This window comes from Stenotrophomonas sp. FBCC-B152 (genome assembly GCF_059134105.1).
The window spans coordinates 1,518,765-1,749,450 of the sequence record NZ_CP101442.1; the positions used below are offsets into that span (position 1 = coordinate 1,518,765).

194 protein-coding genes and 3 pseudogenes (2 of these 197 only partly in view) are annotated in these 230,686 nt (G+C 63.6%); 114 read left to right on the forward strand and 83 right to left on the reverse strand.

All coding sequences use genetic code 11. The features are described from left to right. The 27 genes from fliF to NMB40_RS07395 form a co-directional block, all read right to left on the reverse strand. Positions 1 to 1,444, reverse strand: the 5' portion of a protein-coding gene (gene fliF / locus NMB40_RS07265) for a flagellar basal-body MS-ring/collar protein FliF (RefSeq protein ID WP_494360595.1). Its footprint begins 203 nt before the window's first position; 1,444 of the gene's 1,647 nt are visible here — the first part of the coding sequence; the start codon lies at positions 1,442 to 1,444; its stop codon lies off the left edge, out of view. A gap of 12 nt (positions 1,445 to 1,456) precedes the next feature. After that, positions 1,457 to 1,822, reverse strand: a complete 366-nt coding sequence (gene fliE, locus NMB40_RS07270; RefSeq protein WP_494360596.1) for a flagellar hook-basal body complex protein FliE — start codon at positions 1,820 to 1,822, stop codon at positions 1,457 to 1,459. 261 nt (positions 1,823 to 2,083) lie between these two features. Next, positions 2,084 to 3,238 (reverse strand): YadA-like family protein, encoded by a 1,155-nt coding sequence (locus NMB40_RS07275; protein ID WP_494360597.1) that lies wholly within the window; start codon positions 3,236 to 3,238, stop codon positions 2,084 to 2,086. Positions 3,239 to 3,484: 246 nt separating this feature from the next. After that, complete coding sequence (locus NMB40_RS07280) at positions 3,485 to 4,978, reverse strand: sigma-54 dependent transcriptional regulator (protein ID WP_494360598.1); 1,494 nt, start codon at positions 4,976 to 4,978, stop codon at positions 3,485 to 3,487. Then, positions 4,975 to 5,352 carry a response regulator gene (locus NMB40_RS07285; RefSeq protein WP_282245251.1) on the reverse strand — a complete coding sequence of 126 codons (378 nt, stop codon included), beginning with the start codon at positions 5,350 to 5,352 and terminating at the stop codon, positions 4,975 to 4,977. The genes NMB40_RS07280 and NMB40_RS07285 overlap by 4 nt, the downstream gene beginning before the upstream one ends. 14 nt (positions 5,353 to 5,366) lie before the next feature. Next, positions 5,367 to 6,776, reverse strand: a complete 1,410-nt coding sequence (rpoN, locus tag NMB40_RS07290; RefSeq protein ID WP_494360599.1) for an RNA polymerase factor sigma-54 — start codon at positions 6,774 to 6,776, stop codon at positions 5,367 to 5,369. Between the two features lie 263 nt (positions 6,777 to 7,039). Next, entirely contained in the window at positions 7,040 to 7,672 is a 633-nt protein-coding gene (locus NMB40_RS07295) for a response regulator (RefSeq protein ID WP_282245246.1), read from the reverse strand. Positions 7,673 to 7,728: 56 nt separating this feature from the next. Then, on the reverse strand, positions 7,729 to 8,313 hold the full coding sequence (locus NMB40_RS07300) for a PilZ domain-containing protein (RefSeq protein WP_282245243.1): 585 nt from the start codon (positions 8,311 to 8,313) through the stop codon (positions 7,729 to 7,731). Further along, the gene (locus tag NMB40_RS07305) at positions 8,310 to 8,624 is read right to left on the reverse strand and encodes a hypothetical protein (RefSeq protein ID WP_282245241.1); all 315 of its coding nucleotides are present in this window, start codon (positions 8,622 to 8,624) and stop codon (positions 8,310 to 8,312) included. The genes NMB40_RS07300 and NMB40_RS07305 overlap by 4 nt, the downstream gene beginning before the upstream one ends. Then, the gene (fliS, locus tag NMB40_RS07310; protein ID WP_282245239.1) at positions 8,624 to 9,040 is read right to left on the reverse strand and encodes a flagellar export chaperone FliS; all 417 of its coding nucleotides are present in this window, start codon (positions 9,038 to 9,040) and stop codon (positions 8,624 to 8,626) included. Before fliS ends, NMB40_RS07305 begins: the two co-directional genes overlap by 1 nt. Positions 9,041 to 9,141: 101 nt before the next feature. Then, entirely contained in the window at positions 9,142 to 10,500 is a 1,359-nt protein-coding gene (fliD, locus tag NMB40_RS07315) for a flagellar filament capping protein FliD (RefSeq protein ID WP_494360600.1), read from the reverse strand. A 205-nt stretch (positions 10,501 to 10,705) separates the two neighbouring features. Beyond that, positions 10,706 to 11,926 carry a flagellin gene (locus NMB40_RS07320; RefSeq protein WP_494360601.1) on the reverse strand — a complete coding sequence of 407 codons (1,221 nt, stop codon included), beginning with the start codon at positions 11,924 to 11,926 and terminating at the stop codon, positions 10,706 to 10,708. A gap of 210 nt (positions 11,927 to 12,136) precedes the next feature. Beyond that, the gene (locus tag NMB40_RS07325) at positions 12,137 to 13,378 is read right to left on the reverse strand and encodes a flagellin (RefSeq protein WP_494360602.1); all 1,242 of its coding nucleotides are present in this window, start codon (positions 13,376 to 13,378) and stop codon (positions 12,137 to 12,139) included. Positions 13,379 to 13,574: 196 nt separating this feature from the next. Continuing rightward, a complete protein-coding gene (locus NMB40_RS07330; protein ID WP_494360603.1) occupies positions 13,575 to 14,804 on the reverse strand; it encodes a flagellin in 1,230 nt (409 codons plus the stop codon). Positions 14,805 to 14,995: 191 nt separating this feature from the next. Continuing rightward, the gene (locus tag NMB40_RS07335; protein WP_494360604.1) at positions 14,996 to 16,168 is read right to left on the reverse strand and encodes a flagellin; all 1,173 of its coding nucleotides are present in this window, start codon (positions 16,166 to 16,168) and stop codon (positions 14,996 to 14,998) included. Between the two features lie 247 nt (positions 16,169 to 16,415). Next, positions 16,416 to 17,621, reverse strand: coding sequence for a flagellar hook-associated protein FlgL (gene flgL / locus NMB40_RS07340; RefSeq protein ID WP_494360605.1), 1,206 nt, complete (start codon positions 17,619 to 17,621; stop codon positions 16,416 to 16,418). Then, positions 17,618 to 19,495: a flagellar hook-associated protein FlgK gene (flgK, locus tag NMB40_RS07345; RefSeq protein WP_494360606.1), complete on the reverse strand. Its 1,878-nt coding sequence runs from the start codon at positions 19,493 to 19,495 to the stop codon at positions 17,618 to 17,620. Before flgK ends, flgL begins: the two co-directional genes overlap by 4 nt. 8 nt (positions 19,496 to 19,503) lie before the next feature. Then, on the reverse strand, positions 19,504 to 20,730 hold the full coding sequence (flgJ, locus tag NMB40_RS07350; RefSeq protein ID WP_494360607.1) for a flagellar assembly peptidoglycan hydrolase FlgJ: 1,227 nt from the start codon (positions 20,728 to 20,730) through the stop codon (positions 19,504 to 19,506). Further along, positions 20,730 to 21,866 (reverse strand): flagellar basal body P-ring protein FlgI, encoded by a 1,137-nt coding sequence (locus tag NMB40_RS07355; protein WP_494360608.1) that lies wholly within the window; start codon positions 21,864 to 21,866, stop codon positions 20,730 to 20,732. The genes flgJ and NMB40_RS07355 overlap by 1 nt, the downstream gene beginning before the upstream one ends. Before the next feature lie 7 nt (positions 21,867 to 21,873). Beyond that, positions 21,874 to 22,566 carry a flagellar basal body L-ring protein FlgH gene (flgH, locus tag NMB40_RS07360; RefSeq protein ID WP_494360609.1) on the reverse strand — a complete coding sequence of 231 codons (693 nt, stop codon included), beginning with the start codon at positions 22,564 to 22,566 and terminating at the stop codon, positions 21,874 to 21,876. Between the two features lie 22 nt (positions 22,567 to 22,588). Continuing rightward, positions 22,589 to 23,374, reverse strand: a complete 786-nt coding sequence (gene flgG, locus NMB40_RS07365; protein ID WP_068851734.1) for a flagellar basal-body rod protein FlgG — start codon at positions 23,372 to 23,374, stop codon at positions 22,589 to 22,591. A gap of 105 nt (positions 23,375 to 23,479) precedes the next feature. Beyond that, positions 23,480 to 24,232 carry a flagellar basal body rod protein FlgF gene (locus NMB40_RS07370; RefSeq protein ID WP_068851737.1) on the reverse strand — a complete coding sequence of 251 codons (753 nt, stop codon included), beginning with the start codon at positions 24,230 to 24,232 and terminating at the stop codon, positions 23,480 to 23,482. Positions 24,233 to 24,267: 35 nt separating this feature from the next. Then, positions 24,268 to 25,491 (reverse strand): flagellar hook protein FlgE, encoded by a 1,224-nt coding sequence (gene flgE, locus NMB40_RS07375; protein WP_494360610.1) that lies wholly within the window; start codon positions 25,489 to 25,491, stop codon positions 24,268 to 24,270. Positions 25,492 to 25,522: 31 nt separating this feature from the next. After that, positions 25,523 to 26,203, reverse strand: coding sequence for a flagellar hook assembly protein FlgD (locus NMB40_RS07380; RefSeq protein WP_282245209.1), 681 nt, complete (start codon positions 26,201 to 26,203; stop codon positions 25,523 to 25,525). A gap of 26 nt (positions 26,204 to 26,229) precedes the next feature. Then, on the reverse strand, positions 26,230 to 26,637 hold the full coding sequence (flgC, locus tag NMB40_RS07385) for a flagellar basal body rod protein FlgC (RefSeq protein WP_214903342.1): 408 nt from the start codon (positions 26,635 to 26,637) through the stop codon (positions 26,230 to 26,232). A gap of 3 nt (positions 26,638 to 26,640) precedes the next feature. Next, complete coding sequence (flgB, locus tag NMB40_RS07390; protein WP_282245203.1) at positions 26,641 to 27,036, reverse strand: flagellar basal body rod protein FlgB; 396 nt, start codon at positions 27,034 to 27,036, stop codon at positions 26,641 to 26,643. A 439-nt stretch (positions 27,037 to 27,475) separates the two neighbouring features. Next, positions 27,476 to 28,420, reverse strand: a complete 945-nt coding sequence (locus tag NMB40_RS07395; RefSeq protein WP_494360611.1) for a chemotaxis protein — start codon at positions 28,418 to 28,420, stop codon at positions 27,476 to 27,478. A gap of 106 nt (positions 28,421 to 28,526) precedes the next feature. Between NMB40_RS07395 and flgA the strand changes: the two genes are divergently transcribed. The 4 genes from flgA to NMB40_RS07415 all read left to right on the forward strand — a co-directional run bounded on the left by flgA (position 28,527) and on the right by NMB40_RS07415 (position 31,199). Continuing rightward, positions 28,527 to 29,189, forward strand: a complete 663-nt coding sequence (gene flgA / locus NMB40_RS07400) for a flagellar basal body P-ring formation chaperone FlgA (RefSeq protein WP_494360612.1) — start codon at positions 28,527 to 28,529, stop codon at positions 29,187 to 29,189. Positions 29,190 to 29,270: 81 nt separating this feature from the next. Next, positions 29,271 to 29,573 carry a flagellar biosynthesis anti-sigma factor FlgM gene (gene flgM / locus NMB40_RS07405; RefSeq protein ID WP_068851758.1) on the forward strand — a complete coding sequence of 101 codons (303 nt, stop codon included), beginning with the start codon at positions 29,271 to 29,273 and terminating at the stop codon, positions 29,571 to 29,573. Between the two features lie 2 nt (positions 29,574 to 29,575). Continuing rightward, the gene (locus NMB40_RS07410; protein WP_473168603.1) at positions 29,576 to 29,908 is read left to right on the forward strand and encodes a flagellar protein FlgN; all 333 of its coding nucleotides are present in this window, start codon (positions 29,576 to 29,578) and stop codon (positions 29,906 to 29,908) included. 61 nt (positions 29,909 to 29,969) lie between these two features. Next, on the forward strand, positions 29,970 to 31,199 hold the full coding sequence (locus tag NMB40_RS07415; RefSeq protein WP_448143990.1) for an ATP-binding protein: 1,230 nt from the start codon (positions 29,970 to 29,972) through the stop codon (positions 31,197 to 31,199). Positions 31,200 to 31,384: 185 nt separating this feature from the next. On the opposite strand, the gene NMB40_RS07420 is transcribed toward NMB40_RS07415, so the two are convergent. Together NMB40_RS07420 and NMB40_RS07425 are read right to left on the reverse strand one after the other, a co-directional pair. After that, entirely contained in the window at positions 31,385 to 33,142 is a 1,758-nt protein-coding gene (locus tag NMB40_RS07420) for an EAL domain-containing protein (RefSeq protein ID WP_494360613.1), read from the reverse strand. A gap of 3 nt (positions 33,143 to 33,145) precedes the next feature. After that, positions 33,146 to 35,248 (reverse strand): PAS domain-containing sensor histidine kinase, encoded by a 2,103-nt coding sequence (locus NMB40_RS07425; protein WP_494360614.1) that lies wholly within the window; start codon positions 35,246 to 35,248, stop codon positions 33,146 to 33,148. A 143-nt stretch (positions 35,249 to 35,391) separates the two neighbouring features. Here NMB40_RS07425 and NMB40_RS07430 point away from each other — a divergent pair, with 143 nt between their 5' ends. Then, positions 35,392 to 38,196, forward strand: coding sequence for a bifunctional diguanylate cyclase/phosphodiesterase (locus NMB40_RS07430; RefSeq protein WP_494360615.1), 2,805 nt, complete (start codon positions 35,392 to 35,394; stop codon positions 38,194 to 38,196). A gap of 66 nt (positions 38,197 to 38,262) precedes the next feature. Here NMB40_RS07430 and NMB40_RS07435 read toward each other — a convergent pair whose 3' ends face one another. The 6 genes from NMB40_RS07435 to NMB40_RS07460 all read right to left on the reverse strand — a co-directional run bounded on the left by NMB40_RS07435 (position 38,263) and on the right by NMB40_RS07460 (position 42,624). Then, positions 38,263 to 38,544 carry a hypothetical protein gene (locus NMB40_RS07435; protein WP_494360616.1) on the reverse strand — a complete coding sequence of 94 codons (282 nt, stop codon included), beginning with the start codon at positions 38,542 to 38,544 and terminating at the stop codon, positions 38,263 to 38,265. Positions 38,545 to 38,642: 98 nt separating this feature from the next. Continuing rightward, positions 38,643 to 39,833: a methyl-accepting chemotaxis protein gene (locus tag NMB40_RS07440; RefSeq protein WP_068851775.1), complete on the reverse strand. Its 1,191-nt coding sequence runs from the start codon at positions 39,831 to 39,833 to the stop codon at positions 38,643 to 38,645. 116 nt (positions 39,834 to 39,949) lie between these two features. Next, entirely contained in the window at positions 39,950 to 40,564 is a 615-nt protein-coding gene (gene hflD / locus NMB40_RS07445) for a high frequency lysogenization protein HflD (protein ID WP_494360617.1), read from the reverse strand. Next, positions 40,561 to 41,700, reverse strand: coding sequence for a tRNA 2-thiouridine(34) synthase MnmA (mnmA, locus tag NMB40_RS07450; RefSeq protein WP_494360618.1), 1,140 nt, complete (start codon positions 41,698 to 41,700; stop codon positions 40,561 to 40,563). Before mnmA ends, hflD begins: the two co-directional genes overlap by 4 nt. Next, complete coding sequence (locus NMB40_RS07455; RefSeq protein ID WP_494360619.1) at positions 41,697 to 42,158, reverse strand: NUDIX hydrolase; 462 nt, start codon at positions 42,156 to 42,158, stop codon at positions 41,697 to 41,699. Before NMB40_RS07455 ends, mnmA begins: the two co-directional genes overlap by 4 nt. Position 42,159: 1 nt before the next feature. Then, positions 42,160 to 42,624 carry a hypothetical protein gene (locus NMB40_RS07460; protein ID WP_282245179.1) on the reverse strand — a complete coding sequence of 155 codons (465 nt, stop codon included), beginning with the start codon at positions 42,622 to 42,624 and terminating at the stop codon, positions 42,160 to 42,162. 94 nt (positions 42,625 to 42,718) lie between these two features. On the opposite strand from NMB40_RS07460, the gene clpS reads away from it, so the two are divergent. Both clpS and clpA read left to right on the forward strand, forming a co-directional pair. After that, positions 42,719 to 43,048, forward strand: a complete 330-nt coding sequence (gene clpS, locus NMB40_RS07465; protein ID WP_068851786.1) for an ATP-dependent Clp protease adapter ClpS — start codon at positions 42,719 to 42,721, stop codon at positions 43,046 to 43,048. A 265-nt stretch (positions 43,049 to 43,313) separates the two neighbouring features. After that, positions 43,314 to 45,596, forward strand: coding sequence for an ATP-dependent Clp protease ATP-binding subunit ClpA (gene clpA / locus NMB40_RS07470; protein WP_249834254.1), 2,283 nt, complete (start codon positions 43,314 to 43,316; stop codon positions 45,594 to 45,596). Between the two features lie 40 nt (positions 45,597 to 45,636). Here the strand turns inward: clpA and NMB40_RS07475 are convergent, their stop codons facing one another. The 4 genes from NMB40_RS07475 to NMB40_RS07490 form a co-directional block, all read right to left on the reverse strand. Next, positions 45,637 to 46,005: a hypothetical protein gene (locus NMB40_RS07475; RefSeq protein ID WP_494360620.1), complete on the reverse strand. Its 369-nt coding sequence runs from the start codon at positions 46,003 to 46,005 to the stop codon at positions 45,637 to 45,639. Between the two features lie 217 nt (positions 46,006 to 46,222). Beyond that, positions 46,223 to 46,441: a translation initiation factor IF-1 gene (gene infA, locus NMB40_RS07480; protein ID WP_005409596.1), complete on the reverse strand. Its 219-nt coding sequence runs from the start codon at positions 46,439 to 46,441 to the stop codon at positions 46,223 to 46,225. Between the two features lie 99 nt (positions 46,442 to 46,540). After that, positions 46,541 to 47,275: a leucyl/phenylalanyl-tRNA--protein transferase gene (gene aat / locus NMB40_RS07485; protein WP_494360621.1), complete on the reverse strand. Its 735-nt coding sequence runs from the start codon at positions 47,273 to 47,275 to the stop codon at positions 46,541 to 46,543. Next, positions 47,272 to 48,402 (reverse strand): GNAT family N-acetyltransferase, encoded by a 1,131-nt coding sequence (locus NMB40_RS07490; RefSeq protein WP_494360622.1) that lies wholly within the window; start codon positions 48,400 to 48,402, stop codon positions 47,272 to 47,274. The genes aat and NMB40_RS07490 overlap by 4 nt, the downstream gene beginning before the upstream one ends. A 193-nt stretch (positions 48,403 to 48,595) precedes the next feature. Between NMB40_RS07490 and NMB40_RS07495 the strand changes: the two genes are divergently transcribed. Then, entirely contained in the window at positions 48,596 to 49,108 is a 513-nt protein-coding gene (locus NMB40_RS07495; protein ID WP_494360623.1) for a hypothetical protein, read from the forward strand. A 174-nt stretch (positions 49,109 to 49,282) separates the two neighbouring features. Beyond that, positions 49,283 to 50,824 (forward strand): N-acetylmuramoyl-L-alanine amidase, encoded by a 1,542-nt coding sequence (locus NMB40_RS07500; RefSeq protein ID WP_494360624.1) that lies wholly within the window; start codon positions 49,283 to 49,285, stop codon positions 50,822 to 50,824. 78 nt (positions 50,825 to 50,902) lie between these two features. On the opposite strand, the gene NMB40_RS07505 is transcribed toward NMB40_RS07500, so the two are convergent. The 3 genes from NMB40_RS07505 to trxB form a co-directional block, all read right to left on the reverse strand. Continuing rightward, positions 50,903 to 51,205 carry an addiction module antidote protein gene (locus tag NMB40_RS07505; protein WP_282245163.1) on the reverse strand — a complete coding sequence of 101 codons (303 nt, stop codon included), beginning with the start codon at positions 51,203 to 51,205 and terminating at the stop codon, positions 50,903 to 50,905. A gap of 55 nt (positions 51,206 to 51,260) precedes the next feature. Then, complete coding sequence (locus NMB40_RS07510; protein ID WP_494360625.1) at positions 51,261 to 51,548, reverse strand: type II toxin-antitoxin system RelE/ParE family toxin; 288 nt, start codon at positions 51,546 to 51,548, stop codon at positions 51,261 to 51,263. Positions 51,549 to 51,663: 115 nt separating this feature from the next. Beyond that, positions 51,664 to 52,635 carry a thioredoxin-disulfide reductase gene (trxB, locus tag NMB40_RS07515; protein ID WP_068851800.1) on the reverse strand — a complete coding sequence of 324 codons (972 nt, stop codon included), beginning with the start codon at positions 52,633 to 52,635 and terminating at the stop codon, positions 51,664 to 51,666. A gap of 197 nt (positions 52,636 to 52,832) precedes the next feature. Here trxB and NMB40_RS07520 point away from each other — a divergent pair, with 197 nt between their 5' ends. The 6 genes from NMB40_RS07520 to NMB40_RS07545 all read left to right on the forward strand — a co-directional run bounded on the left by NMB40_RS07520 (position 52,833) and on the right by NMB40_RS07545 (position 60,055). Beyond that, positions 52,833 to 55,199 carry a DNA translocase FtsK gene (locus NMB40_RS07520; RefSeq protein ID WP_494360626.1) on the forward strand — a complete coding sequence of 789 codons (2,367 nt, stop codon included), beginning with the start codon at positions 52,833 to 52,835 and terminating at the stop codon, positions 55,197 to 55,199. Positions 55,200 to 55,212: 13 nt separating this feature from the next. Beyond that, positions 55,213 to 57,183, forward strand: a complete 1,971-nt coding sequence (locus tag NMB40_RS07525) for a DUF3857 domain-containing protein (protein ID WP_494360627.1) — start codon at positions 55,213 to 55,215, stop codon at positions 57,181 to 57,183. A 64-nt stretch (positions 57,184 to 57,247) separates the two neighbouring features. After that, positions 57,248 to 57,886 (forward strand): outer membrane lipoprotein periplasmic chaperone LolA, encoded by a 639-nt coding sequence (lolA, locus tag NMB40_RS07530; protein WP_494360628.1) that lies wholly within the window; start codon positions 57,248 to 57,250, stop codon positions 57,884 to 57,886. Positions 57,887 to 57,997: 111 nt separating this feature from the next. Beyond that, positions 57,998 to 59,299, forward strand: coding sequence for a replication-associated recombination protein A (locus NMB40_RS07535; RefSeq protein WP_494360629.1), 1,302 nt, complete (start codon positions 57,998 to 58,000; stop codon positions 59,297 to 59,299). Beyond that, positions 59,299 to 59,703 carry a fluoride efflux transporter CrcB gene (gene crcB / locus NMB40_RS07540; protein WP_282247653.1) on the forward strand — a complete coding sequence of 135 codons (405 nt, stop codon included), beginning with the start codon at positions 59,299 to 59,301 and terminating at the stop codon, positions 59,701 to 59,703. The genes NMB40_RS07535 and crcB (NMB40_RS07540) overlap by 1 nt, the downstream gene beginning before the upstream one ends. Positions 59,704 to 59,782: 79 nt before the next feature. After that, positions 59,783 to 60,055: a hypothetical protein gene (locus NMB40_RS07545; protein ID WP_068851817.1), complete on the forward strand. Its 273-nt coding sequence runs from the start codon at positions 59,783 to 59,785 to the stop codon at positions 60,053 to 60,055. Here the strand turns inward: NMB40_RS07545 and NMB40_RS07550 are convergent. From NMB40_RS07550 to NMB40_RS07565, 4 genes are all read right to left on the reverse strand, one after another. Next, positions 60,000 to 62,354 (reverse strand): ATP-binding protein, encoded by a 2,355-nt coding sequence (locus NMB40_RS07550; protein WP_494360630.1) that lies wholly within the window; start codon positions 62,352 to 62,354, stop codon positions 60,000 to 60,002. The two genes, NMB40_RS07545 and NMB40_RS07550, sit on opposite strands and share 56 nt — an antisense overlap. Next, a complete protein-coding gene (locus NMB40_RS07555) occupies positions 62,351 to 63,001 on the reverse strand; it encodes a response regulator (RefSeq protein WP_494360631.1) in 651 nt (216 codons plus the stop codon). Before NMB40_RS07555 ends, NMB40_RS07550 begins: the two co-directional genes overlap by 4 nt. Before the next feature lie 130 nt (positions 63,002 to 63,131). After that, positions 63,132 to 64,013 carry a LysR family transcriptional regulator gene (locus NMB40_RS07560; protein ID WP_494360632.1) on the reverse strand — a complete coding sequence of 294 codons (882 nt, stop codon included), beginning with the start codon at positions 64,011 to 64,013 and terminating at the stop codon, positions 63,132 to 63,134. A 67-nt stretch (positions 64,014 to 64,080) separates the two neighbouring features. Then, positions 64,081 to 65,061, reverse strand: coding sequence for a helix-turn-helix transcriptional regulator (locus NMB40_RS07565; RefSeq protein WP_494360633.1), 981 nt, complete (start codon positions 65,059 to 65,061; stop codon positions 64,081 to 64,083). 121 nt (positions 65,062 to 65,182) lie between these two features. On the opposite strand from NMB40_RS07565, the gene NMB40_RS07570 reads away from it, so the two are divergent. The 19 genes from NMB40_RS07570 to NMB40_RS07660 all read left to right on the forward strand — a co-directional run bounded on the left by NMB40_RS07570 (position 65,183) and on the right by NMB40_RS07660 (position 86,742). Continuing rightward, positions 65,183 to 65,788 (forward strand): glutathione S-transferase family protein, encoded by a 606-nt coding sequence (locus NMB40_RS07570; RefSeq protein ID WP_448142635.1) that lies wholly within the window; start codon positions 65,183 to 65,185, stop codon positions 65,786 to 65,788. 103 nt (positions 65,789 to 65,891) lie between these two features. Further along, positions 65,892 to 67,340 (forward strand): amidohydrolase family protein, encoded by a 1,449-nt coding sequence (locus NMB40_RS07575; RefSeq protein WP_494360634.1) that lies wholly within the window; start codon positions 65,892 to 65,894, stop codon positions 67,338 to 67,340. Positions 67,341 to 67,677: 337 nt separating this feature from the next. Continuing rightward, positions 67,678 to 68,439 (forward strand): CS1 fimbrial subunit B flags: Precursor, encoded by a 762-nt coding sequence (locus NMB40_RS07580; protein ID WP_494360635.1) that lies wholly within the window; start codon positions 67,678 to 67,680, stop codon positions 68,437 to 68,439. A gap of 68 nt (positions 68,440 to 68,507) precedes the next feature. After that, on the forward strand, positions 68,508 to 69,008 hold the full coding sequence (locus tag NMB40_RS07585; protein WP_494360636.1) for a CS1 type fimbrial major subunit: 501 nt from the start codon (positions 68,508 to 68,510) through the stop codon (positions 69,006 to 69,008). Positions 69,009 to 69,098: 90 nt separating this feature from the next. After that, positions 69,099 to 71,645 (forward strand): CS1-pili formation C-terminal domain-containing protein, encoded by a 2,547-nt coding sequence (locus NMB40_RS07590; protein WP_494360637.1) that lies wholly within the window; start codon positions 69,099 to 69,101, stop codon positions 71,643 to 71,645. Then, positions 71,642 to 72,880, forward strand: coding sequence for a hypothetical protein (locus NMB40_RS07595; protein WP_494360638.1), 1,239 nt, complete (start codon positions 71,642 to 71,644; stop codon positions 72,878 to 72,880). Before NMB40_RS07590 ends, NMB40_RS07595 begins: the two co-directional genes overlap by 4 nt. 172 nt (positions 72,881 to 73,052) lie before the next feature. After that, entirely contained in the window at positions 73,053 to 73,199 is a 147-nt protein-coding gene (locus tag NMB40_RS07600; protein WP_494360639.1) for a hypothetical protein, read from the forward strand. A 271-nt stretch (positions 73,200 to 73,470) separates the two neighbouring features. Beyond that, the gene (locus tag NMB40_RS07605; protein ID WP_494361053.1) at positions 73,471 to 74,415 is read left to right on the forward strand and encodes an alpha/beta hydrolase; all 945 of its coding nucleotides are present in this window, start codon (positions 73,471 to 73,473) and stop codon (positions 74,413 to 74,415) included. A gap of 92 nt (positions 74,416 to 74,507) precedes the next feature. Then, a complete protein-coding gene (locus NMB40_RS07610; protein WP_494360640.1) occupies positions 74,508 to 75,890 on the forward strand; it encodes a YncE family protein in 1,383 nt (460 codons plus the stop codon). A gap of 52 nt (positions 75,891 to 75,942) precedes the next feature. After that, positions 75,943 to 76,995, forward strand: coding sequence for a heme/hemin ABC transporter substrate-binding protein (locus tag NMB40_RS07615; protein WP_494360641.1), 1,053 nt, complete (start codon positions 75,943 to 75,945; stop codon positions 76,993 to 76,995). Between the two features lie 35 nt (positions 76,996 to 77,030). After that, positions 77,031 to 78,026, forward strand: a complete 996-nt coding sequence (locus tag NMB40_RS07620; RefSeq protein WP_494361054.1) for a FecCD family ABC transporter permease — start codon at positions 77,031 to 77,033, stop codon at positions 78,024 to 78,026. Continuing rightward, on the forward strand, positions 78,023 to 78,787 hold the full coding sequence (locus tag NMB40_RS07625; RefSeq protein WP_494360642.1) for a heme ABC transporter ATP-binding protein: 765 nt from the start codon (positions 78,023 to 78,025) through the stop codon (positions 78,785 to 78,787). Before NMB40_RS07620 ends, NMB40_RS07625 begins: the two co-directional genes overlap by 4 nt. 317 nt (positions 78,788 to 79,104) lie before the next feature. Beyond that, positions 79,105 to 79,743 carry a DUF1120 domain-containing protein gene (locus tag NMB40_RS07630; RefSeq protein ID WP_494360643.1) on the forward strand — a complete coding sequence of 213 codons (639 nt, stop codon included), beginning with the start codon at positions 79,105 to 79,107 and terminating at the stop codon, positions 79,741 to 79,743. 212 nt (positions 79,744 to 79,955) lie between these two features. Further along, complete coding sequence (locus NMB40_RS07635) at positions 79,956 to 80,681, forward strand: fimbria/pilus chaperone family protein (RefSeq protein WP_494360644.1); 726 nt, start codon at positions 79,956 to 79,958, stop codon at positions 80,679 to 80,681. 159 nt (positions 80,682 to 80,840) lie between these two features. Beyond that, the gene (locus tag NMB40_RS07640) at positions 80,841 to 81,482 is read left to right on the forward strand and encodes a DUF1120 domain-containing protein (protein WP_494360645.1); all 642 of its coding nucleotides are present in this window, start codon (positions 80,841 to 80,843) and stop codon (positions 81,480 to 81,482) included. Positions 81,483 to 81,510: 28 nt separating this feature from the next. Beyond that, the gene (locus NMB40_RS07645) at positions 81,511 to 82,143 is read left to right on the forward strand and encodes a DUF1120 domain-containing protein (protein ID WP_494360646.1); all 633 of its coding nucleotides are present in this window, start codon (positions 81,511 to 81,513) and stop codon (positions 82,141 to 82,143) included. Between the two features lie 117 nt (positions 82,144 to 82,260). Further along, a complete protein-coding gene (locus NMB40_RS07650) occupies positions 82,261 to 84,732 on the forward strand; it encodes a fimbria/pilus outer membrane usher protein (protein ID WP_494360647.1) in 2,472 nt (823 codons plus the stop codon). Beyond that, complete coding sequence (locus tag NMB40_RS07655) at positions 84,729 to 85,928, forward strand: DUF1120 domain-containing protein (RefSeq protein ID WP_494360648.1); 1,200 nt, start codon at positions 84,729 to 84,731, stop codon at positions 85,926 to 85,928. Before NMB40_RS07650 ends, NMB40_RS07655 begins: the two co-directional genes overlap by 4 nt. 169 nt (positions 85,929 to 86,097) lie before the next feature. Beyond that, entirely contained in the window at positions 86,098 to 86,742 is a 645-nt protein-coding gene (locus NMB40_RS07660) for a DUF1120 domain-containing protein (protein ID WP_494360649.1), read from the forward strand. A gap of 46 nt (positions 86,743 to 86,788) precedes the next feature. Here the strand turns inward: NMB40_RS07660 and NMB40_RS07665 are convergent, their stop codons facing one another. After that, positions 86,789 to 88,987, reverse strand: coding sequence for a TonB-dependent siderophore receptor (locus tag NMB40_RS07665; RefSeq protein WP_494360650.1), 2,199 nt, complete (start codon positions 88,985 to 88,987; stop codon positions 86,789 to 86,791). A gap of 518 nt (positions 88,988 to 89,505) precedes the next feature. Between NMB40_RS07665 and fusA the strand changes: the two genes are divergently transcribed. The 8 genes from fusA to NMB40_RS07705 all read left to right on the forward strand — a co-directional run bounded on the left by fusA (position 89,506) and on the right by NMB40_RS07705 (position 99,544). Next, positions 89,506 to 91,542 (forward strand): elongation factor G, encoded by a 2,037-nt coding sequence (fusA, locus tag NMB40_RS07670; protein WP_494360651.1) that lies wholly within the window; start codon positions 89,506 to 89,508, stop codon positions 91,540 to 91,542. A gap of 233 nt (positions 91,543 to 91,775) precedes the next feature. Next, the gene (locus NMB40_RS07675) at positions 91,776 to 92,696 is read left to right on the forward strand and encodes a M14 family metallopeptidase (protein ID WP_494360652.1); all 921 of its coding nucleotides are present in this window, start codon (positions 91,776 to 91,778) and stop codon (positions 92,694 to 92,696) included. A gap of 64 nt (positions 92,697 to 92,760) precedes the next feature. Continuing rightward, complete coding sequence (gene modA / locus NMB40_RS07680) at positions 92,761 to 93,501, forward strand: molybdate ABC transporter substrate-binding protein (protein WP_494360653.1); 741 nt, start codon at positions 92,761 to 92,763, stop codon at positions 93,499 to 93,501. Between the two features lie 3 nt (positions 93,502 to 93,504). Next, on the forward strand, positions 93,505 to 94,188 hold the full coding sequence (modB, locus tag NMB40_RS07685) for a molybdate ABC transporter permease subunit (protein WP_494360654.1): 684 nt from the start codon (positions 93,505 to 93,507) through the stop codon (positions 94,186 to 94,188). Next, on the forward strand, positions 94,178 to 94,846 hold the full coding sequence (locus tag NMB40_RS07690) for a sulfate/molybdate ABC transporter ATP-binding protein (RefSeq protein ID WP_494360655.1): 669 nt from the start codon (positions 94,178 to 94,180) through the stop codon (positions 94,844 to 94,846). Before modB (NMB40_RS07685) ends, NMB40_RS07690 begins: the two co-directional genes overlap by 11 nt. Positions 94,847 to 94,960: 114 nt before the next feature. Continuing rightward, entirely contained in the window at positions 94,961 to 96,385 is a 1,425-nt protein-coding gene (locus NMB40_RS07695; RefSeq protein WP_494360656.1) for a basic amino acid/polyamine antiporter, read from the forward strand. A gap of 13 nt (positions 96,386 to 96,398) precedes the next feature. Then, the gene (locus NMB40_RS07700) at positions 96,399 to 97,826 is read left to right on the forward strand and encodes a basic amino acid/polyamine antiporter (RefSeq protein WP_494360657.1); all 1,428 of its coding nucleotides are present in this window, start codon (positions 96,399 to 96,401) and stop codon (positions 97,824 to 97,826) included. A 41-nt stretch (positions 97,827 to 97,867) separates the two neighbouring features. Next, positions 97,868 to 99,544 carry an alpha/beta hydrolase gene (locus tag NMB40_RS07705; protein WP_494360658.1) on the forward strand — a complete coding sequence of 559 codons (1,677 nt, stop codon included), beginning with the start codon at positions 97,868 to 97,870 and terminating at the stop codon, positions 99,542 to 99,544. 7 nt (positions 99,545 to 99,551) lie between these two features. Here NMB40_RS07705 and NMB40_RS07710 read toward each other — a convergent pair whose 3' ends face one another. Genes NMB40_RS07710 through NMB40_RS07720 form a run of 3 tightly spaced genes read right to left on the reverse strand, consistent with a single transcriptional unit; the run spans position 99,552 to position 101,087 of the window. Further along, positions 99,552 to 100,103 (reverse strand): YqhA family protein, encoded by a 552-nt coding sequence (locus tag NMB40_RS07710; protein ID WP_494360659.1) that lies wholly within the window; start codon positions 100,101 to 100,103, stop codon positions 99,552 to 99,554. Between the two features lie 12 nt (positions 100,104 to 100,115). After that, positions 100,116 to 100,610 (reverse strand): DUF6491 family protein, encoded by a 495-nt coding sequence (locus NMB40_RS07715; RefSeq protein WP_448142664.1) that lies wholly within the window; start codon positions 100,608 to 100,610, stop codon positions 100,116 to 100,118. Between the two features lie 15 nt (positions 100,611 to 100,625). Next, positions 100,626 to 101,087, reverse strand: coding sequence for an outer membrane lipoprotein (locus NMB40_RS07720; RefSeq protein ID WP_494360660.1), 462 nt, complete (start codon positions 101,085 to 101,087; stop codon positions 100,626 to 100,628). 312 nt (positions 101,088 to 101,399) lie between these two features. Here NMB40_RS07720 and arcA point away from each other — a divergent pair, with 312 nt between their 5' ends. From arcA to NMB40_RS07750, 6 genes are all read left to right on the forward strand, one after another. Continuing rightward, positions 101,400 to 102,650: an arginine deiminase gene (gene arcA, locus NMB40_RS07725; protein WP_354277148.1), complete on the forward strand. Its 1,251-nt coding sequence runs from the start codon at positions 101,400 to 101,402 to the stop codon at positions 102,648 to 102,650. A 73-nt stretch (positions 102,651 to 102,723) separates the two neighbouring features. Then, positions 102,724 to 103,884 carry an efflux RND transporter periplasmic adaptor subunit gene (locus NMB40_RS07730; RefSeq protein ID WP_494360661.1) on the forward strand — a complete coding sequence of 387 codons (1,161 nt, stop codon included), beginning with the start codon at positions 102,724 to 102,726 and terminating at the stop codon, positions 103,882 to 103,884. Beyond that, the gene (locus tag NMB40_RS07735; RefSeq protein ID WP_494360662.1) at positions 103,881 to 107,030 is read left to right on the forward strand and encodes a multidrug efflux RND transporter permease subunit; all 3,150 of its coding nucleotides are present in this window, start codon (positions 103,881 to 103,883) and stop codon (positions 107,028 to 107,030) included. The genes NMB40_RS07730 and NMB40_RS07735 overlap by 4 nt, the downstream gene beginning before the upstream one ends. Continuing rightward, a complete protein-coding gene (locus tag NMB40_RS07740) occupies positions 107,023 to 108,441 on the forward strand; it encodes an efflux transporter outer membrane subunit (protein WP_494360663.1) in 1,419 nt (472 codons plus the stop codon). Before NMB40_RS07735 ends, NMB40_RS07740 begins: the two co-directional genes overlap by 8 nt. 41 nt (positions 108,442 to 108,482) lie before the next feature. Next, the gene (locus NMB40_RS07745; RefSeq protein ID WP_494360664.1) at positions 108,483 to 109,943 is read left to right on the forward strand and encodes a DcaP family trimeric outer membrane transporter; all 1,461 of its coding nucleotides are present in this window, start codon (positions 108,483 to 108,485) and stop codon (positions 109,941 to 109,943) included. An 8-nt stretch (positions 109,944 to 109,951) separates the two neighbouring features. Next, entirely contained in the window at positions 109,952 to 111,334 is a 1,383-nt protein-coding gene (locus tag NMB40_RS07750; RefSeq protein WP_494360665.1) for a MipA/OmpV family protein, read from the forward strand. Here the strand turns inward: NMB40_RS07750 and NMB40_RS07755 are convergent. Continuing rightward, entirely contained in the window at positions 111,313 to 111,903 is a 591-nt protein-coding gene (locus tag NMB40_RS07755) for a DUF308 domain-containing protein (RefSeq protein WP_494360666.1), read from the reverse strand. The two genes, NMB40_RS07750 and NMB40_RS07755, sit on opposite strands and share 22 nt — an antisense overlap. 147 nt (positions 111,904 to 112,050) lie before the next feature. Between NMB40_RS07755 and NMB40_RS07760 the strand changes: the two genes are divergently transcribed. Continuing rightward, on the forward strand, positions 112,051 to 113,439 hold the full coding sequence (locus tag NMB40_RS07760; protein WP_494360667.1) for a metal-dependent hydrolase family protein: 1,389 nt from the start codon (positions 112,051 to 112,053) through the stop codon (positions 113,437 to 113,439). Here NMB40_RS07760 and NMB40_RS07765 read toward each other — a convergent pair. After that, positions 113,423 to 114,442 (reverse strand): hypothetical protein, encoded by a 1,020-nt coding sequence (locus NMB40_RS07765; protein ID WP_494360668.1) that lies wholly within the window; start codon positions 114,440 to 114,442, stop codon positions 113,423 to 113,425. The two genes, NMB40_RS07760 and NMB40_RS07765, sit on opposite strands and share 17 nt — an antisense overlap. Before the next feature lie 74 nt (positions 114,443 to 114,516). Continuing rightward, on the reverse strand, positions 114,517 to 114,891 hold the full coding sequence (locus NMB40_RS07770; RefSeq protein ID WP_494360669.1) for a hypothetical protein: 375 nt from the start codon (positions 114,889 to 114,891) through the stop codon (positions 114,517 to 114,519). Positions 114,892 to 115,223: 332 nt separating this feature from the next. On the opposite strand from NMB40_RS07770, the gene NMB40_RS07775 reads away from it, so the two are divergent. Together NMB40_RS07775 and NMB40_RS07780 are read left to right on the forward strand one after the other, a co-directional pair. Further along, entirely contained in the window at positions 115,224 to 115,517 is a 294-nt protein-coding gene (locus NMB40_RS07775; RefSeq protein ID WP_494360670.1) for a hypothetical protein, read from the forward strand. A gap of 42 nt (positions 115,518 to 115,559) precedes the next feature. Beyond that, a complete protein-coding gene (locus NMB40_RS07780) occupies positions 115,560 to 116,348 on the forward strand; it encodes a CHAD domain-containing protein (protein ID WP_494360671.1) in 789 nt (262 codons plus the stop codon). A 22-nt stretch (positions 116,349 to 116,370) separates the two neighbouring features. Here the strand turns inward: NMB40_RS07780 and NMB40_RS07785 are convergent, their stop codons facing one another. The 10 genes and pseudogenes from NMB40_RS07785 to NMB40_RS07830 all read right to left on the reverse strand — a co-directional run bounded on the left by NMB40_RS07785 (position 116,371) and on the right by NMB40_RS07830 (position 127,875). After that, positions 116,371 to 117,126 (reverse strand): hypothetical protein, encoded by a 756-nt coding sequence (locus NMB40_RS07785; protein ID WP_494360672.1) that lies wholly within the window; start codon positions 117,124 to 117,126, stop codon positions 116,371 to 116,373. 959 nt (positions 117,127 to 118,085) lie between these two features. After that, entirely contained in the window at positions 118,086 to 118,811 is a 726-nt protein-coding gene (locus tag NMB40_RS07790; RefSeq protein ID WP_026070607.1) for a DUF6602 domain-containing protein, read from the reverse strand. Positions 118,812 to 118,946: 135 nt separating this feature from the next. Next, on the reverse strand, positions 118,947 to 119,879 hold the full coding sequence (locus tag NMB40_RS07795) for an AAA family ATPase (RefSeq protein WP_017355006.1): 933 nt from the start codon (positions 119,877 to 119,879) through the stop codon (positions 118,947 to 118,949). Then, positions 119,879 to 120,394: an HORMA-1 domain-containing protein gene (locus tag NMB40_RS07800; RefSeq protein ID WP_026070608.1), complete on the reverse strand. Its 516-nt coding sequence runs from the start codon at positions 120,392 to 120,394 to the stop codon at positions 119,879 to 119,881. The genes NMB40_RS07795 and NMB40_RS07800 overlap by 1 nt, the downstream gene beginning before the upstream one ends. A gap of 7 nt (positions 120,395 to 120,401) precedes the next feature. Further along, on the reverse strand, positions 120,402 to 121,367 hold the full coding sequence (locus NMB40_RS07805) for a CBASS oligonucleotide cyclase (protein ID WP_026070609.1): 966 nt from the start codon (positions 121,365 to 121,367) through the stop codon (positions 120,402 to 120,404). Positions 121,368 to 121,582: 215 nt separating this feature from the next. Continuing rightward, positions 121,583 to 121,791, reverse strand: a pseudogene (locus tag NMB40_RS07810) (integrase); the annotation flags it as partial. Positions 121,792 to 123,508: 1,717 nt separating this feature from the next. Next, positions 123,509 to 124,513: an ATP-binding protein gene (locus tag NMB40_RS07815; protein ID WP_332840906.1), complete on the reverse strand. Its 1,005-nt coding sequence runs from the start codon at positions 124,511 to 124,513 to the stop codon at positions 123,509 to 123,511. After that, positions 124,513 to 126,363, reverse strand: a complete 1,851-nt coding sequence (locus NMB40_RS07820; RefSeq protein ID WP_049399271.1) for a hypothetical protein — start codon at positions 126,361 to 126,363, stop codon at positions 124,513 to 124,515. The genes NMB40_RS07815 and NMB40_RS07820 overlap by 1 nt, the downstream gene beginning before the upstream one ends. Further along, positions 126,360 to 127,103 carry a hypothetical protein gene (locus NMB40_RS07825; protein WP_017354507.1) on the reverse strand — a complete coding sequence of 248 codons (744 nt, stop codon included), beginning with the start codon at positions 127,101 to 127,103 and terminating at the stop codon, positions 126,360 to 126,362. The genes NMB40_RS07820 and NMB40_RS07825 overlap by 4 nt, the downstream gene beginning before the upstream one ends. Before the next feature lie 532 nt (positions 127,104 to 127,635). Further along, positions 127,636 to 127,875: a hypothetical protein gene (locus tag NMB40_RS07830; RefSeq protein WP_049399270.1), complete on the reverse strand. Its 240-nt coding sequence runs from the start codon at positions 127,873 to 127,875 to the stop codon at positions 127,636 to 127,638. Positions 127,876 to 128,354: 479 nt separating this feature from the next. Here NMB40_RS07830 and NMB40_RS07835 point away from each other — a divergent pair, with 479 nt between their 5' ends. Then, positions 128,355 to 129,182: a hypothetical protein gene (locus NMB40_RS07835; protein WP_049421696.1), complete on the forward strand. Its 828-nt coding sequence runs from the start codon at positions 128,355 to 128,357 to the stop codon at positions 129,180 to 129,182. Between the two features lie 432 nt (positions 129,183 to 129,614). Here the strand turns inward: NMB40_RS07835 and NMB40_RS07840 are convergent, their stop codons facing one another. Next, positions 129,615 to 129,860 carry a helix-turn-helix domain-containing protein gene (locus tag NMB40_RS07840; protein WP_017354505.1) on the reverse strand — a complete coding sequence of 82 codons (246 nt, stop codon included), beginning with the start codon at positions 129,858 to 129,860 and terminating at the stop codon, positions 129,615 to 129,617. A gap of 95 nt (positions 129,861 to 129,955) precedes the next feature. Here NMB40_RS07840 and NMB40_RS07845 point away from each other — a divergent pair, with 95 nt between their 5' ends. The 3 genes from NMB40_RS07845 (at position 129,956) to NMB40_RS07855 (ending at position 131,942) form a co-directional block, all read left to right on the forward strand. Continuing rightward, a complete protein-coding gene (locus NMB40_RS07845; RefSeq protein ID WP_017354504.1) occupies positions 129,956 to 130,756 on the forward strand; it encodes a hypothetical protein in 801 nt (266 codons plus the stop codon). 95 nt (positions 130,757 to 130,851) lie between these two features. Next, a complete protein-coding gene (locus NMB40_RS07850; protein WP_017354503.1) occupies positions 130,852 to 131,286 on the forward strand; it encodes an NIF family HAD-type phosphatase in 435 nt (144 codons plus the stop codon). 206 nt (positions 131,287 to 131,492) lie between these two features. Then, positions 131,493 to 131,942 carry a phosphatase domain-containing protein gene (locus NMB40_RS07855; RefSeq protein ID WP_017354502.1) on the forward strand — a complete coding sequence of 150 codons (450 nt, stop codon included), beginning with the start codon at positions 131,493 to 131,495 and terminating at the stop codon, positions 131,940 to 131,942. Between the two features lie 2,286 nt (positions 131,943 to 134,228). Here NMB40_RS07855 and cydB read toward each other — a convergent pair. The 3 genes from cydB to fdhD form a co-directional block, all read right to left on the reverse strand. Further along, complete coding sequence (cydB, locus tag NMB40_RS07860) at positions 134,229 to 135,242, reverse strand: cytochrome d ubiquinol oxidase subunit II (protein ID WP_017354501.1); 1,014 nt, start codon at positions 135,240 to 135,242, stop codon at positions 134,229 to 134,231. A gap of 11 nt (positions 135,243 to 135,253) precedes the next feature. Then, a complete protein-coding gene (locus NMB40_RS07865) occupies positions 135,254 to 136,642 on the reverse strand; it encodes a cytochrome ubiquinol oxidase subunit I (protein ID WP_017354500.1) in 1,389 nt (462 codons plus the stop codon). Positions 136,643 to 136,751: 109 nt separating this feature from the next. Beyond that, positions 136,752 to 137,612, reverse strand: a complete 861-nt coding sequence (gene fdhD / locus NMB40_RS07870) for a formate dehydrogenase accessory sulfurtransferase FdhD (RefSeq protein ID WP_026070516.1) — start codon at positions 137,610 to 137,612, stop codon at positions 136,752 to 136,754. A 477-nt stretch (positions 137,613 to 138,089) separates the two neighbouring features. On the opposite strand from fdhD, the gene NMB40_RS07875 reads away from it, so the two are divergent. The 21 genes and pseudogenes from NMB40_RS07875 to NMB40_RS07975 all read left to right on the forward strand — a co-directional run bounded on the left by NMB40_RS07875 (position 138,090) and on the right by NMB40_RS07975 (position 163,515). After that, positions 138,090 to 140,363, forward strand: a complete 2,274-nt coding sequence (locus tag NMB40_RS07875) for an FdhF/YdeP family oxidoreductase (RefSeq protein WP_026070515.1) — start codon at positions 138,090 to 138,092, stop codon at positions 140,361 to 140,363. Between the two features lie 31 nt (positions 140,364 to 140,394). Continuing rightward, a complete protein-coding gene (moaA, locus tag NMB40_RS07880) occupies positions 140,395 to 141,435 on the forward strand; it encodes a GTP 3',8-cyclase MoaA (protein ID WP_017354497.1) in 1,041 nt (346 codons plus the stop codon). A gap of 8 nt (positions 141,436 to 141,443) precedes the next feature. After that, on the forward strand, positions 141,444 to 142,442 hold the full coding sequence (gene moaCB, locus NMB40_RS07885; protein ID WP_026070513.1) for a bifunctional molybdenum cofactor biosynthesis protein MoaC/MoaB: 999 nt from the start codon (positions 141,444 to 141,446) through the stop codon (positions 142,440 to 142,442). Further along, the gene (locus tag NMB40_RS07890; RefSeq protein WP_017354495.1) at positions 142,439 to 143,692 is read left to right on the forward strand and encodes a molybdopterin molybdotransferase MoeA; all 1,254 of its coding nucleotides are present in this window, start codon (positions 142,439 to 142,441) and stop codon (positions 143,690 to 143,692) included. The genes moaCB and NMB40_RS07890 overlap by 4 nt, the downstream gene beginning before the upstream one ends. Further along, entirely contained in the window at positions 143,692 to 143,952 is a 261-nt protein-coding gene (locus tag NMB40_RS07895; RefSeq protein ID WP_017354494.1) for a MoaD/ThiS family protein, read from the forward strand. Before NMB40_RS07890 ends, NMB40_RS07895 begins: the two co-directional genes overlap by 1 nt. 3 nt (positions 143,953 to 143,955) lie before the next feature. Next, positions 143,956 to 144,474: a molybdenum cofactor biosynthesis protein MoaE gene (locus NMB40_RS07900; RefSeq protein WP_017354493.1), complete on the forward strand. Its 519-nt coding sequence runs from the start codon at positions 143,956 to 143,958 to the stop codon at positions 144,472 to 144,474. Beyond that, positions 144,440 to 145,006, forward strand: coding sequence for a molybdenum cofactor guanylyltransferase (gene mobA / locus NMB40_RS07905; RefSeq protein ID WP_026070512.1), 567 nt, complete (start codon positions 144,440 to 144,442; stop codon positions 145,004 to 145,006). Before NMB40_RS07900 ends, mobA begins: the two co-directional genes overlap by 35 nt. After that, positions 145,003 to 145,362 (forward strand): hypothetical protein, encoded by a 360-nt coding sequence (locus NMB40_RS07910; RefSeq protein WP_017354491.1) that lies wholly within the window; start codon positions 145,003 to 145,005, stop codon positions 145,360 to 145,362. Before mobA ends, NMB40_RS07910 begins: the two co-directional genes overlap by 4 nt. Before the next feature lie 87 nt (positions 145,363 to 145,449). Further along, positions 145,450 to 146,193: a molybdate ABC transporter substrate-binding protein gene (modA, locus tag NMB40_RS07915; protein WP_026070511.1), complete on the forward strand. Its 744-nt coding sequence runs from the start codon at positions 145,450 to 145,452 to the stop codon at positions 146,191 to 146,193. 3 nt (positions 146,194 to 146,196) lie between these two features. Beyond that, the gene (gene modB / locus NMB40_RS07920) at positions 146,197 to 146,880 is read left to right on the forward strand and encodes a molybdate ABC transporter permease subunit (RefSeq protein ID WP_005413347.1); all 684 of its coding nucleotides are present in this window, start codon (positions 146,197 to 146,199) and stop codon (positions 146,878 to 146,880) included. Next, positions 146,870 to 147,529 (forward strand): annotated as a pseudogene (locus NMB40_RS07925) (ATP-binding cassette domain-containing protein); the annotation flags it as partial. The gene modB (NMB40_RS07920) and the pseudogene NMB40_RS07925, both read left to right, overlap by 11 nt. 685 nt (positions 147,530 to 148,214) lie before the next feature. Continuing rightward, positions 148,215 to 149,612 carry a sigma-54-dependent transcriptional regulator gene (locus NMB40_RS07930; RefSeq protein WP_026070510.1) on the forward strand — a complete coding sequence of 466 codons (1,398 nt, stop codon included), beginning with the start codon at positions 148,215 to 148,217 and terminating at the stop codon, positions 149,610 to 149,612. Positions 149,613 to 149,621: 9 nt separating this feature from the next. Further along, positions 149,622 to 151,643 carry a cache domain-containing protein gene (locus NMB40_RS07935; RefSeq protein ID WP_494360673.1) on the forward strand — a complete coding sequence of 674 codons (2,022 nt, stop codon included), beginning with the start codon at positions 149,622 to 149,624 and terminating at the stop codon, positions 151,641 to 151,643. A gap of 120 nt (positions 151,644 to 151,763) precedes the next feature. Then, a complete protein-coding gene (locus NMB40_RS07940) occupies positions 151,764 to 152,687 on the forward strand; it encodes a bestrophin family protein (protein WP_227832955.1) in 924 nt (307 codons plus the stop codon). 233 nt (positions 152,688 to 152,920) lie between these two features. Continuing rightward, positions 152,921 to 154,900: an excinuclease ABC subunit UvrB gene (gene uvrB / locus NMB40_RS07945; RefSeq protein ID WP_017354485.1), complete on the forward strand. Its 1,980-nt coding sequence runs from the start codon at positions 152,921 to 152,923 to the stop codon at positions 154,898 to 154,900. A gap of 212 nt (positions 154,901 to 155,112) precedes the next feature. Further along, on the forward strand, positions 155,113 to 155,388 hold the full coding sequence (gene frmR, locus NMB40_RS07950; RefSeq protein WP_017354484.1) for a formaldehyde-responsive transcriptional repressor FrmR: 276 nt from the start codon (positions 155,113 to 155,115) through the stop codon (positions 155,386 to 155,388). Positions 155,389 to 155,891: 503 nt separating this feature from the next. Next, the gene (locus tag NMB40_RS07955; RefSeq protein ID WP_026070509.1) at positions 155,892 to 157,220 is read left to right on the forward strand and encodes a DUF3422 family protein; all 1,329 of its coding nucleotides are present in this window, start codon (positions 155,892 to 155,894) and stop codon (positions 157,218 to 157,220) included. A 68-nt stretch (positions 157,221 to 157,288) separates the two neighbouring features. After that, positions 157,289 to 158,119, forward strand: coding sequence for an S-formylglutathione hydrolase (fghA, locus tag NMB40_RS07960; RefSeq protein ID WP_017354482.1), 831 nt, complete (start codon positions 157,289 to 157,291; stop codon positions 158,117 to 158,119). A 15-nt stretch (positions 158,120 to 158,134) separates the two neighbouring features. Then, positions 158,135 to 159,439 (forward strand): NAD(P)/FAD-dependent oxidoreductase, encoded by a 1,305-nt coding sequence (locus NMB40_RS07965; protein WP_026070508.1) that lies wholly within the window; start codon positions 158,135 to 158,137, stop codon positions 159,437 to 159,439. A 54-nt stretch (positions 159,440 to 159,493) separates the two neighbouring features. Beyond that, complete coding sequence (locus NMB40_RS07970; RefSeq protein WP_005413341.1) at positions 159,494 to 160,822, forward strand: replication-associated recombination protein A; 1,329 nt, start codon at positions 159,494 to 159,496, stop codon at positions 160,820 to 160,822. A 41-nt stretch (positions 160,823 to 160,863) separates the two neighbouring features. Then, positions 160,864 to 163,515, forward strand: a complete 2,652-nt coding sequence (locus tag NMB40_RS07975; protein WP_494360674.1) for an excinuclease ABC subunit UvrA — start codon at positions 160,864 to 160,866, stop codon at positions 163,513 to 163,515. Between the two features lie 85 nt (positions 163,516 to 163,600). Here NMB40_RS07975 and NMB40_RS07980 read toward each other — a convergent pair whose 3' ends face one another. Continuing rightward, the gene (locus tag NMB40_RS07980; RefSeq protein ID WP_017354479.1) at positions 163,601 to 164,560 is read right to left on the reverse strand and encodes a LysR family transcriptional regulator; all 960 of its coding nucleotides are present in this window, start codon (positions 164,558 to 164,560) and stop codon (positions 163,601 to 163,603) included. A 131-nt stretch (positions 164,561 to 164,691) separates the two neighbouring features. Here NMB40_RS07980 and NMB40_RS07985 point away from each other — a divergent pair, with 131 nt between their 5' ends. The 9 genes from NMB40_RS07985 (at position 164,692) to NMB40_RS08025 (ending at position 173,092) form a co-directional block, all read left to right on the forward strand. Then, positions 164,692 to 165,099 carry a ketosteroid isomerase-related protein gene (locus NMB40_RS07985; RefSeq protein ID WP_017354478.1) on the forward strand — a complete coding sequence of 136 codons (408 nt, stop codon included), beginning with the start codon at positions 164,692 to 164,694 and terminating at the stop codon, positions 165,097 to 165,099. Position 165,100: 1 nt separating this feature from the next. Continuing rightward, a complete protein-coding gene (locus NMB40_RS07990; RefSeq protein ID WP_017354477.1) occupies positions 165,101 to 165,706 on the forward strand; it encodes a GNAT family N-acetyltransferase in 606 nt (201 codons plus the stop codon). Beyond that, positions 165,703 to 166,575, forward strand: coding sequence for a carbon-nitrogen hydrolase family protein (locus NMB40_RS07995; RefSeq protein ID WP_017354476.1), 873 nt, complete (start codon positions 165,703 to 165,705; stop codon positions 166,573 to 166,575). Before NMB40_RS07990 ends, NMB40_RS07995 begins: the two co-directional genes overlap by 4 nt. Before the next feature lie 72 nt (positions 166,576 to 166,647). Continuing rightward, entirely contained in the window at positions 166,648 to 167,937 is a 1,290-nt protein-coding gene (locus tag NMB40_RS08000; protein ID WP_037590709.1) for an NAD(P)/FAD-dependent oxidoreductase, read from the forward strand. A 265-nt stretch (positions 167,938 to 168,202) separates the two neighbouring features. After that, on the forward strand, positions 168,203 to 169,312 hold the full coding sequence (locus tag NMB40_RS08005) for an S-(hydroxymethyl)glutathione dehydrogenase/class III alcohol dehydrogenase (RefSeq protein WP_005413335.1): 1,110 nt from the start codon (positions 168,203 to 168,205) through the stop codon (positions 169,310 to 169,312). Between the two features lie 56 nt (positions 169,313 to 169,368). Continuing rightward, on the forward strand, positions 169,369 to 169,944 hold the full coding sequence (gene gfa / locus NMB40_RS08010; RefSeq protein ID WP_005413334.1) for an S-(hydroxymethyl)glutathione synthase: 576 nt from the start codon (positions 169,369 to 169,371) through the stop codon (positions 169,942 to 169,944). Positions 169,945 to 170,041: 97 nt separating this feature from the next. Beyond that, positions 170,042 to 170,785: a cation diffusion facilitator family transporter gene (locus NMB40_RS08015; RefSeq protein ID WP_049400906.1), complete on the forward strand. Its 744-nt coding sequence runs from the start codon at positions 170,042 to 170,044 to the stop codon at positions 170,783 to 170,785. Between the two features lie 543 nt (positions 170,786 to 171,328). Beyond that, positions 171,329 to 172,369 (forward strand): lipid A deacylase LpxR family protein, encoded by a 1,041-nt coding sequence (locus NMB40_RS08020; protein ID WP_017354473.1) that lies wholly within the window; start codon positions 171,329 to 171,331, stop codon positions 172,367 to 172,369. Between the two features lie 108 nt (positions 172,370 to 172,477). Continuing rightward, entirely contained in the window at positions 172,478 to 173,092 is a 615-nt protein-coding gene (locus tag NMB40_RS08025) for a flavodoxin family protein (protein WP_157804745.1), read from the forward strand. 144 nt (positions 173,093 to 173,236) lie between these two features. Here NMB40_RS08025 and NMB40_RS08030 read toward each other — a convergent pair whose 3' ends face one another. The 4 genes from NMB40_RS08030 to NMB40_RS08045 all read right to left on the reverse strand — a co-directional run bounded on the left by NMB40_RS08030 (position 173,237) and on the right by NMB40_RS08045 (position 179,586). Further along, positions 173,237 to 173,491: a hypothetical protein gene (locus NMB40_RS08030; protein WP_239669690.1), complete on the reverse strand. Its 255-nt coding sequence runs from the start codon at positions 173,489 to 173,491 to the stop codon at positions 173,237 to 173,239. A gap of 504 nt (positions 173,492 to 173,995) precedes the next feature. Further along, a complete protein-coding gene (locus tag NMB40_RS08035; RefSeq protein WP_017354471.1) occupies positions 173,996 to 176,752 on the reverse strand; it encodes a caspase family protein in 2,757 nt (918 codons plus the stop codon). A gap of 57 nt (positions 176,753 to 176,809) precedes the next feature. Next, complete coding sequence (locus NMB40_RS08040; RefSeq protein WP_017354470.1) at positions 176,810 to 178,375, reverse strand: hypothetical protein; 1,566 nt, start codon at positions 178,373 to 178,375, stop codon at positions 176,810 to 176,812. Positions 178,376 to 178,728: 353 nt separating this feature from the next. Then, positions 178,729 to 179,586 carry a BrxR family helix-turn-helix transcriptional regulator gene (locus tag NMB40_RS08045; protein ID WP_146027645.1) on the reverse strand — a complete coding sequence of 286 codons (858 nt, stop codon included), beginning with the start codon at positions 179,584 to 179,586 and terminating at the stop codon, positions 178,729 to 178,731. 118 nt (positions 179,587 to 179,704) lie between these two features. Here NMB40_RS08045 and NMB40_RS08050 point away from each other — a divergent pair, with 118 nt between their 5' ends. From NMB40_RS08050 to NMB40_RS08070, 5 genes are all read left to right on the forward strand, one after another. Then, a complete protein-coding gene (locus tag NMB40_RS08050; RefSeq protein ID WP_049400904.1) occupies positions 179,705 to 181,126 on the forward strand; it encodes a Wadjet anti-phage system protein JetA family protein in 1,422 nt (473 codons plus the stop codon). Position 181,127: 1 nt separating this feature from the next. Beyond that, positions 181,128 to 181,784, forward strand: a complete 657-nt coding sequence (locus tag NMB40_RS08055; RefSeq protein ID WP_017354467.1) for a DUF4194 domain-containing protein — start codon at positions 181,128 to 181,130, stop codon at positions 181,782 to 181,784. After that, the gene (locus NMB40_RS08060) at positions 181,765 to 185,190 is read left to right on the forward strand and encodes an SbcC/MukB-like Walker B domain-containing protein (protein ID WP_037590701.1); all 3,426 of its coding nucleotides are present in this window, start codon (positions 181,765 to 181,767) and stop codon (positions 185,188 to 185,190) included. Before NMB40_RS08055 ends, NMB40_RS08060 begins: the two co-directional genes overlap by 20 nt. Further along, entirely contained in the window at positions 185,187 to 186,398 is a 1,212-nt protein-coding gene (locus tag NMB40_RS08065; RefSeq protein ID WP_017354465.1) for a Wadjet anti-phage system protein JetD domain-containing protein, read from the forward strand. The genes NMB40_RS08060 and NMB40_RS08065 overlap by 4 nt, the downstream gene beginning before the upstream one ends. Before the next feature lie 91 nt (positions 186,399 to 186,489). After that, positions 186,490 to 190,314 carry a hypothetical protein gene (locus tag NMB40_RS08070; protein ID WP_051008550.1) on the forward strand — a complete coding sequence of 1,275 codons (3,825 nt, stop codon included), beginning with the start codon at positions 186,490 to 186,492 and terminating at the stop codon, positions 190,312 to 190,314. 804 nt (positions 190,315 to 191,118) lie between these two features. On the opposite strand, the gene NMB40_RS08075 is transcribed toward NMB40_RS08070, so the two are convergent. From NMB40_RS08075 to NMB40_RS08090, 4 genes are all read right to left on the reverse strand, one after another. Continuing rightward, positions 191,119 to 197,178, reverse strand: coding sequence for a DEAD/DEAH box helicase family protein (locus NMB40_RS08075; RefSeq protein WP_026070503.1), 6,060 nt, complete (start codon positions 197,176 to 197,178; stop codon positions 191,119 to 191,121). Between the two features lie 312 nt (positions 197,179 to 197,490). Further along, entirely contained in the window at positions 197,491 to 197,730 is a 240-nt protein-coding gene (locus NMB40_RS08080) for a hypothetical protein (RefSeq protein WP_146027648.1), read from the reverse strand. A gap of 677 nt (positions 197,731 to 198,407) precedes the next feature. Further along, positions 198,408 to 198,689 carry a DUF427 domain-containing protein gene (locus NMB40_RS08085; RefSeq protein WP_102947209.1) on the reverse strand — a complete coding sequence of 94 codons (282 nt, stop codon included), beginning with the start codon at positions 198,687 to 198,689 and terminating at the stop codon, positions 198,408 to 198,410. Between the two features lie 203 nt (positions 198,690 to 198,892). Continuing rightward, entirely contained in the window at positions 198,893 to 200,032 is a 1,140-nt protein-coding gene (locus NMB40_RS08090) for a glutathione-independent formaldehyde dehydrogenase (RefSeq protein WP_102947208.1), read from the reverse strand. Positions 200,033 to 200,382: 350 nt separating this feature from the next. Between NMB40_RS08090 and NMB40_RS08095 the strand changes: the two genes are divergently transcribed. Further along, the gene (locus NMB40_RS08095) at positions 200,383 to 201,339 is read left to right on the forward strand and encodes an IS5 family transposase (protein ID WP_102947207.1); all 957 of its coding nucleotides are present in this window, start codon (positions 200,383 to 200,385) and stop codon (positions 201,337 to 201,339) included. Positions 201,340 to 201,465: 126 nt separating this feature from the next. Here the strand turns inward: NMB40_RS08095 and crcB (NMB40_RS08100) are convergent, their stop codons facing one another. Genes crcB (NMB40_RS08100) through NMB40_RS08110 form a run of 3 tightly spaced genes read right to left on the reverse strand, consistent with a single transcriptional unit; the run spans position 201,466 to position 206,124 of the window. Further along, positions 201,466 to 201,843, reverse strand: a complete 378-nt coding sequence (crcB, locus tag NMB40_RS08100; RefSeq protein WP_102947206.1) for a fluoride efflux transporter CrcB — start codon at positions 201,841 to 201,843, stop codon at positions 201,466 to 201,468. Next, the gene (locus tag NMB40_RS08105; RefSeq protein WP_102947214.1) at positions 201,840 to 204,842 is read right to left on the reverse strand and encodes a Tn3 family transposase; all 3,003 of its coding nucleotides are present in this window, start codon (positions 204,840 to 204,842) and stop codon (positions 201,840 to 201,842) included. The genes crcB (NMB40_RS08100) and NMB40_RS08105 overlap by 4 nt, the downstream gene beginning before the upstream one ends. A gap of 7 nt (positions 204,843 to 204,849) precedes the next feature. Beyond that, entirely contained in the window at positions 204,850 to 206,124 is a 1,275-nt protein-coding gene (locus tag NMB40_RS08110; RefSeq protein WP_102947205.1) for a tyrosine-type recombinase/integrase, read from the reverse strand. Positions 206,125 to 206,348: 224 nt separating this feature from the next. On the opposite strand from NMB40_RS08110, the gene NMB40_RS08115 reads away from it, so the two are divergent. Beyond that, positions 206,349 to 207,401: a DNA-binding protein gene (locus NMB40_RS08115; RefSeq protein WP_032961134.1), complete on the forward strand. Its 1,053-nt coding sequence runs from the start codon at positions 206,349 to 206,351 to the stop codon at positions 207,399 to 207,401. Between the two features lie 20 nt (positions 207,402 to 207,421). Here the strand turns inward: NMB40_RS08115 and NMB40_RS08120 are convergent, their stop codons facing one another. Continuing rightward, complete coding sequence (locus tag NMB40_RS08120) at positions 207,422 to 208,180, reverse strand: hypothetical protein (RefSeq protein WP_223293216.1); 759 nt, start codon at positions 208,178 to 208,180, stop codon at positions 207,422 to 207,424. Between the two features lie 124 nt (positions 208,181 to 208,304). On the opposite strand from NMB40_RS08120, the gene NMB40_RS08125 reads away from it, so the two are divergent. The 13 genes from NMB40_RS08125 (at position 208,305) to NMB40_RS08185 (ending at position 219,604) form a co-directional block, all read left to right on the forward strand. Further along, a complete protein-coding gene (locus NMB40_RS08125; protein ID WP_217539422.1) occupies positions 208,305 to 208,655 on the forward strand; it encodes a helix-turn-helix domain-containing protein in 351 nt (116 codons plus the stop codon). A gap of 174 nt (positions 208,656 to 208,829) precedes the next feature. Continuing rightward, positions 208,830 to 209,249, forward strand: a complete 420-nt coding sequence (copL, locus tag NMB40_RS08130) for a transcriptional regulator CopL (RefSeq protein WP_012480218.1) — start codon at positions 208,830 to 208,832, stop codon at positions 209,247 to 209,249. A 113-nt stretch (positions 209,250 to 209,362) separates the two neighbouring features. After that, a complete protein-coding gene (locus NMB40_RS08135; RefSeq protein ID WP_012480217.1) occupies positions 209,363 to 211,231 on the forward strand; it encodes a copper resistance system multicopper oxidase in 1,869 nt (622 codons plus the stop codon). Next, a complete protein-coding gene (locus NMB40_RS08140) occupies positions 211,228 to 212,496 on the forward strand; it encodes a copper-binding protein CopB (protein ID WP_005413421.1) in 1,269 nt (422 codons plus the stop codon). Before NMB40_RS08135 ends, NMB40_RS08140 begins: the two co-directional genes overlap by 4 nt. A 12-nt stretch (positions 212,497 to 212,508) precedes the next feature. Continuing rightward, on the forward strand, positions 212,509 to 213,279 hold the full coding sequence (locus NMB40_RS08145) for a c-type cytochrome (protein WP_012480216.1): 771 nt from the start codon (positions 212,509 to 212,511) through the stop codon (positions 213,277 to 213,279). A 19-nt stretch (positions 213,280 to 213,298) separates the two neighbouring features. Beyond that, positions 213,299 to 213,808 carry a nuclear transport factor 2 family protein gene (locus NMB40_RS08150; protein WP_494360675.1) on the forward strand — a complete coding sequence of 170 codons (510 nt, stop codon included), beginning with the start codon at positions 213,299 to 213,301 and terminating at the stop codon, positions 213,806 to 213,808. A gap of 14 nt (positions 213,809 to 213,822) precedes the next feature. Beyond that, complete coding sequence (locus NMB40_RS08155; RefSeq protein ID WP_012480214.1) at positions 213,823 to 214,347, forward strand: DUF411 domain-containing protein; 525 nt, start codon at positions 213,823 to 213,825, stop codon at positions 214,345 to 214,347. 70 nt (positions 214,348 to 214,417) lie between these two features. Beyond that, complete coding sequence (locus NMB40_RS08160) at positions 214,418 to 214,768, forward strand: four-helix bundle copper-binding protein (RefSeq protein ID WP_012480213.1); 351 nt, start codon at positions 214,418 to 214,420, stop codon at positions 214,766 to 214,768. 178 nt (positions 214,769 to 214,946) lie between these two features. Next, positions 214,947 to 215,330, forward strand: coding sequence for a copper homeostasis periplasmic binding protein CopC (gene copC / locus NMB40_RS08165; RefSeq protein ID WP_005413416.1), 384 nt, complete (start codon positions 214,947 to 214,949; stop codon positions 215,328 to 215,330). Between the two features lie 10 nt (positions 215,331 to 215,340). After that, the gene (copD, locus tag NMB40_RS08170; protein ID WP_017354978.1) at positions 215,341 to 216,270 is read left to right on the forward strand and encodes a copper homeostasis membrane protein CopD; all 930 of its coding nucleotides are present in this window, start codon (positions 215,341 to 215,343) and stop codon (positions 216,268 to 216,270) included. A 247-nt stretch (positions 216,271 to 216,517) separates the two neighbouring features. Next, on the forward strand, positions 216,518 to 218,653 hold the full coding sequence (locus NMB40_RS08175) for a copper-transporting P-type ATPase (protein ID WP_494361055.1): 2,136 nt from the start codon (positions 216,518 to 216,520) through the stop codon (positions 218,651 to 218,653). A gap of 28 nt (positions 218,654 to 218,681) precedes the next feature. Next, positions 218,682 to 218,996, forward strand: coding sequence for a hypothetical protein (locus NMB40_RS08180; protein ID WP_049395166.1), 315 nt, complete (start codon positions 218,682 to 218,684; stop codon positions 218,994 to 218,996). 74 nt (positions 218,997 to 219,070) lie between these two features. Continuing rightward, entirely contained in the window at positions 219,071 to 219,604 is a 534-nt protein-coding gene (locus tag NMB40_RS08185; protein ID WP_447896568.1) for a DUF305 domain-containing protein, read from the forward strand. Here NMB40_RS08185 and NMB40_RS08190 read toward each other — a convergent pair. Then, on the reverse strand, positions 219,601 to 220,302 hold the full coding sequence (locus NMB40_RS08190; RefSeq protein ID WP_494360676.1) for a formimidoylglutamase: 702 nt from the start codon (positions 220,300 to 220,302) through the stop codon (positions 219,601 to 219,603). The two genes, NMB40_RS08185 and NMB40_RS08190, sit on opposite strands and share 4 nt — an antisense overlap. Here NMB40_RS08190 and merP point away from each other — a divergent pair. From merP to NMB40_RS08225, 7 genes are all read left to right on the forward strand, one after another. Next, the gene (gene merP, locus NMB40_RS08195) at positions 220,259 to 220,486 is read left to right on the forward strand and encodes a mercury resistance system periplasmic binding protein MerP (RefSeq protein WP_000263278.1); all 228 of its coding nucleotides are present in this window, start codon (positions 220,259 to 220,261) and stop codon (positions 220,484 to 220,486) included. The two genes, NMB40_RS08190 and merP, sit on opposite strands and share 44 nt — an antisense overlap. A 71-nt stretch (positions 220,487 to 220,557) precedes the next feature. Next, on the forward strand, positions 220,558 to 222,243 hold the full coding sequence (merA, locus tag NMB40_RS08200; RefSeq protein WP_494360677.1) for a mercury(II) reductase: 1,686 nt from the start codon (positions 220,558 to 220,560) through the stop codon (positions 222,241 to 222,243). 17 nt (positions 222,244 to 222,260) lie between these two features. Further along, on the forward strand, positions 222,261 to 222,626 hold the full coding sequence (merD, locus tag NMB40_RS08205; RefSeq protein WP_003090698.1) for a mercury resistance co-regulator MerD: 366 nt from the start codon (positions 222,261 to 222,263) through the stop codon (positions 222,624 to 222,626). Beyond that, entirely contained in the window at positions 222,623 to 222,859 is a 237-nt protein-coding gene (gene merE / locus NMB40_RS08210; protein WP_003090697.1) for a broad-spectrum mercury transporter MerE, read from the forward strand. Before merD ends, merE begins: the two co-directional genes overlap by 4 nt. After that, complete coding sequence (locus NMB40_RS08215) at positions 222,856 to 223,845, forward strand: DUF3330 domain-containing protein (protein ID WP_001276635.1); 990 nt, start codon at positions 222,856 to 222,858, stop codon at positions 223,843 to 223,845. Before merE ends, NMB40_RS08215 begins: the two co-directional genes overlap by 4 nt. Before the next feature lie 129 nt (positions 223,846 to 223,974). Next, positions 223,975 to 224,535 carry a recombinase family protein gene (locus NMB40_RS08220; protein WP_003055107.1) on the forward strand — a complete coding sequence of 187 codons (561 nt, stop codon included), beginning with the start codon at positions 223,975 to 223,977 and terminating at the stop codon, positions 224,533 to 224,535. Between the two features lie 2 nt (positions 224,536 to 224,537). After that, on the forward strand, positions 224,538 to 227,507 hold the full coding sequence (locus NMB40_RS08225) for a Tn3 family transposase (RefSeq protein WP_494360678.1): 2,970 nt from the start codon (positions 224,538 to 224,540) through the stop codon (positions 227,505 to 227,507). Between the two features lie 34 nt (positions 227,508 to 227,541). Here the strand turns inward: NMB40_RS08225 and hutU are convergent. Both hutU and hutC read right to left on the reverse strand, forming a co-directional pair. Next, a pseudogene (gene hutU, locus NMB40_RS08230) lies at positions 227,542 to 228,234 on the reverse strand (urocanate hydratase); the annotation flags it as partial. 7 nt (positions 228,235 to 228,241) lie between these two features. After that, positions 228,242 to 228,967, reverse strand: coding sequence for a histidine utilization transcriptional repressor HutC (hutC, locus tag NMB40_RS08235; protein ID WP_046932594.1), 726 nt, complete (start codon positions 228,965 to 228,967; stop codon positions 228,242 to 228,244). On the opposite strand from hutC, the gene NMB40_RS08240 reads away from it, so the two are divergent. Beyond that, positions 228,966 to 229,517, forward strand: a complete 552-nt coding sequence (locus tag NMB40_RS08240) for a CopL family metal-binding regulatory protein (protein ID WP_494360679.1) — start codon at positions 228,966 to 228,968, stop codon at positions 229,515 to 229,517. The two genes, hutC and NMB40_RS08240, sit on opposite strands and share 2 nt — an antisense overlap. Positions 229,518 to 229,701: 184 nt before the next feature. Then, positions 229,702 to 230,686: the beginning of a TonB-dependent receptor gene (locus tag NMB40_RS08245; RefSeq protein ID WP_494360680.1), read on the forward strand. It continues 1,670 nt past the right edge of the window; only the first 985 of its 2,655 coding nucleotides appear in the window; its start codon is at positions 229,702 to 229,704; the stop codon falls past the right edge of the window.

A 230,686-nucleotide genomic window follows, 5' to 3' on the forward strand; every position in this document is an offset into this window, starting at 1 on the left:
GTTCCAGGCTGTCGTCCTTGCCGAGCTTCTTCGGCGTGCCGGTGATCGAGCGCAGCGCCGGGCGCAGCACGCCGAACACCAGCGCCAGCACCACGATGGCGCCGAGCAGCAGGCGCAGGCCGTCCTGCACCTGCGGCAGTTCCCACCACTTCGGCCCTTCGACCGGGGTGACTTCACGCACGAACGGGGCGTTCATCACCGACACGGTGTCGCCTCGCTCGGCGTCGAAGCCCACCGCCTGCTTCACCAGCGCTTCGACGCGGGTGAGCTCGGCCGCCGACAACGGCTGTTCGGTGGTCTTGCCGTTGGCGCCGGGGCGCGGCACGTTGTCCAGCAGTACCGCCACCGACACGCGCTTGATGCGGCCGGCCGGCTGGCGGGTGTGCTGCAGGGTGCGGTCCAGCTCGTAGTTGCGGGTGGCGTTGCGCGCGGTTTCGGTCGGCGTGGCGGCAGTAGCCGGCGCGGCAGCCGGGCCGGGCGGGGTGTTGCTGGCGGCACCCGGTACGCCCTGCGGGCCGGGGGTGCTGGTGCTGTTTTCGCTGGTCTGTTCGCTGCGCAGCTTCTGCGGCTCGCCGTTGTACAGCTCACGGGCTTCTTCGGTGACCGAGAAGTCCATGTCCACGCTGACTTCCGGGTTGACCCGGCCCGGGCCGGTCATCGGCTCGAGCAGTTCACGGATGCGCTGGTTGAACGAGGTTTCCTGGCGGCGCACCTGGTCGAACTGGGCGGCATTGACCGCCGCTTCGCTGTTGGGGTCGGACACGCTGAGCATGCGGCCGCTCTGGTCGACCACGGTGACGCGCTCGGCGGCCAGGTCGGGAATGCTGGCGGCGACCATGTGCACGATGGCATCGATCTGGCCGCGTTCCAGCTGCTGGCCACCGCGCAGTTCCAGCACCACCGAGGCGCTGGCCACGTCGCGTTGGCGGGTGAAGGCGCTGGGCTTGGGAATGGCCAGGTGCACGCGCGAATCGCGCACCGGGCGCAGGGTGTTGATGGTGCGCGACAGCTCGGTTTCCAGCGAGTGCTGGTAGCGGGCGTTTTCCATGAACTGGCTGACGCCGAAGCCGGGGTCGCGCTCCATCAGCTCGAAGCCCAGGCGGCCGCTGTCGGTCAGGCCGGAACCGGCCAGCTTCAGGCGCGCATCGTGCAGGTTCTTTTCCGGCACGGTAATGCCGCCGGTGGCGGCATCCAGTTCGAACGGAATCTGCGCCGCACGCAGCAGGTCGGTGGCTTCAGCAGTGGCCTTCTGGTCCAGGCCGGTGTACAGCGGCACCATCCCCGGCTTCTGCGACCAGAAGAACACGAACAGGCCTGCCGCAACGGCCACGGCGATCATCGCCATCAGGCCAAGCCGACGGGTGATCTGCAGGCTTTGCAGCCGGTCGAACCACTGGCCCGCCTTTTCGGCGTTCAGGGATTCCTTGGTGAGCGACAGGGCCATGCGTTTCTATCCTTACAGCGGCATGTTCATCACGTCCTGGTAAGCCTGGACGAGACGGTTGCGGACTTCCACGGTGGCGCGGAAGGCGATCTGGGACTGCTGCGAGGCGACCATCACCTTGGCCAGGTCGGCGCCGGGTTCACCCAGTTCGAAGGCGCGGGCAAGGGCGCCGGATTTCTGCTGCGCCTCGTTGACGCCGGCGATCGCGCCGCGCAGGGTTTCGGTGAAGCTCGGGCCCTGCACGTCCTGCGGTGCCACCAGCCCTTGCGTCCCCGGCAGCCCTTGCAGGGCGTTGGTCTGGGGGGTCTCGACGGACTGGCCTACCTGGGTCTGGTAGGTGCGGATCTGGGAAAGAATCGAGGTGACGGAGTGTGACATCTGGAACGTTCCGGCTGTTTGGGGGTTTCGAGTGATGACGTTGCAAGCCCCGTGCCGAAACGGCTGAGTGGTTCAGCGTTGTGGTGATGGCGCCCTGTGAAGGCCTGCGGCGCAACCGGTTACATCGCCGGCGCGACGGAATGCCGCTGCGTCAAGGCGACGCAGGTTGGGTGACGGAACCCCGGCGTCGGGAAACCGTCGCCATGAAAAACGGCGGCGACCCAGGGGCCGCCGCCGGTCGGTTGCTCCGAGCTGCAACCCCTACCAGATAACGTTGAGGCCGCCGCCGACGGCGCTTTCCTTGCTGCTCCTGGACCCGCTGAGCGACAGGGAGAGCTTCTGCGTGAAGCGGTGGCGGAAACCGATGGCGAACGCGTTCTCACCCTCCGAATGGCCGACACCTACACCGAGGGCGCTCAAGCCTTCCGCTTCCGGCGTGACCAGTGCGTGTGTGGATGCCATGGCCATCGCCCCTTGGCGGCTGATCCTCCGATCCATGTTGCGCAGGCTGTCTTCCATGCCGTTGAGCCTGCCATCGATACCGGCAAAGCGGTCATTGGCCTCCGCCTTGAACTGCGCCAGGTCGGCAGCAGCGCTGTTGGCCAAACCCCCGACCTGGTTGATCTGCTGGTCGGTGTAGGTGTTGGCCGCCGTCAACGTATCGCCGGCCACCGTGTCGGTGTACGTGTTGGCTTCGGTCAATGTGGCATCGGCCTGCTCGTCGGTATAAGTGTTCGCGGCAGCCAGCGTCGTTGCCGCGGAATCCTTCAGCTGGCTGACATTGACCCCATCAGTGTCAGCAACGCCGGCGGCCATGTTGGTGATCTTGCGCTCGGCGCCGGCGGCGCCGATGGACACCGTGTTGGCTTCACCAGCGACCGAACCGGCACCCAGCGCAACGGAGTTTGCAGCCGTGGCGCTGGCCGCATTGCCGATCGCGGTGCTGTCGGCGCCGGACGCCACGCTGCCGGTGCCGAAGGCATGTGCGTTGGCCGCGCTTGCAGCGGAATTGGCGCCGAACGACATGGAGTTCTCGCCCGATGCCGCACTGTTGAAACCGACCGCGGTAGCCGCGGTGGCGGTCGCCGCCGCGCTGCGGCCCAGGGCACTGCTGAAGTCACCTGACGCGTTGGCGACACCGCCTACCGCTACAGAGTTGCCTCCGCTAGCGGCGCTGTCGGTGCCGAATGCGGTTCCCAGGCCACCTGCGGCCGTCGCACCGTCACCGCAGGCGAATGCACTACCGCCTGTGGCGGTAGGCGCGGTGCCGCCGGTCTGGTTGCAGACCGATTGGGCAAGAACGGGTGAGCTCGTTGACAGGAACACGCCCAGCGCTGCGCCGATGATGAAGAGGGAACGGGCGAGGGGAGCGCGCGAAACACCACGCAAAGCAATGCGATACCAGGAACGATCCATGGCGGAGATCCTCGGGTGACAGCGCACCCGGCCGGTTCTTCCGGTCGAGCGAACTGCGTGAATCCCCCGATTCCCCGTGAGCCGGAGCGTGTTGGAAGCCCCTGCACGCGGCTGTTGGCGACGCTATGCCCGTGCCCGTCATGGCGAGGTGAAGGCGGTAGAGCCACGCCCTGCTCGGCTTCGCGGTGCCGGACGGAGAGCAGACACGCATGGCGTGTCCCTACGCCGATCTGCGTCCAACGGACATCAACCGGCCAGTTCGGCCTGGTCGCGCTCGATGCCGTACTTGCGCAACTTCTCCACCAGCGTGGTGCGGCGCAGGCCCAGCAGCTGGGCCGCGTGCGCGACCACGCCCTGCGTGCGCTCCAACGCCTCGTTGATCAGGTTCAACTCGATGTTGGCCATGTGGTTGCGCAGGTCCAGGCCGGCGTCGGGGAGGGCAGGTGCCTTGCCATTGACCGCAGTACCGTTCGCCGCGGCGTCCGCTTCCGCCGCCGGGGCGTGGAACGAGAAGCTGCGCAGGTCCAGGCGGTCATCGCCGGCCGGTGCCGGCGCGGCCACCGCAACCGGTGCTGCCACCGCGAAATCACCGCGATAGCGTGCCGGCAGGTCCTGCACGCGCACGTTGCCGCCTGGATGCAGCACCGCCAGGCGCTCCACCAGGTTGGTCAGCTCGCGCACATTGCCCGGCCATTCATAACTGGCCAGCGCCTGCAGTGCTTCGGGGCTGAAACGCACTTCGCCGCGCCCGGTGCGGGCCAGCTGGCCGGCAATGGTGGCCACCAGCGCCGGCAGGTCTTCACTGCGCTCGCGCAGGGCCGGCACGTCGATCGGGAACACGTTGAGCCGGTAGAACAGGTCCTCGCGGAACTTGCCATCGGCAATGCGCGATTCCAGGTCGCGGTGGGTTGCGGCGATTACCCGCACGTTGCAGCGGATGGTCTGGTTGCCGCCCACGCGCTCGAAGCTGCGTTCCTGCAGCACGCGCAGCAGCTTCACCTGCATCGGCAGGCTCATGTCGCCGATTTCATCCAGCAGCAGGGTGCCGCCTTCGGCCATCTCGAAACGGCCCTTGCGGGCACTGAGCGCGCCGGTGAAGGCGCCCTTTTCGTGACCGAACAGTTCGCTTTCCAGCAGGTCGGCCGGGATCGCGCCGCAGTTGATCGCCACGAACGGGCCATCGCGGCGCGGTGAGCGCTGGTGGATGGAACGCGACACCACTTCCTTGCCGGTACCCGATTCGCCCAGCACCAGCACGGTGGTGTCGAAGGCGGCCACCTGCTCGATCATCTGGCGCAGCGCGCTGACCGCCGCGCCGTCGCCGGTCGGGCCCTGGTCCTGCACGGCGCCGGCCTGGTGTTCGGCATCCAGCCGCTTCAGGCTGGCACGGCGCAGCAGCGCTTCCATCTGCGCATGCCGCAGCGGCGCTTCCAGCGGCCATACGTTGGCTTCATGCAGGCCGTGGCGCTGGGCGAACGCGGCGGCATCGCCGTCAATCAGCATCACCGGCGGCGGCAGCGCGCCCTGGCCGGCCCAGGCAAACAGCGCTTCGCTGCGCGCGCCCGGCTCCAGCCCGCCGATGATCACGGCCATCCAGTCGGTGGCGCGGTGGCGGGTGGTATCGAAATCGGCCGCGTCGGCAATCCAGCGCGGGTTGAAGTCCATGAATTCCAGCAGGCCAACGGTGCGCTCGGCGCGCACGGCGTCGTTGTCCAGCACCAGGATGCGCGACTCGCTCATGGCGTCGGCTCCTTCAAGCCCTCCAGGATCGGCATGACCTCCTGGATGTAGGACAGCTTGCTGACGAAGTTGTCGGCGCCGGCGCGCAACGAGTGCTCGCGGTGCTCGACGTCGTCGAAGTGGCTGGCAATGACGATGTACGGGGCATCATCCTGCGACTTGATCAGGCGGGTGGCCTGCAGCCCGCCCATTTCGGGCATGGCCAGGTCCATCAGCACGACCTGCGGGCGCAGTGCTTCGGAGCGCTCGATGGCTTCCAGGCCATTGGCGGCGCTGCCGACCACATCCAGCCACTCGACCTTTCGGAAGTGGCGCATGGCGGCGTTGATGAAACCTTCGTGGTCATCGACCAGCAGGACGGTGAGCTTGTTCATGTCGTGTACTTCCTTCAGCCCACCCGGGCCAGTAGCGGGGTGCGGGCATTGTGCCGGCGGCGTTCCTGGGCCGGGGCGATGTCCAGTTGTTCGCGGTATTTTGCAACGGTTCGGCGTGCAATGTTCACACCCTGACGTGACAGAAGTCCCGCAATGGCCTCATCAGCCAGCGGACGACCGGCCGGTTCGGCATCGATCAGGCGCCGGACCATGGCCTTCACGGCCTGGCCGGAGACGCTGGCGCCTTCCAGGCGCACGGCGAAGAAGTGCTTCAGCTCCAGGGTGCCGCGCGGGGTCTGAAGGTACTTGCCGGTGGTGATGCGCGAGACGGTGGACTCGTGCATGCCGATCGCATCGGCCACTTCCTTCAGGGTCAGCGGCGCCATCGCCTCTTCGCCGCGGGTAAGGAAGCCGGCCTGGCGCTCGATGATGACCCGGGTGGTGCGCAGCAGGGTGTCGTAGCGCATGGACAGGCCGCGGGTCAGCCAGCGGGCTTCCTGCAGCATGTCGCGCAGCGGCTGGGCGCTGTCGCCGGCATCGGCCAGGGCACTTTCGTAGGTGGCGTTGATGCTCAGGCGGCGGCTGGTGGCCGGGTTCAGGGCCACGCGCCACTGGCCGTCGGCGTGCCAGGCCACCACATCGGGGATGACCGCACCGGCCGTGTCCGGCAGCAGGCTGTCGCCGGGGCGCGGCTGCAGCGACAGGATCAGGCGCACCGCTTCGTGGATGTCGGCCACTTCGGCGTCCAGCTGGCGGGCCAGGGCCGGGTAGTCGTGCGCGGCCAGGGCTTCCAGGCCGTGGTCCAGCACGCGCAGGGCCAGGTGGCGGGCCGGCACGCGGCCGTGCAGGGCGCGCAGCTGGACCGACAGGCATTCGTGCAGGTCGCGGGCGGCCAGGCCGGCCGGGTCGCCGTGCAGGATCTGCTGGCGCACCGCTTCCACGCCGGCCGCGTCAACATCGCAGTGGGCGCTGGCCAGCAGGGTCAGCTGCTCCAGCGGCGCGTCCAGGTAGCCGGCATCGTCGCAGTGCTCGAGCCAGAAACGGGCAACGGCCAGTTCGCGCGCATCCAGTTCCAGCGACAGGCGCTGCAGGGCGCGCAGCTGCGGGTCGCTGGATTCGTCGGCGGCGATGCGCTGCAGGCGGTCGTCGTCGCCGTCGTGCCAGCTGGCCCCGGCCACGTCCCACATCGCCGGCTCGGGCAGTTCGTCGAAGGCGGCCACTTCCACCGTGGTGCCGGCTTCGCCGGTCTCGGCGGTGTCGGGCGCGGGCGCTTCTTCCAGCTCCAGCAGCGGGTTGGTCTCCAGTGCGCGGCGGATTTCCAGCTCCAGCTGCATGCCGTCCAGCTGCAGCAGTCGGATCGACTGCAGCAATTGCGGCGTGAGGTGCAGCTGCTGACCCATCTGGGTCGACATCATCGGCTTCATGCGGTGTATCCCCGTCGCCCCGAGTCCCCGGTGCGTTATGGAACACATCTTGCTTGTGATCTCGTGGGGGCGAAATCAGGGGGTTCCCTAGCGGGGTCGTCAGGTTCCCGACAGCGTGTGGGGAGATTCCTGACGGTATGTCTGGTTATTTGACGCTGCGCGCGGCGGGGTCGCTGTTTCCGGGGCCCGTGCGGGTGTGTCCGGTTCAAAAATCCGACGGCAATCGCCGGCGCGGCCAGCGGGCGTCGGGGAATCGACGCCGGTTACTCCAGCTCGTGCTGGTGGCGTGCGGCCAACAGCAGCAGGTCGTTGGCGCGGCGGCAGCCGAGGGATTCCATCATGCGCGCACGGTGGGTTTCCACCGTCTTGACGCTGATGCCCAGGTCGGCGGCGATTTCCTTGTTGCTTTCGCCCTTGCCGATCTGGCGCAGGATCTCGCGCTGGCGCGGCGAGAGCGCGGCAACGCCGACCGGCTTTTCCTTGCCCAGCATGGGCGCCAGCATCTTGGCCGAGATCTGCGGGCTCAGGAACACCTGGCCGGCATGGGCCGCACGCAGGGCCAGGTCCAGCTCCTGGGGGGCGGCATCCTTGACCACGAAGCCAACCGCACCGCGGTCCAGCGCGTCGCGCACGTGCACCGCGTCGTCGTGCATGGTCATCATCACCACGCGGGTGCCGGGCGCGCGGACCAGGATGTCGCTCAGCGCTTCCAGCCCGGTACGGCCGGGCAGGGACAGGTCCATCAGGATCACATCGGGCGAATGCAGCAGCGCCATTTCCAGCGCCTGCTGCGCATTGCTGGCCTCTGCGGCGACCTCCACGTCGGCAAAGCCCTGGAGCAGGCGGCTGAGGCCGGCGCGGACCAGGGTGTGATCGTCGACGATGAGAACGCGCACGGGAGAGGGGATGTGAAGAAAGGAAGTTCTTCACATTATCCTAGCGCGGGGCTTTATTAAAGACCGCGCCGCCGGGAATCCGCCACCTGCCGCCGGTGCAGGCGGAACAGGTGCCGTTCCAGGGCCATTTCCAGCCCGTCGCTCATGGGCTCGAAGCGCAGCCAGAGGAAACAGGAGCCGGAACCGGTGGCCGCTTCGGCCAGCACGGCCACGGGCAGGTCGATATGGTCGGGCAGCCAGTCGCAGGGCTGCAGGCGGATCACGCCCAGGCTGCCGGCCGGCGCCCCGGTGCGGGCACCCAGTTCCAGGCGGATGCCCCGGCGCGACCAGCGCAGCGGGCGCAGGTCCAGGTCCTGCGCGCTCTGCCGCACCAGGCGACCGAGCAGGACCATGGTCAGGTCCAGCTTGGCTTCCAGGCGCTGCAGCTGGGTGCTGGACTCGCCGCGGTCGTCATGACCGTCATCGCCCCGGGAATCTTCGACCAGGGCCACGCTGCGCAGCAGGGTTTCGGCGCTGCCCGGGCGGATCACGCTGCTGCCCAGGCGGAATTCGGCGGGCAGGGCGACATCGCAGCTCAGCGTTTCATCGAACAGCTCGCTTTCGGCCGGATGATGGATGTCGCTGGGGCGAAGGTCGCTCATGTCAGGGATTCTGCCCGGAGGTAGGCGAGGGACGCGCGAACGGCGCGTCGGTCGGCGGTGATGTGGGTGCCCGCTTCGTCGCGGCGGGCGGCCATGCGGATGCTGACCTGCTGCTGGCGGGCGATCAGCCCGCGCAGGGAGCCGGCGTCAATGCGGGCATCGTGTTCGTCCAGGTACGCCCGGACCTGCTGGTCGTAGGCGTCCATCAGGCGCTGGGTGAGGTCGTGGTCTTCACCTTCGACGGCGCGCGACAACTCGTCCAGCGCGTCGTGCAGGGGTTGCAGTACGTCGGTGGCGAGTGCGGCGTGCATCAGGCGCCTGCCGCAGCGGGCTGGCGCTGGTCGTGCGGGATGGCATTCCACGCAGCATCGATCTCGGTCAGCAGCTGCAGGGCTTCCTGCAGGGCGGCGCCGTCGTTGTGCAGGTTGGCATCGGTCAGGCGCTGCATGACGTAGTCGTACAGGGCCGACAGGTTGCCGGCGATGTCGCCGCCGGCTTCGTGGTCGAGCGAGCCATTGAGGTGGCCGACGATGGCACAGGCCTCGCCGATCGCCTTGCCCTTGCGGGCCTGGTCATTGCGCTCAAGGCAGGCTTCGGCCAGGCGGATGCGCTCGCAGGCACCGGTCAGCAGCATGGCGACCAGTTTATGCGGGTCGGCATCGTTGACGGCGCTGGAAACGCCGACCTTGCGGTACTGCTCTGCGTACTGACGGCTGGAACCGTACATTGGAAATTTCTCCTCTGGGACCCACGCCAGACATCAGGTGGTGGGTGCTGCCATGAATATCGGCGGTGCGGTGCGGAAACTTGAGCGCTGCCCGCGACGGATCAGCTGCTGGTCTTCTTGGCCAGCGCCTGGGTCAGGCTGTCGCTGGTGGTCTGCATCTGGGTGACCAGGGTTTCCATGGCGGTGAACTGCTTGGTGTAGCGGTCGGAAACCTTCTCCATGCGCGCATCGAGCGCGTCCAGGCGGCTTTCCAGGTCCTTGATCTGCTTGTTCAGCGAATTGGTGCGCTGGGTGAGGGTGCCGGTTTCCTTGTCCAGGTTGCTCTTGATGAGCGTGTCCAAGGGCTTGGCGATGGCGCCTTCCTTGCCGAACAGGCGCGCGACGGCGTCCGGGTCCTTGCCGATGGCGGTTTCCATCTTGCCGGTGTCCAGGGTCAGGCTGCCGTCGGCGGCCATGGTGACGCCCATGTCCTTGAGGCCGTTGATGTTGGTGCTGAATTGGCTGCGCAGCTGCTGCTGCAGGCCACGCACCATGGCATCGCCGGTCAGGGCAGCGGCGGTCTTGCTGGTGGCGTTGTAGGCGCTGGTGGACTTCAGCGCGGTGTTCATCGCGTTGTAGGCGGCGACGAAGGTGGCCATGTCCGCCTTGACCGAGGTGTTGTCGCGGGTGATGGTCAGCGTCTGGGTCTTGCCCGCCTCGGTACCGGCCTTGGTCAGGGTCAGGTTCACGCCCGGGACGATGTCGCTGATCGTGTTGGAGCTGGAGGTGCGGGTGAAGCCGTCCACGACCACCACGGCGTCCTTGGGGTCGACGGTCTGGGTCATGCCCGAGCCGGCGGTGCCGTCGTAGGTCAGGCCGCTGAGGCCACCGTTGCCGCCGCTGGCGGTGATCTTGACGGCGCCGGCCAGGCCGGTATCGACGGCGCTGAGCACGAGGTGCTGGCCGTCGTCGGCGCTGATGACGCTGGCGGTGACGCCCTTGCCACCGGCCGCCTTGTTGATGGCGGCGGCGATGTCGGTGAGCTTGCTGTCTTCGTTGACGACGACATCGAAGGTCTTGTCGCCATAGGCCACGGTCAGGGTGCCATCACCCACGACCGCATCCTTGCCATAGGCGCCGGAGCTGAGCTTCTGGCCCTGCGCCAGTGATTTGACTTCGACCTGGTGGGTACCGGCCGAGGCCGAGGCGGCGCCGTCGGAGGTGTCGATGCTGGCGGTGAAGTTGGAATCGGTGATGGTGCTGGTCTTGAACGACGGTTTGTCGGCGTTCTTGATCAGGCTGGCCAGGGTGGTCTGCAGGTTGGTCATGCCACTGGTGAGGGTGGCCAGTGCCGACAACTTGGCACTGGCGGCAGTGCCGGCGGAATTGATCTGGTTCTCCTGGGGCTCGCGCTCCTTGGCGACCAGCTGGGCCACCAGGGTGGGAATATCGAGGCCGGTACCAATGGTGCCAATCGCCATGTCTGCAGTCCTGTCTTGAAAAGTGGGCACGCAACCGCCTGCGCTTCCTGCAGGTGGTATCGGCCCGGAACGGGGAGGCTTGAGCGCCACCGCCAACCGGCGGGCGCGCTGATGCCAAAGCAGGTGCAAGAGACATGCCAGAGCGGGCAGGTCCACAAAAAACCCCGCCGAAGCGGGGTTTCCTGTTACGCACCCTCTGCAGGCATCAGCCCTGCAGCAGGCTCATGACGCTCGAGGGCGACTGGTTGGCCTGGGCCAGCATCGCGGTGCCGGCCTGCTGCAGGATCTGCGTGCGGGTCAGTTCGGCGGTTTCCTTGGCGTAGTCGGTGTCGCGGATACGGCTGCGCGATGCCGACAGGTTTTCCGAGGTGGTGTTCAGGTTGGCGATGGTGGAGGTGAAGCGGTTCTGGATCGCACCCATGTCGGCACGCGAGGAGTTCACGGCCTTCAGGGCGTTGTCGACGATCGCCAGCGAGCGCTGGGCACCGGCCACGGAGCTGATGTTCAGGTCGCCGACCGAGGTCTTGGTGGTCGACACGGTGCCGCTGTTGGCAGCGGTGCTGGTCTCGGTCAGGCCGACGTTGGCGGCAGTGACGGCGGTGGCGCCAGCGGTGACGGTGCCGCCGTAGGCGACGTCGAAGGCCTGGCCGTCCTTGATCCCGCCCAGGGTGATCACGCCGCTCTTGACCGAGGCGTAGACGCCGGTGGTGTCCATCTTTTCGTTGATCGCGGCGGCGGTGGCAGCGGTGATCGACTGGCCGGCCTTCACGTTGAAGTCGGCGATGGTGACGGTCTGCGCGGTGCCACCCTTGGGGGTGTAGGAGATCTGCAGGCCGCTGAACTTGGTGTCGGCGGTGGCGGCATCGGCGGCAGCCAGGCTGGTGCCGACGTAGTCGCCGGCGAAGAACCCGCTGCCGAGCTTGCTGGTGCTGGAGTCGACGATGCTGTTGATGCCGATGGTCTGGCCCGAATCCGCGCCGACCTGGAACAGGGCGCCGGAGAACGAGCCGTCCAGCAGCTTGGTGCCGTTGAAGTTGGTCTGCCGCGAAACGCGGTCGATTTCCGAGGTCAGCTGCTTGACTTCGGCGTTCAGCGCTTCACGGTCGCTGTCGGAGTTGGTGGCGTTGGCCGACTGCACCGACAGTTCACGGATACGCTGCAGGTTGTTGCCGATTTCAACCATCGCGCCTTCGGCGGTCTGCGCCAGCGAAATGCCGTCGTTGGCATTGCGCACGGCCACGTCCAGGCCGCGGATCTGGGTGCTGAAACGCTCGGAGATGGCGAGGCCGGCGGCATCGTCCTTGGCGCTGTTGATGCGCAGGCCCGAGGACAGGCGCTGGATCGTGGTGGCCAGGCTGGAACCGCTGGTGGACAGGTTGCGCTGGGCGTTCAGCGACATCACGTTGGTATTGATGACTTGTGCCATTTTCTTGCTCCTGGTGGCGATGATGTCGCCGGTGGTAGAGGTGTTTTCCCCTTGCGGGGGAGGCCACGCGTTAGGTCATGCCATGGCTGAAATCATTAGCGACACTTTGTCAACAAGCTTTAATCAATAGATGCGAAAAATCGCGGAAAAATCGACAACGAAAAACCCCGCCGAAGCGGGGTTTTTCGCAGTGCGCACCACGTGCAGGGATCAGCCCTGCAGCAGGCTCATCACGCTCGAGGGCGACTGGTTGGCCTGGGCCAGCATCGCGGTACCGGCCTGCTGCAGGATCTGCGTGCGGGTCAGTTCGGCGGTTTCCTTGGCGTAGTCGGTGTCGCGGATACGGCTGCGCGAGGCCGACAGGTTTTCCGAGGTGGTGCCGAGGTTGGCGATGGTGGAGGTGAAGCGGTTCTGGATCGCGCCCATGTCGGCACGCGAGGAGTTGACCGCCTTCAGGGCCTTGTCGACCACGTCGATGGCCTGCTGGGCGCCCACCACCTTGGAGATGTCCAGGCCGGCCGCGAAGCTCTTGGTGGTCGGCGCGGCGGTGGAAGTGGTGAAGGTCGGCGCGGTCTTGGTGGCCGGGGTGGCGGCAGTGTCGGTCCAGGTGCCTGCGGTGACCACGAAGGCCTTGAAGGCGCCGGCCGAGTCGGTGCTGTCCTTGATCGCGGTCAGGTTGACCTTGGTGGGGTCGGCCTTGTCGACTTCGGCGTAGACGCCGGACTGGTCCATCTTTTCATTCAGCGCGGCGGCCACGGCCTTGGCGGCGGCGCCCTGCATGTCGGCGGCGGTGGTGCCGGTGGCCTTGACGTTGATCGTGTCCAGATCGATGGCCTTGCCGTCCGAGCCGGTCACCTTCATGCCGGTGATGGTCAGGCCCAGGCCGGCGGTCACGCCGGCTGCGCCGACGGTGAGGGAGTTCTTGTCGAACTGCGAGCCGCCCAGCGAGGAGCTGCTGGCGTTGACGATGCTGTTGATGCCGATGGTCTGGCCCGAATCGGCGCCGACCTGGAACAGGGCGCCGGAGAACGAGCCGTCCAGCAGCTTGGTGCCGTTGAAGTTGGTCTGGCGCGAGACGCGGTCGATTTCCGAGACCAGCTGCTTCACTTCGGCATTCAGCGCCTCACGGTCGCTGTCGGAGTTGGTGGCGTTGGCCGACTGCACCGACAGTTCACGGATACGCTGCAGGTTGTTGCCGATTTCGACCATCGCGCCTTCGGCGGTCTGGGCCAGCGAGATGCCGTCGTTGGCATTGCGCACGGCAACGTCCAGGCCGCGGATCTGGGTGCTGAAGCGCTCGGAGATGGCCAAGCCGGCGGCATCGTCCTTGGCGCTGTTGATGCGCAGGCCCGAGGACAGGCGCTGGATCGTGGTGGCCAGGCTGGAACCGCTGGTCGACAGATTGCGCTGTGCGTTCAGCGACATCACATTGGTGTTGATGACTTGTGCCATTTCCGTGCTCCTGGGTGATGCGGGTTGGTTGGGCTGCCGTGAGGGGCAGCGGGCGATGTGCCCTGCTTGAGATCAATAACGACACGCCAAGGGGAACCTTTAGGGGTCCACGGCAGAAAATGTTCGGGTGTCAATGGCTGGAACGAAAAAACCCCGCCGGGGCGGGGTCTTTCGTGGAGCGGATGCCGTGCAGGGATCAGCCCTGCAGCAGGCTCATCACGCTCGAGGGCGACTGGTTGGCCTGGGCCAGCATCGCGGTACCGGCCTGCTGCAGGATCTGCGTGCGGGTCAGTTCGGCGGTTTCCTTGGCGTAGTCGGTGTCGCGGATTCGGCTGCGCGAAGCGGACAGGTTTTCCGAGGTGGTGCCGAGGTTGGCGATGGTGGAGGTGAAGCGGTTCTGGATCGCACCCATGTCGGCACGCGAGGAGTTCACCGCGGTCAGCGCCTTGTCGACGATCGACAGGGCCTGCTGGGCGCCGGCGACCTTGGAGATGTCCAGGTCGGAGGCGTAGTTGGTCTTGAGCAGGGCCTGCGCGGCGGCGTTGGTCGGTGCGTAGGCGGTACCCGGCAGGGCAACACCGGTGGTGGTGCCGACGCTGCCGAAGGTCACGTCGATGGCGTTGAACACGCCCTTGTCATCCACGTTGTTCTGCACCGAGGTCAGCTTGACCGCACCGGAGGCGCCGGCCTCGGCGTACACGCCGGTCTGGTCCATCTTCTCGTTGATGGCGGCGGCGACGGCGGCGGTGGCGGCCTTCTGGGTGGCGGCCAGGTCGACGCCGGCCTTCACTTCGATGTCCGACAGCTTGTAGGAATTGCCGTCGGCGCCCTTGATTTCCATGCCGGTGATCTTGACGTCACCGTTCGTCGCGCCCTGGGCAAGGGTGAACGTGCCGGTATCGAACTTGGCGCCGCCCAGCGCGCTGGCGCTGGCGTTGACGATGCTGTTGATGCCGATGGTCTGGCCCGAATCGGCGCCGACCTGGAACAGGGCGCCGGAGAACGAGCCGTCCAGCAACTTGGTGCCGTTGAAGTTGGTCTGGCGCGAAACGCGGTCGATTTCCGAGACCAGCTGCTTCACTTCGGCGTTCAGCGCTTCACGGTCGCTGTCGGAGTTGGTGGCGTTGGACGACTGCACCGACAGTTCACGGATGCGCTGCAGGTTGTTGCCGATTTCGACCATCGCGCCTTCGGCGGTCTGGGCCAGCGAGATGCCGTCGTTGGCGTTGCGCACGGCAACGTCCAGGCCGCGGATCTGGGTGCTGAAACGCTCGGAGATGGCCAGGCCGGCGGCATCGTCCTTGGCGCTGTTGATGCGCAGGCCCGAGGACAGGCGCTGGATCGTGGTAGCCAGGCTGGAACCGCTGGTCGACAGATTGCGCTGTGCGTTCAGCGACATCACATTGGTGTTGATGACTTGTGCCATTTCCGTGCTCCTGGATACGAAGGTATTGCGGTTTTTTGGGGTGCCCCGGGGGAGGCAGTGGGCGATGTGCCCTGGTTGAAATCATTAACGACACCCCGCCGGGAACCTTTAGGGTCGACAGGGTGATTTTTGCGCTTGTCAACAAAAAACCCCGCCGGGGCGGGGTTTTTGTTACATCAGATGCTGAATGATCAGCCGTTCAGCAGGCTCATCACGCTGGAAGGCGACTGGTTGGCCTGGGCCAGCATTGCGGTACCGGCCTGCTGCAGGATCTGCGTGCGGGTCAGTTCGGCGGTTTCCTTGGCGTAGTCGGTGTCGCGGATACGGCTGCGCGAGGCCGACAGGTTTTCGGAGGTGGTGTTCAGGTTGGCGATGGTGGAGGTGAAGCGGTTCTGGATCGCACCCATGTCGGCGCGCGAGGAGTTCACTGCCTTCAGTGCGTCATCGACGATCGACAGGGCTTTCTGGGCACCGGCAACCGAGGAGATGTCCACGCCGCCGACGGTGTCGCGGGCGGTGGCGGTCGCTGCTGCAATGCCATCGAACGCTTCGGTGAGGCCGGCGGCGGTGCTGGCGCCGGCGGTGAAGGTCAGGTCCTTGCCGGACTTGAGCGAGGTCAGGGTCATCTCACCGGTGGAGCTCAGCGACGCATAAACGCCGGTCTGGTCCATCTTGTCGTTGATCGCATTGACCACCTTCTTGCTGACGTCTGCGGCCTTGTCGCCTACGGCGACAGCCACATCATCGATGGTCTTGCCGTTGATGACCATGCCGCCGACCTTGCCTGCGGCGGTGGCGGTACCGGCCAGGATCGGGTCATCTGAGGTCTGGGCGGCGGCATACAGGCCATTGCCCAGGTTGGCGGTGCTGGCGTCAACGATGCTGTTGATGCCGATGGTCTGGCCCGAATCGGCGCCGATCTGGAACAGCGCGCCGGAGAACGAACCATCCAGCAGCTTGGTGCCGTTGAAGTTGGTCTGGCGGGAAACGCGGTCGATTTCCGAGGTCAGCTGCTTCACTTCGGCGTTCAGCGCTTCGCGGTCGCTGTCGGAGTTGGTGGCGTTGGCCGACTGCACCGACAGTTCACGGATGCGCTGCAGGTTGTTGCCGATTTCGACCATCGCGCCTTCGGCGGTCTGGGCCAGCGAAATGCCGTCGTTGGCATTGCGCACGGCCACGTCCAGGCCGCGGATCTGGGTGCTGAAACGCTCGGAGATGGCGAGGCCGGCCGCGTCGTCCTTGGCGCTGTTGATGCGCAGGCCCGAGGACAGGCGCTGGATCGTGGTGGCCAGGCTGGAACCGCTGGTCGACAGATTGCGCTGTGCGTTCAGCGACATCACGTTGGTATTGATTACTTGTGCCATTTATCTCTTTCCTGTGGGCAAGTTCCGGCCGCGGCGTGCACCCGGAGTTGACGCAGAGTCCGCACCCGTGGCGGATGCAGCTGTTGCAGGAGAGATAACGGCGGTTGGCGCGAAGCCTTGAGAAAAAATACGCGGAAAACATCACCCGGGTGGGGTGATGGTCGGTGGTCGCGCGCGTCCGGCAGCGGCCGGAACACGCGCGAAAGCCTGCAGCGCGGGGCGTTTGGCGCCCGGCGTGCGCGCTATGTCAGCGGATCGCGTTGAACAGCGACATCTGCTGCATCTGGGTGAAAATGGTCTGCGCGGCCTGCAGGGAAATCTGTTCCAGCTGGTACTGGCCGATGGCTTCGGCGTAATCCAGGTCGCGCATGGCCGACAGGGTGGTCTTCAGGGTCACGCCGTTGGCCTCGCGCAGGGCGCCGGCATCGTCGATGGCCTTCAGCTGGGCACCGCCGGCGGCGCGGGCGTCGATGAACTTCTCCGAGGCACGGGCGACGTCACGGATGCCGGCCTGCAGGATGTTCTGCTGGCGGGCCACGGCGGTCGGGTCGTCGGCGGCGTTGTCCAGGGCGTTGATCATGCCGTCCAGGGTGGAGAAGATGTCGCGGGCATCGGCAGCGCCGATCCCGAAGCTGTCGCCCGCCTTGGGTTCGCCTTCGATCCGCATGGAAACGCCTTCGAACGTGATGTCTTCGCCGGCCTTGAAAGCGCCGGTCTTGACCACGGTGTTGGTCGCATCGACCACTTCATAGGCGTCCGGGCCGGTGAAGCGCAGGGTGTAGCTGGCACCATCCCAGCTGCCCGAGGCCGGGTCGCGGCCGAAGGTGGTGAGCACGCCGGTGCCGGTGTTGGTGCCGTCGGCACTGCCGTCCAGGGTGCCATCGCCGGTGCGGATGCGCAGGAAGATCTCGCTGCCGGGCAGGGCGTCCTTGACGAAGGTGTCCGGCGCCACTTCCACCTGGCGCTGGGTCTGGTCGCCGTTGTAGGTGACCACGCCGTTGCTGAGCTTGAACGGTGCATCGGCGTCGTCGGTGCCGCCGAACAGGTAGCGGCCGGTGCCGTCGGTGGAATTGGCCAGCGACAGCAGGCCGTCGCGCACGCTCTTCAGTTCCGAGGCGATCGACTTCAGGTCGGCCGCCGACAGCGCCGGGTTGTTGGCCTGGATGGTAAGTTCGGTGATGTGGGCCATCATCTCGCCGGCCTGGGCCAGCGCGTTTTCCTGCAGCCCCAGGCGGTTTTCCACCACGTCGCCATTGCGGGCGAAGCGGTCCAGTTCGGCCACGGCGCGGTCCAGGCCGACCGCGGTGCCGGCGGCGACCGGGTCGTCCTTGGCGCTGACCAGCTTCTTGCCGGTGGCCAGCTGCTGCTCCAGGTGGTTCATCTTGCTCTGCTTGGCCATCATCATCGAGATGGACTGGTTGAACATCATCCCGGTGGAGATTCGGTTGTTCATCGCGAAACGGCTCCCAGGATGGTCTGGAACATGGTGTCGGCAGTGGAAATCAGCTGCGAGGCGGCCTGGTAGGCCTGCTGCAGCCGGAGCATGTCGGCGGCTTCTTCGTCCAGGTTGACGCCGGAGACCGAGTCGCGCGAGGCCTGTGCCTGGTCGGTGATGACCTGCTGGGCCTGCAGCGAGTAGTCGGCTGCGCGCGCGGCCGAACCGACCAGGGTGGTCAGGCCGCCGAGCGCGCCGTTCAGGGTGACCGTGCCGGCATTGAAGGTCTTGGCGTCTTCCACCTTGGCCAGCAGCAGGGCGTTGGTGTTGTCGCTGGACCCGGCCGGGGTGGGGCTGATGTTGAAGCTGTCGCCGACCTTGGGCGCACCGTCCAGCACGAAGCTCCAGCCGTTGGCGCTGATGGTCTGGCCGGCGGTGTAGGTGAACGGGCCGGTGCCATCGATGGTGTATTCGGTGGCGCTGGTGAATACGATCGCGGCCGGGTTGCGCAGGTTCGCGTTGGTGTAGTCGCCCACGGCCACGCCGCTGACCTTGCCGGTGCCGGTGTTGCCCAGGCCGGCGGCGGCCTTGATCGGCGCGGCGGCGGCAATGCGCGAGGTGTCGGTGATGGCCACTGACAGGGTGCCGGCCACGCCGGCGGTGGGTTGCAGCAGGAAGCGGTCGTTCTGCGCCGGGGTGCCGGACATCACCATTTCCACGCCGTTGAGCACCAGCGGGTCGGCCGCGGTGCCGGTGCCGGTCATCGGCACGGCAGCACCGGTATCGGCACGCGTGGCCTGCCAGGCACCGCCGTCGAACTTCAGCACGATGTTCTGGCCGTCCAGCTTGGACAGGTCGCCGAAGCTGGCGCTGAAGCTGGCGGTGCCGGTATTGCCGGTGTTGCCGGTAACGCGCGGGCTGCCGTAGTTGAAGAAATCGCCGCCCATGTTGCCGTACAGGTCGACGCCCTGGTGGTGGGTGTCGTTGAAGTTGCTGGCCAGGCCCACGGCAAGCTTGCCCAGCTCGGCCTGGGTGGGGGTGAGCACTGAATCGCGGAACTCGAGCAGGCCGCCGATCTGGCCGCCCAGGCTCTTCGGGTCCAGGGTGATCTTCTGGCCCTGGGTTTCCATTGCCAGCTGCAGGCGCTCAGGCTGGTAAGGATCGGTAACCGTGGTGACCTTGCTGGCGGTGGTGCCCACCACCACGGCCTGGCCGCCGGCGGTATAGACGTTCATGAAGCCGCCGTCCTGCATCACCGCAGTGCCACCGGTGTAGCCGATCAGGTTGGCCACCAGCTGGTCGCGGCGGTCGAGCAGGTCTGGTGCGGCGGTGTTGGCGTTGCTGCCGATGGCGCCATTGAGCTGGGCGATCTCCGCTGCCAGCCGGTTGACCTCGGAGGCGCCGGCGATCAGGCCGTTGTTGACCTCGCCATTGAGCGAGTTGAGGCTTTCGTTGAGCTGCTTGAAACGGCTGGCCAGGGTGCCGGCGTTGTCCAGCACGTTCTGGCGGTCGGCGGTGCCCGAGGCATTCGAGGACAGGCCGCTGACCGTATCGAAGAAGTTCGACCACACGCCGGACACATTGGTGGCGGTATCGGAGAACAGCGAATCCACGCGGTCGGCCAGGGTGGACAGCTGCTTCAGCCGCGCCAGTTCGCCGCTGCTGTCGAGCAGGCGCGAGATCGCCAGCTGGTCGGCCACGCGGCGCACGTCGGTGATGCGGGTGCCGTTGCCGATATCGCCATAGCCCAGGTTCTGCGGGCTGGCGGTGGCGAAGTCCACCTTCTGCCGGCTGTAGCCGGGCGTGTTGATGTTGGCGACGTTATGGCTGGTGGTGGCCAGTGCGCGCTGGAAGGCGAGCAGGGCGCTGGTGCCGGTGGAAAGTACGGACATGGTTTACCTCAACGACGGATTGCCCCCAGCCCGGCGGGGCTGGCGGTGCTGGCAAAGGTGCGACCCAGGCGCTGGCTGGCATCGCCCACGGCGGCGATGGCGCGCTCGATGGTCGGGCCGCCGGCGATCGCGGCGATCTTGGCCGCGTAGCTGGGGTCGGTGGCGTAGCCGGCCTTCTGCAGGCCCTGGGCGAAGCCGCGGACATCGCCACCGGCCTGCAGCGCGTTCTGGTAGCGCGGGCTGTTCTTGAGCAGTTTCACGTAGTCGGCAAAGCTGTCGCCGACCGAGGTGTAGGCACGGAAGCTGGCGGTTTCGTTGCGGCGCACGCCATCCACGTATTCGTGCGTGCCGCTGGTGGCGCGCTCGCCACTCCAGCCGCTGGCCTTGATCCCGAACAGGTTGTGCGAGCTGCCGCCGCCATTGCGCTGCACCAGCTTGCGGCCCCAGCCGGTTTCCAGCGCGGCCTGGGCGACCAGCGCCTTGGCATCCACGCCCAGTTCGCGCGCGGCCTGCTGCGCGTGGCCCCAGATGCTGGCCACGAAGCCTTCGGGGGTATGCGCGCCCAGCTGGGCGGCAGCGGTGCTGCCGGCCAGCGTGTCCACGGCACTGGGGCCGGTGCGGGTGGCGGCGGTGGTGCCGACATCGCGCCAGCGGTCGTCGGCCATGGCCCAGTTGTCGCTGGACGGATCGGTGGCGGGCGCGGCCCCATACGGATCGCTGCGGCCGATCGCTTCATGCATCTGGCTGCTTTCGCGGCCGGCAATCAGGTCCAGGGCGCGTTCCATCGGCTGCAGCACCGCCAACGGCGCCTGCCCGCCGAGCTGCTGCAGCAGCTCCACTTCGCTTGGCGCGGACGGCGCTGCACCGGACGCGGGCAGGGTCATGGGTGCTGCGGCCGGCGCGTTGAGCCGATAGGCGCGCAGCGCCGCGGCCGGATCGAGGCGCGTATCGGTGGGCTTGGTGGCCTCGGTTTCGCCGCCGCCGAGCTGGCGCGAGATCATCGCCGACAACCCGAGGCCGCGGCCCTTGGTCATCGCTTCGGCGATCTTCTGGTCGTACATGTCGCGGAACATCTGGTTTTCGCCGGGCAGCAGCGAATCGCCGAAACTGGCATCGCGCATGCTCTTGACCAGCATCTGCGCGAACTGGCCTTCCAGCTGGCGCGCGACCTTGTCGACCTTGGCCGGGCTGTTGGCCTGGGCCGGATTGAGCTCCAGTGACGGTTGGATGCGCATCAGATCACCTCGAGTTCGGCACTCAGCGCGCCGGCCTGCTTGAGCGCCTCTAGGATCGCGATCAGGTCGCCCGGGGCGGCGCCCACGGCATTGACCGCGTGCACGATCTCATCGAGGGTGCTGCCGCCGTTGAACTTGAACATGCGGCTGCCGTCGTTGGTGGCGGTGATGGTGGACTGCGGCGTGGCCACGGTCTGGCCGCCGGCGAAGGCATTGGGCTGGCTGACGTTGGTATTTTCGTTGATCGTCACGGTCAGCGAACCGTGCGAGATGGCGGCGGCGCCGACCCGAACCTGCGAACCGATCACCACGGTGCCGGTACGCGAGTTGACCACCACCTTGGCCGGCGCGGTGCCGGGGGTGAGTTCGAGGTTCTCGATGCGGGCCAGCAGGCCGATGCGTGCGCCGGGGTCCTGGGGCGACTGCACCGCCACGGTGACGCCATCCACGGCGCGCGCGGCGCCATCGCCGAAGGCGTTGTTCAACGCCGCAACCATGCGCGACACGGTGGTGAAGTCGTTCTTGTGCAGGTTGAGCGTGATCTCGCCGCCGGCGCTGAACACGTCGGGCAGGGCACGTTCGACGGTGGCGCCGTTCGGAATGCGGCCGACGCTGGGCACGTTGACCGACACCCGCGAGCCATCCTTGCCCTGTGCGCCGAAGCCACCCACCACCAGGTTGCCCTGGGCGATGGCGTAGACCTGGCCATCGGCGCCGCGCAGCGGCGCCATCAGCAACGAACCGCCACGCAGCGACACCGCGTTGCCGATCGACGACACGGTGATGTCGATCGGCTGGCCCGGCTTGGCGAACGGCGGCAGCTCGGCGTGGATCGCCACGGCGGCCACGTTCTTCAGCTGCGGGTTGACGTTGGCCGGCACGTTCACGCCCAGCTCGCCCAGCAGGTTCTTCAGGCTCTGCACGGTGAAGGGGGCCTGGCTGGTGCGGTCACCGCTGCCATCCAGGCCGACCACCAGGCCGTAACCGACCAGCGCATTGCCGCGCACGCCGCCGACCTGGGCCAGGTCCTTGATCCGCTCAGCCGAAGCAGAGGAGATGCAGAGCAGGGACGTAGCAATGACGTAGATCCACGCCCTGCGTGGATTCGCGGAAATCATCGAAAGCAAGCTCTTCATATCAGCCTCAGAACGGCACCAGCGCCGAGTTGAAGAAACGACTCAACCAGCCCATCGCATTGGACTGGGCAACCGGGCCGCGGCCGCCGTAGACGATGCGCGCATCGGCCACGCGGCTGGAGGGAATGGTGTTGTCCGGGAAGATGTCCGCCGCGCGCACGATGCCCTGCACCTGCACCAGCTCATCCCCCTGGTTCAGCCGCAGGTTCTTGGCCCCCTGCACGACCAGGTTGCCGTTGGGCAGGCGCTGCATCACGGTCACGGTCACGCTGCCCTGCAGGCGGTTGCTCTGCGCGCTGGTGCCCTTGCCGGTGAAGTCGCGCGAGCCGGTTGCGCTGGCACCCAGGATGTCCTTGCCGCCGAGGGTCACCGGCGCACCGAACAGCGTGGGCGTGCCCAGCGCGAGGTTGGATTCCTTGTCGGTGCTGGTGTTGGCCGTGGTCTGCGCGGTGGTGCTTTCGGTCAGGGTGATGGTCAGCAGGTCGCCGACATCGCGTGCGCGGCGGTCGGAATACAGCTGCAGGCCGGGGCCCGAGGCGTAGATCGCCCCGGCGGTGGCCGGTGCGCTGGGCGCGACCACGGGCACGACCGGCGCCATTGCCGGATAGGGGCGCACATCGCCCGCGATGACGCAGCCGCCGAGCAGGGCGGTTACGGCGTTGGCGAGCAGCAGGCGAAGGGTAGGGCGCAGAGGCGACATGGCAGGTTCCCGGTTCAACCGATCAGACGTTGTTGTTGAGGTAGCCGAGCATGGAGTCGGTGGTGGAGATCGCCTTGGCGTTCATTTCGTAGGCGCGCTGGGTTTCGATCATCGACACCAGCTCTTCGACCACGTTGACGTTGCTGCCTTCCAGCGCACCCTGCACCACGCTGCCCAGGCCGTTCAGGCCGGGGTTGCCGTTCTGTGCGGGGCCGGAGGCGGTGGTTTCCAGGAAAAGGTTTTCACCGCGTGCCTGCAGGCCGGCCGGATTGACGAAGTCGGTCAGGGTCAGCGCGCCGATTTCCACCGAGGCGGCGTCGTCGGCCATCTTCACGCTGATGGTGCCGTCGGTGCCGATGGTGAGCGACTGCGCGCCTTCGGGAATCTGGATGCCCGGCTGCACCGGGTAGCCGCTGTTGGTGACCAGTTCGCCCTGCTGGTTGCGCTGGAACGAGCCGTCACGGGTGTAAGCCGACGAACCATCGGGCATCTGCACTTCGAAGAAGCCGCGGCCGTTGACCATCACGTCCAGCGCGCGACCGGTCTGCTGCTGGCTGCCCTGTTCGAAGTTCTTCGAGGTAGCCACCACGCGCACGCCGGTACCCAGCTGCAGGCCGGTCGGCAGCTGCGTCTGGGCCGAAGAGGAACCGCCGGGCTGGCGCACCTGCTGGTACAGCAGGTCTTCGAAGCTGGCACGGTCCTGCTTGAAGCCGGTGGTATTGGTGTTGGCGAGGTTGTTGGAAACCACCGACATGCGCGTCTGCTGCGCATCCAGTCCGGTCTTGGCGATCCACAATGCCTGGTTCATGGCCTTGTTCCTGTGTTGATGCGGGTGGCCACGCGGGGTGGCCGTTGTCCTGGCTGATGCATGGCGCGTGCCACAACCGCGCCGGAATTACGTCGGGGCCGCCGGTCAGCTGCCCAGGCGCAGCAGGGAATTGGCGCTGCGGGCGTTTTCGTCGCCGTGCTTGATCACCTTCACCTGCATTTCGTACTGCCGCTGCAGCTGGATCATCTGCACCAGCGCGCCGGCGGCATCCACGTTGCTGCCTTCCAGCTGGCCGCTGTCCAGCGACTTGCCCTGGGCCTGCACGAACGGCTGCTGCGGGTCGGTGTTGCGCATCAGGCCGTCCAGCCCGCGCTCCAGCCGCGCATCCTCGGCGGCGACCACGCGCAGGCGGCCGATCACCGCCATGGTCTGCGGGCCTTCCCCCTGCGGGATGATCGAGATGGTGCCGTCGTTGCCGATGTCCATCGCCTGGTGCGGCGGAATCGCGATCGGGGCGCCGTTCTCGTCCAGCACCGGATGGCCGCCGGCGGTCACCAGCTGGCCATTGGGCGTGATCGACAGCGATGCACCGCGGGTATAGGCCTCACCGCCGCCGGTGGGCGCCTGCACGGCCAGCCAGTTGCCGGCGTCCAGCGACAGGTCCAGCGCGTTGCCGGTGATGTGCTGGGCACCCTGGCGCCGGTTGAAGCCGGCATCCACGTGCAGCGCGTCCACGCGCGAGGCGTAGCCGGCACCCTTGATCGGGAAGGCCTCGGTGTTGGCGAGGGCTTCCTTGAATCCGGGGGTATCGGTGTTGGCCAGGTTGTGCGACAGCGTGCCCTGCGCCTGCAGGGACGCACGTGCACCGGTCATCGCGACGTAGAGCGCCTTGTCCATCGTTGTATTCCCGTGCTGCTGCGATCAGTGGCTCATCAACGGATGTTGATGATGGTCTGGGTGATCTGGTCCATCGTGGAGACCATCTGCGAGTTGGCCTGGAAGTTGCGCTGGGCGGTGATCATGTTGACCAGCTGCTCGGTCAGGTCGACCGTGGAGGACTCCAGCGAACCGGCCTGGACCTTGCCCAGGTTGGAGCTGTCGGGTGCGCCGGTACGCGGGGTGCCGGAGCTGAAGGTTTCCACCCACAGGTTGTTGCCCTTGGCTTCCAGGCCCTGCGAGTTGTTGAAGGTGGTCAGCGCGACCTGGCCCAGCGGCTTGTCGTCGCCGTTGGTGTAGCGGGCGTAGACGACGCCGGTTTCGGACACGGTGATCTCATTGAGCTTGCCGGCCGCGTAGCCGTCCTGCTGGGTGTTGCGCAGCGCGAACTTCTCGCCGTACTGGGTCGACCCGGTGACATCCAGGGTCATCGCCAGGGTGCCGGCGCCGGTGGTCGGGGTGAACGGGTCCATCACGATCTGGCCGTTGGCCGGGTTGGTCAGCGCGCCGGCATCGTTGAAGCTCAGCGTGGTCGGGGTGCCCACTGCCTGGCCATCGACGTAGTTATGGACCTGCCATTCGTTGGCGGTGGCGGTCTTGACGAAGTACGAGGTCTGGGTGTGGCTCACGCCCAGCGAGTCGTACACGGTGATGCCGCCGGTGGACTGGTTGTAGCTGTTGGAATCGGTCGGGTCGAAGGTCGCCAGGGTCGGCTGCTTGGCGTTGGCCGGCAGGGTGAAGGCCACGTTGACCTTGCCGGTCTGCTTGGGCGGGCTGTCGGTGGTGAGCAGCTGCAGGTCGGTGAGGCGGCCGCTGTCGAAGCTGGTGCCGTCGGCATTGGGCGCGAACACCTGCAGGCGTGCACCCTGCGGGTTGGTCACGTAGCCGGCCTGGTCGGTCTGGAAGTTGCCGGCGCGCGAATACACGCGGGCGCCGTTCATGTTCATGGTGAAGAAGCCCTCACCGGAGATCGCCATGTCCAGGCTGCGCCCGGTCTGTTCGTTGTTGCCCTGCGAGAACTGCTGGGCCACGTTGGTCAGGCGCACGCCCGAGCCGACCGCGTTCTTGGACAGGCCGTAGCTGGTGGCCGAGAACAGGTCGGCGAACTCGGCGCGCGATTCCTTGAAGCCGGTGGTGTTGACGTTGGCGATGTTGTTCGCGGTGACGTTCAGGTCGGCATTGGCGGCATTGATGCCGGAAAGCGAAATGTTGAAGCCCATGGGGTTCTCCTTGGATGCGTGACGAAGGGACTCAGCTGACGCGCAGCACGTAGTCGATCGGGGCCGTGCCCAGGCCCTTGAGGTTGAGGTACAGGCCGTCCGAGCCGACGGTGACGCTTTCCACCGGCGCTTCGACGTAGGTATTGATCTTGGTCTGGGTGCCGGCACTGTCGGTGTGGGTGGCGGCGATGGTGTAGCTGCCGGCGGCCATGCGGTTGCCGTTGGCATCCTTGCCATCCCAGTCGAAGGTCACTTCGCCGGCTTCCTTGGCTTCCACGCTGAGCTGGGTGACCTTCACGCCGTTGGCGTCGGTGATGTCCACCGTGACGTAGCCGGCGCCGGGCGCGGCGACCATGCCGCTGGTATCGCCTTCGGCCTCCAGCTGCCACTTGGTGGAGGGCACCAGTACGTCGTGGCCGACCAGCGCGGCGCCGCGCAGCACCTGGTCGCCGGCCATCGATTCCTGGAAGCCCTTGACGGTACTGTTGAGGTCGTTGATGCCCTGCACCTGCGACAGTTGCGCCATCTGCGCCACCATCTGGGTGTTGTCCATGGGCTTGAGCGGATCCTGGTGCTGCAGCTGCTCGGTCATCAGGCGCAGGAAGTCGGCCTGGTCCAGGGTGTCCTTCTTCTTGGTGGTGCTGCTGTTGGGTGCGTTCAGGCCCAAGGCGCTGTAGATGTCGGTGTTGCCGACGCCGCTGGTGCTGCTCATGACGGTATGTCCTGCAATAAGAAGGGTCAGCGACCCATGGTCAGGGTGGCCAGCGCCAGTTCCTTGGCAGTGGTGAGCATCTCCACGCCGGCCTGGTAATTGCGCGAGGTCGAGATCAGGTTGACCATCTGGGCAACGGGGTCGACATCGGGCTGGTAGATGTAGCCATCGCCATCGGCCAGCGGGTGGCCGGGCTCGTAGCGCTTGATCGGCGCGGCGTTGCTCTGGCTGATTTCCTTGACCTGGACGGTGGTGATGTTCGGGTCGGTGCGGCTGGTGACCGACTGGAAGATGGGTTCCAGCGGCTTGTAGACGGCATCGGCCGAGCCGGCGATGGTGTCGGCGTTGGACAGGTTGGAGGCCAGCGTGCTCATGCGCACGGACTGGGCCTGCAGCGCGGAGCCGGCGATATCGAAAATGGGCAGGTTGCTCATGGCTTATTGCCCCGTGATCGCGGTGAGCATGGAGCGCACCTTGGATTCGACGAAGCTCAGCGAGGCGCGGTATTCCAGCGCAGCGCGGCCATAGGCGGCGCGCTCGGCATCGGGATCGACGGTGTTGCCGTCGATGCTCGGCTGCACGCCTTCCTTGGTGATCTGGAACGGGTTGAGCCCACCACCGATGGTGAAGTGCTGCTCATTGGTGGTCCGCATGAGGCCGTTGCTGTCGGCACCCTGCGCGTTGCGCAGGGCGGCATCGAAGTCCAGGTCCTGGGCCTTGTACCCGGGGGTATCGGCATTGCTCAGGTTGCTGGCAATCAGCTTCATCCGCTGCTCGCGCAACGGCATGGCCTGGGCATGGACACCCAGATAGTCGGAAATCAGGTTGGGCATGGCGCTCTCCCACGGGACGATGTGGGGAGTGGTGCAAGCGGCATGCCAAAAAGCAGCGATTCATTGCGTGGGAGGGCGGGGGTCGGCAGGACCTGCCGGGACACGCCGTGAACCCATCCATGGGGGCTTGTCAAAAACATCCATGTTTTTGACAGTCCCGTCAGGCCCTGCCGACCCCCGCCAACCGACATCGCCTCGCCGCAGGGCAAGCCTTGAACAGTCGGAGGGGTAGAGCCGGGCTTCGCCCGGCTGCATTGTTCATGGTTGCCCGGGATAGGCAGGCGCCAGCCATGTATCGAGGGCCGGGGCGGAGGGGGTTGCGGGACCGTAGAGCGCCATGGATGGCGCGAACGAGCCCCCATGGATGGGTTCACGGCGTGTCCCGCAACCCCCTCCGCCCCGGCCCTGCAAGCGATAACGTGCCGCTGCTTTTAGCGCCTCACGCCGCGAGGGCGACCTTCCGGAGGCAATCGAGCATGAAATCGGCCAGTTCGTGCGGGGAATACTTGGCCACGAAGGCGTTGGCGCCGACCCGTTCGACCATGGCGTTGTTGAATACGCCCGAGAGGGAGGTGTGCAGCAGCACGTACAGGCCGGCCAGGCCCGGGTGGCGACGGATTTCCGTCGTCAGGGTGTAGCCGTCCATGGCCGGCATTTCGATGTCCGAAATGACCATGGCGTAACGCTCGGCCGGGTTTTCGCCGGCGGCGTGGATCTGCAGCAGGTGGTCCAGGGCCTGCTTGCCGTCCGAGAGCAGGGTGGCGCCCACGCCCAGCTGGTCCAGCACGCTGCGGATCTGCTGGCGGGCCACGCGCGAGTCGTCCACCACCAGCACCTGCAGCTGCGGGGCGTCGGCCGGCAGCGCCATCGACGGGTCCAGCACGGCCTCGCCACGCACCTGGGCGATGTCGGCCAGCACGCTTTCCACGTCGATCACCTGGATCAGCTCACCCTGGAAGCGGGTGACGGCGGTCAGGTAGCTCGATTCGGCGCCCAGCTCCGGCGGCGGATGGATGTCTTCCACGGCGATGTTGACGATGCGCTCCACGCCGCTGACCAGGAAGCCCTGGATCGAACGGTTGAATTCGGTCACCACCAGGTAGCCCGGCGCCTTGTCGGCGTCCGGCTCGCGCTCGGGGTGGCCGATTGCCAGGCCCAGGTCCAGCACCGGCACCGAGCGGCCGCGCACGTCGGCCACGCCGGCGAACTGGCTGGGCAGCCCGGGCACCTGGAACAGGTCCGGCCGGCGCAGGACTTCCTGCACCTTGAACACGTTGACGCCAAAAAGCTGACGTCCGCCAAGGCGGAACAGCAGCAGGGCCAGGCGGTTGTGGCCAGCCAGGCGCGTGCGCTGGTCGATGCGGTTGAGCAGGTCATGTGACATGGGAGTGGTATCGGCGCCAACCGCGTTCCCTTGAGCGGGCAGATGAGCCCGTGAACGGCACGGCGCTTGCATGGTGCTGCGCATGTGCCATGCCCCCGGAGCCGCCATGCGTATCCTTCTTATAGTTGCCACGCTGATCGCCTTGGCAGGTGCGTCCCCGCACGCCCGGGCCGCCGGCGGCTGGCAGCCGGTAGACAGCATCCGCGCCGCCGCGCTGTCCACGTTGCCGGCCGGCAGCGAAGGCGACACCACCCTGGATTCGGCGCTGCGCCTGCCGGCCTGCGGCCAGGACCTGCGCGCCCAGCCCACCGGCACCAGCACCGTGGAGGTCAGCTGCCCCGACGCGGGCGGCTGGCGCCTGTTCGTACCGGTGAAGGTGCGCCGCAACCAGACCGTGCTGATCCTCAATCGTGGCATTGCCGCTGGAGAAACGATCGGCATGGCCGATATCACCACAGCACAGCGTGACGTGGCCCGCATTGCCGGTGCCGCCCTGGCCGATCCGGCCGTGGCGGTGGGGCGGGTGGCGCGGCGTACGCTGAGTGCCGGCAGCCTGCTGTCGGCCAACGACCTGGTCGCCCAGCGTCTCATCCGCCGCGGCGACAGCGTCGCACTGGTCTCCCGTTTTGGCGGGGTCGAAGTCCGGGTGGCGGGCAAGGCACTGGCCGATGCAGGTGAAAATGAACGCGTATCCGTGGAAAATCTGTCGTCACGCAAGGTGGTCCAGGGCACGGTGGCGGCCAGTGGCGACGTTTTTGTGACGCGCTGACCACTCCAGCACGCAAAATCTCCTAAAGATGCCGGCCCCCGTGCCGTTATCCCTTGTGAACCGTAACTCCCAGGACAACCCATGAGCCAGAAAATCGACGGCAACCTGCAGGCGACCGCCCATCTGCGCAGCATTGCGCCGGGTAACAAGCCCAGCGTTAGCACCGATGCCCCGGCGCGGCCGGTGGAAGCGGCCGACAGCCTGAAGCTGACCGGCGAGGCCACCAGCCTGCAGGCGCTGCAGCGCGAACTGAGCACCGCCCCGGCGATCGATGCCGGTCGCGTGCAGGCCGTGCGCGAGTCGCTGCAGAACGGCACCTACAAGATCAACCCGGACGCGATCGCCTCGCGCATGCTTGAGCTGGACCAGCAGCTGCAGAAATGAAGCTGGCCATGAGCGAGCCATTGCAGCGCCTCAGCGATGCCCTGGACGTCGAACGCCAGGCATTGGTGGAGCATGACGTCCAGTCCCTGATCCGCGCCACCAGCGCCAAGCTCGATGCGCTGCGTGCGCTGGAGCAGGTGTTGCCGGTGGGGCAGAACGAACGCCTGCAGGAACTGGCCGAGCGCAACCGCGCCAACGGCGTGCTGCTGGCGCGCCGCCGCCGCGAGGTCAACTGGGCGCTGCGCCAGCTGGGCCGCAGCGAAGCCTCCTCGGCGTACGACGCCAAGGGCCAGGCCAACACCCTGCATACGCGGCGGCCGCTGGCCGTCGCCTGAGCGCCACCCCGGATCGCGCTCCAACACGGATATAGTGGGCACCTGTTTCAACTGCCCCGATGTGACCGTGACCGTGCCCACCACTTTTGTCACCGCACCGCTGCCGCCGCAGCCGGTTCTGCTTGCGCTGTTCGAGCGCATCAACGAAGGCGTGCTCCTGTTCCGTGATGACGGCAGCGTCGCCGTGGCCAATGCCGCCGTGCGCGGCATGCTTGGCCAGGCCGAGATCGACGCCGGCGTGGATCCCGCGCAATGGCTGCGCCAGCTGCTGCCGCCCGATGCCCTGGAGCACGCCCGCCTGCACGGCCACTGGAACGGCAGCCTGCCGGTGGGCGAACGCATGGTCATCGCCCACGTCTACCAGCAGGAAGATGCCGGCAAGCGCCACTATCTGGCCCTGTTCCGCCGCATCGAAGGCCAGGAAGACTACGAGCGCGAGCTGCAGCAGCGCCATGCCGAGCTGCGCCAGGCCTACCTGCGCCTCAACGGCACCCAGGAAAAACTGCTGCAGTCGGAAAAGATGGCGTCCATCGGCCAGCTCGCCGCCGGCGTGGCGCACGAGATCAACAACCCCATCGGTTACGTGCACTCCAACCTGGGCAGCCTGCAGGAATACCTGCGCAGCCTGTTCACCGTGATCGAAGCCTACGAACGCGCACTGCGCGCGCCGGACCCGAAGGCCCTGATTCCCGAAATCGACGATATCCGCAACCGCTTCGACATCGACTTCATCAGCCGCGACCTGCCGCAGCTGATGGCCGAATCGCGCGAAGGCATCGAGCGCGTCACCCGGATCGTGCGCGACCTGAAGGACTTCTCCTATTCCGGCCGCGACGAGTCGTGGAAGCTGGTCGACCTGCACTCGGGGCTGGAATCGACCATCAACATCATCTGGAACGAGCTCAAGTACAAGGTCGACCTGAAGCGCGAGTTCGGCCAGCTCCCGCTGGTGGAATGCCTGCCCTCCGAGCTCAACCAGGTGTACATGAACCTGCTGCTCAACGCCGGCCACGCCATTGCCGAACGCGGCACCATCACCGTGCGTACCGGTGTAGATGGCGACTACGCATGGGTGGAGTTCGAAGACACCGGCGGCGGCATCTCCCCGGACCTGCGCCAGCGCATCTTCGACCCGTTCTTCACCACCAAGCCGGTGGGCAGCGGCACCGGGTTGGGGCTGTCGATTTCCTACAGCATCATCAACAAACACCACGGGCGCATCGACCTGGACAGCACCCCGGGCGTGGGTTCGCGATTCCGGCTGGTGTTGCCGATCAAGCAGCCGCGTTAAAGCGCAGGTGTCCGCCGTTTGCTTCCGCCCGCGACCAACCATCGGGGGAGGGCGGCGGGTAGCCCACGGAGGGACTGTCAAAAACATGGATGTTTTTGCCAAGCCCCCATGGATGGGTTTACGGCGTGTCCCGTAGTGGGCTGCCCGTCGCCCTCCCCAGCACGTAGCAACCGAAACGCTGCTTTTTACTCACTCTCCGGCGAAGGAACAGCAACCGGCTGGGCAGTATTGGCGCGGCGTTGTTCTTCGTGGGTGCGGAACGCCTGGTGGATGTGCTTGCGCAGCTCGTCGTCGTTCCACGGCTTGGTCAGGAAGCGGTAGATCGCGCCCCGGTTGATCGCGTCGGTGACCGTGTTGAGGTCCGTGTAGCCCGACAGCACCAGCCGGATCGTGTCCGGGTACAGCATCTTCACCCGGCCCAGGAACTCCGTGCCGCTCATGTCGCTCATGCGCTGGTCCGACAGGATCACCTGCACATCGTTGATCGCCAGCAGGTCGAACGCATCGCGCACGTTGCCCGCCGCCAGGATCCGGTAGCCATCGCGGCGGAACAGCCGCACCAACGAACGCAGCACGTTCTCCTCGTCGTCCAGCAGCAGCAGCGTGCGGTCCGGGCGGGTTTCAGCGAACGCCTCCGGGCGCAGGTAGCGCCGGCGCAGCGTCATGCCCGCCGCGTCGGCCGACATCGGCTCGCCAAACAGATAGCCCTGGAACACATCGCAGTCGTTGCGGCGCAGGAAGCCCAGCTGGGCCTGCGACTCCACCCCGTTGGCGATCACCGTCATGCCCAGCTGATGGCCCATGGCGATGATCGCGCGCGCGATCGCCGCCTCGCGGTTGCCGGCCGGCGCGCTCTTGATGAAGCTGCGGTCGATCTTCAGCTTGTCCACCGGATAGCGCACCAGCGCGCTCAGGCTCGAATCGCCGGTACCGAAGTTGTCCAGGCTCAGGCTGATGCCCTCATTGCGCAGGTTCACCAGCGTTTCGTGCACGAAATTGACGTTGTTGGTCAGCGCACTTTCGTTGATCTCCAGCGTGAGCATGTGCGCCGGCACCCCCGCGGTCTGCATCAGCGCCATCACCTCCGCGAAGAAGTTCGGCCGCAGCAGCTGCAGCGTCGACACGTTCACCGCGATGGTGAAGTCATCGAAGCCCAGGTCGCGCCACAGCTTGGCCTGCTTCAGCGCGCCCTCCAGCACCCACGTGCCGATCTGCACGATGATGCCCAGCCGCTCGGCCGTGCGCATGAAGCGTTCCGGCACCAGCATGCCCAGCGTCGGCGACTGCCAGCGCAGCAGCGCTTCCATGCCCACCACGTGGCCATCGCGGGCGCTCACCAGCGGCTGGTAGCGCAGCTTCAGTTCGCCATTGGGAATGGCGTCCACGATCTGGCGCGCGATGATGCTCTCGCTGTGCGCACTGGACGGCGTGTTGACCGCGTGGATGCGCACCGCATTGCCGCCTTCGCGGGCGGCCTGGTACAGCGCATCCTCGGCATGGTCGAGCAGGCGTGAGGTCTCGGTTGCATGTTCCGGGCACAGGCTGACGCCGAGCTTGCCGGTCATGAACAACGTGTACGGCAGGACCGAGAGCGGCAGCTCCAGTTGCTGGCGGATCTCTTCGGCCAGGTCGTCCGGCAGCGGCAGGTCGGCGGTGCGCGGTACCGCGATCAGGAACTCATCGCTGCCATGCCGCCACAGCTTGCCGCGGCCACGCAGGTGGTGCTGCAGGCGCTGCGCTACCAGCACCAGTGCCTGGTCGCCGACCTCGGCGCTCATGTTCTCGTTGACCGATGCGAAATGGTCGATATCCACGTGCATCAGCATCAACGGCGTGCCACCGGAGGCGGCCTCGGCCACCATCGCCTGCAGCGCGGGATTGCCGGCGCCCAGCCGGGGCGGCGCGTCCTCGATGCTGACCAGGGGCAGGGAAGGGTTCCACATGACTCAGTATTCCAATGTATCGGGGGTGGCCACGCCGTCGCTGCGGTAAGGCAGGAACAGGTCGACCAGGGTGCCGGCGCCATGCGCCGACTCGATCTTGAGGGTGCCGCCGGCGCTCTGCGCGCGTTCGCGCATCACGATCAGGCCCAGCCCGCGGGGGCCATCGGGGTCGAACCCTTCGCCGTCATCGCGCACCTGCAGGTGCAGGCCATGGTCCTGCACATCCTGCAGCGTGAGGTGCACCTGGCTGGCGCGCGCATGGCGCAGCACGTTGGTCAGGCTTTCCTGGGCGATGCGGAAACAGGCCTGCTCGATCTCACCCTGCGGGCGCCGCGGCAGCGCCGCGATGTCGGCCAGCAGCTCGATCGGCGAGGAACGGAACAGCACCCCGGCCTGCCAGCGCAACGCCGCCTCCAAGCCCAGTGCATCCAGCTGCGGCGGGCGCAGCAGGGTGGAGATGTCGCGCAGCTTGCCTACGGTGGCGTCGGCCAGGTGGATGATCTGCTCCAGGTCCTCGCCGCGCCGCTGCGGATCGGCCTCATCCTGCGCCGCATACGCCGACAGCTTCATGGCGGTGATGGCCTGACCGATGTCGTCGTGCAGGTCGCGCGAGATCGCACGGCGCTCGTCTTCCTGCAGCGAGAACAGCCGCCCGGCCATCGCCTGCAGCTCGCGGTTGCTGGTTTCCAGTGCCTCGCGGATACGCTCCGGCTCGCTCAGGTCGCGCACGATCAGCAGCTTGCAGTTGCGGCCGCCATAGCGCACCTCGCCGACCGCAAGCCCGGCCTGGAAGCGCTCGCCGCCCTGGCGGCGCATGCCGATCACTTCGCTGCCGCTGCTGGGCAGCGGAATGCTGGCAAACAGCTGCGCGCGTACCCGGGCCAGGTCGGTGGCCACCACCAGCGCCGACAGTGGCTCGCCGAGCAGGGTGTGCTGGCCGTAGCCGAACTGCGCGGCAGCGCACGCGTTGGCATACAGCACGTGTTCGTCCGACAGGATCACTACGCCGTCGGGCAGCACCCGCACCAGCTCCCGGAACTGTTCCTCGCGTTCGCGCAGCAGCCGGCGTGACTGCTCGCGCTCGGTCACGTCCTGCAACGTGCCCAGCACGCGCGGCCGGCCGGCATCATCGGTGCCGCTCTCGGCGCGCAGGTGCACCATCAGCGCCCGCCCGTCCATGGCCAGCAGCGGCAGCAGCAGGTCGATCTGTACCCGGTCGCCGCGCATGTCCTGCAGCAGCTGTTCGGTCAGTGCGGCGGTGGTCGGGTCGGCGGGGACCAGCAGCTCCTCGAAGCGGTGCCAGCGCCGTGCTTCGGGCGGGCGCCGGCCCAGCAGGTGGTAGACCTGGTTGGAGTAACGACCCAGCCCGGTGGACGGGTCGACTTCCCAGGCGCCGATCCGCGCCATTTCGTGCGCTTCCTCGACACGGGTCAGCGCCTGGTCGCGGCGCCGCAGCGCCTGGTCTTCGCGGGTGCGGTCGATGGCGATCAGCAGGCGCGCCGGGCGCCCGGCGTAATCCAGGTAGTTGCTGCGCATCTCCATGCGCCGGGGCGTGCCGTCCTTGAGCACCAGATCGGCGGTGATCACGCACAGCTGGTCCGGTTGCGCGCGGATCTCCTCCAGCTTGGCCGCCAGCGCGGCTTCATCCCCGGGCGGCCACAGCGCGGTCATCGACATCGCGGTGAACTCGTCGCGGCTCCAGCCGAACAGGCTGCTGGCGGCCGGGTTCACGTCCAGGATCTCCAGGGTGTCCAGGTCGTAGACCAGGATCGGGCCGGGGTTGCCTTCGAACAGCTGCCGGTGCCGCTGTTCGGAGTGCTCCAGCCGCACATGGGTCTGCAGCACGTGCTGGGCCAGGGGACGCAGCAGCAGGTAGATCACCGCGCCGCTGAGGATGACGAAGAATGCCCCCTTTGCCGTCTGCCAGCGCGCGGCCGTGGCCAGGTCGGCGGTGAGCACCTGCACGGCGGCATCGCTGCACAGGATCCATACCAGCGCCAGCATCAGATAGCCGAGCACCACCCGCCAGCGGTCGCGGCGCAGGGCCTGGGCGAGCGGGTGGTCACGACGGTGCGGTGCGGGCGGGCCGGGCGGGACGACGGGCATGGGTCGCGACGGGATGGGGTTGGGTAGGCGGTCCATAGTAGTGGCTGGGACACCCCGGGCGCACGCAAGGCTCAACTATCGACCAGAACAGCCGCTAACGATTGCGTTCCCGGCTGTCGGGTGCGTTATCGGAGTCATACCGCGTGGACCAAGGCATCATCGCGAGTCTGCTGCAGCACCCCCTGGCCTCGGCCCTGGTCATCCTGGACCGGACCGGGCGTCCGCTCGCCGCCAACCCGGCCGCGCGCGAACATGGGTTGCCGGCAACCGTGGCGGCCTACGGCGAGCTGCTGGAAGACCTGCGGCTGCTGGCCGCCGATGGCGGGCTGGTGCCGTGCCAGCTGCCGGGCGGGCCGCGTGGGCGCTTCGATGGCTGGATGCGCGCCGTGCACGATGCCGACGGCAACCTGCTGGCCTTCACCCTGAGCGTGCCCGAACCGGTGGCCCCCTACGCGGGCAGCCGCTGGGAAGTAGCGCTGGACCATGCCGGCCATGGCCTGTGGGACTGGGACCTGCCCAGCGACGCGGTGAGCCGTTCGCAGCGCTGGCATGACGCGCCTGCCGGCGCGGACGAACACGCGTCGGCCGACGCCGGGCAGGCCCTGCTGGCCCCGGTGCATCCCGACGACCAGGCGGCGGTGCGCGCGGCGCTGGACGCGCACCTGCGCGGCGAGGGGGAGGTGTACACGGCCCAGTACCGCCTGCGCCACCCCGAAGGGGACTGGCGCTGGGTGCTGGACCGCGGCCGCGTGGTGGCCCGTACCGTTGACGGACAGCCGCTGCGCATGGTCGGCACCCACACCGACATCCAGGCACAGAAACAGATGGAAGCGCTGCTGCTGGAGCAGCAGGTGCACCTGCGCGAGGCGCAGCGCATCGCCAGCATGGGCAGCTGGTCGTGGGACCCGGACAGCCGCCAGTTCTGGTGGTCGCCCGAGTTCCGGGCCCTGCTCGGCGTGGGCGACGCCCCGTTGAGCAGCCGGCGGCACTGGCTGCGCCTGCTCGAACCGCGTTCGCGCGGCCTGCTGCGGCAGGCCTGGCGGCGCATGCTGCGCGATGGCAAGCCCAGCACGCTGGCGCTGGAGCTGCCGCGCGGAAACGACGGCGCGCTGCACCTGCGGTTGTGGATGCAGCCGCTGCTGGGCCCGGACGGGCGCATCCAGCGCCTGCTCGGCCAGGTCCAGAACATCACCGAACAACACCAGACCGATGCGCTGATCCGCTGGCGTACCGAGCTGCTCAACCGGGTCTCGGCGCTGGGCCGCATCGGCGGTTGCGAGATCGACGTGGCCACCCGCCACATGCAGTGGACCGAGGAGTGCTACCGCATCCACGGCCTGCGCAAGGAACCGATCAGCCTGGACCAGGCGCTGGCGCTGTACACGCAGGATTCGCGCGACGCCTTCGAGGCCGCATTGGCGCGCATTGCCGCCGGCGGCCTGCCGGAACAGCTGGACCTGTGCTTCTATCGCCAGTCCGGGCTGCGCATCTGGGTGCAGGTGCTGATCGAGCTGGACCATCGCGATGGCCTGCCGACCCGCTTCGTGGTGCTGTTCCGTGACATCACCCGCGAACGCGAAGCCAACGAGCGGATCGAGCTGCTGGCCCATTACGACCTGCTCACCGGCCTGCCCAACCGCATGCTGCTGCGCGAGCAGACCGCCGACGCCATCGAGGAAGCGCGCGATCGCGGCGCACCGTTGGCGATGCTGTTCATCGACCTGGATGGCTTCAAGACCATCAACGACACCTTCGGCCACGCCACCGGCGATGCGCTGCTCAAGGCAGCGGCGGCGCGGCTGCACCAGAACCTGCGCAACGCCGACCTGTTCGGGCGTTTCAGCGGCGATGAATTCATCGTGGTGCTGCGCGACCTGGCCGACCCGGAAGATGCCGGGCACGTGGCGCGCAAGCTGATCGCCTCGCTGGCCGAGCCGCTGCAGCGCGGTGACACCACCTTGAAGGTGGGCGCCAGCGTGGGCATTGCGATGCTCGACGAAGGTCGCACGGATTTCGATTCGCTGCTGCGCGCGGCCGATGCGGCCATGTATGCCGCCAAGGAAGCCGGGCGCAATACCTACCAGTACTACAGCCAGGACGCGCTGCTGCGCATCCAGCGCAAGCTGGAGATCGAGCACGCGCTGCTGGGCGCCATCGAGCGCGAAGAGTTCAGCCTGGCCTACCAGCCGCTGCTGCATGCCGCGCAGGACCAGCCACCGGCCATCGAGGCGCTGCTGCGTTGGCACCGCCCGGGCATCGGCTACTGCAGTCCTGCCGAGTTCATTCCCATTGCCGAGAAGTGCGGCGAGATCGTGCGCATCGGTGACTGGGTGCTGGCCGAGGCCTGCCGCCAGGCGGCGGTGTGGGACCGGGCCGGGCTGAAGTTCGACCGGATCGCGGTGAACGTGTCGGCCGTGCAGCTGCGCGACCACGGCTTCGCCGAACGGGTGATCGACATCTGCCACGCCCATGGCTGGGCGCCGCAGCGGCTGGAGCTGGAGCTGACCGAATCGGCCCTGATCCGTGACACCGACGTGCTGCGCCACTGCTTCGATGTGCTGGAGCGGCACGGCGTGCCGCTGGCGGTGGACGATTTCGGCACCGGCTTCTCCAACCTGCACTACCTCAACCGTTTCCCGGTGGGCCGCCTGAAGATCGACCGCAGCTTCGTGCAGGGCATGCTCCACGATGCCGGCACCGCCGAGGTCACCCAGGCCATCGTGCACCTGGGCCACGCCCTGGGCATGAAGGTGGTGGCCGAAGGCGTGGAAACCGAGCAGGAAGAAGCGATGCTGCGCCGCCAGGGCTGCGATGAGATCCAGGGCTACCTGTACTCGCGCCCGCTTACCCCGCGTGACCTGGCGCAGTGGCTGAAGCTCGGTGGCGGACAGCTGCAGGCACTACCGGCAGTGGTCGGCGAATCGCCCCGGGTTCCGGTCGCGCCGTAACCGCCCGCGGGCGTTGCACGCGCTGGAGCATCAGCAGGTCCGGTCATCAACCGGACCTGCTTTTTGCTATGTGGCGTCGGTAGATGCGGACGCGTCCAGCGCGGTCCCGCTCAATCCCAGGTCCCAGGCCAGTCCCGCCAACGCGGGATCCAGCGGCGCTGCCGTCGGGGCCGTTGCCATCATCCCAGCCAGTTCCCATTGCGCCTGCTGTTCCAGTACCGCCAACAGCGCACGGCCGCTCTTCGGTGGCACGGGCACCGGGGCAGGGTGGATGACCTCGCCCACGGCGTCGGGCGACGCGCCGTTTCCGGCAGGTATCAGTGGGCTGGGGGCAGCGTTCAACAGCATGCGGCAGTCTTCAACAGTGGGGTCAGGGTGCTACACGCACGAAAGCCCCGGCAATGCCGGGGCCTTCGAGGAATGACGTTGCCGGCACCAGTCACGGATCAGAACAGTTCAACCGCACCGGCTGCCATGCTCTGCTGGCTCACCGGCTTGTGCGGCGGGCGTTCCCATTCGCTGCGCATTTCGCGCAGGCGGTTGCCGGTACGCTGCAGCGCGGTGGCCACTTCGGCATCGAACACGCCGCCGTTACGGTGCAGCAGTTCCTGCAGGCCCACCGCTTCGCGGTTGATCGAGGTCAGGCGGTCCAGGTGGGTGTGCACGCCGCCCAGGGCCTGGGTAGCGATGTCCTCGAACTGCAGGGCGCGCACGGCTTCGGCCACGCTGCTGTCGATGGCACGGCCGCACTCGGAGATCTCGCGCATGCCTTCGCCCAGCGAGGCGTTGATCTGGGCCACGTTGTCGAGCATGGCGGCGGCTTCGTGACGCGCTTCGCGGGAGCGGTCCATGTCGCGCGAGGCCATGTTGGAGACCGTCTCGCGGACCTTGGCGATCGCATCCTTGGAGCTGTGCGCCAGCTTGCGGATCTGCTCGTTGAAGGTGGTGGAGCGCTCGGAGAGGTTGCGCACCTCGTCGGCGACCACCGCGAAGCCGCGACCGGCTTCACCGGCACGCGCCGCTTCGATGGCCGCGTTCAGCGCCAGCAGGTTGGTCTGGTCCGCGATGGACTTGACGTCTTCCAGCAGCGCGAAGATGCCATCCAGGTGCTGCGCCATCTGGTCGATGTGCTGCACGGTATTGCTGCTCTGGCCGCTGACCTGTTCCAGCGCTTCCACCAGCTGTTCCATGCGGTGGCTGGCGTGCTGGGCGAAACGGGCCACGTCGACGCCGGCGCCACCGTCTTCACCGGCGCGGTCGACGATGCGGGCCAGTGCCTGGCTCTGCTGGCGGGACTTGCGGTTCATGGCATCGAAGCTGCCACCCAGGCCGGCCACGGCCTGGCGGATCAGGTCACGGGCGCGTTCGATCTCGCCACGCGAGCCGTCGATTTCGTTGCCGACGAACGAGCGCAGCTCGGTCAGCAGCTGGTCCTGTTCCCGCATCATGCGGGCATGCTCGGGCGAGCGCTGGGTCTGGGCGCGGGCGGTCCACCACGCGAACCCCAGCCAGCTGAGCGTCATCGTGGTCAGGATCGCCCAGCGCAGGGCGGCCGGCCATTCAAAGCCGATGGCGAAGGGAAGCAGCAGGGTCAGGACCAGGGGGGCGGCCAGACTAGTGAAGAGGCGTGAGTACATGGACGTTCTCGGGGAGGTGCACGGAGGATGTATCGGCCGTACCCCCGTTTGCTTTAGCCACGGCGCACTTTTTTGTGCGCCGGTGGGTGACGACCGTTGGTCGTCACTCCTTTCCGTCAGCGAAGCTGACGGTCAACCGCTTCGATCATCGCCTTGCGCGAGATCAGGAAATCCCAGTACTGGCCGCCGGTCTGGCGCCACAACACCGCCGAACGCACCGCCGCCAGCAGCAGCGCGCGGATCTCGGCCACCACCCCGGCCTGGGCCAGGTAGTGCGGATTGCCCTGGACCATCACCCGCGGCTTGAGGTGGCTGATGGTGTCGGCATACAGCCCGCCCAAGCTGGACAGCACGTCCGGGTGGGCGCTGTCGTTCAGCTCGGCGGCCTGGCGCTGGGCGCGGGCGATGCCCTGGCTGACCTGCTCGACCACCGCATGCTCGCGCACGAAGCGGCGCTCCAGCTGCAGCACGGCCAGGGCCAGCCGCGGCAGGATCTCGTCCTGGCCCTGGCTGCGGAAATAGTTGTGCAGCAGGCGCAGGCCCGGGGCCAGGTTGGCGGCGCTGCCGTAGATGGCCTGCGGGCTGTCGGCGTCGATCCGGAACACGCTGTCGATGGCGGTGCGGACCACGCTGGCCTCGGAATGGCCGGTTTCGGCGATGCGGCGCACCTGCTGCAGCGCCTGGGCGATGCCAGCCAGGGCAAGGACGCGGTCGTCGATGGAAAAACTCATGCAGCAGATACCTCGAAGGGGGAAGGGGCGGTGCGCAGGCGCTGCTCCAGCGGCGCATCGGTGGCGGCGATCACCGCGCCACCCAGGCATACCTCGTCGTCATACAACACCAGGGATTGCCCGGGGGTGACGGCACGCTGCGTCCGCGCGAAACGCACGTCCACGCTGCCATCGTCGCGCACCCGCACCGTGCAGGGCTCGTCCGGCTGGCGGTAGCGGGTCTGTGCGGTGCACTCGAACTGCCGGGCAGGCGGTGACCCGGCGATCCAGTGGGCGGTTTCCGAATGCAGCCGGGTCGACTGCAGCCAGGGGCTTTCACGGTCCTGGTCCACGTACAGCACGTTGCTGGCCACGTCCTTGCCCACCACGTACCACGGGGCCGCCGGGCGGCCACGCACGCCGCCGATGTTCAGGCCCTCGCGCTGGCCCAGGGTGAAATAGAACACCCCGGGGTGCTCGGCGATGCGGTTGCCGTCCGGGTCCTGGATCTCGCCGGTACGCGCCGGCAGGTAACGGCCCAGGAACTCGCGGAAATCGCGTTCGCCGATGAAGCAGATCCCGGTCGAGTCCTTCTTGGCGTGGGTCGGCAGTCGCGCATCGCGGGCGATGCGGCGCAGGTCGTTCTTCTGCAGGTCGCCGATCGGGAACAGGGTGGCGGCCAGCTGGGCCTGGCCCAGCTGGTGCAGGAAGTAGCTCTGGTCCTTGCTGCGGTCGGCGCCGCGCAGCAGCGCCCAGCGCCCGCCCACCTGGGCGATGCGGGCGTAATGGCCGGTGGCGATCCGCTCTGCACCCAGCTCGCGGGCCGCATCCAGGAAGTGCTTGAACTTCACTTCGCGGTTGCACAGCACGTCCGGGTTGGGGGTGCGTCCGGCTGCGTATTCGGCCAGGAAGTGTTCGAACACGCCCTGCCAGTACTCGCTGGAGAAGTCGCGGAAGTGGAACGGGATGTCGAGCAGGCCGCACACGGCCACCGCATCGCGGCGGTCGTCTTCGGCACGGCAATCGCCGCTGCCGTCGTCGGCCCAGTTCTGCATGAACAGCCCGGCCACCGGCTCGCCCTGCTGGACCAGCCGCCAGGCGGCCACGGACGAATCCACGCCGCCGGAGACGCCGACCATGATGCGCGGGGTGCTCATGCAACCTCCTTCACGATCGACAGCGGATGGCGCTGGCCGGCCAGGAAGTCGGCAACGACCTCCCAGACCAGTGGACTGCGCAGCCGGGACGGCTCGGCCTGCAGCTGGGCCGGGTCCAGCCACAGCGCGCGCAGGATGCCGGTGTCCAGGGGGCGGGCCGGGTCATGCGAGATCGGCTCGGCCGCGTAGGCGAAGCGCAGGAACGGCGTGCCGTCGGGCGCGGTCCACTGGTAGGTGCCGATGAAGGCGGTCAGGCGGACGGTCCAGCCCGATTCTTCCAGGGTCTCGCGCACGGCGGCGGCGGCCAGGCTTTCGCCCGGCTCCAGGTGTCCGGCCGGCTGGTTCAGCACCGCGCGGCCGTCGATGGCTTCTTCCACCAGCAACAGGCGCCCGTCCCGCACCACCACGGTGGCCACGGTCACATGCGGCGCCCAGCGCAGGTCCTGCACTTCGTTCACGTCAGTATTCGTCCGTTCCAGTCAATTCAAGTTCCATCGCATCGGCGGTGTTCATCGCCGCCTCGATGGCCTCGCTCAGCGCATCGGCGCTGGCGTTGGCATCCACCTTCACCACGAACATGGCCAGCTGCTCCTGCTTGACCCAGCCGCCCAGCTTGGCGTCCTGGGAGTCTTCCAGCAGGCGGTTGGCCACCGCGGCGGAGAACTGCTTGCCCGGCGCGTTGTAGCCCGGCGACCAGATCTCGCGGATGCGGTGCTTGCCGTACTCTTCCACGGCCGAGCGCACGAACACCAGCTGGGTGCGGTCGCCTTCGACATCGAACACCAGCTTGTAGTCGCCGTCCTCGTCGATCTCATAGGGGTACTTCAACGTGTCCAGCACGCGGCCGACGGCCTTGTCAGGCGTTGCGGCCTGGGCCCCGAACACGGTGGCGGTCAGCAGCAGCGCGGTGGCGATCCTTTTCATGAAATCCCTGTGAAAGTATGTGTCCATGAGTGGATTGTGACGGGGGCAGGGGGCCAACGTCCAATCCGGCCGGTGCGGCGTCTATAATGTCCGGATGCCCCGCGAGCCCTCCCAAGAACCCCACCACGACCACGGCGTAGCGCTGGAGCCGGCCCGGCCGGAGGTCGCGCCGCCGCCGTTCTACCAGGTGATGCTGCTGAACGACGACTACACCCCGATGGATTTCGTGGTGACCGTGCTGCAGCACTTCTTCTCGATGGATCTGGAAAAAGCCACCCAGGTGATGCTCAACGTGCACACCCGTGGCCGTGGCGTGTGCGGTGTGTTCACCCGCGAGGTGGCCGAATCCAAGGTCGCCCAGGTCAACGAGTTCTCGCGCATGAACCAGCATCCGCTGCTGTGCACGATGGAGAAGGCGGGGTAACACCCCGTTCGACGGCACAGCCGGCCGGTGGCCGTTCCCGGCCCCTATGCCCGTCCATGAGGGAAAGAGCGCCGGGGACCGCCAAGGGGGCGGGGCGCCTGCAATCGGTCGATGACGTCCCCATCACGGGTGGGCAGCCAATGCTGGCGGTGTCTGGGGCATGATCGCGCAAGTGATAACGCCATCTGAACGCACCGATCCAGTAGGGTGATGGAAATTGTGCAGGTAGGCCGCATATTGTTCTCAACTGCCGCCGGAGTAGAACATGTTCAGTAAAGACCTCGAACACACCATCGGTCAGTGCTACAAGCGCGCCCGTGAGGCCCGCCATGAGTTCATGACGGTGGAACACCTGCTGCTGGCACTGCTCGACAACCCGTCCGCCCAGGCCGTGCTCAAGGCATGCGGGGCCGACGCCGACCGCCTGCGCCAGGAGCTGGAGCAGGCCATCGAGGCCTCCGTCTCGCGCCTGGCCGAAGATGACGGCCGCGACACCCAGCCCACCCTGGGCTTCCAGCGTGTGCTGCAGCGGGCCGTGTACCACGTGCAGTCCTCGGGCAAGAAGGAGGTCACCGGCGCCAACGTGCTGGTGGCGATCTTCGGCGAAAAGGACTCCCACGCGGTCTATTACCTCAACCAGCAGGACGTGACCCGGCTGGATATCGTCAATTACCTCTCCCATGGCATCGCCAAGCTGGGCGAGGAGGGCGAAGTGCCGCCGTCGTCGGATGCCGAAGGGCGCGCCGAAGGTGGCGATGGCGAAGGCAAGGGCGATGCCCTGGCCGAGTTCGCCAGCAACCTCAACGAGGCGGCCCGCAACGGCCGTATCGATCCGCTGGTGGGCCGCCGCGACGAAATCGAGCGCACCATCCAGGTCCTGTGCCGCCGGCGCAAGAACAACCCGCTCTACGTGGGCGAGGCTGGCGTGGGCAAGACCGCCATCGCCGAGGGCCTGGCCAAGCGCATCGTGGAAGGCTCGGTGCCCGACGTACTGGCCGACGCGGTGATTTATTCGCTCGACCTGGGCGCGCTGGTGGCCGGCACCAAGTACCGCGGCGATTTCGAGAAGCGCCTGAAGGGCGTGCTCACCGCGCTGAAGAAGATGCCAAACGCGGTGCTGTTCATCGACGAGATCCACACCATCATCGGTGCCGGGTCGGCGTCGGGCGGCACCATGGACGCCTCCAACCTGATCAAGCCGGCGCTGGCCTCCGGTGAGCTGCGCTGTATTGGCTCCACCACCTTCCAGGAATACCGCGGCATCTTCGAGAAGGACCGTGCGCTGGCACGCCGCTTCCAGAAGATCGACATCGTCGAGCCCACCGTGGGCGAAACCTACGAGATCCTGCAGGGCCTCAAGCCCAAGTACGAAGCGCACCACGGCGTGACCTACGCCGATGACGCGCTCCAGGCGGCGGTGGACCTGTCGGTGAAGCACATCGGCGACCGCCTGCTGCCGGACAAGGCCATCGACGTGATCGATGAGGCCGGTGCCCGCCAGCGCCTGCTGCCCGAGGGTGAGCGCAAGGAGCTGATCGATATCGAGGAAATTGAAACGATCGTGGCCAAGATGGCGCGCATTCCGGCCAAGCAGGTCAGCGCCACCGACAAGGACGTGCTGCAGCACCTGGAGCGCAACCTGAAGATGGTGATCTTCGGCCAGGACCCGGCCATCGAGACGCTGTCCTCGGCGATCAAGCTGGCCCGTTCGGGCCTGGCCAACCCGGAAAAGCCGATCGGCAACTTCCTGTTCGCCGGCCCCACCGGCGTGGGCAAGACCGAGGTGACCAAGCAGCTGGCGCTGCAGCTGGGCATCGAGCTGGTGCGCTTTGACATGAGCGAATACATGGAGCCGCACTCAATCAGCCGCCTGATCGGTGCGCCCCCGGGTTATGTCGGCTTCGACCAGGGTGGCCTGCTCACCGAAAAGATCGTCAAGACCCCGCACTGCGTGCTGCTGCTGGACGAGGTGGAAAAAGCCCACCCGGACATCTTCAACATCCTGCTGCAGGTCATGGACCGTGGCGTGCTCACCGACACCAACGGGCGCGAAGCGAACTTCAAGAACGTGGTGCTGGTGATGACCACCAATGCCGGTGCGGCCCAGGCCTCGCGGCGTTCGATCGGCTTCACCCGCCAGGACCACGCCACCGACGCGATGGAGATCATCCGCAAGAGCTTCACGCCGGAATTCCGCAACCGCTTAGATGCGGTGGTGCAGTTCCAGCCGCTGGGCTTCGAGCACATCCTGCGCGTGGTGGACAAGTTCCTGATCGAGCTGGAAATGCTGTTGCAGGAAAAGCACGTCAGCCTGTCGGCCACGCCGACGGCGCGCGACTGGCTGGCCCGCCACGGCTTCGACCCGCTGATGGGCGCGCGCCCGATGGCCCGCGTGATCCAGGACAAGGTCAAGCGCCCGCTGGCCGACGAGCTGCTGTTCGGCAAGCTGGTCAATGGTGGCCGGGTCAGCATCGACGTGCGCGACGACGAACTGTTCGTCGAAGCGCAGGCCGAACCGGAGCGGCTGCTACCCGCAACGGTCGAGTAACCAAAAACGCCCCTCGCGGGGCGTTTTCTTTGGCGGTCAATCAACGCCGCGCGCGGGATGCGAACGACTCAGCGCTGATCGGCTCGAGCTCTTTGACGACACAGCTGCCGGTGTCGGTGCGCAGCTTGCTGGCACTTGCGCCACACAGCTGGCCGTCATTGTTCGGGGTGGTGAACTCCAGCTTGCGCGAGAAACCCGCCTGGCTACAGCTGGTCTCGAAGTGGACGATGTAGTGATCGGTGCCGTTGCGCAGCAGGATGCTGCGATCGGCGCCCTTGCGGACCAGCTGCTGGTCGCTGGACAGGGTGATGCAATCGGAGCCGGCCGCGGCAGCGGGCGCGCTCTGCGCGGACGCCGAACCGGCAGCGCTGGAAACAACCAACAGGCAAAGCGCAATCAGGGTCTTCATGGCGGGGGCCAGTAGGTCACGGTCCGGAGTGGACCGTAGACCACAGTGCCCACCTTTGGCCGGTGGCGAATCTGCATCAAGGCAGGCTGACTGATGTCAGGGTGCCGTGGGGCAGGGTGACTGCCGGCATGGTGGGCGCAGCTGAATGGCGCCCACGCAAAAAGGCCAGCGCAGGGCCGGCCTTTGATCGCGTCTTCCGGAGAAGCCGCCCTTCCGCTTACTTCATGCGGTAGGTTATGCGACCCTTGGTCAGGTCGTAGGGCGTCATTTCAACCTTGACACGGTCGCCCGTCAGGATGCGGATGTAGTTCTTGCGCATGCGGCCGGAGATGTGGGCGATGATTTCATGCCCATTTTCCAGTCGAACGCGGAAAGTGGTGTTCGGCAGCGTCTCGCTGACGGTGCCTTCGAACTCGATGGAGTCGTCTTTCGACATGTAGTCCTGTGCAGTTCTATAAACGGCCGAGCTGGCCTTAAGAGCGGGCATTTTACGCGCATCTCCTCCGGGATGCAAAGATTGCGTTAACCGCCTGCCTCAGGCCAGTGAGGCGGCTGGAATCTCCCCAAACCGCGCGGTCCACGCTCCAGGCGCCTCATCGGTAGCCACCTGCGCCCGGACAATGCCCAGGAACCGTTCACGCGGCCAATGCTCGGCCCCCATCCGCAGCAGGTGCTCGTTCTCCACCTGCGCATCGATCAATGGCCAGCCCCACGACGACAGCCGATGGGCCAACCCGGCCAGTGCCACCTTGGAGCCGCCGCTGGCCGCGCTGAACATGCTCTCGCCGAAGAACATCCGGCCGATGGCCACCCCGTAGATCCCGCCCACCAGTCGGTCGCCGTCCAACACCTCGACCGAGTGGGCGAACCCCAGGGCATGCAGCGCCACATAGGCCTCGACCATGTCCCGGGTGATCCAGGTGCCGTCCTGCCCCGGGCGGGGGCTGGCCGCGCAGGCCTCGATCACCTCGCGGAAGCGGGTATCGGCACGCACTACCCAGCCGCTGGCGCGCAGGCTGCGGCGGAAACGCGAGGACAGGTGCACCCCATCGGTGCGGAACACCATGCGCGGGTCCGGTGACCACCACAGCAGCGGCTGGCCCTCCGAGAACCACGGGAAGATGCCGCCGGCGTAGGCATTGAGCAGGCGCACCGGCGAGAGGTCGCCACCGAGCGCCAGCAGGCCATCCGGGTCCCGCAGCGCGGTTTCGGCAGGCGGGAAGGGCGCATCCGGACGGTCGTCCAGCCGCCAGGGCAGGTGCCGCGTCATGTGGATTCGATCGACTTGAAGGGGGTGTGCTCCGCCAGCAGCTGCGCGTAGCGCTGCACTTCCTCGCGCTCCTGTTCGCACCAGCCGGCCAGCGCGCCGGCAAATGCCGGCTCGGCCAGCCAGTGCCTGCTGCGTACCGGGTGCGGCAGGAAGCCGCGCGCCAGCTTGTGCTCGCCCTGCGCGCCGGGCTCGAAGCGGGTGAGCCCTTCGCGCAGGCAGTACTCGATGCCCTGGTAGTAACAGGTTTCAAAATGCAGGCCGGGCAGGGTGGCGCCGCCCCAATAACGGCCGTACAGGGTATCGCCGCCGCGCAGGCACAGCGCGCCGGCCACCGGCTGGCCCTCCAGCATGGCCAGGAAGATCACCAGCTGGCGCGGCATCGTCGTGGCCAGGTGCTGCACGAACGGCAGGGTCAGTGCCGGCGAATTGCCGTATTCGCTGAAGGTCTGCAGGTAGAAGTCGTGCATGGCCTGCAGGTCGGCGTCGGTGGCTTCATCGCCGTGCACGATCCGGTAGCTCACCCCGGTGCGGGCCAGCTTGGCGCGCTCCTGGCGGATGTTCTTGCGGTGCTTGTGGTCCATGGCGGCCAGGAAGCTGCTGAAGTCGGTCCAGTCGCCCGGGTTGTGCCACTGGAACTGGATGTCCTTGCGCAGCAGCCAGTCCGGGCCGAACGCGGCGTCGTCATCGGCCAGGTGGAAGTTCACGTGCGCCGACGACCAGCCCATGCGGGCCACTTCGGCGCGCAGGGTCTCCACCAGCGTGCGCGCGGTTCCTGCATCCCTGGCCAGCAGCCGCGGCCCGCTCACCGGCGAATACGGCACCGCGCCCAGCCACTTCGGGAAGTACGCCAGCCCGTGGCGGGCATACGCATTGGCCCAGGCGTGATCGAACACGAACTCGCCATGCGAGTTGTCCTTCAGGTAACCCGGTACCGCCCCGATCAACTGGTCGCCGTCCCACAAGGTGAAGTGGCGCGGCCGCCAACCCCATTCCGCACGCAGGCAGCCGTGTTCTTCCAGCCCCTGCAGGAACGCGTAACTGACGAACGGGTTGCGGCCGTCGTGCAGCGCATCCCAGTCGGCGGCGGACAGGTCGGTGAGGCGATGTAGGAAGCGTATATCGGGCATGGCTGAAGGATAGGGCAGGCCGATGGAAAACGGGGTGTTTTAGGCGGCGTTGATCGGCTTGCGGTAACCGATAGGAAAGTCGTTCAGTAGCGGCCGGGAAGCGTGCGTTGGGGCGCGTTCGTGTGGCCCTGAAGGGAGGAGATTTCGCTGGCGCATCCGGAGATGCGTCAACTACCTTCAAGGAGAAACGGAAATGGTAAGTAAAGGCCTACATTTGTTCGCGGTGGGGTGCGGGATTCTGCTTGCTGCGGGTGTCGTTGATTCACAGGCTGCGCCCGTGCCTGGCGGCAATGGCCACCCCATCGAATCGAAAGATGAGGCTACGCAGACGACCTGGTACGTCGATGCCGAGCTGATCCACCTGATGGAGAAGGAAGCGTCCAGAGGCGTTTCGACCTACCTGCAGAGCAGGGATGTGCTGCGAACGGTTGATGTGAAGGTCACCATCGACATGAGCAAGAAGCAGGTGCTGGCAGACTTTGGCCAGGGCTTTCTTCCGGGAACTGGCGAGGGATATGCAGAGATGTTTCTGCATGAACTCGCTGTGACGCTTCGTCTATACGCAGAGAAGGCTGGGCTTCCCATCGTTGATGTGGACTTCCGGTTCCAGGGAAAGCCGCTCAAGTACTACTTCCCCGAGGATCTTGCGGTGCCTCCACAAAGAAACGTAGATCGATCGGGGGAAAAGGATTGGGTGGGCCGATAAGAGATGGGGTGTTTTAGGCGGGGTCGATCGGTTTCCAATCTTCGATTGAAACGTTTTTCGAGATGGTGGACGAAAGGTGCTTGAGCGCCCAAATCGGCAAGCCCAATGGGAGCAGATTTCAAGTGGCACGCCGAGCAGGCGGCGCAACCTTCAGCCCACTCAAGGAGTTTTACCATGATCAAACGAAACCGTTTCCGCTGCGTTCTTTCCACATCAATGCTTGCTGTCGGCGCATGCTGTGTCGTCGTCCCCGCTGTGCTTCACGCTTCTTCGGTTGCGGGCACGGAAATTGATACGGAGCTCGATCTGCTCCTGACACGTACAGCCCGGGACCTGACCGGGCGAATCAAACTGCTTGAAGGGCAGGTGCGGAGCAGTCGTGCCAGTGCCTCTGTTGACCTTGCGCGAGGCGTCATCACTGTGCGCCTGGATCGCGCGTTCCTGCCCCGTGACTATGGTCCAGCATTTGAAGACCAGCGTAGTCTTATTGATAACGCGTTGCTGACTGTGACGGAGCCATACCTGCATGTTTCGCAGGTCAAGTACCTTTACGGTGGTTTCGATATTTACCACTACTTTCCAGAGGTTAAGCAGGAGGACGACAAGGCTCGAGAGGCGGGCGAGCGCATCCGTCGTGAAAAGCAGGAGCGACAGAGGATCGGGATTGTGACAGGTTCAGGCGTGGCATTCGTGGCGGCCGGCCACGGGTACTACCTTGATCACAAGGACCGCGTATGGAAGACGCAGCGAGAAGAGCATAACGGGATTATGGAGGGGATGCTCACGCCGTCCTATGCCGCCGAACTCAAGAGTGCTCTCGAATCCCGCTCTCAGATGCCGGTGTACCGACCTCGCGTCCAGGGTGGTGCCGAGGCACACCCCGAAAGCGGGCGGGAGTGGTGGCGGATGGCCGCGCGCTACGCAGTGGCGGCGCAGTACCCGGGTCATCCCGATATATGGAATACCCACGCAGGGAGTGCGGCCCATGATCGTGAATACAAGGAGGACATCAACAGTCGCCCACTGCTCGCCAATCACCTGGGTGCAGAGGTTGCCATACACATGCACAGCAATGCGGACGACACGGGTGCAGCTCGCGGCGCCCGCGTCATTGTCCAGCCAGGGCGGTCCGTAGATGCGGCGCTGGGGGCCAGCGTGCTGTGCGCGATGAAAGAGCTGATCCGGAGTGCCGCGGGTTATGGTGACTTCATTGTCGCATCGGCGCCCCATGCCGCAGACAAGGGCGAGAACAGGCTTGCCGCTATGCCATCGATCATTGTCGAGACGGCATTTCATACGCATCCGGAAGATGCGGCGGCACTATTGGACCCGGTGTTCCGTGCGGCTTCCATGAAGGGGGTTGAGAAGGGCTACCGCCTGTTCCGTGATGGCAAGGACTGTACGCCGCTGGCGTTGTCAAAGATTGATCGCGTTACCGTTCCTGCGAACGGCGCGGCAGAGACCAACGTTCGTTTCGACGGCCATCCACAGTTCCCGATAACCCTCAGCTTCACGCCTGTTTACTGCACCCAGCCCGGGGCCTGCAGGGCGGAAGAGAAGACGGTTGCGGAAGCATCCGCCTCTCCCATCAAGGTGCAGATGTCCTGCGAAGGGAGCGGCTATGGCATGGTCAACTGGAGCACGGTAATGCGCGATGCCGATGGCGTCACATCCGGCCCCGTCGAGCACTGGATGACATGCCAGGGCGGTGGTTGATCGGCCGGCGCATAAGGAAGGTTGGGTGCAAAGGTATAGGCCGGCGCATTGCGCCGGCCTTCGGAGACAGAATGAAGTTTAGGCAGCGGTGGCATGCAACTGCACGCCGAGGGCGCGCGTCACCTTCAGGATCGTGGCGAAATCCGGGCTGCGCTCGCCGGAGAGGGCTCGGTACAGGCTCTCACGTGAAACGCCCGCGTCGCGCGCGACCTTGCTCATGCCTTGGGCGCGGGCAATATCACCGAGCGCCTTGGCGATGAATGCGGAGTCGCCGTCACTTTCCATGATGCAGGCATCCAGGTACGCGGCCATTTCCTCCGGGGTGCGCAGGTGCTCCGCAACGTCAAACTTTTCTACCTTTGTCTTCTTCTTGGCTGTCATGTCGCTGTAGCTCCGGTAGTTTCGTTGCGCGGTGCTCTTCTTCTTTCGTATGGCGTCATAAATTGCGAGCCAGTTCCTTTGCCTTTTCAATATCTTGCTGCTGGGAGCTCTTATCGCCGCCAACCAGAAGAATAATGATCCGGTTGCCTCGTTGTGTGTAGTAGACGCGATAGCCGGGACCTGCATCTACGCGAAGCTCAGCTATTCCGCCGCTTAGATTGCGGTGGTCCCCGGGATTGCCATCGGCAAGTCGGCGAATGCGGGCGAGGATCCTTGCGCGACCTGCGACGTCCTTGAGGGCATCCATCCACGCTGCGAATTGGTCGGTTCGCTGTAGCTCCATCGAAAAAGTGTAGCCTACGGGCTACATTATGTCTATCTCCCCACGTCCCGCGATCTCGAAACGAAAAAGGCCGGCGCTGGGCGCCGGCCTTCTGGGGTGTTTCAGGTGCCGCCGATCAGCTCAGCTCGCCCTTCGCGTCCAGGTAGCGCTCCGCATCCAGTGCAGCCATGCAGCCGAAGCCGGCCGAGGTGATGGCCTGGCGGTAGTGCTGGTCGGCCACGTCGCCGGCGGCGAACACACCTTCCACCGAGGTCTGGGTGGCGTTGCCGCCCAGGCCCGAGCGGATGTCCAGGTAGCCGTTGTTCATGGTCAGCTGGCCCTCGAACAAGCTGGTGTTGGGGTGGTGGCCGATGGCCACGAAGAAGCCGTGGGCGTCGATGTCGCGGGTGCTGCCGTCCAGGGTGGACTTCACGCGCACGCCGGTGACGCCGGCTTCATTGCCCAGTACTTCGTCCACCTGGTGGTGCCACACGGTTTCGATCTTGCCCGAGGCGACCTTGGCGAACAGCTTGTCCTGCATGATCTTTTCCGCCTTCAGGGTGTCGCGGCGGTGGACCAGGTAGACCTTGCGGGCGATGTTGGACAGGTACAGCGCCTCTTCCACGGCGGTGTTGCCGCCGCCCACCACGACCACGTCCTGGTCACGGTAGAAGAAGCCGTCGCAGGTGGCGCAGGCCGACACGCCGCGGCCCTTGAAGGCCTCTTCGGTCGGAATGCCCAGGTACTTGGCGGTGGCGCCGGTGGCGATGATCAGCGCGTCGCAGGTGTATTCGGCGCTGTCGCCGATCAGCTTGAACGGGCGCTGGGTCACATCGGCGGTGTGGATGTGGTCGAAGATCACTTCGGTCTCGAAGCGCTCGGCGTGGGCCTGCATGCGCGCCATCAGGTCCGGGCCCATCAGGCCGTGGGCGTCGCCCGGCCAGTTGTCCACTTCGGTGGTGGTCATGAGCTGGCCACCCTGCTGCAGGCCGGTGATCACCACCGGGTTCAGGTTGGCGCGGGCGGCGTAGACCGCTGCCGTCCAGCCGGCCGGGCCGGAACCGAGGATGACGAGCTTCTGGTGGCGGGAAGGCTTGGAATTGCTCATGTAGACTCGCAAAGAGATGATGGGGCGGGGCGCTGGCGAAAGATTGCCCGGCGTCCAAGACAGGTCATAGAGTGGCGGCAGGGGTCGCCCGATTCAAGGCGAGCGGTGGAACGGCGCAACCCAGCCGGTGGTGGTTGGCGTGCCGTCAGTCGTTTATTATCAAGCACTAACAGTGCATTCCCAAGGTCTGGTCTAAGGTGGCGAAACAGGTCCCGGAACGATCCAAGTCTCCCGTCGGCAAAGCGGCGTCGCGCCGTGCTGCGGCTGCGGCACCGGTCGAAAATCCCCGTCGGCAGCGCCTGTGGCGCGACCTCGGCCTGATCGCGATCGCGCCGGCGCTGCTGTATCTGGTCGCCAGCCTGTTCACCTATTCGGCGAGCGATCCGGGCTGGTCGCACACCGGCAGCGTGGTGGCGCCCATCCACAACATGGGCGGGCGGGTAGGCGCCTGGGTGGCCGACGTACTGCTGCAGCTGTTCGGCTACATGGCCTTCCTGCTGCCGGTGGTGCTGGGCGCGCTGGCGTGGTTTGCCATGTTCGGGCTCAAGCGCGAGAGCAAGGGCGAACACGACCTGGATCCCGCACTGCGGCTGGTCGGGCTGGTCGGCTTCCTGATTGCCGGCACCGGCTTCCTGCACCTGCGGCTGTTCAGTGGCGATGTGGGCCATGCCGGCGGCATCCTCGGCCGGTTGGTCGGCAATTCGCTCAGCGCCGGGTTCGGCGCACTGGGCGCGAACCTGTTCGTGCTGGTGCTGCTGCTGGCCTCGATCACCCTGGCCACCGGCATTTCGTGGTTCGTGGTGATGGAGAAGATCGGCCGGGCGGTGCTGGCGCTGCCGCCGCTGCTCAGCAAGAAGAAGGAACAGGCCACCGAATGGCAGCAGACCCGCGCCATGCGCGAGGAACGCCAGGAAGTGCGCAAGGTGGACGCGGAAGTGCGCGCCAAGCGCGAGCCGGTCAAGATCGAGCCACGCCCGGAGCCGGTGCTGGAAAAGAGCGACCGGGCCAAGCGCGAAACCCAGATTCCGATGTTCCGCGGCGTCAATGGCGATGGCTCGGACCTGCCGCCGCTGGCGCTGCTGGATGATCCCAAACCGCAGCCCAAGGGCTACGACGAAGAGACGCTGGAAACGCTGTCGCGCCAGATCGAGTTCAAGCTCAAGGACTTCCGCATCGATGCGCAGGTCGTCGGCGCGTACCCGGGCCCGGTGATCACCCGTTTCGAGATCGAGCCGGCGCCGGGCATCAAGGTCAGCCAGATCAGCTCGCTGGACAAGGACATCGCCCGCGGCCTGTCGGTCAAGTCGGTGCGCGTGGTGGACGTGATTCCGGGCAAGTCGGTGGTGGGTCTTGAGATCCCCAACGTCACCCGCGAAATGATCTACCTGTCCGAACTGCTGCGCTCCAAGGAGTACGACAAGTCGGCCAGCCCGCTCACCCTTGCCCTGGGCAAGGACATCGCCGGCCGCCCGACCGTGGCCGACCTGGCGCGCATGCCGCACCTGCTGGTGGCCGGTACCACCGGCTCGGGCAAGTCGGTGGCGGTCAACGCCATGGTGCTCAGCCTGCTGTACAAGGCCTCGCCGAAAGACCTGCGGATGCTGATGATCGACCCGAAGATGCTCGAGCTGAGCGTCTACCAGGGCATCCCGCACCTGCTGGCGCCGGTGGTCACCGACATGAAGGAAGCCGCCAACGGCCTGCGCTGGTGCGTGGCTGAAATGGAGCGGCGCTACAAGCTGATGAGCGCGGTGGGCGTGCGCAACCTGGCCGGCTTCAACAAGAAGGTCAAGGACGCCGAAGACGCCGGCCAGCCGCTGATGGACCCGCTGTTCAAGCCGAACCCGGAGCTGGGCGAAGCCCCGCGTCCGCTGGAAACGCTGCCCTTCATCGTCATCTTCATCGACGAATTCGCCGACATGATGATGATCGTCGGCAAGAAGGTCGAAGAACTGATCGCGCGCCTGGCGCAGAAGGCGCGTGCGGCCGGCATCCACCTGATCCTGGCCACCCAGCGCCCGTCGGTGGATGTGATCACCGGCCTGATCAAGGCCAACATCCCGACCCGCATCGGTTTCCAGGTCAGTTCCAAGATCGATTCGCGCACCATCCTGGACCAGTCCGGCGCCGAAACGCTGCTGGGCCACGGCGACATGCTGTACCTGCCGCCCGGCACCGCGTTGCCCGACCGTGTACACGGTGCGTTCGTTTCCGATGAGGAAGTGCACCGCGTGGTGGAGCACCTCAAGGCCAGCGGCCCGGCCGACTACATCAGCGGCGTGCTCGACGAAGTGCAGATGATGGGCGATGGCGTGGTGGTCGGCGCCGGTGGCCTGCCCGAGTCCAGTGGCGGGGCAGGGGACGAATCGGACCCGTTGTACGACGAAGCGGTGCGGATCGTGACCGAAACCCGGCGCGCCTCGATTTCCGGCGTGCAGCGCCGGCTGAAGATCGGCTACAACCGCGCCGCGCGCCTGATCGAAGCCATGGAGATGGCCGGCGTGGTCACCCCACCCGAACACAATGGCGACCGCAGCGTCCTTGCGCCGCCCCCGCCGAAATAACGCCGGAACCGCAATGATCCGCATGACATGGATGACCGCGTTCGCGCTGGCGTTGGCGCCTTTGCTGGTGTCGGCCCAGGCGGTCGCCCCGGCCCAGGTGCCGGCGCCTGCAATGGCGCCGGCACCGGCACCGGCCCCGCCGGCCGCCGCCAGCGATACCCAGGCCAGCAACAACTTCAGCTTCGTCAGCTATCGCGCCGATTACGTGGTGCGGCCTGATGCCGGCAACGTGCAGACCGAGTCCTATGACATCCTGCTCAAGACCAAGGCAGCGGTGGAACAGTTCAGCCAGGTGCGGCTGAGCTACAGCGAGAAGATGGAAACGCTGGAGGTGCTGTCGGCCTACACCCTGACCGCCGACGGCCAGCGCCGCGACGTGCCGGCCGACCGCATCTACACCCAGGAAAGCTACTCCAGCGCCGCGGCGGCCATGTACGCCGACCGCAAGGTGCGGGTGGTGGTGTTCCCCAACCTGGCGCCGGGCACCCGGGTGGTCTACCAGACCCGCCGCACCCAGAACCTGCCGTACTTCCCGGGCTACTTCAGCCTGTGGGAAACCTTCAGCGGGTTCTCCCAGTACGACGATGCGCAGGTCACCCTGAGCGCGCCGGCCTCCCTGCCGATGTATGTGCAGCAGCGGGGCGTGCAGGGCAGCCAGAAACCCGTGATCCGGAACGGGCAGGCGACCTGGGCCTGGCGCTACCGCCGCCCGGACCCGATGCCGGTGCAGATCTGGACCGCCGCGCCGTGGGAATTCAGCCCGACCATCATGGCCAGTACGTACCGCGACTGGGCGCAGGTGGCGCAGGCCTACCAGCTCAAGGGCGGCGAAGCGGCACGGGTGACCCCGGGCATCCAGGCGCTGGCCGACGAGGTCACCCGCGGCATCGTGGACCGCCGTGAGCAGGCCGCCGCGCTGTACCGCTGGGTGTCGCAGAACATCCGCTACGTGGCGGTGTACCTGGGCAACGGCGGGCTGGAGCCTAACCCGGCGCAGAGCATCCTCGACAACCACTACGGCGACTGCAAGGACCATGTGGTGATTCTGGAGGCGCTGCTGGCCGCGCGCGGCATCGACAGCACACCGGTGCTGATCGGCGCCGGCGGCGGCCCGACCCTGCCGGACATTCCGCTGCTGGGCCGCTTCAACCACGCCATCACCTACATTCCCGAGTTCGACCTGTACCTGGATTCGACCAGCGCGTATGCGCGCTTCGGCCAGCTGCCCGACGGCGACCTGGGTGCGCCGGTGTTGCATACCCGGCAGGCCAACGTGGCGCGCACGCCGGCCAACGATGCTGCACGCAATGGCAGCGGGTTCGAGGTCACGTTCCAGTTCGATAAGGACGGCAACCTGCAGGGGCAGACGAACCCCCAGCCGCGCGAAGTGGGCGAGATCGGCATGCGTGGCTCGTTCGCCCGGCTCAACGCGCAGAACCGCGCGCGGGTGGAGGAATCCATCATGGCCTCGTCCGGCTTCGATGGCAGCGGCACGCTGACCCTGCTGGGCGACCCGCAGGACCTGACCCGGCCGTTCAACTACCGCTACGACTTCCACGCACGCGATTACGTGGACTTCGGCGTGGTCGGTGGCATGGTGCTGCCGGACCCGCCCGGGGGTGAGTCGTTCCGTGACATCTACGCCACCACCTCGGCGCCGGACAACGCCACCCCGTTCTACTGCAACGACAACCTGCGCGAGGAAACCTACCGTCTGGCGTTCCCGGCGGGGGTGCCGATCGTGGCGATGCCGCGCAACCAGCAGTTCCGCAATGCCGCCGGCGAGTACACGCTGCAGTGGACCCGCGAGGGCCAGGCCATCGTTGCCCGCCACCGCCTGCACCAGAACGCGGTGCGCGGGGCGGATGCGCTGTGCCAGCCGGGCGACTATGCTGCGTTCCGCGAGCTGTACCAGCAGGTGCGGCGCGGCTTCCGCGGGCAGGTGGTCTACGGCGACCTGCGCACCGTGCAATCCGTCCCCTGATCCCCCATTCAGGATGACCTCGGCACACTGCCGGCCATCCTTCCTACGTTCATTGGATATCCGTATGCAGAGCACCTTCCGCCGCTGTCTCGTCGCCGCCACGCTGGTCTGCGCCAGTGTCGGGTCGGTGTCTGCCTGGGCCGGCGCCCGCGATGAGCTGACCACGTTCACCAAGGGCCTTAAGGGCCTGGACGGCACGTTCGAGCAGAAGGTGTTCGACAGCAAGGGCAAGGTGAAGGAAACCACCAGCGGCAGCGTGGCGCTGTCCGTGCCGAACCAGTTCCGTTGGGAGTACAAGGTCCCGCACGAGCAGCTGATCATTGCCGATGGCAGGAACGTGTGGGTATACGAGCCGGACCTGCAGCAGGCGACCAAGCGAGTGCAGGGCGCCGAGGAACAGAACAGCCCGCTGATCGCGCTGATCACCCCGGCGCTGCTGGAAAAGCAGTACGACGTCAGTGAGGAAGCCGCCCCGCGTGATGGCCTGCAGTGGCTGTCGCTGACCCCGAAGCGGGAAACCGAGACCTCGTTCCAGTACGCCGCGCTGGGCTTCAACGCGCAGGGCCTGGCCCGCATGGAAGTGACCGATGCGGTGAACCAGCGCACGGTGATCTCTTTCAAGGACTGGAAGCGGAACCCGACGTTCCCGAAGACCACCTTCACGTTCACGCCGCCGAAGGGCACCGACGTCATCGGCAATTGAGGGTAGCCGGGCACGGCCCGGCGCTACGTCATTCGGTCATACAATAGTGGCGTGGCCAGAAACCGAACGACATTCAATGAACCCGATCTGCTGACGGTGGATCGGGACAGCATGCGCCCGCTTGCCGAGCGCATGCGCCCGCAGACCCTCGATGAGATGGTGGGGCAGAAGCGCCTGCTGGCCCCGGGCAGCGCGCTGCGCCGGGCGGTCGAGTCCGGGCATGTGCACTCGATGATCCTGTGGGGGCCGCCAGGCTGCGGCAAGACCACGCTCTCGCTGCTGCTGGCGCACTACGCCGACGCCGAATTCCGTGCCATCTCCGCCGTGCTGTCGGGCCTTCCCGAGGTCCGGGTGGTGCTGGCCGAAGCCGCCCAGCGCTTCGCCGAAGGCCGCCGCACGGTGCTGTTCGTGGACGAAGTGCACCGCTTCAACAAGGCCCAGCAGGATGCGTTCCTGCCGCACATCGAACGCGGCACCATCGTGTTCGTCGGTGCGACCACGGAAAATCCCTCGTTCGAGCTCAATTCGGCACTGCTGTCGCGCTGCCGCGTGCACGTGCTGGAAGCGGTGTCGCCGGCCGACATCGTCGAGGCGCTGGAGCGGGCGCTGCTGGACAAGGAGCGCGGGCTCGGTGCCGAAGCGCTGCAGGTCACGCCCGACGCCCTGCTGGAGATCGCCACCGCCGCCGATGGTGATGTGCGGCGCGGGCTGACCCTGCTGGAGATCGCCGCCGAACTGGCCGGTGGTGAAGGCGGGCGGATCAGCCCGGAGATGCTGGTGCAGGTGCTGGCCGACCGCACCCGTCGTTTCGACAAGGGCGGTGAGCAGTTCTACGACCAGATCTCGGCGCTGCATAAGTCGGTGCGCAGCTCCAACCCGGATGCGGCGCTGTACTGGCTGACGCGCATGCTGGACGGTGGCTGCGATCCGTCCTACCTGGCCCGGCGCCTGACCCGCATGGCGATCGAGGATATCGGCCTGGCCGACCCCCGCGCGCAGTCGATGGCGCTGGAAGCCTGGGACATCTACGAGCGGCTGGGCAGCCCGGAAGGCGAGCTGGCCTTCGCCCAGCTGGTCCTGTACCTGGCCAGCACCGCCAAGTCCAACGCCGGCTACGCCGCCTTCAACCTGGCCAAGCAGGAAGTGCGCGAGACCGGCACCCAGGAAGTGCCGCTGCACCTGCGCAATGCGCCGACCAAGCTGATGAAAGAGCTGGGTTACGGCAAGACCTACCAGTACGACCACGATGCAGAAGGTGGCATCGCGCTGGACCAGACCGGCTTCCCAGATGCGATGGGCGAGCGGGTGTATTACCAGCCGGTGGCGCGCGGACTGGAAATCAAGCTGAAGGAAAAGCTCGACCGCCTGCGTGCAGAGCGCGAACAGGCGCGGGCGCGCAAGGGGAACGAATGATGGGTGGCTTCGGGGCGTGGTGGCAGCAGCTGGGGCTGGTGATGGCCGGTGGCGCGCTGGGCGCGGCGCTGCGTTTCATCATCGGCGACGCCATGCTGCGCCAGTTCGGCAACGGCTTCCCCTGGGGCACGCTCACGGTGAACCTGGTGGGCGCCTTCGCGGTCGGCTACGTGGTGGTGTGGCTGCAGACCCGCGGCAGCGCCGCGCTGTATTGGCGCGCCTTCGCCATCGTGGGGATCATCGGCGGGCTCACCACGTTTTCGTCGATGATGCTGGAGGCGGTGCTGCTGGTCCGCAACGGACGCGGCTGGGTGATGCCGACGTATCTGGGCATCAGTCTCGTCGCCGGCTTTGCGCTGGTGTGGCTCGGTGCGCGGTTGGCGGAGTCCGCCGCCGCGCGTTGATCGATTTCGCGCATTTCTGCTGGATTTCCGTGAACTCTCACGATATTGTTCCGGCCCCCGTTTGTATCGCCCGTCCGTCATGCGTGATGAAGAAGATCCCGGCACCCTGGAGCTGATGCTGCCGCGCAAGCGCGGCCGTCCGCCCACGTTCGGCTACGCCATGACCGATGCCCAACGGGCGGCCCGCTACCGGGCCCGCCGTGCCGGGCAGGCCGACCATGCTGACGTGCGCACCTGCAGCGACATGGTGCTGCTGGACAAGATCCGCGCGGCGATCAGCGCCAAGGATGCCGAGCTCACCGGGTTCCTGGTGCACGTGTTGTGGCAGCGCTATCCCCTGCAGTTGAAGTGATCGCTCCGCCCACCAGCGCAGTGACCGCTGGGCGCAGGTAACCGAGCAGTCGCTCGGCTTCCCGCCAGTCGGCCGGCTGCTCCAGGTCCAGCTCGTGCAGGTCGCCGGCAATCGCGGCCAGGTCCGGCTGCCCCAGCATCTGCAGGACACCGGCCAGGCGATGCGCGTGGTGTCGCAGGGCCGTTCCGGACTGTTCGCGGAGTGCGTAGTGCAGCGCGTTTTGCTCTTCCTGCAGCGATTGCAGGATCTCGACCCAGATCGGGTCGATGACCGCACCCGGGTCTGCGGACAGGGGCGGCTTGCTCGCCGGCTCCTCCACCCGCAATGCCCGCAACAGGCTGCGGATCTCCAGCGGCTTGCACAGCACCGCATCCATTCCGCAGGCCAGGCAGCGCTCAGCGTGGGACGGCGAATCATTGGCCGACAACGCCACCAGCACCGCCGGTGTGCGCCCGTGGCGGCGTTCCAGCTGGCGCAGCTGCACGGCCAGCTCGTAGCCGCTCATGTCGCCAAGCACGCAATCCAGCAGCACCACGCCGCAGGGCTCGGCAGCCTGGCTCTGCAGGGCGCTGGCGCCGTCGGCGCAGCTGCTCACCGACGCGCCCAGTGCTTCCAGCTGGCGGCACACCACCGTCCGGTTCAACGCATGGTCTTCCACCAGCAGCAGGGTGCGTCCCGCCAAGGGATGCTCCCCCGCGCAGAGGCTGGTTGCTTCCAGTACCACCGGCAGGCGCACGTCGAAGCGGCTGCCGGCGCCCGGCGCGCTGCCCAGCTGCACCGTCCCGCCCATGCCGCGCACCAGGTCCTGGCAGATGGACAGGCCGAGACCGGCCCCGCCCATCTGCCGTGAATGGTCGTCATGGGCCTGCGCGAATGCCTTGAACACACGCTCGTGCTGGTCCGCCGGAATGCCGATCCCGGTGTCGCGGACCGCCAGCCACAGGTGCGCGCTGTCCTGGTCAAGCTGCAGCGACAAGGTCACCTCCACATGCCCCACGTCGGTGAACTTCACCGCGTTGCCCAGCAGGTTGCTGAGTACCTGGCGCAGCGCGTCGCCGTCGAGCCACATGCGCGGCAGCGGGTCGATGTCCTGCAGCAGGGTGATCGACAGGCCCTTGGCCTCGGCGCCGGGGCGTGCCACCGCCACGCAGTCGCGGGCCAGCTGGCGGATGTCGTGCCAGCCTGGGGTAGGGTGGTACTCGACGGTGGCCAGGCGCGAGTAGTCCAGCGCATGGCCGAGCAGGTGGCGCAGCCCGGCCCCGGCGTTGCGTGCGGCGTTCACCAGCTGCCGTTGGCCCTGGTCCAGGCCCGACTGGTGCAGCAGATCCACCGAGGTGACCAGCGCCTGCGCGGCGTTGCGCACCTCGTGGCTCATCACGGCGATGAAGCGCGCCTGCTGGCGTTCGCTGCGCCGCGCCGACTGCTGTGCCACGCGCATCCACACCCCGGCGGTGAGCAGGGCCAGCAGGATCAGCCCGCCCGCGAGCAGTTCCCAGCGGACGTGCTGCGACATCACCTGCAGCGATGGCCCGCTCAGGTAGGTGGCCTTGGTCCAGCGCTGCATCAGCATGGCGTGTTCCTGCGGGCTGATCGAGCGCATCGCCTGGTGGATCTGGTCGAGCAGGGCGCGGTCGCGGTGGCGCACCACCAGGTGCAGGCTGCCCGGCAGGGTGGAAGGCCCGCCGTGCAGGAGCAGGCTGTTGCCGAACTCGCGGCGCACCACGGGGCGCATCGCCACATCCAGGTCCAGCGCCGCGTCCACCACGCCCGCTTCCACGGCGGACAGCGCTTCGCGCAGGCTGGGCAGGTCGACCACCTGCAGGTGGGGGTGGTAAGCCTCCAGCCATTCGGCCAGGCGGGTGCCGCGCACCACCGCCACCCGGCGCAGGTGCGCGAATTCCGGCGGGTGCGCCTGGGCGTGGCGGCTGGCCATCAGGGTCTGGCCGCGGTAGTACGCCGGCGAGGCGGCCAGCGCGGTGCAGGGGGCGTTGTCCAATGGCCCCAGCAGCATCATCAGGTCGGCGCGCCCGTCGCACAGTGCCTGCAGCGCGGCGGTGGCCGATTCCACCGGCTGCTCGCGGAACTCCAGTCCGGCCTGTTCGGCCACCAGCTGCGCATAGCCGGTGATCAGGTTGCTGTCGCGCGCGGCGCGGCTGTCATTGGCCAGCAGGCCGTGCTGGGAAGGGTCGGCCGCCACCCGGACCAGCCGGGGTTCGGCGCTGCTGCCCGGGGTGACAGGCAGCAGCAGGCCGACCAGCACCCCGGTCAAGGCGCCGGTCCAGGTCCAGTCGCCGCTCACCACACCGCCAGCTGGTGGCGAAGGGTGAACAGGTCGCGGTCGGTGCGCAGGCCAAGCTTGCGGAACGCCGCGTGCTTCTGGGTGCTGATGGTCTTGATGCTGCGGTTGCGCTGCAGGGCGATGTCGGTCACGGTCATGCCGCTCAGGCACAGCTGCAGCACTTCGCGCTCGCTCTGCGACAACCGGTGTTCGGCATGTTCGTCGCGGTAGTTGACCGGCACGTGGGTGTGCCCGGCGGCCACGCGCATCACCGCGCGCGCCAGCGCTTCCAGGGTCTCGCCCTTGGACACCACGCCGGCCGCGCCCGCGGCCATGGTGTTGGAGATCATGACGTGGTGCACGTTGGCCGAGAACATCAACACCCGCACGCGCGGGAACCGGCGCCGCAGCATGCGCAGCAGTTCCATGCCCTGCAGGTCGCCTTCGGCCAGCGTGTAGTCCACCACAGCCACGTCCACCAGGTGGCGCTGCAACGTGTTGATCAACGATCGGGTGTGGGCGTGGTTGCCGACCACGTGGAAGCGCGGGTCGGTGGACAGGTGCACGTAGCTGCCATGCCGGACGACATCGTGGTCATCAAGCAGGGCGATGTTGAGTACGGACGGCAGCAGCGGTCCATATGCGGGGCCTGGATGGCGTCGAGACAAAGGAGGCACGCAATCGTGGGATTTGCGCCATTCTTACCGCTTCAACGCGCTGCGGAGATAGTCTGATGTCAGATTAGGACTATTCCTATGCGCGGTACGAGAGATGCGTCACTCTCTGCGCGCATCCGATTCAGCGCTTTTCGCGATCGAGCAGTCGCGCGAACTGCGACGCCAGGTCCAGCACCAGTGGATCGGCATTGTCACGGTGCAGCATCGCGATCTCGATGCCGTCCATCGGCGCCAGGCCCTGTCGCGCGGTAAGCGTGCGGTGTTCACGGGTCACCGCGCGCGCCGGCAACAGGCTGATGCCCATGCCGTCGGCCACGGCGCCCTGGATGCCGCTGAGGCTGGAACTGGTGAAGCCGATCCGCCAGCGCCGGCCGATGCCTTCCACGGCGGCGATCAACTCATCGCGATACAGCCCGCGCGGCGGAAACGTCACCAGTGGAATCGGGTCCATGCCGATGCAGGGGCTGCGCACACTGTCCACCCAGCGCATCGGCTCATGCCAGCAGGCCACGCCTTGGCGGCTGTTGCGGCGCTGCTTGACCAGCACCAGGTCCAGCTCGCCGTGGTCGTAGGCATTGGCCAGGTCGCGGCTGAGCCCGCTGGTGACTTCCAGCTTCACCTGGCGGTGGCGGCGGGTGAAGCGGCCCAGCAGGGCGGTGGTGCGGGCGCTGACGAAGTCTTCAGGCACGCCCAGCCGGACCGTCACCGCCACCGTGGCGCCGGCCAGGGCTTCGCCCATCTGGTCGTTGAGGGCCAGCATCTGGCGTGCGATGCCCAGCAGCGTCTGCCCGGCATCGGTGGGGTGCACGTCGCGGTTGCCGCGCACCAGCAGCGGGTGCCCGGCCAGCTGTTCCAGCCGACGGATCTTCTGGCTGATGGTGGATTGGGTGGAATGCAGGCGCGTGGCGGCGGTGGTGAAACTGCCGCAGTCGGCCACCATCACCATGGCGCGCAGCAGGTCCAGTTCGAACAGGGTTCGATGCGATTGTGCACTGGGCGGCATGGCGGTATCCAGAAAGCGAATGGTGATGTTCTAGCATGCACCCGGCGGGCAGGCCAGTTACGCCCGCTCATCCGTTGGCGTCGGTACCGGTGCGCGCAAGGCTGCGTGCCACGCGGTCGCCGGCGGCGCGCATCATCGCTTGCAGCGCCGGTGGGCCCAGTACCTCGAATTCGAGCTCCAGCGCCAGCAGCCAGTACACCACCGCGCCCTGCGGGTGCGCGCCACACCGCAGCAGGCACCGCTGTGCATCCACCGGTTCAAGCATGCCCGCCGAAGCAGGCATGCGCTCGCGTACCTGTTCGATGGGGGCATGCAGGATCACCCGCGCCTCATCCCCGTACGGCCCCAGTGACAGCGACTGGCTCACGAACCCGCGCAGGTCGCCGTTGGCGGGCGAGGGGCGCGGGCGGAAGTGCGCGCCCACCTCGGCGGCGCTGGTCATGCGGTCGATGCGGAACGTGCGCCAATCCACGCGCAGCGTGTCCCAGGCCACCAGGTACCAGCGCCGTTCGGCATGCACCACGCCCTGCGGTTCCACCAGCCGCTGGCTGGGCTGTCCCTGGCGGTCGGCGTAGTCGAAGCGCAGCTGCAGCTGGTCGCGGCAGGCGCCGGCCAGGGTGGCCAGCAGCCCGGCGTCGACCATTGGCCCGGCCTGGTCGATCGGCAGGATCGCGGTACGCAACGCATCCAGCCGGCGGCGCAGGCGGGACGGCATCACCTGTTCAAGTTTCACCAGTGCGGTGATGGCGGTCTGCTCGATGCCGCTGATGGTCCCGGTCACTGCCGTGCGCAGGGCCAGCGCGGCGGCCAGCGCCTCTTCATCGTCGAGCAGCAACGGCGGTAGTGCGCGGCCGGCGCGGAACGCATAGCCGCCGGCCACGCCACTGCTGGCCTGGATCGGGTAGCCCAGTTCGCGCAGGCGGTCGATGTCGCGGCGCAGCGTGCGTGGATGCACGCCGATATCCGCGGCCAGCGTGTTGCCCGGCCAGTGCGGCCGGGATTGCAGCAGCGAGAGCAGGCGCAGCAGTCGAGCAGAGGTGGTGAGCATGGGCGGCAGCATCGCGCCTGTCGAGGACAGGATCTGTCCGCAATGGTGGCTAGCCTGTGGCCACGGTGCAAGGCCCCTGGCGGCGCACCTTTCCACACCGACAACCCACAAGGAGTTCCGCATGTCCGTCGTCTTCTATTGGCACCCCATGTCCAGCGCCACCCCCATTGCCTGCGCCCTTGCCGAACTGGGGGTCGCCCATGACCGGGTGCGGATCGACATCCGCAATGGCGAGCAGCGCACACCGGAGTACCTGGCGATCAACCCCAACGGCAAGGTGCCGTGCCTGGTGGTGGATGGCACGCCGATCTTCGAAGGCCTGGCCATCCATCTGTGGCTGGGCGACCGCTTCGGCGTCGCGCGCGGGCTGTGGCCGGCGGCCGACACGCCCGAACGGCTGCAGGCGTTGTCCTGGTGTGCGTGGGCGTATGTGACCTACATGGCCGTGGTGGGCCGCCTGCGGCTGGCCACCAGCGACGATGCGCTGCGCGATCCCCGCCATGCCGCAGCGGCCGCGGCGGAGGCGACCCAGCTGCTGGACGTCCTCGAGGCGCGCCTGGCGGGCCGGCAGTGGATGCTGGGTGCGGAGTACTCGCTGGTCGACCTGGTGGTCGGGCAGGTGGTGGGATACGGCACCTATGTCGGGGCCGGCGTGGCCGACCATCCTGCCGTGGCGGCATGGCTGGCCCGGCTGCAGCAGCGCCCGGCGATGCAGGGTGAGGTCTGATGCTCGCATTCGGGAATCAAATGCTGGGCATGTGAAAAGTTAACTGGTGAATGCCTACCTCCGCACCGTATGGTGCGGAGGTCTTCCCTGTAGTGCGCCCGCCATGAACCTGAAAGTGCTGTCCGCGTTCCCGTTGCTGCTTGCCCTGGCTCCCGCTGCATTGGCCGCCGAGCAGGCCGACCTGATCATCCGCCACGCCACCGTGGTCGATGTCGAACGCGCCACCACCCACGCCGACCAGGCGGTGGTGGTGCGCGGCAAGGACATCGTGGCGGTGGGCGACGACCGCACCATTGCCAAGGCCTGGAAGGCAGCGCAGCGCATCGATGGCAAGGGCCGCTTCCTGATTCCCGGCCTGTGGGACATGCACGTGCATTTCGGCGGCGGACCGGAGCTGATCGAAGAGAACAAGGCGCTGCTGCCGCTGTACATTGCCCACGGCATCACCACCATCCGCGACTGCTCCGGTGACCTGCCCACGCAGGTGCTGCAGTGGCGTGGAGAGATTGCCGACGGCAGCCTGGAAGGGCCGCAGCTGTTCAGCTCCGGCGCCAAGATCGAAGGCATCAAGCCGGTCTGGAAGGGCACGCTGGAAGTGGGCAGCCAGGCCGATCTGGACGCTGCGCTGGCCCAGCTCAAGCGCGACCGCGTGGACTTCGTCAAGATCACCGACAGCACCCTGACCCCGCCGTTGTTCCTGGCTGCGGTAAGTGGCGCGCGCGAAAACGGCCTGCGTGCGTCCGGCCACATCCCGATGGCGCTGACCGTGCAGCAGGCGGTGGATGCCGGCATCAGCTCGATCGAGCACCTTGATTACGCGTACAAGGCCGGGGTCAAGGACGAGGCCGCCATTGCCGCCGATTTCGCCGCCAAGCGCATTGACCGCGCCGAAGCCAATCGCCGGCTTGATGAAGGCTTTGATCGAGAGACCGCCATGGCCGCGTATCGCGGCTTTGCAGCCAAGGGTGTGTATGTCACGCCCACGCTCAACGGCGGACGAATCCTCGACTTCCTCGACCAGGACAACCACGCCAACGATCCGTACCTGGCGTACATCGGCCCGAAGCTGCAGGCCACCTACCAGTGGCGGGTGGAACGCGCAGCCAAGGCCAGCCCGGCACAGATTGCCGACCGCCACCAGCAGTACCACCAGGTAGCGGCCGTGCTGCCGATGCTGCAGGAAGCCGGGGTGACCGTCATGGCCGGCACCGACGCGGGCTTCCTGAACTCCTTCAATTATCCGGGCATCGGCCTGCACGATGAGCTGAGCCTGTTCGTCAAGGAAGGCCTGACCCCCGCGCAGGCGCTGTCATCGGCCACCCGTGCAGGTCCGTCCTGGTTCGGTACGTTGGACCGCTACGGTGGCATCGCTCAAGGCAAGGCCGCCGACCTGGTGCTGCTGGATGCCAACCCGCTGCAGGACATCCAGGCCACGCGCGCGATCAACACGGTGGTGCTGCGTGGCCATGTCTATGACCGCAAGGCGCTGGACGCACTGTTGGCACAGACGCGTGCCAAGGTTGCGAAGTGGCAACAGGACGCTGCCCAGTAGCGATCTGTCCGCAGCACAATCAATAAAAGGAACAAACGCCCCGCTCATCAGTGGGGCGTTTTCGTTTGGGCGCCACTGCAACTTATTGCAGCGGCGCATTGAGGAATATTGAATGTGACGCGCTGCAGCAGAACTTTACGCTGCTCCCCATTCAACGCGGCGATGCATTCGCACGTATCTGTTAGTCATTCCAATCGCAGTTGCAACTTATTGCAGTGCGTCTTGCAAAAAGTTGCATATGGCGACAGGAGGCGGCTGCCTATTCTTCGCCCTCGATTCGAGACGGTTATGACAACCGGCTTTCGTGATCGACCCGTCAATAACAGGAGTCCCTTCGATGAAGCGTCTGATGACCGCGCTCGCGGTAGCTATGAGCGTGGCGATGTCGGCATCGCCTCATTCGGCACAGGCCGCCGCACCCAACATCCACGTGGGCGCGATGTATGAATATGCAGAGCCGGGCAAGGGCGCGCTGCTCAAGCGGGTGCGCAACACCGGTGATGCCACGGCGTTTGTCCGCGTGCAGATCAGCGAAGTGCGCTACGCCGCGGACGGCACCCACCAGGAGATCCCGGTGGACACGTCGGGCACCGGTGCCGCCGCCGGGCTGATCGCCAGCCCGTCGCGGATGATCGTGCCGGCACAGGGCCAGCAGGCCACGCGCCTGCTGGTGCAGGGCGACCGCAGCGTTGAACGCTATTACCGCGTGCGCTTCGTGCCGGTGCTGCCGCAGTCCGAAGACGAGTTCGCGCTGACCGATGCGCAGCGTGATGACTACCGGAAAGAGCTGTCGGCCGGCGTCAACGTGCTCACCGGCTACGGCGTGTTCGTGATCGTGCATCCCGACCAGGCCCGCTACGACGTGCAGACCGAAACGCAGGACGCCTACGTGCAGCTGCGCAACGCCGGCAACACCACCGTGGTACTCGACGACATCCGCCAGTGCAGTGCGCAGGACAAGGCGGCCAAGTGCTCGCCGTCGCGCAAGGTGCACCTGCTGCCCGAGCGCACCGAGCGCTTCACGCGCAGTGCCGGGCACCTGCACCGCTTCCAGATCGTTGAGGGGGACACCCGCAAGGATGTCCTGCTCAACCCCTAGGTTCCGCCCGGAACCGCCGTCCCGTCGCCGGACTCCAGGCGACACCTTCCCTTTGGAGATGTAAAGCAATGAACCTCAAGACCACCGTCCTGGCCGCCGCGGCTGCCCTGATCCTGACCCCGGCTGCCGCCATGGCCGCCACCGAGCAGTTCCCGATCCAGGTGACTGTTGAAGCCACCGTGCCGTCGGCCACCGGCCTGCAGATTTCGCCGGTCGGCGACTGGGCTGGCCAGACCCAGAACATGCGCTGGAACATCGCGACCCAGCGCCTGGATCCGATCCATCAGCAGGTCGACATGAAGAGCGGCCTGGGCGCCATCAACGCGTACCTGACCACCGAAGCCATGCTGACCAGCGCCGGCAACGCCATCGACCTGACCGTGGCCGTCGCCGGCCAGGACCTGCAGGTTGGCGCCGCCAACGCGGTGGAAGTGGCCACCCCGACCGAAGCCGCTGCCAGCAAGCGCGCTGCGGTTGCCATCACTGCTGCTGCCCCCACGGGCGAAAGCTACGTGCATGGCACCTACCAGGGCAACGTTTTCATGATGTTCGAAAGCGGCACCCCGTAATCGCGCGTTCGCGCATGCATCACCCCGGCAGCCCCGGCTGTCACAGGAGGGGCGCTCCCGCGCCCCTCTTTCTTACCCACAGGAATGGCCATGTCCCCGCGTCTGCTTCCCCTTGCCACCGCCGTCATGCTCTATTGCAGTGCTGCAGCAGTGCAGGCTGCGCCTGCGGCGCTGGAAAGCCTCACTCTGCTCGATCAGGCAGGGGGCCTGCCCGATGACTTCCGTGACCACTTCTTCGACGTACCCCTGGTGGTACGCGTCGAACGCGATGGACAGTACCTGGGCGATGCCCGGGCGCTGCTGACCCGCGAAAATACCTTGTCGCTGTTGGAATTCACCGACAGCCACGACAGCACCGAACCGGCCGCCGAACGCGAGCGCTGGTTGAAGGTGCTGGCCGCGCCGCGTTCGCTGGGTGCGTGCGAGCAGGCCTGTACCGATGGCCTGGTGCGGCTGCATTACAGCCTGGAGAGCTCGCTGCTCTCCCTTGCCACCGAAGCGGGTGGCCGCGCGGCGGAGCAGGTGCGCCACCTTGCGCTGCCCGAAGGCGGCAGCCGTGGCCTGATCCTTCGCCACCAGCTCAACGCCTATGCGGGGGAGGGCGTGGATGCCGCCGGCCGCTATGCCGTGGACGCGCAGGGCAGCCTGGGCCAGTGGACGCTGGTGGGCAACTACCAGGTGGACCGCAGTGGCGACGAAGAAAGTGCGCTGCGCCATTCGGTGCAGAGCCTGTACGCGCAGCGCGAGTTCCGCGACAACTTCCTGCGCGTGGGCTACTTCCTGCCCAATTTCCAGGGCGTCACCCGCCAGCCGCGTGCGCCGGGCTCGCTCAGCCACACCACGGTGGGCATGATGGCCGGCTCGTCGGACAGCCTGGCCATCGATTCGCGCGCGCCCAGCCTGTACCCGGTGTATGTCACCGCCAATCGCGAGGGCACCGTGGAGGTGTTCCGCGACGGCAGCCTGATCCTGACCCAGCCGTTGCAGCCGGGCCTGCAGGAACTCGACACCCGCCGCCTTCCGGGCGGCATCTACGAGGTCGAACTGCGGGTCATCGAGGACGGGCGTGAAAGCTCCAGCGAAACCACGGTGATCCACAAGCCCGGCAACTGGCGCGACCCGAGCCGCCGCTGGCGCTACAGCGCGTTCGCCGGTGTCCAGCACAGCCTGTTGGACAGCCTGGAGGATCCGAATGCCGGTGCGTTCGCCGCGGGCGGCATCGTCAACTATCTGGCCCATCCGCGCGCGATCGTCGGTCTGTCTGCCCAGCACCTGGACGGCGAGAATGCCTTCGCCGGTTCGCTGGACTGGCAGATCAACGACCGCGCCAACCTCTACACCAACGCTTACAGCGGCGACCACGGCAGTGGCGTGGACCTGCAGGGCATGTGGCGCTACGGCAAGGGCACCGTGATTGCCTCGCACAACCGCAGCTGGCAGGAGCGTCGCCGTCCCGGCGATGATGCCTACCCGCCGCTGCCGCCGGGCACGGAGGCGCCGCAGACCCGCTCGGGCTGGCTGCAGACCAGCGCGCTGAGCATGAACCATCGCCTCGGCGACAGCAGCCACATGGCCGCACGCGTGTCGCATCACAGCGGCACCAGCAATGGCGTGGGTCTGGATCTGTCGTTCAGCCGTCGCCAGACCCTGTTCGGCAGCGATGCCACCTGGCGCGCGGCGGTGTTCGACCGCCCCGCCAGCATCAGCAGCGGCACGCGGCGCAACCGCGGGATCGACTTCACCCTGAACATCGCGCTCGGCCAGGAGGGGCGCCGCTACACCGGCAGCCTCGGCAGCCGCACCGCTACCGATGGCGGACGCAGCCTCTACGCCAGCGCCGGCGTCCAGCAGAGCTACGATGCGGGACTGCTTCGCAGTGTCGCCGGCCAGGCCACGCTGGACAGCGATGGACTGGGCCTCAGCAGCAACGCGCAGTTCGAGCATCCTGCACTGCGCGGCGACGTGCATGCGCAGCGCTCGTCGCTGGGCGGCAACCTCAGTGGCGGTCTCAACCTGGAAAGCACCATGGCCATTGGCGGCGGCAAGCTCGCCATCGCCGGTGCGGGCCAGGTCAGCAGCGTCGATACCGGCATGATCGTGGACGTGAGCTCGGAGCTGCCTGATGTGGAGCTGCGCGCGCACGACAGTCGCGGTGGTTCGTACGTGCTGCACCCGGGTCGCAACTTCCTGCCGGTCACCGCCTACCGTACCGGCGCCCTGCAGATCGATTTCCAAGGGCGCGCCGCACCGGCGGCCAGCATCCAGCCGGCCACGCTGGACTATCACCTCAACAAGGGAGGGGTGGCCTACGGCAAGGTGGAGGTGATGAGTACGTTCACCGTGATGGGTCATCTCAAGGATGCCGCCGGCCAACCGCTGGCCGGCGCCCACGTCATCAACCATGCCGGGCGCAGTGTCGCCGAGGCCGACGGGTTCTTCGCGCTGGAAATGAGCGCCAGGACGCCAACGCTGGAAGTGCGCCATTCAAAAGTGACCAGTTGCAGTTTTCAGCTCGACGGCCAAACCACGCGCCCCGACGGCGATACCTGGCTGGCGGGCATCCTGCAGTGCCCGCCATCCGACCTCACCCAGGCGCAGTCCGGTGCAAGCGCATCGGCTGCTGGAGCAATGCCATGACTCGCAACATCCTCCCAAGCACGGTGTCCCCGCGACTGCGCCGGGCGCTTTGCGCGCTGGCGCTGCTCGTTGGCGCAGGTAGCGCGCATGCGGCCGAAATTTACATCACGGCCGAGTTCAAGCCAAGCACGCTGAATCCGGACAAGCGCGAGTTTGTCAACACCACGCCTTGGTCCGGGGTATGCAACAGCACGCACCTGCAGACCTGCATCGACAACAACTGGTGGAGCATCGACACCAAGATTCGCGGCACAAAGCAGGGCGTCTACCAGGCCAACTATGGGCCGAATGGGTTCTACATCGGCATGCCACCGGCGCGCACTGTGAACGTGACATCGGATGATGGAGAGCACAGTTTCGATCTTGGCTTCAACATCATCGGAGCGGCGATGCGACTATGGGATCGGGAGGGCGATGGTCCGAAGGAGCCCGCTTCGGCCGGTAATCCCAACAACTGCAACCTGGGGTTGAAGAACACGCATGCCGGAAACCACAGCATCATGCGGATGTTCCTGCGCCGTGATGGAGGTGAAGGGGCGGTTGCATGCGCGCTGCATTGGGTGTCTTCGAACAACTACGAGGTGACGGAGTTTGATTTCACCTACAAGCTGACCACCCCGCAGCCACTTGGTATGCCCAGCGGTGTGTACCGGGGGATGACGACCTTCCGCGTAGGCGGCACCGGGGAGGGGGCCGACTTTGACCTGGGCAACGGCGTAGTGCTGGAGGACAACGTGGTGAACGTCCACTTCGAGCTGGACGTGCATCATCCTTTTGAACTGGAGCTTCCGCCGGGAAGCGATCGTGCCGTGCTCGCGCCGAAGGGCGGCTGGACGCAGTGGAGCGACCACGGCATCGTGCCGAAGCTGCTTGAGCGGGAGTTGCCGTTCACGCTCAGCAGCTCCGGCCAGTTCAGTGTATCGCTGCAGTGCCAGTACCCGCTGCCGGATGGCCGTTGCGCGATCCGCAACTTGACCCAGACTGCGGAGGATGCACCGCTGGACATCCAGCTGACATTGCCGGGCTTCCGTGTGGCATCCACTGGGGAAGACGCGGTGGGCCTGCCGCTGACGACCACCATGGCACCGCCGATCTTCACCACCCAGTCGCTGGTGATCCGTCGGCCCTCGCGGCTTCACTTTGCGGTCAATGGAGAGCCGGTCAACAAGATGCTGGACCACCCCGGCAGCCACTATCGCGGTGACGTGACCGTGATCTTCGATGCAGATCCTTGAGTCATCTGCTGTGCGACAACAGCGTGACGAAGAACGCACTCAGTTCTGAACTGTTTACGTACATGCGTGATGCGTTGACGCGCGGGCTTTCCACCGCACACGGCGGTAACGCGGCGATGCCTAGTGTTGGCTCACCGGCATCGCTTTCGACGCCGTCTACCGGAGAAGCATGATGGGCAACCAACAGAATCCGCAGCAGGGCCAGCAGAACCAGCAGAACCAGAAAGACCAGCAGCGCCAGGGCCAGCAGCAACAGCAGGACCAGAACCAGAAGGGCGAGCGCAACCAGCAGGGCGGCCAGCAGGAAGAAGAAGAATAAGCTGCTGCACAAACGGAATGACGGGAGTCCGGCCTTTTGGCCGGACTTTCTGTTTGTTGGTTCACGACCAACGGTCGTGACCTACCGGTGCAGGGAAGGACCAGCGGTCGGGAGTTACCGTCGCGGGGAAGGACCAGCGGTCGTGTGACCGTTGCGGAGTGTTCACGAGGCAAGTGATACCCATTCGCATTTGCGGTACACTGGGGTGATCGCCTTGCCCTGAGTCGTGCCTGCCGTGCTTTCCAGTCTGATTGCTGTTCTCTCACCGTGGTTGCGCAACGTTGGCGCTGCTGCGGCACTGGGCGTGGTCGCGATGGCGCCGGCCGCCGCCCAGCAGCGCAATCCCCTGCAGACCGTCGGCGAGACCGTGCTGGACCAGCCGGCGCAGAGCTATCGCTTCGAACGTTTCGTGATTGAAAGCGGCGAGCCCGCACGGCGTTGGCGCGTGAACATCGGTGTCCCCACGCGCAAGTCCAGCGCTCCGGCGCCGGTGCTGTACATGCTGGATGGCAACGCAGCGGCCATGGTGTTCGACCAAGCCTTGCTGAGCGACCTGGCCGCACATGCTGCGCCGGTGCTGGTGTTCATTGGCTATGACAACGACCTGCGCATCGATTCGGCCGCGCGCACTCTTGACTACACCGCTTGGGTGGACACGGCCGACGATGGGAACGGCACGTCGCAGTCCAGCGGCGGCGGCGCCAAGGCGTTCCTGGACGTGATCCAGCAGAAGATCAAGCCCGAGGTTGAGCGTCGCGCCCGCGTGGATACCCAGCAGCAATCGCTGTGGGGCCATTCGCTGGGCGGGCTGTTCGTGCTCAGCACGCTGTACACCGCGCCGACCGCCTTCCAGCAGTACGTGAGCGCCAGCCCTTCGTTGTGGTGGAGCCAGGGCGCGCCGCAGGGCGCGATGGAGCAGGGCTTCATCGCCCATCCCGCGCCGGCGAAGGTGTGGCTGATGCTTGGCGGTGACGAACGCAGCGGCAACCGCGGCGTGCGTGACATGAGCAACCCGCGCGTGGTCGCCCATCTGCGCCGCATTGCGGGCGCCACGCCCGATGCCGCGCATGCGCTGAGCGGGCGCCTGGCGGATGTGCCGGGCGTGCAGGTCACCTACCGCGAATTTCGCGGTCTGGGCCACGGCCCGATGCTGCCGGCCTCGCTTAAGGCCACGCTGGCTGCGCTGTATGGCGTGGCCGACAAGAGCGCCGATTGAGTTTTCCCTTACCCAGGCTGCGCCGTTTCGGCCCTGCCAAGGCAACCCTTGTGACACGCGCCGCTGGCGCGCCCCTACAGAAGGAGTCTGCTATGTCCCGATTGGTTTCCCTCCCGCGCGTTGCCGCATTGGCCTTTGCCTTGTCGCTGGTTACCGGTGCGGTGTCCGCACAGCCGGTGTTCGATGCGCCCGCCAACGGCTTCCGCGGCACGGTCAGTGCCCGCAATGAAAACGTGATTCCGGGCAGTACCGCCGAAGTCACCGGCCGCGCGTTCGTGCCCGGCCAGCAGGTGACCCTGCTGCGCGGCGAGACCGTGCTCAACGCCACCCCGGTGGTGGTGGACGAACAGGGCAACTTCAAGGCCAGCGTGCAGATCCCGGCCGACGCCGTGCCCGGCCAGCACCCGGTGGTGGTGCGCGCCAGCCAGCCGGCCGCCGCGACCGTGGTTGCCTTGCGGGTATCGCCGAACCTGCCGCTGAGTGGCCAGCAGGCGTTCCAGCTGAGCTCGGGCAAGCTGGTGCAGGGCCTGTACCAGAGCGCCTACAGCGCGGGCAGCAATGCGCTGTTCGTGACGTCGGCGGTGGGCCGCCCGCCGGTGACCCAGTCGCAGCTGCTGAAGGTGGACCCGAAGACCCTGAAGGTGGTCAAGGCGATCACCCCGGCGCAGGTGCCCGATGCCAAGGGCGGCAGCGTGTTCGCCGTGTATGGCGTGGGCGTGGATGATGCCAACGGCAACGTGTGGGTCAGCAACACCCGCCAGGATACCGTGGCGGTGTACCGCCAGTCGGATCTGTCGCTGGTGCACCAGTTCCCGGTGGGCGCGGTGCCGCATGCGCGCGACGTGGTGGTGGATGCCAAGCGCGGCAAGGTGTTCGCGTCGGCGGCGGGCGAGGATCACCTGTCCGTGTTCGATGCCAAGACCTTCAAGGCACTGGAGCCGATCACGCTGGCATCCGGCGTGGACGACGAGAAGTTCGTGCCGATGAGCCTGGTGCTGGATGAAGCCAGCGGCAAGCTGTTCACGGTGAGCATCGGCACGCCCGAGGCGGCGGTGATCGACGTGGCCAGCGGCAAGGTCGAGAAGGTGATCGACCTGGGCAATTCGATCAGCGCCTCCGGCGTCGCCTTCGACGCGAAGCGCAACCGCCTGTTCGTGGCCTCGCAGGGCACCGACAACCTGCTCATCGTCGACGTGGCCAGCGGCAAGGTCCTGCACGACGTGCCGGTGGGCGCGGGCGCGCTGAACGTGGCGTTCGAACCGGTGTCCGGCCTGGCCTATGTCACCAACCGCGGCGCCGGCACGGTGACCGTGGTGGATAGCGACGGCAAGGTGGTGGGCAACCTGGACGGCGGCACCTTCCCGAACCACGTGCGCGAAGACGGCAAGGGCAACGTGTTCGCGGTCAACAAGTCGCGCGGCGCGGAAGACCCGAAGGGCGACCGCATCACCCGCATCACCCCGGCCCGCCGCTGATGCACCCCGCGCGCGGGGCCACGGCCTTGCGCGCACCTGATGGAGTAATGACATGTCCAATTCCCTGACCGCGCGCCGCAACCTGCTGGTGCTGGCCCTGGCGGCCGCGCTCACGGCCTGCGGCGGCAAACCTGCGGAAACCGCTGCGCCCGCCGCCGCGCCGCAGGCGGCCGACGCAGCGAACGCGTCCTCGCCTTCCGCGTTGCCGGATGGCTGGCAGCACCTGGCAGGCACCGATGTGCCCTCCAGCGCCAACCTGACCCCGGTGCTGCCGGTGACGGTGGTTTCCGATGACGGCGAACAGGTGACGGTGAAAGACGCCTCGCGCATCGTGGCCGGCGGCGACGATGTCATCGCCGTGATCGAAGCGCTGGGAATGGGGGCGCAGGTGTATGCCGCGCCGCTGCGTTCGGCCACCGAGGCCGGGCGCAAGGCGCCCAAGCAGTTCCTGTTCAACCGCACCACCGGGGTGGAAGGCGTGCTCAGTCTGGAAGGCACGCTGTTCCTCGGCAACAGCCTGCGCCGGCACACCGAGCTGGCCAAGAAGCTGCGTGGCGCGGGCGAGGCGGCCGTGGTGATTGATGACCTGCAGCCGGCCCCGGACAAGCTGCGCAAGGTGGCCGCCGCACTGGGCGTGGCAGCGGCGGGCGACGCGTTGGCCGCCCAAGTTCAGGCGCAGCTGGATGAGGCCGCGCGCATTGCCGCGGCCAGCAAGGTACACCCGCGGGTGATCCATCTGTCGGCCACCGGTGCAGGCGGCGCGCCTACCGTGGCCGGTGCGGACAGCGCCTCGGGCAAGCTGATCGCGCTGGCCGGTGGCGTGAATATCGGTACTGAAGCGGGTGTGGCCAACTACTCCGCGCTGAGCAATGAAGGCGTGGTGGCAGCGGCACCGGAGGTGATCCTGGTGACCGAAAACGATCTGCAGCTGTTCGGCGGTGAAGCGGGCCTGTGGAAGGCCTACCCGACGCTGAAGCAGACGCCGGCCGGCGCGGCCAACCGGGTATGGGTGATGCCGGACGTTCAGTTGAAGGCGGCCAGCGTGGGCTCGGGCAGCGGTGCGCTGGCGTTGGCCAAGGCACTGGCGGCGCTGCCGTCGCCGTGAGCAGGGGTCGACGGGCAGGCGGCTGGGTGCTGGCGATGATGGCGCTCGCCCTGCTGGGCGCGATCCTGGCCTCGTTCGCGGTCGGGCCGTTGCGCTTGCCCCCGTTGGAGGTGGTGCAGGCGGTGGCGGTCAAGCTGGGCATGCTCGACGCTTCGCAGGTGAGCCAGCGCGACATGGCGGTGGTCTGGAACCTGCGCATTCCGCGTGCGCTGCTGGGCGCGCTGGTGGGCGCATCGCTGGCGATGGCCGGGGCCAGCCTGCAGGGGCTGTTCGGTAATCCGCTCGCCGACCCGGGTATCGTGGGGGTGACCCAGGGCGCGGCGCTCGGCGCAGTGGCAGCCATCGTGCTGGGGGCGGGTAGCGTGGGCGGCTGGACGCTGCCGCTGGCGGCGTTCGCCGGCGGTGCGGCGGCGATCAGCCTGACCTATGCGCTGGCGCGGCCGGGGCGCAACAGCGGCACCGCCACGCTGCTGCTGGTGGGGATCGCGATGGCGGCGTTCTGCTCTGCGGCAATTGGTTTCCTGACCTATATCGCCAGCGAAAGCGAACTGCAGTCGCTGGTGTTCTGGCAGATGGGCTCGCTGGCCCAGGCCGACTGGGCCGACGTGGCCGCGGCGCTGCCGGTGTTCGTGCTGGGCACGTTCGCGCTGCTGCGGCTGTCCACGCCGTTGGACATGCTGGCGCTGGGGGAGCGCCAGGCGCAGCACCTGGGACTGGACGTGAAGCGCACGCGGCTGAAGCTGATCGCGTTCAGTGCGCTGCTGGTGGGTGCGGCGGTGGCGTTCGCCGGTTCCATCGGTTTCGTCGGCCTGGTGGTGCCGCACGTCGTTCGCATGCTGGTCGGCCCGGGACACCGCTGGCTGCTGCCGGTGTCGGCGGTGACCGGTGCGCTGCTGATCGTGGTGGCCGATACGGCCGCACGCACGCTGGATCCGCCGGCGGAGATTCCGTTGGGGTTGTTCTCGGCCGCGCTGGGCGCGCCGTTCTTCCTGTGGCTGGTGCTGCACCAGCGCCGGAGCGGCACGGTATGACGGCGCCGTTCCTGCAGCTGGACGGGGTCAGCGTGCGCTTCGGGGAGCGCACCATCCTGCATGACATCCACCTGGGTTTCGTGCCGGGCACGCTGACCGCGCTGGTCGGTCCGAACGGGGCGGGCAAGTCGACCCTGCTGGCGGTCGCCAGCGGCGACGTGGACGCCGATGCCGGGAAGGTGATCCTGCACGACAAGCCCATCGCGCAGTGGAAGGCGATGGCGCTGGCGCGCGAGCGCGCGGTGATGCCGCAGGACCACGCGGTGCGGTTCGCATTCACGGTGGAGGAAGTGGTGGCGATGGGGCGGTTGCCGCATCCGGCCGATGCGCTGCGCGATGCGGCGTTGGTGGAACAGGCGCTCGGCCAGGCGGAAATGGCGGGGCTACGCCAGCGCGAGGTGCAGGCGCTGTCCGGTGGCGAAGCGGCGCGCGCCACCTTCGCGCGGGTACTGACCCAGGACACGCCGTTGTTGCTGCTCGATGAGCCGACCGCGGCGCTGGACCTTCGCCACCAGGAGCGCACGCTGCGCGCGGTGCGCGCGTTGGCCGACGCAGGCGCGTGCGTGATCGTGGTCCTGCACGATCTGAACCTGGCGGCCGGTTATGCCGATCGCATCGTCCTGCTGGAGCAGGGCAGGGTGGCGGCGGATGGCACGCCCGACCAGGTGCTGACGCGTGAGCACATCGAACGGGTGTACCAGCAGCCCGTTGTGGTGTTGCGGCATCCACTGCGGAATGTACCGCTTGTCGTCGTGAGCTGACGTCGGATTCTGCACGCTTGCCGCCGAAGCGCGGCGCTCTAGCACAACGCTGCATCCCCGTGGGAGAGACGGTGCTCCCGCGCGGCATCGGCGTGCGTGTTGTCAGCTGTAAACACGCCAATAGCGGGCTTTGGACGGGCGGAGGGGCGTCCTGACGCATTTGACGCGAATGCAACTATTTGCAGCGTCATTTGAAGATAGTTGCATGTGTGGTGGCGGAATCGACCCGTAATCTTTGCGTTCCACAGGGTCAATCAAGCATTCGCTCGCGATTGACCAGCTCGATTGTTTGACAACCCACCACGAGGAAAACTCCCATGAAGTTCCGCAGCACTCTGATCGCCCTGGCCATCGCTTCTTCGGCCGCCATCGCCCCGACCGCCTTCGCGCAGTCGGCTGACCTGTCCATCACCGGCCGGATCTTCCCCGGCGCCTGCGTTGTCGAACTCGGCAACGGCGGTGTGGCCGATCTGGGCGACATCCGCCTGGATTCGCTGCAGGCCGACATCAACACCGTGCTCGGCGATGTGGACATGAACATGACCGTGGCCTGCGAATCTGCCGTCCGCTTCGCGCTGGACGGCGTGGACAACAATCATGACAGCTCGATCTCGCCGTCCCAGTACGGCCTTGGCTTCACTGCGTCCGACGAGAAGATCGGCAGTGCACGCCTGGTTGTCGTGGATGTCACCGCTGATAGCGAGCCGGCCAAGACGATGCGCTCCAACGATGGCGGCGACAACTGGGTCATTGACCTGTTCCCCGGGAGTGCCACGATCCCGAAGGGTGAGCTGCTTGGTTTCGGCGTCGGTCCGATCGAAAACGGCCCGACCGCGATCAAGAACCTGCAGGGCACGGTGAAGGTCCGCGCCACCATTGCGCCGACCAGCGAGCTGACTGTTACCGAGGACGTGCCGGTCCAGGGCAGCGCCACCATCAACCTGACCTACCTGTAAGTGCTGCCCCAGCGCCGACGCACCGCGTGGCCGGTGCGTCGGCCCTTCACCATCATTTCACGGCCGTGGGCGCATGAATGCGCCAGCAAGGCAACAGCACCACCCCGGCACCAGGCCGGGGGGCTTGTGAATCGGGGGATTCATCGGCTGCGCACTGCTTCACCTCATCGCGCGGGCAGTAGCAGCCAGGACACCCTTGAGGAGCTGGTCCCATGGCTATTGCACGATTCGCTGTTCCCGCCCTGGTTGCGGGCCTGGCTGTGCTGGGCAGCGCGCAGATTGCCCGCGCCGACGGCATGACGCCGGAAAGTTCGATCGTGATTCTTCCGACCGACAAGGCATCCACCTCCATCCTGGTCAAGAACACCGGCCAGACCACCGACATGCTGCTGGTGGAAATCCTGCCCATCGACGAAGACACGATCGAAGTGGCATCCATCGATCCGGCATCGGGCACGACCTCGGTCAAGCCGGGGCAGCAGCAGAAGGTGACGTTCACCCTGCTCGATGAGATCCGGAAAACGGACGTGCAGCGCCTGCGCCGCGTGGTGTTCGAGGGGGCAAAGGGCAAGCCCAAGCGCGCGCAGAAGCGCAACGAAGTGGGCGTGACCGTACGCCAGAACCTGCCGCTGATCATCCATCCCGCAGGACTGGAGCTGGTCAGGGATCCATGGAAGTTCCTCAAGTGGACCGTAGCCGATGGCAACCTCACGGTCAGCAACGACAGCAAGTACGTCGTGCGGCTGTCACAGGAATTTGAATCGCTGCCGTCCAATACGGTCATGGGATTGTCCCGCTCGTACGTGTTGCCCAACCAGCGCCTCACCATCAAGTTGCCTCCCGGTGCTGCCAGCGATGCGCGCGTGCGCATCCATCCGGCCACGGTGTTCGGTTTCCAGACCGATCATTTCGAAGCACCAGTGAGCCGCGGCAACTAGCGGCGCGAATACAACGTTTTGCACCTCGATTTGAAACGAGTTGCATATGGCGTGGCGTAATCGACCCGTATCGTGTGCGGCGATCCATCGGATCAATCAAACATTTGCCCACGATTGACCGATCCCATTGCCTGCGAACCCAGCCACGAGGAATTCACCATGAAGCTCACCCACACGCTGATGGCCCTGGCCATCGCTTCTTCGGCCGCCGTCGCCCCGAACGCCTTTGCGCAGTCGGCTGACCTGTCCATTACCGACAAGATCCTGCCGGGCGCCTGCGTGATCGACCTGGGCAACGGCGGCGTTGCCGAGCTCGGCGACATCCGTTCAACCTCGCTTGATGCCGAGAAGATGACCGAGCTGGACCCGGTCGACCTGACCGTGAGCGTGTCGTGCGACTCTGCCGTCCGTTTCGCGCTGCAGGGCGTGGACAATACCGGCGACAGCGCGTACACCGCATTCCGCTACGGGCTGGGCCGCACTGCCGACGACGAGAAGATCGGCAGTGCCACCATTGGGTTGAAGGGCATCAGCATCGACAGTGCAAATGGCTTTGCAACCACCTCCTACGACGGCGGCGCGACCTGGTCCAACAGTGTCGCCGGCAATCCGGCCCTCATCCCGACGGACGGCATGGTCGGTTTCGCGGCGGAGCAGGGCGTCACCACCGGTCCTACGGGCATTGAAAGCCTGCAGGGTACGCTGGAGGTCAAGGCGTCCATCGCGCCGACCAGCGGCATGACCATTACGGGTGACGTGCCGATCAATGGCAGTGCCACCATCAACGTGATGTACCTGTAAACCAATCTTGCTGGAAGAGGACGCCGCCATGAAGCTTGCCATGACCCTGCTTGCCCTCGCTCTTGTTGCGGCCGCGCCGCGTGCTTCGGCACAGTCGACCGACGTGTCCATCACCGGCCGGATCTTCCCGGGTTCGTGCGACATCCAGCTGGGCAGTGGCGGGGTTGCCGATCTGGGCCTCATCAATGCGGCCCAGCTCAACGCCACTGTGCCCACCGACCTGGAACCGGTGATGCTGACATTGGCGGTGGCATGCGAGTCTCCGATGCGATTTGCACTGGAAGGCATCGACAACCGCAACGAGAGCTCAGCGTACACGCGGATGTATGGGCTGGGTTTGACGCCGGAGTCCGAGCGCATCGGCGGCGCTGAACTCATGCTCGGCAACGTCACCGCCGATGCCGCGCCGGCCTACGGCACCGCGTCGTCGGACAGTGGCGCCAGCTGGGATGCGTCCAGCGGCGCTTCCTTGAGCGACCTGCAGCCGAACCAGCTGCGCGGGTTCGCCAAGGAGCAGGGCGTCACCACCGGCCCGGCAGCAACCACTTCGTTGCAGGGCAACCTCTACGTGGGCACCCGGATCCAACCGCTTGAGGCGATCCGCCTTACCGATGAGGTGTCGATCAGTGGCAGCGTCACCCTCAATGTGATCTACCTGTAGGGCGCGGTAATGCCGTAACTGACGGAAGCGTGGTTGCGGTTGCTGGTGAATCGGGGGATTCCAGGCAGCAGGTACGGGGTGATGGGCCGGAGATGCACGGTTCAATCGGCGCGATGGATGAGCGGCCTGCTGCTGTGCGGCACCCTGCTTGCAGCGCCTGTGCGGGGGCAGGATGCGCCCGCCGATCCGACGTCACCTGACGAAGACGAAGAGCTGGAGTTCGACGCCGACCTGCTGCGCCAGCGCGGCCTGGATCCCAAGCTCGGCGAGTACCTGAGTCGCGGCGCCCGCTTTACCCCTGGCAGGCAGACCGTCACGTTGATGGTCAACAACCAGCGTATCGGGGAGACGGTGGTTGTCTTCGACGAGGAGGGCAGACTGTGCTTCGACCAGGCGCTGTTGGGGCGCGCCGGGCTGAAGCCACCCAAGGCAACCGGGCCCGATGGCACCTTGGCCTGTGACGATTTCAGGCAGGCTTACCCGGCAACCACGGTCGACAAGGACCCGGCCATGCGTACCGTGACCCTGCTGGTGCCCGGCGAGAGCCGGCTGCCGGGCCGGGAAGGCGTGGGCGGGTTCGTGCAGGGCGGGGCAGCGGGCCTGTTCAACTACAGCGTGATGACCACCCGCAGCGATGGCAGCAGCGGCGCCAGTACCTACGTGGCGGCCATCACAGAGGCGGGTTTCAACGCCGGTGACTGGATCTTCCGAAGCCGCCAGAGCTATACGCGCTCGAAGGACGAATCCACGCTGGACATCACCCAGAGTTACGCGCAGCGCACCTTCGCCCGCTGGAAAGCGGTGGCCCAGCTGGGCGAACTGGACATGCTCAGCCCGGTGCTGCCCGGTACCTCGATCACCGGCGTGCAGCTGCTGCCCGAAGCGGCGCTGCAGGTGGCCGATGGCCCGGTGATCAGCGGCATGGCCGACTCCAACGCGCGGGTGGAAGTGCGCCAGCGCGGCGTGCTGCTGTACGCCACGGTGGTGGAAGCCGGGCGCTTCAGCCTGACCGGGCTGCCGGCACTGTCGGCGTTGACCGACGTGGAGGTGAAGGTGATCGAGGCTGACGGCCGCGAGCATGGCTTCACCGTGCCGGCCGTGGCGCTGGCCGGGTTGGTGCGGCCGCAGAGCGGCTACACCGTTGCGCTGGGGCAGGTACGCAACGTGGAGCTGGCCCCGGGGCGGCAACCGTGGGTGGCCAGCGCCAGCTGGAGCGGTGCCCTGGGCGGTTGGGGCACCGGCAGCGTGGCGGCGATGGCGGCGCAGGACTACACCGCGGTCGGCAGCAGCGCGTTCGTCGGCTGGCGGCAGGGAACCTCGATCAATCCCTATGTGCTGCTCTCGCAGGCAAGGGATGCCGACGGCACGCACGGCGGGTGGCATGCCGGCCTGGGCCTGCAGCAGACCCTGGGCAGCCAGCTCTCCTTCAATGCAGGCGTTGCGCTGCAGTCCCGCGACTATCGTGAGCTGCTCGATGTGCTGTCGGTCACTGCCGATGGCGCCAGCCGCGCACGCTACCGGGAGCAGGCCAACGTATCGCTCAGCTGGTCCACGCGCTGGCTGGGCTCGATCAGTGCGGGGTATTCGCGCGCCACCGTGTTCGACGGCCGCCCGATCTCGCGGGCGTCGCTGTCATGGGGGCGCAACTTCCGCTGGGCCTCGGTGTCGCTCAACGCCGAGCATGACCTGGCACAGAATGATGTACCTGACGGCAGGCGGGACACCGTAGAGGGCGACGCCTACCGGGTGTACCTCAGCGTGAGCGTTCCACTGGGCGAGCGCCGCCGGGCACGCACCAACGTGCAGCACGATCGTTCCGGCGAACGCATCGGCGTTTCCTACAGCGATTCGCCCAGCAACACCTTGAGCTACCGGCTCGGGGTCGACCGCGATTCGTGGACCGGCCGCACCGACACCAGTGCATCGGCGGCGTGGTTGCCGCGCTACCTGCAGGCCAGTGTGTCGTACACGCGTTCCAGCCTCGGCAGCTCCTCAGGCTCGGTGCTGCTCAGTGGCGGGGTGGCGGTGCACGGGCGCGGCGTGACCGTGTCGCCGTACCCGATCCAGGACACCTTCGGCATCGTCGCGCTCAGCGACAGGATCGCCGGGGTAGAGATCGGCACCCCGTATGGGCCGGTCTGGACCGACCCCTGGGGCAGGGCGGTGGTGGCACAGCTCACGCCCTACACGACCAGCCTCGTGGAGGTGGACCCCAACAGCCTGCCGCGCAACATGATCCTGGGCAACGGGGTGCTCTCGCTGGAAGCCGGGCGCGGCGCGGTGGCGCAGCTCGAGCTGGAAACGCGCTTCAGCCGGCGCATCCAGTTGCTGCCGAAACAGCCCGACGGCTCCGCGCTGCCGCGCGGCACCACCGCGTTCCGCAGCAACGACGACCTGGTGGGGATGGTCACCGCCAGTGGCTCCTTGTTCGTACGCGATGCGGTGGATGGCGAAACCCTGGAGCTGCACCTACCTGACGAACGCGTGTGTACGCTCAGCTACCGGCTGGACGATCACGAGGATGAAAACGTGACGATGCCCTCTGCAACGGTGCCGTGCATGCCTGGCGCGGCGGAGCCTTCACCATGAGGGCGACCGGCCTGGCGATGCGGATGCTGCTGTGCACGCTGCTGCTGACCACGGCGGCAACCGCGCAGGCGCGGATCGACCCGCTCAAGCGCTGCACCATGACGCTGTCACCGGCGTTGATCGACTACGGGCAGCTGGTTCCGCTGCAGGCCACCACGCTGCCGCTCGGGCTGGCGCGACGGCCGGGCCTGACCCGCCCGGCCGGAATGGCGCTGCCCACGCGCACGCTGTTCCTCAACCTGGTGTGCCCGCAACCGATCAACCTGACCATGCTGTTCCATGCACACTCGCGCGACCCGTACCAGTTCGATTTTGGCGGGGCCGGTGGCTACACCCTGCGCGTGCATGACGTGCGGGTGGACGAACTGCCAGCGGATATCGGGCTGGTAACCGTGCCCGGCGAGCCGCCCAGCCGCATTGCCGAGGTGATGGAGTGGTCGCCCGAGCATGCATGGGTGCCGGTACGTGCCGGCCACCAGATATCGGGCAGCCGGCTCTCGGCGCAGATCGACGTGCAGACCTGGCTGACCGCCGACCTGGGCGCGGTACGCGACGCGCAGGTGTGGGAAACGCAGGGCCTGCTCAACGCCGAGGACGCCCGCGAGTTCGCCGCACTGGACCTGCGCGCGGAGGCCATGCCGCGCTCCTGTACGCCACGGTTGACGCCGGCCACGCTCGAGCTGGGCACCGTGCCGCGCAGCAGCCTGGATCCGGAGGCAGCCACCGCGTTGGCACGGCGTTCGGTGCAGCTGCAGTTGAATTGCAACGGGCCGACGCTGCTGGCCCTGAAGCTGCTGGACAACCGTGCCGGCGGCGGGTCAGCGGCTGGCTGGGCGGCCGCCGTGCCCGGTCCAGCGCGTTTTGCGCTGGGCACAGGTCGAGGCGGCATCGCAGGGCTCTATGTGCTGTCGATGGGTGCCGTGATCGCCGACGGACAGGCCCTGCAGGTGCTGCGCGGCAATGGCGAGCGCGCCAGCACCTGGAGCGCGCACGAAGAGGGCGCACCGCTGCAGCGCTTCGATGCGCAGAGCGCGGTGTACGCCTTCGCCATGCCGGGACACGTCATGCCTGCAGCGGTGGACAACCTGGGCGCCACGCTGCACGTGGACGTGCAGCTGGCCCCCACCACCGCGTTGGGGGCGGGTGAGGAGGTGCTGCTTGATGGCGCGGTGACCATCGAGATGGTCTATCTCTAGCCGTGCTGGAAACGACTCAAATACAACTATTTGCACCTGGTTTTGAACAAAGTTGCATGTGTGGTGGCGTGATCGGCCCGTAACCTTTGCAGCGTTCCATAGGGTCAATCAACCAGGTGGTTGCTATTGACCACGTCAATCGCTGTAACCCACTCCACAAGGAATCACCATGAAGTTCACCACGACCCTGCTTTCCCTGGCCATTGCGTCCTCGGCCGCCTTCGCTCCGGCCGCCTTCGCACAGACGGCCGACCTCTCCATTGCCGGGAAAATCTTTCCGGGCGCCTGCACCGTGGACCTCGGCGGTGGTGGCATCGCCGACCTGGGCGACATCCGCGCCGACTCGCTGAACACCGACAGCATGACGGTGTTCGAGCCGGTCGAGATTTCGTTGGCCGTGGCCTGCGAATCGGCGGTTCGCTTCGCCTTTGAAGGCGTCGACAACGCCGCTGCCAGCAGTGCAGTGGCAGGCCATTACGGCCTCGGCATGACCCCGGCCGACGAGAAGATCGGCGGTGCCGAGATCCGCGTCGGTGCCGTCACCGCAGATGGTGCGGACGCGTTCTGGACGGCGTCCCAGGACAGCGGCCTGACCTGGACCAGCAGCGACTCCACCTACACCCACCCGCCGCTGATGCAGGATCACATCCTTGGCTTCACCACGGAACAGTCGGTCACCACCGGACCGTCGCCGATTGAAGCGTTGCAGGGCGTCGTGCACGTGGTGGCGAAGATCATGCCGACCAATGGCCTGACCCTCACCGAGGATGCACCGATCAACGGCAGCGCCACGCTGAACGTGATCTACCTGTAACGGCAACACGACTCCGGCGTTCCGCATGCTGCGGAGCGTCGGAGTTTTACCATCCGATGGTGGCGGTGGCCGTTACCGTGCGGCCGCTGCCGTAGTAGCACGACGAGACACCGGTACAGGTGGACACGTAGCGCTTGTCGGCCAGGTTGCTGGCGTTGAGCGCAAGCTTGACCGACGTGTTGCCGAACTGGCCCACGTCATAGCGGAGGGCCGCATCAAACAGGGTGTACGACGGAATGCGGTACAGGTTGGCGCTGTCGCCATAGCTCACCCCGTTGTAGCGTGCTCCGGCCGCCAGGCTCAGCCCACGCAGCGCCCCGGCCTGGAAGGTGTAATCGGCCCAGAACGAGGCGGACAGGTCCGGCACCATTGCCAGCTGCCTGCCGCGGTACGCCGATGAACGCAGCATTTCCGACTCCATCCGCGAGGCGGCACCGATCAGGCTCAGGCCGGCGATGGGCGTGATGCGCCCTTCGAGTTCAATGCCGCGCACGCGGCCTTCATCGCCCTGGATCGAACAGACTGCCGTGCCGGTAGCCCCGCAGTTGCGGTGGCTGGCCACGGGGTCATCGACAATCATGTTCTCCTGGCGCAGGTCATACACGGCCAGGGTGACCAGCCCATCCACGTGCGCCGGCTGGTACTTCAGGCCGGCTTCCCACTGCGAACCGGTGACCGGGTCGAAGGCGGTCTGGGTGAAGCTGTCCAACGGCGACTTGGTGGACGGCTGGAACGATTCGGCGTAGCTGACGTACGGGGTCAGCCCGTTCTCGAACACATACAGCACGCCGGCACGGCCGGTGAACGCTTCGTTCTTGATCACGTTGTGCGTGCCCGGCTGGGAGATGCCGGTGGCGATGTTGCGGGTGGCGCTCAGCGTGTCATCTTTCGTCCAGTCGTAGCGACCGCCCAGGGTCAGGCGCCAGTTGCCGGCGGCCAGCTGGTCCTGCAGGTACGCGCCGCTCTGGCGGTTGATGCCGGCGGTGGGCGTTTCGGTGGTGACGGTGGGCTGATAGGGGTAGTAAACGGGATCGAAGATGTCGATCGCGCGCGGGTTGCTCATCGCGCTGCGCACGCCTTCCCAATCCGCGCGTTGCCAGTCCCAGCCGAGCAGCACGGTGTGGTCGACCGCGCCGGTGCTGAAGCGCGCCTGCAACCGGGTGTCAAAGGTATCGCCGTCGGAATCGCCGGTGCCCTGCACGCCGCGCCGGTTCTGGGTGCGGCCGTCGGCATTGAGCGCGCCGAAGGTGACCACGCCGCGATACAGCGAATCCACGTGCGTGCGGCGTGCGTTCTGGGTCAGGGTGAGGTGGTCGTTGAACTGGTGCTCGAACATCCAGCCGGCCGTCCACAGCGTGCGGTCGAACGTGTTCCAGTCGGGCTGGCCGATGAAGGTGCTGTTCTTCATGTGGCCGTAGGGCGTGGCGTTGAGCGTGCCGGCCATCGGCAGGAACTGGTAGGTGGAGCCGCCGTCGTCCTTCTGGTACATGCCGAGCAGGGTGAGGCGGGTACGCTCGGCGATCTGCCAGGTGTAGCTGGGCGCCAGGAACCAGTGCTCCTGCGCGGTGTGCTTGATCTGGGTGTCGCCATCGCGGTACAGGCCGACCAGGCGCACAAGATGCGCGTTGTCGTCAGTGCCGGTGCCAACATCGAAGGCCGCGTTGTACTGGCCGTTGGCATCCACGCCCAGGCGCAGAAGCTGCTGCTGGTCCGGGGTGGGCGTCTTGCTGACCTGGTTGACCATGCCGCCGGGGGCGACCTGGCCATAAATCACGGCAGAAGGGCCCTTGAGTACTTCCACGCGCTCCAGGTTCCAGCTGTCGAACATGCTGCGGTTCCACTGGCTGCCCTGGGGGGCGCGCATGCCATCGAGCGTTACGTTGTTTGCCCAGCTGCCGGCATCGAAGCCGCGGATGCGGAAGTCGTCCACGCGGTTGTCGATGCCGCTGCTTTCCAGGCTCACGCCGGCCACGTAGCGCATCGCATCGTTCAGCGACTGCACGCCGCGCGCATCCAGCTCGGCGCGCTCGATGACGGCAACGGACTGCGGCGTCTCGGCAATGCTGGTACTGGTCTTGGTGGCGCCGCTGGTGCTGTTGGCCGCGCGGTAGGCGTTGACCTGCACCGCATCCAGGTCGGTGGCGTTCTGCGCGAGGGCGGCAGGTGCGGCGGCGCTGGCGAAGCAGCAGGCGAGGGCGAGCAGGTTGGGACGCAACCGGCGGAAGGAAACAGGGGAGGGGGTCATGTACTGCCAGCGTCAGGGTCGTCGCAGCGCGACGTTGACTCGCCATTTTAAGGACTTTCGCTGGCAATGCAATTGCGACCTATTCGCATGTAACAACGGGAACGGAGGGAGTTAAGCCCCGGCCGCGTGATAATCCGCTCGGCACAGTCGTCAGTGTTCTACCTGTGGAGATAAAAATCGCTTGCAACCCATTCCCAGAGGTCTAGAATTCGCCGCAGATCCTCTCAACCACCGCCATGAACTCGATGCCGCTCCTGACGTTTTTTACTCGCACCCGCGCTTTCGCGGGACGGGCGCGTCTGCCTCGCGGCTCCTCTGGCGGCTGATCGGATCCGATCACCGCAGGACCCCAGACAGAGCGCCCATTGGGCGCTTTTTTCGTTTCAGTGTTTCGCAACATCCACGCATGAAGGAGAACGTGCCATGCACCAGATCGCCGAGCCCCAAACCTGGCCGCACGCCCGTTAGCCAACGGCGGCGTGCGGCTCCCTGATGTTGGCAGCAGCGAGACCCCTTTCATGAACACCCAGACCCAGAACCTCCGGCGCAACCTCGGCATCATTGCCCACATCGACGCCGGCAAGACCACGCTCACCGAGCGCCTGCTGTGGAAAACCGGCGAGATCCATCGCGTCGGTGAAGTCCACGATGGCGCGGCCACCACCGACTTTTCGGCGATCGAGCGCGAGCGCGGCATCACCATCGGCGCGGCCGCCGTGCAGGCGCATTGGGCGCCGCGTGGCGAACCCACCCACCACCTGACCCTGATCGATACGCCCGGACATATCGACTTCGCCATTGAAGTCGAACGTTCGCTGCGCGTGCTCGACGGTGCGGTGGCGGTGTTCTCCGCCGTGGACGGCGTGCAGCCGCAATCGGAAACCGTGTGGCACCAGGCCCGTCGCCATGGCGTGCCGCTGATCGCGTTCGTCAACAAGATGGACCGTATCGGCGCCTCGTTCGAGCGCGTGCTGGCGCAGCTGGAGGACAAGCTGCAGGCGCGGCCGTGGGCGCTCGGCTGGCCGTTGGGCGCGGAGAACGCCTTCCACGGTTGGGTCGACCTGGTCGACCGCAGCACCGTGCAGTGGGACGACGCCGGCACGCCGACCCGCACCGCGTGGACCACCGCTGAGCACAGCGAGTGGGAGCCGCGGCGTGCGGAACTGGTGGAAGCGGTGGCCGACCACGACGAAGAGCTGGCCGAAGCCTGGCTGGACGGTAGTGCGGTTGACCCCGCCGCGCTGCGCGCTGCGCTGCGCCGGGCCACGCTGGCCGGTGCCGGTGTGCCGGTGCTGGCGGGCGCGGCGTTCAAGAGCAAGGGCATTGAAACCCTGCTCGATGCCATCGTGGACTACCTGCCCGCGCCGGAAGACCGGCCGGCCGTGGTGGCCACGGAGGAGGCGGGCGAGGTCAGCCTGCCGCCGGATCCGAATGGTCCGCTGGCGGCGCTGCTGTTCAAGATCACGCACCAGCACCATGGCGCGTTGAGCTTCGTGCGGGTGTATTCGGGCACGCTGAAGGTGGGCGATGCGTTGGCCAGTTCGCAGCATGCGCAGGGACGCCGGGTGAGCCGGCTGGTGCGGGTGCAGGCCGACCAGACCCACGACATCAAGCAGGCCGTGGCCGGTGACATCGTGGCGGTGCTGGGCTGGAAGGATGCGGTGAGCGGTGAAACGCTCAGTGCACCGTCGCGCCCGCTGCTGCTGGACACCATCCAGGCGCAGCACGCGGTGCTGGCGTGGCGGTTGACCGCGGAAAAGGCGGCCGACCTGATCCGCATCGCGCAGGGCCTGTCCAGCCTGGCCCAGGAAGACCCGTCGTTCCGCGTCGAAACCGAAGCGGACAGCGGTGAAACCCTGGTCTGGGGCATGGGCGAGCTGCACCTGGAAGTGATGGTGGAACGGCTGCGCACCGAGTGGAACGTCAATGTCCGCACCGGCGCGCCGCGCGTGGCCTACCAGGAAACGCTGAAGCAGGCGCTGCGCGGCGTGGAAGGCAAGGTGGTCAAGCAGACCGGCGGCCAGGGCCAGTACGCCCGGGTGGTGCTGGATGTGAGCCCGCGTGAGGACGGCGAGGTGCATTTCGTCGACCGTACCGTGGGCGGCGTGATTCCGCGCGGTTTCGTGGCGGCGGTGGAGAAGGGCGTGCGCAGCGCGCTGTCGGAAGGTCCGCGCGGCCATCCGGTGGTGGGCATCGAGGTGGCGCTGGTCGACGGGCAGACACATGCCAAGGATTCGTCCGACATGGCGTTCCATCGGGCCGGTGCCGAAGCGGTGAAGGCCGCGCTGCTGCAGGCCGGAACCACGCTGCTGGAGCCGGTGATGGAAGTGGCCATCCACGTGCCGTCGGTGAATGTCGGTGACGTGGTGGGCGACCTCAACCGACGCAGTGGCCGCATCGCCTCCATCGAAGACCAGGGTGGACGTGCGGAAGTGCTGGGCTACGCGCCACTGGCGCAGCTGTCCGGCTACACCACCTCGCTGCGCTCGCTCACCCAGGGCCGCGCATCCAGCGACATGCGCTTCAACGGCTACGAAGAGGTACAAGCCGCATAGGGTTGGGAAATGGGCGGGGGCCGGCAGTGTCGGCCCCCTGGACACGCATGGCGTGTCCCTACGCGAAGGGCGCAACCAACCATCAACGCCCGACCCCAATCCCGAGCGACCAAGGATCGTAGTGACACGCCATGCGTGTCAAAGCCATGACCCTGCGCACGTAAAGGAGCCATGCGTGTCAACGTCATGACCCTGCGCACGTACAATGGACGCAACCGTTTCCGGAGTGCCCCATGACCACCCCCCATTTCTACCCCGTCGGTACCCCCGGCCAGCCCTGGGGCGATACCGAACGTGCGGCATGGCGCGCGCGCCAGATCGTGCAGCGCGACTACGCGGACGACGTGGTCGCCGCGTTGAACGCGTTGCCCGATGCACTGGAAATCGTGCAGTACGGCCAACTCGAATCCATCACCGATACCTACCCGCTGTTGCTGGCCAAGACCCGCAACTGGGACCCGGCCCTGCCTGCCGCGCTGGTCACCGGCGGCGTGCACGGTTACGAAACCAGCGGCGTGCACGGCGCGCTGCAGTTCCTGCGCGACCACGCGCACGAGTACGCCGGCCGCATCAACCTGATCGTCGCCCCCTGCGTGTGCCCCTGGGGCTACGAGCGCATCCAGCGCTGGAACCGCGATGCGATCGATCCCAATCGCAGTTTCCGTGACGGTGGCCGCATCGTCGAATCGGCCTCGCTGATGAACTGGATCGCCGCCCGCAACGACGACCTGCTGGTCCACCTGGACCTGCACGAAACCACCGACAGCGACGCGCATGAGTTCGACCCGGCGCTGGCCTCGCGCGATGGCAAGCCGTGGACCCCGGAAACCGTTCCGGATGGCTTCTATGTGATCGGCAACAGCGAGAACCCGGAGCCGGCCTTCCAGCGTGCCCTGATCACCGCCGTAGCCCCGATCACCCACATCGCGCCCGCCGATGCGCACGGCAACCTGGTCGGGCTGCCGCTGCAGTCGCCCGGCGTGGTCTGGGGCGAATCGCGTTCGATCGGCGCCTGCGCCGGTTTCACCGACGCGCGCTTCGCCACCACCACCGAGGTGTACCCGGACAGCCCGCGGACCACACCGGCGCAATGCAACGATGCACAGGTGGCCGCCGTGCGTGCCGGTTTGGACTTCGCCTTGCAGGCACGGTAACGGTCTTCGCGCGGCGGGCATCCCGCCGTGGCTATCATCGGGGCAACCTCCCGGGACCTGACCGATGAAACGACTGCTCTGCCTGTTGCTGATGGTGGCCGCGTTGCCGGCCACCGCCGCCGAACTGACGGTGTCGGCTGCATCCAGCCTCACCGAAAGTTTCCGTGACATCGCCAGTGCCTACGAGGCGGCGCATCCGGGCACCAAGGTCGACCTGAACTTCGCCGCGTCGGGGGTGCTGCTGCAGCAGATCTCGCGCGGCGCCCCGGTGGATGTGCTGGCCACCGCCGACATGGAAACGATGGCCCAGGCGGCCAAGGGCGGGCTGCTGGAAACGGATTCGCGCCAGACCTTCGCCACCAACCGGCTGGTGGTGGTGGTGCCACCGGGCCGCAAGGATGCTCCCGGAACGTTGGCGGCGCTGGTGGGGAAGGGCGTGCAGCGGGTGGCGATCGGTAACCCGGACAGCGTGCCGGTGGGCCGCTACGCGCGCACCGCGCTGCAGGACGCCGGGTTGTGGGATGCGATCACCGCCAGGACCATCACCACCCAGAACGTGCGCCAGTCCCTCGACTACGTGGCGCGCGGCGAAGTGGATGCCGGTTTTGTCTACGCCAGCGATTACCAGGCCACGCCCGGCCGCGTGGTGCGTGCCTTCGATGTGCCGCTGAAGACGCCGATCACCTATCCGGTGTCGGTGATCAAGGGCAGTGCCCGTGCGGTGGAGGCGCGCCGCTTCGTGGCGTTCGTGGTGTCGCCGCAGGGCCAGGCAATCCTGCGCCGCCACGGTTTCGGCGCACCCTGATCGATGGCGCTGGACTGGTCCGCGTTGTGGTTGTCGCTGAAGGTGGCCGGCTGGGCCACCGCGATTAACCTGGTGCTGGGCGTGGCGTTGGGCGCGCTGCTGGCGCGGCGACGCTTTCCCGGGCGCGAGCTGCTGGACACGCTGCTGACCCTGCCGATGGTGCTGCCGCCCACCGTGCTGGGCTACTACCTGCTGGTGGTGATCGGGCGTAACGGACCACTCGGTGCATGGCTGCAGTCCAGCTTCGGCATCAACCTGGTGTTTACCTGGCAGGCCGCCGTGATTGCCGCCGCGGTGGCTTCGCTGCCGCTGGTGTTCAAGCCTGCACGCGCCGCGTTCGAAGACGTGGATGGACAGCTGGAGCAGGCGGCACGAACGCTCGGCGTCTCCGAGTTCGCGCTGTTCCTGCGGGTCAGCCTTCCGTTGGCCTGGCGCGGCATCCTCGCCGGCCTGTTGCTGGCATTCGCGCGCTCCATGGGCGAGTTCGGCGCGACCTTGATGGTGGCCGGCAGCATTCCCGAGCGCACCCAGACCCTCTCCATCGCGATCTATGAAGCGGTGCAGGCCGGGCAGGACGACACGGCCAATGGCCTGGTGATCCTCACCTCGGTGGTGTGCATCATCATCCTGCTGGCGGCGGCCAGGCTGGTCGGCGGGCGCCGGCGGGAGCCCCGCGATGTGGCTTGATCTGCACATCCGCCGCACGATGGAGGCACCCGGTCAGCGGTTCATGCTGGACGTGCAGCTGCAATGCACGCAACGGCAGGTCGTGCTGTTCGGCCCGTCCGGTGCCGGCAAGAGCCTGACCCTGAAGGCCATTGCCGGGCTGCTGCGTCCGCACGATGGCCACGTCCGGCTGGGCGGTTCAACGCTGTTCGACGCCGCGCAGGGCCTTCACCTGCCGCCGCAGCAACGCCAGTTGGGGTACGTGTTCCAGGACTACGCCTTGTTCCCGCACCTGACCGTGCGCCAGAACATCGCGTTCGGCCTGCATCGCGGCTGGTTGAATCCCCGGCGTCGCGCAGCGGACTTGGAGGTGGAGCGCTGGATGGCGGCGCTGCGCATCGAGCACCTGGCCCAGATGCTGCCGGGACAGCTATCGGGTGGGCAGCGCCAGCGCACGGCGTTGGCGCGGGCGCTGGTGACCCGGCCGCAGGCGCTGCTGCTGGACGAACCCTTCGCCGCGCTGGACCACGCGCTGCGCGATCACCTTCGCCAGGAACTGCAGGCTGTGCTGGATGCCACCGACATTCCGCTGCTGCTGATCAGCCACGACCCGGTAGACGTGGCGATGTTCGGGCACCAGGTTGTGGAGCTGGCGGACGGACAGGTAAAACGCCCCTGAATACAGCAGAAAACACGCAGGGATGACGGATTCCGGATAGTGGAAATGCACTCACGTCGAATTGACGATTTGCTCTCCATCCTGAATGCTCCAGCCTGCAAGTGGACGCCTGCCATGTCCTCGAACGTTGTGAAGATGACGCGCACGCAACTGACCGCCATGGTGGTCGGCGGCATGATCGGCGCAGGTATTTTCTCCCTCCCGCGAACCTTTGCCGGTGCCACCGGCCCGTTGGGGGCGGTGGTGGCCTGGCTGATCGCGGGCCTGGGCATGTACACCCTGGCCCGCGTGTTCCAGTTGCTGGCCGAACGCAAGCCTGACCTGGACGCTGGCGTGTTTGCCTATGCAAAGGAGGGCTTCGGCAACTACCCCGGGTTCCTGTCTGCATTCGGTTACTGGATCGGCAGCTGCATCGGCAACGTATCGTACTGGGTGCTGATCAAATCCACCCTGGGCGCGTTCTTCCCGATCTTCGGCGACGGCAACACCGTGGTGGCGATCCTGGTGGCCTCGGCCGGTATCTGGCTGTTCCATTTCATGATCCTGCGCGGCGTTCAGCAGGCCGCGGCGATCAACAAGATCGTCACCATCGCCAAGGTCATCCCGATCGTGGTGTTCCTGGTCATCATGGCCTTTGCCATGAAGATGGACGTGTTCCAGTTCAATTTCTATGGCGGCGACCTGGAGGGTGGCATCTTCGAACAGGTCCGCGCGACGATGCTGGTTACCGTGTTCGTATTCCTCGGCATCGAAGGCGCCAGCGTCTACTCGCGCTACGCCAAAGAACGCAAGGACGTCGGCGCGGCCACCATCACCGGGTTCCTGGTGGTCACCACGCTGATGGTGCTGGTGACCCTTCTGCCGTTCGCGGTGCTGGAGCGGGCCGACATCGCCGGCATGCGCCAGCCGTCCATGGCCACCGTGCTGGAAGCGGTGGTGGGCCACTGGGGCGCGGTGTTCGTCAGCGTCGGGTTGATGGTGTCGGTGCTGGGTGCTTACCTGGCCTGGTCGCTGATCTGCGCCGAGGTGCTGTCGGCGGCGGCACGCACCAAGGACATGCCGGCCATCTTCGCCCGCGAAAACGCCAACGGGGTGCCCTCGGCGGCGCTGTGGGCCACCAACATCATCATCCAGCTGATCGTGATCACCACCTACTGGTCGCGCGATGCGTTCTCGCTGATGCTCAATCTGACCAGCGCGATGTCGCTGATCCCGTTCCTGCTGGTGGCTGCCTACGGGCTGAAGATCACCCGGCGCGGCGAGACCTACAACGAACGGCCCAACGAACGCGGGCGCGACCTGACCCTGGCGATCCTGGCCACGATCTACACCGCGTTCCTGCTGTACGCCGGCGGCATCAAGTTCATCGTGCTCTCGGCGGTGCTGTATGCGCCTGGCAGCCTGCTGTACTTCTGGGCCCGGCGCGAGCAGGGCGAGAAGATCTTCACCAAGGCGTCGGATTTCATCATCCTGGCGGTGGCGGTGATCGCCGCCATCGTGGGCGTGTACTGGATCGCAACGGGTTACATCCAAATCTAAGGACCACGCCGCGATGAGCCCCGCCGTGGGTAGCCGCAAGCTGTCGCTGCTGGAGCTGACCGCGCTGGTGGTCGGCTCGATGATCGGTTCGGGCATCTTCGCGCTGCCCGCCGCGTTCGCGGCCAACACCGGGGTGAACGGCGCGCTGCTGGCCTGGGCGATCGCAGGCACCGGCATGCTGATGCTGGCCTTCGTGTTCCAGTCGCTGTCGCGGCTGAAGCCGGAACTGGATACCGGTATCTACGCATATGCGAAGGCTGGGTTCGGCGATTACGCCGGCCTGCTCTCTGCGGTGGGGTACTGGCTGGGCTGCTGCCTGGCCGACGTGGCCTGCCTGATCCTGATCAAGGCCACCCTGGGCCAGTTCTTCCCGGTGTTCGGCGATGGCACCACGGTGGTGGCGATCCTTTCCGCCTCGCTGCTGCTGTGGGGCTTCCACTTCCTGATCCTGCGCGGCATCAAGGAAGCGGCGCTGATCAACACCATTGCCACGGTGGCCAAGCTGGTGCCATTGGCGGTGTTCATCGTGTTCCTGGTGCTGGGCTTCCGCGCGGATGTGTTCGCGCTGAACCTGTGGGGTGGCGAGCCACCGGGGGCGGGCACGCTGTGGGAACAGACAAGGGGCACGCTGCTGCTGACCGTGTTCGTGTTCGTGGGCATCGAAGGCGCCAGCGTGTACTCACGCCATGCGCGCCGCCGCGAAGACGTGGGCATCGCCACCGTGGCCGGCTTCCTGGGCGTGCTGTGCCTGCTGGTGATGGTCACCATCCTGTCCTACGGCATCCTGCTGCGCCCGGACCTGGCGGCGCTGCGCACCCCGTCCATGGCCGGGGTGATGGAAGCCATCGCCGGCCGCTGGGGCGCGTTGTTCATCAGCATCGGGCTGTTGATCTCGGTGCTGGGCAATTACCTGTCCTGGTCGTTGCTGGCCGCCGAAGTGCTGCACTCGGCCGCGCTCAACGATGCGATGCCACGCGCGCTTGCGCGCGAGAACCGTGCCGGGGTACCGGATGCCGCGCTGTGGTTGACCAACGGCGTGATCCAGACCTTCCTGCTGGTCAGCTGGTTTGCCGACTACGCCTTCACCCTGGCGCTGAAGATGATCAGCGCGATGACGCTGGTGCCGTACCTGCTGGTGGCTGCCTACCAGCTGAAGCTGTCGCTGGGCGGCGAGGGCGGCATTGATGCGCCTGCGCACGCGAGGATGCGCTGGATTGCCGGCATCGCCACGGTCTACGCCGCATCCATGCTGCTGGCGGGCGGAAGCCGCTACCTGCTGCTGTCCAGCCTGTTGTACGTGCCCGGGTCGCTCCTGTTCTGGGCCTGGCAGCGCCACCGGGGCATTGCCTTCCGGCCAGTAGAAATGGGGGTTCTGTTACTGCTGTGCGCGATGGCGGTGGCGGCAATTGTCGGTCTGGCCAGCGGCTGGCTGCGCCTGTGACCGGGCCACCGGCCAGGCCGTTTCGTGCTTTGCTGGCGCGCGTGAGCGCGCCGTATCGTGGCCCGCTATGTCGTACCGGGCAGGTGCTCGGCGCACTTTTCTTCATTGCATCGTTGACCCCCAGCCTGGTGCCACGCGGTTACGTGGCGCAGGGGCTGTTGTCGGGTGTCTGCTTCGGCCTTGGGTATTTCATCGGTGTGGCGCTGGCCGCCCTGTGGCGGCGCCTGATGCTGCCGGAGCTGGGCCGTGGACGGTTGCAGCAGGTGCTGCGCTGGCTGCCGTGGGTGAGCCTGCTGGCCTGTGCGCTCACGGTGTGGTGGGTGCGTCCCTGGCAGGATTCGGTACGCACGGTAATGGGCCTTCCGCCGATGCACGAAAGCTTCTCGCTGCGGCTGCTGCTGATCGCACTGGCGGTGTTCGCCGTGCTGCTGGTGCTGGGCCGTGCGTTCGCCTGGGTGGCGCGCCGGGTCGGGGCGTTGTCGCGGCGGGTGATGCCGGCGCCGGTGGCGCGCCTGCTGGGCATCGTGGTGGCCGCGGTGCTGTTCTTCAACATCGCCAACGGCGTGCTGCTGCGTGGTGCGCTGCATGCCGCCGACGCCTCCTTCCGCAAGGCCGATGCGCTGATCCCGCCCGATGCCATCTCACCCACACGCCCGGGGGCGACGGGTGGCCCGGGCTCGCTGGTAGCGTGGGAGCAGATGGGAAGGGCGGGGCGCGATTACGTGACCGCCGGCCCCGCTGCGGCGGACATCGCCGCGTTCACGGGCAGGCCCGCGCTGCAGCCGATCCGGGTGTACGCCGGGTTGCCGGCGGCCGGGGATGCCCGCGCCCGTGCGCGGCTGGCATTGCGTGAACTGCAGCGGCAGGGCGGCTTCGAGCGCGCCAACCTGGTGGTGATCACCCCGACCGGCACCGGCTGGGTCGACCCGGCGGCGGCCGACAGCCTGGAATACCTGCTGCACGGCAACGTGGCCAGCGTGGCGGTGCAGTACTCCTATCTCTCCAGCCCGCTGTCGCTGATGGTCGAGCCCGAGTACGGCGAGGAGACCTCGCGGCTGCTGTTCGCCGAGGTGTATGCGTACTGGCGTACCTTGCCGGTGGAGACACGCCCCCGGCTGTTCGTGCACGGGTTGAGCCTGGGCGCGATGAACTCCGAGCGTTCGGTGAACCTGTTCGACATGATCGATACGCCCATCGACGGCGCGCTGTGGAGTGGGCCGCCGTTCGCCACCCGCACGTGGCGGCAGACCACCAACCAGCGCAATGCCGGCTCGCCCGAATGGCTGCCGGTGTTCCGTGACAGCCGCTCGGTGCGCTTCATGAACCAGGGCGGCAGCCCGGTACCGGCAGACGCGCCCTGGGGACGGATGCGGGTGGTGTACCTGCAGTACGCCAGTGATCCGATCACCTTTTTCACGCCCTACGACGCGTGGCGGCAGCCGGACTGGATGGCCGAACCCCGTGCACCGGACGTATCACCGGCCGTGCGCTGGTACCCGCTGGTGAGCATGCTGCAGCTGGCGCTGGACATGCTGCTGGCCGACCGCACGCCGATGGGCTACGGCCATGTGTTTGCGCCTGCGCACTACATCGCCGGCTGGCAGGCGGTGCTGGGCACGCCGGACTGGAGCGCGGTTGACACCCGCCGGCTGCAGGCATTGCTGGACCCGCGCCGTCGCCAGCAGATCGAACAGCGGCGCAGCGCCGCCGGCGGCTGAGCGGCGCTCAGGGCTCGCGGGGTGGGTGCGGCATGCGGGTCTGCTGGGACAGGCGTTCGATGATCGCCAGGATCAGGGCCGACAGCAGCAGCATGCCGTGGATCACCGACATCCAGCGCAACACCTCCGGCTCCACCACCAGCCCTTCTTCCAGCTTCATGAAGATCCGCAGCAGCGCGATGGCCGAGATCGCGATGATCGACCCCATCAGCTTGGTCTTCATCGCGCCGAAATCGACCGTACCCATCCACGCGGGCCGCCGCTCCTGGCCGGAATCGATCCGGGTCACGAAGTTCTCGTACCCGGCCAGGGTGACGATCAGCAGCAGATTGGCCACCAGTGACATGTCGATCAGCGACAACGCCAACAATACCGCGTCGGAGGGCCCGATGTTGGCGATGTTCAGCACGTAAGTGGCCAGCTGGCGCAGGAACACGAACAGCAGCAACAGCAGGGCGACCACCAGCCCGAAGTAGAACGGCGCCATGATCCATCGCGCATCGAACAGACTGCGCGATACGTTGCGGCGGAACAGCCCGCGCAGGCGCTCGATGGGCATGGCGCCGCGCCCTCAGTCTTCGAACCGATCGGATACGTCCGGACCGGTGTCCTCCACCAGGTCTGCCGGGCGGTCACCGTAGAGCGTATTGCGCATCTCGCGGCGCGCATCGCGGATCGCGGTGCCATCCAGCGGGCGGATCCGGATGATGCGGCAGGACTGCGGCATGGCCACGCTCGCGGTACGCGGGATCACGCTGTCCCAGCGGGCGTTGACGGTGCCGAACGAATTGGTGATCTGCACCGTGTGGGCGATGGACAGCCCGGTACAGCGGCCGCGCAGCTCCAGCAGGTGCCCCCGGCTGGAGCTGGTCCATACCGCCAGCGCCCGGTCACCCAGCGGCGTCCACTGGGTCTGGCGGACGAAGCGGGCCAGCTGGAACGACTGCACAGGTGGCCCGGCATGCTGCACGTACAGGTTGAAGCGTTCCTGGGTGGTCATCGTGGGCGTGGTGGCGCACCCGCTGAGGGTGGCCACGGCGAGCAGTGTCATCAGCAGGTGGCGCATGACGATTCCTTCGTGTCAGCGGGTGACGCGGGTGGTGGTGCCGTCGCTGGAAACGCGCACGCGGTCGCCTACGCGGTAGTCGTTTGGGTTGCCATCCTGGACCACGGCGACGGTTCGGCCGTTCTCCAGCTGCACGGTGATCTCCACGCCGTTGCGTGCACTGCGGGCCAGTGCATTGCCCGCGGCGCCGCCTGCAGCGGCACCTGCAATGGCGCCGATGGTATTGGCACGGCTGCCGCCACCGATGGAGCTGCCGGCCACGCCGCCGATGCCGGCGCCGACGATGGTGGCCACGCCACGCGAGTCATTCTGGATCTGTACCGCCCGGATCGACTGCACCGTGCCCATCTGCACGTCCTGGGCGCGCCCGACCTCGGAGCGGTTGAAGGTGCTGGGCGTGGTGTGGGTGGCGCAGGCGGTCATGAACAGGGCCGATGCCAACAGCGCCGTCGCGGCGCCTGTTTGGGAAAGTTTCATCGTGTGTCTCCATCAAATGAATGCGCGGGACTGCGAAGTGGCCAGCCGTCCTGGCCTTGGAATGTGCTCCATGGAGCAGCGATTAACTACGCCACCGGTAACGGCGACGTGAAAGAAACCGTTGCGTCAACCAGCGCAACACATCCCGCATTTCCAGCGCTTTTTGCCCACTATCCATATTCCGACGCTCACGTGCGCTTTACCTTTTCGGGACTAGTTCTGCACCTGACGAAAACGCATCCCGTGGCCGCCGCGACGACAGGCGGAGGCTTCGCTTTCCCTGTTTATTTTCGCGAATTGGAGAGGCCCGCAATGTCCAGTGCAACTGTCTACGGCGTTCATTCCGAAGTCGGCGTCCTAAAGAAGGTGATGGTCTGTGCCCCCGGCATGGCGCACAGCCGGCTGACCCCCCGCAACAAGGACGACCTGCTGTTCGATGACGTGATCTGGGTGGACAACGCCAAGCGCGACCACTTCGACTTCATGTCCAAGATGCGCGCCCGCGGCGTGGACGTGGTGGAGATGCACGACCTGCTCACCGAGACGCTGGAGCTTGATGAGGCCCGCAACTGGATCCTGGACCACCAGATCAACGCCAACGAAGTGGGCGTGGAGTTCATGGCCGAAGTGCGCGCCTACCTGCAGTCGCTGCCAGCCCGCCAGCTGGCGGAAACATTGATCGGCGGCCTGAGCGTGTTCGACCTGCCGGACGACTTCGCCGGCCCCACGCTGCAGGCCGCACGCGCCCAGCCCGACATCGTCGGCTACCTGCTGCCGCCGCTGCCCAACACGCTGTACACCCGCGATACCACCTGCTGGATCTACCAGGGCGTGACCCTCAACCCGCTGTACTGGCCGGCGCGGCATGAAGAAACCATCCTCACCACCGCGATCTACAAGTTCCATCCGGATTTCACCAAGGCCAAGTTCCCGATCTGGTTCGGCGACCCCACCGTGGACCACGGCAACGCCACGCTGGAAGGCGGCGACGTGCTGATTCCGGGCAACGGCATCGTGCTGATCGGCATGAGCGAGCGCACTTCGCGCACCGCCATCACCCAGCTGGCCCAGTCGCTGTTCAAGAACGGCGCGGCCAAGCGGGTGATCGTGGCGGTGATGCCCAAGCTGCGCTCGGCCATGCACCTGGATACCGTGTTCACCTTCGCCGACCGCGACGTGGTGACCGTGTTCCCGGGCATCGTCGACCAGATACACACCGTGTCGCTGCATCCCAGCGACAAGGCACCGGGCTTCGAGATCGTGTTCGAGAAGAAACACTTCAACGACGTGGTGGCCGAGGCGCTGGGCTTCAAGCAGCTGCGCATCGTCGAATCCGGCGGCGACCGCTATGCGGCCGAGCGCTCGCAATGGGACAGCGGCAACAACCTGGTGGCGATGGCACCGGGCGTGGTGGTGGCGTATGACCGCAGTACCCAGACCAATACCGACCTGCGCAAGCAGGGCATTGAAGTGATCAGCATCGTCGGGGCCGAGCTGGGGCGCGGCCGCGGTGGCGGCCATTGCATGACCTGTCCGTTGATCCGCGACGCGGTGGCCTTCTAGGCGCTGCGCCGACATTTCCCGTCACGGCGGCCGGCCGGGTGCCGGCGCCGTGCGAACCGCGGAGGCCGGAAGGATGCAATCCCCTGGGTGGATGGCGCGTGCATGGCTGTTGGCGGCGGTTGCGCTGGTGGCAGGGTGTGGGCGCGGTGGCGGGCCGGACGGTGCACAGCGGCCGCCCACGCTGGTGGCCGTGGAAGTGGTCACCGCGCAGGTGGTGCCCAACCTGGTGGAACTGCCGGGGCGGGTGGAAGCCAGCCGGTCGGCGGAAGTACGGGCGCGCGCCGATGGCATCGTCGAGCGCCAGCTGTATGTGGATGGCACCGAAGTAGAGGCCAACGCACCGTTGTTCCAGATTGATCCGCGCGACCTGCAGGCACGCCTGCAGCAGGCGCGTGCCTCGTTGGCGTCGGCGCGTGCGGCCAAGGCGCAGACCTCCGCGCTGCGCGCCCGGCTTTCCACGCTGGTGCAGCGCAAGGCGGTGAGCGTGCAGGAATACGAATCGGCCCAGGCCTCGTTCCGCCAGGCCGATGCCGCGCTGATGGAAGCGCAGGCGGCGGTGGACCGCGCCACGCTGCAGCTGGACCACGCCACCGTGCGTGCCCCGATCAAGGGCCGCACCGGGCGCGCGCAGGTCAGCGAAGGCGCGTTGGTGAGTGCCGCAGCCGCCACGCTGTTGACCCGGATCGACCAGGTCGACCCGGCCTTCGTGATCTTCAATCCCTCCAACATCGCCATGAACGAGCTGGAGCGCGGGGTGGCCGATGGCCGCATCGACGTGGGCGACGATCACCGCGTGCAGGTGACCATCCTGCTCGAGGGCGGGGTGCGCCTGCCCGAAACCGGCGTGGTGGACTTCAGCGAAACCGCGATCGACCCGGCCACGGGCAGCCGCACCCTGCGCGCGCGGTTCGCCAACCCCGATGGCCGGCTGCTGCCGGGCCAGTTCGTGCGCGGCATCCTCGCCATCGGCAGCATCCGCAACGGCACCAGCCTGCCCGAGCGCGCCATCCAGGTGGGCGAGGACGAAGCGACGGTGATGCTGGTCAATGACGAGAACGTCGCCGTGCGCCGCGCGGTCACGCTGGCCGGGCAGGCCGGCGGGCGCTGGGTGGTGCAGTCCGGCCTCACCCCCGGCGACAAGGTGATCGTCGACGGCTGGCACAAGATCCAGCCCGGCCAGCCCGTGGCGATCCAGCCCGAAGCCGACCCGAAGGCGAAGGCCAAAGCCCCATGAGTGGCTATTTCGTCTACCGGCCGGTGCTGGCGTGGGTGATCGCGCTGTTCGCCATCCTGTTCGGTGGCATCGCCCTGGTCAGCCTGCCGGTGGAGCAGTACCCGGACGTGGCCCCGCCGTCGCTGAGCATTTCGGCCACCTTCGTCGGCGCCGACGCGCAGACACTGGACCGCACCGTGACCTCGGTGATCGAGAACGAGCTCAGCGGCGTGGATGATTTCCTGTTCATGACCTCCACCAGCCGTGCCAACGGCACCGCACAGATCCGGGTGACCTTCCGCAGCGGCACCGACCTGGATATCGCGCGCTCACAGGTACAGGACCGGCTGGCCCGGGTGGAGCCGCGGCTGCCTGATGAAGTGCGGCAGATGGGCGTGCGGGTCACCCAGGCCAGCAACGGCTTCCTGATGCTGATCTCGCTGCAGTCCGACAAGGGCCGCTACTCGGCGCTGGAACTGGGCGACTACGCCAACAGCAACATCGCCGACGAACTGCGCCGCGTGCATGGCGTGGGCGATGTCACCCTGTTCGGCTCCAGCTACGCGATGCGGATCTGGCTGGACCGCGAGAAGCTGGTGAGCTACGGCATCTCGCCCGGCGAGGTGATGGCCGCGGTGCGCGAGCAGAACGCGCAGACCGCCGGCGGTGGCCTTGGCCTGCAGCCAACCACGCCGTCCACCGAAACCACCGCGCAGATCGTCATGCGCGGGCGCTTCAGCACGCCCGAACAGTTCCGCCAGGTGATCATCCGCGCCACCCCAGGCGCGGCCACCGTGCGGCTGGGGGATGTGGCGCGGGTGGAACTGGGCAACGACAACTACGCCTTCAACCTGCGCTTGAACGGGCAGGAAACCGCCGGCCTGGCGGTATCGCTGGCCACCGGCGCCAACGCGCTGTCCACCGCCACCGCCGTGCGCCAGCGCATGCAGGACCTGGAGGCCAGCTTCCCGGATGGCATGCAGTGGACCACCCCGTTTGACACCACGCCATTCATCACCGAATCGGTCAACGGCGTGGCCGTCACCATGATCCAGTCGCTGGTGCTGGTCTCCATCGTGGTGCTGCTGTTCCTGCAGAGCTGGCGCGCGGTGTTCCTGCCCACCATCGTGGTGCCGGTCTCGCTGCTCGGGGCGTGCCTGGGCCTGCTGGCGTTCGGGGTCTCGATCAACCTGCTGTCGCTGTTTGCGATGGTGGTGGCGATCGGCATCCTCAACGACGACGCCATCGTGATCGTGGAAAGCGTCGAACGGATCATGCGCGAAGAGGACCTGCCACCGCGCGAGGCCACCGCCAAAGCGATGGGCCAGCTTTCCGGCGCCATCATCGCCACCACGCTGGTGCTGCTGGCGGTGTTCATTCCGATGGGGTTCTTTCCCGGTTCGGCCGGCGGCATCTACCGGCAGTTCGCGGTCACCCTGAGCGTCTCGCTGGTGGTGTCGACCATCCTGTCGTTGACGCTGGCCCCGGCCATCTGTGGCGCGATGCTGCGCCCGGCCAAGGAGCAGGTGGGGAAAGGCGGCCCTGGGCGGCGTTTGTTCAGCGCCATCAACACCGGCCTGGACAAGAGCAGCCGCAGCTATGCCGGCTGGGTGGGCAGCATGCTGCTGCGCCCGTGGCTGTGGATCGGGGTATTCGTAGTGGTCACGCTGGTCACCGGCCTGCTGTATGCGCGCCTGCCGGGCGGCTTCCTGCCCACCGAAGACCAGGGCTACATCTTCGTGGCCTACAACGCCGCGCCCGGCGCCACCATGGAACGCACACGCGCCGCCGCCGAGCAGGCCGAGGCGATCCTGCGCCAGCAGCCGGAGGTGCGCAACGTGGCCACGGTGATCGGCTTCAGCTTCTTCGGCCAGGGCCAGGCGGTGGGCATGTCGTTCGTCGACCTGCACCCGTGGGCCGAGCGCAGCGGCAGCGAACGCAGTGCCATGTCACTGGCCGCGCGCATGAGCGCGGCGTTCACCCGTATTCCGCAGGCGCAGGTGTTCGCGCTCAACCCGCCGGCGATCCAGTCGCTGGGCAACGCCTCCGGCTTCAGCATGAAGATCGAAGACCGCAGCGGGGTGGGCGGCACCGGCCTGAGCGCGGCGGCCATGGGCATCGCCGCCCGCGCGGCCGCCAACGACCGGCTGACCGGCGTACGCCCCGAGGGCATGCCACGCGCGCCTCAGCTGTTCGTGGACATCGACCGCACCCAGGCACGCGCACTGGGCGTGCAGCTGTCGCAGGTCAACCAGGCGCTGGGCATCATGTTCGGCTCGGCCTACGTCAACGATTTCGTGCGCCAGGGCAACGTGCTGCGGGTGTTCATCCAGGGCGACGCCGAACAGCGCATGCGCGCCGAGGATGTGTCCGACCTGCGGGTGATCGGCAACAACGGCCAGTCGGTGCCGTTCTCCGCATTTGCCACCACCCGCTGGACCGTGGGCGAGCAGCAGGTGGAGCGCTACAACGGCTTCCTGTCGGCCACGGTGTCGGGGCAGGGCGCCCCCGGCGTGTCCAGCGGCGCGGCGCTGGTGGAAATGGAGCGCATCGCCGACGAGGTGCTGCCGCCGGGCATGCGGCATGAGTGGACCGGTACCGCGCGCGAGGAGCGCGAAGCCTCGGGGCAGGTGGGCATGCTGCTCGGGTTGGCCTTCGTGGTGGCGTTCCTGCTGCTGGCCGCGCTGTATGAAAGCTGGGTCACCCCGGTGATCGTGCTGCTGGTGGTGCCGCTGGGCATCCTGGGCGCGGTGGTGTTCACCGCCGCACGCGGCATGTCGGCCGATGTGTACTTCACCGTGGGCCTGGTCACCATCATCGGCCTGGCCGCCAAGAACGCGATCCTGATCGTGCAGTTCGGGTTGGATGAGGAAGCGCGTGGGGTGCCGGTACGCGATGCGATCCTTCAGGCCGCGCAGCAGCGCCTGCGCCCGATCCTGATGACCAGCCTCACTTTCATCGTGGGCATGGTGCCGCTGGTGATCGCCACCGGTGCCGGCGCCGCCAGCCGCCAGGCGGTGGGTACCGGCGTGCTGGGCAGCATGCTCAGCGCCACCTTGTTCGGCATCTTCTTCACCCCGCTGTTCTACTTCCTGCTGCGCCGCCGCGCGCGCCCGCGCACTGTTGAGCCCCCCGCAACCACACCCAAGGAAGATGCCGATGCGTAACGGCATGCTCTGGCGGATGGGCGCGGTGCTGGCGGTCTGCCAGCTGTGCGGCTGCAACCTGGCACCCACTTACGTGCGGCCCGATGCACCGGTGCCGGACCGGTTTCCGCCGTCCGCTGCAGAAGGGGCGCTGGCGCCGGGCATTCCGTGGCAGCGCTTCTTCCACGACCCGGTGCTGCGCGACCTGATCGGCCAGGCCTTGCTGTACAACCGTGACCTCGCCGGTGCGGCCGCACGCATCGAACAGGCCCGCGCCCAGTTCCGCATCCAGCGCAGCCAGCGCCTGCCCGGGCTGGATGCCAGTGCATCGGGGCAGCGCCTGCGCACGCCGCTCAGCGCGGCCGATGGCGCGCCCCGCGTCACCGTGGACAGCTATGCGGTGCAGGTGGGCATTCCCTCGTTCGAGCTGGATTTCTGCGGCCGTGTGGCCAACCTGAGCGAAGTGGCGCGCCGGCAGTACCTGGCCACTGAAGAGGCGCGCAATACCGCCGAGCTCTCGCTTGTGGCCAACGTCGCCGCCAGCTACTACGCGGTGCGCGCCAGCGACGAAGGCATCGTGCTGGCCGAACGCTCGCTGGCCAGCCGCAACGAAACCCTCGAACTGGCGCAGCTGCGCATGGATGCCGGGCTCACTTCATCCATCGATTTCAACCAGTCCTATGCACTGGTCACCCAGACCGAACTGCAGTTGGCGCAGCTGCGCCGCACCCAAGGCCAGGCGCTGCAGCTGCTGCAGTTCCTGGTCGGTGCGCCGCTGCCGCCGGCGCTGCCTGCCGGGCTGCCGCTGGATCCCGACGCGCAGCTGACCCGGCTCGATCCCGGGCTGCCGTCGGCGCTGCTGGAAGCGCGCCCGGACGTGCGCCTGGCCGAGCACCAGCTGCGCGCGGCCAACGCCAACATCGGCGCGGCGCGGGCGCTGTACTTCCCGATCATCGCGTTGACCGGTGCTGGCGGCTACGCCTCCAGCGAGCTGTCCGGGCTGGTCTCGGACAGCAACCGGGTGTGGTCGTTCGGCGCCGGCGCGGTATTGCCGTTGCTGGACTGGGGCGCGCGCCGCGCCCGCGTGGATGCGGCCAACGCCGCCCGCGACGAACGCGAGGTGGCCTACCAGTCCACCGTGCAGAACGCCTTCCGCGAAGTGGCCAGCGGGCTGGTGGCCGCCGAACAGAACGACCTGCAGATCAAGGCGCAGATCCGTGCAGTGGAAGTGCAGCAGGCGCTGGTCGTCACCGCCCACGACCGCTACGACGTCGGCCTGACCCCCTATCTGGAAGTGCTCGATGCCGAGCGCAACCACTTTGCCGCCGAACAGAACCTGCTGCAGCTGCGTGCAGCCGCCTTGCAGGACGCCGTGAACCTGTACGCCGCATTGGGTGGCGGGCAGGGCGAGCGCGTGATTCCCGTCGATTGATCCGTTCCGCGTTTTCGACTTCCCAGCGAGGGCCGCCTTCCATGCGCATTCCCACCCGATCCCTCTGCCTGGCCGCCGTGCTGCTGCCAGGCGCCGTCGCCGCCCAGACCCGCGACGCTACCCAGGATGCCGAGATCCAGCGCCTGCGCCAGACCGTGGAGATGCTCACCGCGCGCATCCAGGCGCTTGAGTCCGGGCAGGCCAGCACGGCCCAGTCGGCGCCCACCAGCCCGGTGCAACCGGCCACCGCCGTGGCGACCGCCCCGGGCACGGTCGGCGCCCCGCTGCAGGCTGTTGAAGTGGCCTCGCCGGACGCGATGAAGGTCAAGCCATCGCCACTGCCGGCACGCGATACCTTCGATGAGGACGACCAGGCCACCGCCCGCGCGGACAACGAAGTGCCGCCCGGCGATGACCTGGAAGGCTTCTTCGTCATTCCCGGCACCGAAACCTGGCTGCGGCTGGGCGGCTACGCCAAGCTGGATGCGATGTTCGACAGCGGCGATGCCGGGGTCACCGACGAGTTCGTGCCCTCATCCATTCCCGTCGATGGCGGCCGTGACAGCTCGCGCTTCAACATGCACGCCCGGCAGACCCGGCTCACCTTCGAAGGGCGCCGCAACACCGACGCCGGCCAGCTGCGGTTCCTGATCCAGAACGACTTCTTCGGCTCCGGTGGCAGCTACGGCTACCGCCTGCGCCATGCATGGGGACAGCTCGGCAACACCTACGTGGGCTTTGGCTGGTCGGCCTTCATGGACCTGGATTCCGGCCCGGACACGCTGGACTTTGCCGGCCCGCCGGCCTCGCCGTTCGCGCGGCTGGCCAGCGTCCGCCAGTACTTCCCGCTGGGCAATGGCAACCAGCTGATCCTGGCCGCCGAACATCGCGCGCCGGAACTGCAGTTCTCCGGTGTTACCCAGCGCTCGCGCACGGCGGCACCCAACCTGGTGCTGGCCGCCCGCCACGAGGCGGACTGGGGCAGCCTGCAGGCGTCGGGCCTGCTGCGCTACCTGGCCTACGATTCGGCGCAGGACAGCAACGAAGGCAGTGACAGCGCCACCGCCGGTGGCCTGGCCCTGAGCGGCACCTGGGGCTGGGGCGACAACGGCAACTACATGGTGTTCGGTGCCGTGGGCGGGCAGGGCATCGGCGCCTTCATCGGCGACCTGGGCGGCCTGGACGTGGACGGCGTGGTCGACCCGCAGGGCGACCTGCAGGTGCTGCAGCAATACGGGGGCTGGCTGGGCTACACCCACCATTGGACGCAGCGCTGGCGCTCGACACTGACCTACAGTCGGCTCTACCTGGAACGCGACCAGCTGCTGGATCCGTCCGAGTTCCGCCGCAGCGATTACGCCGCCGCCAACATCATCTGGCAGCCGGCGCCCAGCTGGAGCTGGGGCGCGGAGTTGCTGTACGGCAAGCTGCAGGATCAGAGCGGGGCCAGTGGCGATGTGTTCCGCCTGCAGACCGCACTCAAGTACGACTTCGTGAAATAGGAGGCGTCATGGCAACGCGCAGACTACGACGACTGCTGCTGGTCAGCGCATTGGCGGCGGCCGCCCCGGTGGCCGCGCAGGACGCCATGCTCGGCACCATCCTCGAAGAACCCGGCAGTGCCGGGCTGGGCTTCCTGGGCCGGATCGAATCGTCGCCCTACAAGGGCGCCGACGATCGGGTCGACATCATGCCGCTGTACCTGTACGAGGGGGAGCGCTTCTTCCTGCGCTCCAACGCGGCCGGCGTGCGCTTCACCCCGCGCGAGGACCAGGGCCTGGAACTGTTCGTCGAACGGCGGCTGGAAGGCTACCCGGAAGACGAAACCCCCGACATCCTCGAGGGCATGGAGACCCGCAACAGCGAGGCCGACATTGGCGCGCGGTACTACTTCAAGCACGACAACCACGCGCTTGATTTCACCGTCCGCCAGGACATCTCCAACAATTCCAACGGCACCGAAGTGCGTGCCGGCTACGGCTATACGATACGCGGCGACCGCTGGGCGCTGCAGCCGGTGCTCACCCTGGGCTGGCGCAGCGCCAAGCTCAACGACTACTACTTCGGCGTGGAGTCCCATGAGGTGACGCCGGAGCGCACCGAATACTCCGCCGGCAGCGGGGTGGACATTACCGCCGGCCTGTACGGCCGCTACCGCATCCTGCAGAACTGGAGCCTGGTCGGCGGCGTGTTCGCCAAGCGCTATGCCAGCACCATCCGCAACAGCCCGCTGGTGGACAGCGACATGCAGTGGGGCGCCATGCTTGGCGCCGCCTACGATTTTGGCAACGGCCAGGTGCGCTGGGACAAGGAAGACACCCCCACTTACGTGAAGGTGTTCTACGGCCGCGATTCGGACGACGGCTGCCACCTGGTCAAGATCATGACCTTCAGCTGCGTCAGCTTGAACGACGACGACCCCACCGACATCTGGGGCGTGCACGTGGGCCGCCCGTTCGTGTCGGGGCTCAATGGCTGGCCGCTGGACCTGGTGGGCTACGTGGGCATCCTGCGCCACGACGAGAAGGGCCACCAGCCCGATGCGTGGCAGATCGATGCGTACATGAAGGCGTTCTACTACGGCTTCCCGTGGTCGCACCGGGTCAAGACCCGGATCGGCTTCGGCTTCGGCGTGTCCTATGCCGAGCGCGTGCCCTATGCCGAAGTGCAGTCGCAGGCGCGGCGCGAGCGCAACACCTCCAAGGTGCTCAACTACCTGGACCCCAGCATCGATGTCAGCCTGGGCGACATCTTCGGCAGCGAGCGCTGGCATGAGCTGTACTTCGGGTTCGGGGTCTCGCACCGTTCCGGCATCTTCGGCTCGGCGCAGATGCTGGGCACCGTCGACGGCGGCTCCAACTACATCTACACCTACCTGGAAGGGGCGTTCTGATCACGGTCCTGGCGGAACAGCAGGGCGATGGCGATGTACGCTGCGCCCATCGCCAGCAGCGCAAGACCCACGCCCCACGATGCCGACGCGCGCCCGGCCCAGGCCACGCCGCTCACGCACACCACCGCCGCCGCCAGCGCCACCAGCCCGGACACCAGCGAGATCCAGCGCTTTCCTCCGGGCTGGAAACGAAACGCCAGGCTGATCTGCGCAATCGCCTGTACCACCAGCACGGCGGCCACCGTGGTGGCCACCGCGTAGGCGGCCCACTCCGGATGGGTGTAGATGGCGATGCCGCCGATGATCTGCGCCGCGCCCAACAGCACGGTCATGGCGAAACTGGGCAGGCCGTGCAGCAGGAACGCTTCGGTGAGCTGCAACGCACCGGCGATCACCAGCAGGCCGGCCACCAGCACTGTCATGGTGCGCACCATGAAGGAGGACGCATAGATGCCGAACGCTCCCAGCACCAGCAGCAGCACACCCACGATGAGCAGGCGTTGCCAGCTGGACTTCATTGCAACACCGATGGAGCCGGGATCCTTGCCAAGTCGGGAGAACACGGTCATGACAGGCCATTCCTGGGAAGACCATTCAATTACCCACCCGGCGTCGTTATGCAGCGGTGAAACCAAAGCCAGTATTTCCCGCAAACACATGGCACTAACGTGCCCACTCCTATACCAGCGCAATCAACGTAATGGGGGCGCAGTGCCATGTCGCAGCGACTGACTGTCCGGATTCTCAGTGCCCTGGTCTGCATTGGCCTGGCATCTTCGGTGGGCGCGCATCCGGTGATGCAGCAGGAGCCGGAGGGCGCGATGGCGGCGCCTGAAACGGCCGGCGCACCGAGCGCCACGCTGTTCACCAACGTACGCATCTTCGACGGCACCCACGGCCGCCTGTCCGCCCCCAGCAACGTGCTGGTGCAGGGCAACACCATCGCGCGCATCTCCGCCGGCGCCATCGACGCGCCCGGGGCCCGCCGCATCGATGGCCGCGGCCGCACCCTCATGCCCGGGCTGATCGACATGCACTGGCACAGCATGTTCGCCGGCATCCCCATCCAGACGCTGATGACCGCCGATACCGGCTACATCAACATCGTGGCCGGTGCCGAATCGCGCAAGACCCTGCTGCGCGGGTTCACCACCGTGCGCGATGTCGGTGGCGCGGTGTGGGGCCTGAAGGCCGCCATCGACGCTGGGCATGCCGAGGGCCCGCGCATCTGGCCGTCCGGCGCCATGATCACCGTCACCAGCGGGCATGGTGATTTTCGTGAGGCCTCAGACCTGCCGCGCACCGTCGGCCAGCCCGGATCGCGCCACGATGTGATCGGCGACAGCGCCATCGCCGATACGCCCGACGAGCTTCGGGTGCGCGTGCGTGAGCAGCTGATGCGCGGCGCCAGCCAGATCAAACTCACCGCCGGCGGCGGCGTCTCCTCACCGCACAGCCCGCTGGATGTGGTGACCTTCACGGAGCCTGAGGTTCGCGCTGCAGTGGAAGCGGCCACCGACTGGGGCACCTATGTCACCGTGCATGCCTACACCCCGGAAGCCATCCAGCGCTCCATCCGTGCTGGGGTGAAATGCATCGAACACGCCAGCCTGATGGACGACGCCACCGCGCGGCGCATGCGCGATACCGGCACCTGGCTCAGCACCCAGCCCTTCCCGCCGGAGCTGGCCAACGCCTTCCCGAAGGGCTCGGAGCAATGGCAGAAGGCGCAGGAGGTGTTCGCCGGCACCGACCAGACCTACCGCTTCGCCATCAAGTACAAGCTCAAGACCGCCTTCGGCACCGACGTGCTGTTCTCCAGCGCGCTGGCCTCGCAGCAGAACCGCATCCTGGCCAGCCTGACCCGTTGGTACACGCCCGCTGAAACCCTGGTCATGGCCACTGGCACCAACGCCGAGCTGTTGGCGCTGTCAGGCAAGCGCAGCCCCTATGCCGGGCGCGTGGGCGTGGTGGAGGAGGGCGCCCTGGCGGACCTGCTGCTGGTGAATGGTGACCCGCTGGCCGACATCAACGTCATCACCAACCCGGACGCCAACTTCAACGTGATCATGAAGGATGGCAGGATATTCAAGGACGAGCGCTGACCTGTGGCCCGGGAAGAATGGGCAGCCCGCAGAGCCTGTAGACCTCAGCGTGACCCCAGATCTGCAGGTCCGGCGGCGTGGTGATGTGCTTCTGCAGCGCCACCGACTTGTCCCGGTCCTGCGCCATGCATGACAGATGGGCAAAGGTCTGGAAGTTGTTCTGGCTGGGGTACCTGGCCAGGATGTCGTCCATGCCGCTGGTGACCAGTGGCCACTCGACGAGTGGTTGGTTCCGGGGGCCTTCGCCGCTGAATTTCCACGACTCCATGTAGATGCTGGCATACAGGCTGGCGCGGTCCTTTGCCGGCACTTTGGTAAGCGCATGGCGTGCGAATGCTTCCACCAGTTCAGGCGTGCCGCCATACTGCCGCGCAAAGTAGGTGTTCACAGGGACGATGTAGAGCGGCAGGTACTGCGGGTGCCGCGCGGCACCTTCATCGAATACCGCCATGAAGGCGTCGACGCTCCAGTCGTTCCGGTGCGCTGCATTGGCAAGCGTCGCGTAGTAGTAAGGGTCAACGCTGGCTACGCTCTTGTGCGCAAGCAGGTACTCCAGCAATTCCCCTGCATAACGCAGGTATGGCGCCCAGTTCTCTTCCGGCACCTCTCTGGAGGCGACCTGGCCCCGGTAGCTCAGCCCCCGTGACAGGAGTGCGCGCCCCATCACATTGTGAGCGGCGGCTGACTTTGGGCGCGCAGTGGTCCATGCCGTTGCCCAGGCCATCTTCGTGTCCCATACCGCAGGATCGGTTTGGGTGAACGAGAAATGGTCAAAGAATGCGCGGTAGAACACAGCCAGCTTCCACTGCCCGTCGCTGGTGCGTTCGCGCGGATTGCGGTATTTGCGGGCGAGGGCGTCCAGGCCCGCATAATCGTCCGCTGCAATCAGGGTGTTGACCTGCGCGGTGATCGCAGGCGGATCGTCCTGCATGGAGGCTTGCAGGGGAAGGCAGAAGAGGGCGCAGAACAGCAACAGCGAGATCCCGAAGATCCTGAGTGACATGACATTCCCTATCATTTCCGTGCCGGATGGCGACTGTGCGGCAAGTCTATCCGACGGCGGAGAGCGCCTGCAGCTCAGCCCCCGACATTCATGGAGCCACCACCTCCGGCCTTGAAGTAAAGCACCAGGTGCACCACCCGGAAGAAGATGAAGGCATAGGCACCGCACATCAGGATCTGCAGGATCAGGTGGGATTTCATGCGGCTCAGCCGCCATAGGCCATCGAACAGGTTCAACAGCAGCAGGCTGACGCCAATTGCCACGACCACGTAGCCAGCCAGGGTTGGGGGGATCAGGTCCAGGTCGTTGGGCCCGGCGCGGACGACCTCCAGGCCGGCTGCGGTGATCAGCGAGGACACCGCCATGTTGCGGGTGTTCTCGAAGATCAGGCGCAGAACGCCGTTGTCGAAAAGCTGGGTAGCGAGGCGATGGAGCGGGGCAGGCAGCATGGTGGACGTCCCTCCGGCGCGGATGTCGGGCTGTGGACAGGGTTGCCCCGGCGCCATTAAGGCGGCGTGGACGGCGCAGGGCTCTCAGTAAGACTACCGATGCCGGGCGCGCGTCTTTACTGATGCGCGCCATTGGACACGTCGCCAGACTGAACCCGTGGATCGCCACCGGGGCCAGGCAGATGACCAGACTTACTTCCAATCGCAAAGTGTCGCGAACGGGGCCGCGGCAGGTCGAGCGGCCCAGCAGCCTGTGCGGGATCTCAGATGTTTACTCGGCCACGTACAGTCGCCTTCCGGCCGCGCGCGTGGTGCGCTTTGGCGCCAAGGTATTGGATCTGCCTTCCGGAACGCAGGCAACCGATGTTTTTGGCGATGCCTCGCGCCAGGACACCCGAACCAAGGTGGCCAGCGCTACCCTCGATGCCTCCTACCGGGGGCAGGATTTCCATGTGACGGCCTGGCAGCCCGAGGGAAAGCCGGCCTTCGTGTTCGTGGTGGCACTGAAGGATCGCCGCTGGATCCAGCCGGACGTGGCCGAGGCCGCAGACTTCGATGAGGTGCTGAGCAACGCCGTGGCCTTCGTGGAGCGGGTGCTGGACGGCGAGGCGGAGCAGGGCGGCTAACATTCGATACACTCTGCCCATCGACGTGGCACGGGGTGTTCGATGTCGTCTGATGCGCCGGGGGAGGTAGCCAGGGACCTGCTGGGGCGGGATTGCCAGCTGGTGCTCGAGGCGCTGGCCGCCACCGTCGACCCGCACGATGCCATCCACTCGGCGCGGAAAGCGATCCGGCGCATGCGCGCCCTGCTGGCGCTGCTGGATGAGGACGATTTCGCCCTTGCGCGCGACGACCTGGCCCTGCGTCGGCTCGGCAAGGGGCTGTCGGACATGCGCGATGCCCACGTGGTGGTAGAGGCCGCCGCCCGATTGCAGAAGGCGGATGGCGCAGACGACTGGAATGCGATCATCACCGCGTTGGCCGCCCGCCGCGAACACATCCTGCGGCGGGCACTGGCCAGCGACCCGGACTTTGCCCGCCGGCGTAGTGTCGTGGAGCAGGTGCTGTCACACGTGCAGCAGCAGCCTTGGGAGCGGATTCGGCGTTCGCGTGTCCGTGCCGCACTGGCACGCAGCGAGCGCCGCGTGGTCAAGGCTGCCGCGCGTGCGGCGCATGACGGCGACGATGAAGCCGTGCATCGCTGGCGGCGACGCGCGCGTCGACTGCGCATGCAGCTGGATGCCGCCCATGCGCTCGGTGCGGTGCATGGGCATGCACATGGGAACGGTGCGGTCGCGCGTAAAGCGAAGGCGCTGCACAAGGTGAGCGACAGGCTGGGCGCATTGCAGGACCTGCGATTGCTGCGCAACCTGGTGCGTAACCTGCCGGCGACCATGGACAAAACGGCGGCGCTGAAGCAGATCGGCGCCGAGCTGGAGGCGGTGAAGCCCTGAAGGGCAGGGCCAGTTGCGATCCTCAACCCGTCACTGCTATCGGGCGTACCTCTACTGTTCGCACTTGCATCGGCTCTGCAGATGCCTCTTCACGATCACGCTCTGCGGACTCGTTGAGAAGTACCTCAATGGCCTCGATACGGCTGTGGATGTGCATCAGATGCAGGAACATGAGGTAAGCGAGCATCAGTGCGAAGATCAGCGCACCTTGGACAAAGGTGACGTTGTTCAGGGCGGCCCAGTCGCCAAGCTTCCAATCCTTGAGCTGGATGTACAGCGCGAGTAGCAATGGAAAGACGCCGAGGCGCTCCATGCCGCCAGTGAAAAGCCGCGTGCGGCTCATCATGCGGGTGCTGCGATCGCGGATGTACCGGTGCCGGCGAGCGCGTTCCCGTGCGGGGAACTGGCGAAGCTGCTGGACGTATTCCTGGTACTTCACAAAGTCTGAGTCCAGGGATTCGGCCATCTCCCGGCGCGCGTGGCGAAGCGACCGCCAATCACGCTTGAAGGACAGAAACATGCCAACGGCGAATCCCAGGCACTCGAGAGCCAGGCCTATGACCGCGCCATACAGATCGAGCGGTTTGGGCAACAGCCACCCCAGCAGGATGCCGGCTACGGCGCCAGCTACACCGACGGCCATGGCTACGCGTTCGAGCTTGCTGGCTTGCGATCCGCGGGTCGTGGCCGCGAATTGGTCCATCAGCTTGTCCATGTGGACGAAGCTGAGACCGGGCGCGCTGTCGTGGGTGTGATCAGAATGAATTCTGTCGGTCATGCGGGCATCCTTGCTGGCAGATTTCAAAGGATAAGCGATGGGCGGAGGCACGGGTCCCGGTGGTCGGCAGCCTATTTGCGTGACGCGTCACGGCCGCATGGGTTGAACCGTGTGTGCGCTGCTTGGGTTCCGGTTGATGTGGTGCTGGCCACGTTCCCTCGGATCGGGCGCGAAGGATGCTTCCAATGTTGCCCGGTTCCAGGACTGCGGTGACGCTGGCCAGATCTGGGTGGGAAAGCCTGGCAGACCGCCTCAGAATTGGAGCTGCCGGGAGCTGACGCCAAGGATCCCGTTGGGTAGGGCCAGAGCCGGGTGTTGCACGCGCAAAACTATGATTCTGTATCTCATTGATTAATCAATGGATCGATGCGGTGTTGCACCACAATCGCGCGCGCGCCAATGCTGTGTAGTTGGACATTGCACAACGCTAGTGCATGAATTTGGTGCGGCGCCAATGCACGGCTTCTAATTTGAGGCAAAGCCAATGGAGCGGCTGTGCCCGGCGGCGTAGTTCAAACGAGCGTAATCAATGCTGTGGGGACTGGAATGCTCTTGTCCGGCAGGCTATCGATGATTGTGGCCGAGCCGCTCTCGCAGCAGTCGAGGTGGCCATTGGAGGTTGCGAACCTCTTCCTTTAGGTCGGCCCCGCCACGTGGTCGAGGTGGGGCTCGGACTCGGACTCGGAGGAAGGGATAGTCGCGGCATCGCTAGAGATTCAGCCAGCCTCGCGCTGGCCCGCTGACGCTGATTGTGCACAAGCTAATCGCGCGACGCCCCAAGTTGAAACATCCGTGCTCCGGGCCGGAAGGCAGCGACCTCACTCGGTGCACCTCGAGCTGGGCACGAAGCGCGTGAAGCCTAGAGGCGTCTCCCTCAGGCAAGCTTCCTCGCTAAACAGCGCGGAGTACCCGGGCAGGCATGCCTCATGTCGCGCCCAACAGCTGCCATGACCAAGCCATCACTTCGTCAGCCACTGGCCGTAAGCCTCAACATCAATCATCGGTACGGTCCCACTGAACTGAAGTTGGGCGATGAGTTTGAAGAGGAACGCCGTCGCGGGCTTGTTCTCATTCACAAAGAGATAGCGATCCTTGGAATGGTCAAAGAAGAAGTGACCATGCGCAGCAACGCAGCCAAGGTCCAAGCGCCCGTCGCCGGGATTGGCGGTCAGTGCCCTTTCCAGGGAGGGCCCAAGCGCTGGACTCCAGTCACTTTCAAAGGTCAGCAGCCCGCCAAGAATTGGCATCAAGGCCTTTGGCGGATAGACCCCACCCGCGTGCGGGATTGGCAGGCTAGTGCGCTGCAACTGTCGAACGCTTGCCACCTTCTGCTGGGCGTACGCCACCAGCTCTGCATTCGCTGTCTGCTTGGCTTCGAACACCGCATAGACGCTCTCGGCAGGAACAATGATTTCACCCTCGTAGGTGAAAATAAACGGTGAATACTGCCGATCGAAAATCACCACATCAATCTGCTGGCTGAAATTTCCTTGACTATCCACCACGTGTGCCTTCGCAGCTTGATAGCGCTTTGGTAGGTAGGTATCCAGCAAGCTGATCCACACGTTCTCACTGGCATCCCCCTTGGACCCTGGGTGATTGAACGTCTTCCGGACAGTGGCAAGGCGCAGCTGAACATCCTCATGCAATGAAGAAAGCAGCTGTGAAAGTGACCATTGGGACATCTTGGGACCTCCATACACTCAGCAGCAGGCGCTTGCCTGGTCAACAATGTGAAATAGCAGCGACTGGGGTGGGGCAGCCAGCTGTGCCACACGAAACAGTGTCAGCGGCGCCCCGGCGCGTGCTGGGAAGGCATCTCAGCCATGATCCTGAAACGCCGGCGTTGGCTGCATTGGGCGAGCAATCTCAAGCGCGCGTTTGCTCTCAATCGATCGGTCTGGATAAGCATCTAGTACGATCGAGGGGATCAACCGCTGTGTGATGTCAGAGTAGGTGAAGCCGACCTCTTGTCCATCCTTCGCTCCAGTGGCCTCTACCAGCCCTTCGATCTGCACGGAGGATAGACCCAGCGGTCGCAACTGGTGTTCCAGGACGTAGCGTCGCTGAGCTGAATCAGGACGGTTGAAGGTCAAAATGTCAGCGGCGCGACGGCGTACGGCCGGATCCAGCGCGTTGAGGCGATTGGTGCACATGATCACGGCGGCGGGCACCTTCGTCTGCGCCAGACGATCGATACCCCTGATGAAGGCATTGACCCCTGCTCGATCCTCATGGTGCATCTGCGCCGATTCCCGAGACTGGGTCAGCGCATCGGCCTCATCCACCAGCAAGATGACCCCTCCGGTGCTTTTTCCGCGACCTTGCAATTTGGTCGCTTCTGCCAGCGCGTAGTCGAACGCTGTGGTGAGTAGCTGGGTCATCTCGCCAACCTGTCCCTTGCCTCGGGTGGCCAGGCTGAGCGGGAACAAGGTGATATCAATCTTCTCCTGTCGCGCCACGGCATCACCGATAGTCTCTGCCAATTCGGTTTTGCCAGAGCCGACGTCACCGGAAAGAATGACCAAAGGAGGTCGGCGCAGTACGGAATCAAGCAGCGTTGCGGCACCTGGGTGATGGCGCTTGGCCCACAATTCCAGGCCAGCTGGGTGGACTAGCAGGCCGAGAATCTTCGACAAGCGAGCCTTCTGATCGTCCACGCCAATCAGCCGATCCAATCGGGTGCGGGCGTCGATGTCCGGATAGATGCGACGTTGATCAAACAACTCGTCAAGGGTTGGCTTTGAGTGCATTAGTAGCTCCTGACACTGAGGCGGTCGAGTGCCTTGCCACCCGCAGAGTAGCTGCGGTCAGACACCAGGCTTCCGCTGATACCAGGCTCGGCTGCCCCGGTACGCTGAAATGGAAGCGACTTTTCAAATGACTCCCGCTGAGGAGCCGACAGCGTGAACCAGGCAGAGGAATACGTCAGGTAGTTGTAGAAGCTCGCCCCGGATACATCTGCGCCTGGGCGGAGCTTGCCGGGATCGTCATCGATTCCGGACATGCCTGCAAGATCTTTTGCGGTGTAGCGCAGTGTGGGCTCGATCCAGTTATCACCCCGCTTGAAACCGTAGGTGACTGTGTCCAGATAGCCGGCCTTCAACAATTCAACCACTTCGGTCTCATAAGCGGCGATTCTGTCATCGCTGGGCGCCCCATAGAAGCGCTGCATACGCTTGAGGTCGGCGGCCAATTTCGCTGCCATGTGGCGGGCATGAGTGATCGTAAAGGTGCTGGTGCTTGATTGTGTGTAGCTGCCAGTCATAGGGCCCTCACGCTTGGAAGGAAGAGCCGAAGACCTTTTGCCAGTAGCGCACGGTCTCCTGCTTGGTCGGTGCAGCCAGTGCCGCATCAATCGCGTCGCCGGCATCCAATGCCGCCTCGACAATGGCATCGACCTGCGCGTGACCGTACAATTTGGCCACGTTGTTCTTCTCGTTCACCGGATCAATGATCTGCATAGGCTCGGAGAAGGCGGCGATAATGGCGGTAGGGTAGTAATCCTGGAATGCGATTTGTTCGCGAAGGCCGCTCTGCGCCACGTAGGTGAAGAAGTGCTGGAGCGCTTCGGGGTAGTTGGAGAAATCACGCCCCTCATCGCACAGCTTTGCCAGGATCATCTCGATCATGAAGGACTTGAAACGAAAGCCGGGAACTTCCGTCTTCATGCGCCTTGCCCAGAACTTGACCAAGCGCACCACCTGCACAAAATCCGAAGGCTGCAATTGTTTACGCCGCTTGGCAAACTCTAGGTGCCGGGGAATGCTGGTTCTCAAGAACGAGCCATCATCCTGACTGACTAGGTTGCCATACCAGTCAGGATCGCCGTCATAGAGGATCGGCACCACGTCCACATCCAGCCCAGAACCTTGGAACGAGACTGTTACGGAGTAAGTCTGGGGCTTGACTTGTTCGGGCTTGAAATTTGGATAAGCCTTTCGAAGCCGCTCTGCCAAGTACTCCAGCAGCCTCCCAATGTCCTTGGGGGCGTCTGCCCCACTGATGTAACAGGCCACGTCAATGTCGTTGAGCGACCGCAATGCGGTGCCTTTTGCCAGACTTCCCGAAAGGATCATCTTTCGAAGGGTGAAATCCGGGTGCTGCCCTAGGTAGGTCTCCAGACGCTCTCTCAGTCCACGCGCCTGCGCGCGTAGCTCATTGGCTTTATCGCGTGGCAGATTGACCCGATCGTCGGCAAAATTGACAAGCTCCCTATGGCCTACGTGCTGCGTTCCCATGCATCGATCTCCAAGCCGGGCGCGTGCCGACCGGCGGATAGGTGAGGTGGTACTGCGACTTCCCCGCTGCCAACTTGCCGGCTCGTTGTCGCAGGAACTGCGACTCTTCCCCGATCACGGGCCGGAAAGCTGATAGCTCCCGATCAACATTGGGATGGCTTTCACAGTTTCAAGGGCGTGGGTGGGTGCCGGGACGCGGCGCGCCTGGGACGGGCTCAATCCGCGTCGAGCAGCCGTGCGGCCGGGTTGTGCTGGGCGCCGCCCTGCTGGAAGTAGCCAGCCGCGCTGGCCACCGAGCGGTGATCGGTATTCGCCATCAGGGCGGGCAGCGCCAAGCCTTGGTGCGCCCCTTCGGTGATGAAGCCCGAGCGCAGGTTGTGTCCGCCGAAGTCCCCTCCAGGCCGGCGAGTGCGGCGCGGTGCTGGATGACCACGGCGGTGGTGTGGGGCGCCTATCGCCAAGTCAACCCGGGTGCCCGCACGCGGCAGGACAGCGCGTCATCGGTGATCCTAGCGGTGGGCAGTATCCGCAACTGACTGGCGCACAACGGCAGATGGTGCGCGAGGAGTACATGCGGGGCACCTAAGGTCTTCGGTTTGGGGTGGAAGTCCCGCTGGTCCAGTACGTCATTCAGGCCTATCGCGCGGCGCCGAACCCTCAGCGTCATCTTGCTCCTGACTATCTACTGATGGTAGACCAGCCAGAGTCTCTGCCCGATGGCGCCATCTGGCATTGACTGGTGCATCAGCATCACGGATTGAAGGCGCCTGGCCCTGGCGTGGATTCGATTGCTGTTGTTGGCAAATGCTACGAATAAATGGGTGCCGCCCATTTCCAGGTGCAAACAGGCGGCTTCTCTATCTCGGCAGCTGAGTTGTGCGTCAGAAGTTTAGGGTGGGGCGATCGATGCCTTTGCTTAGGGTTGCGTTATCCGAACGCCACGCGCAATTCGTGTGGATGGCTCGTATCCAAAAGCGCAATGGGACTGGGCGATCTATAACGCTCCGGAAGCGCGCTCAAGTTGCCCTCATGCTCCGAGAGGAGGATGCCGTCCGCGTAGCCCTGGGCGAGCACCGCTAGTCTCACTCGTAGTCCCAATCCCGAGTTGCTCACCCGCTGCGGGCTGGAATGGCTGAATTTGCCCAGGAGCTCATCTACGAAGTTCAAATAGTTGGGGTGAATCACTCGATAGCGCCCGCCTGGCCTGGTCGCGGCGTAGCTGCTCCATCCATCCGGAGCCGGTTGATCCCGAGCTCCGGCGACTCGCTCGCCTTGAGGGCTAAAGGCCTGATCTGATCGACCTCGTCGGGAACCTCTGGCTGCATTCTGGTCAATGTAACGGAGGATTGGGCCTGAGTCGTCCTCAGAGCCCGTATGGTTTGCACGTAGTGCTGTATCTGCGCCTGCTGGTGGTGATTGTTGATCTGGGTGTGTCGTGAGCCTGTACCTTTTAGCGTTGCAGACCCTCCTGGCCTGGCGTAGCGCCAGGCCAGGAGGAAGGTCCACAAGGCTGGAAATCCTGCTGGGATCAACGTGTACCCCTGGAGTTACGATCAGCCGACTTGTACGCCTTTGCTCCGCACACCAGTTGAGGTAGGCCTGTAGATACGCCGTGGCATTGGGGTGGGGGTGTCTCTGCAAGGCGGAAGCCGACTCATTCATAAGGTCAAAGCCGCACGCACAGGTGAGCAACTTCGTGGGCGTGCCAGCGACTGTCACCGGAAATCCATTGCATCGTGGGCAACTCTGGCGCAGGCGAACGCCATGCCAGGGACACGTGGAAATCCAGGGCAGCTGATGCAGTGTGGTGTGATACCCGAGTCTGATGCAAGGAAGGCAGTACCTCAACCTGAGATGGGAGGGCAGTCTCGGGTCGTCCGTCATGAACGGATACCACGCCGCCAAGTCCCACTCGGGCGGAGTCTCGATCCCAAGGGTTGTAGAGAGTGCCTCTTGTTGTACTTGCGAGGTCGTCAGGCTCAAGAGCAGGTTGATGTTTCTGTTTGGCTTGATTCCGAGGAGTTGTGAGTACTCCGTGACCCGCCTGGCCTGGTTCAGTCGCGATAGCCTCGCGACGCAGCCAAAAGCCGATTGGTATGGAACAAGTCGGAGGTTGCCGCCGACCAGCTGAGCGCCGCTCCTCATTTGCCTACGGCCCTATTTCTTGAGCTTTCGAAGCCGGCGTATGCGCTGCGCAGGAGAGCTTCATCAATGTGCTGGGTAGTAAGCCCTTCGAAATCGTTGCGCCCAGCAGCGATCTTGGTGAGTAGGTGGTAGACAAACTGGTTGAAGGAGGCCATGAGCCAATCCTTGGGAACGGGATAGTTGCCTTGATTGGCAAGGTTCTCAATTCGTTCGCGTATCGCTTCGGTCTCCTTCTCAAGGCGCCAGCCAACGCTGTAAGCATAGGGTGCGAATGCTTCGGTGTAGGTCTTTCCTCCCTCGTCCGGCCACCTCATAACTTGGTCAAGCTGGCGAAATGCCAAGGCGACATCACATGCGTCCTGCACGTCAGCGTCCTCCGTCGGGATGTCCCAGAGAAGCCCGGTAAAAGGATGGCTGTCGACAAAGAATCGGCCATACAGATGTGGCGGCGCCAGCTGACTAAGATCGTCTGCGCCTCCAATCACGCTGTTGCTCTGGTGGATGAAGAGAAAGAACGGTTGCACTGATGATCCGAGGAAGTGGTTCTGAAGCTTTGCAAGGTGGGCGTAGTCCTTGAGCGTGAGCTGCTCAGCCGTATCGATCGCAATCACGACCACGTCGGCCGATGCTCTAGCGGCTTCCTGCTCAATTGCCCGGATGATCCTGAGGAGGAGATCCTGTGGGCTGGCTACGGTTGTTGCCCTCATGCCCAGTCCAAGGATGACCTCGCGGAAGAAGTTGCCTTCGCTAGGGGTAGTCGGTTTTCCGACGACCATCCGGAGGAATCCAATAGGAAATGGTCGCCAAGAAGTGGTGGTTTCAAGTATTCGCGTGGCAGTTGACTTCCCACACCGGCCATCGCCAATGATCCTCAGGCTCGGCCGCCCATACTCCAGGCACGTGGCGAATCCAGATGCCATTCGCAGTAAGGGGAGAGTCTGGATATTGGGGCGATGTCGCGCGTGCATTGGGTGGTTCTCAAGGCTCGCCGGGGCCTTCATCAGCGGAGCCTCGTGTTGAACGTGGCCCTGCGGATTCCCATCAGTGGAGAGCCTTGCCCCTGACTGTTGGTCGTGGAAGGTGGCTTGGGCACATCGCCAGCTGCCATGAGCGAGGCGCTGTCCCTGACGCCAGCGGCCGCCGATCGGACGGCTGCGTGATAGGCCTCAATGTTGTCGGCTAAACAGTAGTTACCGGGCTCCCGTGACGCGTCGCTCTTCGCCCAGCGTGCCGCGCGCTTCCTGATCGACAGCGTGTGGGCCACGCTCGCATATGGGGCGAGAGCGTGAAGTGTGAGTACACGCTTACCGCCTCTCCAGAGGGTCAGCTTGCGAATGTCTCGCCAGTCTTCGTAGGTTGCGTCAAATGACTGCCCAATCAGGTGCCACTGTCCAGACAGTGTTGGTGACCTGTACCTAGCGTGGTCGAGATAGACGAGGGGAGGTACACCACTCCTTCTGGAGCCTCTGATGGTCACCTTCATCCGCCTAACGGTCATGTTTCTCACGTCATCTTCGGTGCCAGGTGCATGCCACACCCACTCCCCAGATGCCAGATGCTCATCAATGATTCGCTTGGGCGACCTGGGTTCGCGAGTGGACCGGCTCGTCACATTGTGCGAGGTAACATAGGTGTCAATGAGGTCTTTCAAGACCTCCAGGAGAATGGGGTGGTCTTTCCCGTCAAGCTTTGTAGTGACTTGACGCTCATTCACTTGCGTTGCGGGAGCAAAGCCGCCGGCGATGTGGCGCAGCAGGCCATTCTCAATCTTCTTGAATAGAGCCTCGATGTAGGGGCGACCTTCGCCCATCCCGGATCGTCCAAAGTGCAGGATTCCCTTGTGATGATCAATGAGATTTCGGACTGTCATCTTGGCGTGATGGGATGAGTCGTTGTCCATTGCGATCATTGCGCTTCTCATCACTACCTCATCCACTAGGTAGATCGACGGCATCCATGCACTAGTCGAGTAGCTCAAGTTCGACGTGCTCAGATCCCTTGGTTGCCAGGGGCTCATGATCTTCGCGAACAGGCTGACTACATCGTGTTGCTCGTACTTCCGGCCAAGCACCATTTCCCAACCAAGGATGGCGCCACTCCCGACATCAACAACTGCCAGTAGCCAGATCCGACTAATCTTCTCTAGCCGGAATGAGCCGTCCGCCATCGGCATGGCCAGCCATGCGTCGATGTCGACGGAATGCTCGTCGTACTCAACTCGATCAAATGGCCGAATGCTGAGTAGGTTCTCGATTCGGGTGGAAGTAGGCTCATCCGCAGCCAAGAGCATCTCATTTTCGCTCTTTGTGCCTCGGATGCGCTTTATGAGGGAGGTCAGTGCTCGTCTTCCCTTGTCACGGATGTTGAGCGGATACATGGCCTGAAAGCCCTTCCCAGTCAGCACCTTCACGAACTGGGAATGCAGCCTGTCGAACGCGGGGCTCCTTTTGGACTGTGTTGGCAAGGCGCCCTTGAATCTTGCGACTGCATCGCCGAGTTCGGGGATCGCTTGCAGGACAGCATCTATGGCGAACGGATGTGAACTATCGGGGACGACCGAGTTGTTGCGATCTGACACGCTGAATCGCGCATAGGGAATGCAGGCTCGGTATCCGACTCGATGACCGCTCTCGTCGAAGAGCAGTGCGGTCCGGATCATTCGAGAGAGGGTATTTCGCGGCACGCCCCATCGAAGGGCTGCGTCGACCAAGGTTGCCCCATCAAGGACGCTGGTGAGTGCTGACAGGCGGGCTTGAAATTCCGACTGTTGATCAGCTGGAAGTACGATCCCATTTGGCCTTGGAGTTGCCCGGATCGACTCGAGGTCGACGGCATTGAACTTGGAACTCATGGGTCGGCCCTCCAGATCCTTGATCGCCCCGTCATTCGAGGAAATGCATCGGTCGCCAGAAATCCGACGTGAAGCAACTCAGCCACGACCCCCTGAATGTGAGTTCGAGGGTGGTGCCTGAGCTCATGGATGAGTTCATCTGCACTGATGCTGCCGCTTCGCTCGATGGTCGCGGCGATTTCCTGTCGCAACGCCAGGCTGCTCCCCAGATCCTTGGCTGACTGGCAGAACCCGAGCAGTTGGTAGCAGAGCTCATTCCTGCCGCCGGGCGCCTTGAGTTCGTCCTCCGTGATTAGCCACAAAGAGATGCCTGCATCCTTGGCTGCTGAACGAAGCCGGTCCAGCTCGCGAGGACGACGCTTGCCATCCACGCCGGGTACTGTCTGCGAATTCGGAATGACGTTTGCATAGATCTCCTGGCCTCCGCGCCTCTGAAACCAGAAATGGAGTTCCATGCTGTCAAGTCCTACCGGGATGGACCGAGGCCTCTCGGTCACGGCCGCCACTGATGGATCAAACTCCAATTGCAGTCGAAGCGCGAGTTGCAGGGGGCCGTGTACGGTAACCGTCCGGTTCTCTTTCGGGCTAAAGAAGGTGAAGATGTCCCCCCTCTTGATCTGGCCAGCGGTTAGTTCACGGGGGGCCAGCGGTCGATCCTTCCCATTGTGGAGCGGGTCGGAGGCGCGTGCAGACGCTACGCCTTGGAACGGGCTCACGGGATTGGTCGCGTGGTTGCTCATGCTGCCTCCTTGTGGATGACTGCAGTTCGCATGGTCGAGGAGTGGCGCTGCGCAATCGCGATTGAGGGATGACTCAATGCATGGTCAGCTGAGTGTTGGATCTTCATCGATCGACTTCCCGGTTGGCCTCGGAGAATGAGGCTCGGTACTGGCGGCAATGGCCAGCAGGGTCATTGGGGATTTCGGGCATGGGGTGCCGTGCCGATTGCCATACGATGGCAGTCGGAGCGCGCAGATGCCCGCTCAAGCAGCTTTGCCGCTTGACACGAAGTCGGAATTGCGGGAGCCTACATACGTTATCGTAGAGCTTCACCCCCTCTCGCTCCGGCGAGAGGCTATCGCCCCCGTTGCTGCGGGGGCGATTTCATTTCCGGGGTCGGAGATTTGATGAACTGGGGGGCTAAATGCCTCCTTTGAAGCTGGAGTTTTGGCGTCAAGCCGTTCAGGGGCGCACTGTGCGCCTAGGTGAGTTTCAGCAGATCAGAAGTGGTGCGGGCCTTTTGGCTTCGGCCTCAGCTCGCGTGCTCAGGAATTACAGCGAGTTCAGCCACTCAGCGACATCTCGCGTTTTGGCGAACAACCCCCGCCGACCTGGCAGCGGAAAGGTGCGAACCGGCAAAAGTTCACGCTGGACGGCTCGGCCGAAGGTGCGGCCGTTTGGAAAGCCAAGGTTCCGCTGGAGGTCGCTGCCGCCCATGAGCTCCCCATGCCGCTCTAGCAGCTCGCGACTGAGTTCGGTGGAGACTGCTGCTTCTGGATTCTGGATAGGCATGACGCAACTCCTAGCTACCGTTGGACCCCATCATGCACAATTGCAGCCAGTTCTAGGGGATTCTTTAGTCCCGCTTCAGAAGATCCATAAGTATGCCTCGTGGCAAGATTCCAACAGACGTGGCGCTGGTCGTCCGCAATAGCGTGTGGGCCTGCGTTGTGCGAAGGCTGCATGGCGATCGACTGACCTGGGATGATCTTGATCAGTTGCTCTTGCCTAGAGTTGGGCTCGATATACACGCGCAAGCGGCCAACGGTCGTCCCCGATCCTTCTACCGGTTCTTCAGCAAGGGGCATCATCCAGGGAAGCTACGCGGTCCTGGTGGATACTTGATTGACTCGGTGCATGGGGATCCAGCGTTCGCGGCTGCAAAGGAGGCCTTCGAGCATCCGATCTGGATGATCTGCAGCACAGAGGCTCCCACTGCGGAGCAATTGCGGGGCGTACGTCGATCACTAATGGAGCGTCTTGGGCTACTGATGCCGTCCATCACCGAACGCCTGGTGGCTTCTCATCACAATCTCCCTGGCCTCAGCAGCTATGCGCCAAGTCGGGTAGATGCCTTGGAGTCCATGTTCAACGTGGCCGAAGGTGGCTCCTTGGACGCGATAGGCCTGTGTGCGTGTAACTATCTGTTAGCTATAGACAGCGGTAGGCTCGAGACTGCAGTAGATGTCCGGGATGCACTACGCTGGGCAATTATTCGTTTTTGTGCTGTTTGGGGATTGCGCCCCGACGCATGCACGGCAATCCAGCTGTTGATGGAGCAGCGGGTGGTCAGGCTTCGTAGGGGATCGCTGTTGCCAAAGGATGTTGGGTTTCCACTTGGCAATACGGATTCCAGCGCGTTTAGTAGCAATTCGGCGAAGGGGGTATTCTTCGCAGATGACTATCCGTGCATGCTTCCGGTGACTCCTCGCACAGGTGGGGTGGATACATTCTTCGCCCGGTTTCACTCGCACTATCTTGCTTTCGTGAATGATCTGACAAGGCAAGGAGCATTCGCGCAGCTGGCTGGGACTGAGCTCGGCGGATCTTTGCCGACTCAAGATGCAATTGACGACCTGTTTCTTGGGCTGCTGGACGTGCCGGAGGATGTTTGTCACGGCGAGGTTGCAACTCTCAAGCAGTTTGCGCCAATCAGTCCGGTAGCGGCATGCGTGGCGGAAGTCCTGCCCACTTCTAGCATCGGAAGCTCGCCTTACACCCGCATCAAGCCTCTGGGCGCAGTGCTTCTGAAGTTCATGCGTTCTGTCGACATGCTGGTTGACGTTGAGCATCCGCATCCCATGGTTGATGAGCCGTGAGATGCGCCTCCAGGATCTTTCGTTACCTTGAAGTGGCGTCAACAAGGGAGAGGTATCAACGCTAGCCGCGCGGTGGAGGTCACTGTTCTTGCGGGGAGATGCGCATGCTGGTTCTGCAATGCATGCCGAGCCTTTTAAGCTATGGTCAGTACGAAGAGGTCGCCCCAAAGGGATTTCCTTGAAGCGCTGAACCTCTTATTGCGAAGGAATCGTCAGTCAAGCGCGCCGACAGGGCTTATGAATGCTTTCCCTTCTAGCTCGGATGGTGCGCTGGAGGCCACCACTTGACCAGCCAGTCCTGTGTAGCCAGAACTGGCAAGAAGCCATTTGCTCAAAGTGGTCGCATGCTCGTTGAGCGGGATAGTGGGGTGGGCACTAGGCGTGAGCCTAGTGGTACGCATCTGAAGAAGACTGAGCCTTAGCTCAGTAAAGTCAGTCTTTGAGTCGCTTCTCAAAGTCGGCAATGAGCTTGCCCAGGGATAGGCCTGTCAGGCGCGCTATGTCCCTAAGCTCCACGACGTCAACCCTGCGCTTCCCTGTCTCAACATCGCTAATGAACGACTGGCTGCGCCCCAGCTTGCTGGACACTTGTACTTGGGTAAGGCCAGCAGCCAAGCGCGCGTCTCTGACGGTCTCAATCAGGGCGGCGTATTCCTTGCGATGGATTGTCTTGGCCACGGCCGCACCCTGGTTGAGCGGCTTCAGAAGCTATATCCAGTTCTCCGATATCTAAAAACCAGATATCCTGTGCTTCTCATTGACAGGGGAAGGGCATGATCAAAGAACAACGTCGACGCGACGCAGCTGGCTGGGGCAGGCAGGGCTTGCTGCTTGCTCTGACGGTCCTAGTTGCCGCCTGCAGCGGTCCAGTAGACAGGAAGTTGGTCACTGACGGCACGCAGGAGCAATACAGAGCGTCGATTGACGCAATTGACGCCGAGCTGAGTGCCCATGAGCGGGATGCCTTCAACTGGGCCGTTGCCGGCCTTGATCTGGCTGAGCTGAACAAGGCCTACCCGAATGCATCTATAAGACAGGTGGTTAGGGGGCACATCAAGCAGATTAGGGATGCCCATCCAAAAGAAATTCTTGCTCTGCAGGAGCAGGCCAACGCGCAGCGGCCGACGATCACCGAACTAGAAAGAGTGCGTGCGAGTGGCGCAACGTTACGGATCGAGGACAGCTTCTTTGGCCCGAAGCCGGTCATTGAGGCGCGAATTGCGAATAGCTCAACTTTGGCGCTCAGCCAGGCCAGCTGGGCGGCGACGCTCTACATCAATGGCGAAGCTCAGCCCACGGCAAAGTCGCGGGTGCACAGCGACTTCCGATCGATTGATGGCCTCAAGCCGAGCCGCGGCGTCACGGCGCGCTTCAATGTTGGCTTCGTAAAAGGTGATGATGCGTGGTCGACACTGGCAATTCGACAAGCGTCTTCAACGCGAGTCGAGCTCGAACTAATTCCTCAGACGGCTTTGGACTTCAATGACAAGCCCTACATAGCTGCCAACTATAGGGAAAAGATCCAGTCTCTGGAGAATCAGCTTAAGCAAGCCGAGAAGTTCTCAGATATCTGACTCATTGGCGTTCCGCAACTGCGTCCGATGACCAAGCGCAGCGCGGAACGCTCCAGATCCAAGTGTCCAACTGCTGATGAGGATCCTAGCGCTCAATGCGACCGACCATCCTTGCTCTCGATCTCGAGGGGACGCTGATCTCAAATGCTGTCAGCCAGATTCCACGCCCAGGGCTTTATCAGTTCCTTGAGGTCGCTCATGAACTCTTCGAGCATCTGGTCATCTACACCACGGTCCCTGAGGCAGCTTTCCGCAGGATTTCGCGGCTGCTGGTCGAGGAAGGGAGCGCGCCAGGCTGGTTCGCTGAGTTGCCATATACATTCTGGGGAGGGGCAACGAAGGACCTCCGGTATGTGTCTCCGATCCTGGGTGCAGCGCTGTTGCTGGACGATCACGCGGACTACATCCATCCGGGGCAGGAGCGCTATTGGATTGAGGTCTCTTTGTTCGGCGCTCCATATGACGCGGATGACGCCGGCCTGGAAGTGGCCCTTGAGATGCTGAAGGAACGATTGGTTGTTCCGTTGTAGTTGGTGTGCTTAGTGAGTGGGTTGGCGGGTGCAGCTCTTCCAGCCAGCAGCGCCGGTTGCTGCATAGGAATGGGCTGTCGTTCAGGAGATCCGACATGATTCGAACAAGTTTGACCCACCCTTTAGCTATCGCGGAACTCCCGGTTGGCGAAAGGGGAGGGGCAATTGGTGTGACCTTCGCGCCAGGTAAGTACCAAGAAGTTGCGATGACGGGGGCATGGGCGAGAGACATCGATGTGGATGTCTCTGTGATTCAGTGTTGGGGAGCCAGCCACCTGATCACGCTACTCGAGCCGTGGGAGTTCAGTGAGTTGCGGATCGAGTGCTTGCCTCAAGTGGTTGAAGGGCAGGGCATCTCATGGCATGGCCTTCCAATCACGGATGGCGCAGCACCTGACCAGAGGTTGCTCGAACGATGGCCAGTACTGGGGTCAATGCTCGTTCGGAGTTTGCATTCGGGCCTGCGCATTGTGGTCCACTGCAAGGGTGGGCTGGGGCGAGCCGGCACTGTCGCAGCGATGCTTCTACTGCAGTCAGGGGCTGAGCGAACAGCGCAGGCTGCCATTGGCTCGGTGCGACGTGTCAGGCCGGGTGCCATCGAGACCGCTGTCCAGGAGGATTTCCTGCAGCAATGGGCACAGGGACTGCGCTCGTAGTTGCCCTTCCAGATCAAACGCGTGGCGAGCTCATCAGTCGTTCAAGGCCAGCCCTGGCTATTGGCGCCACCGATACCTACGCGATCTAGTCGACCGCTGACACCGGATTCGCTGGGTCGCGCGCCCACTAGTGGACGCGGCGCGGAGAGTATCCGCTAAAGCCTCCAGTCGCTACTTGGCTGCAGCCAGTACTGTCTGCCCAGAGGGATAAACGTCTCCATTGCCACGTCCAAGATCAACGGCTGACGCCAGCCATGGCCTGGCACGAAGCAAAAGTCAGTCGGGCCAAGTGCTCCCGATTGAACTCGGCTAACGAGCCAAGTGCATCTCCTGCTGATCTCTCGATCAAGTACCCGACGGGCGGCCTCCTCGTCCAGATCAGCTTTCAGGAACTCCGACGCAACGTTGCGCATGCCGGCCCACAGTACATACCTCTTGCGTCCCAAGCTCAGTGCATTCCACTCCGGGAGCTGGGTCGATCTCAGGCCATTGCCCAGCGTGGGAGATAGCCGATACTTGCGTAGCAGGTTGGCCAGGTATGCACGGGCTTCGCTCTCTGCGAGCGAGGTTCCCAAGGTCCGTTTGGCAGTGGACGGGCATTCGGCAGCCCATCGGGTAAGCGTACTGGTCAACCTGGCCTCCAGACTCACGTCCTGACGTGACCAAGCGGCCTGATAGGTCCATGCCAGAGGCTCATACAAGGACCTCGCCCCGGAATTGGGGGCTGCGATGGGAATGCGCTGCAGTACGCGAAGTGAGGCAAGCGTATCGAGTGCGGCTGAGGCCAAGCCCTCGGCGGCAACAGGCCCGCTTACGGTCCTTGAGCGCTCCAGTGCGCACCAGGCGCAGGCTAAGAACGGGCCGATTGAACGAACGAAATCGTCCAACTCTGGCCAATGCGAAATGAGGGTCGGTTGGGTGACAACATAGGCCACTTGTCTCTCAGATCGCTCGCCTAGCTCACCAGCATAGCAGCGAGGCGAGTCCGCGTCTATCTGATCTTCAGATATCGCCACACTGCTGTCCGTGGCTGCGCTGGAGTTGTGAGTGAAAGTCCCGTCGCTTCCTCCAGCGGTGTTCTAGGTTCTTTGGGGAGCCGTGCTATGCCGAGGAGCGCGAGTAGGCCATTGAGCATGGACGAATCAGTGGTTCAAGTTCCATGTCGCGCGGCCGATACAGCCCTGTCCAGACTCCTGGCGGGTCGTCCCGGCCACGAATCCAGTCGATGGCATCCCGTTTGCCCAGGAGCTCCGGAGCGACGTTCTAAGTACCCTGCCATGTACTCAATTCAGAAGATCATCGACCTGCTGCTGCTATTGGGCGTTCCTTCGCTGCTCTTCATTGGCGCTTACGTTCTGCGCCGCCCCAAAAGAGAGCTCAGTTGGGAGCCGGTGCTGGATCAGCGAGTTCATTGCTGGAAATGGTGCGCCTATGGCTTCATTTTTCTCTTGTATGTTCCCGGGACGACGTTGTATCGAACGTTGATTCCTACGGGTTGTGATGGACTTGTTTGCGTCCAGTTCTTCACCGCGAGTGGATACCGTATCGCCCCGAGCGAACTTCATGTTGTTCTCGTCGCAACTGCCGTTTTCGCGGGGTACTTCTTTGCGCGTGTTCGAGCTTCGTACTCACCGATTCCTACCAGGGCCCGGGGCTACGTCCTGAAGGTTGCCTATCATGGCAAGGGGGAGTACTCGCCACACTTGGAGATAGCCCGCCAAGTTCGCCGGCGTCAGCTCAGAGCGGAGCTTGCTGAAAGGCGTAGGCTTGAGCGGGAGGGCTTCCACCTATGGTTAAGATCCGTACGGCCGTGGGTTTGCACGTTGGCCAGAGGCTCTACTGTTGAGCTACTTAGCCCCATGCTGTCGGGAAGGGACCCACTCACTCTTGTCAGGTGGCTATCTCGTAGCGGCCCCATACATGATGTAGTCCTTCTTTCTAGGCGACTTCGTTGGTGTGAGGCGTTCTTCTACCACCTCACCGTGAATCATCGACTTTCCTTCAAGTCAGTTCGATCCGAAGGCATACGATTCAGGGTCGGCTGAAGGCCCCACTCATCACATCCTGTGTGTCTTAGGGCGATACACGATTCTGGGAGGCCGGGCGTATTGGCTAACTGATTGAGTCAAGTCGAGGGCCAGAGGCGGTGGCATTTGACCTTCGGCTTAGCTGAAGATAGTCCAGTGACATTCAGTTCATGAGTCGGCCGCCACCGAACCCACTCGCCCTTTCCGGGCTTTAGTTGAGCCCATTCTCCACTTCAGGCGAATGGGCGGCATATCACGCTCAATGATAGCTCGTGCTCGCACTCACCTTGCCGCGGAAAACGCGGTATGACCAGGCGGTGTAGCCCAGGATGACAGGAAGCATGACCGCCAAGCCGACCAGGCTGAAGCCAAGCGACGACACTGGCGCTGCTGCATCCCAGATCGTCAATGCCGGGGGGAGCAGGTACGGCCACATGCCGAGTACGAGGCCTAGGTAACCCAGGACAAACAACGACAGGCTCAGTAGGAAAGGGGCAAGATCATGAGTGGGGCGTTTCTCCGCGCGCCACAGCGCCACTGCCACGGCGAGCGTAAGAAGGGGGACGGGGGACAGCCACCAGAAATTCCCGTCACTGAACCAGCGAGTCATTAGTCGCAGATCAAGGAACGGCAGCCAGCTGCTCACGAGCCCCATGGCCACGATCACGGCGACCACCAGGGGGCGGGTCAGGCGCCTGGCAAGTGCGTGGGTTCGCCCCTCGGTCTTCAAGATTAGCCAGGTGCCTCCAAGCAAGGCGTAGCCGGCAACCAAGGCTGCTCCGGTAAGCATGGCAAAGGGGCTGAACCATAGGAATGGCCCGCCAGCGTAGGTGTCACCAGTCATTGGCACGCCTTGCACCACCGTGCCAAGAATCACTCCTTGAGAGAACGCGGCCAGAAGCGAGCCAAGGCCGAAAGCCACGCTCCAAAGCCTCTTGGAGCGATGGGCTTTGAACCTGAACTCAAAGGCGACCCCCCGGAAAACCAATGATACAAGCAGCAGAAGTACTGGAAGGTACAGGGCCGAAAGAAGCGCTGCATAGGCTGTTGGAAACGCTGCTAGCAATCCGGCTCCGCCGAGCACCAGCCAGGTTTCGTTGCCATCCCATATTGGGGCAGCGGTGTTCATCATCACATCGAGCTGCTCTTCATCCTCGGCAAAGGGCGCGAGAATGCCAATACCGAGTACGAAGCCGTCGAGGACGACGTACATCAGGACGCCGAAGCTGATGACGGCGAACCAGGCGATGGGCAACCAGGTCATCGAGTCCATGTCAGCGTTCCTCAGAGAGATTGATCAGCGGCCGAGATAGGCCGTGCAGGTGTGCGATCACCACCCTCTAGCGACGGACTTCCGTCTTGGGCATGTGGGCCATGTCGGAGGATCTTGACCAGATACCAGATGCCCCAACCAAATACGAACGCATATCCAGCGACATAGACCGCGAGTGAGATCGCTGTCATCCAGGCCGTTTGCGGTCCCACGGCATCAGCCGTTCGCAAAACGCCATAGACAATCCAAGGCTGGCGCCCCATCTCGGTGACAAACCAGCCGGCCACCAAAGCAACGAACCCACTTGGAAGCATCCAGTTCCAAGCGCGCAGCAGGGCCCCGGAATCGAACAGCTTACGGCGGGCCAGGGTGAAAGCAGAAAGCCAGGCGAGCAGTAGCATGAGGGTGCCTATCCCAACCATGATCCGGAATGCGAAGAACACAGGCGTGACCGGAGGTCGTTCGCTCGCCGGTACGGATGTCAGCGGTGCGAAGGTTCCATCCATGGAGTGAGTCAGGATGAGGCTGCCAACACGCGGAATCGCGATCTCAAGATCGTTCCGCTCTTCCTTCTCATTTGGTACAGCGAAGACGACCAGCGGAACTCCTTCACCTTCTTGGCCCTGATGCCAGTGAGCCTCTACCGCTGCGATCTTCATCGGCTGGTGCTTGAGGGTGTTCAGACCATGCATGTCACCCACGAAAATCTGAACAGGAACGGTAATGGCCGCAAATATCACAGCCGCCCCAAGCATCTTGCGGCCGGCTTCGACGTGCTCCTTACGCCGCAGGTACCAGGCGCCAACACCACCCACCACGAAGCAGGTTGTTATGAATGACCCTATTGCCATATGGGCCAGTCGATAGGGGAACGATGGATTGAACACAACCTCGAACCAGTCAACCGGATGGACCACTCCGTTGATCATTTCGTAGCCCGCAGGCGTATGCAACCAGCTGTTGGAGGCAAGAATCCAGAACGTTGAAAAGAGCGTTCCAAGTGCGACCATGCATGTGGAAAAGAAGTGCAGGCGTGGTGATACTCGCCCCCAGCCGAACATCATCACTCCGAGGAAACTTGCCTCCAGGAAGAAGGCTGTCAGGACCTCGTAAGTCAGTAGGGGGCCGATTACGGTTCCGGCGATCTGGCTCAAACGAGGCCAGTTTGTGCCGAACTGGAACGCCATGACGATACCGCTTACCACGCCCATGCCGAAGGACACGGCAAAGATCTTCTGCCAGAAGAAGAACAGATCCCGCCACACCGGGTTGCGGGTTCGAAGCCAGCGCCATTCCACGAAACCAAGCCAACTGGCCAAGCCAATGGTGAAGGCAGGGAAGAGCACATGGAAGCTGATGAGAAAGCCGAACTGAATTCGGGAAAGGAGGAGGGCGTCCATAACGATCCCAATAGGGGGTGGGTGGTGGCTAGCGGCTCAAGTTCCGATGGTGCCTAGCAATTTCATCGGCGGAGATCCTTGCTCATTGCACGGCAGGCGTCATCTGGCGTCATACGGCTGCTAGGTGTGCAGCTTCCAAATCGAGTAGGCGCTGGGGGTGTGAATAGATGTTGAAGCCATCCGAGCGCGCGAAACCGACAAGACAGATCCCTGCGGCCTTTGCGAGATCTATGGCTAAGGCTGTGGGTGCCGATACCGCTGCAACGATCGCCATGCCTGCATAGGCGGCCTTACTCACCATTTCGTAGCTAGCACGGCTAGATAGAAGCACGAGACCTTCGTTGGTTGAAGTCGATGAGCGCCTCATTGCACCAATGAGCTTATCTAGTGCGTTGTGCCTGCCCACGTCTTCGCGTACCACTTCGATAGCTCCGTCCGGGAGAACCCATGCTGCTGCGTGGGTTGAGCCGGCAGCCTCGTTCATTGGCTGTAGCCCTTTTAGCGAGGACAGTGCTACGCGTAGCGCCAAGGCGGAGTAGGTGGTGGGTCGGTCGATTGGCAAAGGCATTCTGAGCACTTGCTCCAGTCGACTAGCTCCACATAGCCCGCAACCGCTACGCCCGGGTAGGTTGCGGGTGGCGTCGTTGGGCATTGACACGATGGGCGCACTATCTGTGACTTCCATCGCCAGCTCAATGCCTTCCAGCGATGGCCTCACTTCAATCCGGAGAAGTTGGGAGGGATCAGAAATTGTTCCCTCCGTCATGGAAAAGCCCAGCGCAAAGTCTTCCAGATCCGTTGGGCTGGCCATCATCACCGAGAAAGGACTGTCGTTGTAGAGCATCGCGACAGGCACTTCTTCGGCAACGCTGTCCATGATTGAGCCGCGCTCGCCACCACGCCACCGAAGGGTTCTTCGATATGCGATGCCGCAGGGCTCGTTGGCAGGTACTGGGCTGGGCGCTTGCATGGAGATGAGGCCTGGCGGGGAGGGAAGCCGGTAACGATGATCTGGGCGTGCAGGGTCCCTCGGGTCGGGGACTTCTTAGTGGTTTGACAGTGCGGAGAGTATCCCAAGGCGTACACCCCGCTGCGGTCAAAATTTACAAATGTTCGCAGATGGACAGTTTGGCTGAGTTGATCCGACATTCTGTTCGAGGGGCTGTGGCCCGCCTGTCCGCTACATGTGCCTGTAGCTAGAAAACGCCCGATAAATTAGATAGTTACAATCGATGGCGGGTGGCGTGAAGACCTGTTCGTGGTGAGGGCCAGGATGAGCGCTTCGGGTCCGTTGAGGCACTCGTATCGGACACCAGTGCCTCGATTCGATCCCCGGCGTGTACGCCGGACGTCTTGTCTGGGCAGGGTGGACATACTGCCCGTGGAAGGGGAGGCCGTCGCGTGCTTAACTTTTCCCACTCCCAATTGCATGCTGCGAGTGCCTGTCATGTCAGAGCAGAAGATCCCCCGTTACAAAGCCTACGACCATCCTGCCGGTGGTTGGGGTGCCGCCGGTGCAACCGCCAAGGTTCTGATGCAGCAGAGCGTCATTGCCAAGGGATCTAAAGCGCTTTTGTCGATGAATCAGCCTGGGGGATTCAAGTGCCCCAGTTGCGCTTTCCCGGATGCAGATCACACCAAGAAGCTGGAGTTCTGCGAAAACGGTGCGAAGGCCTTGGCATGGGAGGCAACCAAGCATCGCGCCACGCGTGAGTTCTTCGCGGAGCACACTGTCCAGGAGCTGATGGCGCAGTCCGACTATTGGCTGGAGATGCAGGGTCGATTGACCGAGCCGATGCGATATGACCCGGTATCCGACCATTACGTTCCTTGTAGCTGGGATGAGGCCTTCGCGCTGATCGGGCGACACCTGCAGGCCCTGTCCAGCCCGCATGAGGCTGAGTTCTACACCTCGGGGAGGACGCCGAACGAAGCCGCGTTCCTGTACTCGATCTTCGTGCGCGAGTTCGGAACCAACAACTTCCCGGACTGCTCGAACATGTGCCACGAGCCGACCAGCCGGGGGTTGCCGCCGGCAATTGGTGTCGGCAAGGGCACTATCGTGCTCGATGACTTTGAGCATGCTGAGGCCATCTTCGTCATCGGCCAGAACACAGGCACCAACTCACCACGAATGATGTCCAACTTGGTGGAGGCGCGGAAGCGTAATGCTCCAATTGTCGCGGTCAATCCTATGCCGGAACGTGCGCTGATTCGCTTTGCCGAGCCCCAGGACGTCGTGCAGATGGCCACGTTTGGCTCCACCGAGATTTCCAGTGAATTTGTACACATTCGCATCGGCGGTGACCTGGCCCTGATCAAGGGCATCATGAAGGCTATGTTCGAGCGGGAAGCGGCCGGCGAGTCTGTTCTCGATCACGAATTCCTGACCGAGCACACCGTCGGGCTGGAGGCATTGCGTGAAGAAGTGATGTCCCTGGAGTGGAGCCAGATCGTCCAAGTGTCCGGGATCAAGAAGGAGCAGATTCTGCGTTGTGCAGAGATCTACATCCGTTCCCGTGCGACCATTATCTGCTATGGCATGGGCCTGACCCAGCACCAGCAAGGATCTCGCCTTTTGCAGCAGGTTGCCAATCTGCTGATGCTGCGCGGCAACTTCGGAAAGCCCGGGGCGGGCATTGCTCCTATTCGCGGCCATTCCAACGTGCAAGGCGACCGTACCGTCGGCATTGATGAGAAGCCGACGCAACGCTACCTGGACCAAGTTCGCGACGTGTTCGGGTTCGAACCGCCGCGCGAACATGGGCACCATGTGGTTGAGTCTATTGAGGCGATGCTGGCTGGAACCGCCAAGGTCTTCATCGGCATGGGCGGGAACTTCATCCATGCTGTTCCTGATACCGAAATTGCCTACAGGGCAATGCGTGGTCTTGAGCTTACGGTTGGCATCGCCACCAAACTCAACCGTGGCCACCTAGTGCATGGCAAGGAGGCGCTGATCCTACCGGTGGTGGCGCGCTCGGAGTGGATCCATACCCCGCTGGGTGAGCAGTTTGTCACCATTGAGGATGCCATGTCGAATGTCACCGCATCCCGTGGAGTACTGGAGCCTGTGAGTGAACATGTTCTTCCGGAAGTTGAGATCGTGTGCCGCATGGCAATGGCAACACTGCCGGACAGCAAGGTCGACTGGGCAGCTTGCATGCACGATTACAACCATGTTCGTGAGCTGATCGCGGCGGTCTATCCCAGCATCTACGCAGACTTCAATGAACGGATCCAGGCGCCGCGTGGCTTCCACTTGGACATTCCGCCGCGCCGCCGTGAGTGGCCGACACCTAACGGGAAGGCCAATATTCTGGTGTTGCCGGGTCTTGAAGTGAACGACCTGGTCGAGGATCCCACTATGCTTCGGCTGGCCACGGTTCGCTCCCATGACCAGTACAACACGACAATCTACAGCTACAACGATCGCTATCGCGGTGTGTATAACGATCGAATGATCCTCTTCATGAACCTGGAAGATCGAGTAGCACGAGGGATTGGGAAGGAGGAACAGGTGAGCCTCGAGACGATCTCCAGTGATGGCGTCTGCCGGCGGGTCGATGGGTTGACTGTGCTTGACTATCCGATGCCGCGTGGCGCGATTGCGGGCTACTACCCTGAACTCAATCCACTGCTACCTCTGGATTACTTCGATCGCATCAGTGGTACCCCCGCGGCGAAGTCGATCCCGGTCAGGGTGGTCATTTCACAGTGATTGCGCCGGCATGTCGTAGGGAGGACTAAGAATGTCAGCCGAGCTCATTCGGGCGCCAGAGCCGGTAGGTGAGGGCGCACTGGCAGATCATCCCCGCCAACTCACCGACGGTTTCGGACGCAGCTTTCCGTACCTGCGCCTTTCGTTGACCGAAGCCTGCAACTTCCGTTGCAGCTACTGCCTGCCCGACGGCTACCAGGCCGATGGCCGCCCGCGCTTCCTGCAGGTGGAAGAAATCGCGCGCCTGGTGCGTGCGTTTGCCGCGCTGGGCATGAGCAAGATCCGCCTGACCGGCGGCGAGCCCAGCCTGCGCAAGGACCTGGATGAGATCATCGCCACCGTGGCGGCGGTGCCGGGCATCCGCAAGGTGGCCATCACCACCAATGGCACGTTGCTACCGCGGCGCCTGCCGGGCTGGCACCGCGCCGGCCTGACCGCGCTGAACGTGAGCATGGACAGCCTGCAGCGCGAACGTTTCAAGACCATCACCGGGCATGACCGCCTGCCGGAGATCGAACAGGGCCTGGCCCTGGCGCAGGCGCTGGGCCTGCCGGCGATCAAGCTCAATGCGGTGCTGCTGCGTGGCCTGAACGACGACGAGCTGCCGCAGTGGATGGACTACCTGCGTGACCGCCCCTTCAGCGTGCGCTTCATCGAACTGATGCGCACCGGCGACAACGAAGCCTATTTCCAGCGCCACCACCTGCGCGCCGACGTGGTGATCGAGCAGCTGCTGGCGGCTGGCTGGCACGAACGGCCGCGCGCCGCCGATGCCGGCCCGGCGCGTGAGTACAGCCACCCGGACCATCGCGGCACGGTGGGCATCATCGCCCCGTATTCGCGTGACTTCTGCAAGGGCTGCAACCGCCTGCGGGTGACCGCCAAGGGTGACCTGCGGCTGTGCCTGTTCGGCGAGTTCGGCGTGCCGCTGCGCCCGCTGCTGCAGAGCGACGATGACCATGACGCGCTGCTGGCACGCATTACCACGCAGCTTGGCCTGAAAGCGGCCGGGCATGGACTGCACCAGGGCCAGACCGGGCTGACCCCGCACCTGGCCTCCATCGGAGGATGAGCAACACGATGAGTGGGGAATTGAATGCGGCCTTCCATATGGCCGATGTCCGCGACAAGCGCATCACCCGCCGACGTGCGGTGGCGGTGGGCGAGCTGCATGCCGGTCCAGTGGCCTATCCGCTGATCGTCGAGCGCCGCCTGCCCAAGGGCGATGCGCTGGTGATGGCCGAGATTGCCGGCCTGCAGGGCGCCAAGATGGCCTCGATGCTGATGCCACTGTGCCACCCGCTGCCGCTGGAACTGGTGCAGGTGTTCTGCGCGCCGGTACCGGAACGGCAGGCGATCCGCGTGTGGTGCGAGTGCGCCAGCGAGGCGCGCACCGGCGTGGAGATGGAGGCACTGGCCGGCGTCAACGCGGCGCTGCTTACCCTGTACGACCTGAGCAAGCCGGTGGAACCGGCCCTGCGCATCGAAGGTATCCGCCTGCTGTTCAAGGAAGGCGGCAAGCGCGGTGTCTGGCTGCACCCCGACGGCATGGACGATGCCGAGCGCACGCGTTTCAAGCCGCGTGCGCCGAAGGGCCTGGAGGGCGCGGCCTGCGCGGTGATCACGCTGAGCGATCGCGCCAGCGACGGCACCTATGAGGATATCTCTGGCCCGACCCTGGTGACCGGCCTGAAAAAGCTGGGCGGCGAGGTGGTGGCCGCTGAGGTGTTGCCCGATGGCATCGAGCCATTGGCGGGTCGCCTGCAGGCCTTGGCCGCCGAGGGCGTGCGCCTGTGCCTGTGTACCGGTGGTACCGGACTGGGCCCGCGTGACCTGACCCCGGAGGCGCTCCGTTCCCTGAACGCGCGGCCGGTACATGGCCTGGCGCAGATGGTGCGCGCGCTGAGTGCACAGCACACGCCGATGGCCTGGCTGAGCCGCGCCGAGGTGGTGCAGCTGGGCAACATGCTGGTGTTCGCGCTGCCCGGCAGCCCGAAGGCGGCGGCGCAGTGCCTGGATATCCTGGCGCCGGTACTGGGCCACGCCCTGGCGATGGTCGAGGGGGATGGCCACTCATGATTCCCTATTGCGAAGCCTTGCAGCACCTGCTGGACGCGGCCACGCCGCTGCCGGCCGAGCGCGTGCCGCTGCATGAAGCCGGCGGCCGTACCCTGGCCAGTGACATCCACAGCGGGCAGTCGTTGCCGCCGTTCGACAATTCGGCGATGGACGGCTTTGCGCTGCGCGCCAACGGCGCGACGTTCGAGGCCGGTACCGAATTCGCGGTGCAGGGCTGGCAGGCAGCCGGCGATGCCGGCGCCGAAGGCGGCGAGGGTGCCTGGGAAATCATGACCGGAGCGCGCATGCCGGTTGGCCTGGATACGGTGGTGCCGGTCGAGAACGTGGAGATCCTCGCCAGCGAGGACGGCCGCCCGACCCGCATCGCGCTGACCGCGACGGTGAAGCCGGGCCAGAACGTGCGCCTGCGCGGCCAGGACGTGCGCGAGGGTGAGCGCGTGCTGTGCGCCGGCCAGGTGCTGGATATCAATGCCCGCACCCTGCTGCACGCCCTGGGCGTGGGTGAGGTGGCGGTGGTGGCGCGGCCGAGGGCGGCGGTGATCGCCACCGGCAAGGAACTGGTGACCGAGGCGGCGCAGGCGCTGGAATCGGGCCAGATCCGTGACAGCAATCGCCCCTACCTGGTGGGCCGCCTGCAGGCGGCCGGTGCCGAGGTGGTCTGGCAGGGCACGGTGGGCGACGACGTGGCCGCGTTCAATGCGGTGCTGGATGAAGCGCTGGCCGCTGGCGCGCAGCTGCTGATCAGTACCGGCGCGGTGTCGGCCGGCCGCTACGACTTCGTTCCCGATGCGCTGCGTGGCCGTGGTGCGCGCATCGTCTTCCATAAGGTGGCGATCCGCCCCGGCAAGCCGTTGTTGTTCGCGGTGTTGCCCAATGGCGCGCTGTACTTCGGCCTGCCCGGCAACCCGGTTTCGGCTGCCGTGGGCCAGCGCTTCTTCGTCGAGCCGGTACTGCGCCGCCTGCTGGGGCTTGCACCGGAACCGGTGTTGCGGCTGCCGCTGCAGGCCGACGTGCGCAAGCCGCCCGGTCTGCGCTTCCACGCGCGGGCGCGGGTGGAAATGGACGGGCAGGGGCGCCTGAGTGCGCGCGTACTGTCCGGGCAGGAGTCGTTCCGTTTGATGTCCATGCTGCAGGCCAACGCCTGGGTGGTGCTGGAGGCCGAGGGAGACCTGGCCAGCGCTGGCACCTTCGTGCGCGTGCAGGGCTGGGGTCACCACGAACCGGTGCAGCTGGTGAGCCAGGAGTCATGATGAAACAGGTGAATCTGCAGTTGTTCGGTGCGTTTTCCGATCTGGATGCCAGCCGCGAAATCGCCGTCGATGTGGCCGGTGGCACCGTGGCCGATCTGCGCCAGGCGCTGCGCGAGCTGCTGCCGGTGCGTTGGCCGGGTTTCCGCGCGGGCCTGCTGGACTACTCGGCGTTTGCCGACCAGCAACGCGTGCTGCGCGACCACGAGGCGCTGCCCGACGATGGCCGCGTGGCGATCCTGCCACCAGTGAGCGGGGGCTGAGCGATGAGCGAGAAGATCATCGCGACGGTGGTGGACCGCGCGCAGGCGGCGATCGATCCGGCCGAAGGCATCGCGGCGGTATCTGATCCGGGCTTCGGCGGCATCGACGTGTTCATCGGCAAGGTGCGCGACGTCAACATCGGCCGGCCGGTGACCGGGATCACGTACGACCTGTTCGAACCTTTGGTGCTGAACGAGTTCAAGCGCCTGGCGGCAGAGGTCGAGGCGACGTTCGGTCCGAAGCTGAAGCTGTATGTGGCCCACGCCAAGGGCCGGTTGGGCATTGGCGATGTGGCGGTGGTGGTGGCCGCCGGCAGCCCGCATCGAGACGAGGCATTCCGGGCCTGCCGGCAGTTGATCGAGGTGGTCAAGCACCAGTGCCCGATCTGGAAGCAGGAGCATTACGAGGACGGCGACAGCGAGTGGACCGAAGGCTGCAGTCTCTGCCATGCGGATAACGAACCCACGCAAGCTCATGACAATGCCCATGAATGTGCACACGATCACGAACATTCCCACTGACGGCATCGTGCTGGCCGGTGGTCTTTCCAGCCGGATGGGCCGTGACAAGGCGCTGCTACCGTGGCACGGGCGAACCCTGCTAGAGCACATGCGTGGCCTGCTGCGACAGGCAGGTGCGGAAAGGGTATGGGTGAGTGGCAACTACCCGGCCTTCGGTGGCATTCCTGATCGCGTGGCACGCTGCGGCCCGTTGGGCGGGCTCTACAGTGTGGCCATGTGCATGCCGGACGCTGCCGCTCTGGTGCTTCCGGTGGATACGCCCAATGTGACCCCGGCGTTACTACAACGGTTACGTGATGCGCCTTCGGCTGCCTGTGTGCTGTTTGCGGAAGAACCCCTGCCGATGCGGTTGCAGATTGATGACCATTGCCGGCATGTGTTGCGGGAATTGATCGAGAATCCGGCGGCGCACCGCTCGCTACACGCCCTGCGAGAACGCTTGGGCGCAATCGAGCTGCCACTGGCGGATAGCGAATACGACCAGCTACTCAACTGCAACACCTCAACCGAGCTCGAGTTCATTGCATCATGAAAGTCCAGCTACAGCGGCAGGCAGTTCGTCTGCGCGTTGATGAAGAGGAGCTAGCGCAGTTGCTGGCCGGCGAATCGGTGGAGAACCTGACGCGGTTCGGCGGCGATCGCGGCTGGGGCATGGTGCTATCACTGCATGCAGGGCAACAGGCGGTGCTTCTGGAGGGGAGCGAGTACTGCCGGTTGATGCTTCCTCGCGAAGCGGTTCAGTCCTTGGCATTACGTTTGCCCTGTCGTGATGGTCTGGGTTTTGGCATTGCGCTGGATGATGACATCTCGCTGCAGCTTCAATTCGATGTGGATGTACGAGACAGCCTGCGCCAACGAGGTCCGCACCGTCGTGCACCCTCTACCTAGCTCTGGGCGGGCCAGCTATGTAGCGCCTGCGATGCCAAGGATAGGCGGTGAAACCGATCTAAACCCAACCAAACGGGGAAACCAATGATGAAACGAGTTGGACTGTTGTTGCTGGGACTGCTGGCCACGGTGCCGGCCTTGGCGGCCGACCTGACGGTGTCGGCGGCATCGAGCTTGACCGAGAGCTTCCGCGAACTGGGCACCGCCTATGAGAAGGCACACCCGGGAACCAAGGTCGATTTCAACTTCGCCGCGTCCGGCGTGCTGCTGCAGCAGATCAGCCGCGGCGCGCCGGTGGATGTGTTCGCGTCGGCCGATGAAACCACGATGGACCAGGCCCAGCAGCAGGACCTGCTGGCGGCCGGCACCCGCGAGGTGTTCGCGGTGAACGCGCTGTGGGTGGTGGTGCCGCCGCAGGCCAAGGCTGCGCCGCGTACCTTGAAGGACCTGGCCGGTGCCGGTGTGCAGCGCATCGCACTGGGCAACCCGGACAGCGTGCCGGTCGGCCGCTATGCCAAGGGCGCGCTGGAAGCGGCGGGCCTGTGGCCGTCGGTGCAGGGCAAGACCATCACCACGCAGAACGTTCGCCAGTCGCTGGACTACGTGGCGCGCGGTGAAGTGGATGCCGGCTTCGTCTATGCCACCGATGCGCAGGCGATGCCTGATCGGGTGCGCCGTGCCTTCGCGGTGCCGGTGGCGGGGCGCATTGCCTATCCGTTGGCGGTGACCAAGGCCAGTGCGCAACCGGTTGAAGCCAAGCGCTTCACCACCTTCGTGCGTTCGGCACAGGGCCAGGCGATCCTGGCCAAGCATGGGTTCGGCAAGCCCTGAGGCATGGATCTCGACTGGAGCGCACTGTGGTTGTCGCTGAAGGTGGCCGGCTGGGCCACCGCGATCAATCTGGTGCTGGGCGTGGCACTGGGCGCGCTGCTGGCACGTCGGCGATTTCCTGGCCGTGAGCTGCTGGATTCGCTGCTGACCCTGCCGATGGTGCTGCCGCCGACCGTGCTGGGGTATTACCTGCTGGTGCTGATCGGCCGCAACGGCCCGATCGGCGCGTGGCTGCAGTCGTGGTTCGGCATCAACCTGGTGTTCACCTGGCAGGCGGCGGTGATCGCTGCGGCGGTGGCCTCGCTGCCGCTGGTGTTCAAGCCGGCACGCGCGGCGTTCGAGGAAGTGGATGGACAGTTGGAGCAGGCCGCACGCACGCTCGGTGTGTCCGAAGCAGCGGTGTTCTTCCGCATCACGCTGCCGCTGGCGTGGCGCGGCATCCTCGCCGGCCTGCTGCTGGCGTTTGCACGCGCGATGGGCGAGTTCGGCGCGACGCTGATGGTGGCGGGCAGCATTCCCGGCCGCACGCAGACGCTGTCGATCGCCATCTACGAAGCGGTGCAGGCCGGCCAGGACGGCAAGGCCAATGCGCTGGTGATCCTGACCTCGGTGGTGTGCATCGTGATCCTGCTGCTGGCCGCGCGGCTGGTGGGCGGACGTCGCCGGGAGCTGCGTGATGTGGCTTGACCTGCAGGTGCAGCGTCGCCTGCAGGCGGCCGGCCAGGATTTCGTATTGGACGTGTCGCTGCAGTGCACGCAGCGGCAGGTGGTGCTGTTCGGGCCCTCGGGCGCGGGCAAGAGCCTGACCCTGAAGGCGGTGGCCGGGCTGCTGAGGCCGGGCCAGGGTCATGTGCGCCTACAGGGGCAGACCCTGTTCGATGCGGCCACCGGTGTGGATCTGCCGCCGCAGCACCGCCGGCTGGGCTACGTGTTCCAGGATTACGCGCTGTTCCCACACCTGAGCGTGCGCCAGAACGTGGCGTTCGGTCTGCAGAAGGGCTGGTTGAATCCGCGGGTCGGCCAGCGCTTCGATGCGGTGGAGCAGTGGTTGCACGCATTCCGCATCGATACGGTGGGTGATCTGCTGCCCTCGCAGGTGTCCGGCGGCCAGCGCCAGCGTACCGCCTTGGCACGCGCCTTGGTGACGCAGCCGCAGGCGCTGCTGCTGGATGAACCGTTCTCCGCGCTGGACCAGGATCTTCGCCAGCACTTGCGGCAGGAGCTGGAGGCCGTGCTGGACGGGGCCGGTATTCCACTGCTGCTGATCAGCCATGATCCCAACGACATTGAGATATTTGGGGGCCAGATCGCCTGCATCGAAAATGGGCGACTGATCTCTCCTCCCGGCTCGCGTCAGAGGCCGACCCGTCAGCCCCGCCTTCTACCATCCTTAGTCGGCTCCCCAACAAGCCCGGGTCTTGAGGGGAAGAGCAACCATCAGTCAGTCGGAGACTCAGAGAGTCCAAAGCCACGATACATCTGCCCGCGAGCCGCGCAAATGGGAGACGACCCTGGTGCATAGGCATCTCTATGCCGGTAGGCGAGCGGTAGGGCCTGGACCTTCTTGCAAGGCGGATCGACTCGCCCGCGCTTGGCCGCGCTGCGTGGCTCCGGCCGAGGCGGGGACAACGCGCACCCAGCGCTTCCCATATGGCCGAATTGGCGTAATGATCCGCTCGAAGGGAGCGAGACTTCTCCAGCCTCCCGTGGCGACCGACCGCCGAGGGGCTTGGAGGGGCACGGAGGCCATTGGCGCTCTGGGCAATATGGCGAGGAGCCCCCGGTCCGTTTGGCCACCAAGAGGTCGATACTAGGCTCGTAGGGCAAGAGTTCCGGATTGGCATATGACTGAGGTCGACAGCATTGAACGTCTCAGACTGGCCTTTGGTGCACAACGTCCTACGTCGTGAGAGGGGGTGTTTTGTTCGATATGTCACCCGTCATCTAGCGGTCGAAAGATCGAAATGAACTCGAACACGAATCGACGGAACTAGCCACGCTTCAATTGTACTGAGGGAAACATGACGCCAAAGAGCGCCAACCAATCTTCCGAAGAGCGCGCAAACGGCGATCTTGCATGGCCGGACCTTGCGCGCTCATCGATACTGATCGTTGACGACGAACCTGGCATGCGTAGCTTCTTGGTTCGTGCCTTGCGACCGCGATGCAAAGTTGTGGAAGCTGCAGCTGACACCATTGAAGCGGAGCAGCATCTGACGGAGCGCCACTTTGACATCGTGATTGTGGACAACGTGTTGCCAGGGAAGAGTGGCATCGCGTGGCTGGAGGACCAGCGCAGGGGAGGGGTCTTGGCCGACTTCATTCTGATTACTGCGTACGCAGACTTGGATTCCGCTATCGGCGCTATCCGCGCGGGAGCGGCTGATTTTCTTCTCAAGCCTTTCAGAACCAATCAGTTGCTGGCCGCTATATCGCGCTGCCTGGAACGCGGTCGCCTACGGCGGGAGAATGCCATTCTCCGTCACGAGCTACATGGCTCCGGTGCACCAGCTGCGCTTCGAGACAGGCTCACAGGTAGCTCGCGTGCGATTCAGGCCACCAAGGATCTGATCGCGAAGGTCGCACCACTGCCCAGTAGCGTGCTGTTCACTGGAGAATCCGGCTCTGGAAAGGAGGTTGCCGCAAGATCGCTGCACGCGTTGTCCGCACGGGCATCTCATCCTTTCATTCCAATAAATTGTGCAGCTGTTCCCAGCGAGTTGATTGACGTTGAACTGTTCGGGAGTCTCAAAGGAACGTTCAGTGGAGCGAACTCGTCTCGCCAAGGACTGGTCGCCTATGCAGAAGGCGGAACATTGCTGTTTGACGAAGTCGCTGATCTTCCCTTGGCTCTCCAAGGAAAGCTGCTAAGGATGCTTGAAGATAGACGGATACGACCAGTTGGCGCAGATCGGGAGATTCCGATCGATGTCAGATTCATCTTCTCAACCAACAAGAATTTGGTTGCGGAAGTGAAGAATGGAACATTCCGGTCGGATCTCTACTATCGCATCAACGTTCTCGAGGTGTCGCTTCCTCGCCTTCATGACCGCGGCGCTGATGTGTTGGAGCTGGCGGCGGGCTTCATGCGTGAGCTGGGGCTGCAGCTTGGCCTTCAACCGATTCCGATCGACGAAAGGATCCGGGCATATCTTCAGAGCTACTCGTGGCCCGGGAACGTCCGCGAGCTTCACAACTACGTTGAGCGTAGCCTGATACTCGGACACTTTCCGACTCAGCTTGAGCGGTTGGAGTCACTCTCTGACCCACGAAGCCGGCTGCTCTCGGAGGTCGAGCGCAGGCACATCCTTGCAGTGCTTCGTGAGACTGGCGGAGATCGCGAAAGAGCGGCCACGATCTTGGGCATATCGCGAAAGACGATTGATCGTAAGTGCTCCAGTTGGAATGTATCAGCCTAGGAATCTGCAATGAACCGAGCGCGCTCAGTTCGCTTCCGCCTGCTTCTAATCGCGATCCTTCCAATGTTTGTGATCCTGCCGGCTATCGTCGGCGGACTCATCTACCAATGGGATTTGCGCTTCGACCGACTGCTCGCCTCGAAGGTTGGCGGGGACCTGAAAGTTGCGGGACAGTACATGAACCAGCTGCTCGTCAACGACCGCGCGACGCTGGCTGCGATTGCTGATTCGCAGAGCTTCCATGGCGTCATTAGCCAGGGGGTCAACAAGAATGCAGAGCTTGGCAGCCTACTAGCGTCGAAAGCCCAAGGTGGTTCACTAGACTTCATCGCACTGTTGGATTCAAACGGTCGCTTGTTGGCTAGTAGTGAGCCGGCCTCGCCAGCTGAGCTTGACTTGGACTGGTCAGTCATCGAAAAGGCCCTGAAGGGAGCGTCCAGCGTGGAGGTGGGGGTGGTAAGCCGGGACGATCTGATGGAGATCTCCCCAAAGCTCGCCGCACGGGCCGAGGTCATTCGTCCGCATAACGCAAGGAATCCTGTCGATTCGGCCCAGAGTGAGAAGCGGGGCCTAATGATTCAAGCTGCAACGCCGGTTGCACTTCCAAACAATCAGGTTGGCGTCTTGATTGCGGGTACTCTGCTGAACCACAACACCGAGTTCATCAAGCAGATCACTGATCTTGTCTACCGAGATAAGGCCCTGCGTACTGGCGCAACAGGGATAGCCTCCATCTTCCTTGGTGATACCCGCATCAGCACCAACGCGTTGTTGGCGGGAGGGAACCCAGCGTCGGGGACACGGGTGTCTTCTGAAGTGGCCGAGGCCGTGCTGGGCCAGGGAAAGACCTGGCAGGCGAGAGCCTACGTAGTCAATGATTGGTACATTGCCGGCTATATGCCCATTCTCAATGGCCGGGGCGTACCTATTGGTATGCTCTTCGTGGGCTTTCTGGAGGAGCCATTCACCACCGCCCGTCGAAATTCCATCGGAGCGATCGTGTTCGGTTGCCTCCTTGTTGCAGTCATCACCGTACCCCTTTTTCTGTACATCGCTCGCGGCGTGTTCAAGCCACTTGAGCGGATGGATCAGGCAATTGGACGGGTCAAGGCGGGCGACCGCAGTGCTCGCTCCGGAGCAGGGGCATCCAATGATGAAATCGGACGTGTCGCTTCGCACTTGGACCAGCTGCTCTGTCAGCTGGAAGAGAAGGAACGGCAGCTGGTCGCCTGGAACGAGGAGCTCAATTCCAGGGTAGAGGAGCGAACTGCTGGTCTCGCACTAGCCAATAGACGGTTGGAAGAGACGACCCAGCACCTGATTGTCACTGAGAAGCTGGCAACAATTGGCGAGATCGCAGCAGGAATAGCGCACGAGATCAACAATCCGCTTGCCGTCATGCAGGGGAACCTCGAGCTTCTGCGTGACTCGATCAGGGAGCCCGCGGGTCAAGGGTTTGGAGAAGAGATTGACCTCATTGAGGATCAAATTGGGCGTATCAGCACCATTGTTTCCAAGTTGCTGCAGTTCTCCAAGCCCAGTGAGTACTCCGGTCATAGTGAGCTGTTAGAGCCTGCCACGCTGATGTTGGAGACGCTGCCCCTGATTCAACACCTCATCAAGCGCCATCCCGTGAAGATAGAGAAGAACTTCCTGTCCACACGGCTCGTAACGGGCAATCGGGGCGAGCTGCAGCAAATTCTTGTGAACCTCCTGATCAATGCAATCTATGTCATGCAGAAGGGCGGAACGCTGGGATTGGCGACGTTGGACGTTGACGACGTTCATGGTCACCCTGGCGTCGCTTTGCGAGTCTCAGATACTGGAAGCGGCATTCCTCAGGACATTCTGGTCCGAATTTTTGAGCCATTCTTTACGACCAAACATCGTCAAGGTACTGGGCTGGGTCTTTCCATCAGTCAGATGCTTGCCAACCGCCACGGTGGCAGCCTGTCGGTAGTGAGAACCGGCCTGACAGGGACGGTCATTGAACTATGGATGCCCGAGGCTGCCGACGATGAACTGCTTTAGACCTGCTGTAGCAGTGTCATGCGAACGGCGTGATGTCATTCGCATTTCGAACTCAAGTGGAAGGAATTTGTTGCCTAGGCGTATCGACGCCAGCAGTCGATCAATGAATCAGAGGTTGGCATGACACACCGTCTCCCAGATGTTGAAACGAGAATGCGAAGGCAGCCGACGTTGTGGGACGTTGCGTTTGCCGTCAGGGGTACCATCCTGCCCAGGATCGCATTGCATCTACTACTGATTAGCATTGTGACCGCAGGAGCGGTGCTCGCATCAACGGAGCATCCAGGAATCTTTGCTCGCTTCAGTGCCGTTCCGTTCACGCTCATTGGTATCGCACTTTCCGTATTCATGAGCTTTCGAAACAACGCTTGCTACTCCAGATGGTGGGAGGCGAGGCACCTTTGGGGTGACCTGGTCATAGCGTGTCGCTCAATAGCCAGGCAGACGTCCCTGCTGGATCCAAACAGCCGAGCACAGATCCTGCGAGGCCTGTGTGGCTTCAGTGCTGGCCTCTATTCTCGACTGCGCCGGGCCGACGAAGCCCATGCGATCGCACCTTGGTGGGATATTGGCAAGGCATCACAAGGCCCGAATCCGACGGACGCTGTGCTCCAGGGCATTGGCTTGAAGCTTGCCCATCTGGCTCATGAGGGAAGGATCGACTCGATTCAGTACTCGGTGATGGATAAGCAGCTTGCCAACTTGGCTCGTATCCAGGGGGGGTGCGAGAGGATACTCAATACTCCGATTCCATTCTCGTATTCGCTGCTGCTTCACCGGACTGCGATCGTATTCTGCACAACACTTCCTTTTGCGCTGGCAGGAACATTGGGGTGGTGGACCTTTTTACCGGTGCTCATTGTGGCGTACACGTTTTTTGGTCTCGATGCGCTGGGCCGTCAGCTGGAGGAGCCATTCAGTTCCGCGCCGAACGCGCTCCCGATCTACTCAATGCAGAGGACGATCGAGACAGAGCTAATGTCAACGCTGGCTCTGACTGCGGTCGATCAGGAGTCGGTACAGCAGCCAGGTAGGGAGGAGTGAGGCGTGAGCGGAGGGCGGCGGGTGCACTTCTGAGGCCGCTCCGGCATGTAAGGACATGCCAGCTCACGCCCTAGCGCTAGTCAGGCATGGGTTGCCAGGCTCACCTGAAAGGAACTCGCCCAAAGATAGCATTCGTACAGCCCCCTTGGTTCCGCTCGCACATATGGGATGGAGTCTGTGAGACGGGAATAGTTCCTCTAACGATCAAGAATGAGCCAGTAGGAGCGTAAGTGATGTCAACAGATATGTTCGTAATGCATTCGGATCATACGCCGGCCGGGGATCAACCCGAAGCGATTGCCAGGCTAATTGCTGGCATCGAGGAGGGAGCAACACATCAGACCTTGAAGGGAATTACAGGGTCAGGGAAGACCTTCACGATGGCCAATGTGATCCATCGGCTGAAGCGACCCACGCTCATTCTTGCGCCAAACAAGACGTTGACTGCTCAGCTCTACGGGGAGATGAAGGCGCTGTTCCCCGAGAACGCCGTGGAGTATTTCGTTTCCTACTACGACTTCTTCCAGCCAGAGGTCTATATCCCAGGTAGCGATCGTTACATCCAGAAAGACTCAGCCATCAATGATCACCTTGAGAGGCTTCGACTATCGACTACGAAGTCTCTGATTGAGCGTAGAGACGTGATTGTTGTCGCTTCGGTGTCCTCAATCTATGGACTGGGAGACCCACAGAGCTACCGGGATCTGCAGGTTGAGCTTGCGCTTGGAATCGAACTGGATCAGAGGGACTTCCTGCGTCGGCTTGCATCGCTTCAGTACGACAGGACTGAGCGGACCCTGAAGCGTGGCACGTTCCGTGTGTCTGGCGATGTGGTCGATATTTTTCCCGCCGACTCTGAGTACAAGGCAATTAGAGTAGAGCTCACGGACGAGGGGAGAGTGCAGTCGCTCACCTGGATTGATGCGGTTACAGGGAAGAAGCTTGGCGATGAGACGCGCTACCTCGTTTCTCCAAAGACACTCTTCGCAAGCCCCAAAACAGAAATCAATGAGGCTACGAAGGCCATCCTCAAGGATTTGGAGGCCAGGGTGACGGAGCTCAACGCATCTGGTCGAATCGTTGAGGCAAATAGGCTTTACGAGAAGATCACGAACGACGTGGAGATGATGAGGGAGCTGGGATATTGCTCTGGCATGGAGAACTACTCCAGTTACCTGAACTCGAAGCCTTCAGGAGCTAGGCCGACGACACTCATGGACTACCTCCCGAAGGATGGCCTGCTATTTGTTGATGAGTCGCACGTCATGGTTCCTCAGATCGAGGCGATGTTCAGGAGCGATCAGAGCAGGAAGGATACTCTAATCGAGTACGGGTTCCGTCTACCTTCGGCGATGAACAACAGACCGCTTAGCTTCTCTGAGTTTGAAGCCATCAAGCCCCAGACGATCTTCGTTTCGGCTACGCCTGGCGCCTATGAGATTGGGAGATCCAAGGGAAGATTGATTGACCAGCTCATCAGGCCCACTGGCTTGCTCGATCCGCTGGTAGAGGTGAGGCCGAGGGAGGGCTACAGGCACGATCTTCTGTCAGAGATCGCCCGTTGTGTACGAGAGGGCGACAGGGTCTTGGTGACCACGCTGACAAAGGTGTCTGCTGAGGAGCTGTGCGAGTTCCTCGAGGATCAAGGGGTGCGTGCGAAGTACATGCACTCGGATATCAAGGCAGAGGATCGAGTTGAGATCATCAATGGGCTGAGGGCCGGCGAGTTCGATGTGCTAGTGGGTATCAGCCTGCTGAGAGAGGGGCTCGATATTCCTGAGGCCTCTCTGGTCGCTATCGTTGATGCGGACCAGGCGGGCTTCCTTCGGTCGAGCCAGGCCCTCATTCAGATGATTGGACGAGCCGCAAGAAACTCGCGCGGTAAGGCGATCATGTATGCCGATACGATCACTAGTGCGATGCGGCAGGCCATTTCTGAGACTGATGACAGGCGACAGCATCAGATCGCGTTCAATGAGGAGTTCGGCATCACCCCGTCAACGTCTCGCGGAATGTTGGGATCAACAGAGGCTCGACCTGACCGGTCGCAAGCCCATTCAGCGGAGTTCTGCGCCAACCTAAAAGACCTCTGTGATCGAATTACATCAAAGGAGCGACAGCTTCTGGAGCTCTCTGATGCCGGGGACGAGGAGGAGATCGAGTTCGTCAGGCTGGAGCTAGACAAGCTATACCGCCAATTCATCTACATGTAACCACTCTTTCGAGTGGTGGGGCGTGGCTCCTACAGGAGCCCGCCTTTTGTGGTGTGGGGGTGGGGCGGGAGGGGTCTGTCACTGGCCTCTGGCGGCGGCTCGAAATCAGGCGCAGACTCAGTTGACGGAGTTAAAGACCCTCGCAGATTGCTAGCTTGCATACTATCGGGGAGTATAGTATCGTTCCCTCATGTGATACGGACAGGTGCGCAATGCCTCACAGCCCTCGGGAGAAAAAGCAGGCCCTTACCCGCGTACGTCGGATCAGCGGACAGGTGGCTGCATTGGAGCAGGCTCTGGAGAGCGGGGCGGAATGTGCTGCAGTACTTCAGCAGCTTGCTGCTGTGCGCGGGGCGGTCAATGGTTTGATGGCGACGGTTCTGGAGAGCTATCTGCGTGAAGAGTTCCCGCATAGCGACACCCACACCGACTCTCAAAGGAAGTCGATTGACGAGACCATCTCTATTGTCCGCTCCTATCTCCGTTAGTCAGTTCGCGACATTGCTTGATGGCGCTAGTACTAAGTAGAGGAGGCAATCTATGGGTGTCCGAACTACTTCATTTCCAAGTAGAACCCGCCATTCCTAACCCCTTCGTGGGTTAGGGCGTCACGACTAGGACGTTGAGGCCTTTCCAGGAGGCTCCAAGGCATGCTGGATGATGTCAGTCGAGTTGCGCCTGTCTGTATTTCTTGGAGCGGGCAATCTCTGTCGGCATCGTTGCCTTCGGCATCTGACTGAGTCATGGGAGGCCCTTTGAAGTGAGCTTCCAGCCTCGTTGCGACTCCCATGCGGTCCGCGCCTGGCTGGAAGGTGGGAGAGCAAGGGCCTGCGATCTATGCGGTGCTGTCCTCCCAGCTTGTTGTGGTTCCCACTACCGCCCTACACCAGAGCCGGCTCCACCACACGACCTTTCGCTGAGCTATCGCACAAGCAAGTGATAGACCTCCCGTGAGCGGTGTTTAGAAGATCATCCATTCTTGAGGCTATGTATGAATGACCCATCCGGCCTGAGCCAAGCTGCAGGCACGCCAGCAGAAGGCTACGTATATGGGATGCCGGCGCACGCGGACCGCCGCGCCGCCGTTGAGGAAGTCCATGCGCGACCGCACCTTCTCACCCAGTCTCCGCGAAGCCTTCTCCAGCTCTCCTTCATGACAGAAGGGGACATGAGTCGAGATCGTGCCGCGATCGACGATCTTTCAGGTCGTATGGGGGCTGCAGTCGAGGATCACACCACACCTCATCACGCGCTTACGTGGAATGAGGGTGATCTGCACTGCGAGAAGCACACTGAGTTCTCTTCCTACCTCTGGAGCGCACCACTGAGCTCAGAAACAGGTGAGCCTTGTGGGGACAACCCGTTTAGACAGGGATTCAAGCCGCCAGGACCCGTGATCTCGGCTGTTAGCGTCAGGCTTTTGCCTTGGACCGCGGAGGCGGAGAAGGAAATAGATTGCTTTGATCCCGTCAGCCGCTGCTACTCGCTGGTTGAGAACGGTGCCGCGGCCATTGTGACCGACTTCCGTCAAGACGAGGAAGGGCTAACCCACATGCTCATCCTTGATCGCGACCTGACTCCGGCGCGGGCAGGAGCGCTGGCGCAACGACTGCTCGAGGTCGAGACATACCGAACGCTTGCCCTCCTAGCGCTACCGCTGACTCGTTCCATGACGTCGAATCTTCGTCGCATGGAGGCGCGTCTGGCTGCAATTACTGAAGAGATGCGCAGGGCCTCCGGCGGACGTCGTGACAGTGACGTGCTCCTCTCGGATTTGACCAGCCTGGCTGCAGAGTTGGAGGCGGACGCCGCGGCAAATCTCTATAGGTTTGGTGCAAGTCGGGCTTACTACGAAATTGTTGAAGAGCGACTGGATGCGTTGGCGGAGGATCAAGTTGCCGGCTATAGCACCTGGGCGGACTTCTTGTATCGAAGGATTGCACCGGCCATGCGAACTTGCCAGTCAGTGAAGGAGCGACAGGGGAAGCTCTCAGACAAGTTGACGCGCTCGATCTCGCTCCTCCGGTCGTGGATTGATGTTGAGCTCGAGCGGCAGAACCGCGACCTACTGGCGTCCATGAATGAACGGGCGAAGGTTCAGCTGCGCCTGCAGCAGACGGTGGAAGGTTTGTCGGTGGCCGCCATCTCGTACTACGTCGTGAGTCTTCTCGCATACCTGCTCAAGGGTTTGCCTGGGACGCATGACATCGCAGCAACCGTCACTGCGATCTTGGTTCCCGCTGTATTGCTGCTGATTTGGTGGATTGTCCGAAGGATCAGGCATGCACACGGTGACTCGGCAGTCGAGGACAAGGCCTAAAGCCTCGCTTAAGGCCACATTCGATTCGCGATAGATGGCCTATCAAATTCAACTCAGAGGAAAGAACAATGGAACGCATTGAGCGTCACGCAAGCTTCGGTGGATGGCAGGACGTCTACCAGCATGAATCATCCAGCCTTGGTTGCACCATGAAGTTTGGAGTCTATCTCCCTCCGCAGGCGTCCAGCGGCCCGGTACCTGTTCTCTACTGGCTCTCTGGCCTGACGTGCACAGAGCAGAACTTCATCACCAAGTCTGCAGTGCAGCAGCTCGCTGCTGAGCATGGCATTGCCATCGTTGCTCCGGATACAAGTCCGCGCGGAGAGTCCGTCGCGGATGATCCAGCTTACGATCTCGGCCAAGGTGCGGGGTTCTACGTCAATGCCACCGAGGCACCGTGGTCCGACCACTACCGCATGTATGACTACGTTGTAAGTGAGCTGCCTGCTCTCGTTGAGAAGAACTTCCCTGTTAGCCAGGCTCGCTCAATTAGCGGCCACTCAATGGGCGGCCACGGTGCCTTGGTCATCGCTTTGCGAAATCCAGGTCGCTATCGCAGCGTATCCGCCTTCTCTCCGATCGTGGCACCCACCCAGGCTCCTTGGGGCCAGAAGGCGTTTTCGGCCTACTTGGGGGGAGATCAGGAGCAGTGGCGGCAGTATGACGCCGTGGAGCTGATTGCAGATGCAAAGGAGCGCCTGCCCCTGCTCGTGGATCAAGGGCTCAGCGATGATTTCTTGCAGAATCAGCTCCGCCCCGAACTGCTTCAAGATGCATGCGCCAAGGTGAATCATCCGCTTTCGCTGAACCTTCGCGATGGTTACGACCATAGCTACTACTTCATCTCCAGCTTCATTGCCGATCATCTCAAGCACCACGCATCGGCGCTGAACACCTAACCAAGGAGTGCTGCCGTGATCAAGACCTCCAGAAATCGTCATCAAGTTGTGATCGTTGGGGCGGGCTTCGGCGGACTGGAGGCCGCCACGCACCTTGAAGGAGTGGATGTCGATGTAACAATCATTGACCGGCGGAACTATCACTTGTTCCAGCCGCTGCTCTACCAGGTGGCTGGTGCGTCACTGTCACCGTCGGAGATCGCATGGCCGATCCGCTATCTGTTCCGTGACCGCCCGGAGGTCAGAACCCTCATGGCGGAGGTCGAGGGTGTGGATAAAGCTGCCCGCCAAGTGATCCTTCAGGACGGCACTCGATACCCTTACGACACCCTTGTGCTCGCTACGGGAGCAACACATGCCTACTTTGGGCATGACGAATGGTCGAAGTACGCTCCAGGCCTGAAGAGCCTGGAGGATGCAACAACCATTCGAGGCAGGATCTTGAGCGCGTTCGAGCAAGCGGAGCTCTGCAATGATCCCGAGGTTCGAGAGGCCCTTCAAACCTTTGTGATCATTGGTGGTGGGCCTACAGGTGTCGAGCTTGCCGGAACCATCGCGGAGCTGGCGCGTGGCACGCTGCAGGATGACTTTCGGTCAGTTGATCCCAGCAAAACCCGGGTATTTCTCATTGAGGCGGGTCCGCGGCTGCTCCCCGTCTTTCCTGAAAAGCTCTCCGAGTACACGAGGCGCGCCCTCGAGAAGCTTGGGGTATCCGTTTTGTTGGGGGCCCCTGTCACCGAGTGCGCCTCTGATGGGGTGATGCTCAATGGCAAGAAGCTGGCGGCATCCACAATCGTCTGGGCAGCGGGAGTTCAGGCGTCTCCAGCCGCACGTTGGCTCGACACCGAATCAGATCGGGCGGGGCGCGCAATCGTCGGCCCTGATCTAACGGTGCCTGGTTCCCCCAACATTTTCGTGATCGGGGACACTGCTTCATCAGCCACTGCGGACGGAAAGACCGTTCCTGGAATCGCGCCGGCGGCCAAGCAGCAAGGCAAGTACGTCGCGGGCCAGATTGAAGGGCTGATAACAGGGGCGCGGAGGACCGCTGCATTCAAGTACCGGCACCAGGGCAACCTCGCCACGATTGGACGCAGCCTTGCAGTAATCGATATGGGGAAGCTAAAGCTGAGCGGAGGAATCGCATGGTGGATCTGGAAGCTCGCTCACATCTACTTCCTTATCGGAGTGCGAAATCGCCTGAGCGTCGCAATGAGCTGGGTATGGAATCACAGCGTTGGATACAGAGGGGCTCGCATCATCCTCCGTGAAAAAGCAAGCAATGCCACAAGCGGCTCATTGGATGGGAAGCTGAAATAGGGGCCAAGACGCTCTGAATGCACACTCGCAACTGACTTCCCGAAGGAGAACACCTTGGCAGATCTATTCACAGCGAAACCAAGGGCACCACTGGCCGAACTGCTACGACCGAAGTCTCTCGACGAGTTCGTTGGGCAGCAACACCTGCTGGGGCCGGGGAAGCCTTTGCGTCTTGCCTTTGAAGCAAGAAGTCTGCACTCCTTCATCATGTGGGGGCCCCCGGGCGTCGGTAAGACCACCCTGGGGCGCCTCGCAGCGATGGTGACTGACAGTCACTTCATTGCGATCTCCGCCGTACTCGCCGGGGTAAAGGACATCAGGCAGGCCATTGATGATGCGCGGGCCGAACTCGACGTCCGCGGTCGCTCCACGGTACTTTTCGTCGACGAAATTCACCGGTTCAACAAGGCCCAGCAGGATGCGCTGCTACCTCACGTTGAATCAGGGCTACTCACGCTGGTGGGCGGCACCACAGAGCATCCAGGACTGGCCGTTAACTCGGCGCTGCTTTCGCGCGCGCAGGTGTACACACTTGAGCCTCTGTCTGACGCAGATCTTGAGAAGCTCTACGAACGCGCCAGACCTCACTTGCGAGGCGTTGACCTCTCCGATCCCGCATTGCAGCTGCTGAAGGGCTTCGCTGATGGTGATGGCCGCAGATTCCTGAATCTTCTCGAGCAGGTCTCAACTGCGGCCTCTGAGAAGCGGGTGGAAGAGGTGGATCTTGAGTTTGCCAAGCGCTCCACCAGCCCGTCACTGCGTCGATTCGATAAGGGCGGGGACGAGTTCTATTGGCAGCTCTCCGCGTTTCACAAATCACTGCGTGGCTCTGATCCCGACGCCTCCCTCTACTGGCTAGCGCGCATTCTGGATGGGGGCGGGGACGTGAGCCAGGTCACACGTCGAATGATTGTTATGGCAAGCGAAGATATCGGAAATGCTGATCCGGGCGCTCTGCACTTGGCCATCCACGCTGCGCAGGCGTATGAGCGACTTGGCTCTCCTGAAGGTGAAATTGTCTTGGCCCAGGCTGCGACCTATCTGGCGCTCTCCCCCAAGTCGAATGCGTCCTATGCGGCTTGGGATCTAGCAAGGGCCTTCGTCAAGGAGCACGGATCATTACCAGTTCCCATGCATCTTCGGAATGCTCCAGCGAAGCTTATGAGGCAGATGGGGTATCGACAAGCATATCGCTACGCGCATCATGAGCCAGACGGCTACGCAGCTGGACAGACGTACCTGCCGGAGGGTGTGGAGAGGCCGAACTGGTATCGGCCCACTGATCGGGGAGCTGAGCGCGCCTTGGCTGAGAGACAGGCATGGCAGCGAGCCTTGGATGAAGAGGCATCGCAAACCGAAGCCGATCCCTCTTCGGGCCAGTGATCCAGCTGAACTTAACGTCTACAACCTACAGAGACATGCACATGCCAAACGCCACATTCGGTGAAGCTTCCTGCAGTGTCGCAGCAAGCGGCCTTGTAGAGGTGCGCGGTGCGCGTGAGAACAACCTTAGAGACGTTGATGTCTCAATTCCTCGCAACGCACTGGTCGTCTTTTCCGGTGTATCCGGTTCCGGGAAGTCATCTCTTGCATTCGGGACAATCTATGCGGAAGCTCAAAGGAGGTACTTTGAGTCCGTTGCTCCCTATGCTCGACGCCTAATCGATCAGGCAGGCGTCCCTGATGTTGACTCCATCGATGGACTCCCGCCGGCAGTAGCGCTGCAGCAGCAGCGTGGTGCCAGCAATGCGCGATCTTCGGTGGGTAGCGTCACCACGCTATCCAGCCTCATTCGTATGATGTATTCCCGCGCGGGAGCATATCCGGCTGATCAGCCTATGCTTTATGCCGAGGACTTCTCACCCAATACTCCCCAGGGCGCATGCGCGACCTGCCATGGCCTTGGCCATGTGTACGAGGTGACAGAGGCCCTCATGGTGCCGGATCCAAAGCTGAGCATCCGTGAGCGTGCCATTGCTTCGTGGCCACCTGCATGGCACGGGCAGAACCTTCGCGACATTCTGGTGACGCTGGGCTACGACATTGATAGGCCTTGGAAGGACCTTCCCAAGAAAGACCGCGATTGGATTCTGTTTACCGAGGAGTCGCCCACTGTGCCGGTCTATGCTGGGTTCACGCCGGCGGAGACGCGTGCGGCCCTGAAGCGTAAAACTGAGCCGAGCTACATGGGAACCTTCACTGGCGCCCGTAGGTATGTCCTGCACACGTTTGCTAACACGCAAAGTGCCCTGATGAGGCGCCGCGTATCGCGATACATGGAGGGTAAGCTTTGTCCCACCTGCCATGGCAAGCGCCTTAAGGCAGAGTCGCTGTCAGTGACATTTGCGGGTGTGGGCATTGGTCAATTCATGCAGATGCCTCTTGACCAACTGGCTTCCCTGCTCGAGCCCATTTCTCAAGGAGACTTCAGTGCTCATGCTGGCGGGGGCAAGGCGAACAAGGAAGCCACCCGTCGTGATCGCGCCGATAGGGCGGCCAGTGGGCGGGCGGTCCACGCGGTGTCTCCTGACGTCCGCCGCACCTCAGCGCTGTCGGAGGAGAAGCGCCTGGCCGCGCAGCGCCTCGCTAGTGGAGTGATGAGCCGAATCAGTCAGTTGCGTGGCCTTGGGCTTGGCTATCTAACTTTGGATCGCGCTACGCCGACATTGTCCGCTGGCGAGCTGCAGCGATTGAGACTCGCCACGCAGTTGAGCTCGCTGCTCTTTGGCGTGGTGTACGTGTTGGACGAGCCGTCGGCAGGTCTTCATCCCTCCGACAGCCAGGCTCTCTATGACGCCTTGGACCGCCTCCGCGACGGTGGTAATTCCGTATTTGTTGTGGAGCACGATCTGGAGCTGATGCGCCGTGCCCAGTGGTTGGTGGATGTTGGGCCTGAGGCGGGAGAGCGGGGCGGCAAAGTGCTCTACAGCGGAGAGCCGGATGGTCTTCGTGACATCGACGAGTCACGTACCGCGTTGTACCTCTTTGACAAGGTCCCGCCCCCTAGTGGCCAAGAGCGTCAAGCGAGTGGTTGGCTGGAACTTCAGGGCATCCAGCGTCACAACCTGAAGCGCATTGATGCGAAGATACCTCTGGGCATCCTCACCGCGGTGACCGGGATTTCGGGATCGGGCAAGTCCAGCCTCGTCGCCCAAGCGTTGCCGGAGCTGATGATGCTTCAACTTGGACACGAGCCTGAAGACGACGCGGTGGAAACGGGGGCAGCAGACGGGCCAACCGTCATCGAGACGACAGGGGGACACCTCGGCGGAGATGTCGATGCTATTCAGCGTCTCGTCCAGGTTGATCAGAAGCCAATCGGACGGACGCCGCGATCGAATCTCGCGACTTACACCGGCCTTTTCGATCATGTTCGAAAGCTGTTTGCCGCAACACCAGATGCGCGGCGTCGACGTTACGACGCAGGTCGATTCTCCTTCAACGTGGCCAAGGGACGTTGTGAGACGTGCGAAGGGGAGGGGTTCGTGAGCGTCGAGCTGCTGTTTATGCCTAGCGTCTATGCACCGTGCCCAACGTGCCACGGTGCGCGATACAACGAAGCTACGCTGAAGGTGCTTTGGAACGGTAAGAACATTGCAGACGTTCTGCGGATGACTGTCGAGGATGCACGTGAATTCTTTGGCGATGAGGACGCGATCGCTCGCCCACTTCAGTTGCTGAAGGAGATTGGCCTTGGATACCTTCGACTGGGCCAGCCGGCTACCGAGCTATCGGGTGGTGAAGCGCAGCGCATCAAGCTGGCCACAGAGCTTCAACGAAGCCAGCGCGGGCGGACACTGTATGTCCTGGATGAACCCACTACGGGCCTCCATGCCTCGGACGCGGATAGGCTGCTTGTGCAGCTCCAGCGGCTCGTTGATGCCGGCAATACGGTGGTCATGATTGAGCACGACATGCGTGCCGTTGCTCAGGCGGATTGGGTAATCGACGTGGGTCCAGGTGCCGGTGATGCGGGCGGGCAGATCGTGGCGGCAGGAACTCCAAAACAGGTCGCTCGCGTGAAGAGAAGCCGTACCGCCCCCTTCTTGGCTGAGGAACTCGCCCGCGCGGGTTGACCCGACGCTCTTTTGGCCACCATGAGCGTCCCTGGCGCTCATGGCGGCCAGATCCCGTATCAGAGAGCGGCCAAGCGACTCGGCATTAGCGCTTCCCTGCTTTGGATGGCGTTAGGGCCGAGGTGGGGGAGGGCGCCATCTGCGTAAGGCTTGGTAGTGCTCCGACGGCGGAATGGAGTGCATCGAAAACTACTCTGACGCGAGGTGAGACTGGGCCGCGTTGAGGCCGATAGACGTACAAGCCCCACGGCGCAGGATCGAATTCTTCCATCACACGCTGCAGAACACCTGACTGAATGAGTGGGGCAGCCATGTAATCAGCAAGTTGGGCAAACCCCAAGCCCGCAATGACCCCTGCCATCTCCATGTCGGCATTGTCTGCAATGAAGACCGGTGCTGTCGGCGCCACCTGTACGCCTCCAGCCAGGTACCAGGGCCAGGGCCTGCCTGTATTGATGTCCACCGATGCAACCAGTGGAAACCGCGAGAGCTCGCTAGTCTCCGCTGGTGCTCCGATTCTCTCTACAAGTGCGGGGGAGCCAACGATGTGCAGTCGCATCTCTCCTGCCTTCTTCGCAATGAATCTGCTATCACGCATGAAGCCGACGCGGATTCCGACATCGATCCCTTCATCGACAGCGTCTGCAACCCGATCGCTTAAGCGAACGTCCAAGACAATTCCCGGGTGACTTTGGGTCACTGTATCCAAGGCGGCAAGAACTGCCCTGGAGCCCATGCTGTGAGGGGCACTAATTCGGACTGTGCCCACAATCTGTGAGGCCGTCGCCTTGGTTCGCGGGCGCCACAGCTTGTCTAAGCCCTCAAGCGCCGGCCGCAGCTGATGTAAGAGATCCTCCCCAAAGGCCGTGATGCGAACCTGGCGTGTGCTTCGGTGGAACAACAGCTCCCCGTAATGACTTTCAAGGGCCTGTATCGCTCGGGTGATGGCCTGAGGAGAGCTTCCCAGTCGAACAGCGGCCTCACGAAAGCTCGGCGCCTCAGCCGCGGCCCTAAACGTCTTTAGAAGATCCAGCTCGCTGTTCATCTCAAGGCCCCCATGGTCGTTGGGCTCATATTATTCCATTTCAGGGAATTATGAAATCCTATCAATTCCATATACAACAATTCTTCAGGTCTCCAGAATTCCTCCACACCCTCACCTGACCGGAGAACCTGATGAGCAAGTTCAACTACATCGAAGAGTACTACCAGGCATTCAACCGCGGTGATCGCGACGCGATGCTCTCGATGCTCACTGATGACGTTGTGCACGATCTAAATCAGGGGAGTCGCGAAGTAGGGATCGACGCATTCCGCGCGTTCCTGAGCCGCATGGATTCCTGCTACAGCGAGCAGCTTCACGACATCGTGGTGATGTACAGCAGCGATGGTGCGCGTGCCGGCGCGGAGTACGTGGTGCACGGACTCTACCACCACACGGACGAAGGTCTCCCTGCAGCGGCAGGGCAGATCTATGTTCTTCCCGGTGGCGCGTTCTTTGACATCCGTGATGGAAAGATTGCGCGCGTCACCAACTACTACAACCTGGAGGACTGGATTTCCCAGGTCCACAAGGCGCCCTGAAATGGCTACCAACGTGCGAGTAGAGGTACTGGTCGGCACCGAAATCGAGGACTGGCTCGATCGCGTCGCTCAGTTGCGGATCGAGATATTCAGTAGCTATCCCTACCTGTACGAAGGAGACATGGACTATGAGCGTCACTACCTCCGCAATTATGCGACGTCTGACGGGGGCATCGTTGTCCTGGCCAGGGATGGAAGGGACGTTGTAGGTGCATCGACTGGCCTTCCTTTGTTGAGCGCCGATGCCGCTTTCATTCGTCCCTTCCAGGAGCACGGTCCCCGGCCAGAAGAAGTCTTCTACTGCGGGGAGTCCGTACTGAGGCCGGAGTACAGAGGAGCTGGCTTGGGCCACGTCTTCTTTGATCGAAGAGAGGAGCAAGCCCGACGAAAGGGCTTCAAGTGGTCTTCTTTCGCGTCGGTGGTTCGGTCGGAGACTGATCCGCTTAGGCCACCTGGATATCGAAGCAATGAAGGCTTCTGGACTCGCCGTGGGTATGCACAACAGAGCGCGATGAAGGTCGCTCTTCCTTGGCGGCAGCATGGGGCCACGCACGAAACCGAGCAGACACTTTCACTTTGGCTCCGTTCCTTGGAGGACGTTACATGAAGATTGCAGCAGCTAAGTACGTGATCGGTCGTCCGAAGACCTTTGCCGAGTTCGCTGCGCGCCAGCGCCGAATTCTGAATGACGCACGGGAACAAGGAGTTGAGCTTGCAGTACTTCCGGAATACCTGTCGCTGGAACTGGGTTCGACTCTTCCAGAAGCTCTTCAGCTTAGCCTGAGGTCCACCCTGGAGTCGCTCCAGATCTATCAGAGCGCATGGTGTGAGCTCTATAGCACCTTGGCTGTCGAACTGGGAATGACCATCCAGGCAGGAACGTTCCTCACCGCAACATCCCATGGGATGTATCGCAACCGTGCCTGGTGGTTCACAGCTGATGGTCGCAGCGGATGGCAGGACAAGCTTCAGCTTACTGGCTTCGAGAAGCAGGCAGTTGTCATCGAGCCTGGCGATCGCATCGCGGCGTTTGAGCAGGACGGAAAGCGTGTCGGGATTGCGGTTTGCTATGACAGCGAATTTCCGCTTCCTGTTCGCCTCCAGCAGGAGGCAGGGGTGCGCTTGCTGTTGGTGCCAAGTTGCACCGACACCGACGCCGGTGCCACCCGTGTCGATGTTGGGTGCCGAGCGCGAGCGCTTGAGAATCGGATGTTCGTGGCAAAGGCGGTCACCGCTGGCGTCGCCGACTGGAGTGAAGCGCTTGATGTCAACACCGGTGAGGCAATGATCCTCTCACCGATGGACCATGGCTTCCCCAGTGACGGCGTGCTCGCAGCGACCTCCGACGATCAGGAGTGGGCGATTGCTGACATTGACTTCGCAGCGCTCGAAGCAAGCCGTGCACGAGCGCAGGTAGCCGTCGACAAGGATTGGGATGGTCAGCTCCGCTTCCATTCCGTTGAGGTCCTGAACTAACCAACGTCTAGATGCCTGGGCCATGAAGTGCTCGTGGGCGTCGCTGGCAACTCAAATACCTGGGGAATCAAAATGCATCGTATTGTCATTGTTGGTGGTGGGGCCGGAGGGCTGGAGCTGGCTACGCAGCTGGGCCGGAAGCTCGGGCGCTCAGGGCGAGCAAAAGTCACTCTTGTCGATGCTCGGATGACGCATCTGTGGAAGCCACTTCTTCACGAGGTTGCCTCAGGCGCGTTGGATGCCGCAGAAAGTGAGCTCAACTATCTCGCCCAGGCTAGCTGGAATCACTTCCAGTTTCAGTTGGGGCGGATGACGGGTTTGGATCAGAAGTCCAGAAAGATCGAGCTTGCCCCACTGTACGATGAGGAGGGCAACGTTATTGCGCCCCGTCGCTCGATCTCCTACGACACCCTGGTGATCAGCGTGGGTAGCGGAACGAACGACTTTGGAACTCCCGGTGCAGCGGATCATTGCCTGTTCCTGGACGATCCCGATGCCGCCATTGCTTTCCAGAAGCGGCTGCTGAGCGAGTACATGGGCGCGCAAGCGCGCGGCAAGTCAGAAACACTGGAGGTTGCGATCGTCGGCGCCGGCGCCACCGGTGTCGAGCTGGCGGCCGAGCTGCGTGATGCTGCAAGGCAATTTAGCGCTTATGGGCTGGACAAGATCTCTCCCGAGAATCTGAAAATCACGCTTATCGAGGCTGGTCCGCGAGTGCTGCCAGCTCTGCCAGAGCGCGTGAGCCTGCCGGTCGCCGAGCGACTTGTACATGAAGGCGTTCGTGTCATGTGTGGCTCGGCTGTGACCCTAGTGGATGAAGAGGGCCTGCAACTCGCCAATGGCATCAAGGTTGCTGCGAGGCTGAAGGTATGGGCGGCGGGCATCCGTGCTCCCGTCTTCCTTGCATCCCTCGGGAACCTAAAGACCAATCGCATCAACCAGCTCGAGGTATCTGAAACGCTGCAGACAACGCAGGATCCGAACATCTTCGCATTCGGGGATTGTGCAGCCTGCCCGAATGGACACAGCGGTACAAACGTTCCCCCCAGGGCACAGGCCGCTCATCAGCAGGCTCACTTCCTTGCGCAGGCGATTACCCGCCGTATCGAGGGACGCCCGCTGCCCAGCTTCACCTATCGAGACTATGGATCGCTGGTGTCCCTGTCGAGGGAGGGCGCCGTTGGCACGCTGATGGGTAACCTCATGGGGTCATTCAAGGTCGAGGGCTGGCTGGCCAGGATGTTCTACATCTCACTGTATCGCATGCACCAGAGGAGCCTGTTCGGTACACGCCGGGTGGTTGCGCGCATGCTGGCAGACGCATTGGGACGGAGTACGGAGCCTCGCCTCAAGTTGCATTGATGCGGGCGAGCTGAGGGGCGGAGCTGCGAGTCAACAATTCCAACGCAAGGAATTATGAAATCCAATCTGTTCCATATACAGCAATCCATCGAAGTCCAATACTTGGTCCCAACAGCTCGCCAAGAAGAATGCTGTAGGCGCATTCGACCTGATTGAAACGCGTTCTAGAGCCGGCGCCAGGGGCGGCGCGCCCGATGTACCACTGATCAAGCTCGCCCCAAAGACCGTTGTCGCACTTATCTCGTTACACCCAAGGAGAACTCACATGAAATCCCGTGCAGCCGTTGCATTCGGTCCCGGTCAACCGCTCGAGATCGTCGAAATCGATGTTGCTCCGCCGAAGAAGGGCGAAGTACTGGTGAAGATCACCAGCACTGGTGTCTGCCATACCGACGCATTCACCCTGTCGGGCAATGACCCTGAAGGCCTGTTCCCGGTGGTGCTGGGCCATGAAGGCGCCGGCATCGTTGTCGAAGTGGGCGAGGGCGTGACCAGTGTGAAGCCCGGCGATCACGTCATCCCGCTGTACACCGCAGAATGCGGTGAGTGTCTGTTCTGCAAGAGCGGCAAGACCAACCTGTGCGTTGCCGTACGCGCCACCCAGGGTAAGGGTGTGATGCCTGATGGCACCAGCCGCTTCAGCTACAACGGCCAGCCGCTGTATCACTACATGGGCTGCTCGACCTTCAGCGAGTACACCGTCGTGGCCGAAGTCTCTCTGGCCAAGATCAATCCGGAAGCGAATCCGGAGCACGTCTGCCTGCTCGGTTGCGGTGTCACCACTGGCATTGGTGCGGTGCACAACACGGCCAAGGTGCAGGAAGGTGACAGCGTGGCCGTGTTCGGCCTCGGTGGCATCGGCCTGGCGGTGATCCAGGGTGCTCGTCAGGCGAAGGCTGGTCGCATCATCGCAGTGGACACCAACCCGTCCAAGTTCGAGTTGGCCAAGCAGTTCGGCGCAACCGAATTCGTGAACCCGAAGGATTACGACCGTCCGGTTCAAGAAGTCATCGTTGAGATGACCGGCTGGGGCGTCGATCACAGCTTCGAGTGCATCGGCAACGTCAATGTGATGCGTTCGGCGCTGGAGTGTGCACACCGCGGCTGGGGCCAGAGCGTTGTCATCGGTGTGGCCGGTGCTGGTCAGGAGATCTCCACCCGTCCGTTCCAGCTCGTGACCGGTCGTCGCTGGATTGGCAGCGCCTTCGGTGGTGTGAAGGGCCGTAGCCAGCTGCCTGGCATGGTCGAAGACGCCATGCGGGGTGAGATCGATCTGGCTCCGTTCGTGACCCATACGATGGGCCTGGAAGCAATCAACGAAGCCTTCGAACTCATGCACGAAGGCAAGTCCATTCGTACTGTCATCAACTACTGATGCACCGCAGCACCGGGCAACCGGTGCTGCACTTCCAACAATAGGAGTTTAAGTCCATGCAACACCAAACTATCCATCCCTCGGTCGATTCCGGCGTCGTTGCCGGAACCGCCGGCTTCAAGGGCGGCACGCTGAAGTGCCTGTGCTCTGACAAGCCGGTTGAGATCTCCGTCGCAAGCAATGTGGCCCACAACCATGCCTGTGGTTGCACCAAGTGCTGGAAGCCGGAAGGCGCCATCTTCTCCGTGGTCGGTGTCGTTCCCCGCGATACCGTTTCGATCACGGCGAATGCCGACAAGCTGGCGATTGTCGATCCGGCTGCGACCATCCAGCGCCACGCGTGCAAGGACTGCGGTGTCCACATGTTTGGCCGCATCGAGAACAAGTCCCATGCCTTCTACGGCCTGGACTTCATTCACGTTGAACTGTCCGAACAGAAGGGCTGGGAAGAACCGCGCTTCGCCGCATTCGTGTCTTCGATCATCGAAGGCGGCGGCGCAAGGCCGGAACAGATGGACGGCGTCCGTAGCCGCCTGAAGGCTCTGTCCCTGGAGCCGTACGACGTGTTGAACCCGCCGCTCATGGATGCGCTGTCCGCGCATGCTGCACGACTCAGCGGCGTTCTCTCCTAAGCAGTGTAAATGCCGCCCCTTGCATGCAAGGGGCGGTACTTCCTGACAGTACGCCACCGGCGTATACATTTTCGCTCAGAGCCTGGAGTCTTCGACCATGTCCTTGCTTCCCCCCAACGCAATGCACGAGCGGACTCTGCAGGGCGTACAGAGCACCGGCAACGCACGGGCAATTACGAAGGCCGCGACTCTCACTGCGGTCATGATGTCCGTCGAAATTGCTGGAGGATGGGCCTTCAACTCGATGGCTCTTCTCGCAGATGGCTGGCACATGAGCTCTCACGTGCTGGTACTCCTGTTCGCACTTTCTATCGCTTGGTACGCTGAGCGGAATCAGAGCCGCCCAGAGCGCGCGGCTCGGGTGCTAGCGGTTGAGCTCATCGCGGCGAGCGTAAGCGCGATGATCATGCTTTGGATTGCCGCTTCGATGGCCTATGAATCGACGGAGCGTCTCCATGCGCCAGAGGCTGTTCAGTACTCAGAAGCGCTTGCCATCGCCGTTGCGGGTTTGATTACAAATATATTCTCAGCGCGGTGGCTACATTCTGCCTACCATCGCGAAGGTGCTGCGGTTGATCACTGCCACGTTCCGCATGAGCGCCATGCTGACGAGAAGGGGGCCGATGCGCGCAGGAGTCCCAATCTTCGTGCGGCCTATCTTCACGTCGCTACGGACACCGCTGTAACGGCACTCGCAATTACTGCACTTGTCGTGGGGATGATCTGGGACGTGACGTGGCTGGACTCAGTCACAGGCCTCATCGGAGCGTCGGTTGTCGCAGTCTGGGCCATTAGATTGCTTCGTAGCTCCATTTCGGCGTGGATAGGTCGGCGTAAGTAGCTAGTGCGGTGGTGCCTCCGTGCTCAGCACGGAGGCTAGCCCTGCGATTGGGAGCCTTCCACAAAACTCGCTGCGACCGGAGTCATTCCTGGACGCATCTGGCGAGCCCGCTGAGCGCATATGCCCCACCTCACATGATGCGGAGTTGCTGGCGGGGTGGCCATTCTCTCAGTCAGAGATCAACAAACTGACTGTGATTCTGAAACGTCCATCTTGAGCGGCTGACGTTGCTTCGCAGCGAGGTGACGTGCCCTTCAGTCTAGGTCAGTACCTGGGGCGCCGGCTGTTGCGGCACTAGGGGAGGGCCTGGACGATCTCTTGCTCAGGCGAACGTCTTGGCGAGCCCAAGAGCGCTAGATACTGCTGCAGGGATGCGCCGCCTTTGAAAGCAATTGGCGTGCGGCCGGCTGATGGCCTGGTGTATGGCTCAAACCCCTTCCTCCGGGTCTACTGCGACAGCGCATTAGATCTTCAATTGAACCTCACATTGAGTCAAATGGCAGCAAGCCCATGAAAAGACTGGCGCTTAGTCGGTTGTCTGTGATGGCGGCACTCGTGTTCCTGGCCGCTGCCCGAGCCCCGGTGGCCCAGGCGGCCGAACAATGTGGCCCGGACGCGATGCGCGATCACCCGCCGCAGATCAGCTTCCGCGTCGACAACGACCTGTTCGGTGGCCGCCACCAAGACCAGGGCTATACCAACGGCGCGCAGCTGACCCTGGTCTCGCCGAACCTGGTCGACTACACCGCCGACCCGTGCCTGCCGCGCATGGCGCGCTGGGTGAACCAGTACCTGGAAGGCCTGCACCCCGGCAGGTTCGAGCAGCAGAACATGATCTTCAGCATCGGCCAGGCCATCTTCACCCCCACCGACCCGACCCGCCGCGACCTGATCGAGGATGACCGGCCGTATGCCGGCGTGCTGCTGGCCAGCTTCGGCTTCAACGCACGCAGCGGCGACCGCCTGCAGACCACCCAGCTGGCCGTGGGCGTGGTCGGGCCCTGGGCCCAGGGCAGGCAGGTGCAGAACGCCGTGCACGACGCGCTAGGGGACGAGAAGTTCAAGGGTTGGGACAACCAGCTGCACAACGAGCCGGTGTTCATGCTGACCCACGAGCGCATGCGCCGCTGGCCGGCCGATGCCAGTGTCAATGCCGGCGGCTGGGGCTGGGATGCGATCAGTCACTATGGCGGTGCGATCGGCAACCTGGAAACCAAGGCCAACGCCGGTGGCGAAGTGCGCTTCGGCTGGAAGCTGCCCGACGACTTCGGCAGCACGCCGCTGCGCCCGGCCGGCGAGAACACCGCGCCGACCCGTGGTGGCCGCCTCAGCGGCTGGTCCTGGCACTTGTTTGCGACCACCGACGCGGCATGGGTAATCCGCGACATCACTCTGGACGGCAATACCTTCCGCAACAGCCACAGCGTGGACAAGCGCCACGTGGTCGCCCAAGGCGGCTACGGCATCGCGGTGATGCGCGGGCGCTGGAGATTCGCAATGGCGCGTTACCACAGCACCCGGGAGTTCTATGGCCAGCGCCAGTCGCCGGTGTTCGGAAGCTTCACTATTAGCCGCTCGCTATAGTAGGTGGCGACGATCGCGGGTGTTCGACCATGCAATGTCCTTGAGTGCAGTACCTCGCAGAGCGACTACAGAAGTAACGCGGGAGTGCATGATGGAGAGTACTGAATGATGCTAATCACCAAGCTCGTCGTAGTCATCGTCGCGCTTGCCGCTGGGATCAAGGTGATTGATTGCTGTGTCGTGTGGGCAGCGCGACGAAGGCTGGAGAAACTTCAGAAGCTAAAGGCGCCGGCCCCATCGAGATCTCCTTTACCCGATGCCCTGGTGGTCTACTACTCTCGCTCTGGGCACACCGCCTTAGCCTCTAGTTATCTGGCGAACCAGTTACACGCCGATCTGCGTGCTGTCGAAGCATTTGACTACTCATTGGGCTTGGCCGGGTGGGTGAATGCTATGGCTGATGGGGGTCTTGATGACGCGTGGATAAATCCCGCGTGGATGGATCTAGCTCCCTATGACGCTATCTATTTGGGAACACCCATCTGGCGTGGTTGCCCAGCGCCGCCGGCTTGGGAGTTTGTTAGGAGCAACATGTTCCCTGGGAAAAAGGTCGTACTAGTCACTACATCCAGAGGATCATGGAAGCAGTCAGCTATTGAGCTCCTTGGGCGAGAGATAGTTCGACGAGGTGCGCGATCATTCGAGCATCGGCCTTTGGCGCGCAAGCGTGCCTGGTTCAGAAGATCGGACCCAGATGATCTCAGAATTACGGATCTGATGTGACCGACCTACCATGAATGCCCCCGGCCAATGCTGCGTTTAGTCGGCACCCCTCGCCTTAGCTAGCGCTATGCCAATCGCCGCGTCGCCCCTTGCTGCACGCTCGTCAACGGCCTAGGGCCGTCCCGAGAGTTTCGTGAGGTGGTTTCATTCGCGATTGTCGAGCCGTCCGTTAGACAACGCATGCTGGAGAGCAATCGCAACCTGCGTCGCGGCGTAGACCCAATCGTTGTCTTCTTCGTACGGATCCACTTCCGAATCTTCTTTGCCACCATGGAAGAGGTTGTTGCGGACTTGCCGCATGGCTTCCACCAGCGCGACCGCATCCGATTCGGCATCCAATGGGCAGGGGCAAAAGCGGGCCACCAAGTTCCCGTTCTCTTCAATAATCATCTGCTTCATGGGGCGCTCATCGCGTTGACAGAGAAGGCGCGCACGCGCCGACTCAGGAACCTCTGACGCGAAATCGTCGCCCAACTTTCGGACGCGCTCTTGCACCTTGCGCCAAGCCACGTCGGACGTCGGTTGCCCCGTCCGGTCTTTCCGGAAGAAGTCCCCGTGCCGTCGGAGCTGGAATTCCAGTTTGCTCACGGTCTTGAGAAGGTCGTAGGCGAGATTGGCGCTTACCGGCATTTCAGCATTCTATGTGAGTAGTGTGAGGTCCGAATCGCAAACTGCCACAGCGAAGGCACAAGGACCACCAAGAAATGGCGCTACTTGAGAGCCGCCTAACACGCGGGAGGATGTCATCCTGTAGGCCGGGCGTCGCACCTCATCTAGATTCTTGACCTATAACCGCTTCGGGCTGGCAACGCAGGTCGGCAGTGACTTGGGACAACTTTGCCTAGACACCGCTAAGAATACTTGGATGGGGTTCGCGTGAAGGCCGCGCTTACGATTCGCCTCTCAGTAGTCGTCCATTGATTGCAGGTGAGTGCTGCGCTTCGACTTGGTGGCTGTCGAGTCTGGGTCGGGTTCATCTCCGTTCACCGTTACCCACTCGATGAGAGGGCCCAGGTCGGATTGGCGGCGGGCTTCCGCATACAGCTTGCTATAGGCGGCCATGGCGTATATCGGCGACAGCATGAGCTCCGCTGCCAAGGCGAAGACATCGGACTCGGGTGGCAGCGACACAGTGGTGAAGGCGCCGCTGTCGGCATCGGTGTGGCGCTCAGCCAGCGCATCCAGAAGACGCCGACGGAGTGCTTGCTGGAAGGGGCTATGGGTGGGATTAGGACACCTCAGGCCGTCTTCGACCGGAACCCAGGTGTCCAGTGACCAGGCGGGGGCGAGCACTTGCGGGGTTGCCGCGTCGTCAATCCCCTGTGCATTACCCTTCAGAGTGCCCATAGCCTGGTCAGAAAGCCGATTTCGCAACAACCAGCGGTCATCAACTGAACGCTGCCAGAGAGTCCATAGACTCCCACCGGACCGCCATTGGCCGATCTCCTCGAACAGTTCGGAGGCCAGTCCGCCTCGCGCCTCCAGCTTTGAGGCAAGGCTCCATGAGGCCGCCAGCGCGGGTGGGTTACGGAGCGGATGGGCCACGTTCGATAGGCCTAGCCATTGCGCGAGCACCGCAAAATCGGATAGACCCTCCCTGATTTCCTTAGGAACGGCTGCAACGCATTGTCCAACGGTATCGATGTGCTGCCCGCCCCGCTGGAAGGCAGCGAGGGCCGCGTACAAGGCCCACATCGGGCTGGCCATTGCTTGCTCGGTTGATGGCACCGCCACCTCCCGGCCGACTGTAAGCTGCGCTCGCGCCGCCTCCGTCGCAAGCCCGATCGGATCGAACAGCAGTGACGCACTTCCCATCCGGACCAGATGGATGGAGGCAGTCGCCAAGTCGAGCATTCGTGCGCCCTGAGTGTCCACCATCGGAGGGGTTGGCGGAGCTGAGGTACAGTCAAGGTAGATCTCGGTACGCCACCCCTTAATCACCGGGACGACCAGTCCGTCTTCATTCGACTCGTCCCAAGGGCTGGCCGTTCGCAGTGCGAGGCTGCCAGCTGTTGCTGCTAATTTGAGGTAGGCGTAGCCGAGCCTGTCGTCCGTACCACTGTGGATGAGGCGCTCCTCCAAGGTTGCCCCTACAAGGGAACTGAGGTGCCACTGCCGCCACGGTGGCGCGGGGTTTAGAGAGCCGTCGGGACTGAAACTGGAGTCGCGCGCGAAGACAAAGACCTCACCGATTTCGCTGAGATCGCGGCTTGGCTCCGTCGGAATCATCGAGTATTCAGCGGCATGAAGGGACTGATTTTGGTGCGTGGTTGACGTGCCGATGACGGGCGCAGCCGCGGAAAATTCGGGCCCGGGCAACCGCTGGTCGAGGGGCGCATCCGCAACAACGAACAGCGATTGCGCCGATTCGGCCCCGACGTGCACCAGGGCTTTGTAGAGTCCCGGAGCTAAGGACAGCGAGACCACTCCCGTACCGATGCTGACACGAGCGTAGCTAGCATCGAGCACCGTGATCTGCGCGTTGGGATTGTCCGTCCTCAACACCACCGGCTGCGCTGCAACCTCGTCGGTTCGCAAAGCGGGCATGTCGATAGGTGCAGCAACGGGAGGGGTGTTGCCTGCAGCTGGCAGCACCGGGTAGGGAACCTCGAAGGCGACGTCGGGTAGATTCCCTGGTGTAACGACGAGATGCAGACCCGGGGTCAGCTCCACGATGGGATGCTCGAGCTGGCGAAGCTGGCTACTGCGTAGCTGCCCATTTGGCGTCATGTCGGTGGGCGGCGCGGGTGGGTAAGGTGAGATGTCAGGATCCGGTTGCCGGTCGATGGCCGCGAATTTAGCAATGATGCGGCTCAGGTCGACGGCAACCCGGCGTGGGAGCGCGGAAGCTGGCGCCGACGCCGGGCGCTGATATATTCGAATCCGCTTCGTTGCGGGAGTCAGTGGTGGCGTGTATCCGGTTTCCTGTTCGTAGCGATCGGCCCATAGCACCTGGAAGTAGTCCGCGACGGCGCGATCCGTCACCCATCCGTCGGCGTCAGGCGGTGCGCTGCGCAGCGCGTCCAGTAGGACGCTAGTGAACAGGCCGCGAGACTGCCCGGCCGGGCCAATGTTGCGCTCAAAGGACTGACGTCCCCGCGGCGCTCCATACGCCTGGAACAATCGGACGTGTGCCGTTCGTTGCCGGTCCGGCGGGGTCCAAGTCGGCTCGAGCACCTGGCTCGCCTTGAGTACGTCCTGGCAGCAGTCCGTTACCAGGATGATTTCATCAAAGAAACCCGCGTTGGCGATTTTCGACGCATAACGCAGGACGGCGATATGCGCCGTGTCGCCGTTTTGCGCGACGGCCGAGAATAGTGCCGGGTCGTGAATCGCCGAACCGGCTGTGAACCCGTGTCCGGCGAAGAACAGATACAAGCGCTGTCCAATGCGGTCATGCCATCCGTTCGGGGTGCGCAGCCATAGATTAAGCGCCTTCTTGAGCTCCTTCTCGGTCGGGTTTGCGTCGTCCGGGGTCGCTGCCACGCCATAATCCTGCGACCGTATGACTTGGATACGTCGGGTGTCCAGGTCGCCGTACTCCGGATCGAGGAGCCATTGCCGGAACTCTTCGCCATCGTTCTCAGGTCCATGGAGGTCACTCAGGCCGGGATAACGGTTAATTGTCAGCACGATCGCGTAGTGATCATCTCGCGGCATGTCCACATCTCTCCCTGTTGCGTACACAAGGGCACCTTTGGCGTGCTCTCGAAGATGTCACCATCCGCCGAGGAGGCTCTCAACGCTGAGCAGCGTATCTTCGTCGTCGTCGAAAGCTCCGTGATCAATGCTTGTGCTGTTCAAGCCTGCTGTCTGTCCTTGGGACTTGGACCAGATCGTACGGTTCGGTGCAGCTCCGAGCCACGCGCGGACTGCACCTATTTCGGGAAACTTGCTATCTGAGTAGATGTGGTGCCAAGCGAAGAAGCGTTCCATGCCCAGCAGCGGCATGTCCGGTTCGTCGACGAGCGTTCCGTCGGAATTTGGGCGCGATTCGAGGACACCCGACACCAGATAGAGGAGGGAGCTGGGATAGATGAAGCGCTTCCAGTCCTGCCCATTGGGAAATTTAGAGTCGTCTCCGACGACCTGATCGTCCCGTTCGAATTCATCGCGCATGCCAAACAAGCGGAAGTGACGGATGCGATCGCCATGTTGGGTGATCGTGGCGGCAAAGCGCTCGTAGGTGATGGCGGGCGCCAGGAACACGACGTCGAATGCAATCTCGGCCGGCAGAAGCTCTGATGCCTTGTCAAGCCAATTGGCGATGTAGACGGCGCCAGTGCTGTGGCCGACTAGAGTGATCCTCGATAGCAGCCCTTCAGAGGCATGGGCGGCACGCAGCCGCTCCAGCAGCGCAGTTCCGGCATACAGGTCGGAGCCGTCGCCGAACGCATCGAGTGAGTCCTGCTTCATGCGGTTCCACTGGAGTGCCTTGCCCCATTCATTGAGTCCACTGCCACCAAAATGAACACCACGCAACACTTCCTCTACGACCGTTGCATACAGGCCGTGATCGCGTTGATCCGCGTACCGACGCAGAACACCCTGCAGGATGCGCTTCACCAGAAGGGAAACTTTGAACCAGACGATCAACCCGCGGCCTCCCTCGACCCCGGCGACCTGCGTTGATACCGCCTGCGAGAACGGGGTATCTCGAACGCTCGCTCCGCCCCCGATGAATGCATCGCGTGCTTCGTCTAACGCGGTTGGCAGGGTTTGCATGGCGACCACAAACTCGCTGTCGGTTTGCAAGTCGGCTTCGATCTCGGCGTCGTCGATCAGCGCACTCGCCGCACGCGCACCTGAGGGCCCCACTACAGGTTTGAAATCACGGTAGGGCACGTGATTGCGACTGGGATCGCTCCAATATGTATCAACTGCCTGGCGGACCTTCCCTGCATCGACGTTGCCCGGCGTGATGGTCCGGGCGCCGTTGCTACCTCCCAAGCGGCGGAGCGCGTACTCTAGCGCCTTGCGCACCAGATTCTTGAATACCGGCTCATCCGGCAGCTCGCGCAGGTTGTTGCGGATCGTTTCAACGAAACCCGACTCCCACACGGAAAAAACCGGATAGGCCGATTGAGAAAAGCGCCCCTCAAGTCGCTGGGCAATACCGATACCCGCGGCCTTGTCGACCAGGCCCCCGTGAAAGTAAAGCAGCAAATGACCACGCCCGTCCTTACGAAGCGCCGTGACGATAGCGTCGATATCCTCTGGCTTCGTATCGGTTCCGGCACCGATACGGCCGTTGCGACTGTGGATTTGATGCAGACTGCCCATACCTGGCCCCCTGTGACCAGAATGATGCCAACCCAGAGTGCCATGAGTTTATGAAGTGGGCAATCAGTAATCGCCTAGGTAGGGATTGGTCACCTCAATGCCGAGTAAGCGAAGGGCTAGAGTTGAATGCCCCGGACCATGCCGCAGCTGGGGCGGTAGTTTGCATTTGGCGCTCGATCGATAGGGACACGAGGGCACGGCTCATCGACCTGATCATTGAGGTACAGACGGAGAATTGGCTTTGAATGCCAATGGCGTCCATCTGATACGGTTCCTATGTAGGGTAGCTACCCAGGCAGGGGTAGCGCGGTATCCGTGCCGGGCCTCAAGTTTGGCTACGATCATGCCATCCGCTAATTCAGCTCGCCAAATAGCCACGGTTGGATCGCGGTTGGATCGTCGACGCAGAGGTGAAATTCGTTCGGCGGCTCCTTCTCTGCATCGGTGGCGCAGCGCAGTTCATGTAGTCGGTATTGGAGTAGTGCGGCACGGGTTCTTAACCTGTAGGCTGCCTTACCTCCGAAATACTCGATACGCACCATATCCTTCTGATCTGGTGTCAGATGCGGATGGGGGACGATCGACAGCTCTACCTGTGTCTGCCAGGCGGCGTCCTGGCTAGGCTCGGCCCGCTCTGGCCGAGGATCAGCCAGCTGTTTCAAGCCGCTCAGCCGATTTATAGACAGGTCCAGGAAGCGTCCGGCTTCCGCCTCGTCCTCGGCGATGACAAATGCGCGAACATGCCAGCGCCTGCCTGCCTGCACCAGCGCATGAGGGAACAGTCGTTTGGTGCGAGGTGCTGGGTTGCGCATGGACCGGTGCTCGCCAACGAGCCCCTTGCCCTCTCTGCAGGCACGATTAAGCAGTGCGAAGTGGCGTCGTTCAACGCCGCCGAGGATAAGCTGGGAGCTCTCGATAAAGCCTGTAGCTTCCTGGGGGCGCTCAAACGCAAGGTACTCTTCGATCAGCCCTTCGGTTAGGAGGGGTCTGAAGCCAGACATCGCCACGTATCCGCGCACATGGCTTCGGTACTCAAGGCCGCCTCCATTGAGTTCAGCATATTGGGTTAGCAATCGACTTACCGTGGTGATATGCAGATCAAACACTTGGCGTACTCGCTCATTGGTGACTTGCCCCTCCCAGAGGAGCAGCGTTTCGATGGCTCGAAGTGTTTCCGGACTTTTGTTTGGATTGGGGCGGGGGCGGGGCATGGGGCTGGGCCGGGGTCAGATGACACGCAGCTTAGCATTGATGCTAAGTTAGCGTTTATGATATGTTAGCGTTTATGCTAATGTGAAGTAGATAGCCCAACTTCTGTGGAGTTGCACAGTGTCCAGCTCTCTGTTTGAGGTACTGCCATCGCAACTCTTTCGCCCATTGGCCTCGGCAAATCGGGAGAACTACTGGCGGCTGCTCTTGGGTCTGTACGAAGAATTCTTCGGGCCAGAGGCTGAGGTTCCCCCGGCGACCGGCTGGGAACGGCGGCAGTTGACGCAGTTCATCGAGAACTACCTCGAACACGATGACGCTTGGCAGGCAGAAGAGGGGGTAGGCCAGCTCACTCCGCTCAACATTCGCGCCAACATGTACTTGAGCCATCTCACGGAGAATGGCTGGTTCGAAGAAGAGCAGGTGGGACTCACGCGCACTCTGTCCATGACTGCTGTGGTAAGCCGTTTCCTTGCCACCTTGCAGGTCTTCACAGAAGACACGCCGGCGATGGTGGGCGCGAAGATGCGTTCCATTGAAGACACATTACGTCGGGTGCTTGATCCTGCAAGCAATGTCTACGGTGACGACTTCGTAAACGCCGGCGACAGCGCCCATGCGCTTCTGTCCGGGATTGCCGCCATGAGTCTGAACGTGCGTACCCTGCAGCGCGAGATATTCAAGTCCGCGACCCCCGGGGCGGCTATCCGTCGGTTGTTTGAAGACTACATTTCCAAGCACGTCATGGCTGACTATGCGGACTTGGCTGGCGCCGATCACCCCCTCGCACGAAAGGCGCAGGTGTTGAGCCTAACTCAGGAAATCCATTACGGGGATCATCGGGAACGGATCATCGTGTGGTTGGCCGAGCGACGCTACAAAGGTGATAAAGGCACGGCTGAGGCTGTCTATGAGAAGGCGATCAGGCGATTGAGCAATGTCTATCGTCTGCAAGACTACTTCGATCGCTTGGGCCAGGATCAGCGCCATATCGAGCGTCGCATGCTGGCCATGATCGAGTACCAGCTTCGCGCGCCGGGCCAGCTCGAGAGACGGATCAAAAAGGCTATCGCCGGAGTCAATGCTGCGGAGAACTTCGACGCCTCCATGCCCGTTGGGCCCGGAGCATTGCTTTCCGGTGAACTCCTGTTTCAACCACGCATCGCCCGTCCGCCCATTCCCAGGACCGCGGATTCTCCGCGGCAGATGACAGCCGAGCAGGAGGCGCGGATGAACCTGCACAGGCGTGCGCGTGATGCGCGTACCGCCATGCCAACAGAGGTGAGGGTGTACTTGCAGGGTGTCATGGGAGGAGGTAGGCAGATCCGGGCGTCTCAGCTTCCCATCACCGGTATCAAGCAATTTCGAATGGTGCAGACGCTGTCCACCTACGCACAGGAAGCAATGACAGGCCTCGGAAAGAAGCACCATGAAGGAATTTCAAAGCGACTACCTGGATATCGCTTCCAAAGCGCCGGTGATGAACGAATTGCCGGGCCGTATTTGGACATGCCGGACTTCTACATCACCAAGGTGAAATGACATGGCACGCCACTGGGAAAAGGCGCTTAGCCGCGACACTATGTACGAAGAGCAGGACTACGAGCAGGCGGCCTATCGGCTAGTAACCCATCAGGTCTTGTCCGCCTCTGACCGGGCGACCCGGAAGGATTACGGCATTGTCAGCCGAAATATCAATGACTTTGAGCAGGCAGTTCGTCCCCTTGGCATCGAGCTGTTGCACGACACCAACTACCAGTACATCGTGGCGCGGCCCGTGCACGTACTGACCCAACAGCGAGCCAGCAAGGACGAAACCCTGCTGCTGTTGGTGCTCGCCGGCGTTCATCATCGCGTCCGTTTCGAGGGGCGCGAAGAGCCAAATGGCGAAACTTTCGTCGATTTGCCTGACTTGCAAGAGCACTACGAGAAGGAAACGGGCAGGGACTTTCCCTCGCCTGGGGACTTCCGCTCTTTGATGACCAAGTTCAAGCGCTGGGGGATTGCTGCCTTTGAGGACAAGGACGATGTACGGAATCAGCTCGCGAAGGTTCGCATCCATCCCGCGATCGGAGATCTGCTGCGGAAGGAATACTTGAGCCATCTGGAATCCTTCCGTAAGGAAGTGGCAGGTGAGGGGGATGCGGCTACTTTCGACGCAATGAATGAAGTCACGGAGGATGGCGATGTATCTGCTTGAGAAATTTCACTTGGTACAGTTTTTCCTATTCCGTGCCGAAACCCTGAGCTTTAGCCCTGCAACAGGCATTGTGGCGCCTAACGGATCTGGAAAATCTGCGATTCTGGATGCGATGCAGATCGTCTTGTACGGAGGGGATCAGAATCAAATCGATCTCAATGCGCAGTCAGGGGGGGTATCAGGCACTCGAGGGCGTTCAGTGCGCGAATACTGCCTCGGCTACTATCGCGGTGACGAGCATATTCGTGAGAATGCGACGTCCTATTTGACCATGGTGTTTCGCGACACTGAGGGCGAATTGCCGCCGGTTTCGGTTGGCCTGGCCCTGGGCGCGTCAGTGGGCGACCCAAAGCTGCACGTCTACGGGCGCTATGTGGTCCAAGGGGTTGCGCTCGCGTTAGATGATCATCTTGAAGCGAACGCCGAGGCGGAACTTTTGCCGTTGGCCTGGGGAACGTTCAATAAGCTGATGGAGGACGCAGTCAGTCGCGTGAATGGTAGGCTCGCAGTGCCTCCGTCGGCGGAGAAGCAGGTTGAAGCAATGTTGTTCGCCTTGCGCCCCAAAGGAGGGGGCAGCATCGACCCGAGAGCTTTTCGGCGAGCGATGAAGAATGCGCTTAATCTGCAGAAAGTTCCTGACACCAGCAGCTTTGTTCGAAATTACATTGTCGATGCCTATCCTATCGAGCTCAAGAACTTCCGCTCCCAGCTCGACAATCTGCGCTCGCTTCAAGCCAAGGTTCTGGAAACACTGGACAGGCTTGAGAACGTCAAAAGCTTGATCGCAGCCGGTCATAAGGCTACTCAGACTCGGATGCACGCAGCGACCTATAGGGCGCTGTTGGATGACTATGAGCGTGAACAACACATGGATGCTGTTGATGCGGCACAAACTACGCTGCATGAAGCGCGGGACAGGCATCAGGCAGCGCAGAATGCAGTCGACAGCGCCAAGGCGGAGCATGATCGACTCAACGGCGTGTACATCGAACTAGAGCTTCAATCAGCAGCAGATCCGGCGATCAGTGCCGCCCGTGACCTGGCCAGCGAACGAGAGAGATCACTTAGACCTATCAAAACCAACGTGGCCCAGGCCATTCGCGAGGTGGTGGCGGGCTTCGAGAAGGCCAACCGCGTGAAACCCGATCTCGGAGGCTGGCAGCATCTGGCGATGCCGTGGGTTGAGCTTCTTGATGCGGTTTCCAGTACATCCGTATCCGATGCGCTTGTGCTTGACGTTTCGCAGGCCTCGGCAGCATTGCGCGAGTCCAGCATGCGGGTTGCTCCGATCATCCAGTCGGCACGGCGTCAGCTAGACCATGACGAGCAGAGGCTGTCCAAGCTTGGAAATGAACTTAGGATCGCTAACGAGCAGATCAAACGCATCCAGGAAGGCAAAGCGGAACTCCCGCCGGCCGTCCAAGCAGTTGTGAACATACTTGGAGACAAAGGACTTCTGTGCACGCCCGTCTGCGATTTGGTTACAGTCACAGATGCCGACTGGGCACCCGTAATCGAGGGATTCCTTGGTCGTTCGCGCACTGCCCTGGTTGTCCGTAGCGGCAAGTTTGAGGATGCCTTGTCCGTTTTCAACAAGATTCCGTGGGATACAAAGCCGGATTCAGTACTGTTGGTGAACCCGGTGAAGTCGAAGGCGGATATGGGTGTGGTTCCGCCAATGGGTCTCGCGCACCTGATCGCGGGTGACAATCAAGTGGCGGTGGACTATATCCGTCTTCGACTCGGCCGGCTGGAGCGATTGGAGCGCGTCACCACGGATAGCCCAGAGGGCTTCACCCGTACTGGCGAGCAGGCTGGACGTGCTGATTTCGGCCGTCGACGCCCCTTGTCTGCAACGGAACTGGTGTTGGGACGCCAAGATGCGAGCCATCGCCTGGCGGTGCTTCGGCAGCAGCGCAGCACTTTGGGGCAGAACGCAGCCGAATGCGAGCAGGAGGCGAACCGGTCGCGCCAGTTGGTTGAAGCCCTTGAGAAGTTGGTGGGACTTGAAGGACGTATCCAGGACATTGAAAGATGGCTGAACTCGCACATTCAGGAGCAATCCGCGCTTGATGCAAAGGCGGCGATGCAAGAGATCGCAAGCGCACCTGATCTCCTTGCTCGTCAGCTGCTCATCACAGAGGCAAGGCGAGCTGCCCTGGCAGCACAGTCGAAGCTGGAAGAAAGCAGCAGAGACGTCGGAACTCATGGTGAGGCTTTCCGGCAAGCACAGAGACGGCTAGACGAGCTTGCGGATAGAACCAACGGAATCTGCTCAAAGGCGGCTCTCAGTCGCCGCAATGAATACGTGGGTGATGAGTGGTTCGAAACAAAACGCGATGAGTTTGATGGTTCCGGCCTATCGCTGCATACGATTGTGGCGAAGATTAGTGACGCTACGGTTAGAAGTGGCAATCAGCTGTCTTCCCAGGTGCAGGCCTTGGCAAGTGACATGTCTACATACGCAAACCAATTCGATCCGCAGATGGATATCGCGGTGGGCGACTTGGGTGCCATGTGCGAGACGATGGCTCAGGAGAAGCAACGGCTAGAGGAATCCGAGCTCCATCACTACCAAGTGCTTTCCGCGGAAGCTGCAGAAGCGGCAGAGCAAACGTTCAAGGTGCAGATCGCCGCCCGCCTGAGCGACCACTTCGCCAGCATGCGCAGCACGCTCAATGAGCTGAACAGTACGATGGAGCGCTTGCCGCCATTCTCGAACAACGAGAAGTATCACTTCGTCACCAATCTCAATAAAGATCATGAGTCGCTGTACAAATTCATACTGAAGGTGGCTGGTGCGGGACCGGAGGGGGATATCTTCTCTGGACAGGTGGATGCTCCTCCTGAGTTCAGGGCGATGCTTGAGGGAAAGGATGCAGAGGCCAACAGGCTTCTGGAGGACTATCGCAATTTCTTCAACTTCGAGATTGACGTTCGCAGCAATGGTGTGACGGTGACCGACTTCTCAAAGCGCATGGACAAGGGTTCCGGGGGCGAGCACCGCGCGCCTCTTTTCATCGTTGCTGCAGCGTCGATGGCGCGCGCATTGGGAAAGTTGCGCGGTGATCAAGGCGGCATGTCGCTGATAATTTTCGATGAGTTGGGTGACAAGATTGACTCAGTGAATACCCGTGCCGTCTTTGAGTACCTGAAGGCATTGGGCCTTCAGCCCATCGTCGCGGCACCGGACGATGCCTTGGGTAAGATCAACGAATCGGTGGATACCTACATCGAGATGTACCGTGACGACGATCTTATCTCCATCAAACACGTACGCATTGATGACGATGGTCATGTAATTCTGGATTCCGATAACTGGCGCAAGCATCCCGAGCTTTTCGAGGAGGAGCTCAAGCGTGTTGAAGCAAGTCGAATGCCCCATGGGGAAGGGGTCGTTGCATGACTATAGCCCGGGCCTTCCTTACGTCAATTTTCAATCGCTCCCAGAATGCAGTGAGTCGTGGCAAGGATGAGCGAATAGCTCTCAGGCTGACGGAGTCATCATGCCCAGAGTTCTTCAGCCTGCGCAGCATCGAGGATGCAAGAGCGTTTCGTTCCGAACTTGAACTGGCTGAGCGCTCTGGAGCCATCGAAATCAAGGCCAAGGTGATGGTGCAGCCGCCTCTAGATGTTGCGGGCGTTGCCGTACTGAACCTCGCAAAGCTGGCGAACTTCTTGGGCGCACGACTTCGTCGTGATTCCGTATCAGAGGCCCGTTCCATGCTGGACACTCACACCGGCCTTTTCCCCGTACTGACCGAGGTCATTGAGCGCTGGTCGCTGGGCCATAAGGTTCGCGGGCAAGAGGCTACCGATGCTTCTGTAGCGCAAATACTGGATGCAATCAGACTCATTTCAGCAAGGCGAGGTGTCGTCAGGGACGAACTGTTGCGCCGGGTTTCGGCCATGATGTTTGGTGACAGCAAGCGAGTGGAGGGCATCGTGAAATGGATCGATTTGCTTTGGTTCAACTCTATTGCACCATCTGGACTTGATAGTAGCGAGGTCTTCTCGGCCATAGGCCTGCACAAGGAACCATTGCCCGTACTGATCTCAGGTCCGCTTACGGTTGTTACGTCGACTACGGTGGTGGGAGTGGTTCATCCATATCTCGGCTTCGCTCCTGCCCACATCACTGGATTCGTGCCGAATCCAGCCGTGTTGAGTTGGCGTGTTCTCACCATAGAGAATCGACAGACATTCCATGAGTTTGCTGAAGCTGCATCTGATCAAGTCGGCCTCGTGCTGCTCTATACCGGTGGTATGCCGTCCCCATCCTGGAGACAGGTCTACATGCTGATCTTGAAATCACTTCCTTGCCAGACAACTCAGGCGTTTCATTTCGGCGACTTGGATGAGGGGGGGATGAGAATTGGCGCCGTCATCGCAGGATCTGCCGCCGAGGCGGGGTTCACCCTGAAGCCGTGGTTGATGGATCCCAGGGAGCTCATTGGTCTCGGTTACGCTCTCAAGCCAACGGCTGAATCGGTGTCTAGCGCAATATCTCGAACTTGTCGATCCATCGGGTGGAATGACTTGGCCATTCATGTGGAAACGCATCCGGGGACGCTGGAGCAGGAGGTTCTCCTTCCACAGTTTCCAGGCTCCTAGAATTCTGGGCAGTCTGACCTAGGCGACAAATTGCTTTGCGCCGTCTTTAATGCCTTGATGCGCGTGCCCCGATCATTGCGGGAAGGGAATCATGAGATTTTTTGAACTTGATGCTGTAGATATCACAGCGCTCAGTGCTGGCGATCTGCGTGAATTGGTTGCCCGTCTTTGCGAAGCGGAGGTAATCCAGCAGGGGCGTCGGCCGAAGAGCGTTATGTGGGGAGGTGCGCAGGAGGCACCTGATGGCGGTTTGGATGTCCGTATTGAGGCTATGGACTTGCCGTCCAACGACGGCTTTGTTCCTCGTGGGATCTGCGGTTTCCAGGTCAAGAAGCATGCTATGGGTGCGGCGGCATGCAGGGACGAGATGTTGGAGGGTGGCACCCCAAAGCTCGTACTTGCAGATCTTGCCGATCGAAATGGTGCCTACATTATCGTTAGTGGCAAGGACGATTGTTCAGACAGCATGTTGGCGAGTCGAGTGCGGGCGATGGAGGCGGTCGCGGAGACCCTTCCTGGAAAAGCGTCTCTGCGCGTTGACTTTTATGGTCGAGATCGATTGGCGACTTGGCTACGGCGGCATCCAAGCGTTGCGCTGTGGGTTCGTGCGCGCCTCGGCCGCCCCTTGTCCGGCTGGAGGCCTTTCGGGAGGTGGGCAGCTACTCCCCCAGCCCAGAACGACGCATTCCTTGTTGATGACCACCCCTGCGTGATTGACGCGAACTCGAGCGCAAAGACTCCTATGCCTGTTTCTGAGGGTATACATCTAGCTCGAGAACGGTTGCGCCGCCGCGGTAGTGCGGTGCGCATCACCGGCCTCTCCGGAGTGGGGAAGACGCGATTCGCGCAGGCCCTGTTTGAGGCGAACGTTGGTGAGGAGGCCTTGTCACCAGCTAGCGCAATCTACGCCGACCTGGGTGAGAACTTGACACCGACGGCATCCGAGCTAGTTTCATACATCGTTGCTAACGATCATGCGGTTCAATTGGTGCTGGACAACTGCCCGCCAGACGTGCATCGGCAGTTGCAGAAGCAGGTCTCCGCAAGTAGCGCGATGCTCAGCCTTCTGACAATCGAGTACGACATCTCGGACGATCGTCCTGAGGAAACCGAAGTGATCCACCTCGAGCCGTGCAGCGAGGAGACGGTCTCGATGCTGATCCAGCGGCGGCACCCAGACATCGGGAAGTTGAACGCGGGCAAAATCGCCGAATTTTCCGGCGGCAATTCGCGCATCGCGATCGCGCTGGCCAGCCGGGTAGATGCAGATGAGACGTTGACAAACTTCTCCGACGAGGACCTTTTCCATAGGTTGTTCAGTCAACGAAAAGGAGCGTCCAATGAACTTCTGGAATGCGCTGAAGCGCTATCGCTCGTCTATTCCTTCAATGTCTCCTCGTCCGAGTTCAATGATGAGCTTGGCGTCCTAAGTGCCATCGTTGGCCTCGATCGTCGTGGTCTGCATCGGGCTCAGGCTGAGTTGATGCGTCGTCAGCTCGCGCAGAGTCGTGGTGAGTGGAGAGCAGTTCTTCCTCATGCACTTGCCAATCGTTTGGCGAAGCGTGCGCTGGAGAACATCCCTGTCGATGCAATCAATGCCGAGCTGCTAAAGCCAGAGAACCTCCGACTTTTCGTCTCATGTGCGCATCGACTGGGATACCTGCACGATTTCGAGCCTGCGGTTCGGATGGCAAATAGTTGGGTGAGCCCCGGCGGACCGCTGCATGATATTGGATCGTGTAACGAAGGCACGCTGTCTGCATTGCTATACATAGCGCCGGTATTCCCGGAGACCGTGCTGCAGCTGATCGAGAACGCCGCAACCAAGCCAGGCTTTGCCTCGCGCGAGAACCGAAACTTCAGGTTGTTCGTGCGCCTGCTGCACCAGCTAGCTTACGACGACGATAAGTTTGATCGTGCTGCGACGGTCATGCTGAAGTTCTCCGAGGGCGAGAAGTCAGGTGAGAACAGGGACAGCATAGTTGGACAGATGCGGCATCTGTTCTCGTTGCACCTGTCAGGTACGCTGGCGCGACCAGAACGGCGGTGTGCGTTTGTCAGCAAGCTACTCGAGTCGGGCACCGAGAGGCATCGCGAGATCGCAGCCGAGCTGTTCCATGCTGCGTTCGAAGCGACGCACTGGACGTCTTTCTCTGCGTTCGACTTCGGTGCACGTAGACGTGATGCTGGCTGGCAGCCGCGAACGCGTGCCGAAGAGCTCGAGTGGTATATCGGCTTCTTGAACTTGCTGCGACCGGTGCTGACATGTGATGACTTGACTCTTCGCGACTGGGCGCGCTCACTTCTGGCAGGTCATTTCCGGGAACTATGGACGTTTGCGGGCTGTTTTGATGATCTCGAGGAGATAGTCAGAAGTCATGCTTCGAAAGGGGAATGGCCGCAGATGTGGGTCTCGGTAAAGAAGACGCTTGGCTTCGATGGCGACTCAGCTCATCCTGATCTACTGGCTCGGCTGGAGTCACTTTCGCGCGTTGCGGCACCATCCGACCTCTATTCTGAGATCGAGGCCTATGTGCTGTCCAATACTTGGGATCACATCGAGAGTAGGGGGGGGCAAGTAGCCTTCAGTGACGAGATGATCAAAGAGAAGGTCATCTCTCTTGGTGAGATGGCCGCAGCAGAGCTAGGTTGCTTAGAGCGATTGGGTCCAGGGCTTTGGTCGGGCGAGTTCGATGCACTGCATCCTTTCGGCATTGGGCTGGCGCAAGGCAGCGTCGACCTAATTGCCACTTATGAGCGTCTTTTGAGCCTGGTGCAACTGCAGGCGCCTGCGAAGCTCAATCCACAGGTGCTTCAAGGCTATATCAGCGCTGCAAACGATATCGACCCCCGCTTGGCCATGGTGATGTTGGAGCGGGTGCTAGATCATCCCTTGTTGCGGACCTTCTTCATCTACCTGCTCAGCGCCATCAAGATTGGCCCATGGGGGTTCAATATGCTGATTGAGTTGGCTCGAGGGGAAGAGTTCGAAGCGTGGCGGTTTGGACAGCTTGCCTATGGCCGCATGCACGAGTCCCTTACCGACAGCGAGCTCGCGGAACTGTTCACCATATTGAACCAGCGCCATGATGGCTTCTACACCACGCTTAGTGTGCTAGAAATGCGATTCTTCGCGGGGAGGGGCGGAAACTACGTGCCGAGTGAAGATCTCCTTTCGACAGGGCGCGACGCCATTCGCGCTCTACTCGGGGGGAAGCGCGGACAGACTGAATTGAATCGCATCCGAGGGACCAAGCGGATCGCCCAGCAGTGCCTATCTGAGTCTGCTCCAGAACAGGAAGTCGAGGAGATCGTGAGGTTGCTTTGCGAAGGGTTGGATGATCTTAGAATTCGCAGCTCTGATTTCGAAGTCCTCATGACAACGCTATTCCGCAACTTCCCGGAGATTGTCCTTGGAGAGATCTTCACGGGCGACGATAGGGAGCGTCGTTTGATTGATCGCGTTTTCAAGTGTCGTTTCGGAGGTGCTTCGCCGTCACTCAATAGTATGCCGGTGGATCGGTTGATTACCTGGTGTCGAGGTGATCAAGATCGGATCGTGGGTGTTGCCGCAGCGACCTGCGCCTACTCAACTGTAGAGGCAACCGATATACCACTAGAACATCCCAAACGCGTTGTCCTCAGTGCGTCCATCAAAGGCTTGCTGGAAGCCGCAGTGGACAAGCAATGCATCGTCGATGTGATGTTTGCCGGAATCCAGCCCATGAGTTGGTCTAGCTCGTTGGCTGACATCATAGAAATTCGGGCCAAAGCTTTTGCTGAGCTGCTGGAGCATCCATTGGCCGAAGTTAGGAATCTTGTGGCGGAGAGGCTTGAACGGATCGAGCTCACAGTGCGAAGAGAGCGACAGAGGGAGGCGGAAGATCACAGTCGACGGGAACAGCGCTTTGAATGATGCGTATGGGTGAGATGGAGCCGGCTAGTCATCTTGGTGTTGCGCCCCGCATAGATACTCGGTCCTGTTGGCTCATTGTGAATTCGATGTACATAGATGAAAGGACCCTGTGCACACTGATTGGTTCTACGCGGGCACAATCAGCTGTGGCCGAACAGCAACAGGGCGGCAACTCAGGCGGGACTGTCACTCAAGCAGCTTGGGACCCAGTAAGTCCTTGGTAGCAGGTCGCCGAAGAACCGCCGGATGAACGCTGTTCTTCGGCGTATCCCTGTGGTGACAGACGGCGCTTTGCGTGGTCCAGCCGATATGGGGCCAGCTGGCATCGCCAGGTGAGCCGCTCCAGGTTGTGACGCCTAACATGGCCCAGTCGGATCTGCTGGGCCGTGGGCGTATGCAGGCCGGCTACCTCAACGGGCAGCGGGGCAGCGTGGGTGCAGGCTGCGCTCAAAGATCTAGGAGAGATCTGGACCAATGGTGTCACTTCGACTAGCGCCAAGATTCGACTCTGCCTCTTTTCCAGGCTCCGCGCGAATCCTGGGAGTGACCGGCTAGAAGATATTGAAGTCTCTCCCGATTTATCCGATGCGCCCAGGAAGGATGGGCTTTAGGTTCAGCCTTGGCTCCAACAGCGATGGACCGAAGCAGGCTCAAGGCCAAACATGGATTCGGGGTGTCTATCGTGGTAGGGCAATGGCTGCTTCCGACGCATAGCGGTCGTTCCAGTTCTTACGCCAGAAGGGCTGCGTCAGCGATAACAGCCTGTAGTTTAGCGTCTAGGATCGAAGCGGAGTATGGATGGCCTTAGACCGAGTATCCGCCCTTCGCCGTTCTTAGGAGAGTTTGCCCGCAATTACTCGGCTGCTCTATATGCCTGCTTGCGAACACATTAACGGCTAAGGACTCTTTCCCATAAGCGGCGGTGAGTTGTTCCAGGCCAGCCGGCGTCACAACGAGGTAGCAACCCTCGCCCCACAGAGAATCCGCATCGATTCCAACCGGGCCAGCGTCACGCCACCAGTGAAGCTCTGCGACCACCGTTCCGCTCGCATCGAAGAATACGCTCGGTGTCTCGTCATGAGCGCGCCAGCGAAGCCCCTCAACCCAGTTTGGGCATAATGCAAACGGATTGGCCGCTGTGTCAAAGCCCATGTCCACGGAGCAGACAACTCGCCTTACCAGCGTTGGTGCCAGATCATTGTCGAGTGGGACGTACTGGCCTAGCCAAACAGCGATGGGCAGCTTGGCGTAACAATCGTCGAACTCTTCACTATCAGTCTCTGCCCAAGGTGCTCTAAAGCGGTAGAAGCGGTGCTCTGACAGTCGTGCCTTGTGGATATGGAAGCGAGACACCTCGGCCACGACTTGGCCGTCGCAGTGCGCCAGGAAAGGGGCAACATCGCCGTCAACCTCGTCAATCCACTTCTGCTCTCGCTCGGACCAACCGGCACTTCGGTCAATCAGCGGCCTTCGAATCCACTCGGGACGAACTCGCGGGAGCATCAATGGCCGAGGCGGAAGCGGGTAGCCCAATCTCTCCAACAGCATCGGACTGTCCCGGCTCTCCAACTTGCCGGCCAGGCGCAGCTCCCCTGCGACGTGGCGAAGGGCAGCAATGGCGATGTAGGCGTGTGGCTTCATGTAAGTGATCTGCATATCAAGGACACGAAGCTGAGCCTCAAGCTCTTTGACACCAGAGGGCCCGAAGGCCTCAAGTCCACCCCAATCCTGGATGAACATCGCCGCGCGACGGCGAACTGTCATCTCCTCGATGTCTGCCGCCTTTGCAATGTGACGTGCCGTCGAGCGCAACATACGAGTCCAGCCAAGCGGCGATTCGACGCGCATTGCACCAGTTCTCTCGTCCGTGAATGCCTGGTCGCTCTCTGGCAGGTCACTGAATTCGAGGAGATAGAAGAGCGGCAGTGGCGTCGCGTCAAAAGAGACAGCCAGCCCCCACCGATGCGACAAGAGCGTGGCTGACTCGGCTACTGCAATGTCACGGTGACTGACCATTGCAGCTACGGCGCGGCCCAATACGGGCTCGAGGTTCGCGCTGTCGGCAGCGAGCAGCGTTCCGAGTGCCTGCAAGGGGGCGTCCAAGTCACCGTCCATAAGTCGCCGGATAAGGGATGTGAACAAAGATTGACCCTGTCCGACTTGCCTTGCCAAGCTCAGGGCGCAATTGCGCGCGTGCCGCTGAACCTCTGCAATGGGAAGTCGATAGGCAAAGTGCAGCAACTCCTCCAAAAGGTCCGTGTCGCTGAGTGGTAGCTCGCTCGACTGGAAGGGTCGCCCCAACTGGAACTCGCGAGTGCAGGTCATCTGCTCCTCAATCAGCGACCAGATAGCCGGCCAATCTGGCGTCAAGCTGATGACCGGCAGTATCGAATCCAGCTCTGTGAGCAGTGCCTGGGTATTCTCCTGGCCCGTTGTCACTGAATCGACTATGTTCTCGAAGGCCGCAGGGCATGTGGATGATCCGTGCAGAAGCTTCTTCGCCTTAAAGTAGAAGAACTTGCCGCCACCCATCCCTTGGCTCCAGGAACTCCAGGGGTCGTTGCTTGTCTCGTAGCCTTGCATAAGCTTCTTGGCGTAATCGACCTCATCGGCTGCAGCAAACCGCTTCACCATCAGGAAACGGCAGCGTGCGTTGTCCTGCAATACCTGCCAGCGCTCAAAGACCCTTCGCGCCAGATGAATCGGAGCTGTGTCTGCCAGCTCTTCGAAACGGTCCGGGGCGTTGTGGTTCAGCTCGTCGCTATCTGCTTCAAACGCGAGTTCAAGATCCGCGAGAGTAGCTTCCGAGGCGTACTTGTTAGACGTATACGAGTGTCGAGGCTCCGGCGCTTCTGGCGTCCACCGGGCGATGGCGGCTTCGAGCTCAGGCGACGAGAATCCATGCTTTCCGGAAGCCTTGTGAATGCGCTGGAGCAGCGTGATTCTCTCGTGCGCTCTGCTGGCTACCTCGACCGCCCCAAGCAGCATCAGAGCGAGCGGTTCAATCTGGTCAGGGCCGGCTGCGTCCGCGGAGGCGTCGATGAAGTCACCAACATGGGACGGATCCCGGTAGTGCGGTTCCATATAGAATGGCAGGCAGAGACCGCACCAGACGGTCGCGCATGCCAAGACGAGTTCAGGGTTTCGCCTGACCATCCCCGTCATGAGCAGGTCGACACGATTCGGCCAGCCGATTAGATGCCAATCCGCCAGTGTCTTTGACACCTCGAAGCCGAAGCGAGGTCCAACCTGCATCGCTTCCTTAATCAGTGCCATGGTAAGGCGACGCGCGGCCGACGACCCTTCCGTTTTGGTCATGCCACCGACCTGACGCATCAGGTCTGAGACCCGCTTGACACGGTTTTCCGGGTCAGCCGCGTTCGCGAGAGCTAGAGTGTTTCGCCAGATCGCGTACTGCGGGTCTTTCTTGGGAGCCAAGGCATAGCCAAGGCATTGCTCAGGAACCGTCGCCAGCAACTGATTCGCCCGCTCTAACTCCCCGACCGCAGCCAACCCGATGGCTAGATTCGCTAGCCCGTCGATCTGCTCGCTTGGTGTACTTTCTTTAAGCTCCGCCACGAGGGCATTAAGCCGATCCGCCGCCGCCGCACGATCACCGTCAACGCGATATGCATCGACAGCCAATCTGCGTCGCAGGTAAGCAGTTCCCTTCGACGCCGATGAAGCGATGGCTGAGTCAACCTCCCGAAGTACCGCGCGATACTCAGTCTCACCGCGCTCGGCGCCGAGCCTCAGCAGCGCTTGCACGAGCGTGGGGATCGCTTTCAAAGACTGCTGGATACGGTATGACTCGCTGCCGCCTTCTGATGCGAGACGTAGGACATACCCAAGGGACGTGCGGGCTATGCCTTGGATGCCGCCTGCCGATAAGGACCCGTTGACGCCGGCAGCGCGAGCTAGAAGCACACCTATCGTCGAAGCGTGCTGTTGGAGTGGATGAAGGAAGGTGTGCTTCGACGGTGTCACGCTTGGCAGTGGCCTCTTGAGCAGCGTGCAAAGCCTCGCGTGATGCATCACTGCGCCGACCAGATTGCCCAGCCCAGCCAGGTCCGTCTTGTCGTCGCACATGGAGATCATCGGTGCGACCAGCTTGTCGAACAGGGCCTCGGCTAGGTCACGACGGCCAGCTTCGAATGCGATCAGCGCCATCCGTTGACGGTAGCCGTTTGGTACCTCCCCGAACCGGGGAAGAGCGACGGCACTATCAAACAGCGCAAGCGCTTGCCCAACGTCGCCACGTCGACTGGCCGCAAGCCCTGCGTGAACCATCACCGACGGCTTATCTTCGTTGGCTACTCCGAGCTTGCTACATAGTTCTTGAGGATCGGAGCCAACCTTCTGACCTAGCATCGCCTTTGCGGCTTCCCTCCTAAGATGCAGCCGCAGCGCTACGGCAGATTGCGGATCCACCGTTTCCGGCTCCCTTAGACCCTCTGCGGCGAGATGATCAATCGCTATCTGGATCTGCTCGGTGTCTCGGAAGTGGACGGCGCGCATTGCCCATCTTTCGAATTCCTTGATGTTGTGCTGGTGCCCGTAGTTTCTGAACTTGGGCGTATGGAGCTGCGATAGTGGTTCGAGGCTTTCAAACAGCTCCTTCGCGCGGTCGAAGTCGCCTCGCGCTAGTAGGGCGTCGACGACCTCGTAGCCCTGGCTGGGGAAGTCCTGCACGAGGGAGACAGCTGCTTCAATGTTCCCCACCGCCAGCATAGCCAGCGGGAGTTGGTTGGCGTACTCAAGGGCTGATTTGCGCCGATCCACTTCGTCACGACACAGCAGCAGTCGTGTAAAGGCGGTCGCGTCGTGCGTTTCACGCACTGCCAGCAGGGCGAGGCGGATGTCGGCGTGAATCTCGGCGATAGAACGCCCGTCAGCCAGCTGCTGCCTGAAGCGAGCGGGCATCGCCAATGCCAGTACATCGGCACCGTCGCCGGCACGCGCGCGGTAGCGCAGCTCAAGCCAGTACTGTGCCGATTCAGGTGGCGCGCTCTTCGCCAACTGGGCAAGGTTGCGGTATACGCGCTGCGAGTATTCAGCGTCGACGCTCCCGAGGCGGGTTCGCGGTTGAGCGATGACGAACAGCCTAAAGCTGTTGTGGAAGACGCTCCATCCCCGGGATGAACTGCGGAGCAGGTGCTGCGCAATGACCAGGGCGCGTTCAATCGAGGACTCCTTGACCATCGTGGCCAGCAGTCGCAGGTCCATGGGTGCCTCAGCCCGAGCGATGAAGCCCAGCACATCCATGGCATCGACATCGTTTGCGATCTCGCGCCAAGCAGCTGAATATACAGTCTCAATATCGCCGTCGAACGGCATCCCGCCGCTAAGAAGGTGCTTGCGACCAGCTTCGTCAGCGTGCAGCAGTGCCTGAATCAAGTAGCGCGTTGCCAGCGGGTGGCCATGCGTGAGATTGCTGAGATCCAATCTTGGAATCTCGGCAGGCAAGCCTAGCGCATCCGCCATCCAGGTGAGTTCCTCGCGACCGAGAGGCCCCATGAGAACCTGTCGCTCGCTCTTCTCCGCTTGCGCTCTTACGGCGGGCTTCAGATTAGCGAGATCCAACCGTTGCGTGCCGAGCACGAACACGACCCCATTTGGGATTGCCGCGGGAAGAGGCAGCTCTCCCAGAAACGAATTGGTCGGCCGTTCTTCGCGTGGCACATGGTCTAGCCCGTCGACAACGATGATTGTACGGATCCCTTCGCGAGTGAAGCGCTCACCAGCCTGCCGTAGCAGGACGCCGAACTGTTCGCGGCGCTCAGATAGCGAGTCATCGCGAAGACGAAGCCCAACTAAACCGCTGTTCCGCAGCTGCGTACCTACGTCGGTCAGGAAGTTGTCGGCCTCCCCACGACCCACGCCTTGAGCCGCGCCCGGCACGTACGCTAAGTAACGAACGAGCCGGACACTTGCTTCAGTGGCCAGCGCAACCTGCAGGAGAGTGGATTTTCCGGAGCCAGGTGGTCCTATGAGTGAGACGTAGCCGTGATTGGAGGCATGAAGCGCTGCTAGTAGCTTGACCTCAGTGTCCCGATTGCGCTGGACATAGGCGCCGACCGGGAACCGATGGATGAGCAAAGTCTTGGCGGGATCGCGCCATCCAAGCTCATGAAGCAGCTCGTCACGCGTCCACCTGTCCTTGTCGCGTTCATCGGCGACTAGCTTGGGCAGCACGCTGGCAATCTCGCATGCCTGTCTCGCCTGCTCCGCATTCAGCTTGTGCGACTGGATGAAGTTCGCTGCAGCTCCGCACACCACGCGCAGGGCATGCATGAACTGTTCGAAGTCGTCATCATTTAAGCCGGCTTCGCGGCGCAGGTGGTCGATCAGTCGGCTCCATCCTCGCGCGGACCAATCCGACAGCGACCGATTTGGATGCTGTTGGAACTCCTCGAGAAATGCAGCGCTGTGCCGTAGCCTGCCGTCGCCTGGCTTGTCGGTAACCGATGGAAAGTCGTTGACGACCAAGTGAATCTCGACGCGACTTCCTGGGTTGTCCTTGGACAGGCACTGCCAAGCTTGAACTAGGGGCTTCAAGAGACCATTGGCACCAGTAAACAGCGTCTCAACAGTGAAAGTGCCTGGGAACTTGGACGTCTTGAACTGGTGACCGACCACCAATCCATCGAATCCTAGTACCAGGTCGTCCGCAATGCCCGCGTTGCGGTCAGCGACGCCAATCCAAAGCAGCTCGTCGCGCTCAAGCGCGGCATAGATGGCAGCGCCCGCGCGCTCGTACTGGCCGACGTATCCACGAAGCGCTCGGCGTTCGCCCTCCGCCGGTGCCGTTGCGGGAGCTGTAGCAGCGGATGGCTGCGAATTTTTGGGCGCTTTCGAGGCCATAAATATGGATTGGGTAGTGGGTGCGAACCTGAGAAAAGGGAGCCGCTCCAGCATAACCCGGGGGCGTCGAGCACCAGCGGGTATGCCGTCGCCGCATCGAGCGGCATTGTGAATCGAAGTATATCCGTCGTCGATCACATCGGTCACTCGCACGGACGCGAGAACGGCTGTTCAGCCCATGGCTGACATTTGTCCGTAGGAGCTGATCGGACGCATGTGGCCGCAGGCGGACATCAACGGAACAAAGGGGGGGGCAGGGGGAATTATCGGGGGTGAAGCATGGCAGCTGTCGGCCCGAAACGGAGGCTCGACTTACACCTTCCAGACTTTGCTAATCACGGGCACATCAGCTTTATCGAGTCTAGGGAGATAGGCAATCAGTTTGTAGCCGCCAGGTCGAAAGTGGTCGAGACGAAGCTCCGCTTCTGCTTGCAATCTGGTGCCGTCCGGACCTTCGACCATGACCGCATAAACGGGATTCTTCTTGCCATGCGAGAGCGGCAAATCGGACGGCAGGGTCGAGTGGCCATTGCCTTTCGCACCGCCAAGCATCGCAGGATCTTTGGTGTAGCCGCGCGCGATTTACTGGAGACGGCCGACTCAAGCATCGGGCACAGATCACCCGATCTCCGTGACGTGAGGGCCGACTGCGACGGGAGATCATCAGAGACCGACAGTGATAGATCGCAGCGAAGCCGCGACGATCAAAGGATACTTCTACTAGTTTGACCGCACGATTGCCTAGGACTCAGCGCTCGTCGTGTCTCCATACCGCCCTATGGAGGGTCGGCAGGGATTCGTGTAAAAAACAGCTAAAAGCGAGTTAAGTCATTGGCATGGTTAAAGTTTCCAGCGACGACTGTGCCACTGCAAGCCCCGGGTTGCTATGCTGCTCCCAGAGCCGACGCCTAGAGTGAGGCATGGAGCGCGACCGCTATCCCCCTCTCGCTGCTGAGTGCGAGCATTGGCTGCGCACCGAGGTCGCCGTGGCCTACGACGCACTCAAAGCCGATCCCACGCGGGGTTTGGCCATCGATGACGTGCGAGCCAACCTCGTCAAAGCTCGTCGCGATCGCGAAGCTGCGGCGTCCTCGTGCGGCGGCAATGGTTGGTGCAACTACTGTGGGAGCGACGTGAGTCGCGATGAGGCATTACCGGTAAAGCTTCATCACGACTCACGTCGCTCCCACAAAAGCAGGGTGGCCGCTGCGTACGAAGCGACGCCCCTTCTACGTCCCCTGCACACCCTTCCAGAACGCAACATGCCCGCGAATCTGTTTGGCGGCGTCCTTCGGCTCCGGGTAGTACCAGGCCGCATTGGCGTTGACCGCATCTCCGACCACCACGTCGTAGTAGTGCGCCGTGCCTTTCCACGGACATACCGTAGTGTGGCTGGATTCGCGGAAGTATTCGCGCGGGAGCGACGCCAAGGGGAAATAGTGGTTGTTTTCGACTACGACCGTAGCGTCGCTGCTGGCCAGGGTGGTGTCGTTCCAGATGGCTTGTTTCATTGGGGGAACCTGCAGTGAGGGTGCCGGCCAGTATGCGCGTCGACAAAAAGAAACGGACATACAGCCTCTTCCGACCTGCTGATCCTGTGAGAGCGACGTCAGTCGCGATGAAGCTTTACCGGTAATGCCTCATCGCGACTGACGTCGCTCCCACAGGAAAATCTGACTGCAGGCAGGTTTGTGAAGCTAGTGATTGCCCGCACTCAGCCACCGGGCTTCAAAACCACCTTGGTCCAGCCGTCTTCGCGCGCATCGAAACGTTTGTAACCCTCGGGCGCCTGCGCCAGTGGCAACTCATGCGAGATCAGGAATGAAGGCTTGGCCTTGCCTGCCTGGATCAGGTTGCAGAGTTGGCGGTTGTACGCCTTGACGTTGGCCTGGCCGGTGCGGATCTGCTGGCCCTTGAACCAGAACTCACCGAAGTTGAAAGCCAGGTGGCCTTGCTTGGCCAGCTTGTCCTCGGCACCCGGGTCCTCGGGAATGAACACGCCCACGACGCCTATCCCGCCGGTCGGCTTCACCGTCTTGACCAGGTTGTTCATGGTCAGGTTGGGCACTTCATGGCCCTTGCAGTTGAAACATTGATAACCGACGCATTCGCAGCCGCGATCGGCGCCGTTGCCTTCTGTGAGTTCGAGCACCTGCTCGACGCCGCTGCCTTCCACGTCGTGGATCGCGATTGCACCGATTTTTTCGGCCAGTGCCAGGCGGTCCTTCTGCATGTCGACCACCATGACCTTGCTGGCGCCCTTGATCATCGCCGAATACGCCGCCATCAGTCCCACTGGCCCGGCGCCGTAGATCACCACCGTTTCGCCAGGCTGCACGCCGGCCAGTTCGGTGGCGTGATAACCGGTGGGAAAGATATCGGAAAGCATCACGTAGTCGTTCTCCTTCTCCTGCGCATCCGGCGGCAACACCAGGCAGTTGAAGTCGGCATACGGCACGCGCAGATACTCGGCCTGGCCACCTTCGTACGGTCCCATGCCGGCGAATCCGTAGGCGCCGCCGGCGTTGCCCGGGTTCACCGTCAGGCAATACCCAGTCTTGCCGCGTTCGCAGTTGGCGCAGAAACCACAGCCGATGTTGAAGGGCAGGCACACGCGGTCGCCGACCTTGACCCGATCCACCGCATCGCCGACTTCGATCACCTCGCCCAGGTTCTCGTGGCCGAGGATGCGCCCGGCCTGCATGTCGGTGCGACCTTCGTACATGTGCAGATCGGAGCCGCAGATATTGGTGGTGGTGATGCGCACCAGGGCATCGGTGGATTTTTCGACTTTCGCATCGGGGACATCGACCACGCTGACATCTCGCGGGCCGTTATAGACGAGGGCTTTCATGGGGAATTCCTTGAGCGAGAGTGACGCCGGGTGCCGACGCGCTGTCGCAGCGTTGTTGTTGTGCGGTAAGGGTGTTGAAGCGAGCTTAGCGATCGGCGCGTATGCATCGCGGCAAGACGATGTGATCCGTGGGTGAAACCGGCTTCGTCCGGCCCTGGGGGTTTTTCTCGATGACCGACAATCGTGCTTGCCACTGAAGCGCCATCGATTGACCTGAAACGCCTGCTGGATTCATGAGGCAACCGCTCCGCAAGTAACGCCAGGTGCCGCGAATTTGTCTAAGGCAACGCTGATCAAGTCTCAAAAACCTGAGAAAATAGTCTCATGTATTGGATAGCGGGAATCGAGCGATGAAGCAGCAGACCTTGGCGATGGCGGCGGATCAGGAAGTTGGGTTCGAGCAGTACCGTCGGCCCACGCGCCGGGATGTGTTTCTTTCGACGATGGAGCAGATCGTGCCGTGGTCGGCGCTGTGCGCGGTGATCGAGCCGCACTACCCCAAGCCTGGCAACGGTCGTCCGCCGGTGGGGCTGGAGCGGATGCTGCGGATGTATTTCGTGCAGCACTGGTTCAACCTGGCCGACCAGGCATGCGAGGAAGCACTGCTCGATAGTCCGGCGCTGCGGCGGTTCGTGGGGATCGACCTGGGCCGCGAGCGGGTGCCCGACGCCACCACGCTGCTGAAGTTCCGCCGCTTGCTGGAGCACCACGAGTTGGGCGCAGCGTTGTTCGCCCAAGTGGGAGACGTGCTTGAGGACCGCGGCCTGAAGGTGGGCACCGGCACGATCGTGGATGCCACGATAATCGCAGCACCGAGTTCGACCAAGAACGCCGACAAGGCCCGCGATCCTGACATGCACCAGACGCGCAAAGGCCAGCAGTGGTATTACGGGATGAAGCTGCACATTGGCGTGGACAGCCGCACGGGGCTGGCGCACAGCGCGGCGGTGACCGCAGCCAACGTACACGACAAGCACTTGCTGGAGGACCTGCTGCACGGGGAGGAGCGGCGGGTCTATGGCGACAGTGCCTATGCCAGCCAGAAGGCCCTGATTGGCGAGCATGCGCCGCATGCCAAGGACTTCACCAACCAGCGGGTGCGCAAGGGCGGCGAAGTGGATGAAGCCGAGCGCAACCGCAACAAGTCCAGGATCCGGGCACGGGTGGAACACGTGTTCGCGGTGGTGAAGCGGCTGTGGGGCTTCAGCAAGGTGCGCTACCGAGGGCTGGAGAAGAATGCCAATCGCAGCTTCGTGGTGTTGGGGCTGGCCAACCTGTACTTGGCGCGTGCCCGTGTGGCGGGATAGATGCCCTTGGTGGGCAGCGATGGGGGTGAAAATCCCCGACCGCTGCAAGGTTCAAGCTACAAAAGTCCATGTAGGGACAAAAATCGCTTCATCGAATTCATCTTGATCAGTGCAATCGCTGTGCAGCTACTTGATCAGCGTTGCCTTAATGCCCAGCCAGACTGCGGCGATGCCGAGTACAACACTTGCGCCCGCGTACAGCACGGCAACCCACAGCTCGCCACGCCGCAACAGGTGGGTTGCTTCAAGGCCGAATGCAGAAAACGTGGTAAACCCGCCGAGTAGGCCGGTGAAGAGGAACAATCTTGTGCTTGGGCCAAACAGCTCGAACCGCTCGGCGAGGCCGGCAAGAATGCCCACAACGAGACATCCCAGCACGTTGACGGCGAACGTGCTGTACGGAAAGCGCTCTTGTGCGGTCAGGTGTAGGACGACGCCGCCAAGCTTGTAGCGAGCGACCGCGCCAATGAACCCTCCGAGACCCACGAGCAGGATGGCTTTCATGCTGTGTGACCTGCCGTGAACTCAAGAATGCGCCTGGAGAAATCGATCGGCTCGACTTCGCGCTTGAGGTCCAGCGTGTAGTCGCCGAACCGGTTGATGTGGCTGGTCCGGTATGGCGACAACCCAGCAAGCACTTCCGGGCTGATGTTAGCGCCATCTTGCCGCAGCTCCGCCAGCACCCGGGTCATCTGCTCCACGTTGTGCAGGATGACCAGGTTGGCCACCAGCTGGTTGTAACGCACGATCTTGCGCTGCTCGTGCTGGACGTTCTCGGCAATGATGCCCTCGCCGCCGAAGAACGCCCATTTGACGAAGCCGTTGAACTCCTCGCTTTTGTTGGTGGCGGCGTGGATGGTTTTGCGCACTTCGACATCGTCGATGTAGCGCAGCAGGAACAACGTGCGCACGGCCTTGCCCAGTTCGCGAAACGCCCAGTACAGCTTGTTCTTCCGGCTGTAGGTGCCGAGCCGGCGCAGGATGGTCGAGGCGGTAATCTTGCCCACTTTGATGGAAATCGCGACCCGCAGCATGTCGTGCAGGTGGGTCTCGATCAGCTTCCAGTCGATGCTGTCGCCGAACAGTGCCTGGATGTTCTCGTACGTCCGCCCCGGCTCCGGCCGGGAGAACACCAGATCCTTGATGTTGCGGATGCGAGGCATCAGGTTGATGCCTAGCAGATGCGCCAGCCCGAACACCGGGAAGCTCTGCGCCTGGGTGTCGCCGTGCACCGTGTCGGGCTGGATGTCGGAGCGGTTGGCCAGCAGCCCGTCGAGGATGTAGACCGCCTCGTGCACGCCGCACGGGATGAAGTGGCTGAACAACGCGATGTACTTGTCGGACACGTGGTAATAGCCGATGCCGCCATAGCCGCCGTACCGGATGTGGTACTCCGACAACAGGTTCTGCTCGTACACGCTCCACTTGGTGCCGTCGGCCGAGGCGCTCTTGCCGCTGCCCCAATAACCGGGCAGCTCGAACTTGTTGTACAGGTTGATCACCTCGACGATCGCCTTGTCGAGGGTCTCGTCGGTGACGTATTTCAGGTTCAACCAGGAGATCTGACGCCGGCTGAAACCCTTGACCGAGCGCGCGGTCTGGGTCGGCCCAAGATTGCAGCCGTAGCAGAACAGCGTGGTGATCACCCGCCGCAGCAGATCGTCGACCCGCGCGTCGGTGCCGGCGATCGGACGGAAGTGCACGTGCAGATCCAGCCAGCGGGTGGTGTCAACCAGGACATCGACGATGCTGGTCGGTGGCAGGCGTTCAGTGATCGCGCTATCCACCGCGGCGATCGCCTGCGTTACCTGGGCGCCCTGCAGGCGCCTGAGCACCAATCGCCCGTCGACCACGCTGGCGTGCAGGTTGTCCGGAAACCGGGCATCGACGGCATCGGCCAATGTCGTCAGCTCGGTGCGCAAGCCCTGCACAAAGTCGGCCGCGTCGGTGGCGATCCCCGATACCTCGCCGTAGGCGTCCAGCTCCTGCGCGAACGTCGCCTCGTCGACCAGCTGCTCGCGGTAGTCGTCGTAGCGCTCGCCGTGCGGGATGTACAAGTCGCCGGATTTGAGTTCGTCCTTGACCTGCGCCAGCACCGCCAGCTCGAAATACTTGCGGTGGATCCAGCCGGGGCTGGCAGCAGCCAAGGCCTTGGGCAGCACGTGCTTTCGCCAGGCGGCCGACAGCCAAGTCAGGTCGGTGGTCACCTCCAGCCCCAGCCCGGCCGCGTCGACCGCCTCGCGACGCTGGCTGCGCAGCGCGAGTACGGCGCCGATCATGTGCTCCATGCTGGGATCCTGGCTGGCGGCCCGCAGGCCCATGATCTCCAGACAGTTGAACAGCAGCGGGCGCAATGTCCCGTACGGCGCCAGCAGGAACGGCAGGTAGTTGCGGCCGGCGTAGGCCATGTGCTCATCGCATTCGGCCATCAGCAGGCTGATGTCGGCGACCAGCACGCCCTCGATCGCATCCACGCGCTGGGTATCGGTGCCCTCGACCTGGTAGGCCTGCAGGATCTCCCGGAGCTGGCCGATCAGCGCGTCGGCGCGCTTGCTGTGTTCGAGCTGGTAGGCGATCAGCTTCTGCTGCGCGGTGTTCTCCAGGTTCTGAATCAGCCGGATGAACAGGTCGGCCGCATCGTCGAGCGTCTTGCGGTACTGCGAACGGATGAAGATCGCGGCCAGCGCATAGCGCTTGACCGGGACCAGTTCGGCCAGTTCGCTGGCATCGAGCGCGCGGGCCATCGCGCGGAATTGCTTGAGCTTGGGCACCGAGACATCAATCGGCGGCAGTTGCTCGGCCAAGGTACGCAGGCGCTGGATGTGCTGCAGGTAATGGCGCACTTCCTTGTTGGTCGGCCGCTTGGGCTCGCGCTTGAGCGCGTGCCAGCCGCTGTGATGGCTGCCCGGCGGCGTCAGCAGCAGCTCGTCGATCAGCGCCCGCATCGCCGGCGTCAGCGCGTCCGTAATCTGGCGGTAGTGCGCGTCGTGGACCTGTTCGCGGGCGGCGATCGCGAGACGTTCGAGCGTGCTGAACGCCGGCAGCTCAAAGCGGTGGTGCACCAGCTCTTCGAGCATCACGTTCACGATGTCGGGCACGATGTGTTTGGTCTGAGCCGCCGTTTCAGCAACCGTGCCAAGCCAGTCACGCCCGGCGCTATCGAGCGGGCGGACATTGAGGAACGCCCGCAGCTGGGCCAGGTGCCCACGCTTGCCACCGGACGTGTCGTAGCTCGCCAACCGGTCGGCCGGTACGCGCCGCATCCCCACGGCCTGGGCGACGTGCTGCGCGATGCGTTGGGGCACCTCGTCCAGTGTCGTGAAATAACCCAACCGCTGAAACAGCTTCAGATGCAGCAACAGGGCCAGACGCGTGGCCGGGCCGCTGGTGATGCTTCGGACGCACTGAAGTTCCGCCTCGCTGGGCGTGTAGATGTCCTGCAGTTCTTTGGCGGTGGGATCGGGCTTGAGGCGTGGGTAGGCGGTTTCGTGCAGCGTCGTCATGCGCAGCTCAGTCCCAATGGCGGCCGCCCGCTTCATCGCGCAAGGCGACGGCGAGGAAGCACTGGTGGTTGTCGGCGATGCGGTGCATCTCGTCGAGCAGCATCGCGATGGTTTCTTCCAGCGCCGCGTCGTCAGATGCGGCGATCGCCAGGCGGTAGCGAGTGCCATCGGCATCGAGCCGCTGCGCCTGGTGGGGGTGCAGGCAGATCTGCTCGATCAGCCGATGGGCCTTGGCCAGGCCGCGCACGCGCGGGGTGAGCCGGGTCAGCGTGATGGTCGCCTCCACTGTCGTGCTCGGCACCGGCGCGACAGCCGGCGCCGGCAGCGCCAGGCGCGGGGGCGCGATCGGCGGCAGACTGGCTTCGATGCGCTCACGGGCGAACGGATCGGCGCCATCGAGGTAGCGCATCGCCGAATTTACGTCGCGCCAGCCGACGTACTCCATCAGCGCCTTCACGTCCCAGCCGTTGGCGTTGGCCCAGCCGGCGAAACCCCGGCGCAGCGAGTGGCTGCTGTAGTCGTCGGGCGAGGCCAGGCCGGCCTCGCGGAAGATCCGCCGCAGCAGGCGCACCAGGCTGTTGGGATGCAGCGGCGTGGCGGCGATCCCCGCCCACTGGTCGACCGCGCGGAACAGCGGGCCCTCGTGGAGGTCGGCCGCCGCGATCCAGGCCGAGGTCGCCGCGACCGGACACCAGCGCGACAGCGCCGGCACCTTGTAGGTCCGGCCGGTGTGCTGGCGGTCGCCCTTGCTGTGCGACAGGAAGCAGGTCATGCCTTCGCCGGGCACCAGGCGCAGGTCCTGCACCTGCAGACGAACCAGTTCGTCGCCGCGGAAGCCGCGCCAGAAGCCCAGCAGCACCAGGGCGCGATCGCGCAGGTGCCGGAGCCGGCCGGCCGGATCGCCGCGCGTGCCGGCCGCGGCCGCGGCGCCGTCGAGCCAATCCACCACCTGGCCCAGTTGCGTGAGCTGCAGCGGTGTGGCGCGCTTCTCTTGGCTCGGGTGCAAGGTCTGGATGCCCTTGAGCACCTTGCGCACGATCGGGGCCCGCGTGGGGTCGGCAAAGCCGTGCGCGTGATGCCACTGGGCCAAGGCTGCGAGCCGGTGCTTGAGCGTGTTGAGTGCGAGTTGCCCCGCGTAGGCGGCCAGGTAGCGGGCCACCTGATCGGCGGTCGCCGGCAGATGACCGCCCCAGTCGACCTCGAAGTGACGGGTCGCGCCGGCGTACGCGCGCTCGGTGTTGGCGCGGGTGGCCGCATCCAGGTACTGCTCGACCGTGCTCATGGTGGGTGCTCCCCGCTTGCCATCGCTGCGGACCGACGACGAATCGCCTGCGCTGAGGGTTTCGTACCGCTTCGGGCCGACTCTACCCCAGTTTTGGGGCTAAGGCGGGATAATTCCACATTATCCCGTATAACTATTTTCGCCGACGAGCGGTCGTCTACCTGCTTTAATAGTATGTAATTACATGGTATGTAATACATTACGAAATAAAGTGGGGTGGCACGATGGCGCGCGCAGGACTCTATAAGAGTGACGTCCAGAAGGCGCGCGACGCGCTGCTGGCCCAAGGCAAGAAGCCGTCAGTCGACGCGGTGCGAGTGGCCTTGGGCAACACGGGCTCCAAGACCACGATCCACCGCTACTTGCGTGAACTGGAAGGAGAGGAAGGCGGCGGTCCGGCGAGGACGGTAGCCGTTAGTGATGCTTTGCAGGACTTGGTTGCGCGCTTGGCCTCGCGGCTCCAGGAGGAAGCAGAGGCCATCCTCACCCAGGAGCGTGAGCGCCATCAGGCTGAGCTCCACAGTCGGCAACAGGCGCTTTCCGGTGCCCAAGAGGAGGCTGCCGCCTTGAGCAGTCGGCTGCAGCGCACCGAAGCAAGCCTGCACCAAGAGCAAGCTGCTCACGCCCTCCTTCAACAGAATCTAGGTGACAGGATCGCGGAAATCGCCCAGTTGAACGAGCGCATCGCTGGCATGACGGTGCGGCTGGCTGATCATGAGGCGCATACGCGTTCTCTGGAGGACAAGCATGCCCATGCCCGGGAAGCGCTTGAGCACTACCGCACTTCAACCAAAGAGCAGCGTGAGCAAGAGCTTCGCCGTCACGAGCATCAGGTCCAAGAGCTGCAAGTAGCCTTACGTCAGGCCAATGAAGCCTTGGGCGCGAAGAATCAGGAGCTGTTGGTGCTGAACCGCGACAATGGTCAATGGCTGGAGCGCCACGGGCGGATTGAGCGTGAGCTTGCCCAGCTACGACAGGCCCACGAAGGCCAACACAGCGAGGTCGTGGCGTTGCGCCAGACCGCGACGGACTATTTGGCACTGCAGGAGCGCTGGAAGACTGACGCCAAGACCTTGGATACCATGCGCAACGAGCTAGCTCAAGTTCAAGACACCCTTGCGCGGGAGCGTGAGCGCCGCGAGAGCGCTGAAGCCGATGCGTTGCGTGCCAATGCACGTCTTGAAGCGCTAGAGCCTCTACTGAATCAACTGACGCCAGCACAAAATGCGGTGAAGAAAACTCGGCGCGGCCATGCGCAAGATGGGGGAGCCGACTGACGAGGCTGCTCGTTTGTCTGCTAGCGGCTGGGGTGGCGCTCACCTGTCCAGTACGCCCATTCCATAGGGACGACCCAATCTACAAACAGTTTGGCTACTGAGGACTCCGGTGCCAAATGATAGGGCTTGAACATGCCTTGCTCGGGCGAACTGGTCATCAGGTAGCGCAGGCGCTTCTGGACCTCCTGAAAGATGGCTTCCCGCACATGGGCGCTGTCGTGCACGCCAAGACGCATCGCCACCGAGGCACCTTGGCGTACCGCCGCCCAGCAGCAGTAACGCCACCGCGCGATCGGCAAGCCCCGCGGTCCGGATTGAAAGACGAACCCCACATCACGTGCCCAGCCTGGGTCGAAGTGATGTTTGAGCAATTGCTGCTCCAGAAACTGCTCGGTCTCCCAGAGTGCAAGTTCATCCCACAGCTCCAGTTTCGCGTCCGCCAAGTCTACATCGTGTGCCATATCGCCGAGTTGGTCTTCCAGCACCGGGAGCAGGTGCCTGCGCTCGTGGGTAGACCAGGCGAAAGCCCATTGCAGATCTTCGATGGGCGTGACCTCGGCATCGGGGCGGATCTGCCATCGATCCGCTGGCCAGGGAACTTGGATCAAGGCCAAGTCTCGCAGCGTGTCCAGCACCAGCAAGGTGGAGCGGCGTGTGGGCGCCACCGGTATGCGTCGTAGCTGCGCGGCTAACAGTGCGGCTAGGAAAAGGGTGCCACGAAGGCCCAACTCCTCGATGCTGGCGACCCCAGATGGCGTCATTGACGAGGTTCCGGGCATGCGGTTTCCGGGGATGAGGGAGCGGCGTGGCTCCTGGGGGGGGGGGGCGGCGCTACCGGTGTCGCCGGTTGCCTCAAAGCTAAGAATATCTTAGTATGCAAGGCAGGGTACATCCGCCATCCTTATGGGGTCTCCATGGGGTACGCGCGTGACTTTGTCCGTCGACTCAACACCGACCTTCGCTCGACGCCTCAAACAAGCCCGCCTGCACACGGGTTTGTCGCAGAAGGAGTTGGGCATCCGGGCCGGTCTGGATCCTCACGTGGCCAGCCCCCGAATCAACCAGTACGAGCGTGGCAAGCACGAGCCCATGCTGGAGATTGCTGAGCGGTTGGCCCAAGCGTTGGGGATCCCCGCCGCCTTCCTTTACACCGACGATGATCTGCTGGCCAAGTTGCTCCTGCGCTGGGGCTCGCTAAGCAAGCAGCAGAAGCGCGAGTTGGTGAAGCTGATCGAGGCCACGCCCGAGAAGTAAACCGAACAAGCGCTCGCCCTATGGGCAACTCTTCGCCTCAACCCGCCCTTTGGGCGCTTCTGGAGGGAGCTGCAGTGTCCGCGGCTAGTGCGACTGACAAGTCGCGACATCTCAGGCTTACTTGAGATTTTGTTCACGACCGATACACACGCGCCTTGTCTAAAGTGATATACCATGTCGCCCGTGTCAGCCTCCTCACTTCTACTGCGACTGTTCTTGATCGCCATGCTCGTGCTTAACGGCGCGTGGTCGGCGTTTGCGTCCGTCAGTATGAACCCGGTCATGGAAGAGCAGGCCAGCGAAGTGGCTGCCGCGGTGCAAGTCGACGAAGACTGCTTCGCCCATCACAGTGCTGAGCATCATCCCGATGCCACATCGATTGAAAAGGCTGGCACTGGGCATGGCGACCATGCCGGTCCCGACTGTTGCAAGTCTTCTGCGTGCCGGTGCGCCTGCGTACACGCTTGCGCGAGCGCACTTCCTGCGCGCCTGCATGTTTCGGTGCAACTGGCCTTGGGCCTGGATGTCATGCCGCTGCCCCTAGGGCATGCGGCACCTGCCTTGCCTCATCTGATCCGACCACCGATCGGCTAAGCGTCCCTAGGCGCCGCAATGGCGCCGTTGGTGTGGCTTGCATGCCTGTTTAGGCCAGCCGCCCGCTCTGTACCACCGCCCGCCGGTGGCAACACGACGCTTGGAGCATTTTCATGTCGCATGATGATTTTCGTGGTCCACGCGGTGGACCGCTGCTGCCTTCGCGGCGGCGATTTGTCCAAGGCTTGGCCTTGGGAGGCGCAGTCGCAGGATTAGGTTTCTGGCCCAAAGCCAGTTGGGCGCTCAAGGGGCCGGGACAACCCAACGTACTATCGGGCACTGAGTTTGACCTGACCATTGGCGAGACGCCGATGAACTTCACCGGCAAGACCCGCACCGCGATCACGGTCAACGGGTCCGTTCCGGCGCCGTTGCTGCGGTGGCGGGAAGGCACCACGGTCAACTTGCGCGTCTCTAATGCATTGCCCGCTAACTCCATCCATGGCGCGGACACCTCCATCCATTGGCACGGCATCATTTTGCCGGCCAACATGGACGGCGTGCCGGGTCTGAGCTTTGACGGTATCGGACGTGGTGAGACCTACCACTACCGGTTCACCCTGCATCAGGGCGGAACCTACTGGTACCACAGCCACTCAGGGTTCCAGGAACAAGCCGGGCTCTATGGCCCGATCGTCATCGACCCATTGGAGCCGGAGCCCTTCAGTTTCGATCGCGACTACGTCGTGATGCTGAGCGATTGGACAGACCTGGACCCGACGGCCCTGTTCGATCGTTTGAAGAAGATGCCGGGCCATGACAATTACTACAAGCGCACGGTCGGCGATTTTGCGCGCGATGTGAAGCGCAACGGCCTGTCGGCCACGTTGGAAGATCGCAAGATGTGGGGCGTGATGCGGATGACGCCCACGGACCTGTCCGACGTCAACGCCAACACCTACACCTACCTGATGAACGGCACGACCTCACTGGGCAACTGGACCGGTTTGTTCCGCAGTGGCGAGAAGGTGCGCCTGCGTTTCATCAATGGCTCTGCCATGACGTACTTCGATGTGCGTATTCCGGGGCTGAAGATGACCGTGGTGGCGGCAGATGGCTTGTATGTCCATCCGGTTTCCGTCGACGAGTTCCGCATCGCGGTAGCAGAAACCTTCGATGTGATCGTGGAGCCCTCCGGGCAGGACGCATTCACCATCTTTGCCCAAGACTCCGGTCGCACCGGCTACATCAGCGGCACGCTCGCTGTGCGCGAAGGATTACGCGCGCCCGTTCCGTCTGTGGATCCCCGGCCGCTGCTGACGATGGCAGACATGGGCATGGATCATGGGTCGATGGATATGTCTGGCGGCAGCAAGGGCATGGAAGGCGGCTGTGGTGCGGCCATGGGCATGCCTGGCATGACCCCACCTGTCAGCGGTAACGCGACCTCGGCCCATGCAGGCCATGCGATGCCCGCCGCCGGCGATGGTGCCATGGCAGGCATGCAGCACGGGGGCATGCAATCACACCCTGCTAGCGAGACCAACAATCCCCTGTTGGACAACCAAGCCATGAGCGTGAGTTCGCGCTTGGATGATCCGGGCAATGGCCTGCGCGATAACGGCCGTCATGTGCTGACGTATTCCATGCTCAAGAGCACCTTTGAAGACCCTGACGGACGCGACCCCGGTCGCGAGATCGAGCTGCATCTGACCGGACACATGGAGAAATTCTCCTGGGGCTTCAACGGTCAGAAGTTTTCCGATGTCGAGCCGCTGCGGCTGAACTACGGCGAGCGTATGCGCATCGTATTGGTTAACGACACGATGATGACCCATCCCATCCATTTGCACGGCATGTGGAGTGACGTGGAGGACGACAACGGCAACTTCATGGTGCGCAAGCACACGGTGGATATGCCGCCAGGTAGCCGACGCACGTATCGCGTGCGTGCCGATGCGTTGGGCAGCTGGGCGTTCCATTGCCACCTGCTTTATCACATGGAAGCCGGAATGATGCGCACGGTGAGGGTCGACGAATGAACATCAATAGACGCGATACCACCCTGACTGCGCTGACGGCTATCTCGCTGGCCCTGGCCAATGCGGCCAGCGCCCAATCTATGCAGCACGGCTCCATGCAGATGGAGCAGGGCGCGCAGACCCAGACTCAGGATCACTCTGCACATCAGGCGCCGACATCAAAACCTGCGCCAGCCCAAAAGCCTGCAACACCGGCCAAGACGAGCGAAGCGACGATCGATCATGCGGCGATGGGCCACGCCGAGCCGCAGGCTAACGCAGCCGAGCCTGCCATGCAGGGCATGGACCATTCGCAGATGGGGCACGGCTCGCCCGCGAGCACACCTGCGGCGCCCACAGCGCAGGCGCAGTCGATGCAGGGCATGGATCACAGTCAGATGGCACAGCCCGCTGCAGCCGACACCTCCGGCACGGCCACGCCTGCGATGCAGGGGATGGACCATTCGCAGATGGGCCATGATTCGCCCGCGCCCGCTACACCAGAAGCGGGAATGCAATCGATGGAGGGCATGGACCACAGTCAGATGGGACACGGGCCTGCAGCGCCAACGCAGCCGCGCACCCCGATTCCCGCGGTGACGGACGCGGATCGCAAGGCGGCCATCGCGCCGGAACACGCGCATCCGGTGCATGACAACTCGATCAAGAGCTACGTGCTGCTCAATCGCCTGGAAACCTGGGATGCCGATCCGGGCACCGGGCTGGGCTGGGAGGGCCAGGGCTGGATCGGTACGGACCTCAATCGCGTCTGGCTCCGCAGTGAAGGCGAACGCACGGATGGTCAGACCGAGTCGGCTGATCTGGAAGTGCTTTACGGCCGCAGTATCTCCACGTGGTGGGATGTGGTGGCCGGTGTGCGTCATGACTTCAAGCCTGGGGCATCGCAGAACTTCGCCGCTATCGGTGTACAGGGCTTGGCGCCGATGAAGTTCGAAGTGTCCGCCACAGCCTATCTCGGCGAAGGGGGCCAGACTGCCGCCAATGTCGAGGCCGAGTACGAATTGCTGCTAACCAACCGGCTGATCTTGCAGCCGCTGGTGGAAGTCACCGCCTATGGCAAGAACGATCCATTGCGCGGGATAGGTTCGGGTCTGAGTGCCGCTGAGGCGGGGCTACGACTTCGCTATGAGTTCACCCGAAAGTTCGCTCCCTACATCGGCGTGGTGTACGAGCGCGCGTTTGGCAATACCGCAGACATGCGACGCGAGCATGGCGAGTCCTTTGAAGACACGCGCTTGGTCATCGGCCTTCGTACCTGGTTCTAAGGGGAACTGACAATGAAATCCAACAAAAAGATGTGGGTATGGCTCGGTGCCGGCGTGGCATTGGTTGCGGTGGTCGCAACCGCCACGGTCTCTCTGGGCGTGTACAACGTGGCCGCCGACGATCCGCATAGTCGCCCGGTGTATGCGCTACTTGAAACGGCGCGCGAGCGTTCCATTGAGGTGCGCGCCGCCAAGCTTCAGCTACCCACGAACCTTGATGATCCTGAGCGTATCCGCCAGGGTGCGGGCAACTACAACGCCATGTGCGTGACCTGCCATCTTTCACCAGACGCGGCGGCCACCGAGATGAGCAAGGGCCTGTACCCCGCGCCACCGAACCTAAGCAAACAGCCGGTCGCTCCAGCTGAGGCGTTCTGGGTGATCAAGCACGGCATCAAGGCCAGCGGCATGCCCGCTTGGGGCGGCAGCATGGACGATGAGTTCATATGGAACATGTCGGCCTTCCTGCAGAAGTTGCCCACGCTGGACGCGACTGCGTACAAGGAACTTGTCGACAGCAGCGAGGGCCATTCGCATGGCGGCGGCGAGACGCAAGGCCACCATGACGACGAAAAGGCCGAGGATCACCCTGCCTTATTCGAGCCGGGCAACAACTCCATGCCGCATGCGCACCCGCCGGGCGTGGACGACGATCACCACGGCCCGACACCCAGCGACACGGAAGTCGGGTTGGTGAGCCACGGCCATCCCGACGGCAAGGTGGAGTCGCACCCTGCACCACACACGCCCGTGGCCGATGACGGCCATGCGCACACCCATTGATCTCCTTGGAGCCCACGCAATGAACGCAACAGCAATCTCGTTCACCCTCGCACTGGCACTGGCCGTCGTGTCCCCCGCAATGGCGCAGGCGACACAGCCGCACGCACATCACCCCGCTGCCGCGGCATCTGCGGACGTCGACGTCCCAGTCACTGCAGAGGCCGCGGTCGCCGTAGCGGAGCGTTTCAACAGGGCCCTGTCTAGCGGCGATCTGGCCACGGTCGAAGCCCTGCTCGCTGCCGACGTTCTCATCCTCGAGTCCGGGGGCGCCGAACGCAGCCGCGAGGAATACATGGGCCATCACGCAGTCAGCGATGCGGCGTTCCTCAAGGGCGCCCATCGCCAGCTGCTCCGTCAGCGCGCACGAGCCGCTGGCGAGTTCGCGTGGGTCGGAACCGAAAGAGAGTTGCATGCCCAGAAGGACGGCCAGCCACTGACCGTCCAGAGCGCCGAGACGATGGTGCTGAAGGAGACCGCGGACGGCTGGCGGATCGTCCACATCCACTGGTCCTCGCGGACCAAGCGCTGAGTCGAGAGATTGAAATGACTACGCTCACATTGCACCGTCTGACTTTTGTGGTCCTTGCCGTGGCTGGTCTGGGTGCTTGCACCCAGGATGCTTCATCCGCGCAACCCACAACCTCGCCCTCCGCACAGGTTGTCGTCCAATCAGCCGACGCGACTCCAGCAGCCCTGCCACGCATGACCGTCCACAAGACCCCGACCTGCGGGTGCTGCGGTGTCTGGATCGACCACGTGCAGAAGGCGGGATTCACCGTGGATGTGCACGACATGGATGACCTGGGTCTGGTCAAGGAGCGGTTGGGTGTCCCCTATGCAAAGGGCTCCTGCCACACGGCCGAGATCGGCGGATACGTCATCGAAGGCCACGTTCCGGCCGCGGACATCAAGCGTCTCCTCGAAGAAAAGCCGAACGCACGCGGCCTGGTCCTCCCAGGGATGCCGCTTGGTTCTCCGGGCATGGAGGTCCCGGAGGGACGCCAGCAGCCGTTCACGGTCGAGCTGATCCATCGCGACGGAACCACTGAACCGTTCGCACAGCACTGATCCGTCGCAGCAACAGGGGACGGTGTTGCGGGCGCGCCGATTCTCGCCCGCGAGGAAGAAGGAGAACTACATGACTCACCATTCCGCAGCACACCGGCCCCAGGCCATGAACGAGTGCATCGACAACTGCACGCAATGCCATGCGATCTGCCTGGAGACCATCAACTACTGCCTGACCAAAGGAGGTGTTCACGCGGCCCCGGAGCACATCGCCCTGTTGGCGACGTGTGCCGATACCTGCGCAACCAGTGCCGACGCGATGCTGCGCGGTGCCAGCGTTCACGACGTGGTTTGCGGTGCCTGCGCGGAGATCTGCCGCCAGTGCGCCGATGCATGCGACGCCATGAACGACCCTGAGATGACGCGCTGCGCCGAAGTTTGTCGCCGCTGCGCGGAAAGCTGCAGCGCCATGGCAGCGTAATGCGTCGAGGATCCCGCCTGAGCCGGTGGGATCCTCGTCTCGCGAAAGCGGAAGTATCAAGAAAATCCGACAAATCGTGGTTTCAGTGACAGTCCGACATCTAACGCTTGTCGCATCGAACACAGCGCGGCCCCTCCCGAACGGGCTTTGCATCACATTCCAATGAGGATTTATCCATATGAAGTCGTCCAACGTCATTCGCTCCTTCGCGCTCGTCCTCGCAATCGCGGCCGGGCAGTTTTCGCTGCAGGTCGCGCACGCCCACGCCGCGCTGCAGCAGTCCACACCGGCGGCAAATGCGGTGGTGGCCTCGCCAGGCCAGATCGATCTCGTGTTCAACGAGACATTGATTCCGCGGGCGTCGCGTCTCAAGTTGCTCATGAAGCACGGCAGTTCCACCATGCCGATCGAGAATTTCACGACCGAGATCGTCAACAACGGCAAGACCCTGCGTGCCAAGTTGCCTGGACCGCTGGCTCCGGGCGTCTATACCGTGGAATACCGCGCCGTCGGTGGTGACAACCACCCCATGCCGGGCAGCTTCAGCTTCACGGTGCGCTGAGGAGTCGCGAATGTTCGACCTGTCGGCTTATGCACTGAGATTCTTGGAATACCTTGTCATCATGGTTCTTTTCGGGGTTCCACTCTTCGGTTGGTACGGGTCGCGTCGATCGGCACTCGCCGACGCCTTGGCCGGGTGGTCACTCATGGGTGTTCTATTGGCGGGTGCCGTAGCCGGTCTCGTGCTCACCGGGCTCGATGTCGTCTTCAAGACCGCGGGCATCATGGGAATGCCGCTTGCCGAGGTTGATCGCGCATCGCTTGGCTGGTATCTGCTCGAGACGTCCGCGGGCCGGGCAGCCATGGCGAGAGGCGCGCTGCTGGTCGCCCTGATGTTCGTGCTCGGATGGCATCGTCGCCGCGGGAAGGTGGAGACCGCCTTCCCGCTGGGGGCGATGCTGGCGGGCGGCGCACTCGCTTCGCTGGCATGGAACGGCCACGCCGCCGCTGGCGAGGGCTTGGCAGGCGCGGTCCGGCTTGCTGCAGGCATCGTCCATCTTCTCGCGGCAGGCGGCTGGATCGCAGCGGTCCTGATGTTCCTTGCCATGCTGCTGCGCGGCAAAGAGACGAACGGCAGCGGGCGTCTGCGATCAACGCATGACTTTCTGCATGGTTTTTCGACGCTGGGAACGATCTTCGTTGGTGCGCTCATCGTGTCCGGCATCGCGCACTACGGGGATCTCACCGCGTGGTCGTTTTCGGCCCTGTTCCAGAGCACCTACGGGAAGTTGCTGCTTTTCAAACTGGCCCTGTTCGCTGGAATGCTGGGTTTGGGAGCGCTGCACCGATGGACGCTGGTGCCGCGCTTGGAACGAGCGCTGACCAGCGGAGATCCCGCGCAGGAGGTGCGGGCTTTGCGGCAGAGTGTTACGGCTGAGGCCGCGCTGGCCATCTTGATCCTGATTGTTGTTTCAGTGCTCGGGACGCTCAGCCCCGAATAGCTGTGTAACCCGCAATGGCACACTGCCTTGGCAGTCCATCCCCACTAAAGCGAGCATCGGCATGAACTCACCGTCGTCCCATGACCATCACCATTCTGCAGGCGCAGCCCCTGTCGAGGCTGCGGATGGACGGGTCATCACCAATCCCGTCCGCTATACGGACGATGCTCCCCAGCAAGTTGAAGTGACCGCCCCAGCAGCGGTGGCCCAACCCAGCGGTACCCACGCCACGGTCTACACCTGCCCGATGCATCCGCAGATTCGTCAGCCAGGTCCCGGCACCTGTCCGATCTGCGGCATGGCGCTGGAGCCGGAGATGCCCTCGCTGGAGGAGGACGACAATCCAGAGTTACGCGATTTCACCCGAAGGTTCTGGTGGACGTTGCCTTTGACGTTGATCGTCCTGGTCTTGGCCATGCTGGGACACCGTCTGCCCGGCTTGTCCACGCAGGCGCGCACCTGGATTGAGCTCGTGCTGAGCGCCCCGGTGGTGCTCTGGGCGGGGTGGCCTTTCTTTGAGCGCTGCCTACAGTCCATCGGCAATCGCAGCCCCAACATGTGGACGCTGATCGGCATCGGCGTGGCCGCCGCGTTTGGCTACAGCGTGGTGGCCACCGTGGCACCGGACCTGTTTCCGGACTCTTTCCGCGAGCATGGACGGGTAGGGGTCTACTTCGAGGCGGCAGCGGTCATCGTCTCGCTCACCCTGCTCGGACAGCTGCTGGAACTGCGGGCGCGTTCCAAAACCTCGGCGGCCATCAAGTCCCTGCTGGGATTGGCGCCCAAGACGGCTCGCCGCGTCAAACCCGATGGGGGCGAAGAGGACGTTGCGCTGGATCACGTGCACGTGGGTGATCTGCTTCGCGTACGACCGGGCGAGAAGGTGCCGGTCGATGGGGAAGTCATCGAAGGCCGCGCCAGTGTCGATGAGTCGATGCTGACCGGTGAACCCATTCCGGTGGAGAAGGCTGTCGGTGATCACGTTATAGGCGCCACGCTCAACGGGACGGGCGCCTTAGTCATCCGGGCGGACAAAGTCGGATCCGGGACGGTACTGGCGCAGATTGTGCAGTTGGTAGCCCAAGCCCAGCGCTCCCGCGCGCCGATGCAGCGTATGGCGGACAAGGTGGCGTACTGGTTTGTCCTGGCCGTGCTGGCCACGGCGGTGCTCACGTTCTTCGGATGGGGTCTGTTTGGACCCGAACCGTCCTGGACCTTTGCCGTCCTCAATGCCGTATCGGTTCTGATCATTGCTTGCCCGTGTGCCTTGGGTTTGGCTACCCCCATGTCGATCATGGTCGCCACTGGCCGCGCTGCGCAGGTCGGGGTCCTGTTCCGCGATGCTCAGGCGATCGAGCAGCTACGTCTGATCGACACGTTGATCGTGGACAAGACCGGTACGTTGACCGAGGGGCGTCCAGCCTTTCGCGACACGCTCTCCAACGCCGGCTTCGACGCCGATCAGATCCTTTGTTTGGCCGGCAGCTTGGAGCAGGGCAGTGAGCACCCCTTGGCCGAGGCCATCGTGGCTGAAGCCCAGCGACGTGGCTTGAACCTGGTGGCCGCCCAAGATTTTGATTCGCTCACCGGTCAAGGCGTTCGCGGGCGCGTGTCCGATCAGGATCTGGTGCTTGGCAACCAAAGCTTGATGGCATCAGTAGGGGCTGATGTTGCGCCCTTGCAGAGCAGCGCCGAGCGTCTGCGCAAGGAAGGTGCCAGCGTGATGTTCCTGGCGGTCAATGGACGATTGGCCGGCGCCATTGCGGTAGCAGATCCCATCAAAGCCACGACCTTGCCTGCCTTGAACCTGCTACGTGCCGATGGCCTGCACGTGGTGATGGCCTCCGGTGACGCACAGGCGACGGCCGAGGCCGTGGGGCGCACGCTGGGCATCGAGGATGTGCGTGGCGGCGTCAAGCCGCAGGACAAGGCCGAACTGGTCCAGCAACTCAAAGCCCAGGGTCGTCGTGTGGCCATGGCTGGCGACGGCATCAACGATGCGCCGGCCCTGGCGGCAGCCGATGTGGGCATCGCGATGGGGACGGGCACGGATGTGGCCATGTCCAGCGCCCAGCTCACCCTGGTCAAGGGTGATCTGAGGCGCATCGTGCAAGCCCGTGCCATCTCGTCTTCGACGGTGGCCAACATGAAGCAGAACCTGGGCTTCGCCTTCGTCTACAACGCCATCGGCGTGCCTATCGCCGCCGGCCTGCTGTATCCCAGCTTCGGCCTTTTGCTCAGTCCGATGATGGCGGCCCTGGCCATGAGCCTGAGCTCGGTTTCGGTGGTCACCAATGCCTTGCGTTTGTCCGGCTCCACCGTTGTTGCCACCCCCCACCCTGACCGCGCCGATGAGCCTGCGCGCGGCCATTCCTGTCACTGATGGCTCATATCCCACAAGGAGTACTGCAATGAAGCGTTATGCCTCCCTCTCGATGATGGCCCTGTTTCTGATGGCAGGCGCGGCCTTCGCCGGCGGCCAGACCACCACGCCCACCACCGACCACGGTCAGCACAAGCCGATGGACCACAAGAAGCAGGAGCATGGTCAGCACAAGCCGGCCGCGGCCGATGCCGATTTCACCAAGCTCGATACCAACAAGGATGGCGCGCTGTCCAAGGAAGAACTGGCCAAGCACAAGCTCGCGCCGCACTTCGGCATGCTTGATGGCAACAAGGACGGCAAGCTGAGCCCGCAGGAATTCGCTGCCGGCAAGGGTATGTAACTGCTATCTCCCCGGGGGCTGGTTCCTTGGCCCCCGGGATTCGGCGATGTTCTGCCATTCCCACGGAGATCGACATGTCTTCTTCGCACGATAAGCACGAAAGCACGCACGCGCAGCATTCAGAGCAACACGCCTCGCACGGAAGTTCCGGTCAGACGCATCAGGGCCACTACGGTCGCCTGCTGCTGATGATGGCCTTGTCGTTCGTGGCCATGTACGCCCTGATGTATGCCATGGTCGATCAGTGGGCCAACGTCTATCACAACGTCAACCAGTTCTACATGGCGGGCCTGATGGCCGCGCCGATGCTGTTGATCGAGCTTTGGCTCATGTCCAGCATGTACCCCGATCGTCGGCGTAATCTGATCCTGGCCGGTGTGACCGTGGCGTTCATGCTGTTCTGCTGGTGGGGAATCCGCACGCAGGCCGCGGTGACAGATCGGCAGTTCATCCGCTCCATGATTCCCCATCATGCCGGCGCCATTCTGATGTGCGAGGAAAACCGCCTGAAGGATCCCGAGCTGGTCAAGCTCTGCCAGGACATCATCGCCTCGCAGACACAGGAGATCGCCCAGATGAAACAACTTCTGGCTGAGCGCTCCCGCTAGCTCACTGCCTTTTGCCAGCCGGTATCACCCCACTGAGCCTGCGCGCTGACCATGCGGTGGATCAAGCGAGCGGCCACACGTGCGGTGGCCTGATCCGGATCCAGGGGCGGACACAGTTCCGCCACGTCGACCACACGTACCTTGCCCGAGGCCATGACCAGATCCAGCAGGGCTTCCAGGACCTCCAGACTCACCCCGCGTGGGTTGGGGGCGCTCACGCCCGGGGCCACCGCCTGTGGCAGCACGTCCAGGCACAGCGTCAGGTAGATCACGTCAACCGCATCACACCACGCACGCAGAATCTCAGCCTGTGCTTGCCAATTCCAGGTGCACAGCACGTCATCGGTGAGGTAATGGGCGCCTTCGCGGTTGGCCGTGGCGAATAGACGCGGCGTGTTGCTGGATCGACTTACACCAATGCAGTGATACTGCAGCGGGGAGCTAGTGCTGCGGGCATGCTCCAGTGCCTGCAGGAAGGGCGTGCCCGAGCTTGCACTGCCTTGCTCGCGCAGATCAAAGTGTGCATCGAAGTTGAAGATGCCGATGCGAGCCTTGAATGCCCCCAGGTGACCACGCAGTGCGGCGTAGCTGGCATAGCCGATCTCGTGGCCGCCGCCCAGACCCTCTCTCGCCATCGCTGCCGTTGTTGCCCCCGTGTGGGCCGCCACCCAGACCGTCACGCTGTCCGTCCCGGGCATGACCTGCTCCGCTTGTCCGATCACCGTCAAGAAGGCGATTTCCAAGGTCGAAGGCGTCAGCAAAGTTAACGTGACCTTCGAGACACGCGAAGCGGTTGTCACCTTCGATGATGCCAAGACCAGCGTGCAGAAGCTGACCAAGGCCACCGAAGACGCAGGCTATCCGTCCAGCGTCAAGAAGTGAGGCACTGAAAACGGCAGCGCAGCACATCTGACGCCCTTGTCTGCTACCACAAACGAAAAAGGATCTGTCGCATGACCCATCTAAAAATCACCGGCATGACCTGCGACTCGTGCGCGGCGCACGTCAAGGAAGCGCTGGAAAAAGTACCCGGCGTCCAATCTGCCATAGTGTCCTATGCCAAGGGCGCGGCCCAGCTCGCCCTTGATCCAGGCACAGCGCCGGACGCACTGACCGCCGCCGTGGCTGGCCTGGGCTACAAAGCGATGCTCGCCGATGCCCCGCCGACCGACAACCGCACTGGGCTGTTCGACAAGGTGCGCGGCTGGATGGGTGCCGCCGACAAGGGCAGCGGCGGCGAGCGCCCGTTGCAAGTCGCCGTGATCGGCAGCGGTGGAGCCGCGATGGCGGCAGCACTGAAGGCCGTCGAGCAAGGCGCGCAGGTCACCCTGATTGAGCGCGGCACCATCGGCGGCACCTGCGTCAACGTCGGTTGTGTGCCGTCCAAGATCATGATCCGCGCCGCCCACATCGCCCATCTGCGCCGGGAAAGCCCATTCGACGGCGGCATGCCACCCACACCGCCGACGATCTTGCGCGAGCGGCTGCTGGCCCAGCAGCAGGCCCGTGTCGAAGAACTCCGTCATGCCAAGTACGAAGGCATCCTGGACGGCAATTCAGCCATCACCGTTCTGCACGGTGAAGCGCGTTTCAAGGACGACCAGAGCCTTATCGTTAGTTTGAACGAGGGTGGTGAGCGCGTCGTGATGTTCGACCGCTGCCTGGTCGCCACGGGTGCCAGTCCGGCCATGCCGCCGATTCCGGGCCTGAAAGAGTCACCCTACTGGACTTCGACCGAGGCCTTGGTCAGCGACACCATTCCCGAACGCCTGGCCGTCATCGGCTCGTCGGTGGTGGCGCTGGAACTGGCGCAAGCCTTCGCCCGGCTGGGTAGCCAGGTCACGATCCTTGCGCGCAGCACGCTGTTCTTCCGCGAAGACCCTGCCATCGGCGAGGCCGTCACAGCCGCCTTCCGTGCCGAAGGAATCAAGGTACTGGAACATACGCAAGCCAGCCAAGTCGCCCATGTGGACGGCGAATTCGTGCTGACCACTGGACAGGGCGAAGTGCGCGCCGACAAGCTGCTGGTCGCCACCGGCCGGACACCGAACACGCGCAGCCTGGCATTGGAAGCGGCGGGGGTAGCCGTCAATGCGCAGGGGGCCATCGTCATCGACAAGGGCATGCGCACCAGTAGCCCGAACATCTACGCGGCCGGCGACTGCACCGACCAGCCGCAGTTCGTCTATGTGGCGGCAGCGGCCGGCACTCGTGCGGCCATTAACATGACCGGCGGCGACGCCGCCATCAATCTGACCGCGATGCCGGCCGTGGTGTTCACCGACCCGCAAGTGGCGACCGTGGGCTACAGCGAGGCGGAAGCGCACCACGATGGCATCGAAACCGACAGCCGCACGCTGACGCTCGACAACGTGCCGCGTGCGCTCGCCAACTTCGATACCCGCGGCTTCATCAAGCTGGTCATCGAGGAAGGCAGCGGACGGCTGATTGGCGTACAGGTGGTGGCCCCGGAAGCGGGCGAACTGATCCAGACGGCTGTTCTCGCCATTCGCAACCGCATGACGGTGCAGGAACTAGCCGACCAGTTGTTCCCCTACCTAACGATGGTCGAGGGCTTGAAGCTCGAGGCGCAGACCTTCAGCAAGGACGTGAAGCAACTGTCCTGCTGCGCCGGATAAGGAAAAGGAGGTGTTCGATGAACGCCTACACAGTGTCCCGACTGGCCCTTGAGGCCGGGGTGAGCGTGCATATCGTGCGCGACTACCTGCTGCGCGGATTGCTGCGGCCAGTCGCCTGCACCACGGGCGGCTACGGCTTGTTCGATGACGCCGCCTTGCAGCGGCTGTGCTTTGTGCGGGCCGCTTTTGAGGCGGGCATCGGCCTGGACGCATTGGCGCGGTTGTGCCGGGCGCTGGATGCGGCGGACTGCGATGAAACAGCCGCACAGCTTGCCGTGCTGAGTCAGTTCGTCGAACGCCGACGCGAAGCGTTGGCCGATCTGGAAGTGCAGTTGGCCGCGATGCCGACCGCGCCGGCCCAGCAAGCGGAGAGTCTGCCATGAACAGCCCCGAGCGCTTGCCGACCGAGACACACAAGCCGTTCACCGGCTACCTGTGGGGTGCGCTGGCGGTGCTCACCTGTCCCTGTCATTTGCCGATTCTCGCCATTGTGCTGGCCGGCACGACGGCCGGCGCGTTCATCGGCGAGCACTGGGGTATTGCAGCCCTCACGCTGACCGGCTTGTTTGTCCTGTCTGTGACGCGGCTGCTGCGGGCCTTCAGAGGTCGATCATGAGCGCTTCCCAGCCAATTGAATGGACAGTGGCGCAACTGGCGCAGGCGGTCGAGCGCGGGCAGCTTGAGCTGCACTACCAGCCGATTGTCGATTTGCGCAGTGAGCAGATTGTCGGCGCGGAAGCCCTGTTGCGCTGGCGTCATCCGACGCTCGGACTGTTGCCGCCGGGCCAGTTCCTGCCCGTGATCGAATCGTCCGGCCTGATGCCGGAAATCGGCGCATGGGTGCTGGGCGCAGCCTGCCGTCAAATGCGCGACTGGCGGGTGCTGGCATGGCAACCGTTCCGGCTGGCCGTCAATGTTTCGGCGAGCCAAGTGGGGCCAGATTTCGACAAGTGGGTAAAGGGCGTGCTGGCCGATGCCGGGTTGCCCGCCGCGTATCTTGAAATTGAGCTGACCGAATCGGTTGCGTTCGGTGATCCGGCGATCTTCCCCGCCCTGGAAGCTTTGCGACAGATCGGTGTGCGCTTCGCCGCCGACGACTTCGGCACCGGCTATTCCTGCCTGCAACACCTGAAATGCTGCCCCATCAGCACGCTCAAGATCGACCAATCGTTTGTCGCCGGACTCGCCAACGACCACCGCGACCAGACCATCGTGCGCACCGTGATTCAGCTTGCGCATGGGCTTGGCATGGAAGTAGTGGCCGAAGGCGTGGAAACATCGGCGAGTCTTGATTTGTTGCGACAAGCGGACTGCGACACAGGACAAGGCTTCCTGTTCGCCAAGCCGATGCCGGCGGCGGCATTCGCCGTCTTCGTCAGTCAATGGAGGGGTGCCACCATGAATGCAAATGATCCGACTGCCACCAGTTGCTGCGTGTGCTGCAAGGAAATCCCGCTCGATGCCGCCTTCACCCCGGAAGGCGCGGAATACGTCGAGCACTTCTGCGGGCTGGAGTGCTATCAGCGCTTCCAGGCGCGCGCCAAGACCGGGAGCGAAACCGATGCCGATCCGAACGCCTGCGACTCATCACTGTCAGACTGAGGCATACCCTATCCTGATGTCAGGAGAAGCCACCCAGCAACGTCAGAATAGAGTTAACTTTTGTGTTTCTTGACACCTGCGGCGAAAGGTCATGGATTTCTTCCCGACACTTTCGTATTTGGAGGTATCTTGCAGGGTCAACGCATCGGCTACGTCCGGGTCAGCAGCTTCGACCAGAACCCGGAGCGGCAACTGGAGCATGTCGAAGTCGGCAGGGTGTTCACCGACAAGGCGTCGGGCAAGGACACCCAGCGGCCCGAGCTTGATTCGCTGCTGGCCTTCGTGCGCGAAGGCGACACCGTGGTGGTTCACAGCATGGATCGCTTGGCGCGCAACCTCGATGACTTGCGCCGCCTCGTACAAAAGCTGACCAAGCGCGGCGTGCGCATCGAGTTCGTCAAGGAAAGCCTGACCTTCACCGGCGAGGATTCACCGATGGCGAACCTGATGCTGTCGGTCATGGGGGCATTCGCCGAATTCGAGCGGGCCTTGATCCGTGAGCGGCAGCGCGAAGGCATCGCGCTCGCTAAGCAACGCGGAGCCTACCGAGGCCGAAAGAAGTCTCTGAGCGGTGAACAGATTGCTGAACTGAAACGGCGCGTCACGGCGGGCGAGCAAAAAGCGAAGCTGGCCCGTGAATTTGGTGTCAGCCGGGAGACCCTGTATCAATACTTGAAATTGGATCAATAAATATGCCTCGTCGTTCCATACTGTCCGCCGCCGAGCGGGAAAGCCTGTTGGCGTTGCCGGACACCAAGGACGACCTAATTCGACATTACACGTTCAGCGATACCGATCTCTCCATCATCCGCCAGCGGCGCGGGCCTGCGAATCGCTTGGGCTTTGCCGTGCAGCTCTGCTACCTGCGCTTTCCCGGAATCTTCCTTGGTGTCGATCAGGCGCCGTCTTTGCCCCTACTGAAACTGGTCGCCGACCAGCTCAAGGTCGGCGTCGAAAGCTGGGACGACTACGGGCAGCGGGAGCAGACCCGGCGCGAGCACCTGGTCGAGCTGCAAACGGTGTTTGGCTTCCAGCCGTTCACCATGAGCCACTACCGGCAGGCCGTGCACACGCTGACCGACCTGGCCATGCAAACCGACAAAGGCATCGTGCTGGCTAGCACCTTGGTTGAGCATCTGCGGCGACAGTCGATCATCCTGCCCGCGCTCAACGCCATCGAGCGCGCTAGCGCCGAGGCCATCACTCGCGCCAACCGGCGCATCTATGACGCCTTGGCCGAACCACTGTCGGACACGCATCGCCGCCGCCTCGACGATCTGCTCAGGCGCCGGGACAACGGCAAGACGACCTGGCTGGCCTGGCTGCGCCAGTCGCCGGTTAAACCGAACTCGCGGCACATGCTGGAACACATCGAACGCCTCAAGGCGTGGCAGGCGCTCGATCTGCCTTCCGGTATCGAGCGGTCGGTGCACCAGAACCGCCTGCTCAAGATCGCCCGTGAGGGTGGCCAGATGACGCCCGCCGACTTAGCCAAGTTCGAGCCGCAACGGCGCTACGCCACCCTCGTGGCGCTGGCCATCGAGGGCATGGCCACGGTCACCGACGAAATCATCGACTTGCACGACCGCATCCTGGGCAAGCTGTTCAACGCCGCCAAGAACAAGCATCAGCAGCAGTTTCAGGCATCCGGCAAGGCGATCAACGCCAAGGTGCGGCTGTTCGGGCGCATCGGCCAGGCGCTGATCGAGGCCAAGCAAGCTGGCCGCGATCCGTTCGCCGCCATCGAGGCCGTCATGTCCTGGGATGCCTTCGCCGAAAGCGTCACCGAGGCGCAGAAGCTCGCTCAGCCCGATGACTTCGATTTCCTGCACCGCATCGGCGAAAGTTACGCCACCTTGCGCCGCTACGCGCCGGAATTCCTTGCCGTGCTCAAGCTGCGGGCCGCACCCGCCGCCAAGAACGTGCTCGATGCCATCGAGGTACTGCGTGGCATGAACACCGACAACGCCCGCAAAGTGCCTGCCGATGCCCCGACCGACTTCATCAAGCCGCGCTGGCAGAAGCTGGTGATGACTGACGCGGGTATCGACCGGCGCTACTACGAGCTGTGCGCGCTGTCCGAGCTGAAGAACTCGCTGCGCTCGGGCGACATCTGGGTGCAGGGATCGCGCCAGTTCAAGGACTTCGAGGACTACCTGGTGCCGCCCGCGAAGTTCGCCAGCCTCAAGCAGTCCAGCGCATTGCCGCTGGCCGTGGCCACCGACTGCGACCAGTACCTGCACGACCGCCTGACGCTGCTTGAAGCGCAGCTTGCCACGGTCAACCGCATGGCAGCGGCCAACGACCTACCGAATGCGATCATCACCGAGTCGGGCCTGAAGATCACGCCGCTGGATGCGGCGGTACCCGACACCGCGCAGGCGCTGATCGACCAGACAGCCATGATCCTGCCACACGTCAAGATCACCGAACTGCTGCTCGAAGTCGATGAGTGGACGGGCTTCACCCGCCACTTCACGCACCTGAAATCGGGCGATCTGGCCAAGGACAAAAATCTGCTGTTGACCACCATCCTGGCCGACGCGATCAACCTGGGCCTGACCAAGATGGCCGAGTCCTGCCCCGGCACGACCTACGCCAAGCTCGCCTGGCTACAAGCCTGGCATACCCGCGACGAAACCTATTCGACAGCGCTGGCCGAGTTGGTGAACGCCCAATTCCGGCATCCCTTCGCCGAACACTGGGGCGACGGCACCACGTCATCGTCGGACGGCCAGAACTGCCGAACCGGGAGCAAGGCCGAGAGTACCGGTCACATCAACCCGAAATATGGCAGCAGCCCTGGGCGAACCTTCTACACCCATATATCCGACCAGTACGCGCCGTTCCACACCAAGGTGGTCAATGTCGGCGTGCGCGACTCGACCTATGTACTTGACGGCCTGCTGTACCACGAGTCCGACCTGCGCATCGAGGAACACTACACCGACACGGCAGGCTTCACCGATCACGTCTTTGCCCTGATGCATCTCCTGGGCTTCCGCTTTGCGCCGCGCATCCGTGACCTGGGCGACACCAAGCTGTTCATCCCCAAGGGGGATACCGCCTATGACGCGCTCAAACCGATGATTAGCAGCGACAGGCTGAACATCAAGGCTATTCGTGCCCACTGGGATGAAATTCTGCGGCTGGCGACCTCGATCAAGCAGGGCACGGTGACAGCCTCGCTGATGCTTCGGAAACTCGGCAGCTATCCGCGCCAGAACGGCTTAGCCATCGCCCTGCGCGAGCTGGGGCGCATCGAACGCACGCTGTTCATCCTGGACTGGTTGCAAAGCGTGGAGCTGCGCCGCCGCGTCCACGCTGGACTGAACAAGGGCGAAGCGCGCAACGCGCTGGCCCGCGCCGTATTCTTCAACCGTCTGGGCGAAATCCGCGACCGCAGCTTCGAGCAGCAGCGCTACCGGGCCAGCGGCCTCAACCTGGTGACGGCGGCCGTCGTGTTGTGGAACACGGTCTATCTGGAGCGCGCAGCACATGCGTTGCGTGGCAACGGGCATGCTGTCGATGACGCGCTATTGCAATACCTGTCGCCGCTCGGCTGGGAACACATCAACCTGACCGGCGATTACCTCTGGCGCAGCAGCGCCAAGATCGGCGCGGGCAAGTTCAGGCCGCTACGACCGTTGCAACCGGCTTAGCGTGCTTTATTTTCCGTTTTCTGAGGCGACCCCGACTACTTTCAATGATCTGCAAGGCCTGCTCGATGGAGGTTGCCTTGTGATCGACATAGCGCGTGCGAATGCGAAAATCGATTCGGGACTCCTGGCACTCGATCACGATGCTGCTGGCCCCGGCCAAGGTCGCCGCCAACGCCTGCGCACCACCCATACCGCCCAAGCCGGCGGTAAGGATCCACTTGTTCTGCCAGTTGCCACCGTAGTGCTGGCGCCCCAACTCCACGAAGGTCTCGTACGTGCCCTGGACGATGCCCTGGCTGCCGATGTAGATCCAACTGCCGGCCGTCATCTGGCCGTACATCATCAAGCCCTTCTTATCGAGCTCGTTGAAGTGCTCCCACGTCGCCCAATGGGGGACGAGGTTGGAGTTTGCGATCAGCACGCGTGGCGCATCGGGGTGTGTGCGGAAAACGCCGACGGGCTTGCCCGACTGGACAAGCAGCGACTCATCGTTCTCAAGTGATCGCAACGTTTCCAAGATGCGGTCAAAGCTTTTCCAGTCGCGCGCAGCACGACCGATGCCGCCGTAGACCACCAGGTCTTCCGGGCGCTCGGCAACATCGGGGTCCAGATTGTTCTGGATCATGCGGTAGGCCGCTTCAGTCAGCCAGCTCTTGCAGTGCAGCTGGGTGCCGATCGGAGCGTGAACGGTGCGCGCAGGGGAAGCGGAGCGTTCCAAGGTATCCATCAAATCCTCAAGGGGTCAGGGGGGCGCCAACCTGGAAGGTGCCCACAAAGCGGTAACGAGATGCCGGGTGAATCAACCGCACAAAGCTGGCCACCTGTCCGCGCGACCACGTACGTCGGGTCAGCACCAGCAACGGATCGCCTTCGTTGATCTTCAGTTGCGCTGCCAGACGCTTGCTGGCCGTCTCGGCTTCAATCACATGTTCGGCGCGCTCCAGCGGCGCAACGCGCATCAAGTACTGATGTGGAATCTCGGTGTGGAAATCGATGTCCAGGTAATCCGGCGCCACGCTGGGTTGCACAAAGCGATCCTCCAACTGCACGGGCTTATCATCGCTGTGGTGGAGCAGGCGGCTGTGGAACAGCTCCGTGCCCGGTGTCAGGCCGAAGTTGGTCGTCACACTGGAGCGTGCCTCGACCGTCTCGCAGATCAACACCTGGACCGAGTGTGTCTGGCCTCGGGACTGAATCTCTTCGCGAATGTTGCGCACCTCGAACATCGCCGATTCGGCCTTGGGTCCGGCGACGAACGTGCCCACGCCTTGCACTCGGGTCAGCACGCCGGCGTCGGTCAACTCGCGCAGCGCTCGATTCACTGTCATGCGAGACAAGCCGAACTTGGCCGTCAGTTCGTTCTCGCTGGGGACGCGACTGCGCGCGGGCCAGTCGCCGTTGGTGATGTGACGCAGGATGAAATGCTTGAGCTTCTGGTAGTGCGGCTTGGGTTCGTCCATGGCCCAAGCATTACATGTCTATACAACCAGTCCAACCACTTTCGATGCTGTGCTGCACAAGCAGTTGACACTAAGAATTTCCTCGTGCTATTGCTGTGGTATAGACAACCTGCGGGTTCGCCACACGCTCATGCCTTCGCTTCGCGTGCTACTGCGTATGTTCCTGATCCTCGCGCTCTGCGCGGATGGGATCCTGAGCGCGCAGGCCACCACGCGGATGGCCGTGCGGCATATTCCTCCCCCAGGTGCGGTGAATGGCACCCACTCGGTGCACGGCGGCGCGCGTGTCAATGAACGCGCCAAGATTAGTAACGATTGCAACAAAATTCGTCCCGGTGGCAAGCAAGCCGGGCAGGGTGATCAGAACGATCATCAGTGCGACTGCAGCACCACCTCCTGCGACTGCAGCTGTGTGCTCACCTTCTTCGCCGGGCGTGTGCCGGTCATCTTTGCCGCCCAGCACGCCCTGACGAGCACCTACCTACCTACGCCTGAGTTGCCGCCGCTGCGACGACAGGTATCCCGGCTGTTCCGACCTCCCATCGGCTAATGCTGCTTGATCGCCATTGATTGGCGACGTCTACGCACGCCCTGATGTCGCATAGCCCCCCACGTCTGGGGCACCAGGGTCATACGCATGCATTGCCCTTTTGGGGGAGAGAGAACCCATGTACTTCAAGCGCAATCCTTTGGCGGTATCCGTCGGTGCCCTTCTGTGCGCCGGTTTTTCCACGGTGGCTCTGGCTCAGCAGGCTGAACAGGGCGCGACGAGCGAGTCGGCCAAGACGCTGGACACCGTCCAGGTCACCGGCAGCCACATCAAGCGACTGCAGCTCTCCGGTGTTGGTCCGGTCAGCGTGGTTGATGCCGAAGCCATCGAGCGCTCCGGCGCCACTTCGGTGGAGACGCTGCTGCAGGGCCTGCCGGCGTCGGCCGGCTTTGCCGGCAGCCAGTCCAACGCCTACTGGGCCGAGAACGGCTACGGCACTACTCAGGTCAATCTGCGCGGCCTGGGCATTAACCGCACGCTGGTTCTGCTCAATGGTCGTCGTGTGGTCAATGGTGGCACCGGTGCCAACAGCTCGGTGGACCTGAACATCATCCCGGTAGCGCTGATCGAGCGGATCGAGGTCCTCAAGGATGGTGCCTCAGCCATCTACGGTGCCGATGCCGTGGCGGGCGTGGTGAACATCATCACCAAGAAGAATTACGACGGTGCCGAGGCGGCAGTGCGTTATGGACAGACCTTCGAAAGTGATGGCGAAGAAAAGTCGTTCGATTTCGCCTGGGGCATTACGTCAGACCGCGGCTCGTTGATGGCCGGCATCAACTACTCGGAGACCGGCACGGTCAACATGGCCTCACGCGCACCGTGCGGCTTGGGTGAGGTCGACGGGCAACTAGAATGTGTGGGCAGCTCGGCCACCATCGGTGGTCGCGCATTGCTAGCCGACGGCTCGCGCGTGAACTTCAATCAGGATCCCAATGGTGACGGGGATTTCTATGAACCGTATTCGGCAGCCAAACATAACTACAACGGCAATCCCTATCTCAATGCCGTCAATCCGATCAAGCGTTTGAGCTTCAGCCTATTCGGCGACAGCACGGTGAATGAAACCACGCGCGTGTTCACCGAGTTGATGTTCACCAACCGCCAGTCCGACCAGTTGGCCACGCCCGGCAGCTTGGGTGTCTATCGCCCGATCAACATTGCGGCCA

What these genes read in the sequence shown, in the direction of transcription:
- NMB40_RS08215 (WP_001276635.1), top strand. Translation starts at nt 222,856, where the DNA reads ATGAGCGCTTCCCAGCCAATTGAATGGACAGTGGCGCAACTGGCGCAG.
- NMB40_RS07805 (WP_026070609.1), bottom strand. Translation starts at nt 121,367, where the DNA reads ATGGGAACGCAGCACGTAGGCCATAGGGAGCTTGTCAATTTTGCCGAC.
- NMB40_RS07440 (WP_068851775.1), bottom strand. Translation starts at nt 39,833, where the DNA reads ATGTACTCACGCCTCTTCACTAGTCTGGCCGCCCCCCTGGTCCTGACC.
- NMB40_RS07760 (WP_494360667.1), top strand. Translation starts at nt 112,051, where the DNA reads ATGTCGCAGCGACTGACTGTCCGGATTCTCAGTGCCCTGGTCTGCATT.
- flgJ (WP_494360607.1), bottom strand. Translation starts at nt 20,730, where the DNA reads ATGCGCATCCAACCGTCACTGGAGCTCAATCCGGCCCAGGCCAACAGC.
- NMB40_RS07930 (WP_026070510.1), top strand. Translation starts at nt 148,215, where the DNA reads ATGACGCCAAAGAGCGCCAACCAATCTTCCGAAGAGCGCGCAAACGGC.
- NMB40_RS07940 (WP_227832955.1), top strand. Translation starts at nt 151,764, where the DNA reads ATGACACACCGTCTCCCAGATGTTGAAACGAGAATGCGAAGGCAGCCG.
- NMB40_RS07985 (WP_017354478.1), top strand. Translation starts at nt 164,692, where the DNA reads ATGAGCAAGTTCAACTACATCGAAGAGTACTACCAGGCATTCAACCGC.
- NMB40_RS07600 (WP_494360639.1), top strand. Translation starts at nt 73,053, where the DNA reads ATGGGCAACCAACAGAATCCGCAGCAGGGCCAGCAGAACCAGCAGAAC.
- NMB40_RS07770 (WP_494360669.1), bottom strand. Translation starts at nt 114,891, where the DNA reads ATGCTGCCTGCCCCGCTCCATCGCCTCGCTACCCAGCTTTTCGACAAC.
- fliD (WP_494360600.1), bottom strand. Translation starts at nt 10,500, where the DNA reads ATGGCGATTGGCACCATTGGTACCGGCCTCGATATTCCCACCCTGGTG.
- NMB40_RS08065 (WP_017354465.1), top strand. Translation starts at nt 185,187, where the DNA reads ATGACTATAGCCCGGGCCTTCCTTACGTCAATTTTCAATCGCTCCCAG.
- merD (WP_003090698.1), top strand. Translation starts at nt 222,261, where the DNA reads ATGAACGCCTACACAGTGTCCCGACTGGCCCTTGAGGCCGGGGTGAGC.
- NMB40_RS08115 (WP_032961134.1), top strand. Translation starts at nt 206,349, where the DNA reads ATGGCGCGCGCAGGACTCTATAAGAGTGACGTCCAGAAGGCGCGCGAC.
- flgL (WP_494360605.1), bottom strand. Translation starts at nt 17,621, where the DNA reads ATGAACAACCGAATCTCCACCGGGATGATGTTCAACCAGTCCATCTCG.
- NMB40_RS07280 (WP_494360598.1), bottom strand. Translation starts at nt 4,978, where the DNA reads ATGAGCGAGTCGCGCATCCTGGTGCTGGACAACGACGCCGTGCGCGCC.
- flgH (WP_494360609.1), bottom strand. Translation starts at nt 22,566, where the DNA reads ATGTCGCCTCTGCGCCCTACCCTTCGCCTGCTGCTCGCCAACGCCGTA.
- NMB40_RS07355 (WP_494360608.1), bottom strand. Translation starts at nt 21,866, where the DNA reads ATGAAGAGCTTGCTTTCGATGATTTCCGCGAATCCACGCAGGGCGTGG.
- lolA (WP_494360628.1), top strand. Translation starts at nt 57,248, where the DNA reads ATGCAGAGCACCTTCCGCCGCTGTCTCGTCGCCGCCACGCTGGTCTGC.
- NMB40_RS08110 (WP_102947205.1), bottom strand. Translation starts at nt 206,124, where the DNA reads ATGAGCACGGTCGAGCAGTACCTGGATGCGGCCACCCGCGCCAACACC.
- NMB40_RS07535 (WP_494360629.1), top strand. Translation starts at nt 57,998, where the DNA reads ATGCGCCCGCTTGCCGAGCGCATGCGCCCGCAGACCCTCGATGAGATG.
- NMB40_RS08150 (WP_494360675.1), top strand. Translation starts at nt 213,299, where the DNA reads ATGAACGCAACAGCAATCTCGTTCACCCTCGCACTGGCACTGGCCGTC.
- mobA (WP_026070512.1), top strand. Translation starts at nt 144,440, where the DNA reads ATGAATGTGCACACGATCACGAACATTCCCACTGACGGCATCGTGCTG.
- NMB40_RS07995 (WP_017354476.1), top strand. Translation starts at nt 165,703, where the DNA reads ATGAAGATTGCAGCAGCTAAGTACGTGATCGGTCGTCCGAAGACCTTT.
- crcB (WP_102947206.1), bottom strand. Translation starts at nt 201,843, where the DNA reads ATGAAAGCCATCCTGCTCGTGGGTCTCGGAGGGTTCATTGGCGCGGTC.
- NMB40_RS07425 (WP_494360614.1), bottom strand. Translation starts at nt 35,248, where the DNA reads ATGCCCGTCGTCCCGCCCGGCCCGCCCGCACCGCACCGTCGTGACCAC.
- NMB40_RS07420 (WP_494360613.1), bottom strand. Translation starts at nt 33,142, where the DNA reads ATGTGGAACCCTTCCCTGCCCCTGGTCAGCATCGAGGACGCGCCGCCC.
- NMB40_RS07395 (WP_494360611.1), bottom strand. Translation starts at nt 28,420, where the DNA reads ATGTCACATGACCTGCTCAACCGCATCGACCAGCGCACGCGCCTGGCT.
- modA (WP_494360653.1), top strand. Translation starts at nt 92,761, where the DNA reads ATGAAACGACTGCTCTGCCTGTTGCTGATGGTGGCCGCGTTGCCGGCC.
- NMB40_RS08095 (WP_102947207.1), top strand. Translation starts at nt 200,383, where the DNA reads ATGAAGCAGCAGACCTTGGCGATGGCGGCGGATCAGGAAGTTGGGTTC.
- NMB40_RS08075 (WP_026070503.1), bottom strand. Translation starts at nt 197,178, where the DNA reads ATGGCCTCGAAAGCGCCCAAAAATTCGCAGCCATCCGCTGCTACAGCT.
- NMB40_RS07845 (WP_017354504.1), top strand. Translation starts at nt 129,956, where the DNA reads ATGATCAAAGAACAACGTCGACGCGACGCAGCTGGCTGGGGCAGGCAG.
- uvrB (WP_017354485.1), top strand. Translation starts at nt 152,921, where the DNA reads ATGTCAACAGATATGTTCGTAATGCATTCGGATCATACGCCGGCCGGG.
- flgG (WP_068851734.1), bottom strand. Translation starts at nt 23,374, where the DNA reads ATGAACCAGGCATTGTGGATCGCCAAGACCGGACTGGATGCGCAGCAG.
- NMB40_RS08155 (WP_012480214.1), top strand. Translation starts at nt 213,823, where the DNA reads ATGACTACGCTCACATTGCACCGTCTGACTTTTGTGGTCCTTGCCGTG.
- NMB40_RS07585 (WP_494360636.1), top strand. Translation starts at nt 68,508, where the DNA reads ATGAACCTCAAGACCACCGTCCTGGCCGCCGCGGCTGCCCTGATCCTG.
- NMB40_RS07820 (WP_049399271.1), bottom strand. Translation starts at nt 126,363, where the DNA reads ATGAGTTCCAAGTTCAATGCCGTCGACCTCGAGTCGATCCGGGCAACT.
- NMB40_RS07730 (WP_494360661.1), top strand. Translation starts at nt 102,724, where the DNA reads ATGCAATCCCCTGGGTGGATGGCGCGTGCATGGCTGTTGGCGGCGGTT.
- NMB40_RS08190 (WP_494360676.1), bottom strand. Translation starts at nt 220,302, where the DNA reads ATGCCCGGGACGGACAGCGTGACGGTCTGGGTGGCGGCCCACACGGGG.
- NMB40_RS07800 (WP_026070608.1), bottom strand. Translation starts at nt 120,394, where the DNA reads ATGACTGGCAGCTACACACAATCAAGCACCAGCACCTTTACGATCACT.
- fdhD (WP_026070516.1), bottom strand. Translation starts at nt 137,612, where the DNA reads ATGCAAGCGCCCAGCCCAGTACCTGCCAACGAGCCCTGCGGCATCGCA.
- clpS (WP_068851786.1), top strand. Translation starts at nt 42,719, where the DNA reads ATGCCCCGCGAGCCCTCCCAAGAACCCCACCACGACCACGGCGTAGCG.
- NMB40_RS07700 (WP_494360657.1), top strand. Translation starts at nt 96,399, where the DNA reads ATGAGCCCCGCCGTGGGTAGCCGCAAGCTGTCGCTGCTGGAGCTGACC.
- NMB40_RS07560 (WP_494360632.1), bottom strand. Translation starts at nt 64,013, where the DNA reads ATGCCGCCCAGTGCACAATCGCATCGAACCCTGTTCGAACTGGACCTG.
- NMB40_RS07910 (WP_017354491.1), top strand. Translation starts at nt 145,003, where the DNA reads ATGAAAGTCCAGCTACAGCGGCAGGCAGTTCGTCTGCGCGTTGATGAA.
- NMB40_RS07980 (WP_017354479.1), bottom strand. Translation starts at nt 164,560, where the DNA reads ATGAACAGCGAGCTGGATCTTCTAAAGACGTTTAGGGCCGCGGCTGAG.
- NMB40_RS07720 (WP_494360660.1), bottom strand. Translation starts at nt 101,087, where the DNA reads ATGAAACTTTCCCAAACAGGCGCCGCGACGGCGCTGTTGGCATCGGCC.
- NMB40_RS07675 (WP_494360652.1), top strand. Translation starts at nt 91,776, where the DNA reads ATGACCACCCCCCATTTCTACCCCGTCGGTACCCCCGGCCAGCCCTGG.
- NMB40_RS08105 (WP_102947214.1), bottom strand. Translation starts at nt 204,842, where the DNA reads ATGACGACGCTGCACGAAACCGCCTACCCACGCCTCAAGCCCGATCCC.
- NMB40_RS08015 (WP_049400906.1), top strand. Translation starts at nt 170,042, where the DNA reads ATGTCCTTGCTTCCCCCCAACGCAATGCACGAGCGGACTCTGCAGGGC.
- flgB (WP_282245203.1), bottom strand. Translation starts at nt 27,036, where the DNA reads ATGCCCAACCTGATTTCCGACTATCTGGGTGTCCATGCCCAGGCCATG.
- NMB40_RS07815 (WP_332840906.1), bottom strand. Translation starts at nt 124,513, where the DNA reads ATGAAGGCCCCGGCGAGCCTTGAGAACCACCCAATGCACGCGCGACAT.
- trxB (WP_068851800.1), bottom strand. Translation starts at nt 52,635, where the DNA reads ATGAGCAATTCCAAGCCTTCCCGCCACCAGAAGCTCGTCATCCTCGGT.
- NMB40_RS07640 (WP_494360645.1), top strand. Translation starts at nt 80,841, where the DNA reads ATGAAGCTCACCCACACGCTGATGGCCCTGGCCATCGCTTCTTCGGCC.
- NMB40_RS07955 (WP_026070509.1), top strand. Translation starts at nt 155,892, where the DNA reads ATGAATGACCCATCCGGCCTGAGCCAAGCTGCAGGCACGCCAGCAGAA.
- NMB40_RS07785 (WP_494360672.1), bottom strand. Translation starts at nt 117,126, where the DNA reads ATGACCGACAGAATTCATTCTGATCACACCCACGACAGCGCGCCCGGT.
- NMB40_RS08070 (WP_051008550.1), top strand. Translation starts at nt 186,490, where the DNA reads ATGAGATTTTTTGAACTTGATGCTGTAGATATCACAGCGCTCAGTGCT.
- NMB40_RS07325 (WP_494360602.1), bottom strand. Translation starts at nt 13,378, where the DNA reads ATGGCACAAGTCATCAACACCAATGTGATGTCGCTGAACGCACAGCGC.
- NMB40_RS07900 (WP_017354493.1), top strand. Translation starts at nt 143,956, where the DNA reads ATGAGCGAGAAGATCATCGCGACGGTGGTGGACCGCGCGCAGGCGGCG.
- NMB40_RS07655 (WP_494360648.1), top strand. Translation starts at nt 84,729, where the DNA reads ATGAGGGCGACCGGCCTGGCGATGCGGATGCTGCTGTGCACGCTGCTG.
- clpA (WP_249834254.1), top strand. Translation starts at nt 43,314, where the DNA reads ATGTTCAGTAAAGACCTCGAACACACCATCGGTCAGTGCTACAAGCGC.
- cydB (WP_017354501.1), bottom strand. Translation starts at nt 135,242, where the DNA reads ATGGACTCGATGACCTGGTTGCCCATCGCCTGGTTCGCCGTCATCAGC.
- NMB40_RS07660 (WP_494360649.1), top strand. Translation starts at nt 86,098, where the DNA reads ATGAAGTTCACCACGACCCTGCTTTCCCTGGCCATTGCGTCCTCGGCC.
- flgM (WP_068851758.1), top strand. Translation starts at nt 29,271, where the DNA reads ATGAGCCAGAAAATCGACGGCAACCTGCAGGCGACCGCCCATCTGCGC.
- NMB40_RS08045 (WP_146027645.1), bottom strand. Translation starts at nt 179,586, where the DNA reads ATGCCCCGCCCCCGCCCCAATCCAAACAAAAGTCCGGAAACACTTCGA.
- NMB40_RS08005 (WP_005413335.1), top strand. Translation starts at nt 168,203, where the DNA reads ATGAAATCCCGTGCAGCCGTTGCATTCGGTCCCGGTCAACCGCTCGAG.
- modB (WP_494360654.1), top strand. Translation starts at nt 93,505, where the DNA reads ATGGCGCTGGACTGGTCCGCGTTGTGGTTGTCGCTGAAGGTGGCCGGC.
- NMB40_RS07475 (WP_494360620.1), bottom strand. Translation starts at nt 46,005, where the DNA reads ATGAAGACCCTGATTGCGCTTTGCCTGTTGGTTGTTTCCAGCGCTGCC.
- NMB40_RS07565 (WP_494360633.1), bottom strand. Translation starts at nt 65,061, where the DNA reads ATGCTCACCACCTCTGCTCGACTGCTGCGCCTGCTCTCGCTGCTGCAA.
- NMB40_RS08120 (WP_223293216.1), bottom strand. Translation starts at nt 208,180, where the DNA reads ATGCCCGGAACCTCGTCAATGACGCCATCTGGGGTCGCCAGCATCGAG.
- NMB40_RS07790 (WP_026070607.1), bottom strand. Translation starts at nt 118,811, where the DNA reads ATGTCCCAATGGTCACTTTCACAGCTGCTTTCTTCATTGCATGAGGAT.
- NMB40_RS07380 (WP_282245209.1), bottom strand. Translation starts at nt 26,203, where the DNA reads ATGAGCAGCACCAGCGGCGTCGGCAACACCGACATCTACAGCGCCTTG.
- hutC (WP_046932594.1), bottom strand. Translation starts at nt 228,967, where the DNA reads ATGGACGAACCCAAGCCGCACTACCAGAAGCTCAAGCATTTCATCCTG.
- modB (WP_005413347.1), top strand. Translation starts at nt 146,197, where the DNA reads ATGGATCTCGACTGGAGCGCACTGTGGTTGTCGCTGAAGGTGGCCGGC.
- NMB40_RS07525 (WP_494360627.1), top strand. Translation starts at nt 55,213, where the DNA reads ATGATCCGCATGACATGGATGACCGCGTTCGCGCTGGCGTTGGCGCCT.
- NMB40_RS07780 (WP_494360671.1), top strand. Translation starts at nt 115,560, where the DNA reads ATGTCGTCTGATGCGCCGGGGGAGGTAGCCAGGGACCTGCTGGGGCGG.
- NMB40_RS07545 (WP_068851817.1), top strand. Translation starts at nt 59,783, where the DNA reads ATGCGTGATGAAGAAGATCCCGGCACCCTGGAGCTGATGCTGCCGCGC.
- fliE (WP_494360596.1), bottom strand. Translation starts at nt 1,822, where the DNA reads ATGTCACACTCCGTCACCTCGATTCTTTCCCAGATCCGCACCTACCAG.
- copL (WP_012480218.1), top strand. Translation starts at nt 208,830, where the DNA reads ATGTCGCCCGTGTCAGCCTCCTCACTTCTACTGCGACTGTTCTTGATC.
- NMB40_RS07650 (WP_494360647.1), top strand. Translation starts at nt 82,261, where the DNA reads ATGAGCGGCCTGCTGCTGTGCGGCACCCTGCTTGCAGCGCCTGTGCGG.
- NMB40_RS07795 (WP_017355006.1), bottom strand. Translation starts at nt 119,879, where the DNA reads ATGCACTCAAAGCCAACCCTTGACGAGTTGTTTGATCAACGTCGCATC.
- NMB40_RS07630 (WP_494360643.1), top strand. Translation starts at nt 79,105, where the DNA reads ATGAAGTTCCGCAGCACTCTGATCGCCCTGGCCATCGCTTCTTCGGCC.
- NMB40_RS08160 (WP_012480213.1), top strand. Translation starts at nt 214,418, where the DNA reads ATGACTCACCATTCCGCAGCACACCGGCCCCAGGCCATGAACGAGTGC.
- NMB40_RS07690 (WP_494360655.1), top strand. Translation starts at nt 94,178, where the DNA reads ATGTGGCTTGATCTGCACATCCGCCGCACGATGGAGGCACCCGGTCAG.
- modA (WP_026070511.1), top strand. Translation starts at nt 145,450, where the DNA reads ATGAAACGAGTTGGACTGTTGTTGCTGGGACTGCTGGCCACGGTGCCG.
- NMB40_RS07435 (WP_494360616.1), bottom strand. Translation starts at nt 38,544, where the DNA reads ATGCTGTTGAACGCTGCCCCCAGCCCACTGATACCTGCCGGAAACGGC.
- NMB40_RS07580 (WP_494360635.1), top strand. Translation starts at nt 67,678, where the DNA reads ATGAAGCGTCTGATGACCGCGCTCGCGGTAGCTATGAGCGTGGCGATG.
- moaCB (WP_026070513.1), top strand. Translation starts at nt 141,444, where the DNA reads ATGAGTGGGGAATTGAATGCGGCCTTCCATATGGCCGATGTCCGCGAC.
- NMB40_RS07505 (WP_282245163.1), bottom strand. Translation starts at nt 51,205, where the DNA reads ATGACAGCCAAGAAGAAGACAAAGGTAGAAAAGTTTGACGTTGCGGAG.
- NMB40_RS07460 (WP_282245179.1), bottom strand. Translation starts at nt 42,624, where the DNA reads ATGAAAAGGATCGCCACCGCGCTGCTGCTGACCGCCACCGTGTTCGGG.
- NMB40_RS07850 (WP_017354503.1), top strand. Translation starts at nt 130,852, where the DNA reads ATGCGACCGACCATCCTTGCTCTCGATCTCGAGGGGACGCTGATCTCA.
- flgK (WP_494360606.1), bottom strand. Translation starts at nt 19,495, where the DNA reads ATGTCCGTACTTTCCACCGGCACCAGCGCCCTGCTCGCCTTCCAGCGC.
- NMB40_RS07990 (WP_017354477.1), top strand. Translation starts at nt 165,101, where the DNA reads ATGGCTACCAACGTGCGAGTAGAGGTACTGGTCGGCACCGAAATCGAG.
- flgA (WP_494360612.1), top strand. Translation starts at nt 28,527, where the DNA reads ATGCGTATCCTTCTTATAGTTGCCACGCTGATCGCCTTGGCAGGTGCG.
- NMB40_RS07610 (WP_494360640.1), top strand. Translation starts at nt 74,508, where the DNA reads ATGTCCCGATTGGTTTCCCTCCCGCGCGTTGCCGCATTGGCCTTTGCC.
- gfa (WP_005413334.1), top strand. Translation starts at nt 169,369, where the DNA reads ATGCAACACCAAACTATCCATCCCTCGGTCGATTCCGGCGTCGTTGCC.
- NMB40_RS07645 (WP_494360646.1), top strand. Translation starts at nt 81,511, where the DNA reads ATGAAGCTTGCCATGACCCTGCTTGCCCTCGCTCTTGTTGCGGCCGCG.
- hflD (WP_494360617.1), bottom strand. Translation starts at nt 40,564, where the DNA reads ATGAGTTTTTCCATCGACGACCGCGTCCTTGCCCTGGCTGGCATCGCC.
- NMB40_RS07750 (WP_494360665.1), top strand. Translation starts at nt 109,952, where the DNA reads ATGGCAACGCGCAGACTACGACGACTGCTGCTGGTCAGCGCATTGGCG.
- NMB40_RS08060 (WP_037590701.1), top strand. Translation starts at nt 181,765, where the DNA reads ATGGCGATGTATCTGCTTGAGAAATTTCACTTGGTACAGTTTTTCCTA.
- NMB40_RS07570 (WP_448142635.1), top strand. Translation starts at nt 65,183, where the DNA reads ATGTCCGTCGTCTTCTATTGGCACCCCATGTCCAGCGCCACCCCCATT.
- NMB40_RS08225 (WP_494360678.1), top strand. Translation starts at nt 224,538, where the DNA reads ATGCCTCGTCGTTCCATACTGTCCGCCGCCGAGCGGGAAAGCCTGTTG.
- NMB40_RS07710 (WP_494360659.1), bottom strand. Translation starts at nt 100,103, where the DNA reads ATGCCCATCGAGCGCCTGCGCGGGCTGTTCCGCCGCAACGTATCGCGC.
- aat (WP_494360621.1), bottom strand. Translation starts at nt 47,275, where the DNA reads ATGACGCGGCACCTGCCCTGGCGGCTGGACGACCGTCCGGATGCGCCC.
- NMB40_RS08140 (WP_005413421.1), top strand. Translation starts at nt 211,228, where the DNA reads ATGAACATCAATAGACGCGATACCACCCTGACTGCGCTGACGGCTATC.
- NMB40_RS08025 (WP_157804745.1), top strand. Translation starts at nt 172,478, where the DNA reads ATGCTAATCACCAAGCTCGTCGTAGTCATCGTCGCGCTTGCCGCTGGG.
- NMB40_RS07855 (WP_017354502.1), top strand. Translation starts at nt 131,493, where the DNA reads ATGACGGGGGCATGGGCGAGAGACATCGATGTGGATGTCTCTGTGATT.
- moaA (WP_017354497.1), top strand. Translation starts at nt 140,395, where the DNA reads ATGTCAGCCGAGCTCATTCGGGCGCCAGAGCCGGTAGGTGAGGGCGCA.
- NMB40_RS08240 (WP_494360679.1), top strand. Translation starts at nt 228,966, where the DNA reads ATGGCCCAAGCATTACATGTCTATACAACCAGTCCAACCACTTTCGAT.
- NMB40_RS08085 (WP_102947209.1), bottom strand. Translation starts at nt 198,689, where the DNA reads ATGAAACAAGCCATCTGGAACGACACCACCCTGGCCAGCAGCGACGCT.
- NMB40_RS07835 (WP_049421696.1), top strand. Translation starts at nt 128,355, where the DNA reads ATGCCGTCCATCACCGAACGCCTGGTGGCTTCTCATCACAATCTCCCT.
- NMB40_RS07275 (WP_494360597.1), bottom strand. Translation starts at nt 3,238, where the DNA reads ATGGATCGTTCCTGGTATCGCATTGCTTTGCGTGGTGTTTCGCGCGCT.
- NMB40_RS07935 (WP_494360673.1), top strand. Translation starts at nt 149,622, where the DNA reads ATGAACCGAGCGCGCTCAGTTCGCTTCCGCCTGCTTCTAATCGCGATC.
- NMB40_RS07500 (WP_494360624.1), top strand. Translation starts at nt 49,283, where the DNA reads ATGATCAAACGAAACCGTTTCCGCTGCGTTCTTTCCACATCAATGCTT.
- NMB40_RS07285 (WP_282245251.1), bottom strand. Translation starts at nt 5,352, where the DNA reads ATGAACAAGCTCACCGTCCTGCTGGTCGATGACCACGAAGGTTTCATC.
- NMB40_RS07335 (WP_494360604.1), bottom strand. Translation starts at nt 16,168, where the DNA reads ATGGCACAAGTAATCAATACCAACGTGATGTCGCTGAACGCACAGCGC.
- copC (WP_005413416.1), top strand. Translation starts at nt 214,947, where the DNA reads ATGAAGTCGTCCAACGTCATTCGCTCCTTCGCGCTCGTCCTCGCAATC.
- NMB40_RS07695 (WP_494360656.1), top strand. Translation starts at nt 94,961, where the DNA reads ATGTCCTCGAACGTTGTGAAGATGACGCGCACGCAACTGACCGCCATG.
- NMB40_RS07665 (WP_494360650.1), bottom strand. Translation starts at nt 88,987, where the DNA reads ATGACCCCCTCCCCTGTTTCCTTCCGCCGGTTGCGTCCCAACCTGCTC.
- NMB40_RS07490 (WP_494360622.1), bottom strand. Translation starts at nt 48,402, where the DNA reads ATGCCCGATATACGCTTCCTACATCGCCTCACCGACCTGTCCGCCGCC.
- NMB40_RS07615 (WP_494360641.1), top strand. Translation starts at nt 75,943, where the DNA reads ATGTCCAATTCCCTGACCGCGCGCCGCAACCTGCTGGTGCTGGCCCTG.
- NMB40_RS07740 (WP_494360663.1), top strand. Translation starts at nt 107,023, where the DNA reads ATGCGTAACGGCATGCTCTGGCGGATGGGCGCGGTGCTGGCGGTCTGC.
- NMB40_RS07300 (WP_282245243.1), bottom strand. Translation starts at nt 8,313, where the DNA reads ATGAGCGACCTTCGCCCCAGCGACATCCATCATCCGGCCGAAAGCGAG.
- NMB40_RS07590 (WP_494360637.1), top strand. Translation starts at nt 69,099, where the DNA reads ATGTCCCCGCGTCTGCTTCCCCTTGCCACCGCCGTCATGCTCTATTGC.
- crcB (WP_282247653.1), top strand. Translation starts at nt 59,299, where the DNA reads ATGGGTGGCTTCGGGGCGTGGTGGCAGCAGCTGGGGCTGGTGATGGCC.
- NMB40_RS07755 (WP_494360666.1), bottom strand. Translation starts at nt 111,903, where the DNA reads ATGACCGTGTTCTCCCGACTTGGCAAGGATCCCGGCTCCATCGGTGTT.
- NMB40_RS08080 (WP_146027648.1), bottom strand. Translation starts at nt 197,730, where the DNA reads ATGCTTGGCGGTGCGAAAGGCAATGGCCACTCGACCCTGCCGTCCGAT.
- frmR (WP_017354484.1), top strand. Translation starts at nt 155,113, where the DNA reads ATGCCTCACAGCCCTCGGGAGAAAAAGCAGGCCCTTACCCGCGTACGT.
- NMB40_RS07895 (WP_017354494.1), top strand. Translation starts at nt 143,692, where the DNA reads ATGAAACAGGTGAATCTGCAGTTGTTCGGTGCGTTTTCCGATCTGGAT.
- flgC (WP_214903342.1), bottom strand. Translation starts at nt 26,637, where the DNA reads ATGAGCAACCTGCCCATTTTCGATATCGCCGGCTCCGCGCTGCAGGCC.
- NMB40_RS07495 (WP_494360623.1), top strand. Translation starts at nt 48,596, where the DNA reads ATGGTAAGTAAAGGCCTACATTTGTTCGCGGTGGGGTGCGGGATTCTG.
- NMB40_RS08185 (WP_447896568.1), top strand. Translation starts at nt 219,071, where the DNA reads ATGTCTTCTTCGCACGATAAGCACGAAAGCACGCACGCGCAGCATTCA.
- NMB40_RS07635 (WP_494360644.1), top strand. Translation starts at nt 79,956, where the DNA reads ATGGCTATTGCACGATTCGCTGTTCCCGCCCTGGTTGCGGGCCTGGCT.
- NMB40_RS07305 (WP_282245241.1), bottom strand. Translation starts at nt 8,624, where the DNA reads ATGCACGCCGCACTCGCCACCGACGTACTGCAACCCCTGCACGACGCG.
- NMB40_RS08180 (WP_049395166.1), top strand. Translation starts at nt 218,682, where the DNA reads ATGAAGCGTTATGCCTCCCTCTCGATGATGGCCCTGTTTCTGATGGCA.
- fusA (WP_494360651.1), top strand. Translation starts at nt 89,506, where the DNA reads ATGAACACCCAGACCCAGAACCTCCGGCGCAACCTCGGCATCATTGCC.
- NMB40_RS07765 (WP_494360668.1), bottom strand. Translation starts at nt 114,442, where the DNA reads ATGTCACTCAGGATCTTCGGGATCTCGCTGTTGCTGTTCTGCGCCCTC.
- NMB40_RS07595 (WP_494360638.1), top strand. Translation starts at nt 71,642, where the DNA reads ATGACTCGCAACATCCTCCCAAGCACGGTGTCCCCGCGACTGCGCCGG.
- NMB40_RS07735 (WP_494360662.1), top strand. Translation starts at nt 103,881, where the DNA reads ATGAGTGGCTATTTCGTCTACCGGCCGGTGCTGGCGTGGGTGATCGCG.
- NMB40_RS07575 (WP_494360634.1), top strand. Translation starts at nt 65,892, where the DNA reads ATGAACCTGAAAGTGCTGTCCGCGTTCCCGTTGCTGCTTGCCCTGGCT.
- NMB40_RS07370 (WP_068851737.1), bottom strand. Translation starts at nt 24,232, where the DNA reads ATGGACAAGGCGCTCTACGTCGCGATGACCGGTGCACGTGCGTCCCTG.
- NMB40_RS07825 (WP_017354507.1), bottom strand. Translation starts at nt 127,103, where the DNA reads ATGAGCAACCACGCGACCAATCCCGTGAGCCCGTTCCAAGGCGTAGCG.
- NMB40_RS08020 (WP_017354473.1), top strand. Translation starts at nt 171,329, where the DNA reads ATGGCGGCACTCGTGTTCCTGGCCGCTGCCCGAGCCCCGGTGGCCCAG.
- NMB40_RS07975 (WP_494360674.1), top strand. Translation starts at nt 160,864, where the DNA reads ATGCCAAACGCCACATTCGGTGAAGCTTCCTGCAGTGTCGCAGCAAGC.
- merA (WP_494360677.1), top strand. Translation starts at nt 220,558, where the DNA reads ATGACCCATCTAAAAATCACCGGCATGACCTGCGACTCGTGCGCGGCG.
- rpoN (WP_494360599.1), bottom strand. Translation starts at nt 6,776, where the DNA reads ATGAAGCCGATGATGTCGACCCAGATGGGTCAGCAGCTGCACCTCACG.
- NMB40_RS07320 (WP_494360601.1), bottom strand. Translation starts at nt 11,926, where the DNA reads ATGGCACAAGTCATCAATACCAACGTGATGTCGCTGAACGCCCAGCGC.
- NMB40_RS07715 (WP_448142664.1), bottom strand. Translation starts at nt 100,610, where the DNA reads ATGCGCCACCTGCTGATGACACTGCTCGCCGTGGCCACCCTCAGCGGG.
- mnmA (WP_494360618.1), bottom strand. Translation starts at nt 41,700, where the DNA reads ATGAGCACCCCGCGCATCATGGTCGGCGTCTCCGGCGGCGTGGATTCG.
- arcA (WP_354277148.1), top strand. Translation starts at nt 101,400, where the DNA reads ATGTCCAGTGCAACTGTCTACGGCGTTCATTCCGAAGTCGGCGTCCTA.
- NMB40_RS07510 (WP_494360625.1), bottom strand. Translation starts at nt 51,548, where the DNA reads ATGGAGCTACAGCGAACCGACCAATTCGCAGCGTGGATGGATGCCCTC.
- NMB40_RS07620 (WP_494361054.1), top strand. Translation starts at nt 77,031, where the DNA reads ATGATGGCGCTCGCCCTGCTGGGCGCGATCCTGGCCTCGTTCGCGGTC.
- NMB40_RS08035 (WP_017354471.1), bottom strand. Translation starts at nt 176,752, where the DNA reads ATGCCGCGAGATGATCACTACGCGATCGTGCTGACAATTAACCGTTAT.
- NMB40_RS08000 (WP_037590709.1), top strand. Translation starts at nt 166,648, where the DNA reads ATGCATCGTATTGTCATTGTTGGTGGTGGGGCCGGAGGGCTGGAGCTG.
- flgE (WP_494360610.1), bottom strand. Translation starts at nt 25,491, where the DNA reads ATGGGCTTCAACATTTCGCTTTCCGGCATCAATGCCGCCAATGCCGAC.
- NMB40_RS08040 (WP_017354470.1), bottom strand. Translation starts at nt 178,375, where the DNA reads ATGGGCAGTCTGCATCAAATCCACAGTCGCAACGGCCGTATCGGTGCC.
- NMB40_RS08175 (WP_494361055.1), top strand. Translation starts at nt 216,518, where the DNA reads ATGCATCCGCAGATTCGTCAGCCAGGTCCCGGCACCTGTCCGATCTGC.
- NMB40_RS07865 (WP_017354500.1), bottom strand. Translation starts at nt 136,642, where the DNA reads ATGGACGCCCTCCTCCTTTCCCGAATTCAGTTCGGCTTTCTCATCAGC.
- NMB40_RS07890 (WP_017354495.1), top strand. Translation starts at nt 142,439, where the DNA reads ATGATTCCCTATTGCGAAGCCTTGCAGCACCTGCTGGACGCGGCCACG.
- NMB40_RS07745 (WP_494360664.1), top strand. Translation starts at nt 108,483, where the DNA reads ATGCGCATTCCCACCCGATCCCTCTGCCTGGCCGCCGTGCTGCTGCCA.
- fghA (WP_017354482.1), top strand. Translation starts at nt 157,289, where the DNA reads ATGGAACGCATTGAGCGTCACGCAAGCTTCGGTGGATGGCAGGACGTC.
- NMB40_RS08055 (WP_017354467.1), top strand. Translation starts at nt 181,128, where the DNA reads ATGGCACGCCACTGGGAAAAGGCGCTTAGCCGCGACACTATGTACGAA.
- NMB40_RS08135 (WP_012480217.1), top strand. Translation starts at nt 209,363, where the DNA reads ATGTCGCATGATGATTTTCGTGGTCCACGCGGTGGACCGCTGCTGCCT.
- NMB40_RS08125 (WP_217539422.1), top strand. Translation starts at nt 208,305, where the DNA reads ATGGGGTCTCCATGGGGTACGCGCGTGACTTTGTCCGTCGACTCAACA.
- copD (WP_017354978.1), top strand. Translation starts at nt 215,341, where the DNA reads ATGTTCGACCTGTCGGCTTATGCACTGAGATTCTTGGAATACCTTGTC.
- merE (WP_003090697.1), top strand. Translation starts at nt 222,623, where the DNA reads ATGAACAGCCCCGAGCGCTTGCCGACCGAGACACACAAGCCGTTCACC.
- NMB40_RS07830 (WP_049399270.1), bottom strand. Translation starts at nt 127,875, where the DNA reads ATGCCTATCCAGAATCCAGAAGCAGCAGTCTCCACCGAACTCAGTCGC.
- fliS (WP_282245239.1), bottom strand. Translation starts at nt 9,040, where the DNA reads ATGTACGGTTCCAGCCGTCAGTACGCAGAGCAGTACCGCAAGGTCGGC.
- NMB40_RS07875 (WP_026070515.1), top strand. Translation starts at nt 138,090, where the DNA reads ATGTCAGAGCAGAAGATCCCCCGTTACAAAGCCTACGACCATCCTGCC.
- NMB40_RS07625 (WP_494360642.1), top strand. Translation starts at nt 78,023, where the DNA reads ATGACGGCGCCGTTCCTGCAGCTGGACGGGGTCAGCGTGCGCTTCGGG.
- NMB40_RS07330 (WP_494360603.1), bottom strand. Translation starts at nt 14,804, where the DNA reads ATGGCACAAGTCATCAACACCAATGTGATGTCGCTGAACGCACAGCGC.
- infA (WP_005409596.1), bottom strand. Translation starts at nt 46,441, where the DNA reads ATGTCGAAAGACGACTCCATCGAGTTCGAAGGCACCGTCAGCGAGACG.
- NMB40_RS08030 (WP_239669690.1), bottom strand. Translation starts at nt 173,491, where the DNA reads ATGAAGCAGATGATTATTGAAGAGAACGGGAACTTGGTGGCCCGCTTT.
- NMB40_RS08145 (WP_012480216.1), top strand. Translation starts at nt 212,509, where the DNA reads ATGAAATCCAACAAAAAGATGTGGGTATGGCTCGGTGCCGGCGTGGCA.
- NMB40_RS08090 (WP_102947208.1), bottom strand. Translation starts at nt 200,032, where the DNA reads ATGAAAGCCCTCGTCTATAACGGCCCGCGAGATGTCAGCGTGGTCGAT.